Here is a 230686-nt window from a genome sequence, read left to right on the forward strand (position 1 = left end):
GAGTTGGTCTTGCGCAGCGTCTCCATCGGGACGCAGCGGCCCTCGTGCAGGTAGTGGTCGGAGTCGACGGTGGGCGTGCCGCCGTCCGGCTCGCAGAGGGTGAGCGCGTAGGTGTCGGTGATGTCCTGCAGGCTGGAGGTCGCGCTCCACGCGTAGTCGGTGCCGCGGCCGAGCAGCACGTACATGCTGAGCCCGGCGAACGCGGCGCCGCGCGCCCGGATGCCCGGGCCGGACAGCTCCTGCAGCATGAGCAGCTGCGGGGCGAAGTAGCCGGTCTGCGGGCCGAACACCGCGATCGGGTGGCCGTCCTTCGACCTGGCGGCGGAGATCACCACCGCGTTCGACATGCCGGGCTTGGCGTTGTCCACCACCAGCCCGGCGAGCGCCGGGAGCGCGGGCGACCCCGTCTCCGTCGTCGCGGCCCCCGCGGCCTGGGCGGAGACCGCCGAGCCGGTCTCGTTCTCGGTGACGTCGACCGGCCGGGCGCCCGGGTCGGGCAGCACCACGCCCGTGGCGCCGGCGGGCGCGGCGCCGAACGGGAAGCTCTGGCCGTCGTGCAGGGTGAGCACGGTCTCCGGGTCGTTCTGCGAGCGGAACGCCTCCCACACCCGGTCGCCCTCGGCCGTGCCGTACCTGGCCCGCGCGGCGACCCGCACCAGCGCGGACTGCATCTCCGCGCCGCCACCGCCGCCGAACAGGCCGCCGATCACCCCGGCGATCGCGATGAGGTCGGTGGCCTTGAAGTGCTTGGGGCCGCCCTTGTTGGTCACCGCGTCGAGGTGGCCGGTGAGCACGTACTCGCCGGGACAGTTCCGATTGGCCATGCACCGGTCGATGTAGGCGTTGATCCCGGCCACGTACTCGCGCACGTCGTCGTAGAGCCGCCGCCCGCGGTCCCCCATCCGCCGCAGCCGCTCCACCTGCGCCTCGAGGTCGGCCTCGGTGTACGGCGAGTTCCGCCACACGCTCTGCTCGAGCGCCCGGTTGCCCGGGGCGCCGCCCGCGAACGAGGTGAGCTCGCCGCGCCCCACGTGCCGCAGCAGGTCCATGACCCACAGCCGGTCCTGCGCGGCCGCGTACCCGGCGCCGAACATGGTCCCGGCCCGCGTGGTGCCCGTGATGTGCGGGATGCCGGTGGCCTTGTCCCGCACGATCGTCACGTCCGAGCGCGGCTTGACCGTGCTCTCCACCTGTCCGGGCGGTACGCCGAAGGAGGCGTCGTTGAAGAACCTCTCGAGCCGGTCCTCGGTGAGCCCGTTGTAGCCCGCGAGCAGGTTCGCGTACTTGGCGAGCTGGTCGCCGGTGTGCTTCGGCATGGTGCCGAGGGCCTGGTGGGCGAGGATGTCGACGAGCGTGGCGTTGCCGTTCTGCCCCGGCGGCAGGATGTCGAGGCACTGGCCGAGGCAGTGGTCGTCGGGGGAGAAGGAGGTGGCAATCGGTTGCTCGGCGGCGGCCGGGGCCGCGGCGGAGGCGGCCGGGGTCGTGGGGAGTCCGAGCGTGGTGAGCGCGACCACGGTGACGAGGGTGATCGCGCGGCGGAGGGATGGGAGGGGTGTGGGCATGGGAGGACCCCCATAAAACATGAGGCATGCTCAACCTTTGAGAGGAAGATACGATCACCCGCCGGGCCCGACAATGGCCTAATCGATCAATCCGCCCCGCCCGCCGTCGCGTGCCTCAGAGGTCGCCGATCTCGGTCAGGTCGATGTCGATGCCGAAGGGAACGGCGAGCCGCAGCCGGTCGCGGTGTATCCCGGCCGGCACGCAGGCCGGGACGGCCGGATCGAGCTCGTGCACGTACACGGTGGGGCGTCGTCGTTCTCCACCCGCCAGAAGGGGGATTGCGGCCATCGCGTAGAGCCGCGGCCTGCGCCCCCGGTCGCGCACCTCCGAACCGGGGGAGACCACCTCGACGGCGAGGACGACGTCCGCCGCCCGGCACGCGGTCGTCCCGGGCTCTCGTGCGCCTCGGCGCGGATCACGGTGAGGCCGGGCTCGGGCCGCTGCCGTGGCCCCAGCACCACGCTCATCTCCGCGGCGCACCCGGAACCCCGGCGGCGCGGTACGCCTCGTGCCGGCCTCCGGCAGATAGAGCGCGGCGGTGTGGAAGTCCGTCCGCAGCCCGGGGCGGACCAGGGTACCGTCGATCGGCTCGGTGTGGGCCGGCAGCCCGGGAACGCGATCGAGGTCGTCCGCGGTAAGGTCCTTCGGCGAAGGCGCCGGCCAGGCGGGAGTCAGCGGGTCGGTCATGCGATCACTCCGCACCGCAACCGTGGGTGTCCCGCGTAGCCGTCGCCCCGCCCGGTGTCCCGGAGTACGGCGCAGCCCGGAAGGCTCATCGGCCCGACGCGTTCCCGGCCACGCGTGGCGCAACGCGCCGGGAACGCCGGTGAGGTCCGAATCGGTTTACCGATCGGAATCGGATATGGATCGGAGTTCAGGATGGCGGTAAACCGTACGGTTCGGAACGTGCTCGTGGCCGGCGCGGTCGCCGCGGCGGCGGGGGTCGTGCTCCGGGATCTCCCGGCCTCGCTGGGCAGGCGGCCGTCGGGGCCGCGTGCCGATCGGGTGCGGCGGTCGCCGAACTTCCGCGACGGGGCGTTCCACAACCCCCCGTCGGCCGTCGCGGTGCCGATACGGCCCGGCTTCAAGGTCGTCGTGAAGCAGCTCGGTGACTTCGCGTCCCGTCGGCCGCGCGGGGACGTGCCGCTGGTGTCCGCCGTGCCGGAGCCCGTGCGCGACGGGCTGCGGGCCACCTGGTACGGCCACTCGAGCGTGCTGCTGGAGATCGAAGGGCGGCGCGTGCTGCTCGACCCGATATGGAGCAGGCGGCCGTCGCCGGTGCGGTTCGCCGGGCCGCGCCGGCTCCATCCCGCGCCGGTGCAGCTCGACGCGCTCCCGCCCGTCGACGCCGTGGTGATCTCGCACGACCACTACGACCACCTCGACATGCCCACGGTGCGCGCGCTGAGCCGTACCCAGGCCGCGCGGTTCGTCGTGCCGCTCGGCATCGGCGGCCACCTGGAGCGCTGGGGCGTGCCCGCCTCGCGCATCGTCGAGCTCGACTGGGAGGAGGAGGCGAAGGTGGCCGGCCTGCGGTTCGTCGCCACCGCCGCCCGCCACTTCTCCGGGCGCACGCTGCGCCGCAACGACACCCTGTGGGGTTCCTGGGCGATCATCGGCGACCGGCACCGCGCCTTCTACGCCGGGGACTCGGGCTACTTCGACGGCTTCCGAGGCATCGGCGCCGCGCACGGGCCCTTCGACCTCACCCTCATGCCCATCGGCGCCTACAGCACGCTCTGGCCGGACGTGCACATGACCCCGGAGGAGGCGGTCACCGCCCACCTCGACCTCGGCGGGCGGCTGCTCCTCCCGGTGCACTGGGCCACGTTCAACCTCGCCCCGCACCCGTGGGCCGAGCCCGCCGACCGCCTCTGGCGTGAGGCCAAGGCCCGCGGCGTCGACGTCACCGTGCCCCGCCCGGGCGAGCCCGTCGACATCGCCGCCCCGCCGCCGGTGGACGGCTGGTGGCAGACGCTCGCCTGACGGCCCGTCAGACGGCCTCGAAGACGAGCAGGTTGCTCAGCGTGGTACGGACCGGCGAGGTCGCCAGGCGGCCCATGATGACGGGCCGGTGGTGCTCGTGCGCGGGATCGAGGATGAGCTCGTAGCGGAACCGGGTCACCGACGGCGCACGGTCCACGTGGACGCGCACGCTCACCTCGGCGTCCGGGGCGCCGAGCTCGGCGAGCGCCTGCCGCGCGGTGATCGTCATGCAGCTGGCGAGCGCGGCCTCCAGCAGCTCGTGCGGGCGCAGCCCGGCCGCGCCGCCGACCCCGTCCTTGCACGTGTCGGCGACGCCCTCGTGCGTGCCGGAACGGAACCGGACCTGCCAGGGCGTCGCCAGAGCCGTTGCCTCGATCATGAACCCTTTCCTCACGACCGGAATGCGGCGCGTCCCAGACTAGGGCGTGTGTCCGCATAACGGGAACATCCGTCCCGCAGCGTGAGAACACCCGGGAGGCCGCCGGAAGGGCCGTGGCTCCCGTGCGGGTTCCGGTCACGAGGCGGCGTGCGACCCGCCGCCGCGGGTGGCCGCGGCGGCGGGCCTCAGGCGCCGAGCACCTCCTGGCGCAGGCGGGTCTTGATGAGCTTGCCGGCCGGGTTGCGCGGCAGCTCGCCGTCCCGGAACCAGAACCGGGTCGGCACCTTGAAGTACGCGAGCCGCTCGCGCAGGAAGGCGCGCAGCTCGTCCGGGTCGGCCGAGGCGCCGGGGGCGAGCCGTACCACCGCGCCGACCTCCTCGCCGAGCTCCTCGTGCGGGACGCCGATGACCGCCGCCTCCTCGACCGCCGGGTGCTCGTAGAGGGCGGCCTCGACCTCGGCGCAGTACACGTTCTCGCCGCCGCGGATCACCATGTCCTTGGCCCGGTCGACGACGTAGACGAAGCCCTCCTCGTCGACCCGGGCGAGGTCGCCGGTGTGCACCCAGCCGTCGATGAACGTCTCGGCGGTCTCGGCGGGCCGGTTCCAGTAGCCCATGATCACGTTCGGTCCGCGCAGGCACAGCTCGCCGACCTCGCCGGGCGGCAGCTCCTCGCCGCCGGGCCCGCAGATCTTCACGTCGCACACCGCGACCGGCAGGCCGATCGAGTCGGGCTTGGCGACGTAGTCCGGCCCGCTGTTGATGATGGCGAGCGCGGTCGTCTCGGTCATGCCGTACCCGTTCGAGGCGGTACGGCTCGGCAGCCGCGTGTTGAGGCGCTCGAGCAGCTTGGGCGGGGCGGGCGCGCCGCCGTAGCCCACCCCGCCGAGGCTGGAGATGTCGTACTTGTCCAGGCTGGGGTGGGAGAGCAGCTGCCAGGCGTTGGTGGGCACGCCGGTCATCGCGGTGACCTTCTCCCGCTCGATGAGCTGGAGCGCCCGCTCCGGGTCCCACTTGTGCATGAGCACCAGCGTGCCGCCGGAGAACATGGTCGGGATCAGCGCGGCGAAGCAGCCGGTGGCGTGGAACAGCGGCACGGTGAGCAGCGTCACCCGCGGGCCGCCCATGCCGCCGTACGGGTCGGCGCCGGCCCGGGCGCGGGTCCGCGCCAGCGCGTAGGCGACGCTCATCGGCGCCTGGCCGAGGTTGCGGTGGCTGCCGAGTGCGCCCTTGGGCCGCCCGGTGGTGCCGGACGTGTAGAAGATCGTGGCCGGGTCCTCCGGGCCGACCTCGACCGCGGGCGGCCTGGCGTCCGCGGCGACCTCGCCGAGCACCTCGTCGAACAGGCGCGCCCCCGGCGGCAGGTCCCACCCGTCGGCCCGGGCCACGATGAGCCGGGCGGCGATGTCGGAGCCGTGCAGCCGGGCGGCCCGCTCGCCGTCGGCGATGAGCACCTTCGCCCCCGAGTCGGCCAGGCCGTACTCCAGCTCGGGCGCGGTCCACCAGGCGTTGAGCGGTACGGTCACCGCCCCGGCGGCGAGCGCCGCGGAGAACGCGATCACCCACTCGGGCAGGTTGCGCATGGCGATCGCCACCCGGTCGCCCTTGGCCACGCCGTACTCCTCGGCGAGGCGGCGGGCGAGCGTGGCGGCGCGCCGGTAGTGGTCCTCGTAGCTGAGCCGTTCGTCCTCGTAGACGACGAAGTCCTTCGCCCCGTGCCCGCGGCTCGCCTCGAGCACCGCGGGGAAGTGGAGCGGGGCGTGCTTCCAGGTGCGGATCACGGTGCCGCGCACCTCGACCTCGGCCATCTCGAACAGCTGGCCGGGAGCGGTGAGCAGGGCCTCGGGGGAGGAGGTACTCATGTCCATCGACCTCCGGCGGGGACCAGGCTGATCACCCGCCAGGGTACCGACCGGTAGGTATGTAGACCAGAGGTGAATTGTCACTCCCCCGCCTGTTGCATGGCCATCCCTGCTGTTGCATACTCTTAACGGCAAGAACATAAGATGTGATGCATAGGTATGCAGGCACGGGTGCTGGAGGTGGGCGCGTGACGAGGCGTGTGGCCGTCGCCGGGGCGAGCGGATACGCGGGGGGTGAGCTGCTCAGGCTGCTGCTCGGCCACCCCGAGTTCGAGATCGGCGCGGTCACCGCGGGCGCGAACGCCGGCAGCACGCTCGGCGAGCACCAGCCGCACCTGCCCGCGCTCGCCGACCGCGTGCTCGCCGAGACCACGCCCGAGAGCCTCGCCGGGCACGACGTGGTCTTCCTCGCGCTGCCGCACGGCCAGTCCGCCGCGATCGCGCGCGAGCTGCCCGAGGACGTCCTCATCGTCGACTGCGGGGCCGACTTCCGCCTCGCCGACCCGCAGGCGTGGGCCGAGTTCTACGGCGGCGAGCACGCCGGCACCTGGCCGTACGGCCTGCCGGAGCTGCCCGGCCAGCGCGAGGTGCTGCGCGGCGCCCGGCGCATCGCGGTGCCCGGCTGCTACCCGACCGCCGCCACCCTCGCCCTGATGCCCGCGTTCGCCGCCGGCCTCGCCGAGCCCGAGGTGGTCGTGGTCGCGGCGAGCGGCACCTCCGGCGCCGGGAAGTCGCCCAAGCCGCACCTGCTCGGCAGCGAGGTGATGGGCTCGGCGAGCGCGTACGGGGTCGGCGGCGTGCACCGGCACACCCCGGAGATGGAGCAGAACCTCTCCGCCGTCGCGGGCACCAGGGTCTCGGTGAGCTTCACCCCGGTGCTCGCCCCGATGAGCCGCGGCATCCTCGCCACCTGCACCGCCCCGGCCCGGCCCGGCGTCACCGCGGCCGCGCTGCGCGAGGCGTACCAGGCGGCGGTCAAGGACGAGCCGTTCCTGCGGCTGCTCCCGGAGGGCAGCTGGCCCGCGACCGCGATGACCCTCGGCGCGAACACCGCGGTCATGCAGGTCGCGCTCGACGAGCGGGTGAACCGGATCGTCGCGGTCATCGCCATCGACAACCTCACCAAGGGCACGGCGGGCGGCGCGATCCAGAGCGCCAACCTCGCCCTCGGACTCCCCGAAGAACTCGGCCTGCCGACCACTGGAGTGGCCCCGTGACCGAACCGCGACCGGCCGCCGCGCACCGGCGGCCCGGCCCGACACCCCGCCCTGGCACCGGCGTGACACCCGGCATCGAGGAGAGGACGAGATGAGCGTCACCGCACCCCTGGGCTTCGTCGCCGCGGGCGTCGCCGCCGGCATCAAGGCGAACGGCGCCCGCGACCTGGCCCTCGTCGTGAACGAAGGCCCCTCCCGCGCCGCGGCCGGGGTCTTCACCCGCAACCGCGTCAAGGCGGCCCCGGTGCTGTGGTCGCAGCAGGTGCTGCGCGGCGGCCGGGTCAAGGCGGTCGTGCTCAACAGCGGCGGCGCCAACGCCTGCACCGGCCCGCTCGGCTTCCAGGACACCCACGCCACGGCGGAGAAGGTCGCCGAGGTGCTGGGCGACTCCGCCGGGGAGATCGCGGTCTGCTCCACCGGCCTGATCGGCGAGCGGCTGCCCATGGACAAGGTGCTCTCCGGCATCGAGCTCGCTGCCGGGCAGCTGTCCCGGGACGGCGGCCTGCCGGCCGCGGACGCGATCCGCACCACCGACACCGTCTCGAAGATCTCGTTCCGCCGGGGTGAGGGCGGCTACATGGTCGGCGGCATGGCGAAGGGCGCGGGCATGCTCGCCCCCGGCCTCGCCACCATGCTCAGCGTCATCACCACCGACGCCGACCTGCCCGCCGACGTGCTCGACCGCACGCTGCGCCAGGCGGTCGAGGTCACCTTCGACCGGGTGGACACCGACGGCTGCATGTCCACCAACGACACCGTGCTGCTGCTCGCCAGCGGCGCCACCGGCGTCGTGCCCGACCTCGACGAGTTCACGGCGAAGGTCACCGAGGTCTGCGCGGACCTCGCCCGCCAGCTCGTGATGGACGCCGAGGGCGCCACCAAGGCGATCGCGATCGAGGTGATCGGCGCGGCGAGCGTGCGCGACGCGGTCACCGTGGGCCGCTCGGTCGCCCGGTCGAACCTGCTCAAGTGCGCCATCCACGGCGAGGACCCCAACTGGGGCCGGGTGCTCGCGGCCGTCGGCGTCACCGACGCGGAGTTCGAGCCGGACCGGCTCAACGTCGCCATCAACGGCATCTGGGTGTGCCGGGGCGGCGCCGCCGGCGACGACCGCTCCAAGGTCGACCTGCGCCCCCGCGACGTCACCATCACCATCGACCTGTCGGCCGGACCGCACTCGGCGACGATCCACACCACGGATCTGACCGCCGAGTACGTCCACGAGAACTCGGCGTACTCCACATGAGCTCACCACTGAAACCGGTAGACAAGGCCGCGGTCCTCATCGAGAGCCTGCCCTGGCTGGAGCGCTTCCACGGCAAGATCGTCGTGGTCAAGTACGGCGGGCACGCCATGACCGACGAGGCGCTGCGCAAGAGCTTCGCCGACGACGTCGTCTTCCTCCGCTACGCCGGGCTGAAGCCGGTCGTCGTGCACGGCGGCGGACCGCAGATCAACGCCCACCTCGACCGGCTCGGCATCGAGTCGACGTTCACCGCCGGGCTGCGCGTCACCACCCCCGAGGCGATGGAGGTGGTGCGCATGGTGCTCGTCGGCCAGGTGAACCGCGAGGTCGTCGGGGAGATCAACCGGCACGGCCCGCTCGCCGTGGGCATGTCCGGCGAGGACGCGCACCTGTTCACCGCCGAGCGCAAGCACGCCGTGGTCGACGGCGAGAAGGTGGACATCGGCCAGGTCGGCGAGATCGTCAAGGTGGACCCGGGCGCGGTGCGCGCGCTGCTCGACGACGGCCGCATCCCCGTGGTCTCCTCGGTGGCCCGCGGCGAGGACGGCTCGGTCTACAACGTCAACGCCGACACCGCCGCCGCGGCGCTCGCCGTGGCCCTCCAGGCGCAGAAGCTGATCATGCTCACCGACGTGGAGGGCCTGTACGCGAAGTGGTCCCCGGACGGCGAGCGCGGCGAGGTGATCGACCGCATCACCGCCGACGAGCTCGCCGAGCTGCTGCCCACGCTCTCCTCCGGGATGATCCCGAAGATGGAGGCGTGCCTCACCGCGGTGCGGGGCGGCGTGCCGCAGGCGCACGTGCTCGACGGGCGCATGCCGCACTCGCTGCTGCTTGAGGTGTTCACCGACGAGGGCGTCGGCACGATGGTGCTGCCCACGCCGTAAGGAGCGAGCATGAGCCGGAACGAAGACCTGCTGGCCCGGCACCAGGCCGCCTTGATGCCGACGTACGCCCCGCAGCCGGTGGCGCTCGTGCGCGGCGAGGGCCCGTACGTGTGGGACGCCGACGGCAACCGCTACCTCGACCTGATCGGCGGCATCGCGGTGAACGCGCTCGGCCACAACCACCCCGCGCTGGTCGGCGCGGTGACCGCCCAGGTGTCGCGGATCGCGCACACCAGCAACCTGTTCGTCAACGAGCCGTCGGTGCTGCTCGCCGAGCGGCTGCAGGGCCTGCTCGGCGGCGACTGCCGGGTGTTCCTCACCAACTCCGGCACCGAGGCGAACGAGTGCGCCTACAAGCTCGTGATCAAGCACGGCAAGGCGAACGGCCGCCGCTACATCGTCGCCGCGGAGAACGGCTTCCACGGCCGCACCACCGGCGCCCTGTCGCTCACCGGCAAGGCGTCGATCCGCGAGCCGTTCGGCCCGTTCCCGGTCGAGGTGCGCTTCGTGCCGTACGGCGACGCCGACGCGCTCAAGCAGGCGGTCACCGACGAGTGCGCCGCGGTGTTCCTCGAGCCCACCCTCGGCGAGGCCGGCGTGGTCCCGCCGCCGGAGGGCTACCTGCGCACCGCCCGCGAGATCTGCGACGCCACCGGCGCGCTGTTCGTCATGGACGAGATCCAGTCGGGCGTCGGCCGTACCGGGCACTGGTTCGCCCACCAGGCCGAGAACGTCAGGCCCGACATCGTCACCCTCGCCAAGGGTCTCGGCGGCGGCCTCCCGATCGGTGCGTGCGCCGGTTTCGGCCCCGCAGGTACGATCTTCGGCAAGGGCGACCACGGCTCCACGTTCGGCGGCAACCCCGTCGCGTGCGCCGCCGCCCTCGCCGTACTCGACACGATCGAGAAGGAGAACCTGCTGGCCCACGCCACCAGGGCCGCCGAGCACCTGCACACCGGGCTCGCCGGCATCGACCACCCGCTGCTGCGCGGCGTGCGCGGCCGCGGTCTCTGGCTCGCCGCCGTGCTCACCGAGCCGGTGGCCGGGCGGGTGGAGGAGGCCGCCCGGTCGGCCGGGTTCCTCGTCAACGCGGTCCAGCCGGACGCGGTGCGCCTCGCGCCGCCGCTCGTGACCACGCTGGACCAGCTCACGAGCTTCGTGGACGCGTTCCCGGCCATCCTCACCCAGGCGGCCACGCCCCCGACCACCAAGGACCCGTCATGACCCACCCCGGCACCACCGCCGACCGGGCGGTTCGCCACTTCCTGCGCGACGACGACCTGACCCCGCAGGAGCAGGCCCAGGTCCTCGACCTCGCGGACGCGATGAAGAAGGACCGGTACGGCTACCGCCCGCTCGAGGGCCCCCGCACCGTCGCGGTGCTGTTCGACAAGAACTCCACCCGCACCCGCGTCTCGTTCGCGGTCGGCATCGGCGAGCTGGGCGGCCTGCCGCTCGTCATCGACGCCGGCCAGTCCCAGATGGGCCGCGGCGAGAGCATCGAGGACACCGCGCGGGTGCTGGAGCGCCAGGTCGCCGCGATCGTGTGGCGCACCTACGGGCAGGACCGCATCGAGGCGATGGCCGCCGCCTCCCGGGTGCCGGTGGTCAACGCGCTCACCGACTCGTTCCACCCCTGCCAGATCCTCGCCGACCTGCAGACGATCCGGGAGCACAAGGGCGACCTCGCCGGGCGCGTCCTCGCCTACCTCGGCGACGGCGCCAACAACATGGCGCACTCCTACCTGCTCGGCGGCGCGACCGCCGGCATGCACGTGCGCATCGGCGCCCCGGACGGCTACCGGCCGGACCCGGCGATCGTGGCCGACGCCGCGGCGATCGCCGCCCGGACCGGAGGCTCGGTCGAGGTGCTGGCCGACCCCAAGGCCGCGGCCGAGGGGGCGGACGTGATCGCCACCGACACCTGGGTGTCGATGGGGCAGGAGGGCAAGGACGAGCGGGTGGCCGCGCTGCGGCCGTACCAGGTCAACGCCGGATTGCTCGCCGTGGCGGCTTCGGACGCGATCGTGCTGCACTGCCTGCCCGCCTACCGTGAGATGGAGATCACCGCCGAGGTGCTCGACGGACCGCAGAGCGTGGTGTGGGATCAGGCGGAGAACCGGCTGCACGCGCAGAAGGCCCTGCTGGCGTTCCTGCTGGAACAGTCCGGAGGCTGACCGTGAAGATCCCGACGACGAAGGCGGCCCGGCACGCCCGGATCGCGGAGCTGCTCCGGCAGCAGCCGATCCGGTCCCAGCCCGAGCTCGCCAAGCTCCTCGCCGAGAGCGGCCTGGAGGTCACCCAGGCCACGCTCTCCCGCGACCTGGAGGAGCTCGGCGCGCTCAAGCTGCGTGCCGAGGACGGCTCGCTCGTCTACGCGCTCCCGGGCGAGGGCGGGCACCGCATCCCGCCCGCCCGGGTGGGCTCCTCGGAGACGCCCGCGGCCCGGCTGCGGCGCATCGCCGAGGAGCTCCTCGTCTCCGCCGAGGCGTCCGCGAACCTGGTGATCGTGCGGACCCCGCCGGGGGCGGCCCAGTTCCTCGCCTCGGCGATCGACCACGCCGGGTGGGAGTCGATCCTCGGCACCGTGGCGGGCGACGACACGATCCTGGTGATCGCCCGCGACCCGCAGGGCGGGGACGCGGTCGCCGAGGCCCTGCTGCGGGCGGCGGACCGGCGCGCCTGACCGCCTCACCGTACCCGGAAGCCGGCGTACCGGAGGCACGCCGGCCTTTCGTCATGCGGTCGCGCCCGCCGCCGATCACTTTCTGTAATTTTCCATGTGAATTCTGTTGGCCGCCGTGCCTCATCCGCCGTCCCGGCCCACGCCCGTGCCGCCGGCCCGGATCCGGCCTCTGCCTGCCACCGGGTACGTGACGGCGCCGCGGGTGAGCTAGGGTCGCGGATTGGACAACGGGTGCGGCGCACCGGATCTGAGGAGGAGACAAGGGTGGCGGACAACTCCGGCGGCAAGCCGCTGCGGCTGTGGGGCGGTCGGTTCGAGGGCGGCCCCGCCGACGCGCTCCAGCGGCTGTCGGTCAGCGTGCAGTTCGACTGGAGGCTGGCGCCGTACGACCTGCTCGGCTCGCGGGCGCACGCGCGCGTGCTGCACCGGGCCGGCCTGCTCACCGACGACGAGCTGCGGCGCATGCTGGAGGCGCTCGACGACCTGGAGCAGGCGTGCAAGACCGGCGAGTTCCGGCCGACCGTCGCCGACGAGGACGTGCACACCGCGCTCGAGCGCGGCCTGCTCGAGCGGCTCGGCTCGCTCGGCGGCAAGCTGCGCGCCGGACGCAGCCGCAACGACCAGATCGCCACCGACCTGCGGCTCTACCTGCGCGACCACGTGCGGCGCATCGTGTCCCGGCTGGTCGAGCTGGAGACCGCGCTGATGAACCAGGCCGAGCAGCACGCCGACACCGCCGCGCCCGGCATGACCCACCTGCAGCACGCCCAGCCGGTGTCGTTCGGCCACCAGCTCCTCGCCCACGTGCACGCGTTCGCCCGGGACGTCGACCGGCTGCGCGACTGGGACCGGCGCGCCGCGATCAGCCCGCTCGGCTCCGGCGCCCTCGCCGGCTCGTCGCTGCCGCTCGACCCGCAGGCGGTCGCCGAGGAGCTCGGCTTCGACGCCGCCGCGCCGAACTCGATGGACGCCGTGGCCGACCGCGACTTCGCGGCCGAGTTCCTGTTCTGCGCCGCCATGATCGGCGTGCACCTGTCCCGGCTCGGCGAGGAGATCGTGCTGTGGGCCTCGCAGGAGTTCCGGTGGATCGAGATGGACGACGCCTACTCCACCGGCTCGTCGATCATGCCGCAGAAGAAGAACCCCGACGTCGCCGAGCTCGCCCGGGGCAAGAGCGGCCGGCTGATCGGCAACCTCATGTCCCTGCTCACCACGCTGAAGGGCCTGCCGCTCACCTACAACCGGGACCTGCAGGAGGACAAGGAGCCGGTCTTCGACGCGGTCGACACCCTGCTGCTCGTGCTTCCCGCCATGGCCGGGCTCGTCGCCACCATGCGGGTGAACACCGCCCGGCTGGAGCAGAGCGCCCCCGAGGGCTTCGCGCTCGCCACCGATCTGGCCGAGCTGCTGGTGCGCAAGGGCGTGCCGTTCCGTGAGGCGCACGAGGCGGTCGGCCACCTGGTCGTGTACTGCCAGGTGAACGACAAGGACTTCGCCGACCTCACCGACGAGGAGCTGGCGAAGGTGTCCCCGCACTTCACCGCCGCGCCGGCCGACGGCGTCGACGGCAAGGACCTGCCCGGGGTGCGCGAGGTGCTGAGCGTGCCGGGCGCCCTCGCGGCCCGCAAGGCGTACGGCGGCACCGCGCCCGACCGGGTCCGCGAGCAGCTCGCCGCGCTCCGCGAGGTGGTCGACGCCCAGGCCGCCTGGGCGAACGGGAACAACTGACCGCGCGGTGGCCCGCACGCCCGGCGTGACCGCGGAACCGGCCTCCGCCTCCTGGCGGCTGCTCGACCGGTCGTTCTTCGACCGGCACCCGGCGGAGGTCGCCCCCGACCTGCTCGGCCGCGTCCTCGTGCACGACTCGCCCGGCGGACGGGTCGCGGTACGGCTCACCGAGGTCGAGGCGTACGGCCTGCCGGGCGAGGACCCGGCCTCGCACAGCTACCGGGGGCGGACCCGCCGCAACGCGGTCATGTTCGGGCCACCGGGCCACCTGTACGTGTACTTCATCTACGGCATGCACTTCTGCGCGAACCTGGTGTGCATGCCGGAGGGCTCCGGCGCGGCCGTGCTGCTGCGGGCCGGGGAGGTGGTCGCCGGGGCCGAGCTCGCCCACGCCCGCCGTACCGGGCGGCGGGTCCCGCCCGGCGAGCCCGCCGCGGACACCGGCACCGGGACGCCGGCCGCGGCCCCGGTCCGGGAGCTCGCCCGGGGACCGGCGCGGCTCGCCGTGGCGCTCGGGTTCGCGCGCGAGCACGACGGCGTGGACTGCTGCGGGGAGGGGCCGGTGCGCGTGCTCGAGGGCCTGCCGCCCGACCCGGCGCGCGTCCGCAGCGGCCCGCGGACCGGGGTGCCGAACGGCAAGCACACCCCGTGGCGGTTCTGGATCGACGGCGACCCCACGGTGTCGCCCTACCGGGAGCACCGGCCGCGGGCCCGCTGACGGGCGGCGCGCCGCTCGCCGTACCCGTGGCCATTCCGTGATCGACTTCGGCGGCCCGGGCCGCCGCCGCGGCCGTGGGTTTGTCCCATCCCTTGGTAGCCTTCTGGTGTTCGCGATGACCAAGGCGGGCTCGCCGCAGGGCCTGCGGTGACCGGGCGTGGTGACCTCGCCGAAGGGCGCCCGCGCAGCGCGCCGCCCCTTCGGTCCGGCCCTTCCGCGGTCGATCGGGAGTAAACCGGTTGCCCGGCATCCCCTCCGAGGCCCTATACATGAAGGCACGCGAGGCGCGCACCGGAGGCCATCGCGCATCGTTCAGGCAACCCTACGGAGACGAGGCCAGAACCGTGACGGACATCCTCGATGAGCTGGAATGGCGCGATGTGATCGCGCAGACCACCGACGCAGACGCGCTTCGGAAGGTACTCGCCGAGGGCCCGATCACGGTCTATGCGGGCTTCGACCCGACCGCCCCGTCCCTGCACGTCGGCAACCTCGCCACCCTGCTCATCCTCACCCGGTTCCAGCGGGCCGGCCACCGGCCCATCGGCCTGGTCGGCGGCGCCACCGGGCTGATCGGCGACCCGAGCGGGCGCAGCGAGGAACGCCAGCTCAACCCGGTCGACGTCGTGGCGGAGTGGGTGCGCCGCATCCGCGTCCAGCTCGAGAAGTTCCTCGACTTCACGCCCGGCCCGACCGCGGCGCTGCTGGTGAGCAACCTCGACTGGACCGCGGAGCTGTCCGCGATCGACTTCCTGCGGGACGTCGGCAAGCACTTCCCGGTGAACCGCATGCTCGCGCGCGAGTCGGTCGCCGCCCGGCTCGCCGGTGACGGGCTGAGCTACACCGAGTTCAGCTACCAGATCCTGCAGGCGTACGACTACCTCGAGCTCTACCGGCGGTACGGCTGCAAGCTGCAGGTCGGCGGCAGCGACCAGTGGGGCAACATCACCGCGGGCTGCGAGCTGATCCGCCGGGTCACCGGCGGGCAGGCCCACGCCCTCACCGGCAAGCTCATCACCAAGGCCGACGGCACGAAGTTCGGCAAGACGGCCGGGGGCGCGATCTGGCTCGACCCCGAGCTGACCTCGCCGTACGCCTTCTACCAGTTCTGGCTCAACACCGACGACCGGGACGTCGTCCGGTTCCTCAAGGTGTTCACCTTCCGCAGCCGGGAGGAGATCGAGGAGCTGGAGAAGGCGGTGGCCACGCGGCCGGCCGCCCGGGAGGCGCAGCGGGCGCTCGCCGAGGACGTCACCCGGATGGTGCACGGCGAGGAGGAGCTGGCCCGGGTGGTGGCGGCCTCCCGCGCGCTGTTCGGCCAGGGCACGCTCGCCGAGCTCGACGAGCGCACGCTCGAGGCCGCGCTCGCCGAGGTGCCGCGCGCGACCGTGCCCGCGCTGGGCGCGACCATCGTCGACCTGCTCGCCGAGTGCGGCCTGGTCGAGAGCAAGTCGGCCGCGCGGCGGACGGTGAAGGAAGGCGGGGCGTACCTCAACAACACGCGGGTCACCGACGAGTCGTACGTCCCGACCGCCGACGACCTGCTGTGCGGGCGGTTCCTCGTGCTGCGCCGGGGCAAGCGCTCCATCGGCGGCATCGAGGTCGCCGCATCCCAGGCGTAACCGCGGCGCACCAGAGCGACAGGGACCGGAGCGGGCCGGCACTCGGCGTCGGCCCGCTCTCTGGTGCTTCCGCCCCGGCGGACGTCGGCGCACCCGGCGCGAGATGCGCCGAAGGACGCGTCGGTGTGCGCGTCCGTCCGGCCGGGGAGGCGACCGCCGATCCGGCGACGGTACGGCGCAGCGCGGTCGACGTGCCACGAGGCCCTGAGCGACGCGAGCGCGCGGCCCTGCGAGTGGCGTGTGTCACAGAGCGACCACGTCTCGGCCTCGGGGAATACTCCGGAGCCGCGCGACGTCCTAACCGTGGCGGGCCGGATGAATAACATTCCGGTAGCAAAGATGTGAGATCGCTTCGGATGCGCCCCTTGACCAGCGGTGACCTCCGGCGGGTCGATTTGACGCCGTTGGGGCGGCGACGTAATCTTCTCTTCGCCCCGAAGGCAGGCGGCCCCATGGCGTCGCCGACTCGGGTCCACCCGAGAGGGCGACCGGAGCGGACGGAGAGTCCGGTACCGCGCGAGGTGTCAGCCGGGAAGCGGTTCGACACGGCGTCGGTGAAACGGTCGTCTCGCTGAGGCCGGACCGCACGGTGCCGGCCGGATTCCCTGCAGCGTCGAACGTTTCGAGCGGCATTGTCGCCGAGCGGAGCGATTTGACAGCGGATGGGAATCGGGTGAAACTGCTGAAGCGATTCGGATGAAACGCCCCCGCTGACGGGATCGGCGGATTTCGTCGGCAGGTGTTCGCGTCCGTTCCTTGAGAACTCAACAGTGTGTCAAAAGCCAGTGCATGAGCTTTACCCCGTCATGCCAGGCGCTGCTCGGCAAGCCCTTCCGGGGCTTTGCTGAGAGGTGTGTCTGGGTGATGGTTTTGCTGGGATGTCCCTCTTCGTGGGGGGTGTCTCAAGGGTTTTGAGGCATCTCATGGAGAGTTTGATCCTGGCTCAGGACGAACGCTGGCGGCGTGCTTAACACATGCAAGTCGAGCGGAAAGGCCCCTTCGGGGGTACTCGAGCGGCGAACGGGTGAGTAACACGTGAGCAACCTGCCCTCGACTCTGGGATAAGCCTGGGAAACCGGGTCTAATACCGGATACGACCTGCTCCCGCATGGGGGCGGGTGGAAAGGTGCCCTGTTTGGGGTTTCCGGTCGGGGATGGGCTCGCGGCCTATCAGCTTGTTGGTGGGGTAACGGCCTACCAAGGCGACGACGGGTAGCCGGCCTGAGAGGGCGACCGGCCACACTGGGACTGAGACACGGCCCAGACTCCTACGGGAGGCAGCAGTGGGGAATATTGCGCAATGGGCGGAAGCCTGACGCAGCGACGCCGCGTGGGGGATGAAGGCCTTCGGGTTGTAAACCTCTTTCGGCAGGGACGAAGGTGACGTGTACCTGCGGAAGAAGCGCCGGCTAACTACGTGCCAGCAGCCGCGGTAATACGTAGGGCGCGAGCGTTGTCCGGAATTATTGGGCGTAAAGAGCTCGTAGGCGGCTGGTCGCGTCTGCCGTGAAAGCCCGCGGCTTAACCGTGGGTCTGCGGTGGATACGGGCCGGCTAGAGGCAGGCAGGGGCAAGTGGAATTCCTGGTGTAGCGGTGAAATGCGCAGATATCAGGAGGAACACCGGTGGCGAAGGCGGCTTGCTGGGCCTGTCCTGACGCTGAGGAGCGAAAGCGTGGGGAGCGAACAGGATTAGATACCCTGGTAGTCCACGCCGTAAACGTTGGGCGCTAGGTGTGGGGTTCTTCCACGGGCTCCGTGCCGTAGCTAACGCATTAAGCGCCCCGCCTGGGGAGTACGGCCGCAAGGCTAAAACTCAAAGGAATTGACGGGGGCCCGCACAAGCGGCGGAGCATGTTGCTTAATTCGACGCAACGCGAAGAACCTTACCAAGGCTTGACATCACCCGGAAACGTCCAGAGATGGGCGCTCCCTTCGGGGCTGGGTGACAGGTGGTGCATGGCTGTCGTCAGCTCGTGTCGTGAGATGTTGGGTTAAGTCCCGCAACGAGCGCAACCCTCGTCCCATGTTGCCAGCACGCCCTTTTGGGTGGTGGGGACTCATGGGAGACTGCCGGGGTCAACTCGGAGGAAGGTGGGGATGACGTCAAGTCATCATGCCCCTTATGCCTTGGGCTGCAAACATGCTACAATGGCCGGTACAGTGGGTTGCGAGCCTGTGAGGGGGAGCGAATCCCTAAAAGCCGGTCTCAGTTCGGATTGGGGTCTGCAACTCGACCCCATGAAGTCGGAGTCGCTAGTAATCGCAGATCAGCAATGCTGCGGTGAATACGTTCCCGGGCCTTGTACACACCGCCCGTCACGTCATGAAAGTCGGCAACACCCGAAGCCCGTGGCCTAACCGGTTTCCGGGGGGAGCGGTCGAAGGTGGGGCCGGCGATTGGGACGAAGTCGTAACAAGGTAGCCGTACCGGAAGGTGCGGCTGGATCACCTCCTTTCTAAGGAGCACTCGGCCTGGCTGTTCCGTGACGTTAGGGGTTGCGGGAGAGTTTGGGTCCATGGGCCGCGTTCGCAGGCGTGTGGTCTGCGCGTGGTGTGCTCGTGATCGTGGAGCGCTGGTTATTCAGGCTGCCGGGCCGGCTGCCGGCCGCTAGTACCGCCCATTGCTCTTTGGAGTGGTGGGAGTGGGAATGTGGTTGTGGCGGGGTCTGGTGGTTTGGGCACACTGTTGGGTCCTGAGGGAACGGGCCTGTTGGCTTGTCCCTTGTGGACGGTGCCGGTCTCCGTCATACCGGCTGTCACCTGATCCCCGGTCTACCTCTGTGTGGGCTTGAGGGGATGGGTGGGGGTGTCTGGTGGCGGGTTGGGCTGGTGGCTGTTTGTTGCTTGTGAACTGCATAGTGGACGCGAGCGTCTTGTGTGGCCGCGCCGTGTGTCTGCGGCCGGTGACCTGAGCGAGGGCTCGCTGGTCACATTGGTTGGATCTGACGCCTGTGCTCGAGTTTGGTCTCGAGAGGGTTATCGGGTCGCCGCTTGGATTCTCTGGTCTTGGCCGGGGGTCTCGGGTCGGGATCGGATGCCTGGTGTGGGTGTCGGGTCTGGTGCCGGATCGTGATGGATCTGGCGGGTGTGATCGGTGAGTTGAGCTGCTGGGTTGCTGGTTTGCGGGTGCGGTGGCGTGTGCTCCGTGTGTGGTCAAGTTGTTAAGGGCACACGGTGGATGCCTTGGCACCAGGAGCCGATGAAGGACGTGGGAGGCTGCGATAAGCCTCGGGGAGCCGCCTACCGGGCTGTGATCCGGGGATTTCCGAATGGGGGAACCTGGCCCGAGTCATGTCGGGTCGCCGCCGCCTGAATGTATAGGGCGGTTGGTGGTAACGCGGGGAAGTGAAACATCTCAGTACCCGTAGGAAGAGAAAACAATAGTGATTCCGTTAGTAGTGGTGAGCGAACGCGGAAGAGGCTAAACCGTGCGCGTGTGATAGCCGGCGGGCGTTGCGTGTGCGGGGTTGTGGGAGCTTCCTGGGCTGGTCCGCCGACTGGCCGGGCAGTGAGAAATCGTCATGGTAGCCGAACGTTCTGGAATGGGCGGCCGTAGACCGTGAGAGCCGGGTAGGTGAAACCGTGGCGACTGTCTGGGGGAGTTTCCCGAGTAGCACGGGGCCCGAGGAATCCCGTGTGAATCTGCCAGGACCATCTGGTAAGCCTAAATACTCCCTGGTGACCGATAGTGGACGAGTACCGTGAGGGAAAGGTGAAAAGTGCCCCGGTGAGGGGTTGTGAAAGAGTACCTGAAACCGTGTGCCTACAAGCCGTGGGAGCCGTGTCGCCCATGTTCGTAAGAGCGTGGGTGTGGTGACTGCGTGCCTTTTGAAGAATGAGCCTGCGAGTTGCGGTGTGTGGCGAGGTTAACCCGTGTGGGGGAGCCGTAGCGAAAGCGAGTCTGAATAGGGCGATGGAGTCGCATGCCGCAGGCCCGAAGCGGGGTGATCTACGCATGGGCAGGGTGAAGCTCAGGTAAGACTGGGTGGAGGCCCGAACCCACCAGGGTTGAAAACCTGGGGGATGACCTGTGTGTAGGGGTGAAAGGCCAATCAAACTCCGTGATAGCTGGTTCTCCCCGAAATGCATTTAGGTGCAGCGTCGCGTGGTGCTTGCCGGAGGTAGGGCGCTGGTTGGCTGATGGGCCTTACCGGGTTACTGAGGTCAGCCAAACTTCGAATGCCGGTAAGTTGAGCGCGGCAGTGAGACTGCGGGGGATAAGCTTCGTGGTCGAGAGGGAAACAGCCCAGATCGTCGATTAAGGCCCCTAAGCGTGTGCTGAGTGGGAAAGGATGTGGAGTCGCTGTGACAGCCAGGAGGTTGGCTTAGAAGCAGCCATCCTTGAAAGAGTGCGTAATAGCTCACTGGTCTAGTGATTCCGCGCCGACAATGTAGCGGGGCTTAAGCACACCGCCGAAATCGCGGCACCGTGCACTCCTTGTGGGTGTGTGGTGGGTAGGGGAGCGTCGTGTCGCCGGTGAAGCCTGGGAGTGATCCTTGGTGGAGGTGGCGCGAGTGAGAATGCAGGCATGAGTAGCGTTTCAGAAGTGGGAAACTTCTGCGCCGGATGACCAAGGGTTCCTGGGGCAGGCTGATCCGCCCAGGGTAAGTCGGGGCCTAAGGCGAGGCCGACAGGCGTAGTCGATGGATAACGGGTTGATATTCCCGTACCCGCTGTGGTGCGTCCATGTCGAGGCCGGTGATACTAAGGGTCCTAGCCCGGCCGGCGTTCTTTGAGCGTCGGTGTCTGGGTGAACGCCTGGCCTGATCCGGTAGTAGGCAAGCGATGGGGTGACGCAGGAGGGTAGCCCATCCCAGGCGGTGGTTGTCCTGGGGTAAGCATGTAGCCCGCACCGTAGGCAAATCCGCGGTGCATTGAGGGTGAGGTGTGATGCCGAGCCGATTGTGGCGAAGTGGGTGATCCCATGCTGCCGAGAAAAGCCTCTAGCGAGTGCCGCGGCGGCCCGTACCCTAAACCGACTCAGGTGGTCAGGTAGAGAATACCGAGGCGTTCGGGTGAACTGTGGTTAAGGAACTCGGCAAATTGCCCCCGTAACTTCGGGAGAAGGGGGGCCCCTGCTGGTGAACGGCTGTGCGCTGGGAGCTGGTGGGGGTCGCAGTGGCCAGGGGGAAGCGACTGTTTACTAAAAACACAGGTCCGTGCGAAGTCGTAAGACGATGTATACGGACTGACGCCTGCCCGGTGCCGGAACGTTAAGGGGACCGCTTAGCGAGCTCTTCGGGGCTTGCGAAGGCGAGAACTTAAGCGCCGGTAAACGGCGGTGGTAACTATAACCATCCTAAGGTAGCGAAATTCCTTGTCGGGTAAGTTCCGACCTGCACGAATGGCGTAACGACTTCCCCGCTGTCTCAACCACAGGCCCGGTGAAATTGCAGTACGAGTAAAGATGCTCGTTTCGCGCAGCAGGACGGAAAGACCCCGGGACCTTCACTGCAGCTTGATATTGGCGTCTGGAATGGCTTGTGTAGGATAGGTGGGAGACTGTGAAGCCTCGACGCTAGTTGGGGTGGAGTCGTTGGTGAAATACCACTCTGGCTGTTTTGGGCGTCTAACCCGCGCCCCTGGATCGGGGTGGGGGACAGTGTCTGGCGGGTAGTTTAACTGGGGCGGTTGCCTCCTAAAGGGTAACGGAGGCGCCCAAAGGTCCCCTCAGCCTGGTTGGCAATCAGGTGGTGAGTGTAAGTGCACAAGGGGGCTTGACTGTGAGACCGACGGGTCGAGCAGGAGCGAAAGCTGGGACTAGTGATCCGGCACTTCCGTGTGGTTGGGGTGTCGCTCAACGGCTAAAAGGTACCCCGGGGATAACAGGCTGATCTTCCCCAAGAGTCCATATCGACGGGATGGTTTGGCACCTCGATGTCGGCTCGTCGCATCCTGGGGCTGGAGTCGGTCCCAAGGGTTGGGCTGTTCGCCCATTAAAGCGGTACGCGAGCTGGGTTTAGAACGTCGCGAGACAGTTCGGTCCCTATCCGCTGCGCGCGTAGGAGACTTGTGGGGGGCTGTCCCTAGTACGAGAGGACCGGGATGGACGAACCTCTGGTGTGCCAGTTGTGCCGCCAGGTGCATGGCTGGTTGGCTACGTTCGGTGTGGATAACCGCTGAAGGCATCTAAGCGGGAAGCCGTCCCCGAGATGAGGTCTCCCTCCCCTTTGGGGGGTAAGGTCCCCACGAGATGAGTGGGTTGATAGGCCGGTGGTGGAAGCTCTGTGAGGGGTGGAGCTGACCGGTACTAATAGACCGAGGACTTGACCGCATACGGAGCATGCGGCGCCGCATGGGTGGTGGCGTGTTCCGTGGTTTGCAGGGCGTTTCGTGTTCGCTGTGTGGTTCTCGAGCAGCAACCGGCCGTGTGGCTGTTGTTGTTCTTTGGGTGTCGTTTCGGTGGTTATGGCGGAAGGGAAACACCCGGTTACATTCCGAACCCGGTAGTTAAGCCTTCCTGCGCCGATGGTACTGCACCTTGGGGGGTGTGGGAGAGTAGGTCGCTGCCGGACGACTTTATGTGGACGCCCTCAGTCTTTGTGACTGGGGGCGTTCGCATTTTGTGGGGTGTTTTTGGTTGTGGCTCTGGGGGTTCCCAGAGCCCTTTTTTCGTTTCGTGGTGGCAGGCCGGCCTGGGGCGTACGGCGGATTCGTTCACGTCCTGGCCGGTGGGGCCGGCCGGGGCGGGTGCGCCGGGAGATCGGCATCGACGGTTGTTGGGCCTTGCTAGGCTGGTATGGCCGGGCCACCCGAGGGGTGGCCTTCATCGCGTCAGACCAGTCAAGGCGGGACGGCGTCGAGCGAACGGGGCCAGTACCCCGCGGTCAAGTCCACCCGCATACCCATAGACGGCTGCCCGCGCGCGTATCACTGAACGGACGTGCTGGGCGGGCAACGAAGGACAGAAGTGAACAGAGAGAACGGGCGCGAGGACGTAGGACGGCCCGACAAGGGCGGCTCCCGATCGGGAGGCGCGAACTCCGGTCGCAACCGCGGGTTCCGCAACGATCGCGCGGGCGAGGGTCGAGGGAGGCGCGAAGGAGACGTGAGCCGTTCCGGTGAGCGCCCGGGCCGGCGTCCGGGGAAGGCCCCGCGGCAGGGCGAGCGATGGGAAGGCCGCTCGGCCTACGACCGTGGCCGGGGCCGTGACGAGCGAAACGGCCGCTACGGCGATCGCCGGGACGACCGTGGCGGCGACCGTGGCCATGGCGGCGGCCGACGAGGCCGTGACGACAACGAGTTCAGGCGAGGATACGGCGGCGATCGCAGGGGAGGCCGCGACGACCGCCGCGAGTACGGCTACCGCGACCGAGACGACCGGAACCGTCCCGGCCGGTATCGCGAGAGCGCCGGCGGCGACCGCCAGACCGGGCGGCGCGACCGCTGGGACCGGGACGACCGTCCCCGGCGCTACTTCGACGACCGTGAGCCGGGCCGCCGGGAGTCCGGGCGCGGCCGGGAGGACCGCGTCTCCCGCGACCGCAAGGCTCGGCCGTTCACCCGGGAGGGCTACCGCGAGCGGGAGGAGGCCCGTGGCCTCCGGGCGCGGTACGGCCGCGCCGAGACGAAGCCCGAGCCCGCAGCGGACGCCAAGGACGAGGTGCCACCGGTTCCGGAGGGCATCACGCCGAAGGACCTCGACAAGGAGGTCCGGGAGCGCCTCATGACGCTGCCCAAGGGCCTGGCGAACCTGATCGCCGTGCACCTGGTCGCGGCCGAGCGCGCGCTGACCGAGGAAGACCCCGACCGTGCGTACGAGCACGTCAAGGTCGCCCGCCGCTTCGGCAGCCGGGTGGGCGTGGTCCGCGAGGCCGCCGGCATCGCCGCGTACCGGGCCGGGCGGTACGCGGAGGCCCTCAACGACCTGCGCGCCGCGCGTCGGCTCATGGGCTCGGACGACCTGCTGCCGCTCCTGGCGGACTGCGAGCGCGGTCTCGGCCGCCCGGAACGGGCGCTCGAGCTGATCCGTTCCGTGGAGCCGGAGCGGATCGGACGGGCGGTACGGATCGAGCTGGCGATCGTCGAGTCCGGCGCGCGTCGTGACCTCGGCCAGAAGGAGGCCGCCGTCGTCACCCTGCAGCGGGTGCCGGAGCTGCGGGACACCGAACAGCGGCCGTGGTCGGCACGGCTCGCCTTCGCCTACGCCGACGCGCTCGCCGACGCCGGGAAGACCGAGGCGGCGATCGAGTGGTTCGCCAAGGCGATGATGTTCGACGAGTACGGCGAGACCGACGCGGCCGTGCGGTACGCCGAGCTCACCGGCACCGACGTGCCCAGCTACGAGATCGAGGACATCGAAGAGGACTTCGACGACCTCGAGGCGGGCGACGACGTCCGGCCACCGGCCCCGCCTGCCCGGACCGACCGGGCGGCCACGGAGGCGCAGGGCGACGCGGCCGACGAGAAGGCCGCCGCCCCGGCCGGGCGGGACGATGCGCAGCACGAGCCGGAGCACGGCCCTGCCCGACGGGACGCCGAGGCCGCGCTCGCCGAACGGGCACCCCAGCCGGACGACGACGCCGAGGACAAGGAGCCGACGGGCCACGAACCGGAGGATGCCGCGGACGAATCGCCCGCCCCCGAGCCCGGCGATGCCGCCGTGCGGCCCGAGCCGTCCGTGGAGCCGGCGGACACCGCGGCCCGCACGGACACCGTGGAATCGGGCGAGGCCGGGGACGCGCGGAGCCCTGAGGACGCCGCCGACGCCCCGACCGAGCCGACCGCGGGCCGGACGGAATCCGTGGCTCCGGCGCAGCTCGACGATGAGCCGGGTCTCTTTGAGGAGACCGACGAGCCGCTCGATCTCGATGCGGAAGGGCCGAGCGAGCCGGGCTCCGGCGGCGACGCGGCCGGGCAGAGCCCCGACGCCTCGGTGAACGGGACCGCGAAGGGCACGGATGACGACGTCGTACCGGCCGACGCGGCCGCACCCGCTCCCGCCGCCGAGGAGGCGCCTGCCGCGTCCGTCCCGGTGCGGAACGAGGCCTGAGTCCACGTCGCGACGCGGAAGCGGCGGGCACGCGGAATGCGGCGGTCCATCACCGCCGCCGGACCGCCTGCCCGCCGCCTACCCGTGCCTGCGGCGGAGCGCCGCGTCAGGACGGCGTCTCCGGGCTGATCTTGTTCAGCCAGTGGAGGATGCCGGCGACGTTCGAGGGCGCGCCGCTGAGCAGCTCGAAACGCTCGGCGGTCTCCGGGTCGTCGGTGGAGAGCGCGGCGTAGCGTTCCCGGGTGCGGTCGCGCACCATCGCCACGGCGTGGTCGAGGTCGAGGCCCTCGGCGTGGGCCTGCTTGGTGACGTCCACCCACACGCGCAGCTCCTCGGCCGACCGCTCCAGGGTCGCGGTCACGTCGTCGACCGGCCCGTAGTGGCTGAACAGCAGACGCTGCGGCCCGAGATCGCCGAACAGCTTGATCGAGTTGAGCGCGGTCTGCAGGTCGAAGTCCGGCGGCGGGGTGGCGGGACGCAGGTCGCCGGTCTCCGGCAGGTACACGCCCGCGGCGTCACCGACGTACAGGTCGCCGGTCTGCGAGTCGAGCAGTCCCACGTGGTGCTTGGCGTGGCCGGGGGAGTAGTGGCTGTCGAGCCGCCTGCCGCCGCCGAGGTCGATCGACCCGGTGTCGCCGAGCGCGCGGATGCGCGCGGCGTCGGTGGGGGTGAGCGTGCCGAACAGCACGTCGAGCTTGTCCCCCCACACCATGCGGGCGCTGGCCATCAGGCGGCTGGGGTCCGCGAGATGCCGGGCGCCCTTCTCGTGCACGACGATCTCGGCGTTGGGGTAGTGCCGGGCGAGGTCGCCGACGCCCCCGGCGTGGTCGAGGTGGATGTGGGTCACCACGATCGTGGCGAGGTCCTCGGGGCCGACCCCGAGCGAGGCGAGCGCGTCGATCACCGTCGGCGCGGAGGTGGAGGTCCCGGTCTCGACGAGGCAGGGCCGATCGCCGAGGATCAGGTATCCGGCCGTGATGCCGGAGAACCCGGCCATCCGCGTGTCGATCTCGTAGACGTCGCCGCCGAGTGCTTTCACGTTGTCCACAGCGCACCCCTGGGTGTAAGCCGTCCCACGATGGCGATCAGATCATGCCCGTTTCAGCGTCTCTGACCGATCCAAGTGATCCTACTCACCACCGCCTGCCGGGGGCGGTGACGGGCCGCCGCGCACCGGCCACGCTCACGGCGGTACGGCGGGCGGTCATCCCGGACGTCGGCCGACCCGAGGGACGCATGTGGCACGGGCGAGGCGGACCACGCCCACCTGGGCGTCCGCTCGCGACGACGCGACCCAGGTGGCGGCCCTGCGGCGGGTACGGTGGGCACATCGCGTGCGGCGGAGCCGATGACGCGCGGACTCACCGGGGATCGCCACGCCCGACCTGTCCATACGACGTGACCACGTGAGAGGCGCGGTCGAGCCGTCTGTCGCCGGAACGTGAGAACGAGGGCTGCCGCCCCCGCCGACCTAGGCACCCGGCCGGGCTCCCACCGGGCGTATGCCGCCGGCCGCATCCGTCGCCGGGGAGAGCGGCCCGGACGGCGAGGTAGGGCCGGCGCACCCCGTGCGGCGACGCATGACGCGGGGCGTCGCCCCGCCGCGACGCGGCCACGCGCGGTCGGCCATCCACGCGCCGCCCCGGCGGGCCGCGGTCAGTCGGTGAAGAACGTGCGCAGGACGAGGCCGGTGCGCGGCTTGGGGCCGAACGAGGTGGACTTGCGGGGCACGAGCTCGCCCTGCGCGGCCACGGCCAGCACGTCGTCCACGGACAACGGCCGGAGCAGGACCGCCGTGCCGCCGGTCGCGTCGGCCCGCCGTACCGCCTCGGCGTGGTCGTCGTGCACGACGAGCACCGAGGGGTCGTCGTCGGGCACCCCGAACACCCGCGGCAGCAGGAACTCGCCGAGCACCGCCGGGTCCAGCGACCGCCAGCGGGCCGAGCGGTCCTTCGGCATCGCGTGCTCGAGCTGCAGCGGGTCGGGCTCGGTGAGCAGGTGCGCGTGCCCGCCCCCGGCGAGCACGAACGCGGGCCCGGACGCGTCGGCGAGCGCCGCCAGGGCGTCGGCCAGGTCGGTGAAGTCCTGCACCCGGCAGGCGCCCTTGGCGCGGGCGGCGGCCTCCTCCGGCGTCAGCCCGGGCACCACGCGGTGGATCGCCCGCACCTGAGGCGGGTAGGCGGAGGAGTCGACGAGCATGGCGAGCCCGTAGTCCCACGGGCCGTCGCCCGCCCCGGCCTCCCGCCGCTCCCGCTGCAGCAGCCGGTAGGTCGCGTACCGGTGGTGGCCGTCGGCGATGAGCGCCCGCCGGCCGCGCAGGTCGGCCGCGACCGCGTCGATCTCGTCGGGGTCGGTGACCGCCCACAGCCGGTGCCGGATCCCGTCGCGGGTACGCACGTCGGCCAGCGGCAGGCGCGACTCGGCGACCTCGCCGACGAGCCGGGTGGCCGCCCCGCCGCCGTGGTACAGCAGCAGGATCGGCTCGAGATTCGCCTCGGTGGCCCGCATCAGCCCGAGCCGGTCGGCGACCACGGCGGGCACCGTCTCCTCGTGCGGCAGGATGATCCCCTGGCCCGGGTCGGCCAGGCCCACGTTGCCGATGACGCCCCGCTGCAGGTGGCCGTTCCCGTTCTGTTCGTAGACGTACAGCGCGGGCAGGCCGTCGATGGTGAGCACCCCGGTGGCCAGCCAGTTCCGGAGGGTCTCGCGGGCCTCGCCGTACCGGTGGCGGTCCGCCCCAGGAAGGATCAGGCGCACCACGTTGTTGGGATGAAGGCTGAGAAGGTTACGCAGATCGTCCGGCGAGATCAGGTCGTACGGCGGGGAGGTGACGTCCGCGAGCTCGGGAACCGCGTAGCGCACGCCACGCAGCGGTCGCAGCAGCAGGCCGTCCGGCAACGGCACCTCGGTGCTCGGCATGTCGGGCACTCTCCCCTGTTTGCCTGATTGATCCTGATTCTGCCCCGATGATGAAGTGGTACCTGATTGGCCCGAAACTCGGGAGCTTTCACCGTTCGAAGGAGGTCCCACGTAATGGTGCAAGGACCAAACCCCGCGTCTGATTCCCCGGGGCACGGACCCGGCGTGCCGAGCGGGGACGTCTACGACTGGTTCCAGCGCGGGGTCCGGCTCCTCGAGGAGGGCAGCCCGGCCGCGGCCGCGGCGCTGCTCGAGCACGCCGCCACGGCCGAGCCGGAGTCGCGGAGCATCCGCGAGGCACTGGCGCGTGCCCAGTTCAACTCGCGCCGGTACACGGAGGCCGCCGAGAACTTCCGCTGGATCGTGTCCGCCAACCCGACCGAGGACTACGCCTACTTCGGCCTCGGCCTGTCGCTGTGGCGGAGCGGCGACATGGAGGCCGCGCAGGAGCCGCTCGCGATCGCCGTGGCGATGCGCCCGGATCTGCGGCACTATGCCAACGCGCTGCGGCAGGTCCGCGCCACCCTGAGGGCGAGGCGCGGGTGAGTCGGGAGGTGGACGTGACCGAGACCGAGACCAAGGATTCCGACGTACCGGATGCAGAGGCGCCGCTGATCGCCGGGTACGACGCGCTCCTGCTCGACCTCGACGGCGTCGTGTACCTCGGCCGCGGGGCCGTGCCGGGCGCGCCGCAGTCGCTGACCGCGGCGGCCGAGCGCGGCGTGCGCCTCGCCTACGTCACCAACAACGCATCGCGCACCCCGGCCGCGATCGCCGACCACCTCGCCGCCCTCGGCGTACCCGCCACGCCGGACGACGTGGTCACCTCGGCGCAGGCCGCCGCGCGGCTCGTCGCCGAGCGGGTGCCCGCCGGCTCCCCGGTGCTCGTGGTGGGCGGCATGGGCCTGCGGCAGGCCCTGCGCGCGCACGGCCTGCGCCCGGTCTCCACGGCCGCGGAGAACCCGGTCGCGGTCGTCCAGGGCATCGCCCCGGACCTGTCCTACCCGCTGCTCGCCGAGGGCGTGCTCGCGGTACGGCGCGGCGCCTGGTTCGTCGCCGCGAACGGGGACCGGACGATGCCGACCCACCGCGGCGAGCTGCCGGGAAACGGGTCGATGGTCCGGGTCATCGCCACCGCCACCGGGGTCGAGCCGGTCATCGCGGGCAAGCCCGAGCCGCCGCTGCACCGCGAGTCGATCCTGCGCACCGGGGCGCGGCGCCCGCTCATCGTGGGCGACCGCCTCGACACCGACATCGCCGGGGCCAACCGGGCCGGGACCGACAGCCTGCTCGTGCTCACCGGGGTCACCACGCCGCTCGACGTGCTCACCGCGGATCCGGCCCACCGGCCCACCCACATCGGCGCCGACCTGCGCGCCCTGCACCGGCCGGTGGCGCCGCTCGTGCGCGACGCGGCGGGCTGGCGGTGCGCGGGCTGGACCGCGCGCTGGGAGGACGGGCGGCTCCACCTCGACCGGGACGAGACCGCCGCCGACCCGGTCGACGGGCTGCGCGTCTCCTGCGCGGCGGTCTGGGAGGGCGTCGGCGACGGGCGGGCGGACGACGACGCGGTCAAGGCCGCGCTCGCCGCGCTCGACCGCTGAGCGCCGGCGGCCCGGCGGGGGTCACAGCAGCCGGCGCAGGCGGAGCAGGTCGCCGAGGCTCGCGTCGATCTTCACCCGGCCGCCGAGCAGGGCGCGGGCGAGGTCGAGCTCGCCGTTCACCAGCTGGAGCAGGTCGTCGCTGGTGAGGGTGAGCCTGATCTCGGGGCGGCGGCCGTCCGGGAACGGCGTCTCGGTGAAGGGGTCGAGGCCGTCGGGGTGGATCCGGCCGTAGAAGACCACGTCGATGTCGGAGAGACGGCAGCTGAGCGTGCGCTCCACGACGTGCTTGGTCCGGATCTCCTCGTCGAGCTCGTGGAACCGCTCGACGAGCTTGTCCAGCGCGGCGCGGCACTCCTCGACGCTCGCCATTCGGTGGCCCTCACTTTCTGCGGCCGCTCGAAATGTTCCTACCTACGGACCGTAGCGGTTCCCGGCGGTGCCGCGCGCGGCCCGCCGGGCGAACATTGCCCACCGGCATCCTGACGCGAAACCCCCTTTCACCCGCCGCTCACCTGTCCGCCGCGCATCCTTGAGCGGCGGCCCCGCCCCCGGCCCGGCCACGCCCGCCGTGCCGTACCGGAGGACCCTGAACCGGTTGATCACCGTGCGCGTAGCCCATCACACGTAGCCGGAAGACGGATCGCGTCCACAGGACGGCATCGGCCGCGCCTGCCGGCCCTCGGGACGGCTAGGGTCGGGGCAGGCACGATGCGCGGGCCGCGAGGCCCGCCGTCCGACGCGCCTACCGACGACGGCACCGGTGATCGAAGGAGAAGCATGATCGCAAGCGGCGGCGACGGCGCGGGACCCGCACAGGTCCCACGGCTTTCGCAGGCCACCCCGGACCGGCACCAGGCCGGCCCGCCCGGCGGCGGCCGTCCCGGCGGCGGGACGGGCGGCTCCGCGGCGGCGCCGGTCGAGGCCGCGCTCGCGCCGCTGCGGCGGCTGGAGTCGCTGCCGGTGCGCGAGCACGTCGCCGTGTACGAGCAGGTGCTCGCCGACCTGGAGGCCACGCTCGCCACCGTCGCGGCCGACCCCGCCGCGCCCGGCGGCGGGCGCGACGACCGGGCCGGTGAGCCGGACGGGGTCGCCCGGCCATGAAGCGCACCCGTCTCGACACCGAGCTGGTCCGGCGCGGCCTGGCCCGCTCCCGCGAGCACGCCGCCGAGCTGATCCGGGCCGGGCGGGTCACCGTGCAGGGCCGCGCGGCGAGCAAGCCGGCCACCCAGGTGGACAACGCGGCGGCGATCGTGGTCAAGGAGGCCGAGGAGGGGCCGGACTACGTCTCCCGCGGCGCCTACAAGCTCGCCGGGGCGCTCGAGGTCTTCGGCCCGCTCGGGCTCACCGTGCGCGGGCGGCGCTGCCTGGACGCGGGCGCCTCCACCGGAGGCTTCACCGACGTCCTGCTGCGCAACGGGGCCGCGCACGTGATCGCGGTCGACGTCGGGTACGGCCAGCTCGCCTGGTCGCTGCGCACCGACGAGCGGGTTACCGTGATGGAACGGGTGAACGTGCGCGACCTGACGCCCGAGCTGGTGGGCGAGCCGCCCGACCTGATCGTCGGCGACCTGTCGTTCATCTCGCTGCGGCTCGTGCTGCCGCCGCTGCACGCGTGCGCGGCGCCCCAGGCCGACTTCGTGCTGCTGGTCAAGCCGCAGTTCGAGGTGGGCAAGGGGAAGGTGGGCGCCGGCGGCGTGGTCCGGGACCCGGAGCTGCGCGCGCAGGCCGTGCTCGACGTGGCCGAGGCCGCCCAGGGGCTCGGCATGACCGTGCGGGGCGTCACGGCGAGCCCGCTGCCCGGGCCCGCGGGAAACGTTGAATACCTCCTGTGGCTGGGCAAGGGCCCCGGTGCCCCGCCCGTCCCCGACGTACCGGCGGCGGTGGAGCGCGCGGTCGCGGAGGGACCGCGGTAGGCGATGACGGTGAACGGACCCCAGCAGAGTTTCGTCGGTTCGGGAGCCGGACCCCGGGGCGCGTCCCCGTCCCGGGGCCGGACGCCCGCTGAGCGGTTGGAGTCGGCTTGACGTTTACCCACGACCGTTCCCAACGGCCGGGCTCCGGGCGGCCGCGGTCCGCGCGGCCGGAGCCGGGCGCACCCGGCCTCCGCGGCCCGGCGCCGGCACACCCCCCGACGCCCGCGGCCAGGGCTTGCCAGGCTTGGGAGGTTCGATGAACGCCGAACGGTCGGTCCTGCTCAACGTGCACACCGGACGGGGGGCGGCCGTGGAGAGCGCGCGCCTCGTCATCGAACGGTTCCTCCAGGCGGGCGTCTCCGTCCGCGTCCTTCGCGAGGAGGCCGAGCACATCGCCTGCGCGGGCGCCGAGATCGTGCCGTCCGGCCCCGAGGCCGTGGACCACGCCGAGATGCTCATCGTGCTCGGCGGGGACGGCACCCTGCTGCGGGCCGCCGAGCTCGCCCGGCCGTCGAAGACGCCGGTGCTCGGCGTGAACCTCGGCCACGTGGGCTTCCTCGCCGAGGCCGAGGTGGAGAACCTCACCTCGGTGGTGGACGCCGTGGTCGGACGCGACTACCAGGTCGAGGAGCGGATGACCGTCGACGTCACGGTGCGCAGCAACGGCACCGTGCTCGCCTCCACCTGGGCGCTCAACGAGGCCACCGTGGAGAAGACCGGGCGCATGCTCGAGGTGGTCGCCGAGATCGACGGCCGCCCGCTGTCCCGCTGGGGCTGCGACGGGGTGATCTGCGCCACCCCGACCGGATCGACCGCGTACGCGTTCTCCGCGGGCGGCCCCGTGGTGTGGCCCGAGGTCGAGGCGCTGCTCGTGGTGCCGATCAGCGCGCACGCGCTGTTCTCCCGCCCCCTGGTGGTCTCCCCGCGTTCCACGGTCGCGATCGAGGTGCTGCCCGACGGCCCGCCCGGCGTGCTGTGGGCCGACGGCCGCCGCCGCATCGACCTGCGCCCCGGCGTCCGGGTCGAGGTCTGCCGGTCCGCCACCCCGGTACGGCTGGCGCGGCTGCACGGCATCGAGCACAGCGGGGCCCTGTTCACCGACCGGCTGGTGCGCAAGTTCGGCCTCCCGGTGGAGGGCTGGCGCGGCCGGGCGCGCCCCTGACCGGCGCCCGCCGGGCCGTACCCCCGGGGCCGTCCCCAGGGCCGCACCGGTCATCGAAAGTCTTCGCGACAAGCGCGTAGGATCGAGCCGGCACGAGCTGAGATCGTGGCGGAACGGGAGGGACCAGTGCGGCCCAGGGTCGAGGAGGTCCGGATCCGGGGGCTCGGCGTCATCGACGAGGCGGTCCTGGAGCTGTCCCCGGGACTCACCGTCGTGACGGGCGAGACCGGGGCGGGCAAGACCATGGTGGTCACCGGGCTCGGCCTGCTCTTCGGCGGCCGGGCCGATCCCTCGCGGGTACGGCCGGGCGCCGACCGGGCCCTGGTCGAGGGCACGATCGTCGTCGACCCGGACGGCAAGGTGGCCCGCCAGGTCGAGGAGGCCGGGGGCGAGATCGAGGACGGCCGCCTGATCATCGCGCGCAGCGTGTCCGCCGAGGGGCGGTCCCGGGCCTGGCTCGGCGGCCGCACCGTGCCGGTCGGCACGCTCACCTACCTCGCCGACGACCTGGTGGCCGTGCACGGCCAGATGGACCAGCAGCGGCTGCTGCAGCCCGGCAGGCAGCGCGCCGCGCTCGACCGCTACGCGGGCGCGGAGCTCGCCGAGACGCTAGCCGCCTACCAGGAGGTGTACCGGCGGCACCGGGAGGTCGCCGAGCTGCTGGCCGAGCTCACCACCAAGGCGCGGGAGCGGGAGCAGGAGGCCGAGATGCTCCGCTTCGGCCTGGAGGAGATCGAGAAGGTCGACCCCCGGCCGGGCGAGGACGTGGCGCTGCGCGAGGAGGAGGAGCGGCTCTCCCACGCCGACGCGCTCCGCACCGCCGCCGAGACCGCCCACCTGGCGCTGCTCGGCGACCCCACGACCACCCAGGTCGCGCAGGACGCCGCCACCCTGATCGCCCAGGCCCGCTCGGCCGTCGAGGCGGTGCGCGGGTTCGACCCGGCGCTCGGCGCCATCGCCGACCGGCTCGCCGAGGCCGGCTACCTCGTCTCCGACGTCGCCACCGACCTCGCCGCGTACGCCGAGTCGGTCGACGCCGACCCGGTACGGCTCGCCGCCGTGCAGGAGCGGCGGGCCCAGCTCACCGGGCTCACCCGCCGGTACGGCGAGGACGTCGACGCGGTGCTCGAGTGGGCGCGGAACGCCGCGGCCCGGCTCGCCGAGCTCGAGGGCGACGACGAGCGCATCGCGGAGCTGGCCCGCGAGCAGGAGGAGCTGGTGGCCCGGCTCACCGAGCTGGCCGGGCGGCTCACCGAGATCCGCCGGGCCGCGGCCGAGCGGTTCGGCGAGGCGGTCACCGCCGAGCTGTCCGCCCTCGCCATGCCGCACGCCCGGGTCACCGTGGCGGTCACCCCGGGCGAGGAGTTCGGGCCGCACGGCGTGGACGAGGTCGAGCTGCGGCTCGCCGCGCACCCCGGCGCCCCGGCGCTGCCGCTGCACAAGGGCGCCTCCGGCGGCGAGCTCAGCCGGGTGATGCTCGCCATCGAGGTGGTGTTCGCCGGGGCCGACCCGGTGCCCACGTTCGTGTTCGACGAGGTGGACGCCGGGGTCGGGGGTAAGGCCGCGGTGGAGATCGGCCGCCGCCTCGCCCGGCTCGCCCGCACCGCCCAGGTGATCGTGGTCACCCACCTGCCCCAGGTGGCCGCGTTCGCCGACCAGCACCTGGTGGTGGAGAAGGCGAGCGACGGCAGCGTGGTGCGCAGCGGCGTGGTCGCGCTCGACCGGGAGGGCCGGGCCCGGGAGCTGTCCCGCATGCTCGCCGGCCTGGAGGACTCCGAGCTGGGCCGCGCCCACGCCGAGGAGCTGCTCGCGATCGCGGAGGCCGACAAGGCGGCCGCGGCCCGCTGAGCCTCACCGTCGTCTTATGCCGCCCGAACACCGGGGCGGCTAGGCTCTATCGCGGTGTCTCACGGTCCCGCCACCGGCGCCGCCACAGGCCCGTGACACGCGTTGTTAGGGTTGGTGCGCGGGGGGCGGGATCAATGGGTGTTCTGGGGGGCCGTCGCCCCGGCCGGCCCGGGTGCCGCGACGCGGTATCGGGCGGGCGGGGGCGGCGGCGGACGTGTGTACGGGGAGCGATGGCTGTGACACGCCGTGTTCGGCAAGGCGTCCCGACATGCTCGCTCTGGCAGGATGGTCGTGATGAAGGTGCCGACCTTTAGGGTTCCGGGCCTCCGCAGGCGGAAGGGCGACGACCTTCCCGGGCTGACGGCGACGGCGAGGATCGATCGGCGGACCAAGAGGCTCACCAAGCGTCTCAGGACCGGCGAGATCGCGATCATCGATCACGTCGACATCGACCGGGTGAGCGCGGAGGCGCTGGTCGCATGCGGTGCGGCGGCCGTGATCAACGTCGCCTCCAGCATCAGCGGCCGGTACCCGAACCTCGGCCCGAAGATCCTGCTCGAGGCGGGCATCCCGCTGATCGACAACGCCAGCCCGGAGCTGTTTGAGCGGGTGCGCGACGGCGACGTGGTACGCGTGCACGAGGGCCAGGTGTACGTCGGGGACGAGCTGGTCGGCAAGGGCGAGCCGCGCACCATGGAGAGCGTCGAGGCGGCGATGGCCGAGGCGCGGGCCGGGCTGTCGCTGCAGATCGAGGCGTTCACCGCGAACACGATGGAGTTCATCCGCCGTGAGCGCGACCTGCTCATCGACGGCGTCGGCGTGCCCGAGATCCGCACCCGCATGGAGGGCCGGCACGCCCTGGTGGTGGTCCGCGGCTACCACTACAAGGAGGACCTCGCGGCGCTGCGGCCGTACATCCGCGAGTACCGGCCGGTTCTCGTCGGCGTGGACGGCGGCGCCGACGCGCTGCTCGAGGCCGGGTACCGGCCCGACATCATCATCGGCGACTTCGACTCGGTCTCCGCCAAGGCGATCACCTGCGGCGCCGAGCTCGTCGTGCACGCCTACCGGGACGGCCGGGCCCCCGGCCTGGAGACGGTCCGCAGGCTCGGGCAGGACGCGGTGGTGTTCCCCGCGGCCGGCACGAGCGAGGACGTGGCGCTGCTGATGTGCGACGACAAGGGCGCGAGCCTCATCGTCACCGTCGGCACCCACTGGACCCTCGAGGAGTTCCTCGACAAGGGCCGGGCCGGCATGTCGAGCACCTTCCTCACCCGGCTGCGGGTCGGCAGCAAGGTGATCGAGGCGAAGGGCGTGAGCAGGCTGTACCGCAGCCGCATCTCCGCGGGATCGCTGCTCATGCTGGTCGCGACCGCCCTGATCACGATCGGGGTCGTGCTGTACAGCGCGCCCGTGGGCAAGGTCTGGCTGAACGGCCTGCGCGACACCTGGAACGGATTCATCTTCTGGCTGGTCGGACTGTTCTCGTGATCGATTTCCGGTATCACCTCGTCTCCATCGTCGCGATCTTCCTCGCGCTCACGGTCGGCATCGTGATGGGCAGCACCGTGCTGCAGGAGCCGCTGATCAAGTCGGCCGAGGAGACCACCGCGCAGCTGCGTCAGAGCAATGAGGAGTACCGGCGGGAGAACACCGGGCTGCGGCAGCGGGAGGCCGGGTACGACGCGTTCGTGACCGCCACCGGCCCGACGCTGCTGCGCGGCATGCTCGCCGGCGAGCAGGTCGTGGTCGTCGAGGCGCCGGGCGCCGACTCCGACATGCGCGGCCCGGTCACCGAGGTGCTCACCGCCGCCGGGGCCACGGTCACCGGCTGGATCACGCTCACCGACAAGTACCTCGCCGCCGACCAGGCCGGGCTGGTCGACCAGCTCGCCACCACGCTCAAGCCGGCCGAGGTCACCTTCCCCGAGCAGGCCGGGCCGTACGACAAGGCGGCGCTGGTGCTGGCGAACGCCCTGGTCAGCGGCGAGGCCGGCGGGTCGGCGAAGAAGGACGCCGGGGCGCTCGGCGTGCTCGGCGGGTTCGCGGACGCCGGGCTGCTCAGCGTCGAGGAGGAGCCGGAGGCGCGCGCCGGGTCGGCGATCGTGATCGCCCCCGCCGAGGTGTACGACGGCAAGGACGCCGAGGCGCGGACCGGGGCCGTGGTGGCGCTGGCCACCGCGCTCGACGACGCGGGCCGGGGCGCCGTGGTCACCGGGACGCTGGACGCTGCGGGCAACGGGGGCGTGCTCACCGCGATCCGCGACACCGGCGAGGTGGCCGCCAAGGTCTCCACCGTGGACACGCTCGACATGAGCGCCGGCCGCGCCGCCCTCGTCTTCGCGCTGCGCGAGCAGCTCGACGGCGGCACCGGCCAGTACGGCATCGGCCCCGCCGCGGGCTCCTTCCTGCCTGCCGTCTCGCCCAGCCCCACCCCGGCGGCCGAGTCCGGCGGCTGACGGCCCGCCGCCCGCGCGGCCGGATAACGGTTCGCGCGCCCGCCGGCGTCGGGTGTGCGTCGCGTGTCGCGCCGCACGGCGGGCGGTGGCAGGGTGGGCATCGCGGTGCGCCGCCCGCACCGGCCCCGGCGGGCCGGTCGCCGGACACCCGCCCGCGCGGGGCCGCGTTGCGATCGCGGGCCCGCCCCCGGTGACGGAATCTTTCACGAAGGGACCTTCCGTGGCGCGTTCACTCTCCCGCGCGTTGCTCGGCGCCGTGGCCGGCGCCGCACTCGGCGCGGCCGCCGCCCGTGCGGCCTACGCGGCGTTCCGCCGCAGGCCCCCGGCCGGCGACGAGAAGACCTGGACCCGTACCAACCACCGCGGCGAGCCCATCACCCTGCTCGAGGGGCCGGCGTTCGTCGCCGGCGCCTCCGCCGCCGCGGCCGCCGTGCCCGGCCTGCCGGCCCGCCACCGGGCCGCGGCGGTGCTCGCCGGGCTGGGCAGCGGCGTGCTCGGCGCCTACGACGACCTGTACGGCGCGACCTCGTCGAAGGGCTTCAAGGGCCACCTCGGCGCGCTCGCCCGGGGCGAGGTGACCAGCGGGGCGGTGAAGCTGCTCGGCATCGGCGCCACCGGCCTCGCCGCCGCGGCGCTCGTCTCCCGCGGCCCCGCCGACACCCTCGTCAACGGCGCGCTCGTCGCGGGCTCCGCCAACCTCGCCAACCTCTTCGACCTGCGCCCCGGCCGGGCGATCAAGGTCGGGCTGCTCACCGGCGTGCCGCTGCTCGCCGCCTCGCTGGCGAAGGCCGCCCGGGGCGACGCGGCCGGGGCGTCCGCCGCCGCGCTCGCCGCGGCCCCGCTCGGCGCGGCCGTGGCGCTGCTGCCGGAGGACCTCGGCGAGCGCGCCATGCTCGGCGACGCGGGCGCCAACGCACTCGGGGCGCTGGTCGGGCTCGCCGCCGCGACCCGGCTGGGCCGTGCCGGGCGGCTCGCCGCGCTCGGCACCGTGGTCGCGCTCACCGCCGCCTCGGAGAAGATCAGCTTCACCAAGGTGATCGCGGGCAACCCGGTGCTCAACCGGATCGACATGTGGGGGCGGCGCCCCGCGCCCGCACCCGCGCCCGAGCCCACCGGCGGCGACTCCCCGGCGAGCGAGGCCGCGCAGGCCCCGGCCGCGGCGGAGGCCGCCACCCCGTGAGCACCACCGCGCGGCGGCTCGGGCAGGGGGTCGCCGGGGCCGCGGTCCTCATCGCGGTGATCACGATCGCCGCCCGGGTGACCGGGTTCGGCAAGCAGCTCGCGTTCGCGCGCACGGTCGGCACCAACTGCCTGGCGACCGCCTACTACACCGCCAACCAGGTGCCGAACCTCGTGTTCGAGCTCGTCGTCGGCGGGGCGCTGGCGGGCATGGTGGTGCCCGTGCTCGCCGGGGCCGCCGCCCGCTCGCTCGGCGACGGGCCGGACGCCGCGGCGGCCCGGGCCGAGGCCGGGCACATCGCCTCCGCGCTGCTCACCTGGGTGCTCGTGCTGCTCGTGCCGCTCGCCGTGCTCGTCGCGCTCGCGGCCGGACCGGTGATCGGCCTGTTCACCGGCGGCGACGTGGCGGGCTGCGACACCGCCGCGGTGGTCGACGTCGCCACCCGGATGCTGGTGGTGTTCGCCCCCCAGATCCCGCTGTACGGCCTCGCCGTCGTGCTCTACGGCGTGCTGCAGGCCCACCGCCGGTTCGGCCCGCCCGCGCTCGCGCCGCTCGTGTCGAGCCTCGTGGTGATCGTCGCGTACCTGGCGTTCCCGGCGCTGAGCGGCGGCGTCCGGGACGTGGGCGCGGTGCCGGCCGCGGCCGAGCTCGTGCTGTCCGTCGGCACCACCCTCGGCGTGCTCTCCCTCGTGCTCACCGTCGTCGGACCGGCCGCGCGGCTGCGCCTGCCGCTCAGGCCCACGCTGCGCTTCCCCGGCGGCGTCGCCGCGCGGGTGCGCCGCCTCGCGCTCGCCGGGCTCGCCGGGCTCGTCGCCCAGCAGCTCGCCATGGCCGCGGTGATCCTGCTCGCCAACCGGGAGATCGGCGGCGGGGCGCTCGCCGCGTACAGCTTCGCCTGGGCGATCTACCAGGTGCCCTACGCCGTGCTCGCCGTACCGATCGCCACCAGCGCCTTCCCCGCGCTGTCGGCGCAGGCCGACGGCCGGGACGGCGACCCGGAGGCCTTCGCCCGGCTCGCCGCGCAGACCACCCGGGCGGTGGTGCTCGTCTCCGGGCTGGCCGCGGGGGTGCTCGCCGCCGCGGCGGCGCCGATCGCGCAGGTGTTCATCGCGGGCATGGGCGGCAACGTGCCCGCCCCCTGGTTCGCCCGCGCCATCGCCCTGTTCGCCCCGGGCCTGGTCGGCTACGGGCTGATCGCCCACCTCAGCCGCGTGCTGTACGCCACCGGGCGGGGCCGGGCCGCGGCCACCGGGACGGTCGCGGGCTGGGGCGTGGTGATCGTGGCCCAGGCGGCCTTCGCGGTCGCCCTGCCGCAGGACTGGAAGCTCGGCGGCCTCGCGGCCGGCAGCGCCGTCGGCATGACCGCCGGGGCCGCCGTCCTGCTCGTCTCCGTGGTCCGGGACCGGGGCGCCCGCGCGGTCGCCGGGCTGCCCAGGGCGGTGCTCGCCGCGCTCGCCGGCGGCCTGGCCGGGTGGCTCGCCGGGGCCGGGGTGGTCGCGCTCGCCGGGGACGCCGGGGTGTGGGGGAGCGTGGCGGTGACCGTGCTCGCCGCGCTCGCCGCCGGCCTCGCCGGGGTGGCCGTCGCCGCGGCCACCGACCCCGCCGACGTCCGCGCCGCGCTCGCCCGCGTGCGCCCCCGGGGCGGGGGAGGATGGACCGCACGATCGTCAGGGGAGGACGCCGATGGGTGAGGAACCGGGGCAGGAGCGCGACCGCGCCTCCGTGGCGGAGACGCCGCAGGATCACGGTGCTCGCGGCCGGGAGGCGACGGGGGAGGCCGCCGCTTCCCGTGAGGGGGAGGGGCGCGCGCTGCGGATCGTGCTCGCGCTCGGCACGAGCGCGGGCGGCGTGGGGCGGCACGTGCGCATGCTCTGCGCCGGGCTGGCCGGCGCCGGGCACCGGGTGGTGGTCGCGGGGCCGCGCGGCACCGAGGAGACGTTCGGGTTCGGCCGGGCGGGCGCCCGGTTCGCCGAGGTCCCGATCGGGGACCGGCCGCGTCCGCTCGACGACGCCCGGGCGATCGCGCGGCTGCGCGCCGTCGCCGCGGGCGCGGACGTGGTGCACGCGCACGGCCTGCGCGCCGGGGCCCTCGCCGCGCTCGCCCTCACCGCCTCCCGCACCCCGCTCGTCGTCACCCTGCACAACGCCCCGCCCGCGGGCGGGCTCGCCGGGCGGATCTTCGCCGCGCTGGAGCGCGTCGTGGCCCGCCGGGCCGACCTCGTGCTCGTGGTCTCCTCGGACCTGGCCGCGCGGATGCGCGCCCGCGGCGCCCGCGCGGTGGCGACCGCCGTGGTGCCCGCCCCCCAGCCCGCCCCCGCCGCGCGGCCGCCGGAGGCCGTCCGTGCCGAGCTCGGGGCCGGGAGGCGGCCCGTCCTGCTCACCGTCGCCCGCCTCGCCGCGCAGAAGGGCCTGGAGACGCTGCTCGACGCCGCGGCCGGGCCGTACCCGGAGGACCCGCTGTTCGTGATCGCGGGCGGCGGCCCGCTCGAATCCGGGCTGCGGGCGCGCATCGACCGCGAAGGGCTCCCGGTCCGCCTGCTCGGCCCCCGCGACGACGTGCCGGACCTGCTGCGGGCCGCCGACGCCCTGGTGGTGCCGAGCCGCTGGGAGGGCCAGCCGCTCGCCGTGCAGGAAGGGCTGCGGGCCGGGCTCCCGATCGTCGCCACCGCGGTCGGCGGCATCCCGGACATGGTCGGCGACGCCGCGCTGCTCGTGCCCGCCGGGGACGCCGCCGCGCTGCGCGACGCGGTCCGCCGCCTGCTCGGCGAGCCCGGCCTCGCCGCCCGCCTCGCCGAGGCCGCGGCGAAGCGCGGCGCGGACCTGCCCGGCGAGCGTGAGGCGGTCGCGGCGGTGCTGGGCGCCTACCGCGCGGCGGGCGCCGGGACGGACTCCGGCCAGAGGTGACCCGTTCGCCTCGTCCGCCCCGCAATGCCCGTACTGCCCACCCGATTAGGCGGCCGGAGATCCGATCCCTATACTGGCCGGGTTAGGAGGGGAGTATCCCTTCGCGGCAGTTCCGTCATCACGGTCGTCTCTGGACGGGACACCCGGGGCTGTCGGTCCGCGACGGTGCGGGCGGGAGAGACCTTCGGTCGTTTTGTCATGCGTGCCGGAGGTGCTCCATGGTTGTTCCCGCGTGGCTGTGGGCCGCCGTGATCGGCGGCCTTCTCCTTGTGCTGGTCTTCGACCTGTGGATCGTGGACCGGGGTGAGCCGCGGGAGTTCTCCATGCGGCAGGCCGGCCTGTGGGTCGGCTTTTACGTGACGCTCGCGGTGCTGTTCGGCATCGGGCTCTTCGTGCTGTACGGGGCCGATCCGGCCGGTGAATTTTTCGCCGGTTACATCACCGAGTACAGCCTCAGCGTGGACAACCTGTTCGTGTTCTACCTGATCATGAGCCGCTTCGCGGTGCCCCGGGTGTACCAGCACAAGGTGCTGCTCGTCGGGATCGTGATCGCACTGGTGATGCGCGGCTTCTTCATCGCCATCGGTGCGGCGGCGCTGCAGCGGTTCGACTGGCTGTTCTACATCTTCGGCGCGTTCCTGCTCTACACCGCGATCGGCATCCTGCGGGAGAAGGACGAGGACGAGGAGTTCAAGGAGAACCTCCTGCTGCGGTGGGCGCGGCGGGTGTTCCCCACCACCCCGGACTACGTCGGCTCCCGGATGACCGCCCGCGTCGACGGCCGGCTCATGGTCACCCCGATGCTCATCGTCATGATCGCCATCGGGACCACCGACCTGCTGTTCGCGGTCGACTCGATCCCCGCGATCTTCGGGCTGACCCAGGACGCGTTCATCGTCTTCACCGCGAACGCCTTCGCGCTCATGGGCCTGCGGCAGCTCTACTTCCTGCTGGGCGGCCTCATGCAGCGCCTGGTCTACATCGGCTACGGCCTCGCGGTCATCCTCGGCTTCATCGGCGTGAAGCTCATCCTCGAGGCGCTGCACGGCGACGGCGTGCACTGGGCCCCGGAGGTCCCGATCTGGCTCTCGCTCGCCGTGATCGGTGTGACCATGGTGATCACCACGGCGGCGAGCCTCGTCAAGTCGGGCCTCGACCGGCGGCGGCGCCTCGCCGAGCCGGCCGCCGAGCCCGCGCCGGGCGGCACCGGGGACGGCACGCCGGACGCCCCGGCCACCGGGACCCAGGACGGCACGGCGAACGGCGTGGCGGACTCGTCGGCCGACGGCACCATGGAGGCCGTCACCGACGCCGCGCAGGACGGCGGGAAGGGCGGCACGCCGAACGGACGGCAGGCGCGCGTGACCGGCCCGCAGTCCGGCCCCGCGGGCACCCCGGTGACGAACCCGGCGCCGGAGCCGGTGCCGGACGCCGGGCCGAACGCCGTCCGGAACACCCCGCAGGGGTCCGTTCCGGGATCCGGAACCGCGGCGGAGCCCGGGCAGGCCTGACGGGCGGGTAGCCTGGAAACCCACTCCCGGCACCCCGGGCCGCGGGGCGGCGCGCCGCCCGCGATCGCGATGGCGCCGCTGCCGGGTCGCCGGTGGGCGCGGTGCGCGACGAGGCGCCTCGCGTCACCGGCGCGGAGCCGAACGCTCCTTACGGGGTGACGAATTCGTCGACGAGCTTGTTTGCTTGTCGCGTTGTGCCGTAAAAGGGGTGGAGGATCGGTAACATCCAGCGTTGAACCGCATTCCGACCCTTACGTTAAGAATCACGACAAAGGTTTCCAGTGTCCAACGATGCAGATAGTCGGGGGACCTCGCCTTCGCGCGGTCTCCGCCTGGCGCGGGGTGTCTCCCCCTGGCTCGCCCCGACTGCGGCCGCGGCGGCCGTCACCACCGCCCTCGCGACCCGCCGTCCCCGATGGGCTCTCGCGGCGGTCCCGCTGACCGCCCTCACCGGCGCGATGCTGTGGTTCTTCCGGGACCCGGAGCGCCGTCCCGGGACCGGGCGTCTCCTCTCGCCGGCCGACGGCGTGGTGCAGAGCATCGATCCCTGGCCGGACGGCCGCACCCGCGTGGCGATCTTCATGAGCCCGCTGGACGTGCACGTCAACCGGGCCCCCGCCGCGGGCACGGTGACCTCCGTCGAGTACGTGCCGGGCGGATTCCTGCCCGCGTTCAACAAGGACAGTGACAAGAACGAGCGCGTGGTGTGGCATTTCGACACCGCGCTCGGCGACCTCGAGCTGGTGCAGATCGCGGGAGCGGTCGCGCGCCGGATCGTGCCATACGTCGCCGCCGGAGCCAAGGTGGCGCAGGCCGAACGGATCGGGCTGATCCGGTTCGGCTCGCGGGTGGACGTCTACCTTCCCGAGGGCGTCGAACCCGCCGTGACCGTCGGGCAGAGGACCAAGGCAGGGGTGACACGCATTGACCGCGGCTGAAGCGAGCTTGCCCGCCGAGGGCTTGGACGAGGAACCTCAAGGACCGGTCGGTAAGGCGTTGCGGCTGTCGGCGGCGGACTCGCTGTCCCTCGGCAACGCCGTCTGCGGCTTCCTGGCCGTGTGCGTGCTCGCCTGGTCGGCGGTGACCCAGCTGCAGAGCGGGGCGCCGTTCCACCCCGACCAGCGCTACTTCGCCACCGCCGTGGTGCTGCTGCTGATCGGCGCCACCTGCGACCTGTTCGACGGGCTGGTCGCCCGCCGGTTCCGCGCCTCGGCGATGGGACCCGAGCTCGACAACCTCGCCGACGTGATCAGCTTCGGCTTCGCCCCCGCCTTCATGGTGGTGGCCTGGGCCGGCTTCTCGCACAAGCTGCCGCTGCCGATCGTGCTGCTCGCGGCCGGCTCGGTGCTGCTCGGCGGCGTGGTACGGCTCGCCCGGTTCGCCTGCATCAAGACCAAGAGCGGCGACTTCATGGGCCTGCCGATCCCGATGGGCGCGATGACCGTGGTGTCGATCGTGCTGCTCTTCGAGCCGTCCTACCTGACGATCACCGGGATCTTCCTCGTCGCCTGGCTCATGGTGAGCCGCATCGAGTACCCCAAGCCGAGGGGCCAGCTCGCCGCGGTGGTGTTCGCCTGGATCATGATCAACGTGGCCTGCCTCAGCATCTGGGCCGCGGATCTGCCGGGCGGCGACGAGCTGATCAAGGTGGGGGCGAGCATGCAGATCGCCCTGGTGGCCGCGATCCCGCTGCGCGTGCTGGTGTTCAAGCACGAGCAGCGCAAGGAGCGCCGCGCGGCGGAACGGGTCGGCTGAGCCGTACCCGTCCCGGTCCGGGGCGCCCCAAGAAAGGATCTATCCACAGGTTCCGCGGATCCGGCTTCCACCCGGCCGCCCGGGCGCGTTGAATGGGGGCATGGCCGCACCGACACGCGAGCACACGCGGACCTACTTCCTGGCCAAGCTCGCCAGGGAGCTGGAGGCGAGGGGTCTGGATGCGACCTTGCGCACGGACCCGCCGACGCTGCGGATCACCGGCCCCGACGCGTCGATGGTCCGCGAGACCATCGACTGCGTCGCCCTCGCCGAGGGCTGGTTCTACCGGTGGTCCTGGGGAGAGGTGGTGGAGAGCACCGACAACCCGGGTGCGGCGGCCGACCGCATCCGCCACGTGCTCACCGCCACCGCACCCGCCCACGGGGAGCCGGGGCCGCGGTGAGGCGGCGCGGCGGTGGCCGGCCGGCGGTCCGGCCGCCACCCGCCGCCGCGCGCCGTGATCGGACGCGCCACAGAAGGTGCCGCCCGGCCTACCAGCCGCGGGCCTTCCACTCCGGAAGGGACGGGCGCTCGGCGCCGAGCGTGGTGTCCCGGCCGTGACCGGGGTAGACCCAGGTGTCGTCGGGCAGCCGGTCGAACACGCGCTCCACCACGTCGGTGAAGAGCTGCTCGAACCGCTTCGGGTCGCGGTCGGTGTTGCCGACCCCGCCGGGGAACAGCGAGTCGCCGGTGAACAGGTGCTGGTTCACGCCGCCGCCGTCGTACAGCAGGGCGATCGAGCCCGGCGTGTGCCCCCGCAGGTGGATCACCTCCAGGTGGGTCTCGCCGAGCGGGATGCGGTCGCCGTGCTCGACCGTCCGGGAGACCGGCACCGGCAGGTGCGGCGCGTCGAGCGGGTGGGCGACGACCTGGGCGCCGGTGGCCTTGGCCACCTCCTCCAGCGCCATCCAGTGGTCCTGGTGCCGGTGGGTGGTGACGATCGTGCTGATCGGCCGGTCGCCGATGAGCCGGATCAGCCGGTCCGCCTCGGCGGCGGCGTCGATGAGCAGCCCGTCGCCGGTCCGGTTGCAGCGCAGCAGGTAGGCGTTGTTCTCGAAGTCGCCCACCTCGATCTTGGTGATCGTCACGTCGGCGAGCTCCCGCACGTCCGGCGGCCCGCCCTGCGTGACGTTCCCGGTGTAGCTCACTGGCCTGCTCCCTTCTGCTCTCTCAGGCGCTCCGCGGCCGCACCCCGCGGCATCCCCGTCCATCATGCCCCGGAGCCGTCGGGTAAGTTCGCACGCATGTTCGGTCGGTTTCCCGGGATCCGGCCATGATCCCGGAGCGGAGCACATACCCTAGGTGAACGGGACCCGGCGAGGGGCACCGGGTCGGGGCATCGGGCGCCGCAGCGCCGTCCGGAAGCGCCAACCGGAAATGTCGGTCGCCCTGGCTACCATGCGCCGGGTGACGCCCTTGCCGCTACAGACAATCGGACTCGAGCTCGACGGGACGACCGTGGCTGACCGCCTTATCGTGCGTGGCGCACGTGAACACAACCTCAAGGACGTCTCGCTGGACCTGCCGCGGGACGCTCTGATCGTTTTCACCGGCCTCTCCGGCTCGGGCAAGTCGAGCCTGGCCTTCGACACCATCTTCGCCGAGGGCCAGCGGCGGTACGTCGAGTCGCTGTCGGCGTACGCCCGGCAGTTCCTCGGCCAGATGGACAAGCCCGACGTCGACTTCATCGAGGGCCTGTCCCCGGCCGTCTCCATCGACCAGAAGTCCACCAGCCGCAACCCGCGCTCCACGGTCGGCACGATCACCGAGGTCTACGACTACCTGCGCCTGCTGTGGGCCCGCATCGGCAAGCCGCACTGCCCCAAGTGCCGCCGCCCGATCGCCCGGCAGACCCCGCAGCAGATCGTCGACCGCGTGCTCGAGCTCCCGGAGGGCACCCGGTTCCAGGTGCTCGCCCCGGTGGTGCGCGGCCGCAAGGGCGAGTACGCCGAGCTGTTCCGCGAGCTGCAGGCGAAGGGCTACGCGCGGGCCCGCGTCGACGGCGTCATGATCCGCCTCGAGGAGCCGCCGACGCTGAAGAAGTACGAGAAGCACGACATCGAGGTGATCGTCGACCGGCTCTCGGTGAAGGAGTCGGCGCGCCGCCGGCTCACCGACTCGGTGGAGACCGCGCTGCAGCTCTCCGGCGGCACGATCACCCTCGACTTCGTCGACCTGCCCGAGGACGACCCGAACCGCGAGCGCTTCTACTCCGAGCACCTCTACTGCCCGTACGACGACCTGTCGTTCGAGGAGCTGGAGCCGCGATCGTTCTCGTTCAACTCCCCGTACGGCGCCTGCCCGGACTGCACCGGCCTCGGCACCCGGATGGAGGTCGACCCCGAGCTGGTCGTGCCCGACCCCGAGCGCCGCCTCGGCGACGGGGCGATCGCGCCCTGGGCGAGCGGCCACACCAGCGACTACTTCAACCGGCTGATCGAGGCCCTGGGGAACGCGCTCGGCTTCGACCTCGACACGCCGTGGGAGCGGCTCACCAAGGAGCAGCAGAAGGCCCTGCTCTACGGCCACGACGAGCAGGTGCACGTCCGCTACCACACCAAGTACGGCCGGACGCGCGCCTACTACACCGACTTCGAGGGCGTGGTGCCCTGGGTGCAGCGGCGGCACGCCGACGCCGAGAGCGACGCCAGCCGCGAGCGGTTCGAGGGGTTCATGCGGGAGATCCCCTGCCCCTCCTGCAAGGGCGCCCGGCTCAAGCCGGTCTCGCTCGCGGTCACCGTCGGCGGCAGGTCGATCGCCGAGGTCGCGGCGATGTCGATCGGCGACTGCGCCAAGTTCCTCGCCGGGCTGCAGCTCACCGAGCGGGAACGGCACATCGCCGAGCGCGTGATCAAGGAGATCAACGCCCGGCTCGGCTTCCTGCTCGACGTCGGCCTCGACTACCTCACCCTCGACCGGGCGGCCGGCACGCTCGCCGGCGGCGAGGCGCAGCGCATCCGCCTGGCGACGCAGATCGGCTCCGGCCTCGTCGGCGTGCTGTACGTGCTCGACGAGCCGTCGATCGGCCTGCACCAGCGCGACAACCAGCGGCTGCTCGACACCCTGCTGCGGCTGCGCGACATGGGCAACACGCTCATCGTCGTCGAGCACGACGAGGACACGATCGCCGCCGCCGACTGGGTGGTGGACATCGGCCCCGGCGCGGGTGAGCACGGCGGCCAGATCGTCGTGTCCGGCACGGTGCAGGAGCTGATGGCGTGCGAGGAGTCGCTCACCGGCGCGTACCTGTCCGGCCGGCGCAGCATCCCGGTGCCGGAGATCCGCCGCCCCCGCGACCGCAGGCGGCAGCTCGTGGTGAAGGGCGCGCGCGAGCACAACCTCAAGGGCATCGACGTCGCGTTCCCGCTCGGCGTGTTCACCGCGGTCACCGGCGTGTCCGGGTCGGGGAAGTCCACCCTGGTCAACGACATCCTCTACAACGCCCTCGCCAAGGAGCTGCACGGCGCCAAGACCGTGCCGGGGCGGCACTCCCGGGTGCTCGGCATCGAGCACGTGGACAAGGTGGTGCACGTCGACCAGAGCCCGATCGGGCGCACCCCGCGCTCCAACCCGGCCACCTACACCGGCGTGTTCGACCACATCCGGCGGCTGTTCGCGCAGACCACCGAGGCGAAGATGCGCGGCTACCAGCCGGGCCGGTTCAGCTTCAACGTCAAGGGCGGCCGGTGCGAGGCGTGCGCGGGCGACGGCACCATCAAGATCGAGATGAACTTCCTGCCGGACGTCTACGTCCCGTGCGAGGTGTGCCACGGCGCCCGGTACAACCGGGAGACGCTCGAGGTCCACTACAAGGGCAAGACGATCGCCGAGGTCCTCGACATGCCGATCGAGGAGGCGCTGGAGTTCTTCGAGGCGATCCCGGCGATCCGCCGCCACCTGCAGACCCTCGTCGACGTCGGCCTCGGCTACGTCCGGCTCGGCCAGCCCGCCACCACGCTGTCCGGCGGCGAGGCCCAGCGGGTGAAGCTCGCCTCCGAGCTGCAGCGCCGCTCCACCGGCCGCACCGTGTACGTGCTCGACGAGCCCACCACCGGCCTGCACTTCGAGGACATCCGGCGGCTGCTCGGCGTGCTCGGCCGGCTCGTCGACGGCGGCAACACGGTCATCGTGATCGAGCACAACCTCGACGTGATCAAGACGGCCGACTGGATCATCGACATGGGCCCCGAGGGCGGCGACCGGGGCGGCACCGTGGTCGCCACCGGCACCCCCGAGGAGGTCGCCCAGGTGGAGGCGAGCCACACCGGCCGCTTCCTCCGCAAGATCCTCGGCATCTGAGCACGCCCGCCGCGGCGCGGGCCGGTGTCTCCCGGACGCTTCACGGCCCCGGCGCACGGCGGTGGCGGCGCGTCCGCGCGCCCGCCTGCCCGCGCTCCGGGGCCGTCGCCGTCAACCCCGGAACACGAACGTGATCACGGATTCTTAACCTTTTCTAAGGAAAAGCCGGGCAGGGCACTCCGCCTGGTGCGGTTCACTGAACTCCATGACTGAGAGCACGAGCGAGACACGGCGCAGGGTGATCGTCGCCGGGGCCGGGCTCACCGGCCTTGCGGCACTTGTGGCGGCCTGTGGCGGCGGCGGGACGGACTCCGCCGGTTCGTCGCAGGCGGCCGGTACGGGGGGCGCCGAGGCGGGCTCCGGCGGCTCCTCCGGCGGCGGGTCGGGTGGCTCCGGTGGCGCGTCGGGTGCGCTCGCCAGGACCTCCGACATCCCGGTCGGCGGCGGCAAGGTGTTCCAGGACCGGCAGGTCGTGATCGTCCAGCCGACCGAGGGCCAGTTCAAGGCGTACGACGCGCTCTGCACCCACCAGGGCTGCCCGGTGGACCGCGTCGCCGACGGCGCGATCATCTGCCCCTGCCACAACAGCCGGTTCAGCGTCGCGGACGGCTCCCCGCAGCAGGGCCCGGCGACCCAGCCGCTCGCCGAGAAGCAGATCACCGTGAACGGCGACGAGATCACGCTGTCCTGATATTTGCCCTATCCCGTGCGGTGTTTGGTCTTGGGCAGAGCCCCGAACGGCAAGTCCCTCTGCAGGGCCGTGATGCCGACAGGCGCAGGGGGACGTCGTGGCGACTTCGCCGTACGGGTCGATCTTCGATGAGGAACCCTTCCGCGATTTCGACCTGCTGACCGGCGGGTCGCCCGGCGGCCAGGACACCTGGCCGCCGGGCCGCCCCGGCGTTCACCGGGTGGACATCGCCCGGCTGTTCAGCGAGGCCGCCCGAGGCCTGCTGCACCGCGCGGCCCGCTTCGCCACCGAACGCGGCGCGCCCGACCTGGACGTGCTCGACCTGCTCGTCGCCGCGATCGAGGAGGAGCCCACCCGCACCCTGCTGCGCGAGGCGGGGGCCGACCGCGAGGAGCTCGCCGAGCGCATCGCCGCCGCCCTCCCGCCCGGCGACGGGGACGGCACGCCGCCCGCGACGCTCAGCCCCACCGCCAAGCGCGCCTTCCTCGACGCCCAGCGCATCGCCCGCGCGCTCCGCTCCTCCTACATCGGCCCCGAGCACCTGCTGCTCGCCCTCGCCGCGAACCCGGCCTCGTCCGCCGCCCGGGTGCTGGAGGCCGCCGGCGCGGGCGCCGACCGGATCCGCGAGACGGTGCTCGGCTCCGGGCTCATCCCCGAGCCCGGCTCCGCGCCGCCGCCGCGCACCACCACCCCCACCCTCGACGCCTACGGCCACGACCTCACCGAACGGGCCCGGCAGGGCGACCTCGACCCGGTCATCGGCCGCGAGGACGAGATCGAGCAGGTGATCGAGGTGCTCTCCCGGCGGCACCGCGACCGGCCGCTGCTCGTGGGCGAGCCCGGCGTCGGCAGGCGGGCGATCGTCGCGGCGATCGCCCAGCGCGTGGTCAACGGCGCCGTCCCCGAGCCGCTGCGCGGCGCCCGGATCGTCGCGCTCGACGTGCCCGCCCTGCTCGGCGGCCCGGAACGGCGCGGCGAGGCCGCCGAACGGGTCGCCCGGCTGCTGGAGGAGATCCGCACCTGCGGCGAGCGCCTGCTGCTGTTCGTCGCCGACCTGCACGCCGTGCTCGGCCCGCAGGCGGACACCCCGCTGTGGCCCGTCCTCGCCCGCTCCGACCTGCCGCTGATCGCCGCGACCACGCCCGACGGCCACCGCGCCGTGCTCGCCGCCGACCCGGCCGCCGCGGACCGCTTCCAGCCGGTCCCGGTGCGCGAGCCGGGCGTGGTGGAGACCGTCGGCATCCTGTCCTGCCTGCGCGACCGGTACGAGGCGCACCACCAGGTGCGGATCACCGAGGACGCGCTCGACGCCGCCGCCGAGCTCGCCGACCGCTTCCTGTCCGGCCGGTCCCTGCCCGGCAAGGCGGTCGAGCTGCTCGACCAGGCGTGCGCCCGGGTACGGCTGCGCGCGCTCACCCCCGGCCCCGAGGCGCTGCGCCTGGAGGAGCGGCTCGACGAGCTGCGCCGCGAGCGCGACCAGGCGGTCGCCGGCGAGGACTACGAGCGCGCCCAGGAGCTGCGCCACCACATCGACCTGCTGTGGCCGCGGCTGCAGGAGGCCCGCCGCGGCACGGTCCCGGAGCCGCGGGTCACCGTGCGCGACGTCGCCGAGATCGTCGCCCGGCACACCGGCATCCCCGCCGCCCGCCTCGCCGAGGGGGAGCGGAGCCGCCTGCTCGGCCTGGAACGGTGCCTGCACGAGCGCGTGGTCGGCCAGCAGGAGGCGGTGCGGGCGGTCGCCGACGCGGTACGGCGGGCCCGGGCCGGCCTCGGCGACCCGCACCGGCCGATCGGCGCGTTCCTGTTCGCCGGCCCGCCCGGGGTGGGCCGGGGCGAGCTGGCCCGCGCCCTCGCGACGGCGCTGTTCGGCGGCGAGGAGCACCTCGTGCGCATCGACCTGAGCGCCTACCGGGAGGCGGCCGACGCGGCCCGGCTGCTCGGCACCGCGCCCGGCGGCCCGGACGGCGGCAGAGCCGGGGACGTGGCGGACGCGGCCACGGGAACCCTCGGCGAGGCGATGCGCCACCGGCCGCACGCGGTGCTCCTCCTCGACCGCGCCGACGAGGCCCACCCCGAGGTGCGCGCCGCGCTCGCCGACGCCCTGCGGCGCGCCCGGCCCCGGGCGGACCTGGCCCGCGCGATCGTCATCCTCACCGCGACCACGGCCGCCCACCCCGCCGGCGGCGACCCCGCCGAGGCGCGCCGGGCGGTCGTCGCGGAGCTGCGCCGCAGGCTCGGGCCGGACCTGGTGGACCGCGCGGACGCGCTCGACGAGATCGTGCTCTTCCGCCCGCTGGACCGCGCCGAGGTCCTGCGCATCACCGAGATGGCGCTGGAGCCGCTGTGCCGCCGCCTGCGCGCGCACAACATCACCCTGGAGATCGCCGACCCGGTCGTGGCCTGGCTCGCCGACCGCGGCCACACCCCGGAGCACGGGGCCCGGCCGCTGCGCCGTACCGTGCGGCGGGAGCTGGAGGACCGGATCGCCGGGCTGCTGCTCGCCGGGCAGATCGGCCCGGGCGACACCGTGGTGGTCGGCACCGAGGACGGCGAGCTCGACATCCAGGTCCGCCTCCCGCAGCCGTCCGCCGACCGGCCCGCGCCCCCGGGACGCGCCGGCGAGCAGGAGCCGCTCACCGCCGGTACCTGACCGGCCTCCGGCATGATCGAGCGGCCCGGGTGACCGGCCGGTAGGCTTGCATGCGTGGCGAACGCGGGAGTTTCCAGGGCATCCGGCACCCCCAGGGGCCCGGCCTCCTACCGGCCTGCCCCCGGCTCGATCCCCGAGTCGCCCGGCGTCTACCGCTTCCGCGACGAGCACGGCCGGGTGATCTACGTGGGCAAGGCGAAGAACCTGCGCCAACGGCTCAACTCGTACTTCGCCGACTTCGCCGGGCTGCACCCGCGCACCCAGACCATGCTCACCACCGCCACCGGCGTCGACTGGACGGTGGTGAACACCGAGGTCGAGGCGCTGCAGCTCGAGTACTCCTGGATCAAGGAGTACGACCCGCGGTTCAACGTCAAGTACCGGGACGACAAGTCCTACCCGTACCTCGCGGTCACCATGGGCGAGGAGTTCCCCCGGGTCATGGTGATGCGCGGGGCCAAGCAGAAGGGCACCCGCTACTTCGGCCCGTACTCGCACGCCTGGGCGATCCGCGAGACCGTCGACCTGCTGCTGCGGGTGTTCCCGGTGCGCACCTGCTCGCCCGGCGTGTTCCGGCGCTCGGCGCGGATCGGCCGGCCGTGCCTGCTCGGCGACATCGGCAAGTGCTCGGCCCCCTGCGTCGGCCGGGTCACCCCCGAGGAGCACCGCGCGATCGCCGAGGACTTCTGCGACTTCATGTCCGGCAGCACCGCCCGGTTCATCAAGCGGCTGGAGCGCGAGATGTTCGAGGCCGCGGCGGTCGAGGAGTTCGAGCGCGCCGCCCGGCTGCGCGACGACGTCCAGGCGCTGCGCAGGGCGCTGGAGAAGCAGGCGGTGGTGCTCGGCGACGGCACCGACTGCGACGTGATCGCGTTCGCCGAGGACGCGCTGGAGGCCGCGGTGCAGGTGTTCTACGTGCGTGACGGGCGCATCCGCGGCCGGCGCGGCTGGGTGGTCGACAAGATCGAGGAGGTCGGCACCGCCGAGCTCGTCGAACGCTTCCTGCTCCAGATGTACGGCGACGCCGCCCCCGAGGCGCTGCCCCGCGAGGTGCTCGTGCCCGCCGAGCCGCCCGACCGGGCCGCGCTCGCCGACCTGCTCAGCGAGCGGCGCGGCGCCCGGGTGGAGATCCGGGTGCCCCGGCGCGGCGACAAGAAGACCCTGCTGGAGACCGTGGCGCGCAACGCCGAGGAGGCGCTCGCCCAGCACAAGCTGCGCCGCGCCGGCGACCTGACCGCGCGCAGCCGCGCCCTGGAGGAGATCGCCGAGGCCCTCGACCTCGACCAGGCGCCGCTGCGCATCGAGTGCTACGACGTCTCCCACACCCAGGGCAGCGACGTGGTCGCCTCGATGGTGGTGTTCGAGGACGGCCTGCCCCGCAAGAGCGAGTACCGCCGCTTCTCCATCCGCGGCCTCGCCGGGCAGGGCGACGTCGCCTCCATCCACGAGGTGATCACCCGCCGGTTCCGCCGCTACCTGGAGGAGCGCTCCTCCGTCGGGGAGCTGTCCGCGGACGGCGCCGCCGCCCCGGTCGGCGAGCCGATCGACCCGGAGACCGGCAAGCCGCGCAAGTTCGCCTACCCGCCGAACCTCGTCGTGGTCGACGGCGGCCCGGCCCAGGCGGCCGCGGCCCGCCGCGCCCTCGACGAGCTCGGCGTCACCGACGTCGCGGTGTGCGGGCTGGCCAAGCGCCTGGAGGAGGTGTGGCTGCCCGGGGACGACCAGCCGGTGATCCTGCCCCGCGCCAGCGAGGGCCTGTACCTGCTGCAACGGGTCCGTGACGAGGCGCACCGGTTCGCCATCACCTACCATCGGGCCAAGCGCTCCAAGAACCTGACCGAGAGCGCGCTGGACGGTATCGTCGGCCTGGGGCCGGCGCGCAAGCAGGCGCTGCTGCGGCACTTCGGCTCGGTGAAGCGGCTCCGGGCCGCCACCGCCGACCAGATCCGCGAGGTGCCCGGGATCGGCCCGGCCACGGCGGAGGCGATCGTGGCGGCGCTCGCCAAGAGCTCGAAGGGGGACGAGACGTGAGTTCGCCACACCCGGGTCGAGATCGGAACGCCACGGACGTGGGCCCGCCCGCCCCGGAGGAGAAGGACCGTTCCACCGGGCGTTCCGGTAAGCAGGGCGCGGGCCACTCGCTCGTCGTCGTCACCGGCATGTCCGGCGCCGGGCGCAGCACGGCCGCCAAGGCGCTGGAGGACCTCGGCTGGTTCGTGATCGACAACCTGCCGCCGGGGCTGCTGTTCGCGATGGCCGAGGAGGCGGGCAAGGTCAACCTCGCCGCCGACCGCGTCGCGGCCGTCGTGGACGTGCGCAGCCTCGCCTTCACCACCGACCTGCACGCCGCCATCGCCGAGCTGCAGGACCGCGGCGTGGAGGTGCGGGTGGTGTTCCTGGAGGCGAGCGACGAGGAGCTGGTGCGCCGGTTCGAGGCGGTGCGCCGCCCGCACCCGCTGCAGGGCGACGGCCGCGTCGTCGACGGCATCGCCAAGGAGCGCGGCATCCTGCGCGAGGTGCGCGCCCACGCCGACCTGGTGATCGACACCTCCGGGCTCAACGTGCACGAGCTGCGCCGCAAGATCGTCTCGTTCTTCGGCGGCGGCGCCCGGCCCGGCCTCCTGCTCACCATCGTCTCCTTCGGCTACAAGTACGGCCTGCCGGTCGACGCCGACCTCGTGGTGGACTGCCGCTTCCTGCCCAACCCGCACTGGGTGCCCGAGCTGCGGCCCATGACCGGCCGGGACGCGCCCGTGCGCGACTACGTGCTCGGCAGGCCGGGGGCGAAGGAGTTCCTCGACGCCTACGAGGAGGTCCTCGGCGTCGTGGCCGACGGTTACGTGCGCGAGGGCAAGAACTACGCCGTGCTCGCGGTCGGCTGCACCGGGGGTAAGCACCGCAGCGTGGCCATCGCCGAGCAGCTCGCCGTACGGCTGCGCGAACGCGGCATGGAGGTGCAGGTGACCCACCGGGACGTGGGCCGCGAGTGACCGCAGGACGCCAGGGCGACCTGTGGGCTGCGACCGGCCGGGTCCGGCCGGGCCGCGGGTGACACCGGCCGCGGCGAGGGCGGCCGGAGCCGGTCCGGACCACTCCGGACGCCCGGCGGGGCCGCGGGGGCCCGGCGCGAGATCGTCAACGGTGACGTGGTGAGGGTGAGGTGCCGGTGAACAACCCGGGCGAGGAAGGTGCCGAGGTCGTGGGCGAGCCCGAAGAGGAGGGAGGGCCGTGGGATCGCAGGCACGGCCCGAAGGTGGTCGCGCTCGGCGGGGGCCACGGGCTGTTCGCCGCGCTGTCGGCGCTGCGGCGGGTGACCGATGACCTGACCGCCGTGGTCACCGTGGCGGACGACGGCGGCTCCAGCGGGCGGCTGCGCCGGGAGCTCGGCGTGCTGCCGCCGGGCGACCTGCGCATGGCGCTCGCCGCGCTCTGCGGCGACGACGAGTGGGGACAGACCTGGAGCCGGGTGGTGCAGCACCGGTTCCGCAGCGAGGGCGAGCTGCACGGGCACGCGGTGGGGAACCTGCTCATCGTCGCGCTGTGGGAGCTGCTCGGCGACCCGGTCGCCGGGCTCGACTGGGTGGGCCGCCTGCTCGGCGCGCACGGCCGGGTGCTGCCGATGGCGTCGGTGCCGCTCGACATCGAGGCCGAGGTGGAGCTCGGCGGCGAGATCACCACGGTGCGCGGCCAGGTGGCCTGCGCGCTCACCCCGGGCCGGGTGCTCGCGATCTCGCTCGTCCCGGAGAACCCCCCGGCCTGCCCGGAGGCGGTGCGCGCGGTGCGCGAGGCCGACTGGGTGGTGTTCGGCCCCGGCTCGTGGTTCACCAGCGTGCTGCCGCACCTGATGGTGCCCGAGCTCGCCGAGGCCCTGCACACCACCGGCGCGCGGCGCCTGGTCAACCTCAACCTCGCCCCGCAGCCGGGCGAGACCGACGGCTTCTCCCCCCAGAAGCACCTGGAGGTGCTCCAGCAGCACGCCCCGGACCTGCGCGTGGACGTGGTGCTCGCGGACCGGTCGGTGGTGGAGGACGCGGCGCTGCTCGAGAAGGCGGTGAGCGCCCTCGGCGGGCGGCTCGTCCTCGCCGACGTGGCGGACCCCGGCGGCGCCCCGCGCCACGACCCACGACGTCTTGCCCCGATCCTGGCCGAGATTTTCCACGGGAAGCGGTGAAGCGCGTTGGCTGGGACGCCTCGTGCGAGACACTGAACAGGAGCCGATTCGGGGAGGTCGAAGAGCGTATGGCCATGACGGGCGTGGTGAAGGATGAGCTGAGCCGCCTGCCGGTGCTCAAGCCGTGCTGCCGCAAGGCCGAGGTGTCGACGCTGCTGCGGTTCGCCAGCGGGCTGCATCTGGTCGGCGGGCGCATCGTGATCGAGGCGGAGCTCGACACCAACGCCGCCGCCCGCAGGCTGATCAAGGACATCGGCGAGGTGTTCGGCCACCGCGCCGAGGTGCTCGTGCTCCAGCCCGCCGGGCTGCGCAAGGGCGCCCGGTACGTGGTGCGGGTGCACCGGGACGGCGAGGCGCTCGCCCGGCAGACCGGCCTCATCGACAACCACGGGCGGCCGGTGCGCGGCCTGCCGCGGCAGGTCGTCTCCGGCGGCACCTGCGACGCGGAGGCCGCCTGGCGCGGGGCGTTCCTCGCCCACGGGTCGCTCACCGAGCCCGGCAGGTCGATGTCCCTGGAGGTCACCTGCCCCGGCCCGGAGGCCGCGCTCGCCCTGGTCGGCGCGGCGCGCCGGCTGAAGATCCACGCCAAGGCGCGCGAGGTGCGCGGGGTGGACCGGGTGGTGGTGCGCGACGGCGACGCGATCAGCGCGATGCTCACCCGGCTCGGCGCGCACGACAGCGTGCTCGCCTGGGAGGAGCGCCGGATGCGCCGTGAGGTGCGGGCCACCGCGAACCGGCTGGCGAACTTCGACGACGCGAACCTGCGCCGCTCGGCGCGGGCCGCGGTCGCCGCGGGCGCCCGGGTACAGCGCGCCCTGGAGATCCTCGGCGACGACGCGCCCCCGCACCTGGTGCAGGCCGGCAAGCTGCGGCTCGAGCACAAGCAGGCCTCGCTGGAGGAGCTCGGCCAGATCGCCGACCCGCCGCTCACCAAGGACGCGATCGCCGGCCGGATCCGGCGGCTGCTGGCGATGGCGGACAAGCGCGCGATGGAGCTCGGGCTGCCCACCACGGAGGCGAGTCTCACGGCCGACATGCTCGCTCCCTGAGGCATCGGGGGGTCGGTGGTCTAAACCAATCCAGACAGGTATAGGGTCTGTGCTGAGAGGCAATCAAGGAATCTCCGGGCCCTCCTCGAGGGCCCACTACGCATGAGGAGATGTGCCGTGAGCATCCGCGTAGGCGTCAACGGCTTTGGCCGGATCGGCCGCAACTTCTGGCGTGCGGCGGCGGCGTCCGGTAAGGACATCGAGATCGTGGCGGTCAACGACCTGACCGACACCACGACCCTCGCCCACCTGCTCAAGTACGACAGCATCCTGGGCCGCCTGCCGTACGAGGTGAAGGCCACGGCCGAGGAGATCACGGTCGACGGCAAGGCGATCAAGGTCTTCGCCGAGCGCGACCCGGCCAAGCTGCCGTGGGGCGACCTGGGCGTGGACATCGTGGTCGAGTCCACCGGCCTCTTCACGGACGCCAACAAGGCGAAGGTGCACGCCGAGAACGGCGCCAAGAAGGTGATCATCTCCGCGCCGGCGAAGAACGAGGACGTCACGCTCGTGGTGGGCGTGAACGACCACCTCTACGACCCGGCGAAGCACACGATCATCTCGAACGCGTCCTGCACCACCAACTGCCTCGCCCCGATGGCGAAGGTGCTCAACGAGGCCTTCGGCATCGAGCGTGGTCTGATGACCACGATCCACGCCTACACGCAGGACCAGAACCTGCAGGACGGCCCGCACAAGGACCTGCGCCGCGCCCGCGCCGCCGCGCTCAGCATCGTGCCCACCTCCACCGGCGCCGCCAAGGCGATCGGCCTGGTGCTGCCCGAGCTGAAGGGCAAGCTCGACGGCTACGCGCTGCGCGTCCCGGTGCCGACCGGCTCGGCCACCGACCTCACCGTCACCGTCGGCCGCGAGGTCACCGTCGAGGAGGTCAACGCCGCGTTCAAGGCCGCCGCCGAGGGCCCGCTCGCCGGCATCCTCAGTTACACCGAGGACCCGATCGTCTCCGCCGACATCGTCACCGACCCGGCCTCCTGCATCTTCGACGCCGCCCTCACCAAGGTGATCGGCACCCAGGTCAAGGTCGTCGGCTGGTACGACAACGAGTGGGGCTACTCCAACCGTCTGGTCGACCTCGTCTCGCTGGTGGGTTCCCGGCTCTGATGAAGACCATCGAGGATCTCGACGTCAAGGGGCGGCGCGTCCTGCTCCGCGCCGACCTCAACGTTCCGCTCGACGGTGACGTGATCACCGACGACCGGCGCATCACGGCGTCGCTGCCGACGATCCGGGCGCTGACCGAGCGCGGCGCCCGGGTCGTGGTCTGCGCGCACCTGGGGCGGCCCAAGGGCAAGGTGGTGCCGGAGTTCTCGCTCGCCCCGGTCGCCCGGCGGCTGGGCGAGCTGCTCGGCACCGAGGTGCGGTTCGCCTCCGACGTCGTCGGCGACTCGGCCCGCCAGGTCGCCGAGTCGCTCGGCGACGGCGAGGTCGCCCTCCTGGAGAACCTGCGCTTCGAGCCGGGGGAGACGAGCAAGGACGACGCCGAGCGCGGCGCGTTCGCCGAGCGGCTCGCCTCCCTCGCCGAGCTGTACGTGGGCGACGGCTTCGGCGCGGTGCACCGCAAGCACGCCAGCGTGTACGACGTGCCCAAGCGGCTGCCGCACGCGGCCGGCCGCCTCGTCTTCGCCGAGGTCGAGGTGCTGCGCAAGCTCACCGAGAACCCGGCCCGGCCGTACGTGGTGGTGCTCGGCGGCGCCAAGGTGTCCGACAAGCTCGGCGTGATCGAGAACCTGATCCCGAAGGTGGACCGGCTGCTCATCGGCGGCGGCATGGCCTACACCTTCCTCGCCGCGCAGGGCCACGAGGTGGGCGGCTCGCTGCTCCAGGCCGACCAGATCGACCAGGTGCGCGGGTTCATCGAGGAGGCCGAGCGGCGCGGGGTCGAGCTGGTGCTGCCGGTCGACGTGCTCGCCGCGACCCACTTCGCCGCGGACGCGCCGTACGAGGTGGTCGAGGCGACCGCGATCCCGGCGGACCGGCAGGGCCTCGACATCGGCCCGAAGACCCGCGAGCTGTTCGCCCAGAAGCTCGCCGACGCGGCCACCGTGTTCTGGAACGGCCCGATGGGCGTGTTCGAGTTCGACGCGTTCTCCGGCGGCACCCGTGCGGTCGCCGAGGCGCTCGTCGGCTCGAAGGGCTTCACCGTGGTCGGCGGCGGTGACTCGGCCGCGGCGGTGCGCAGGCTCGGCCTCCCCGAGGACGGGTTCTCGCACATCTCGACCGGTGGCGGCGCGAGCCTGGAGTACCTCGAGGGCAAGACCCTTCCCGGCCTCGCGGCCCTGGACGCCTACGCGCAGGAGGGCTGAACGGTGAGCACGCCTGCCCGCAAGCCGCTCATGGCGGGCAACTGGAAGATGAACCTCAACCACCTCGAGGCGATCGCGCACGTCCAGAAGCTGGCGTTCGCGCTCACCGAGGCCGACTTCGAGCGGGTCGAGGTGGTGGTGCTGCCGCCGTTCACCGACCTGCGCGGGGTGCAGACCCTGGTCGACGCGGACAAGCTGCGCATCGGGTACGGCGCGCAGGACCTGTCCGTGCACGACTCGGGGGCCTACACCGGCGAGATCTCCGGCGCCATGCTCGCCAAGCTCGGCTGCAAGTACGTGCTCGCCGGGCACTCCGAGCGGCGGCAGTACCACGGTGAGGACGACGAGACCGTCAACGGGAAGGTCAAGGCCGCGCTGCGGCACTCGATCACCCCGATCGTGTGCGTCGGCGAGGGCCTGCCGGTGCGCCGCGAGGGCCGCCACATCGCCTTCACCCTCGACCAGGTGGACGGGGCCCTGAAGGGCCTGTCCGCCGACGAGGCGAAGAAGATCGTGATCGCCTACGAGCCGGTGTGGGCGATCGGCACCGGTGAGGTGGCGACCCCCAAGGACGCCCAGGAGGTCTGCGGCGCGATCCGGGAACGGCTCGCCGAGCTCTACGATGACGAGGTGGCCCGGACGGTCCGTATCCTTTACGGAGGATCGGTCAAGGCGAACAACATCGCCGGGATCATCGCGCAGCCCGACGTGGACGGCGGTCTCGTCGGCGGTGCGTCGCTGGACCCGGTGGAGTTCGTCAAGATCTGTCGCCTCGGGGAGGAGACCTCCGGCTAGAATACGCGGTTCTAGCTGGGCTGTTCCGGGGGTGTAACTTGACAGTAAGTCGTACCCTCGTAGAACAGGTTTGAATCGTCACGACGACGATGTGCAGACGTGAGGATCGCGCTCCGGCGCATGGACTGGGAACAGGTCAACGGTGACAATCGGTATCTCCATCGCCCTCATCCTGTCGAGCCTTCTGCTGATCTTGCTCGTCCTGCTCCACAAGGGCAAGGGTGGGGGTCTGTCGGATCTGTTCGGCGGCGGGTTCTCCTCGTCGTTCAGCGGATCCTCGGTGGTGGAACGCAACCTTGACCGGCTCACCATCATCACCGGTGTGATCTGGTTCGTCTGCATCATCGCTCTCGGCCTGCTTCTCAAGCCGTAGCGGTACCGCCCGGGCCCAGGCGCGTCCCGCGCCCGCCCGGGCGGTCTCCTGGCCTGAGGCCGGCCGAGTACGCGTGACAGAGATTCCCCTCCCCGTGCCCGCGGGGCGACCAAGCGAGGAGTACATCCGTGGCTAGTGGCAACGCGATCCGTGGTAGCCGTGTCGGTGCCGGTCCGATGGGGGAGGCCGAGCGCGGAGAGGCGGCGCCGCGCGTCCAGGTCTCCTTCTGGTGTGCCAACAAGCACGAGGTGCGTCCCAGCTTCGCGAGCGATGCACCGATCCCCGAGATCTGGGACTGCCCTCGCTGCGGTCTGCCTGCCGGCCAGGACCGTGACAACCCGCCCGCTCCGCCGCGCAACGAGCCGTACAAGACCCACCTTGCCTACGTGAAGGAGCGGCGCAGCGACGAGGACGGCAAGGCCATCCTCGCCGAGGCCCTGGAACGGCTCCGCGCCTCCCGCAAGGCCGCCCCCTGGCAGCACCAGTCCCCCTGGCAGTGACCGTCCAGGACGGCCGTCAAACCCCCGCATCCTCCCCTTCGCGGGGGTTTTTCTTGTTCTGGCCGACGGCGCGCAGGTAGGCCTCCTGCAGCAGCCGGGACGGCCGCGGGCGCTCCGGATGCGGCCGGGGTATGCCCAGGTGGATCTCGCGCAGCTCGTCCATGAGGTCCGCCCACAGGGGCGGGCCGCCCTCCTCGAGCAGCCGGGCCCGGACGGACAGCTCGGGCGTGGTGGGGCGGTGCCGTAGCCCCCAGGAGCCGAGCGCGACGAGGATCGGCACGGTCTGGATGCCCGCCTCGGTGAGGCTGTAGGTCCCCTTGCGTCCCCGGCCCGCCGGCTCGTGGGTGAGCAGGCCCGCGGCGACGAGGGCCTTGAGCCGGTTGGCGAGGATGTTCGACGCGATGCCCTCCTCGTTGTTGGCGAGCAGGTCGCGGAAGTGGCGGCGGCCGCCGAAGATCACGTCGCGCAGCACGATGAGGCTCCACTGATCGCCGAGCGCCTCCACCGCCGCGTTGATCGCGCATCCTGATCGCGGCTCGTCCCGCATGCCCGACCTCCAGCCGATTGCGAGATGCAACCACCTACCCTACACTCGGCGAAGCGATTGCAAGTTGCAACCACTTCTCGGCCGTGGAGGTTCCATGTCACGGGTGCGGGTCCACAATCTCTCCGTCTCCCTGGACGGCTTCGCCACGGGGGAGGGGCAGAGCATGGAGGCGCCGTTCGGCCACGCCGGCGGGCGGCTCCACGAGTGGCTCTTTCCGACCCGCACCTTCCGGGCGATGCAGGGGGAACCCGGCGGCGAGACGGGGGCCGACGACGCGTTCGCCGCCCGGCACGAGGCGGGGATCGGCGCGGAGATCATGGGGCGGAACAAGTTCGGCCCGCAGCGCGGCCCGTGGACCGACCACGAGTGGAAGGGCTGGTGGGGCCCGAACCCGCCGTTCCACACCCCGGTCTTCGTGCTCACCCACTACCCGCGCCCGTCGCTGGAGATGGAGGGCGGCACGACGTTCCACTTCGTCAACGCCTCACCGCATGAGGCGCTGCGCCTGGCCCGGGAGGCCGCGGGCGGGCTGGACATACGGATCGGCGGTGGCCCGACCACGGTCCGCCGGTTCCTGGAGGCGGACCTGATCGACCACCTGCACGTGGTCCTCGTCCCGATCGTCCTCGGCCGCGGCGTACGGCTGTGGGACGGCCTGGAGGGCCTTGAGAAGCGCTTTCACGTCGAGTCGGTGACCACTCCCTCCGGCGTCACCCACCTGACCTTCACGCGCCCTTAGCGGCCCGTCTGCGGGGCCCCGCAGCCGGGCCTGCCGGACCTGGTTACGATCCTCGCCGGAGAGCGCGGAGGGAGGTTGGGGAGATTGCTGCCCAAGGCGGAGCTCCACGTGCACATCGAGGGCACGCTCGAACCGGAGCTCGTGGTCGGGCTCGCGCGGCGCAACGGCGTCACGCTCCCGGCGGACGGCGTCGACGGGCTGCGCGCCCGCTACCGGTTCGAAGGGCTGCAGAGCTTCCTCGACGTCCTCAACGCGAACATGGCGGTGCTCCGCACCGAGCGCGACTTCTACGACATGACCCTCGGCTACCTGCGCCGTGCCCGGGACAACGGGGTGCGCCGGGCCGAGATCTTCTTCGACCTGCAGGCGCACCTGGCGCGGGGCGTGCCCATGGACGCGGTCTTCGACGGGCTCGCCGCGGCCGTGGCCGACGGCGAGCGGGAGCTCGGGGTGTCGGCCGCGCTCCTGCTGTGCATCGTCCGCGACCGCGGCCCGGAGGAGGCCGAGCGGGTGCTCCGCGAGGCGATCCGGCGGCACCGGGACCGGTTCATCGGCATCGGCCTCGCCTCGGCCGAGCTCGGCCATCCGCCGTCGCTGTTCCGCGAGGTGTACGCGATCGCGGCGGCCGAAGGGCTGCGCCGTACCGTGCACGCGGGGGAGGAGGGCCCGCCCGGCTACGTCCGGGAGGCCCTCGACCTGCTCGGCGCCGAACGCATCGACCACGGCATCCGCGCCATGGAGGACCCGGACCTCGTCGCCCGCCTGCGCGCCGAGCGCGTCCCGCTCACCGTCTGCCCGCTGTCGAACGTACGGCTCGGCATCGTGCCCAGCCTGCGCGAGCACCCGCTGCCCGCGATGCTCCGGGCGAACCTCATGGTCACGGTGAACTCGGACAACCCCGCCTACGTCGGCGGCTACGCCGAGGACAACTACCGCGCCCTGCGCGACGAACTCGGCCTCGACCCCACCACCCTGGCCACGATCGCCGCCAACTCCTTCGACGCCGCCTTCCTCGACCCCGAGACCCGCGCCCGCTTCCAGGCCGAGCTGCGCACGGGGGCCGCGAACGGCTGACGCCGCATGTGGCTGCGGCGACCTCGGACCGTGGCGGCGCTCCGATGAGCGGAGGGGCGAAGGCGGTCGCCGCGCTGCGGGGCGTCCTGCAGGAATGGAGAGCAGTCCGGGCGATCACGGTTCCACGCCGAGGCTCCGGGCGGGCGTGTTCCTCGACCGGGGATCGAGGCGAGCGTGGGTGACGCGGATCTCGTGGGGATCCCGGCGGGGCGCACCCCGACGGTGAGGTGGCCCGCTTGGCGGATCTGCCGCCCGCCCGGTGATCTCGCCGCGGACGTATCAGTCGTCGAAGATGTCGTGGGCGCGGGTGGCGGTGGCGGCCCGGCGAGCCCAGGTGAGGAGTACCTCCGGGTCGGTGCACTGATCGATGCGCTTCCGCACGTCATCGGAGACGGAGATGCCGCGCGCTTCAAGGAAGGCCAGCACCGCCTTGGCCTCCCCCTTTACCTCGCCCTCGGCTCTGCCCTGCTCCAGGCCTCTGCCGAAGTGCTCCTTGGCGAACGGGCTGGAGACGATCCAGGTTCCGGATGTTGCCATCTTCTCCTCCAGCAGGCGCTTGACGGGGGCCGAGACGATAGCGTGAGCGTATTCATAGTACTGCGTAGCGTGATCGCCGGGCGTGTGCGTGATCGCCGAGACGAACGCCTCGACGACCCGGCGATGCTCCCCGTGGGCCGGCACCGACAGCGTGGCCAGGGGAAGATCGGTGGCGGCCTGCCGGGCGTCGGTGATGACCGGGATCTGGTCGGGCCCCAGGACGACCGGTGTGTGGGTGTACCCGGGAAGGGTGGTCCGGATGGGGGCGCGGTACCCGTCGGCGACGGTGCGGTCGGGGCAGACGACCAGGACGGTGACCGGGCAGTCCAGGCGGAGCCACAGCGCGGCCGCGTAGCGGGGCAGGGCGTTGCGTTTGCCTGCGGTGAGGTCCTGCTGGACCTCGAGGACGATGGCGTGGCAGGGCTCCTGCCTGGGGCCGATGGTGAGGACCGTGTCGGGGTGCATGTCCCGCGACGGGCGGTCGTTGAGATCGGCGGGGGCGACCTGGACCGGCTGATCCGCGGGGATGTCGGCACCGAGGTGGTCGTGCAGGAGTTCGACGGCGAGGCCGGGGTTCTCGCGGAATATGAGGTTGATGGTGTCGTGGAGCAGTGACGGCATGTCACCGAATGTCATTGGTCAAACACGACTCGTGTTTGCCGAATGAATACCGAAGGATGTGATCTGGATTACAGTCGGCCGGAGAGCCGTGGCCGGCCGGTCGCCCCCGACCGCTGCGCCGCCACCCGACGCATCGGACAAGCAGCGAGTCCGTGCGGGCACGCGGCGGCGTCGCCGTCACTGGTGGACGCACTCGCCGTCGACGAAGGTCATCACGACCTTCGTGGCGTAGATCTCCGAGGGCGGCAGGCGGAACGGGTCCCGGTCGAGGACGGCGAGGTCGGCCGGGGCGCCCTCGGCGATCACCCCGGCGGCGGAGCGGTTGAGCCAGGCGGAGCCCGCCGTGTACGCGGTCATGATCGTGGCCAGGTCGAGGGCCTGGTGCGGGAGGAACGGGGTCGCGGCGGCCGGGTGGGTGGCGTAGTCGGGGTCGTCCGGCGGCAGGGTGCGGTTCACGGCGACGTGCATCGCCTGGAAGGGGTCGGCGGAGGTGACCGGCCAGTCGCTGCCCGCGGCCAGGCGGGTGCCGTGCCGTACCAGGTCGGCGAAGGGGTACTGCCAGGCGGCGCGCTCCTCGCCGAGGTGGGGGATGCACAGCTCGACCATCTCCGGGTCGTGGCAGGCCCACAGCGCCTGCAGGTTCGCGGTCACGCCGAGGGCGGCGAGGCGCGGCACGTCGGATGGCTCGACGATCTGCAGGTGGGCGATGTGGTGGCGGTTGGCGGGGGAGGTGTTCTCCAGGGCGTCGAGGACCTCGCGTACGGCGCGCTCGCCGATGGCGTGGAAGTGGATCTGGAAGCCCTCCCGGTCGAGCGCGGCCACGTACTCCTTGAGCAGCACCGGGTCGACGTAGGACAGGCCGCGTTCGCCGCCCCGGCCGCAGTACGGCTCGAGCACGGCGGCGGTGAAGTTCTCCGGAATGCCGTCCTGCATGATCTTCACGCTGGTCGCGCGGAACGCCGGCAGGCCCTCGGCACTGGCGCGGCGCTCCTTCAGCTCCTCGATCTGCTCGGCCCCGCGGCTCCGGTCCCACCACAACGCGCCGACGACCTTGGCCCGGAGCGCGCCCGAGCCCGCCGCGGACAGGTAGGCGGGCAGCTGGTCGTCCACGCCCGCGTACGGGCCGACGATCGCGTCCTGCCAGCCGGTGACGCCGAGGGAGAACAGGTACCGCTGCGCCTCGAGGAGGGCGTCGATCAGGTCCCGCTCGGTGGGGCGCGGGGTGAGGCGGCCGACCAGGTCCATCGCCCCCTCGTGCAGCACGCCGCTCGGGGTGCCGTCCGGGTCGCGTTCGATGCGGCCGTCGGGCGGGTCGGGGGTGTTCCGGTCGATGCCCGCGAGCTCGAGCGCGCGGCCGTTCACCCAGGCCGCGTGGAGATCGGACTGCACCAGGTAGACGGGGCGGCCGACGAAGTCGAGGTGGCTGCGGTGCGGCAGGCCGCCGGGGAACGCCGACATGTCCCAGCCGCCGCCGGTGATCCACTCCCGGTCCGGGTGCGCCGCCGCGTACGCCCGCACCCGCTCCTGGTAGCCCGCCAGGTCGCCGGCCTCGGACAGATCGCAGGCGGCCCGGTCCAGGCCCGCGTGCACCGGGTGGACGTGGGCGTCCACGAAGCCCGGCACGAGCAGCCCGCCCGCGAGGTCCACCGTCTCGGTACGGCTCGCGCCCGCCTCGCGGGCCCGCCGTACCACGTCCTCCTCGGGGCCCACGGCGGCGATGCGGCCGCCGCGCACCAGGACCGCCCCCTCGAACGGCCCGGCCGCCGGGGCATCCGGGCCGGACGGGGCGAACACGCGACCACCGCGAAACAGCACGTCCGTCAAGGTGTGGTCCTCCCTCTCGTCCGGCGGGCCGCCCCGGCGTCCGCGCACCGACGTACACGGTCCGCGGCCGGGACGGGGTTGCGGATGGTCCCGAGGCCTCGCGTGGCGATCATCCCGAGTGCCCGAGTATCGCACCCAAGTCACAATCGGCCCAATAGCATCGGTGCCATGCTCGGTCGGCCTGACTCGCGGATCGCTGGACGGTATCGCCTGGTACGGCTGCTCGGCAAGGGCGGTATGGGCGCCGTGTGGGTGGCCCACGACGAGGTGCTGGGGCGGGACGTCGCGGTCAAGGAGGTGATCCTGCCCCCGGCGATCGACGAGGGCGACCGGGAGGAGATCTTCGCGCGCATGGTCCGGGAGGCGCAGGCGGCCGGGCGGCTGCGGCATCCCTCGATCGTGAGCGTGCACGACGTGGTGACCGAGCAGGGCCGTCCGTGGATCGTGATGGAGCTGCTGCGCGGCCGCAGCCTCCAGGATCTGCTCCGGGACGGTGAGGCGCTGCCGCCGGAGCGGGTGGCGCGGCTCGGCGTGGAGCTGCTCGGGGCGCTCGCGGCCGCGCACGCGCAGGGCATCCAGCACCGGGACGTCAAGCCCGCCAACGTGTTCCTGTGCGAGGACGGGCGCACCGTGCTCACCGACTTCGGCATCGCCCGGGTGGAGGGGCAGGTGACGATCACCCGGTCGGGGGCGCTCGTCGGCTCCCCCGGGTACATCCCGCCCGAGCGGGTGCTCGGGGACAAGGGCGGGCCGCTGTCGGACGTGTGGTCGCTGGGAGCCACGCTGTACGCCGCCGTGGAGGGGCGGCCGCCGTTCCACGCGGCGACGCCGATCGCCGTGCTGCACCGGGTGCTCACCCAGGAGGCGTCGCCGCCGGAGCGGGCGGGCGCGGCGCTCGGGTCGGTGCTGCTGCGCATGCTCGCCCGGGACCCCGCCGAGCGTCCGGACACGGAGACCGCGGCCCGGCTGCTGCGTACCGTCGCCGACGGCGGGCAGGTACGGCTCCCGCCGCCGTCGCCCCGGCCGGCCGTACCGGCGCGGCCGCCCGCCACGTTGCCGAGCCGGCCGCGCGGCGGGCGGGGGAGAGGCGTCGCGGTGGTGAGCGGGGTCGCCGGGGTCGCCCTGGTCGCCGCCCTCGCCTGGTACGGCACGGTCCGCGACCGCCCCGAGCCGTCCACGGTGGCCGCGGCGCCGACGACCGCGCAGGCGTCGCCGACGAGCGCCTCCCCGGTACCGCGCGTCACGCCGACGGTCGGGCAGGCCAAGTTCACCGTCCCCGTCGACTTCTGCACGCTGCTCACCGACGCGCAGGTCGGCCGGGCCATCCCCGGCGGCCCGCGCAAGGCCCAGGACGGTGACGGCTGTCATTGGACCACCGGCCGCGCCACGTTCACACTCGAGCCTTTGAAGATCAGCGACAAGGAGTACTGGGAGGCGTTCCCGGAGGAGGCGCACGAGAAGCTGGTGAACCGGAGGAACCAGCTGGGGCCGTCGGACAACATCCTCTGGGCACGGTCCGAGCTGGGCATGCGGAAGCTCATGCGGCTCACCCGCACCGCGGTACGGACGGTCGACGGGATCGGGGAGGAGGCGTTCGGCTACGACATGCACAGCCACGCCACCGGCGTCCAGGTGAGCAGCGTCGTGATGTTCCGGGTGAGCAACCTGATCGTGGAGGCGGAGTACGCCGACCTGACCCCCGCCCGGGCCGGCCGGATCCGCCAGACCACCCTCGAACTCGCCCGGGCCGCCGCCGAGCGGCTCGCCGGGAAGTGACATGACCGAGCTCATCGGCGGACGGTACCGGCTGATCGAGCCGATCGGCGAGGGCGGCATGGGCGTGGTGTGGCGCTGCCGCGACGAGAGCCTCGGCCGCCAGGTGGCGCTCAAGCGGGTACGGCTCGCGCCCGAGATCGGCCCGGAGGAGCGCGACGAGCTGCGCGAGCGGGCGATGGCCGAGGCCCGCACCGCCGCCATGCTGCGGCATCCGTCGATCGTGGCCGTGCACGACGTGGTCGTCGAGGACGGTGGCGACCCGTCGATCGTCATGGAGCTCGTGCCCGGCCACTCGCTCGACCGGATCATCCGGGAGAACGGGCCGCTGCCCCCGGACAGTGCCGCGCGGATCGGCCTGGCCGTGCTCTCGGCGCTCGAGGCGGCGCACGCGGCCGGGGTGCTCCACCGGGATGTGAAGCCCGCGAACGTGCTGATCACCGGCGACGGGCGGGTGGTGCTGTCCGACTTCGGCATCGCCGTGCTCGCCGGCGCGCAGCCGGGCACGCCGGTCGGCACCCCCGGGTACACCGCGCCCGAATGCCTGCTGGGGACCCCGGGCGAGGCCGCCGGGCCCGCATCGGACCTCTGGTCGCTCGCCGCCACGATCTACACCGCCGTGGAGGGGCGGGGGCCGTACGAGCGGGAGACCGCCCTGGCCACGATCGGCGCCGTGCTCACCGAGCCGCCCGCCCCCTCGTCGAGCCCGCTGTGGCCGGTCCTTGCCACGGTCCTGGACCGCGATCCGAACCGGCGCCCGTCGGCCGCCGAGTTCCGGGACCGGCTGGAGGCGGTGGCCCAGGGGCTGCACCCGCCGGACACCCACCCCGACGGCGTGGGCGTGCCCGCGCCCAAGGGGGCGGTGTCGGTGCCGGTGGCGGTGGGCTCGCTGGCCGCCGCCGCGCTGCTGGGGGCGACCGCCGTACTGGTGCCACGGATCGCCACGGGCACGCCCGCCGCCGCGGACCCGGTGGCGTCGCCCGCGTCCCCCGGCGCGCCGGCGAGCCCGTCGCCCACCTGGGAGCCCGGCCGGTTCGCCGCGCTGCCGCGGGCGTGCGGCCTGCTCACCGAAGCACAGGTCGCCAAGGTGGTGCCGAGGGCGCAGACCTACGCCGACGGAACGGCCAGATGCTGGTGGAGCCCTACCGGCAGCGGCCTCTACCCCAAGCTCGACATCAAGCTCGACCTGCAGGAGCCGACGCGGACCGGGGTCGAGGTGCCGCTCGCCGCCGACACGCTCGACGCCCGCCGTCAGGAGGCCGACCGCCTCTACGGCCGCGGGGGCGGGAAGGTGGTGGCCGACCTGCCCGGGGTGGGCGACGAGGCGATCATCTGGTCCGTCACCGAGGCGGAGTTCTCCCGTCATAAGGTGACGATCGTGTTAAGGGTGAGCAATCTGGTGGCGGAGCTGTCGCTGGAGCGCGAGGTCGCCGACGATTCGATGCGCGACCAGGCCGTGGCGGCGGCCAAGTCGATCGTGGAGGCGTTGCGCCGATGAACGGAATGGTCCTGGCCGGGCGGTACACGCTGGTGGAGGCGCTCGGCTCGGCGGGCCGTACCTGGCTCGCCCGCGACACCGTGCTCCATCGCGACGTCGCGGTCACCCGCATTCCGCTGCCCGCGGGCCCGCCCGAGGCGGTCGAGCACGTGCTGGCCGAGCCGCGGGCGGCCGCCGTGATCAGCCATCCGGCCCTGGTCACGATGCACGACGTGCTCGTCGAGAACGGCGAGGCGTGGGTGATCGCCGACTACGTCCGGGGCCGCTCGCTCGACCGGATCGTCGGGGCGGCGGGCCCGGTGTCGCCCACCCACGCGGCCGAGATCGGCATGCGGGTGCTCAACGCCCTCGGCGTGATCCATGCCAAGGGCCGGGCGCATCGCGGGGTCGTCCCGGCGAACGTGCTCGTCGCCGACACCGGCGACATCCTGCTCGCCGGGTTCGGCCTCGCCCCCGTGGACGGGCGGCCCGCCGACCCCGCCGACGACCTGCGGGCGCTGGGCGCGACCCTGCTCTTCGCCACCGAGGCGCGCACCCCGGAGACCGGCCCGCCGAGCCCGGGGCCGCTCGCCCAGCCGATCCACGCGCTCCTGTACGGCCCGCACGACGTGGCCGCGATCCGCGCCGCCTTCGCCGCGGCGGCCTCGTCCGCCGCCGTGCCGTTCGCCCGCGCCCTGGTCACGGACACCGGCCCGGAGACCGTGCCGAGCGGGCGGCCGACACCGCGGGACCGGAAGCCGTTCATCGTGATCGCCGGGGCGGCGCTCGCCGTCGCGGCGGCGGGGGCGATCGCCCTGCCGAATGTCCTCGACCGGGCCCCGGAGCCGGAGCCGTCGCCCACCGCCGCGGCGGCCGCCGCCAGGTCGGCCCGGCCCAGCCCCACACGACCGGCCGATCCCTGCACGCGCCTCGGGCCGAACCGCAGGCGGTCGGCCGAATCCCCCAACACGTGTTCGGTTCAGGTGGGCGAGGCATCCGTCACCATCAAGACCCACCCCGACGTGGCGACCGCGCGCCAGATCTTCGCCGCGCTCCGCAAGCGCCAGGAGGCGAAGGCGGGCGTCAACGCGATCGAAGGGGGCGGCACGAGCCGCGTCCGCGACGTGCGTCTCGGGGACGAGGGGTTCGCCCAGGACGGCTCGCTGACGGTCATCCCGACCGCGACGAGCACCGTGTGGCTGCGCATCAATACCTTGACGATCCAGGTGGAGGTGCGGACCGACCAGACCCAGGTCACGCGGGAGATGCGGAACGCCGCGATGAGCGCGGCGCGCACCGTGGCGGCGGAGCTCGCGGGGGAGGCGTGACGGCGCCCGTGCGCTTCGGTGAGCGTGCGCACCCCGCCCGGGCAGGGGCGGCGGCCCGTCCGCGCGGGTACGGCCTGCCCGCGGGAGGCGCGGGATGAGCGGCGCACGGATCCGGCCGCTCGGGCCGTTCGGGCCGGGGGCGCCGGGCCGCACGCTGCTCGTCCTCGACCACGCCACCGGCATGCAGGTCGCGGGCAAGCGGCTGACGCCCCCCGCCGACACGCCCCTGGAGCGGATCCGACAGGAGGCGTTGGCGCTCGGCGGCGGGCACCCGTCGATCAACCCCGTGTTCGAGGTGGTCGCGGACGGCGGCGCGGTGTGGGTGCTGTCCCAGGCGGTCCCGGGCCGGTCGCTGCGCGCGGAGGTGCACCGGCGCGGCGCCCTCGGCCCGGCCGCGGCGGCGTCGATCGGCCTGCCGGTGCTGGCCGCGCTGACGTACGCACACGAGCGCGGCATCGTGCACGGCAACCTGCACCCCGGCAACGTGCTGCTCGCGGCCGACGGCCGGGCGTGGGTGACCGACTTCGGCATCCCGTCGCTGGCCGCCGAGACCTTCGGCAGGCTGCCGGGCTTCACCGCGCCCGACGCCCCGTCCCCGGCCGCGGACCTGTGGTCGCTCGGCGCCGTGCTGTACACGGCGGCGATGGGCACGCCGCCGTTCGTGCACGCCACCCCGGCCGCGACGGCGGAGGCCGTACGGGAGGGGATCGCGCTCGAGCCTGCCGACCCGTTCACCGCGCTGCTGCGCGACCTGCTCGCCCCCGACCCGGCGCGCCGCCCGCATCCGGCCACGATCCTCACCGTCCTGCAGAACACGGCCGGGGCGCCCACCCACGACGTCCCGACCCGGGCGATCAGCGACCTGCCGACCGATCCGGTGATCACGAGCCCGGGGCGGCCCGGCGCCCGCCGGGTGCGGCTGCAGAGCCTCGTCCCCGGGCTCGCGGGCGCCGCCGTGCTCGGCGCCGCCGCCGCGCTCCTCGTCCCGGCCGACGTCCTGCCCAGGCGGGAGCCGCAGGAGGCCGTTACCACCGAGCTCGCCGTGGGCCCGTTCGCGACGCTCCCCGGCAACGCGTGCGACCTCGTCCCCGCCGACCTGGTGAGCGAACTCGTCCCCGAGGCCCGGACGAACCCGCCGAGCGGCGTGCAGAACACCCGCATGTGCGGCTGGTACAGCGACTACCAGGTACGGGACAACGCCCGCGGCAGGCTGTCGATCAACCTGGAACGGGATGAGAGCGAGCGCGAGGCCAAGCGCGGCTTCGCGTACGACCGGCGCCTCGACGCGCGGCTGGTCGACGAGATCCGCGACGTGACCGGCCTCGGCCACGAGGCCTTCACGTTCACCAGGGTGACCCGTTCCGCGACGCGCGAGTACCGGGTGGGCTACCGGGTCCGCCTCAGCAACGTGGTGATCACGGTCGAGTACGGCCGGTCGGTGGGCATCGACCCCGACGGCTCGATCGCCCAGGGCGCGGAGCGCGTCACCCGCGCCGTCATCGACGGCCTTCGCCGCCACGCCGAGTGACCGGCCCCGCGGCGGGACGCTTTCTCCTGCGCAGGCCCACTCGGGACGAGCCCACCCGCCCGCCGCCTGCCGTACGGCGGGCCGACGACCAAGCCTCGCCGGGACGGGCCTCCGGGCTCGCCGTACCGGTGCCGCGGCCCATGTCCTCCCGGCCGGCGACGGCCGACCCCTGTGACAGGACGCCGCCAGCGGCGAGACCGCAGGCATGCGGAATCCCGGCTCCTTCGGTACGGCGAGCCACCGAATCCGTCACGCCCTCCGTCGATGACAAGGGAAATCGCGGCAAAGAGTGCAATCCGTCACTTTTCACCATGAAACGGTGTGATCACTCATGTGTAGCAGTCGCGTAACACCGGTCCGGCAGGCTTGTCCGCGAACGGAGGGAGTGTTCACCAGCCATGGGGTTCTTGAGGATTCGCACGACCGTTGACGAACGACCGGGCCGGCTCGCCAGCCTCGCCGCCGCCATCGCCGCCAAGGACGGGAACATCCTCGGCCTGAGCGTGCAGCCCGACAGCGACGGCACGGTGGACGAGTTCATCGCCGACATCCCCGCGTCGCCGGAGGCCGTGCGGACCGCGCTGGAGGAGGCCGGCGGGCGTCGCGTACAGGTGGTGCCGGCCACCGCGCACGAGCTCACCGACGAACCGACCCGGGCGCTGCTGATCGCCGCCCGGCTGCGGGCGACGCCGTGGCGGCTCCCCGAACTCCTCGGCGAACTGCTCCGCGCCGACGACGCCCGCTGGGTCTACGGCGCCGAGATCAGCGACCTGCCCGACCCGACGCTGCTCACGGTGCCGGTCGCGCCCCGCCGCGCGGTACGGCTGCGCCGCAGCGGCCTGCCGTTCACGCTCACCGAGGCCGCCCGCGCCGCCGCGCTGGTCCGGCTCGCCCAGCCGCCCGCCGAGGAGACCCGGGGCAGCGAGCGGTCGATCAAGCTCGCCGACGGCACCGAGGTGACCGTGCGGCCGCTCACCATGATGTACCGCGAGGCGGTGCGCGACCTGCACGAGCGCTGCTCGCCGGAGACCCGCCGCAACCGGTACTTCGTCGCCTCGCCCACCCTGCCGCCGGGCTACTTCGAGCGGATGTGCGACCGCAGCCGGGGCCGGTCGTTCGTGGTGGGCCACGACGGCCGCGTGGTGGCGCTCGCCGAGCTCGCGTTCACCTCCGAGCCGGGCATCGGGGAGATCACCCTGCTCGTCGAGGACCGCTGGCAGGGCCGCGGCCTCGGCCGGCTCCTCATGGACATGCTCCTGCAGACCGCCCGTGACCTCGGCCTTGCCGAGGTGAAGGCGAACATGCTCTCCGACAACGCCCGCATGCGCCGCCTGCTCGTCTCGTTCGGCGCCACCCTGGCGTACACCGACGACCCGGGGCTCATCGACGCCCGCATCCCCGTCGGGGTGCGGTCCGCCGCGGTGCGCTGACCGTGCACGGCTCCCGGCGCCGGCGACGTCGCCGGGAGCCGCGGCTTTTCCGTTCCGGGCCGCCGGACGCGGCGGCGGCCCGAGGGGACGGCCACGGCGAACCCTGAAGCGGATGGCGAAGGAGCCGTGGCGCGGGCGGGTTCGTGATCGAAAGCTTTTGATCCGCGCTCGAGCGTGATCGGCGTCGGGCGGCCGCGGCGAAGCCGTCCGAGATTCGGCCGGTTGCGGGTCGACGTGCGGAACGAGCGTCGGCCCACGTCGGCACGCCCTGGTGAAGGATGACGCGCGGGACGTGAGCGGGTACGCGCAATGGGCGATGCCGTTGCCGTGAACGGCGCCGATGACGGCGACGATGCTGTTACGGCCATGTCGTCCGTAGGCCGTGGATCAAGTGATCGGCGCGAGGCATTACTCCGCCCCGTGGTGCCCTGGTCTCTCGTGACGCAACGCCAGGCCGCTTGGTGATCACGCGCGCTCGGGCGGCTCCACGATCACCGCACGCCAGGTGGGCGAGACGCCGTACAGGCCGGACGACCTGCCGAAAAGCGGGAGGCGGAACCCGTCGCCGCCGTGGAGTCCCGCCATACCGCGGCGTTGGAACCGGCGCCGAGCGATGCCTCGGCGCCGTCCGGTGAGGAGAGGGACGGGCCTCTTCGGGTACCGGCCGGGGCGGGCCGCGAGGCCGATCGAGGCCCGCCGGCGCACGTACCACGCGTCCGGCCCGTCACCGGATCATGCTGGCCGCTGGGCGGCCGGAAACCGGGTCAGCGCGACTTGACCGGCTGGGTCGGCACGCTACGCGGCTTGTCCAGGATGACGTCGCTGTAGACGTCGAAGACCAGGGCCATGATGCCGCCCACGACGCACAGGCCGATACCGCCGATCCAGAACAGGCCCCAGTTCGGCCCGGCGGTCAACGCGTAGCCACCGATCAGGAACCCAACGAAGATCACGCTGACCGCGATCCACGACTTCAACCGACCTGCGTGGCTCTGGTTCTGCTCGCTCATTGTGCCTTCCTCGTTAAGGGCTTACAGGCCTTCCAGCGGCGATCGGGAGTCATGGTATGCCAGCCGCTCACCGCCCCGTTCCCCGCCCTGCTCCCAGCGGGCCGCGACAAAGGGGCGGACAGATCGGCCGCCGTGCCGTACTCTGAGTTCGAAAATCGAATCCAGCTCGAACTGGGGAGGTCTCGGATGGGCGATGGGTGGCGGCCGACGGCGTGCGTGCTGTGCGCGAGCAACTGCGGCCTCGAGGTGCAGGTGGAGGGCAGGCGGCTCGCCCGGATCCGGGGCGACAAGCGGCATCCGGGCTCGAAGGGCTACACGTGCGAGAAGCCGCTGCGGCTCGACCACTACCAGAACGGCGCGGACCGGCTCATCCACCCGCTGCGGCGACGCGCCGACGGCACCTTCGAGCGCGTCGACTGGGACACCGCGATCGCCGAGGTCGCCGAGCGGCTGCTCGCGATCCGCGAGGCCGCGGGCGGGGAGACGATCTTCTACTTCGGCGGCGGCGGGCAGGGGAACCACCTCGGCGGCTCGTACGGCGGGGCGCTGATGCGGGCGCTCGGCGCGCGGTACCGGTCCAACCCGCTCGCCCAGGAGAAGACCGGCCTGTTCTGGGTGAACGACCGCATGTTCGGCGACTACGCCACCGGCGACTTCGAGCACTGTGAGGTGGCGCTGTTCATCGGCAAGAACCCCTGGCAGTCGCACGGCATCCCGCGCGCCCGGCCCACCCTGCGGCAGATCTCCCGCGACCCGTCCCGCTGCCTCATCGTGATCGACCCGCGCCGTACCGAGACGGCCGAGATCGCCGACATCCACCTGGCGCCCCGCCCCGGCACGGACGCCTGGCTGCTCGCCGCTCTCGCCGGGACCCTCGTCCAGGAGGACCTCATCGCCCGCGACTGGCTCGCCGAGCACGCCGTCGGGCTCGACGAGGTGACCGCCGTGCTCGGCAAGGTGCCGATCGCCCGGTACGCCGAGATCGCCGGCGTGCCCGAGGAGCTGGTGCGCCGTACCGCGCGGCGCATCGCCGCGGCCGAGAGCGTCGCGGTGCACGAGGACCTGGGCGTGCAGATGACCCTGCACTCCACGGTGAACAGCTACCTCGACACCCTCATCTACGTGCTGACCGGCAACTTCGGCCGGGTCGGCACCAACACCCCGCCGATCATGCTCGCGCCGCTGCACAACCCGTCCCACTGGCGGGGCAAGGGGGACCGGTTCAGCCCGGTCGTCGGCGCGCGCATCATCTCCGGCCTCGTGCCGTGCAACGTCATCGCCGACGAGATCCTCACCGACCATCCGGCGCGCTACCGGGTGATGATCGTCGAGTCGTCGAACCCGGCCCACTCGCTCGCCGACTCCCCGCGCATGCGCGAGGCCCTGCGCGCCCTCGACCTGCTCGTGGTCATCGACGTCGCGATGACCGAGACCGCCCGGCTCGCCGACTACGTGCTGCCCGCCCCCAGCCAGTTCGAGAAGTGGGAGGCCACGTTCTTCAACCTGGAGGCCCCGGCGAACCACTTCCACCTGCGCCGCCCGGTGCTCGACCCGCCGCCCGGCTCCGACCTGCTGCCCGAGCCCGAGATCTACGCCCGCCTCTGCGAGGCGATCGGCGCCGTGCCCGACCTGACGCCGCTGCGTGAGGCGGCGGCCCAGGGCCGGGCCGCCTTCGCCCAGGCGTTCTTCCAGGCCATCACCGCCGACCAGGCCCTCGCCCGGATCGCCCCGGTCGTCCTCTACCGCACCCTCGGCCCCACCCTGCCGCACGGCGCCGCCGCCGCGGCCTCGCTCTGGGCCCTCGCCCACAGGGTCGCCGCCAAGCATCCTGATGCGGTACGGCGCGCCGGCATCCCCGGCGAGGGCCTCGAACTGGGCGAGAACCTCTTCGACGCGATCCTGGACAGCCCCAACGGCGTGGTGTACGCGGTCGACGCGCCCGGCGACGGCCTGCGGCGCGTCGGCACCCCCGACGGCCGCATCCACCTCGCCATCCCCGAGCTGCTCGCCGAGATCGCCGCCCTCGGGGACGGCCCGCCCGCCGACCCGGCGTACCCCTTCGTGCTGTCGGCCGGGGAACGTCGCGCCTTCACCGCCAACACGATCATCCGTGACCCCGCCTGGCGCCGCCGCGACGCCTCCGGCGTCCTGCGCATCAACCCCAAGGACGCGGCCGACCTCGGCATCGCCACCGGCGACACCGTCCGCGTCACCACCCGCCGCGGCTCCGTCCACGCCGTCGCCGAGCTCACCGACACCGTCCGGCCGGGCCACATCACCCTCCCGAACGGCCTCGGCCTGCACTACCCGGACGCCTCCGGCGACCTCGTCCTCACCGGCGCCCCGCCGAACGAGCTCACCCGCGCCGAGGACCGCGACCCGTACGCGGGCACCCCGTGGCACAAGCACGTCCCGGCCCGCGTCGAAGCGGTGCGCTGACACCCCGGAGGGGCGAGCCGGTCGCCGTCCGGCCGGGTGGAGCGCGGTACCGGCCGGAAATCCAGGTGCGGGTCGGCTCGCCCCTCCTCCAGCGTCGAGGAGGTGAGGGACTTACCGGAGGAGACCTCGCCTACTACCGCCTGCTCGGCGAGACGGACCGCATCACCACCGGCCCCGGCAGGCTGGAGCCGACCCGCACCCAGGAGATCCTGCGCCGCCACCTGCCCCGGCCGCCCGCGAACCTGCTCGACATCGGCGGCGGCACCGGCGCGCACGCCGCCTGGCTCGCCGCCGACGGAAACCGGGGCGAGCTGCTCGACGTCGTACCCGAGCACGTGGCGGCCGCCCGGCTCGCCGAGGACGGGCTCGCCGTCACCGCGCGGCTCGGCGACGCCCGCGAACTCCCGGTCGCCGACGACGCCTTCGACGCGGCACTGCTCCTCGGCCCGCTCTACCACCTCACCGAACGCGAGGACCGCCTCACCGCCCTGCGCGAGGCACGCCGCGCCGTACGGCCCGGCGGCCTCGCCTTCGTCGCGGCGATCAACCGCTTCGCGTCCCTCTTCGACGGCCTCGCCCAGGGCTTCCTCCTCGAGCCCGGCTTCCGCGAGATCGTCGAAACCGACCTGCGCACCGGCTGGCACCACAACCCCGGCAACCACCCGAGCTGGTTCACCACCGCCTACTTCCACCACCCGGACGAACTGCGCGCCGAATGCCACGACGCCGGCCTCGACGTCGTCGAGCTCGTCGGCGTGGAGGGCATGGCCGGCCGGCTGTACCCGCTCACCGAGCGCTGGGACGACCCCGCCGCCCGCGCCATCGAGTCCGAACCGTCCCTGCTCGGCCTCAGCCCTCACCCGCTGCTGACCGCCCGGGTCCCCGCCTGATCTCGCCACTTCCACGATCACGATGCCCTGGTCCCGTTCCGTACGCCTCCACGGTCGTGACCGCCGCTCAGTGCTCACGAAGGCTTTAGCGCCTCGTACCGGCGGCCGGGACGACGTTCTCGCACAGCGATCGCCCGGTGCGGGCGAGGTCGCCGGCGCTCCCGGCTTGAAGCGGCAGGGGAGTGGCCCGTCTCGACTCGTATGGTGGCGGTCGGCTTCCTCTTTCGCCGGATCCCACCCTCGCCAGACGACCACGCGCCTTCGCGGCCGCAGGGGCATGCGCGCGTGCTCGCCCACGGCTGGTGACCTCGATGACCGGTCGGCCGCCGCTGACCGGTACCTGGATCCCATGCGCCTACGCCCTGCGGCGTGTGGTCCGGAAGCCGAAGGCCGGCGCCACACACCTGTGCCGGCCGTGGCGCTAGTTCTGGCCGGACCGAGTCTGCTGAAGCAGCACCAGCCCGCTCTGGAACTCGTTGATCCACTCCGAGGTCTCCTCGATCAGGATCGTGGAGATGTCCTCGCTGAACCCCCGCAACAGATCGAGATACTCCTGCAGATGGGCGACCTGCGCGTCCTCGTCGCCCCCCGAACCCGCCTCGACCGCCTCCAACGCCGCCCAATCGAGCTGGAACCGCTGCAGCCGCTGGTGGATCCGCTGAGCCGTGATCATGTCCCGCATCCACCGCGAGGACAGCCCAAGGAAATGATCGATCGCCAGGCACACCCCGGCCGAGGCGAGCAACACGTACCCCCACCCCAGCCCTGGCCCCGACCCGGCCAGATTGACCAACGGCTGCAACCCGCCCGCCGCCCCGAGCACGATCGCCGCCACCCGCAACGCCCGGCTGGCCGCCCGCTTCCGCACCCGGTCCCGCATGTACCAGTCGTAGGCCTCGATCGCCCGCCGCTCCGCGTCCAGGTACATCCGCCGCAACGCCTCACGCGGCCGCCGCCACTCCTCAGGCGTCAGCAACGGAAACGGCCGCGCCTTGAGATCGCCCCCGACCTTCCCGCCCCACAGACGCCAACGAGCAGGCGTCCGCGGCTGTGATCCGTCGTCCGTTGGCCGCGGGGCGGCCCCGGCGGCGGAACCATCCGGCCCGGTGGCCGGCGCAGCTGGAGCGTGATCCGGCGGCGAGACGGGCGATGCATCCGGCCACCGCCCGGCCGCCTCCGCCGTACCGCTCCGGCCGGACCGCTCGTCATGCTCCTTCGTCGTCATGCCGATCAATCCTCCTGGCGGGCACGGGACATCTCGCTGAGCGGTGTATCGAAGGGAACCCGCCGCAGCTCCGGGATGTAGGGGTCGAGCTCACCCGGCGCGAAGACACAGAGATTGATCGCCCACCAGAAACGCCCGGCCGGGTCACCCTCGAACTTGTAGGTCAGGCCGTCCGCACTGAACACCGCTGCACCCTGCGGAAGCGGAAGGATCCGCCCTAGGCAGGTGTAGTCACGCGTATCCCAGATTCCTATCGCGCCGTCGGCGCTTGCAGTGGCTAGGTGGGTGCCGTTGGGGTGCCAGGCGACCGAGTGGACCCAGGAGGTGTGGCCGGTGAGGGTGTGCAGGGGTGTGCCGGTGGTCGCGTCCAAGATGCGGGCGGTGCGGTCGTCGCCTGCGGTGGCCAGGCGGGTGCCGTCGGGGTGCCAGGCGACCGAACGGACGATGTCGCTGTGGCCGGTGAGGGTGTGCAGGGGTGTGCCGGTGGCCGCGTCCCAGATGCGGACGGCGCCGTCTGTACCCGCGGTGGCCAGGCGGGTCCCGTCGGGGTGCCAGGCGACCGACCAAACGTTGCGGGTGTGGCCGGTGAGGGTGTGCAGGGGTGTGCCGGTGGCCGCGTCCCAGATGCGGACGGCGCCGTCTGTACCTGCGGTGGCCAGGCGGGTGCCGTCGGGGTGCCAGGCGACCGAACGGACCCGGGAGGTGTGGCCGGTGAGGGTGTGCAGGGGTGTGCCGGTGGCCGCGTCCCAGATGCGGACGGCGCCGTCTGCACCTGCGGTGGCCAGGCGGGTGCTGTCGGGGTGCCAGGCGACCGACCAAACGTTGCGGGTGTGGCCGGTGAGGGTGTGCAGGGGTGTGCCGGTGGCCGCGTCCCAGATGCGGGCGGTGCAGTCGTCGCCTGCGGTGGCCAGGCGGGTGCCGTCGGGGTGCCAGGCGACCGAACGGACGATGTCGCTGTGGCCGGTGAGGGTGTGCAGGGGTGTGCCGGTGGCCGCGTCCCAGATGCGGACGGCGCCGTCTGTACCCGCGGTGGCCAGGCGGGTGCCCTCGGGGTGCCAGGCGACCGACCAAACGTTGCGGGTGTGGCCGGTGAGGGTGTGCAGGGGTGTGCCGGTGGCCGCGTCCCAGATGCGGACGGCGCCGTCTGTACCTGCGGTGGCCAGGCGGGTGCCGTCGGGGTGCCAGGCGACCGAACGGACCCAGGAGGTGTGGCCGGTGAGGGTGTGCAGGGGTGTGCCGGTGGCCGCGTCCCAGATGCGGACGGCGCCGTCTGCACCTGCGGTGGCCAGGCGGGTGCCCTCGGGGTGCCAGGCGACCGAACGGACGATGTCGCTGTGGCCGGTGAGGGTGTGCAGGGGTGTGCCGGTGGCCGCGTCCCAGATGCGGACGGTGCGGTCGTCGCCTGCGGTGGCCAGGCGGGTGCCGTCGGGGTGCCAGGCGACCGAACGGACCCAGGAGGTGTGGCCGGTGAGGGTGTGCAGGGGTGTGCCGGTGGCCGCGTCCCAGATGCGGACGGTGCGGTCGTCGCCTGCGGTGGCCAGGCGGGTGCCCTCGGGGTGCCAGGCGACCGACCAAACGTTGCGGGTGTGGCCGGTGAGGGTGTGCAGGGGTGTGCCGGTGGTCGCGTCCCAGATGCGGACGGTGCGGTCGTCGCCTGCGGTGGCCAGGCGGGTGCCGTCGGGGTGCCAGGCGACCGACCAAACGTTGCGGGTGTGGCCGGTGAGGGTGTGCAGGGGTGTGCCGGTGGTCGCGTCCCAGATGTGCACGGTGCCGTCGGCACTTCCGGTGGCCAGGTGGGTGCCCTTAGGGTGCCAGGCACTAGTCATATAGCTGACCTTCGCAGGCGGGGAGGTTTGAAGCACGGGGGTGATGTGGCCGGGGAGAGCGGCGCCGAAGGTGTCTACCTGTCGAAATTCCGCGTTCGTCTCGGCACCGACCAGCGAAGCACATCGCCAGCGTGATCCCCTGGTTACCGCTCCTCGGAGATCGGCACCGATGAGGCGAGCACCGGACAGGTCAGCCTCTCGTAGGTCCGCTCCGGAAAGATCCGCGCCATCCAGTCGTGCGTCGCGAAGGTCGGCCTTTCTCAGGATGGCCCTTCGGAGATCAGCTGCGGCGAGGTCGGCGTGGCGCAAATTCACCCCGGTCAGTTGCAGCGGGCGCGGCACGTCCCCCTTCGAGTCGCCCGGTTGAAGGGGGAGCCCCAGACGTCGCAGCATGAACAGGGCGTTCCTCTTGGCGGTCTCCGTGGTGGAACCCGGGTCCGACCAGAGCGTGCGCCTCGCCCAGTGCTCGACCGTCTGCGGTCCTGCAAGCGTGGCGAGGAAGTCCGTCATCAGGTCGGACACTGCCGCCGACTTGAGCTGGGCCGGATCGTTGTCTCCCGCGCGGAACCGCTCCGCCACATGGTTCGCCACCAGCCATTCGAGTATCGACTGATGAACGAACTTGAAACGCTCGTATTCCACCCGGACCAGGAGCGTGCCCGAGCCGATCATGTGCGCCGCCTGGTCCGGGGTGATCTGCCGGTCGGCGAGGTTACGCAGCGCCTTGGCTGAGACATCGCCCAGCTCGGCGAGTCCGAGCGTCTCCTCACCGGTCTCCCACAGGAGAAGCGCGAGCTTGGTGACGGCCTCCCATCGTTCCTTCTCGGTGAGAGCGGGGGGCGCTCCGTCCGGCTGTGCCCGCTCGTACTCGTAACCGAGCCACCATTCGAGGAGTTCGCGATAGAGAACGGCGGCGCTGATCTCCCCCTCACGGTCGCGGATGCGCCTGAGCCGGTTCTCGTCGAGCCGGGCGATGAAGCTGAGCATCCGTGGGTTGCGGGAGAGCCCCAGCAGGTCGCGCACGTCGCCGAGCAGTTCGAATGTGGCCCGCGCCCGCGTGTCGTCGCCCTTGTAGAGCCTGGTGAGAAATTCGAGGATCTGGTCGTCGCCGAACTCCTGGATCTTCACGAGGCGACGCCCCGGCATGTCGCTCAACTGCGACGCCAGGGCGGTCTCCACCTCGTGGTCCGGCAAGAAGTACTGGGTCCTGCTGGTCAGCACCACCTTCGCACGGCCCTTCGCGGCGCCGACCAGGCTGCTCAGGTGCTGGGCGGCTTTCGCGTAGGTTATGCGTAGGGCCAGCTCGTCGAAGCCGTCGAACAGGAGAAGCACCCGGCCTTCGGAGATGAGGTTCCGGAGCAGAGGGAACCTGATCTCCTCCTCTCCTGACTTGGCGAAGTGGGCGGCGAGGATCTCCTCGAAGGAGTGTGCCTTTTCCAGATGACGCAACTGGATGAACACCGGGATGACCGGAGGCCGCTCCTCTTCATGTATGCGCCTGGCCAGCTCGCGCAGGAGGAACGTCTTTCCGTGGCCGAAGTCGCCGAGCACGACGATGAACCGGCCGTCGTAGTCGGCGACCCACTCCTGGATCTGGGTCAGCAGATCCTTGCCGGGCGTCTCCGCGGCTCCGGGACGACGCGGCGAGATCAGGCGGAACCGCTGGGGGACGTACAGCTCGGACGGATAGATGTCGCTCTTGGCCAGCTCCTCGGCCTGCCGTCGGGCGTACGGTCGTAGATCGTAGAGCCCTTGGAACTCGATCAGCGGCTGCAGGACGATGCCGCGGAGATTGGCCTGCACCTTCAACTCGTCCGGGGCCGGCTCGCCCTCGTAGACCAGAAAGGAACGTAGCCCTGGGTCACCGGCGCGGTAACGATCGTGCACGTGGCGGGTGAAGCCGTCGATGACGTCCTGCGAAATCTCCCCCTCGTGCACCCCCACCGGATACTGGGAGACCGGCGGGCCCGGCTGCGTGATCCGAAGGTAGCGAATAGGCCGGTCGACACGGATCTCCACCTCGTCGACGCATTCCTGTCCGTATCGGATCTCGCATACGCGCCGTACCTTGGCGAGCAGGTCATCGGGACGTCGGTGCACTACCTCCCGGTCGTAGGCGATCTTCCGGAGAGGGTCCTCGTTGTGCTCCTCCCCGCCGCCGAACACGGCGTGCACGTTCTCGAGCGGCTTATTGATGTCGCGGATCCACTCGTCCGGGCGGCGTCCGACGCTTGTGTCGCCCTCCCAGCGGCGACGCTCCGGGTTGTACCGGCGCGCGTACACGCGGACACCGCCGGCCGTCACCTGCACGAGCTGGTACTGGTTGGGCACGTCGTCCGGCCGGGCGTCCTGGCGGACTCCGGCGCTGCCCGCACACAGCACGGGTACGCCGTCGGGGCTGAAGGAGCAGAGCTTTCCGGCGTGCGTATGGCCGTGGAGGATGAGATTGAGATGCGGTGCGACCAGTTCGGCCAGCCGGTCGTGATCGCGTAAGAAGGCGCTGTCGTTCCGGTCGAGGATTACCGGATTGTGGTGGAGCGCTCCGATGCGCAGCCAGCCGTCGGCGGCCCGGGCGCTTAGCCGGTCCGCGAACCAGTAGAGCTGTTCGTCGCCGCAGTAGCCGTAGTGGTCCTCCGGCCGATGGCTTTCGGCGATGGTCGAGTTGAGGCCGGCGACCACCGTCTTGATCTCCGGCATCTCGAACAGCGTCCACGGCTGGTCCTTCGGGAAGCTCACGCCGCGCACGCCGGCATAGAACTCGGCGAACATGGCGGCGTAGTGCTCCAGCTTGGGCCAGTAGGGCGGGACCGGCTCAGTCTCGTCGGCCTCACAGTTGAGGAAGTAGGCCTCGCACTTTCGCCAGTTGATGTCGTGGTTGCCGGGCACCATGACCACGCGGTTCCGGCCGAGGCCCAGCCCTGCCGCCAGCTCCGCCAGGAAGTCGCGCACCTGCTGGAACTCGGATCGCGAGCCGGTCTCGGCGAGGTCTCCGGACGTGACGATCAGGTCGGGTTCCAGGCCGTGCGTGCGGCGTAGGAGGGCGATGTCCTCGAGAAGGCGGCTGACCAGACGGGAAAGACGGCGGTCGCCCGCAGTCAGGCCTTCGTTCCCGAAACGGTGTTTCGCGCCGAACTGAGTGTCCGAAATGTGCAGGATAGTAATGGATGTCCTGCCGGACACCGACCCTCCCTGTTCCCGATCCGAGTGACGTCGCAGGTATTCACATAATCAACAGAAGGTGAAAGCAAGGGAATCCTATGCCTTGGAACGGCTCAAGGGTGGTTCCTCGGTGAATGGCTGGTCGTTTTTGTTATGTCGCAAATGTGATTGCGGCCCCTGCCTGCGGGCCGGCCCGATGATTTAAGTGGGAGATGGGTGTCCGCGGCGTCTGGCGGCTTTCGGCCACGGTCCGTGGGGAGAACGGAATGCTGTCCGGCAGCCATGTGCGGGCCGATCCAGCGCCACAACGCTTCTGCGGACTCTCCCGCCACGGTTCCGGCCAACCCGCACGCCCGCCGCCGGGCTCATCCGCGCCAGGGCCGGTCCGAGGCCCGATCCACCGTCACCGATTCGAACGCCGAGCCTCACAACGCCACCCACCCCGAACAAGATGGCCCCACCGGACCTTCCGGCAGGGCCATCACGCGTACAACCTGCGCGGCGACGCCGCGCGCATCGATCCCGGCAGGATCTCGCTCTCCGCCGCTCAGGGCGAGGCCGGGCGGACCAGGCCCGGCGGGATCTTGCTCGCCGCGGCGCGGTCGAGCAGGAACAACGTCTCCTGGCGCCCGCGCGCCCCGGCCGCGGGGACCTGGATGGGCCCGGCGTCGGAGAGGGCTAGCCGTACGGCGGTGGCCTTCTCGGCGCCCGCCGCGACGATCCACACCTGGCGGGCCGCCCGGATGGTGGGCAGGGTGAGCGAGATGCGGGTCGGGGGCGGCTTGGGGGAGCCGTGGACGGCCACCACGGGGCGCTCGTCGTAGAGGGCCGGCATGCCGGGGAACAGCGAGGCCACGTGGGTGTCCGGGCCCAGGCCGAGCAGGAGGAGGTCGAACGACGGGACCGGGCCGTGGTCCTCGGGGCGGGCGGCCTTGCGCAGCGCCTCGGCGTACGCCTCGGCGGCCTCCTCGGGGGAGAGGCCGGAGTCGGCGGCCGGCATCGGATGCACCCGCTCGGGGTCGACGTCGACGTGGTCGAGCAGGGCGCGGCGGGCGCCGGTCTCGTTGCGCTCCCGGTCGCCGGTGGGCAGGTAGCGCTCGTCGCCCCACCAGATGTCCAGGTTCCGCCAGTCGACGGCGACGTGCGCGGGGTTGGCGGCCACGGCCGCGAGGGTGGCGATGCCGATGGTGCCGCCGGTGAGCACGATCGAGGCCGAGCCCTTCGCCGCCTGGGCGTCGACCAGGCGGGTGATGAGCCGGGCCGCGACCGCCTGGGCGAGCACCTCGGCGTCGCGGTGCACGACGACGGTGGGGGTGCTCACACCGCCTCCCGGGCGAGCCACCGGATCGCCGACGCGTACACGTCGTCGGGGTCGAGCCGGCGCAGCTCCTCGGCGAGCAGCTCGGACGCGGGACGGCGGGCGAGCGCGACCTGCCGCGGCGCCTGGCCGGGGCGGACCAGCGTGGCCTGCCGGGCGTCCTGCCGGGTCACCACGATCTCGCCCGCGGCCGCGGTCAGCCGCACCTCGGTCAGGCCCGGGCCGGAGCCGTACCCGACCCGGATCGGCGCGCCGAGCCGCTCCGACAGCCACGCGGCGAGCAGGCAGACGCTCGGGTTGCGCTCGGCGCCCACCACCAGGCCCTCGGTGACCTCGCCGACCGGCTGGTCGAACGCGGCGGCGAGCAGGCTGCGCCACGGCGTCAGCCGGGTCCACGCCATGTCGGTGTCGCCCGGCACGTACCCGTCGGCCCGGGACCGGATCGCCCGCACCGGGTCTGGGCTCGCCTTGGCGTCGGTGATGCGCCGCTGCGCCAGCAGGCCGATCGGGTCCTTCGCCGGGACCTGCGGGCACTCGCCCGGCCACCACGCCACCACCGGGGTGTCCGGCAGCAGCAGCGGGCTCACCACCGAGTCGGCGTGCTCGGTGAGCTCGCCGTACAGGCGCAGCAGCACGACCTCGCCCGGCGTCGACTCGCCCATGCGGATCTCCGCGTCGAGGCGGGTGCCCTCGTCGTCGTCCCGGGGGATCACCACGAGGATGCGCGACGGGTGCTCCCGCGCCGCCTCGGTCGCGGCCCGCACCGCGTCGTACTGCCGGGCCTCGTCCGCCACCACGATCAGCGTCAGCACCATGCCGATCGCCGGGGCGCCCATCTGGTGACGCAGCTTCGTCAGATGCGCGTCGATCTTGGACGCCGTGGTCGAGGTGAGCATGAAGCTCGTCACACCGCCTCCCCTTCCGCCGTCGCCGTGCGCGCGGTCACAGCCGCCTCCAGGACCTGCCGTCGCGCGCCATCAGCTCGTCGGCCGACTTCGGGCCCCAGGTGCCGGCCGGGTAGTCCTCCGGCGGGCCCTGCTTGGCCCAGAACTCCTCGATCGGGTCGAGGATCTGCCAGGACAGCTCGACCTCGGTCTGGTGCGGGAACAGCGGCGGGTCGCCGATGAGCACGTCGAGCAGCAGCCGCTCGTACGCCTCGGGCGAGGACTCGATGAACGACTCGCCGTAGGCGAAGTCCATCGTGACGTCGCGGACCTCCATCGCCGTGCCCGGCACCTTCGACCCGAAGCGCACCGTCACGCCCTCGTCCGGCTGCACCCGGATCACCAGCGCGTTCTGGCCGAGGATCTCGGTGTCGGTGCTGCTGAACGGCAGGTGCGGGGCGCGCTGGAAGATCAGCGCCACCTCGGTGACCCGGCGGCCGAGGCGCTTGCCGGTGCGCAGGTAGAACGGCACCCCGGCCCAGCGGCGGTTGGCGATCTCCAGCTTGATCGCCGCGTACGTCTCGGTGGTGGAGTCCGGCGGGATGCCGTCCTCCTCCAGGTAGCCCTTGACCGGCACGCCGCCCTGCCAGCCGGCGGTGTACCGGCCGCGGGCCGTGCCGAGCGCCAGGTCGTGCGGCAGCCGTACCGCGCGCAGCACCTTCTCCTTCTCCCGGCGGATCGCGTCGGCGTCGAAGAACACCGGGTCCTCCATCGCGGTGAGCGCGAGGAGCTGGAGCAGGTGGTTCTGGATCACGTCGCGCGCGGCGCCGATGCCGTCGTAGTAGCCCGCCCGGCCGCCGATGCCGATGTCCTCGGCCATCGTGATCTGCACGTGGTCGATGTACTCGCGGTTCCACACCGGCTCGAACAGGTTGTTGGCGAACCGCAGCGCCATGATGTTCTGGACGGTCTCCTTGCCCAGGTAGTGGTCGATGCGGAACACCGAGGACGGCGGGAACACCGCGTCGATGATCGCGTTCAGCTCGCGCGCCGACTGCAGGTCGTGGCCGAACGGCTTCTCGATGACCACGCGCCGCCACGACCCGCCGGAGGAACGTGCCAGGCCGGTGCGCTGCAGCTGGCGGATCACGACGGGGAAGGACTTCGGCGGGATCGACAGGTAGAAGGCGTAGTTGCCGCCGGTGCCCCGGGTCGCGTCGATCTCGCGCAGCGCGGCGGCGAGGTTGTCGAACGCCGCGTCGTCGCCGAACTCGCCCTTCACGAAGTGGATGCCCTGGCGGAGCTGGTGCCAGACCTCCTCGCGGAACGGCGTGCGGGCGTGCTCCTTCACCGCGTCGTGCGCGATCTTGGCGAAGTCCTCGTGCGTCCAGTCGCGGCGGGCGAACCCGACCAGGGAGAACCCGGGCGGCAGCAGCCCGCGGTTGCCCAGGTCGTAGATCGCCGGCAGCAGCTTGCGCCGCGCCAGGTCGCCGGTGACGCCGAACAGCACGAGCACGCACGGTCCGGCCACCCGGGGCAGGCGCTTGTCCCGCGGGTCGCGCAGCGGGTTGGCGGCGGCCACCGCCGGGCTCGTCGACACCTCGGCGACCGCCGCGGCGGCGGTCCACGCCTCGTCGGCGGGCGCCCGGCCCTCCAGTACGGCGGGCCCGGAGGCGGCCGGCGCGGCGGCCTGCGCCGCGTCCGGCCGCTCCTGCCGCTCGGTGTCCCCGCCGGCGCGCCCGGCGGCGTCCTCGTGCGGCGAACGATCGATCATCACAGCTCCTGTGCGACGGCGAGCAGGTGGGAGACCCCCGCCGCCCGGTCGGTCAGGTGGAGACGTACGGCGGGCCGCCCGCGGCCGACCAGCGCCCGAAGGTCGCCGAGCGCCTGGGCGAGCTGCAGCCGCCCCAGCGTGTACGGCTTGCCGGGCACCGCGACGTCCTCCGTGACCGCCCCGGTGACCTGCAGGAACACCCCGTTCTGCGGCCCGCCCTTGTGGTACTGCCCGGTGGAGTGGAGGAACCGCGGCCCCCAGCCGAAGGTGACCGGCCGCCGGGTGCGCGCCGCGAGCAGCCCGCGCAGCGTGGCCGGGTCGTGCGCCCGCCACGCCTCGGCCGTCTGCCCGAGGGACGCGTCCTTGCCGGTGGGCGTGTCGAGCGCCGCCCACCGGTCGAGGTAGGCCATCACCGCCAGGTAGCCGTCGTCCGGGACGGCCCGGAGCAGGCCGGTGAGCACGTCGGCGAGGTTCTTCGCCCCGTCCGGCACCTCGCCGTACACCTCGACCGGGCCGTCGACGAGCGCCGGCGAGCCGGTCGGCAGCGGGTCCTCGCCCGCCTCGGCGAGCAGGCGCGAGGTGTTCTCCTTCGACTCGGCCACGTTCGGCTGGTCGAAGGGGTTGATGCCGAGCAGCCGCCCGGCGATCGCGGTGGCGTACTCCCACACCAGGAACTGGGCGCCGAGCGGTCCCTCCACGCGGAACGCGCCCTCCGGGCCGATGTTCACCACGAGCTCGTCGTCTGCCCCGGTCGGGTCGGCGCCGACCACCGGCAGGATGCCGGTGCCCTGCTTGCCGGTGGACTCGGCGATGAGCTGCTCGATCCAGTCGGGCAGCCCGGTGATGTCGGAGAGCGTGTCCTGCAGCAGCAGCTTGTTCCGCCCCGCGAGCGCCTGCGCGCCGAGCGCGGCACCGAGCAGCAGGCCCGGGTTCCCCTCGTTCGCCGCGAGCGACGGCAGCACCTCGGCGGCCTCGTCGAGCAGGCGGGCCACGTCCGCGCCGGCGAGCGCGCTCGGCACCAGGCCGAAGGCGCTGAGCGCGCTGTACCGGCCGCCGACGTTCGGGTCGGCGAGCACGGTACGGTAGCCCGCCTCCTTGGCGACCGCCTCCAGCGGCGAGCCCGGGTCGGTGACCACGATGATGCGCTCGGCCGGGTCGATGCCCGCGTCCCGGAACGCCTGCTCGTAGACGCGGCGGTGGCTGTCGGTCTCGATCGTCCCGCCGCTCTTGCTCGCCACCACCACGACCGTGCGGTCGAGCCGGTCGGAGACCGCCCGGCGCACCTGGTCGGGGTCGGTGGTGTCGAGCACGGTGAGCGGGACGTCGGCGGTCGCGCAGATCACCTCGGGGGCGAGCGAGGAGCCGCCCATCCCGGCGAGCACGACGTGGTCGAGGCCGCGCTCGCGGATCTCGGCGGCGAGCTCGCCGAGCCGCGGCAGCAGCTCCCGGCTGCTCTTCGGCAGGTTCAGCCACCCCAGGCGGATCGCCGCCTCGGGCTCGGCGTCCGGGCCCCACAGCGTGGGGTCACCGGCCGCCAGAGCCGCCGGGACCCCCTCGGCGGCCAGCTTCGCCGCCGTCTCCCCGGCGAGCGCGGCGGCCGCGTCGTCGCCGAACGTTACCGACGTGTTCATGAATCCCCTCTATGCGCGGTTTGTCGCAGTGTCTGCGATGGGTGACGCGGGCGCCCCCGGCCCGCGGTGGGCCGCCGCCGGTCAGGCCTTCTTCAGCTCCCCGGCCACGGTCTCCAGCAGCTCGTTCCAGGACGCCTCGAACTTCGCCACGCCCTCGTCCTCGAGCACCCGCACCACGTCGTCGTAGTCGATGCCGACCTTCTTGAGGCGGTCCATCACGGACTTGGCGTCCTCGTAGAAGTCGCGCACCGTGTCGCCGGTGATGCGGCCCTGCGCGGCGACGGCGTCGATGGTCTTCTCCGGCATGGTGTTCACCGTGCCGCGGGTGACCAGCTCGTCGACGTACAGCGTCGGCGAGTACGCCGGGTTCTTCACCCCGGTGGAGGCCCACAGCGGCCGCTGCGGCCGGGCGCCGTCGGCGGCGAGCGACTCCCAGCGCGGGGTGTTGATGTACTCCTCGAACGCGGCGTGCGCCAGCCGGGCGTTGGCGACCGCGGCCTTGCCGCGCAGCTCCAGCGCCTCCGGCGTGCCGATCGCCTCCAGCCGCTTGTCGATCTCGGTGTCCACCCGGCTGACGAAGAACGACGCCACCGACTCGATCGTGCTCAGGTCACGGCCGGCCGCCCGGGCCTGCTCCAGGCCGTCCAGCCAGGCCTCGATCACCGCCCGGTACCGCTCGATGGAGAAGATCAGCGTGACGTTGACGCTGATGCCCTCCGCCAGGCAGCGGGTGATCGCGGGCAGCCCCTCGACCGTGGCCGGGATCTTGATGAGCAGGTTGGGACGGTCCACCAGCCACCACAGGGCGCGGGCCTCGGCGACGGTGCGCTCGGTGTCCCGGGCGAGCCGCGGGTCCACCTCGATCGACACCCGGCCGTCCTTGCCGCCGCTCTCCCGGTAGACCGGCATGAGCACGTCGCAGGCCCACCGGATGTCGTAGGTGGTGAGTGCCCGTACGGCCTCGCCCACGTCGACGCCGCGCAGCGCCAGGTCGTGGAGCTGCTCGGCGTAGGCGTCGCCCTTGCGCAGCGCCGCGGCGAAGATCGTCGGGTTGGAGGTGACGCCGGACACCTCCTTGGTGCGGATGAGCTCCTCGAGGTTGCCGGAGCGCAGGCGGTCGCGGCTGATGTCGTCCAGCCAGATCGACACGCCCTGGGCGGTGAGGGCCTTCAGGTTCTCGCTCATGCTGGTTCCTCAGTTGCCGGTCGTCTCGCCCTTGTCTGCCCCCGTCTTCGCGAGGCTCGCCTTCGCCGCGGCGGCGACGCGCTCGGGAGTGAAACCGAACTGGGTGAACAGGGTGCGGTACGGCGCGGAGGCGCCGAAGTGCTCGAGGCTCACGATCTGCCCCGCTTCCCCGACGAACTCCCGCCAACCCAGGCCGACACCCGCCTCGACGGCGACGCGGGCGCGGACCGAGGGCGGCAGCACGGTCTGGCGGTAGGCGGCGTCCTGGGCGCGGAACCACTCCACGCACGGCATCGACACCACCCGGGTCGGGATGCCCTCCGCCTCGAGGATCTTGCGGGCCTCGACGGCGAGCTCCACCTCGCTGCCGGTGGCGATGATGATCACGCGCGGCTGCCCGTCGGAGGCGTCCTCGAGGATGTAGCCGCCCCTGCCGACCTTGTCCGCGTCCCGCGTGCCCTCGTACACCGGCACGTTCTGCCGGGTGAGGCACAGGGCCGTCGGCCGGTCGGTGTGCTCCAGGGCGAACCGCCAGGCGGCCGCGGTCTCGTTGGCGTCCGCGGGGCGCACCACGTCGAGGCCGGGGATGGCGCGCAGCGACCACAGGTGCTCCACCGGCTGGTGGGTCGGGCCGTCCTCGCCGAGGCCGATCGAGTCGTGCGTCCACACGTAGATGACCGGCAGCTTCATCAGCGCGGCGAGCCGTACCGCCGGGCGCATGTAGTCGCTGAACACCAGGAAGGTGCCGCCGTACGGCCGGGTGCCGCCGTGCAGCGCGATGCCGTTGAGGATCGCGCCCATGCCGTGCTCCCGGATGCCGAAGTGCAGGGTGCGCCCGTACGGCCCGCCGGGGAACGCCTTGGTCTGGTACTCCTCCGGGACGAAGGACGGCTCGCCCTTCATCGTGGTGTTGTTGCTCTCCGCCAGGTCGGCCGAGCCGCCCCACAGCTCCGGCAGCACCGGCGCGAGCGCGGTGAGCACCTCGCCGGAGGCCTTCCGGGTGGCCATGCTCGTGCCCGGCTCGAACGTGGGCAGCGCGTCGGTCCACCCGGCCGGCAGGTGACGCGCGGAGATGCGGTCGTACAGCGCGGCCCGCTCGGGGTTGGCGGCCCGCCAGCTCTCGAACCTCTTGTTCCACTCGGCGTGCGCCTGGCGGCCCCGCTCGACGACCTTGCGTGCGTGCTCGAGCACATCCGCAGGTACGTCGAAGCTGACGTCGGGGTTCATGCCGAGGATGCGCTTGGTGGCGGCGACCTCCTCCGGGCCGAGCGCCGAGCCGTGGATCTTGCCGGTGTTCTTCTTGTTCGGCGCGGGCCAGCCGATGATCGTGCGCAGCTTGATCAGGGTGGGCCGCTCGGTCTCGGCGCGCGCGGCCTCGAGGGCCTCGTGCAGCTTCTGCACGTCCTCGTGGTAGCCGCCGCCCTCGGTCCAGTCGACGGTGAGGACCTGCCAGCCGTACGCCTCGTAGCGCTTGCCGACGTCCTCGGAGGTGGCGATCTGGGTGTCGTCCTCGATGGAGATCTTGTTGTCGTCGTAGACGACGACGAGGTTGCCGAGCTTCTGGTGCCCGGCGAGCGCGCTCACCTCGTGGCTGATGCCCTCCTGGATGTCGCCGTCCGAGGCGAAGCACCAGATCATGTGGTCGAACGGGCTGGTGCCCGGAGGCGCGTCCGGGTCGAACAGGCCGCGCTCGCGGCGGGCCGCCATCGCCATGCCGACGGCGTTCCCGATGCCCTGGCCGAGCGGGCCCGTGGTGGTCTCCACGCCCGCCGTGTGGCCGTACTCGGGGTGGCCCGGGGTGCGGCTGTCCCACTGCCGCAGCGCCTTGATGTCGTCGAGGGTGAGTCCGTACCCGGACAGGTAAAGCTGGATGTACAGCGTCAGGCTGGAGTGACCGCACGACAGCACGAAACGGTCACGGCCCGGCCACGTCGGGTCACTGGGGTCGTGCCGCATCGTACGCTGGAACAACAGATAGGCGGCAGGAGCAAGGCTCATCGCGGTGCCGGGGTGGCCCGAGCCCGCCTTCTCCACCGCGTCCATCGCCAGGGCGCGTACCACGTCGACGGCCCTGCGGTCGAGGTCGCCCCACTCCAGGGACGGCACGAGTTCGCTGCTCAACTGCTCGATCTCCAGATCTGGTCGTGTCACATGGCGCCGGGGTTGTGTTCCCGCCCCATAGGCGACCCTAGTGGGTTCCCGGGCGATCCGAGGCGTTGACACCGGTTCCCTGTGCTTCCGGTCGACCTGTTACCAGGGAACATGCGGCACCTTTTCGCAGCAGAAAGGATGAAACATGCACAAACGTGATCGCATGCGGTGCCCTGCCGAGGGGGCGTCACCCGTTCTCTGATAATGGTTGTGACCAGGCACGATGCGGCCCGGGGCGGGGCTAGGGCCGGGTCAGATGCAGACCCGGCGACCGCTGCGACTACAGTGAGTTCCCGGGCTGATCCGAAGGCCCTCAGACCCTGGATCCGCTGCGAAAAACACGAGGTTACGCGTTGACCCCGCACCCATTGGACGCGCCGTGACGGTCCTGACGAACAAGCACTCGGTGGCCACCCTGCAGCCGCTCGACCCGATGGTCGCCGGCTCGCGGCGCACCCTGTCCGAGGTGGTGGGGGCGTACGTCGCGCTGACCAAGCCGCGGATCATCGAGCTGCTGCTCATCACCACCCTGCCGGCGATGTTCCTCGCCGCCGACGGGTTCCCCCCGCTGTGGACGGCGCTGGCGACGATGGTGTTCGGCACCCTGTCGGCCGGCAGCGCCAACGTGCTCAACTGCTACATCGACCGCGACATCGACGCGCGGATGCGCCGTACCCGCCGTCGCCCGCTCGCCCGGCACCAGGTCTCGCCGCGCGCCGCCCTGGTGTTCGGCGTCACGCTCGGGGTGATCTCCACCCTCGGGCTCGGCCTGACGGTGAACTGGCTGGCGGCCGGGCTGTCGCTGCTCGCGATCCTCTACTACGTCTTCATCTACTCGATCCTGCTCAAGCGGCGTACCGCGCAGAACGTCGTGTGGGGAGGCGTCGCCGGCTGCATGCCGACGATGATCGGCTGGGCGGGCATCACCGGCCGGGTCGACTGGGCCCCCCTGGTGCTGTTCGGCGTCGTCTTCTTCTGGACCCCGCCGCACACCTGGACGCTCGCCATGCGGTACCGCGAGGACTACGCCGCCGCCGAGGTGCCGATGCTGCCGGTGGTGGCGAGCGAGCGCCGGGTGGCGATCGAGAACGTGCTCTACACCTGGGCCACCGTGCTGTGCTCGCTGCTGCTGTGGCCGCTCGCGAACGTCACGCCGTTCTACGTGGGCGCGGCCGTGGTCCTCGGCGCCGTGATCCTGTGGGAGGCGCACCGCCTGCTCGCCCGCGTCAACGCCGGGCTCACCGGGGTGGCGCTGCGGCCGATGCGCTTCTTCCACCTGTCGAACGCCTACCTGGCGCTGCTGTTCCTCGCGGTCGCCATCGACTCCCTGCTCTAGGGAGTGCCCCGAAGGCGGCGGCCGGGCCACCGGCCGCCGCGTGATGTGCCGGCGTGCGTGCCCGTCCCACGCGCGCCGGCACGTTGCGTCCGCGACCCTTTCCCGCGTACCGGGCGCTCCGGCCCGTCCCCGCGGCCCCGAGCCGTTTCCGCCGCGGGTTTTTCGCCCCTCCGTCTCGGCCTGCGGTGCCGTCGCCCTCCCGAGCTCTGCGTGTGTGGCCGCCTCATGCCCAGGATTCTTTGTAATTCCGAAATTTTGGAACATCGGATAGAGTGGGCGGCATGAACGTCTTCCTCAGTGCACTGCTGACCGCTGCCCTCGCCGCCCCCGCCGGTGCCGTGGCCTCGGCCGCGGACGAGTTCAAGGACGCCGAGTCGGTCCTGGCGTACCTCAAGGCGCACCGGGACGACGTCGCCCTCGTCGCCGAGGGGATCCGGCACAACGCCGACCGGCTCGCCCCGGTCGCCTCGGCGATCAAGATCGTTCACCTCGCCGCGTACGCCGACGCGGTGCGGTCCGGGAAGGTGAGCCCGCGCGAGCGGGTGAAGGTGAGCCGGTGGAACGCCTACCACGTGCCCGGCACCGACGGCGGCGCGCACGAGGCGGCGCTCAAGCGGCTCAAGCCCGGCGCGACCGTCACGCTCGACCAGCTGGTGTCGGCGATGATCGAGGAGAGCGACAACGCCGCCGCCGACCTGCTGCGCGACCGGCTGGGGCCCGCCGCGCTCAAGCGGATCGCCGGGACCCCGGTGGGCACCTTCAACGGGGAGATCCTGCGCGCCTTCGCCGGGTGCCGGCTGTCCGCCGACGCCTGCCTCAAGCGCCACGTCGCGGGCCACCGCATGACCCCGGTCCTGCCGTCCTTCGAACGGCAGGCCGCCTGGGCCGAGACCGTGAACCGGGTACGGCCCGCCGTACTGCGGGACGTGCTCGCCCGGCTCGCCAAGGACCCGACGGCGCGCAAGCACCTGGAGTGGCCGATGCGGCAGCCGGGCGCCGACCCCGGGACGCTCGTCATCGGCACCAAGGGCGGGTCGCTGCCCGGGGTGCTGAGCGAGGCCACCTACACCGTCCGGCCGGGGGAGCGGCCGCGGCACACCGTGCTCGCCCTGCGCCGGATGCCGGAGCGGACCTGGTTCTCCGCGATGCAGAGCTATGCTCATCAGCGGTTCATGCTGCAGGTGGCCACCGACCCCGCCTTCCGGGCACGGGTGCGGGCCGCCCTGAAATAGATCGCGAAATGGGGCACCACTGGCCAGCGTTGAGGATCGGCTGAAGGATCTCGAGGAACGGGTCGCCGCCCTCGAGGCGAGGCTCGCGGACGTGGAACGGGACGGGGCCGCGGCGCCGCTCGACGCCGGGGCGGACGCCGACGGCTCCGGCGTGCTGCACTACGGCGGCCAGGCCGCGCTCGGCGGCTACCACTGGTCCTGGGAGATCCGCCGCCCGCCCGCCTGGCTGCTGCGGCGGCCGGCCGGGCCGATCGCCGCGGTGCTCGCCGCCGCCGGGCACCCGGCCCGGTTCGAGATCCTCCAGCTCCTCGCGACCGGCCCGATGGCGATCGCCGACCTGCAGGCCCGGCTCCACCTCGGCTCGCCGGGCCAGCTCTACCACCACCTCAAGACGCTCACCGCCGCCGGGCTGGTGGAGCAGCCGGAACGCGGCGTCTACCGGGTGCCCCCGCACGCGATCTTCCCGGTGCTCGCCCTCGCCGCCGCGGCCGTCGACGTGGCCGAACGCGGCGGCGCCGCGCCGTCCTGAGCCCCGGCGTACCGGTCTTTCGGCTCAATCGGGACAAAGGCCTGTGCCGAGCGATCACTGATCGTTAGGATCATGATCGAAGGTTCCCGGGCTGAGAGGCGGTGGCGATGGGAGACGAGGGCAACCCGCTGCGGTGGTCGGACCGGCCTGAGCTCGGCCCCGACGTGCTGGCGAGGATCGACACGTCGGTGCCGCACCCGGCGCGGGTGTACGACTACTGGCTCGGCGGCAAGGACAACTTCGAGGCCGACCGGAAGGTCGCCGAGGCGGCCATCGCCGCGACGCCCGGCGTGGTGGAGGGCGCCCGGGACAACCGCGCGTTCCTCGGCCGGGCGGTCCGGTACATCGCCGAGCAGGGAATCGACCAGTTCCTCGACATCGGCACCGGCATCCCCACCGCGGGCAACACGCACGAGGTGGCGCAGGCGGTCAACCCGGCCGCGCGGGTGGTGTACGTCGACAACGACCCGATCGTGATGGTGCACGCGCGGGCCCTGCTGCGCGGCACCCCCGAGGGGAGGACCGCCTACATCGAGGCCGACCTGCGCGACCCGGAGAGCATCCTCACCCACCCCGACACGCTGGAGGTCCTCGACTTCTCCCGGCCGATCGGCGTGATCATCGTCGGCACCCTCATGCACATCCGGGACGAGGACGACCCGTGGCGCGCGGTCAAGGGGTTCACCGACGCGGTCTGCCCGGGCTCCTATCTGGCGATCACCCACCTCACCGCCGACTTCGAGCCGGAGAGGATGAACGCGCTGGCCAACAGCTACAACACCGGCCCGCTGTGGGTGACCCTCCGCACCCGCGAGCAGGTGGAGCGGTTCTTCGAGGGCTTCGACCTGGTCGAGCCCGGGCTCGTGCCCACCTTCGCCTGGCGCCCCGACGGCCCGAAACCCGAGGCCCTGATCCCCGGGTCGTACGGCGCGGTCGGCCGCAAGCGCTGAGCACACGCGGCCGCCGGTCGCGGCGGGCGGGCGGCCGGCCGGCGGCGATGGTTCGCGGGTGGCCTGCGGGACCACCATGGCGGGCAGACCGGGGCATTCAGTGTCATGCCCCTCTCCAAGGGAACAACGACCTCACCCCCGTTGTGCCGGTGTGACGGGTGACCTTCCGGACACCCGTGGATGTTTGGAGAAAAGGTTGATATCGCCTGCCCTGGGGACGGACATGTCCTGCCTGGTCGATTACGCTCGCGGGCATGAGGAGCCGTGATCCGGGCCTGGAGCTGAGGGGACGACCGTCCCTGAGGCTGATCCTCGGGCTCGTCGTGACGGGTGCGTGCGCGCTTGCCGCGCTGTCGTTCGACCTGCTCGACGGCGACCCGGTGCACTCGTTCATCGCGGTCGTGTTCGCCCTCGCGCCCGTGCCGCTGCTGCTCGCCGGGGTGCTCGCACTCGACCGCATGGAACCCGAGCCGCGCAGCACCCTGGTCTTCGCGTTCGTCTGGGGCGCGGGCGTGGCGGTGCTGCTCTCGGGCGTGCTCAACCGGCTCAACCTGCTGTACGTCACCCGGCGCCTGGAGGACGCGGAGGCCGCCTACGACCTCGTCGCCACCTTCGGCGCGCCGCCCGTGGAGGAGACCCTCAAGGGCCTCGTGCTGCTCGGCCTGCTGTGGTTCCGCCGCCACGAGCTCGACGGCCCCACCGACGGCATCATCTACGCCAGCATGGTCGGCCTCGGCTTCGGCATGACCGAGAACGTCAGCTACTACCTCGCCGCGCTGGCGAGCGAGCGGGGCGTGGAGACCTTCGCCGTCACCGTGGTGCTGCGCGGCGTGCTCACGCCGTTCGCCCACCCGCTGTTCACCTCGATGATCGGCATCGCGGTGGCGTACACGGCGCAACGCCCGCGCGGCCAGAGCTGGGCGGTGATCGCCGCGGGCTGGCTCGGCGCGATGCTGCTCCACGGGCTGTGGAACGGCTTCGCCTCCTACCAGGGCTTCGGCGGCCTCGTCGTGGCCTACCTCATCCTCATGGCGCTGTTCTTCACCGAGCTGTACATCCTGGTGCGGGACCGCCGGCGCATCGTCGGGCTCATCCAGCGTTACCTGCCGCAGTACGAGCCGACCGGGCTCGTCAACGCCACCGACATCCACATGCTCTCCTCGCTCCAGGGCCGCCGGCAGGCGCGGCAGTGGGCGAAGGCGCACGGCAAGCGGCAGGGGGCCGCCGCGATGAGCGACTACCAGCTCGCCGCCACCGAGCTCGGCCTGCTGCACGAGCGCGCCAGGCGCGGGCTGATCGACGAGGAGACCTTCGCCCGGCAGCAGCGGACGCTGCTCTACTACATGGGCGTGGCACGGTCCCGGTTCCCGGTCCCCGAGCGGCACTACGTGGCGCTGAACAAAGGGCTGGCGCCGCCCGGCTACGCCCCGGGGGCGCCGCCGAGCCCCCCGTACCCTCCCCGGCCACCCGACCGCCGGCCGCCTCCGCCGCCGGGGCCGGCCCAGCAGCCCCCACCGGGCGGGCCCGGGCCGTGGCACGGCCCGTACGGTCCTCCGCAGTGAGCGCCGGGGAGGGACCGTGGCCTATCTCACCATGCCGGACAGCCGAACCGCCGGGAAATGGAGCAGAAACTCCAGCGGGCCCCGGCGGAAGACCCGCTTCCAGGCCACCGCGAACAGGGTGGCGGCCACCACGAACACGGCGAGCACGGTGGTCGGCGAGCCGAGGTGCGCCTCCACGTCCACGTACCGGATGAGCAGGATGTGGACGACGTAGACGGTGAGCGACATCGTGCCGACCGCGAGCACCGGCCCGGCGGGACCGCGCAGCCCGGGGCGCGCCTCCAGCAGGGTGATCGCGGCGACCAGCACGAGGATCGCCACGCCGATGTTCCCCGTGATCTCGAAGGGGGAGCTGCTGTGCGGCAGGGCGACGAGCAGCCGCTCCAGCGGCGTGCCGTGGTCGAGCACGTCGAAGTGGCCTCCGGCGGCCTCGACCGCCGCGGCGGTGGCCTCCACCCGCGCCTGCACGTCGGTGAACACGTTGCAGGCGAGCCAGGAACCGCCGTACCCGAGGGCGGCGAGCGCGGCGCCGGCCTTGACCAGCCGGTGGCGGACCGCCTCGGCGACAAGGTCGAGCCGGGCGATCGCCATGCCCGCGAACACGTACGCCATCCAGCTCGCCGCCGGGAAGCCGCCCACGAGGAACAGCTCGATCAGCCCGTGGCCGCTGACCAGGTTGAGGGGATCGTAGGCGGCGACCGTGTCGAGCAGCTCCGGCGGCACCACCAGCGGCGCCATGGTGACCACCGGACCGCCGAGCGCGGACAGCGCCGCGAGCGTGACGAGCGCCGGCGCGGCGAGGCCCAGGGCGGGCAGCGCCAGCAGGAAGAACAGCCCGTAGTAGGGGACGACCACCCAGATCGTGGAGTGGATCAGCGTCAGCGCGGTGCCGAACACGAGCAGGATGAGGGCGCGGACGGCGACCCGCACCCGCACCCGTCGCCCGGTGGCGTCCCTCCCGATCGGTTCGCGTCCGCTCATCAACACCAGCGATACGCCCGCCAGCAGGGCGAACAGCGCCGCGGAGCGGCCGTGGGCGAACGTGAGCAGCGTGCGCGCCAGGCCTTCGACGGAGTCCGGGGACGGCCCGACGTGCACCGCGAACATGCCGTAGATCGCGAGCGCGCGCGCGAGGTCCACGCCGAGCAAGCGGCCGGTGCCGGCGCCGTGGCCGGCCTCGGGGCTCGGCACGGCGTCGGTGGGCCTGTCCGGCCGTACCGGGGCGCGGTTCCGCGTCGTGAGGTTGCCGCTGTGCTCGGTGGGGGCGGCGGGAACCGTGTGCTTCATGGTGGCAATATGCGGCAGCGCTCTGTCAACGTACACGTGACGTAGCATAAAAATCACACCGCGTGACGGAATCGTGGGTACCGGTCACCCGGGCATGATCGAGTCGCCGGAGATCAAACGGTGACGTGACGTGCACGACGCGCGCCGCACGGTTCCTTCCACGCGGTCCGCCCGCACGCCACGGCCCGCGCCGGTGGCGGGCCGCCGGAGGGATCGCGCGTGCGGGCGGTGGTCCGAGGGACGGGGGAGCCGCGTACGCGGCGGGAAGGGGCCGCGGGAGCGTGGGGGAAGCCGCCGGAGGGGGGAAGGGTGGGGGGAACGCGAGGCGGAGGAGGAGGGACCGCCTCGCGCTCCCAGGGAACAGGAGAACAGGGAGTGTTGCCTTAGGAGGAGGGATGAGTTGCCGTGTGAACGGAGCGGTTACCTCACCTCCCGAGGTCGGGCGGGGGAGCCGGACACGCTCCCGATGACGAACCGGAATGTACAACGGGGCGGCCGCCCGTCCCAGGGGCGGCCGTCCCGGGCATCCGCCCGCCACGGGTGAATCGCCAGGCCACGGGCGCGGCACGCGCGCCGCCGGGCCTGCGGCGAGGTGAAAGTTTCGGCGAGCTCCTGCCGCGGGCATGCGAACGCGCCGCCGTCCCCCGCCCCGGGGCGATCCACGGTGCCGGAGGGCAGGGGTACGGCGACGCGGGGACGCGCGCTCAGACGGAGGCCGGGCGCAGCCGGTCGGCGTCCGGCACGGTGCCGATCGGGTCGCGGTCGCGCATCACGAACACCACGCGCAGCGTCGCGATCCAGGTGAGGGCCGAGCCGAGCACGTGCAGCCCGACGAGCACCGCGGGCACGGCGAGCCAGTACTGGACGGCGCCGATCAGGGCCTGGGCGAGCTCGATGGCGAGCAGCGTGAGCACGGCACGCCGTACCAGAGTGGGGCCGCCGGTGATGTGCACCGCGAACAGCAGCGCGAACGTCAGCCCCAGCACCACCCACACCGCGTCGGCGTGCAGCCGGGTCACCGTCTCGATGTCGAACTGGAACCGGGTGGCGAGCTTGTCGCCGGAGTGCGGGCCGGTCCCGGTGACCACGACGCCGAGCACGATCAGCACGAACACCGCCGCGGTGAGCACGAAACTCAGCGTGCGGATGTGCCGGTGCACGAGCAGGTGGACCGGCGCGTCGCCCTCGCCCGACCGCGCGTACAGGGCGTAGGAGGCGGCGATCATGCCGATGGAGAGCAGGAAGTGCACGCCCACGGTGACCGGGTGGAGCACCATGAGCACGACGACGCCGCCCCACACCGCCTGGGCGACCACGCCGAGCGGCTGCAGGGCGGCGATCTTGACCAGGGAGTCGCGGCGCGGGGTGAGCCGCAGCGCCGCGACGAAGCAGGCCACCGCCACGGCGAGGACGAGGAACGTCAGCAGCCGGTTGCCGAACTCGATCGCCATGTTGATCGGCGCGTGCTCGTCGTGCGGCGCCGGGATGAAGCTGTCGGGCGTGCATTTCGGCCACGTCGGACAGCCGAGGCCGGAGCCGGTGAGCCGGACCGCCGCGCCGGTGACGGTGATCAGCGTGTTGACGACGATCGCGGCGAACGCCCAGCGGTGAACGTCGGCGGGGGTCGGTGACCACACCGACCGGTGCAGGCGGGCCACGATGTTCGGGGACGGATCATGGGTGCGGGACACGACACTCATGCTAGGCGGGGGACCCACCGGTCCCGTCACCGGCCGGGCCGCCCGGCCGTCCTCCGCGCGGGGCGGCGCCGGAAGGGCGCCTCACCCCTCGCCGGCGGTGCGGGTGGAGCCGAGCGAGGCGGCGACCACGCACCCGATCGCGGCCCATTCCCGCAGGTCGAGCACCTCGCCGAGGACGACGAGGCCGACCAGCGCCGCCGCGGCGGGCTCCAGGCTCATCAGGATGCCGAACACCCGCTTCGGCATGCGGCGCAGCGCCTCCAGCTCGATCGAGTACGGGATCACCGACGACAGCAGGCCCACGCCGAGGCCGAGCAGCAGGATCTCCGGGGAGAGCAGGGCCGCGCCGCCGGAGGCCACGCCGAACGGGGCGGAGAGCACGAGCGCGACGAGCATCGCCAGGCCGAGCCCGGTCTGCCCCGGGATGCGGCGCCCGACCGCGGCGCCGAGCAGGATGTACCCGGCCCAGAACAGGCCGGCGAGCGCGGCGAAGCCGATCCCGGCCCAGGTGACCCGCCCCTCGCCGCCGGGCGCGAGCAGCACCACGCCCGCGCCCGCGAGCAGCACCCAGAGCAGGTCGAGCCGCCGCCGCGAGGTCGCCACCGCCACGCCGAGCGGCCCGATGAACTCGATCGCGACCGCGATCCCGATCGGCATGCGGGCGAGCGCCTCGTAGAACGACATGTTCATCAGGCCGAGCGACGCCCCGAACGCGATCCCCACCGCGAGGTCGGTACGGCTCAGCCCGCGCAGCCGGGGCCGGACCATGAGGCAGACCACGACCGCCCCGGTCGCGATCCGCAGGAACACCACCGCGCTCGGCGGCAGCACCGCGAACAGGTGCTTGGCCAGGCCCGCGCCGAGCTGCACCGAGAGCACCGAGAGCAGCACGAGGCCCGGCGGCGGGATCGCGTCCGACGCCGCGCGCAGCACCGCGCCGGGACGGAACCGCCGGGCGCGCAGCGGCTCGCCCGCCCACGCCTGCTGCGCCGTCATCCGCACCCCCTGTCCGGCGATTACCGCCCAGGCAAGGGTAGCGGCACCCGGTTCACGGTGATTCAGCGGCCTCTGTCATGGAAATCCGCCTGTCATAGAGATCCGCCGCGGCGGGGCCGGGGTCACTCCCAGCGGAAGGTGAGCGCGGCGAGCGCGAGCCCGGCCACCGCCCAGCCGAGCAGGACGAACAGCTCGGAGTAGGGAAAGCCGGACCCGCCGGTGAGCAGGAGGCGCAGGCCGGTGGTGAGCGCGGTGATCGGCAGCAGCTCGAGCACGCCCTGCATCGCCCCGGGGAACCGGTCGATGGGGAACACGACGCCGCCGAGGCCGAGCAGGACGAGGTAGACGAGGTTGGCCGCGGCGAGCGTGGCCTCGGCCCGCAGCGTCCCGGCCATGAGCAGCCCGAGGCCGCTGAACGCCGCGGTGCCGACGACCACGAACAGGATCGGGCCCACCGGCCCGGCGGACACCGGCCGCCACCCCAGCGCCAGCGCGACCGCGACGATCAGCACCACCTGCACGATCTCCACGCCGACGATCGCGAGCGTCTTGGCGAGCATCAGGCCGGGCCGGGACAGCGGGGTGGCGCCGAGCCGCTTGAGCACGCCGTACCGGCGCTCGAAGCCGGTGGCGATCGCCTGGCCGGTGAACGCGGTGGACATGATCGCCAGCGCGAGCACCCCGGGCGTCACGTAGTCGATCCGGCGTTCCCCGGGGAGATCCAGCAGCGGCGCGGTGGAGAACCCGACGAGCACGAGGATCGGGATGACCATGGTGAGCAGGAGCTGCTCGCCGTTGCGGAGCATGGCCCGCATCTCCGCGCCCGCCTGGGCGAGGACCATGCGCGGCAGCGGCGCGGCCCCGGGCGCGGGGGTGAAGTCCAGCGTGGTCACGGTGCCTCCAACTCTCCGCGGGTCAGCGCAGCTCGCGGCCGGTGAGCTCGAGGAAGACGTCCTCGAGGGTGCGGCGCTCGATGCTGAGGTCCTCGGTGGTCACGCCCTCGGCGGCGCACCAGGCGGTGACCGTGGCGAGCAGCTCGGGGCCGACGTCGCCCTCGATGATGTAGTGGCCCGCGGGGGACTCCTTGGCCGCGCTGCCCGCGGGCAGCGCCTTGAGCAGCTCGTCGAGGTTGAGGCCGGGGCGGGCGCGGAAGCGCAGCTGCCGCTCGGCGCCGGTGAGCTCGGCGGGCGTGCCCTCGGCGACCACCCGGCCCCGGTCTATGATCACGACGTGGTCGGCGAGCTTCTCGGCCTCGTCCATGAAGTGTGTGGTGAGCACCACCGACACCCCCGCCGCGCGCAGCTCGCCGATCAGATCCCAGCAGGACCGGCGGGCCTGGGGGTCCATGCCCGCGGTGGGCTCGTCGAGGAACACCAGCTCGGGGCGGCCGATCAGGGCGGCGGCGAGGGAGAGCCGCTGCTGCTGCCCGCCGGAGAGCCTGCGGTACGGCGTGCGGGCGTGGGCGGCGAGCCCGAGCCGCTCCAGCAGCGCGCCCGGGTCGAGCGGGTGGGCGTGGAAGCGGGCGACCAGCCGCAGCCACTCGCCGCAGCGCATCGCCGGCGGCACCCCGCCGGTCTGCGGCATGATCCCGACGCGGGCGCGCAGCTCCCGCCGCGACGGCGGCAGGCCGAGCACCCGCACCGTGCCGCCGTCCGCCTGCCGGAACCCCTCGCAGATCTCGATCGTGGTGGTCTTCCCGGCGCCGTTCGGCCCGAGGATCGCGGTGACGGCGCCGGACTCCGCGGCGAAGCTCAGGCCGTCGACCGCGGTCAGCCGGCCGTACCGCTTCACCAGGTCGACGACCTCGACGGCAGGGGAGCTCATGCCACGAGTCTAGGGAGTCCCCGACGGGCTCACCGCCACGCCCCGGGCGCGGTGCGGGCCGTGCCGGTCAGCCGGTGATGGCCGCGATCAGCTCCGCGGCCTGGGGGCGGTTGCGGGGGTTCTTGTCGAGGCAGGCGGCGATCGGCCGCACCAGCGGCTCCGGCAGGCCGGACAGGTCCGGCTCCTTGGAGACGATCTGATGGAGCACCTGGTAGGGATTGGTGCCGGCGAACGGCACCCGGCCGGTGCCGCCGTAGATCATCGTCGACGCCCAGCTGAACATGTCCGAGGCGGGCGTGACCGGCTCGCCGTTGATCTGCTCGGGGGACATGTAGAGCGGGGTGCCCTTGACGCCCGCGGTGGTGGTGGTCTGGTCGAGCGCCTTCGCCACCCCGAAGTCGATCACGCGCGGCCCGTCCGAGGCGAGCAGCACGTTCGCCGGCTTGAAGTCGCGGTGCACGATCCCGGCCTTGTGGATCGCGGCGAGCGCGCCCGAGGTGGCGATGGCGAGCCGGATGAGGCTGTCGCCGCCCAGCGGGCCGGACTCCTCCACCTTGCGCTGCAGCGACGGGCCGTCGACGTACTCGCTGACGATGTAGGCGATGCCGTCGAGCACGCCCGCGTCGAGGATCCGGGCGGTGGAGAACGAGGGCACGCGCCGGGCCGCGGTGAGCTCGCGCATGAAGCTCTCCCGCTCGGTGTCGCTGAGCCGGTGGTGCAGCAGCTTCAGCGCCACCGGCGAGCCGTCGGGGTGCCGGGCGAGGAAGACCGCGCCCTGCCCGCCCTCGCCGAGCCGGTCGAGCAGCAGGTACGGGCCGAACCACCGCTGCCGGCCCGGCCCCGTGCCGCCCGCCGGGCCCCAGGCGGGCCCCGGCGGCGTGGCGGCCGGGCCGCCCTGCCCGGGCACGGTCGCCCATCCGCGCGCGCCGGGCCCCGGCGGGACCGGTGGCCAGGAACCGGGGGCGGGGCCGTACCCGGGCGGCGTGACCACCCCCGGCGGGTACGGCGTGGCGTGGCCGGCGGGCGCCGGGGGCGCGGAGACGCCCGGCGGTGCCGAGGGCGGCGGGCTCGCGCCCGACGGTGCGAAGACCGCCTCCCGGATGAGGAGGGCGTGCACCACGCCGCCGACCAGCAGGAGCCCCCACAGCGCCAGGAGCACCAGGCCGGTCAGGGTGTCATCGGAGTCGGCCAGGGCGACCATGCCGAGGAGCGCGGCGAAATACCCCACGGCGGCCAGCGCATGGAACGTGCTACGCAGCCGTATCGCCGCGAAGCCGATCGCCGCGAAGGTCGCCACCCCGCAGGTGAACACCGGGGACAGCGCCCACACGAGGCTCAGCGCCCGGCGTCCCCCCGCCAGGTGCCCGGACGGGCCGTTGCCGCGCGGATCGGGCGGGGGATACGGCGTGGGGCCGTTGGGATACGACACAGCGCGAATGATACGAGCCGGATCTTCTTTACCGGGGATCAACACACATTTGGGACTAAAAGGAGGTGTTTGTCCCTTTCGGTCCCGGGGCGCACGGAATGAATCGCCCACTCCGCGGCGTTCCCGTCGAAACGCCTCCGCCCGGCCGTGTCCCGGCGCGGATCCGGCGCCGGCGGGCGCACGAGCCCGTACGGCGGCCACGGCAGGGCGGTGCACGGAAGGTTAGGTAAGGCTTCCCTGCGTGACACACGTCATCATCACGATGTCGCGACAGGGTTTGTGCTGCGGGAAGGAATTACGCCACACTGATGTTGTGAAAAACATGGCGGGGATGAAGCGGGGCAGGCAGGAGGCCGCGGCGCGGTCGTCCCGCGTGTCCGGCGGCGTTCCCGTCGGCGTGCTGTCGGGTGCGGGCGAGCGGGGCACGCGGGCGCGCGTGGCCCGGCTCATCCTCGAACACGGACCGATCACCGCCGCCGCGCTCGGCGAGCGGCTCGGCCTCACCCCGGCGGCGGTGCGGCGGCACCTCGACGCGCTGCTCGCCGAAGGGCTGATCGAGCCGCGCGACGTCCGGCCCATCGGCCGGCGCGGGCGGGGGCGCCCGGCGAAGCTGTTCGTGATCACGGACGCGGGCCGCAGCGCCTTCGAGCACGCCTACGACGACCTGGCCGGAAGCGCGCTCCGGTTCATCGCCGAGCGGGTCGGCGAGGAGGCGGTGGCCGAGTTCGCCAGGTCCCAGGTGGCCGGGCTCGTCGAGCGGCTTGCCCCGACGATGCGCCAGGTGCCCGTCGAGCAGCGGGTGCGTGTGCTCGCCCAGGCCCTGTCCGCGGACGGCTACGCCGCCTCCGCGAGCCAGGCCAAGTCCGGGGGCGAGCAGCTCTGCCAGCACCACTGCCCGGTCGCGCACGTCGCGGCCGAGTTCCCGCAGCTGTGCGAGGCCGAGACCGAGGCGTTCGCCCGGCTGCTCGGCACGCCGGTGCAGCGGCTCGCCACGATCGCGCACGGCGACGGGGTGTGCACCACCCACGTCAGCCCGCACGCGCTCGCCGTACGGCGCAAACACGCGCCGCCCGGGGAGTCCCCGGACGACGCCTGAGCCGGCGGACCCGCAGCGACAACTCAACCCGACGACCCGAACGCCGTGGGGCAGGCACTCCGGTGGACGCGTCATCCGCACGGCGGCACGCACCACCCACGGCCCGGAGAAAACCAGACATATCAACAACGCGAAGCGCAAAGTACGCATCACGGAGATGAGCAAGGAGACCGGAGGGTGACTGTCACCGACCGCCCGGAGCTGGCAGGCCTCGGGAATTACAAGTTCGGCTGGGCCGACCCCGACGCCGCCGGAGCCGCGGCGCGCCGCGGCCTGTCCGAGGAGGTCGTCCGCAACATCTCCGCGCTCAAGAACGAGCCGGAGTGGATGCTCGACCTGCGGCTGAAGGGCCTGCGCCTGTTCCAGAAGAAGCCCATGCCGACCTGGGGCGCCGACCTCTCCGGCATTGACTTCGACCAGATCAAGTACTTCGTCCGTTCGACCGAGAAGCAGGCCACCTCCTGGGACGAGTTGCCTCCGGACATCAAGAACACCTACGACAAGCTCGGCATCCCCGAGGCGGAGAAGAAGCGGCTCATCGCTGGCGTCGCCGCCCAGTACGAGTCCGAGGTGGTCTACCACAAGATCCGCGAGGACCTCGAGCAGAAGGGCGTCATCTTCCTCGACACCGACACCGGCCTCAAGGAGCACCCGGAGATCTTCAAGGAGTACTTCGGGTCGGTGGTCCCGGCCGGCGACAACAAGTTCGCCGCGCTCAACACCGCGGTGTGGTCGGGCGGCTCGTTCATCTACGTGCCGCCGGGCGTGCACGTGGAGATCCCGCTCCAGGCCTACTTCCGGATCAACACCGAGAACATGGGCCAGTTCGAGCGGACGCTGATCATCGTCGACGAGGGCGCCTACGTGCACTACGTCGAGGGCTGCACCGCGCCGATCTACCGCTCGGACTCGCTGCACAGCGCGGTCGTCGAGATCATCGTCAAGAAGAACGCCCGGTGCCGGTACACGACCATCCAGAACTGGTCGACCAACGTCTATAACCTCGTCACCAAGCGCGCCGTCGCCTACGAGGGCGCGACCATGGAGTGGATCGACGGCAACATCGGCTCCAAGGTGACGATGAAGTACCCGGCCGTCTACCTCATGGGCGAGCACGCCAAGGGCGAGACGCTGTCGGTCGCGTTCGCCGGTGAGGGCCAGCACCAGGACGCCGGGGCCAAGATGGTCCACCTGGCGCCGCGGACCTCCTCGACGATCGTGTCGAAGTCGGTGGCGCGCGGCGGCGGCCGCACCTCCTACCGCGGCCTGGTCCAGATCGAGGAGGGCGCCGCGGGCTCGTCCTCGTCGGTGAAGTGCGACGCGCTGCTCGTCGACACCATCAGCCGGTCCGACACCTACCCGTACGTCGACGTCCGCGAGGACGACGTCGCCATGGGCCACGAGGCCACGGTCTCCAAGGTCTCCGAGGACCAGCTGTTCTACCTGATGAGCCGCGGCCTGTCCGAGGACGAGGCGATGGCGATGATCGTGCGCGGCTTCGTCGAGCCGATCGCCCGCGAGCTGCCCATGGAGTACGCGCTCGAGCTCAACCGGCTGATCGAGCTGCAGATGGAAGGAGCGGTGGGCTGACCATGGGCCTGGAGACCGTCAAGCCGCTGTCGACCCGCCGCGACGCCCTGGCCGTGGACGCCGCGACGCTCAGCGCGGGCGACCTCGACCGGCTCTTCCCGGTCCCGACCGGCCGCGAGGAGGACTGGCGGTTCACCCCGCTGTCCCGGCTCAAGGGGCTGCACAACGGCACGGCCGAGCCCTCCGGCTCGGTCGCGGTCGAGGTGGACGCGCCCGACCAGGTCATGGTCGACTCGGCGGGCCGCGAGGACCCGCGCGTCGGCCGCGCGTTCCAGCCCGCCGACCGGGTCGCCGCCCAGGCGTACGTCTCGTTCGAGAAGGCCGTGATCATCACGGTCCCGGCGAACGAGACGCTCGACCGGCCGATCACCGTCCGGGTGCGCGGCGAGGGCGGGGGCGCCGCCTACGGCCACCTCGTCGTCAACGTGGGCGAGCTCGCCGAGGCGACCGTCGTCATCGAGCACACCGGCAGCGCGGCCTACGCCGACAACGTCGAGTTCGTGATCGGCGACGGCGCCACGCTGCGGGTGGTGAGCCTGCAGGAGTGGGAGGACGACGCGGTGCACGTCTCCCACCACCACACCCGGCTCGGCCGCGACTCGGTGTTCCGCTCGTTCGTGGCGACCCTCGGCGGCGACCTGGTACGGCTGTCGCCCTCGATCGCCTACACCGCCCCGGGCGCCGACGCCGAGCTGTACGGCCTGTACTTCGCCGACGCCGGCCAGCACCTGGAGCACCGCATCCTGGTCGACCACACCGTGCCGAACTGCCGCAGCAACGTGCTCTACAAGGGCGCGCTGCAGGGCGAGGGCGCGCACACGGTCTGGATCGGCGACGTGATCATCCGCGCCGAGGCGACCGGGACCGACACCTACGAGTACAACCGCAACCTCGTGCTCACCGACGGCGCCCGCGCCGACTCGGTGCCGAACCTGGAGATCCTCACCGGCGAGGTCGTCGGCGCCGGGCATGCCTCGGCCTCCGGCCGCCTCGAGGACGAGCACCTGTTCTACCTGCAGTCCCGCGGCGTGCCGTACGAGGAGGCCCGCCGTCTGGTGATCATGGGCTTCTTCGGCGAGCTGATCGAGCGCATCTCGGTTCCGGAGCTGCGCGAGCGGGTGCTCGCCGCGGTGGAGGCGGAGCTGGAGAAGTGACGTACGTCAAGGTCTGTTCCCTGGAGGACATCCCCGACGGGGGCGTGCTCGGGGTCGAGGTCGGCGACACGCCGGTCGCGCTGGTGCGGCACGGCCGGGAGGTCAACGCGCTGCACGACGTGTGCTCGCACGCCGAGGTACGGCTCAGCGAGGGCGACGTCTACGACGGCGCCCTGGAGTGCTGGCTGCACGGCTCGTGCTTCGACATCCGCACCGGCAAGCCCACCGGCCCGCCGGCCACCCGGCCGGTCCCGGTGTACCGAGTGAAGATCGACGGCGATGACGTACTCGTCTCGCTCGACATTGATGGAGATTCCTAAGTGTCCGTTCTGGAGATTCGAGACCTGCGAGTCGCCGTTGACGACAAGCAGATCCTCAACGGCGTTGACCTGACCGTCCGGGCGGGGGAGACGCACGCCATCATGGGCCCGAACGGCTCGGGCAAGTCGACGCTCGCCTACGCCATCGCCGGCCACCCCAAGTACACCGTCACCGGCGGCGAGGTGCTGCTCGACGGTGAGAACGTGCTGGAGATGAGCGTCGACGAGCGGGCCCGCGCCGGCCTGTTCCTGGCGATGCAGTACCCGGTCGAGGTGCCCGGCGTCAGCGTGTCGAACTTCCTGCGCTCCGCGGTGACCGCGGTGCGCGGCGAGGCGCCGAAGCTGCGCGACTTCTCCAAGGAGCTGCGCGCCGGCATGGACGCGCTCGCCATCGACCCGTCGTTCGCCCAGCGCAACCTCAACGAGGGCTTCTCCGGCGGGGAGAAGAAGCGCCACGAGATCCTGCAGCTCGAGCTGCTCAAGCCGAAGATCGCGGTCCTCGACGAGACCGACTCCGGCCTCGACGTCGACGCGCTGCGCGTGGTCTCCGAGGGCATCAACCGGTTCCGCGCCCGCGAGGGCACCGGCGTGCTGCTCATCACCCACTACACGCGCATCCTCCGGTACGTGCGGCCCGACTACGTGCACGTGTTCGCGGGCGGGCGGGTCGTCGAGGAGGGCGGCCCCGAGCTGGCCGAGCGCCTCGAGGCCGAGGGCTACGAGCGCTACGTCCAGGCCGCGAAGGCGTCGGCGTGACCCACCGGCTCGGCACAACGGGCGCGACGGAGATGACGAGGCGGCGATGAGCACAACCTTCGACGTGGAGAGGATCCGCAAGGACTTCCCCATCCTCTCGCGCGAGCTGCCCGGCGGACGGCCGCTGATCTACCTGGACTCCGGCAACTCCTCGCAGAAGCCGGTCCAGGTGATCGAGGCGATGCGCGAGCACATGGCGGCCCACTACGGCAACGTGGGCCGCGCCCTCCACGTGCTCGGCAGCGAGTCCACCGAGGCGTACGAGGGTGCCCGGGACAAGGTGGCCGCGTTCATCGGCGCGCCGAGCCGCGACGAGGTCGTGTTCACCAAGAACGCCTCCGAGGCGCTCAACCTCGTCGCGTACTGTTTCGGCAACCCGGTCTGCACCGACGAGCGGTTCGCCATGGGCCCCGGCGACGAGATCGTCATCACCGAGATGGAGCACCACAGCAACATCGTGCCGTGGCAGCTCCTCGCCCAGCGCACCGGCGCCACGCTGCGCTGGTTCCCGGTGACCGACGACGGCCGGCTCGACCTGTCCGGCCTCGACGAGATCGTCACCGAGCGCACCAAGATCGTGTCGATCGTGCACCAGTCGAACGTGCTGGGCACGGTCAACCCGGTCGCCCCGGTGCTCGCCCGGGCCCGCGAGGTCGGCGCGCTCATGATGCTCGACGCCTCGCAGTCGGTGCCGCACCAGAAGGTGGACGTGGCCGCGCTCGGCGTGGACTTCGTCGCGTTCACCGGCCACAAGATGGTCGGCCCGTCCGGCATCGGCGTGCTGTGGGGGCGGCGTGAGCTGCTGGAGGCGATGCCGCCGTTCCTCGGCGGCGGCGAGATGATCGAGGCGGTCTGGATGGACCGCTCGACCTACGCGCCGGTGCCGCACAAGTTCGAGGCCGGCACCCCGCCGATCGTGGAGGCGGTCGGGCTCGGCGCCGCCGTCGACTACCTCACCGCCGTCGGCATGGACGCGATCCGCGAGCACGAGCTCGAGCTCACCGCCTACGCGCTCGGCGCGCTCAAGGAGATCGACGGCCTGCGCCTCATCGGTCCGTCCGACCTGGCCGACCGCGGGGGTACCATCTCCTTCACGCTGCCCGACATCCACCCGCACGACGTGGGGCAGATCCTCGACGACGTGTTCGGCATCGCGGTGCGGGTCGGGCACCACTGCGCCCGGCCGCTGCACCTGCGGTTCGGAATACCCGCCACCACGCGGGTGTCGTTGTACCTGTACAACACCACGGCCGAGATCGACGCCCTGGTCCGCGGCCTTCACCACGTCAAGAAAGTCTTCGGATAGATGATCGCCGAGTCGCTCTACCAGGAGCTGATCCTGGAGCACTACAAGCACCCGCAGGGGAGAGGCCTGCGCGAGCCGTACGACGCCGAGGTCCACCACGTGAACCCGACCTGTGGTGACGAGATCACCATGCGGGTCAAGCTGAAGGAGGGCGCGGACGGCGGCCGGCACGTGGCGGACGTCTCCTACGAGGGCCAGGGCTGTTCGATCAGCCAGGCCGCGGCCTCGGTGCTGTACGAGCTCACCGTCGGCTCGCGGGTGGAGGACACGCTGTCGGTCGTGGACGAGTTCACCCGGCTCATGCACGGCCGGGGACAGGTGGAGCCGGACGAGGCCGTGCTCGGGGACGCGGTGGCGTTCGCGGGGGTGGCCAAGTACCCGGCGCGGGTCAAGTGCGCCCTGCTCGCCTGGATGGCCTACAAGGACGCGGTGGTGAGAAGCTCGTGAGCAAGCCAGTGGAAACCCCGGTCGGCGGCAACGCCGCGCAGGACGGCTCCGGCGGGGGCGGCGTCACCGTCGAGCAGGTGCGGGAGGCGCTCAAGGACGTCGTCGACCCGGAGCTCGGCATCAACGTGGTCGACCTCGGCCTGGTCTACGGCATCAACCTCGACCCGGCCGAGCAGGAGGGCGCGCCGCCCGTGGCGACCATCGACATGACGCTCACCAGCGCCGCCTGCCCGCTCACCGACGTGATCGAGGACCAGGCCGCCTCCGCGCTCGCCGACCTCGTCTCCGACGTGCGGATCAACTGGGTGTGGCTGCCCCCGTGGGGTCCCGACAAGATCACCGACGAGGGGCGCGAGCAGCTCCGCATGCTCGGCTTCAACGTCTGACCGGATCCGTCACGGTCCATGCGGCCCCGGTACGGCGCACCCGGCGCGCCGTACCGGGGCCGTCGCCGTTCCGGCCGATGACAGGGTGTGGCGGATACGGCACGTCGCGGTCTGTCAACTGAAATTTTCATCCGGCCGTCCGGCATCGGTCCCGGTCACGCCCGCCCGCCGTGCGGGCGAACCGGCAAAACCGAAGCTAGGAGGCTTGCGCGCGGCGCCGGCGGGACCGCCGTAATTACCCCAGGATAACGTTTCGGCACCTGCCTTCGACCCGGTGTCGCACCGTCTTGACACTGCCGACACGCCAATTTAACGTCGCGGTACTTTATCCGGTTCAGTTCGATGGCCGTCCACGCAGACGGGCGGCGGTGCCGTACGGCGCCATTTCCGTGGAACATCCACGGCCTTGGGGGTCGGGGACGCCTGAAGGGCGCGGAGGCCAGAGCTGAACCGGTTAAGTAACCTGGTTTGCTTGAGCCGCGTTGCCGTTGACAAGGAGGTTGGCAGGAAGGCTCCGGGCCGGAGCCGCGCCGAAATCGGGGGAACGGGGCCTGCCGCCGCGGGGCCGGAACCGCCGGCACGACCCCGCTTAACGCCATCGGAGATCCTCCGCCACGGAGGAAGGAGATCCATGATGCGACGCCATCGGTGGAAGGTTCTCGCAGTTTCCCTCGCCGCCTGCCTGGCCGCCGCGGCGTGTTCGGGAGGGTCGCAGACGCCGTCGGCGCCGACCGGCTCCGCGCCCGCCTCCCAGCCCGCGGCCGGCGGTGGCGCGAGCGGCGCGTTCCCGCGTCACGAGACGCTGTACACGAGCGGCACCCAGTGGGGTCCCCCGTCGAACTGGAACCCCATCCGCGAGTGGGACTTCGCCACCGGCACCAAGGGCCTGGTCTACGAGACGCTGTTCCTCTACGACCCGAACAACGACCAGTTCGTGCCCTGGCTCGCCGAGAGCGGCACCTGGGTGGAGGACAAGGTCTACGAGCTGAAGCTGCGCCAGGGCGTCACCTGGGCGGACGGCAGGCCGTTCACCGCCGACGACGTGGTGTTCACGTTCGAGCTCGGCAAGATGGAGACGGTGCCGTACGCCAACCTGTGGACCTTCCTGGAGAAGGCCGAGGCGGTCGACCAGCACACCGTCCGCTTCACCTTCAAGGAGGCCAACTACCAGCAGTGGTCGATCCACCTCTACAGCCGGGCGATGGTGCCCAAGCACATCTGGGAGGGCCGGTCCGAGCAGGAGGTGCTCGAGGGCGCCAACGAGAACCCGATCGGCACCGGGCCGTACCGGTACCACAGCCACGACCAGGACCGCATGGTCTGGGTGAAGCGTGACGGCTGGTGGGCGACGCAGCTGCTCGGCAAGGACGTCAAGCCCAAGTACATCGTCGACATCGTCAACTCCAGCAACGAGGTCGCGATGGGCCTGCTGCTGCAGGGCCAGCTCGACCTGAGCAACAACTTCCTGCCGGGCATCGCCAACCTGGTGCAGAACAAGAACTTCGGGATCACCACCTACTACCCCGAGCCGCCGTACATGCTCTCGGCCAACACCGCCTGGCTGGTGCTCAACACCACCAAGAAGCCGATGGACGACCCGGCGTTCCGCAAGGCGGTCGCGCACTCCATCGACGTCAAGAAGATCGTCGAGGGCGTCTACGGCAACCTGGTGCGGGCGGCGAGCCCGACCGGCCTGCTCCCGCAGTGGGAGAAGTACATCGACCAGAACGTGGTCAACGAGCACGGCTTCTCCTACGACCCGGACAAGGCGAAGAAGCTGCTCGCGGACGCCGGCTACCGGGACCGGGACGGCGACGGCTTCGTCGAGCGGCCCGACGGCGGCAAGATCGACCTGAAGATCATCGTCCCGGCCGGGTGGACCGACTGGATGGAGTCGATCCGGGTGATCTCCGAGGGCGCCAAGGCCGTCGGGATCAACCTCAACCCCGAGTTCCCGGACTTCAACGCGCTCGTCGACGCCCGCTCGGCCGGCAGGTTCGACATGCTCATCAACAACGAGCGGCAGCTGGCCAGCACCCCGTGGCACTACTACGACTACATGTACCAGCTGCCCATCCGTAAGCAGCAGAACACGGTGAACTTCGGCCGCTACGAGGACAAGGAGGCCTGGGAGCTGGTCCGGCGGCTCGACAACAAGAAGACCGACGACCTGGAGGGCATGAAGGAGATCATCTCCAAGCTCCAGGAGCGGCACCTGAAGGAGCTGCCGATCATCCCGCTCTGGTACAACGGCCTGTGGTCCCAGGTGACCAGCGGCGCCTGGAAGAACTGGCCGTCCTCCGCGGCGAACGCGCCCAAGCACGCGCCCACCATGTGGCGTAACTGGCACGAGCTCGGCGCCATCCTCATGCTCACCGAGCTGCAGCCGGCGGGCCGGTGACGGCGGCGGCCGTCCGGCCTCGTGACGACGCCTCCCCGCCGTGCCGCGCGGCGGGGAGGCCCCCGTCCACCGTCCCGCACAGCCATCGGGGAGGAACGTCTTGCGGCGCTACCTGCTGAGAAAACTGCTCGTCTACGGGCTGACCTTCTTCGTCGCCGTCACGGTCAACTGGATGATCCCGCGGTTCATGCCCGGCGACCCGGTGTCGAGCATGATCGCCCGGGCGAGCCTGGCGCAGCCGGAGGCCGTGGAGGCCATGCGGTCGTACTACAACAGCCTCTTCGGCTTCGACCGGCCGATCTTCGAACAGTACGTCAACTTCTGGATCGCGCTGTTCCGCGGCGACCTCGGGATCAGCATCATGCTCTTCCCGACCCCGGTGTGGGACGTGATCGTGCGGGCCGTGCCGTACACGATCGCCCTGCTGCTCCCGGCGATCCTGCTGAGCTGGATCGCGGGCAACTGGTTCGGCGCGTTCGCCGCCCGGCGCAGGTGGCTCGACAACACCATGCTGCCGGTCGGCTACATCCTCACCGCCACGCCCTACATGTGGCTGGCGATCCTGCTGGCCTGGGGGCTCGGCGTGGTCGCCGGGATCCTCCCGGTCGCCGGCGGGTACAGCTTCGAGCTGCAGCCGAGCTGGTCGTTGGAGTTCGTCGCCGACCTGGCGCTGCACTGGTTCCTGCCGTTCGCCTCGCTGTTCATCGTGGCGTTCGGCGGCTGGGCGATCGGCATGCGCAACATGATCATCTACGAGCTGGAGGCGGACTACGCGAACTACCTGGCCGCGCTCGGCGCGCCGGCCAGGCTGATCCGCCGCTACGCCTTCCGCAACGCCATGCTGCCGCAGATCACCGGGCTGGCCCTGCAGCTCGGCACCCTGGTGGCGGGCGCGCTCGTCACCGAGGTCGTCTTCTCCTATCCGGGGCTCGGCCACCTCATCCTCAAGGCGATCCAGAACCAGGACTTCTTCCTGCTCCAGGGCACGTTCCTGTTCATCGTCGTCGGCGTGCTGATCGCCAACTTCCTCATCGACATCGTCTACACCGTGGTGGATCCGCGGACCCGGACGGGACTGGGAGGTGCGGCATGACGACCCCGGACACCGAGCCGTCCGGCACGGCCGGAGCCGCCGGTACGGCTGCCGCGCCGGGTGCGGTGGCCCCGGCCCCGGCGGGCGCGGCGGCGCCGCGCGGCGCGCTCGCGGAGACCCTCTACTTCGCGGTGCGCAACGGCAAGCTGCTGGCCGGGCTCGCGGTGTTCACGCTGCTGCTGCTGACCGCACTGATCGGCCCGCTGCTGCTGGCCGGCGACCCCAACGCCTACGTGGGGCTCGCCGCGCAACCGCCCTCGGGCGAGCACTGGTTCGGCACCACCCACTTCGGCCAGGACGTGTTCGCCCAGTTCGTGCACGGCCTGCGGGCGACGTTCCACGTCGGCGCGCTCGGCGGCGGCATCGCCGCGGTGATCGGCATGGTGGTCGGCTTCACCGCGGGCTACCGGGGCGGGATCGTCGACGAGATCCTCAACGCCCTCACCAACGTGGTGCTCGTGCTGCCGGCGCTCGCCGTACTGCTGGTGATCAACGCCTACCTCGGGGTGCGCAGCCTCACCGTGCAGGCGGTGTTCATCGGGCTCACCTCCTGGCCGTGGGCGGCCCGGGCGATCCGCGCGCAGACGCTCTCGCTGCGCGCCCGCGACTTCACCGACCTCGCCCGGCTCAGCGGGGTGAGCACCTGGAAGATCATCACGCGGGAGATCGCCCCGAACATGAGCTCCTACCTGTTCATGACGTTCATCCTGCTGTTCGGCGGGGCGATCCTCATCGGCGCGTCGCTCGACTTCATCGGCCTCGGCCCCACCCAGGGCATCTCACTCGGCCTCATGCTCAACAACGCCGCCCAGTGGAACGCCCTCCACCTGGGCATGTGGTGGTGGTTCGTGCCGCCCGGCGCCGGCATCACCGCCATCGTCGGCTCGCTGTACGTGATGAACGTGGGCCTCGACGAGGTGTTCAACCCCAAGCTGCGGGAGACCTGATGACGCTCCGCGTGACCGACCTGAAGGTGTACTACAAGACCCTGCGGGGCGAGGTGAAGGCCCTCGACGGCGTCACCTTCGAGATCGGCGACGCCGAGATCCTCGGGCTGGCGGGGGAGTCCGGCTGCGGCAAGTCCACCCTCGGCAAGGCCCTGATCCGGATGGACGGGCGGATGCGGCTGCGCGGCGGCACCGTCGAGCTCGACGGGGAGGAGCTGCCGATCGGCGACGACGCCGCGATGAACCGCTACCGGTACCACCGGATCTCGCTCATCCCGCAGTACTCGATGAGCGCGCTCAACCCCACCCGCCGCATCGGCCGGATGATCCGCGAGCTGGTGGAGTCCCGCGGCGTGCGGTACGCGGACGTGGAGGAGGAGCTGCTGCGCCGGCTGAGGCTCGTCGGGCTCGACCCGGACGTGCTGGGCCGGTACCCGATCGAGCTGTCCGGCGGCATGAAGCAGCGCACCGTCATGGTGATCTCCACGCTGCTCAACCCGTCGCTGCTCATCGCCGACGAGGTCACCTCGGCGCTGGACGTGTCCACCCAGAAGGCGGTGGCCAAGGCGCTGGCCGGGTTCCGGGACCGCGGCTTCGTGAAGAGCATGATCTTCGTCACCCACGACATCTCGCTCACGTACCAGATCGCCGACACGATCATGGTCATGTACGCGGGCAGGCTCGTGGAGAAGGCGAGCGCGTCCGCGATCGTGAGCAAGCCCCGGCACCCGTACACCCAGCTGCTCATCTCCTCGCTGCCCGAGGTCGGCGTGCGGTACGCCGAGCGGCGGCTGTCCGGCATCCCCGGCGGCCCGCCCTCGCTGCTCAACCCGCCCGCCGGCTGCCGCTTCCGGGACCGCTGCCCGAAGGCGTTCGCCAGGTGCGCCGAGGAGCCGCCGGTCACCGAGGTCGCGTCCGGCCACTTCGTGGCCTGCTGGAAGGGGTGAGGGATGCTCCGGCTGGAGAACGTCACCAAGCGGTACGGCGTGGGCGCGTTCGGCGGCACCACGTTCACCGCGGTGCGCGACGTCAGCTTCGAGGTGCCGCCGGGCGAGGTGGTCTCCCTGATCGGGGAGAGCGGCAGCGGCAAGAGCACGATCGGCAAGATGATCCTGCGGCTCATCCCGATCAGCGAGGGCACGATCACGCTCGACGGGACCGACATCCGCACCTTCGCCCGGGGCCGGCGCAAGGAGTACTACCGCCGGGTGCAGGGGGTCTTCCAGGACCCGTTCAGCTGCTACAACCCGGTGTTCAAGGCCGACCGGGTGCTGTCGATGATCAAGGAGGAGTACTTCCCCCGGGTGCCGCGGTCCGAGTGGGACGAGCGGGTGGAGTCCGCGCTCCGCGCGGTGCGGCTCGACCCCGGGGCGGTGCTGGGCCGCTACCCGCACCAGCTCAGCGGCGGCCAGCTGCAGCGGCTGCTGGTGGCGCGGGCGCTGCTGCTCGACATCCGGTACCTCGTCGCCGACGAGATCACCAGCATGCTCGACGCCTCCACCCGGATCGACGTGCTCAACCTGCTCGCCGACCTCAAGGCGCGCGGCCTCGGCGTGCTGTTCATCACCCACGACCTCGCGCTCGGCAACTACATCGCCGCCAGGACCGTGGTGCTGCGGCGCGGCGAGGTGGTGGAGATGGGGGAGACCGAGAAGGTGTTCGCCAACCCGCGCCACCCGTACGCGCGGCACCTGCTCGCCTCGGTGCCGCAGCTGCACGCCCGGTGGAACGGCGAGCAGGACGACGCCTTCACCGGCTGCCCGGTGCACGAGGGCGACGCCGCACAGGACGCGGCGGAGGAGACCGGGCGCCTGGCGGAGGTGGAGCCCGGGCACTTCGTGGCGTGCGCCGGGGCCGAGGGCGGCTGCCCCGTCGCGCTCCGGCGGGCCGGGACGGCGGCCGCCGTGGGGAGGTGACTGCTCTTCCCCGGACAGGGCGGCCCGGCCGCGGGCGGACGCGGCGCGGATCCGCCCGGCCGGGCGGGCGTTAAGCTGGCCGGTGCACGTTCGGGCAGGCCGGGAGGGCCGACTAGACGGTGAGGCTGCGATGAGGCGTCCCACGATCGGTGACATCGCCCGCCGGGCGGGGGTGTCGAAGGGCGCGGTCTCCTACGCGCTCAACGGGCGCCCCGGCGTCTCGGAGGAGACCCGCCGCCGCATCCTGCGGATCGCGGCCGAGATCGGCTGGCAGCCGAGCAGCGCGGCGCGGGCGCTGTCGGACGGCCGCGCCGACGTGCTCGGCCTCGTCGTCGACCGCCCGGCCCGCACCCTCGGCCTCGAGCCGTTCTTCATGCAGCTCATCTCCGGGATCGAGGGCGCGCTGTCGGCCCGGTCCGTCGGCCTGCTGCTGCACATGACCGAGGACCAGCGGGCCGAGATCGACATCTACCGCCGCTGGTGGGCGCAGCGCCGCGTGGACGGGGTGATCCTCGTCGACCTGCGGCTGGAGGACCCGCGGGTGGAGGCGCTGGAGGAGCTGCGCATGCCCGCCGTGGTCATCGGCGGCCCGGACGGGGCGGGCACGCTGCCCGCGGTATGGAGCGACGAGGCCGAGGCGATCCGCTCGGTGGTGCGGTACCTCGCCGCGCTCGGGCACCGCTCGATCGGGCGGGTGGCCGGGCCCGCCACGCTGCGGCACACCGACGTGCGCACCCGGGCGATGGAGAAGCTCGCGGCCGCGATGGGCGTCGAGACGGCTACGGTCAACACCGACTACAGCGGCGAGGAGGGCGCGAACGCCACGCGGTCCCTGCTGTCCAGCTGCTCGCGGCCCACGGCGATCATCTACGACAACGACGTGATGGCGGTCGCCGGGCTCGCGGTCGCCCAGGAGATGGGCATCCCGGTGCCGGACGGCCTGTCCATCGTCGCCTGGGACGACTCGCCGCTGTGCCGCCTGGTCCGCCCCAGCCTGTCGGCGGTGAGCCGGGACATCGCCGCGTACGGCGCGCACGCCGCCGAGTGCCTGCTCGACGTCGTCGCGGGCCGGCGCACCACCGGCATGCAGGACGCCACCCCGGTGCTCGTGCCCCGGGGCAGCACCGCGCCGCCGTCCTGAACCGTCACGTTCCCGGCTCCCCGGCACTTGTCGGCCGTTCGCGAATACGATTACACACCCGGACTTAACCGGTTCAGCAGCCACTTCGGCGCGGCGTTGCAAGGGGATTGAAACTTTACCGGTTAAGTGCTCTCATGGATCGCACGCCCCGAAAACCGGGCCCGGTTCGAGGGCGTCCGCCGAACGTGCGCCGGCGACGGGCGCGCGGTCCGGCGTCCCGCGGAGGGACCGGCCGGCCGGTCACGGCGCGGCGTGGCCACGCCCGCCCGCGGCGCCCCGGACGTGCCCACGATCACGCCGCCCGAATCCACGGCGCCCCGACCCATGGAGAGCCGATGCGCCACCAGCGCCTGCCCCGCACCTGGACCCTTCGCCCGCTCACCGAGGCCCCGGTCGACGGTCCGATACCGGCGACCGTCCCCGGCTGCGTGCACACCGACCTGCTCGCCGCCGGACTCATCCCCGACCCCTACCGCGACGACAACGAGACGCGGCTCGGCTGGATCGGGCGCACCGACTGGGCGTACGAGGCCGTCTTCCACTGGGAGGACACCGGGGAGCGGCGGGTCGACCTCGTCTGCGACGGCCTCGACACGATCGCCGACATCGAGCTGAACGGCGTGCCGGTCGGCTCGGCGCGCAACATGCACCGCCGCTACCGGTTCGACCTCGCCGGTGCGCTGCGGCCCGGGGAGAACCGCATCACGGTGCGGTTCTCCGCCCCGTACGGCTACGCCGAGCACTGGCGTGCCGAGCTGGGCGACCGTCCCGGCGCGTACGACGAGCCGTACCCGTTCATCCGCAAGATGGCCTGCAACTTCGGCTGGGACTGGGGGCCGACCCTGGTGACCAGCGGGATCTGGCGCCCGATCGGCCTGGCGGCCTGGTCGGTCGCCCGCCTCGCCCGGGTGCGCCCGTTCGCCGGCGCCGCCGGGCGCGTCCGGGTGCACGTCGACGTCGAGCGGGAGCCGGGGCGGGACGGGCCGCTCGAGGTGACGGCCGAGGTCGCCGGGGTCGCCGGAACCGCCGTGCTCGGCCCCGGCGAGAGCGCGGCCGTGGTCGAGCTGCGCGTGCCCCGCGCCCGCCCGTGGTGGCCGCGCGGGCACGGCGAGCAGCCCCGTTACGCGCTCACCGTCGCCCTGCGCGCCCCCGGCCCGGGCGCCGGGAGCGATGCCCGGCTCGACGTCTGGCGGGGGCGGATCGGCTTCCGTGACGTGCACCTCGACACCGGCGGCGGCGCGTTCACCCTCGTCGTCAACGACCGGCCGATCTTCGCCCGGGGCGTCAACTGGATCCCCGACGACTGCTTCCCGCACCGGGTGGACCGCGCCCGGTACGCCGAGCGGCTCGGCCAGGCCGCCGGCGCCGGGGCCAACCTCGTGCGGGTGTGGGGCGGCGGCGTCTACGAGAGCGGTGACCTCTACGACGTCTGCGACGAGCTCGGGCTGCTCGTCTGGCAGGACTTCGCGTTCGCCTGCGCCGCCTACCCCGAGGAGGGGCCGTTCACCGCCGAGGTCGAGGCGGAGGCCCGCGACAACGTCGCCCGGCTGGTGCACCACCCGAGCCTGGTGCTGTGGTGCGGCAACAACGAGAACCTCGAGGGGTACCGCGACTGGGGCTGGCGGGAGCGCCTGCAGGGCCGCAGCTGGGGCGCCGGGTTCTACCACGACGTGCTGCCCAAGGTGGTCGCCGAGGTCGACCCGAGCCGGCCGTACTGGCCGGGCACGCCGTACTCGGGCGCGCCCGACCTGCCGCCGAACGACCCGGCGCGCGGCACGATCCACATCTGGGACGTGTGGAACCGGCGCGAGTACGGCCACTACCGCTCCTACCGGCCCCGGTTCGTCGCCGAGTTCGGCTTCCAGGCGCCGCCCGCGTACGCCACGCTGCGCCGGGCGCTCTCCGACGACCCGCTCACCCCGGACTCGCCCGGCATGCGCCACCACCAGAAGGCGATCGACGGCAACGCCAAGCTCGCCGCCGGGCTGCGGCCGTACCTGACGGTTCCGGAGGACTTCGACGACTGGCACTACCTGTGCCAGGTCAACCAGGCGCGCGCGATCCGCCTCGGCGTGGAGCACTTCCGCGCCCAGTGGCCGCGCTGCGCGGGCGCGATCGTCTGGCAGCTCAACGACTGCTGGCCGGTCACCTCCTGGTCGATGGTGGACGGCGACGCGCGGCGCAAGCCCGCCTGGTACGCGCTGCGCCGGGCGTTCGACCCGCGGCTGCTCACCGTCCAGCCGCGCGACACGGGACTCGTGCTCGTCGCGGTGAACGACACCGGCGAGCCGTGGCGCACCCCGGTGCGGGCGGCGCGGTGCGACTTCGGCGGGACGGTGCTCGCCGGGCACGGGCTCGAGCTGGGGGTGCCGCCGCGCGGGACCGCCGAGGTGGCCCTGCCCGCCGCGGTCGCCGATCCGGGCGACGCGCGCCGCGAGCTGCTCGCGGTGACCGCGGGCGACCGCCGCTGCCTGTGGTTCTTCGCCCCCGACAAGGACCTCGAGCTGCCCGCCCCGGACTTCGCGGCCGTCGCCGAGCCGGTGCCGGACGGCGCCAGGGTCACCGTGACCGCCCGCGGCCTCCTCGTCGACCTCGCGCTCTTCCCCGACCGGCTCGACCCGGCCGCCGAGGTCGACGAGCAGCTCGTCACGCTGCTGCCGGGCGAGAGCGTCACGTTCCTGGTGCGCTCGCCCGCGCCCCTCGACCCCGAGGCCCTCGTGGCGCGGCCCGTGCTGCGCTGCGTCAACGACGTGCTCGCACCCGGCGGGCCGCCGCGGTGACCGTGGCGGCCGGACGGGCGGCCCGGGCCCGCGGTCCCGTCCGGGGCGCCGGGTGAGCGCGGCGGCGCCCGGCGGGAAGCCCGCCGGGGTGCCACCGGCGGGCGCGACACACCGCCCCGGGGACGGGACCGCGGACTCATCGCGGGCCCGGGCGCACTATCCTGGTTGGGCACATCTGCCGAACCGAGAGAGACGATGAAGACCTTCGAGGAGCTGTTCGCCGAGCTGTCGGAGAAGGCGCGTACCCGGCCCGAGGGGTCGGGCACCGTGGCCCTGCTGGACGCCGGCGTCCATGCCATCGGCAAGAAGGTCGTCGAGGAGGCCGCCGAGGCCTGGATGGCGGCCGAGTACGAGTCGGCCGACCGCGCCGCCGAGGAGATCTCGCAGCTCCTCTACCACGCGCAGGTGCTGATGCTGGCGCGCGGCATCGGTCTCGACGAGGTCTACAAGCATCTCTAGGCCGGGCGCGCGAGCCGGGCCCGGCCCGGCCCCCGTCCGGCCTGCCGACGCCGTCCGACCTCGTCCGTACCGACCTGCTGGAGACCTGCCGCCATGCTGCGTATCGCCGTACCGAACAAGGGGGCCCTGACCGAGGGGGCGCAGACGATCCTCGCCGAGGCCGGCTACCGCCGCCGCAAGGACAGCAAGGAGCTCGTGGTCGTCGACCCGGAGAACTCCTGTGAGCTGTTCTTCCTGCGCCCGCGGGACATCGCCGTGTACGTCGGGGAGGGCACCCTGGACGCCGGGATCACCGGCCGGGACATGCTCTACGACTCCGGCGCGCCCGCCGAGGAGGTGATCCCGCTCGGGTTCGGGCGGTCCACCTTCCGGTTCGCCGCGCCCCCCGGGGCGTTCAAGAGCGTGCACGACCTGCAGGGACAGCGGATCGCCACCTCGTACGCCGGGCTGCTCGGCAAGTACCTCGCGGACCAGGGCGTGGAGGCCCGGGTGATCAAGCTGGACGGCGCGGTGGAGACCGCGATCCGGCTCGGCGTGGCGGACGCGGTCGCCGACGTGGTGGAGACCGGCGCGACGCTGCGCAACGTCGGCCTGGAGGTGTTCGGCGAGCCGATCGCCGAGTCCGAGGCGGTCCTCATCAAGCGGGCCGGGGCGGCCGAGGACAACGGCTTCCGCCAGCTCATCCGGCGCCTGCAGGGCGTGATCGTCGCCCGCGACTACGTGATGATCGACTACGACATCCGGGTGGAGCGCATCGACGAGGCGATCGCGATCACGCCCGGCATGGAGGGGCCCACGGTCTCGCCGCTGCACCGCGAGGGCTGGGTCGCGGTCCGCGCCATGATCCCGCGCAAGGGCCACCAGCAGGTCATGGACGAGCTGTGGGAGATCGGCGCCCGGGCGATCCTCATCACCGACATCTACGCCTGCCGGCTCTGACCGGGCGCCTGCCGGCCCTGGTCAGGGGCCGGACAACGGAATCTACTTTTGTAAAGGGCGTGGCCGGGCGCGCCGCGGCCCCGGCGTCCGCGACGTACCGGATGAGGTCGCTGACGTGCACCACGCCCATGCAGCGGCCGACCTCGTCGACGACCACGAGGTCGTCGTAGACCCGGCCGTCGTCCCGCCCGGCCACGTGCATCGCGGTGAGCACCGGCGTGGTCCGGGGCACGACCCGGGGCGGATCGGCGAGCCGTACCGCGGGCTTCCTGGCGTACAGGGCGTGCCCGAACCGGGTCGCGATGGTGAGCAGGAAGCGGCCGCGGTCGACGGTGGCGCGGGGACGCTGGTACTCGTCGACGAGCACGACCCCGGTGATCGACGGCTCGGTGCCGAGCGCGTCGACGACCTCCTCCGCCGTCACGTCCTCGGGCAGGGTCACCGCGGGCATGAGGAACTCCTGCACCCGCGGCCCGAGATCGACGGCGGCGGGCGGCTCCTCGGGCAGCGGGAGCGGCACCCGCGGCCTGCCGTGCGCGGGACGCCAGCCGGGCGGGGCGAGCAGCGGCCCCTGGGCGAGCCGTACGCCCCACCTGCGCAGGGCGGCGAGCTGCGCCTCCTCGCGCACGGCCGGCGCGACCAGGTGCGCGCCCACGCTGCGCGCGGTGGCGCCGAGCGCCTCCACCAGGCCGCTGCGCCGGTGGTCGTGCGGGATGCGGGTGATCAGGTCGGGGGAGAGCACGAGCACGTACGGCGAGGCGTCGGCGATCAGGTCGAGCGGCACGCCGGAGGCGCCGAAGTCGCCGAACGCGATCAGGTAGCCGATGGCGCGCAGCCCGTCGACGCCGGTGAGCAGCGCGCGCCGGTCGGTCTCGTCGAACCCGCCGCGGATGACGAGCGTCACCTCGCCGGGCCGCCGCCCGGTGACCCGCAGCGCCTCGTGCAGCGGGGCGAGCGTGGCCGAGCCGCCGATGACCGCGGCGACCGGGATCGAGATCAGCAGCGGGAGCGGGGCCTCGGCGCGGGCCGCGCCGTGCACCGCGTCGACGGTGGCGCTGAGGCCGATGACGGTGACGTCCCCGGCGTCGGCCTCGACGGCGAGCACGCCGCCGGTGTCGAGGTCGACGACGGGCAGGAACGCGACGGAGCGGCGCGGGGAGGTGCCGGAGGCCGGCCTGCGTGACGGCGGCGGGGCGAACTCCGTGGTGCCGGACGCCGGGCGGGTGGCGGGCGCCGGGGTGCCGCCGTGGCCCGCGGCCCGCCACGCGGGCAGCGGAGGCGGCGGTACGGCGGGCGGCGGCACGGTGGGCGGACCCGAGGGCGCCGTGGCCGGGCCGGGGGAGGGAGGCCGCGGAGGCGCGCCGGGTGGCGCGGGCGCGGCCGGGGACGGCGGTACCGGGGCAGGCGTGGCCGCAGCGCCGGACGCGGTCGGGGCGTCCGCGGGCGGGGCGGAGAGCGGAGGAACGGGCGCCTGCGGGTGCGCGGGCGCGGCGTGGCGCGCCGGATCGGAGGCGGCGGAGGAAGTCATCGGCCTGTGACCTGGTCGGTGGGCTGGGGGAGAGCGGGCAATGTACCGACTGGCCCTGATTTTGCCGATCTGTGAACCGGTTTCCCGGTGCCGCATGAAGAATTCACGGACTGTTCGGAGACCCGCTCTCTTTCGTTTCCGCCGCGCCGTCCGGGCCGGTGTCCTCGCAGGTCGGCGACGTTCGGGCGGGACCTGCGGATACGTGCCGCGCGCCGCCGGGAGCGGGCCGGCGGGCCGCGCATCGGCCGTTCACCCGGGCACCGGGGGAGCGGACACGCGGCGTCGGCGGTCCGGCTAGCGTGATGGTCATGACCATGCGTCCGGCGGCCGGGGGAGGCCGGTGGGTGGAGGTGGCCCCGGCCCGGCTGCGTCGCTGGCTGGACGGCTTCGCGCGGCGCCACGGCAGGCCCGAGGTCACCGCCGTCGGCGGGGGCACGATCGAGATGCTACGGCTCACCGCGCCCGACGGCGCCGTCGCCGAATGCCACGTCCCGTTCCCACCCCTCGAACCCGCGCCGGAGGATGCCGGCGCGGCCGCCCCCGGAGCCGGCCACGCGCCTGCCGCACCCGGCGACGCCCCGGCGAGCCCGCCCCCGGCGGACGCGGGGCCCGGTGGCCCGGATCTCGTCGAGCGGCTGATCGCGCACGCCAACCGGCCCCGCCGGGTGGGCGTGCTCCTGGTACGGCTCGGCGGCTTCGCCGCGGGCGTCTTCGACGGCGAGCGGCTCGTGGCCTCGAAGGTGGGCGCCCGGCACGTGCAGGGCCGTACCGCCGCCGGTGGCTGGTCGCAGCAGCGGTTCGCCCGGCGCCGGGAGAAGCAGGCGAACGAGGCGCTGCGCGCGGCGGCCGACGTGGCCGCGCGGGTGCTCGCGCCCCGCCTGGCGGAGCTGCACGCCGTCGTGCTCGGCGGCGACCGGCGCGCGGTCGACGCGCTGCGCGGCGACCCGCGCCTCGCGGGCGTGTTCGCGCTCGCGGCCCCGCCGTTCCTCACCGTCCCCGACCCCAAGCTCGCCGTGCTGGAGTCCACCCCGGCGCTGTTCCGGGCGGTGCGCATCCGGGTGCTGGACCCGGACTGACCTGCGGTCACGGCCCCACGGCCGTCGGTGACGCGGGCCGTCGTCCCCGCCGCCGGAGTGAAACAGATCACCTGATTATCCTAAAAACCAGTCTGGACAGTAGGAAAAGTAGGAATTATCGTCGAGGCATGACCTGCCACCCGCGCGTGGCCTGTTGTCCCACGCTCCCGGCACAGGCCCTCGACCGTCGCTGACCGGCGTCCCCGGCACCGCACCGGGACCCGCCGCCATTTCTCCCCGCGGACGCACAGGGTGGTGCGCCGCGTCCTCAGACCCCTGTCCTCAAGCCGCTTCGTGTGCCGTGCACCCGGCCCGGTGCCCACCGGGCGGGCCGACCGGCCGTCCCTTCCGTCAAGGAGCCGTCCTCGATGTCATCACCCGCCGTCACCTCCGGCGTGCCCGCCGACCTGATCCGCGGGGCGCCGCCGACGTCACCGGCCCGGCTGCTCGCGGCCGCCGCCGCCCGCGGCCGCCGCCTCGTCGGCCTCGCCGTCCTGCTCGTCGCCTGGCAGGTCTGCGCCTCCCAGGGGCTGCTCGGCGCGGCCACCCCGCCGCCGAGCCAGGTGCTCGCCGCCGGCGCCGAGCTGATCCGGTCCGGGGAGCTCCCGGTGCACCTGCTCGCCTCGCTGGAACGGGTGGCGAAGGGGCTGTCGCTCGGGCTCACCGCCGGGCTCGTGCTCGGCCTCGCCGCCGGGCTGTTCCGGCTCGCCGAGGACGTGATCGACGCCCCGCTACAGGCGCTGCGCATGCTGCCGCACCTCGCGCTCGTCCCGGTGTTCATCATCTGGTTCGGCATCGGCGAGACCGCCAAGGTCGCGCTCATCACGATCGGCCCGATCTTCCCGCTCTACATCAACGTCTTCCACGGCATCCGCGGCGTGGACGAGCGGCTGGTGGAGTCGGCCCGCTCCTGCGGGGTGACCGGGCTCGCGCTGGTCCGCAAGGTGATCCTGCCCGGCGCGCTGCCGCAGATCCTCGTCGGCCTGCGCCAGTCGCTCGGCATCGGCTGGCTGAGCCTCGTGGTCGCCGAGATGACCGCCACCACCTCGGGGATCGGCTTCCTCGTCACCGACGCCAAGGAGTTCCTCCGCACCGACGTGGTCTTCGTGGTGCTCGTCGTGTACGCCCTGCTCGGGCTCGCGACCGACCTGCTGGTACGGGCGATCGAGCGCAAGGCGCTCGCCTGGCGGCGGGGGCTGGTGGCCCGATGACCGACACGACCGTCACGGTGCCGACGGCGGCCCCGCCCGCCACCGCGCGGGGCGTGCGGGTACGCGGCCTGCGGCGCGCGTTCGGCGACCGGGAGGTGCTGCGCGGCGTGGACCTCGACCTCGCGCCCGGCGAGTTCGTCGCGCTGCTCGGCGCGAGCGGCTCGGGCAAGAGCACCCTGCTGCGCGCCGTCGCGGGCCTGGACACCGAGGCCACCGGCGAGCTCGACGTGCCCGAGCGGCGGGCCGTGGTCTTCCAGGAGCACCGCCTGCTGCCGTGGACCCGGGTGTGGCGGAACGTCACGCTCGGCCTGACCGGCCGCGACCTGCGGGCCCGCGCCCTGCAAGCCCTGGAGGAGGTCGGGCTCGCCGCCCGCGCGGACGCCTGGCCGAGCACCCTGTCCGGCGGCGAGTCCCAGCGCGTCGCCCTCGCCCGGGCCCTCGTCCGCACCCCCGAGCTGCTCCTCCTCGACGAGCCGTTCGGCGCGCTCGACGCGCTCACCCGGCTCAAGGCGCAGGGCCTCGTCGCCCGCCTGTGGCAGCGCCACCGGCCCGCCGTACTGCTCGTCACCCACGACGTGGAGGAGGCGCTGCTGCTGGCCGACCGGGCGCTCGTGCTCGCCGACGGGCGCATCGCCGAGGAGTTCGCCGTCGACATCGAACGGCCCCGGCCGGTCGACCACCCCCGCTTCACCGCCCTGCGCCGCCGGCTGCTCGCCGCCCTCGGCGTCGGCCCCGACCTCGGCGACCCACAGGACCACGCATCCCACGCCCACACGATCCCGCACCACACCCCACAGGACGACCCACAGGACGACGCCGCACGGCAGGAGACACGATGACCCGACCCCTGGAACTCACCACCGACGTCCTCGTCATCGGCGGCGGCCCCGCCGCCACCTGGGCCGCGCTGAAGGCCGCCCAGGCGGGGGCGGACGTCGTCCTCGCCGACAAGGGCTACTGCGGCACCAGCGGCGCGGCCGCCTCCGCCGGGACCGGCATCTGGTACGTCGAGCCGGACCCCGAGGCCCGGGAGAAGGCGATGGCCTCCCGCGAGGCGCTCGGCGGCTACCTCGCCGACCGGCGCTGGATGGTCCGGGTGCTCGACCAGACCTACGCGGGGGTCAACGAGCTCGCCACCGCCGGTCGCTACCCGTTCCCGATCGTGGACGGCCGCCCGCTGCGCCGCGGCGTGCAGGGGCCCGAGTACATGCGCCGGATGCGCATCCTGGTACGGCGGGCCGGGGTGCGCATACTCGACCACAGCCCGGTCACCGAGCTGCTGGTGGCCGCGGACGGCTCGGTGGCGGGCGCGGCCGGGCACCGGCTGCAGACGGACGAGCCGTACCGGGTGCGCGCGGCCGCGGTGGTGCTCGCCACCGGCGGGTGCGCGTTCCTGTCCGGCACGCTCGGCTGCCACGTCAACACCGGGGACGGCCACCTGATGGCCGCCGAGCTCGGCGCCGAGCTGTCCGGCATGGAGTTCTCCAACGCCTACGCGATCGCCCCCGAGTTCACCACGCTCACCAAGACCGCCTACTACTCGTTCGCCACCTTCTACCGCGAGGACGGCTCGGTGCTCGAGGGCGCGGGCAGCACCCGCGGCCGCTCGGTGATCGCCCGCGCGCTGCTGCGCGAGAAGGTGTACTGCGTGCTCGACCGGGCCGACGCCGAGACCCAGGCGAAGATGCGGCTCGGCCAGCCGAACTTCTTCCTCACCTTCGACCGGCTCGGCATCGACCCGTTCACCCAGCGCTTCCCGATCACGCTGCTGCTCGAGGGCACGGTGCGCGGCACCGGCGGCATCCGCGTGGTCTCCGAGGACTGCGCCACCTCGGTCCCCGGCCTGTACGTCGCGGGCGACGCGGCCACCCGCGAGCTGATCTGCGGCGGGTTCACCGGCGGCGGCAGCCACAACGCGGCGTGGGCGATCGCCTCCGGCGCCTGGGCCGGCCAGGGCGCGGCCCGGTACGCCGCCTCGCTCGGCCCCGCCGCCAACCGGCGGCCCGCGACCGGCGCGGGCGGGGCGGGGCTGCGGCCCACCGGCGCCCCGGACCGGAACCTCGGGCACCGCGACGTGGTCGCCGCGGTGCAGGCCGAGGTGCTGCCGTACGACAAGAACTACCTGCGGCACGGGGACCGGCTCACCCCGGCGCTGGAGGCGCTGCACGGCGTGTGGCGCGAGGTGCGCGCCGGCCTGCACGGCACGGGCGCCGACGCGGTGCGCACCCGCCAGGCCGCGGCGATGACCGCGCACGCCCGGTGGATGTACACCGCGGCGCTGGCCCGCACCGAGTCGCGCGGCATGCACAAGCGCGAGGACTACCCGGACCAGGACCCGGCCTGGCGGCACCGGCTGCTCGTCGGCGGGCTCGACGAGCCGTGGACCCGGCCGGACGAGGTCGCCCCGGTGGGGCCGGAGGAGTTCGCCGCGCTCGGCTCGCCCGGCCTCGCCGGCACCTCCGGCGCGTACCTGCGGGCGGCGTCATGATCGAGATCGTCTCCCGGGAGCGGTGCATCGCCTGCGACCGCTGCGTCGAGGTCTGCCCGCGGAACGTGTTCGATCGGGGCGCGGACGGCGTGCCGGTGATCGCCCGCCAGGCCGACTGCCAGACCTGCTTCATGTGCGAGGCCTACTGCCCGGCCGACGCGCTGTTCGTCGCACCGCTCGCGCACCCGGCGCGGCCGGACTCCCCGCTGCGCGACGAGGACCGCCTCGCCGCCGCAGGGCTGCTCGGCAGCTACCGCCGCGAGATCGGCTGGGGGCGGGGCCGTACCCCGGGCGCGAGGTTCGCGGTCGGGCCCGAGCTCCCGGCCACACCGCCGCCGATCGTCACCACGGTCACCACCCGGACCGAGATCGGCGAAGGAATCGGAGACACGATCAGCGAAGAGGTGACGAGATGAGGCTCCGCCGATCCCCCGCCGCGGTCGCGGCGGCGGTCGCCGCCCTGGTGGTCGCGCTCGCCGGGACGCTCACCGGATGCGGCACGGGCGAGCGGGCCGCCGCCGACGGCGGGAATGAAAGATTCACGCTGCGGATCGGGGTGATCGGCAGCGGGAACCGGCTCACCGGCCCGGTCGGATACCTGCACGACCGGAACGCGCTGGTACCGCTGCTCGCCGAGGCCGGGGTGGCGGACATCACGGTGCACACCTTCCCCAACGGGCCCGACCTCAACCAGGCGCTCGTCGCCGGTGAGCTCGACCTCGCCACGTACGGCGACACGCCCGCGCTCGTCGCCCGCGGCGCGGGACAGCCCACCCGGCTCATCGCCCAGGCCCAGGTCGGCATGGACGCGGGCATCGTGGCCAAGAAGCAGGGCGGGCCGCGCTCGCTGCAGGAGCTCGCCGGGCGCCGGATCGCCACGCAGACCGGCTCGTACATGCACCGCTACCTGCTCGGCGCGCTGTCCGACGCGAAGGTGACGCCGAAGGAGATCGTGCACATCTACAGCTCCGACGTGGAGGCGGCGCTGGAGCGCGGCGACGTGGACGCGGCCGCGGTCCCGGCGGCGAACGTCGAGGCGCTGCGCGCCAAGGGCTACCCGGTGATCGACTCGCTCGCCGAGGACCACCCCGCCTACCGGGGCACCTCGGCCACCGTGGTCACCGACGCGTTCCTCGAGGCGCGGCCCGGCTTCGTCAAGGTCTGGCAGGCGGCCCAGGTCGAGGCCACCCGGCGGGCCAAGGCGAACTGGGACGACTACCTGTCGTTCGCGGTCAAGGTCGGCGGCTTCCCGCCGGAGATCGTGCGCAGGACCACGCTGGCCGAGCAGCTGCCGGACACGCCGTTCACCGAGGAGGGCCTGACCCTGCTCGAGGGCACCAAGCGGTTCCTCGTGGAGCAGGGGTTCGTGCGCAGGGACTTCGCCATCGACGACTGGATCGCCCCCGGCGCGCGCGGCTGACCGCGGGCGACCGGCCACGACCCCGCGGGGACGGGCGTCCCCGCGGGGTCGTGCGCGTTCCTCCCCGGTGCCACCCCGCCCACCCGGCCGCGGAGGCCGCCGCGCGGCGCGCGCCGCTCGCGGTGCGTCCCGGGCCGTACACTGATCGGTATGCGCACTCCCGACTGACCGCCGGCGTCCCCTCGTCCCCCTATGCCGTCCCCGCCTTTTCCCCTCGCCCGGGAGTGTCCACCGTCATGATCATCGCCTCCGACATCGAACTGCGCGCGGGCGCGCGCCTGCTCATCGAGAACGCCTCGTTCCGGGTGAACCCCGGCGACCGGATCGGCCTGGTCGGCCGCAACGGGGCGGGCAAGACCACGCTGTGCAAGGTACTGGCGGGCGAGGCGCTGCCCGCGGCCGGGCGGGTGACGGTGACCGGCACCGTCGGCTACCTGCCCCAGGACCCGCGCACCGGCGACCTCGACCAGCTCGCCCGCGACCGCATCCTGTCCGCCCGCGGCCTGGACGAGCTGCTGCGCGAGATGCGCGAGGCCGAGCGGGCGATGGCCACGGGGGACGCCCGCACCCGGGAGCGCGCGGTGCGCGCGTACGGCCGGCTCGAGGACCGGCTGCACGTGCTCGGCGGGTACGCGGCCGAGGCGGAGGCCGCGTCGATCGCCTCCAGCCTCGGGCTGCCCGACCGGGTGCTGTCGCAGCCGCTGCGCACCCTGTCCGGCGGGCAGCGCCGCCGCGTGGAGCTCGCCCGGATCCTGTTCAGCGGCGCCGACACGCTCCTCCTCGACGAGCCGACAAACCACCTCGATGCAGACTCGATCGGGTGGCTTCGTGATTTTTTGCGCTCTCATCAGGGCGGGTTGGTGATCATCAGCCACGACGTCGGCTTGCTTGAAGCGACGGTCAACCGGGTGCTCCACCTCGACGCGAACCGGCAGGCGATCGACGTCTACAACATGGGCTGGACCGCCTACCTCGCCCAGCGCGAGGCCGACGAGCGGCGGCGCAAACGGGAGCGGGCCAACGCCGAGCGGCAGGCCTCGGCGCTGCTCGCCCAGGCCGACCGGATGCGCGCCAAGGCGACCAAGGCGAAGGCGGCGCAGGACATGGAGCGGCGGGCGCGGCGGCTGCTCGCCGGGGTCGGCGAGGAACGCCGGGCCGACAAGGTGGCGCGGCTGCGCTTCCCGACGCCCGCGCCGTGCGGCCGCACGCCGCTGCTCGCCACCGGGCTGTCGAAGTCGTACGGCTCGCTGGAGGTGTTCACCGGCGTCGACGTGGCCGTCGACCGGGGCAGCCGGGTGGTGGTCCTCGGGCTCAACGGCGCCGGCAAGACCACGCTGCTGCGCCTGCTCGCCGGTCTGGAGAAACCCGACGCGGGCGAGGTGGTGCACGGCCACGGCCTCAAGCTCGGCTACTACGCCCAGGAGCACGAGACGCTCGACCCGGACCGCAGCGTGCTCGACAACATGCGCGCGGCCGCGCCCGACGTCGCGGACGTCGAGCTGCGCCGCGTGCTCGGCTCCTTCCTGTTCAGTGGCGACGACGTCGACAAGCCCGCCGGTGTGCTGTCGGGCGGGGAGAAGACCAGGCTCGCGCTGGCGACGCTGGTGCTGTCGAGCGCGAACGTGTTGCTGCTCGACGAGCCGACGAACAACCTCGATCCGGTGAGCCGGGATCAGGTACTTTCTGCACTTAGGTCCTATTCTGGGGCAATCGTACTAGTTACGCACGACGAAGGAGCCGTTGCCGCACTACAGCCGGATAGGGTGATCCTGCTGCCGGACGGAGTCGAGGACGCGTGGAGCGACGAGTTTGCCGATCTTGTGGCACTTGCCTGATCTCGTTTTTATCGGGTACGGATCTTTTCCCGTCGAGTGGGTAGCCGATCCGGCTGAAATGACTGATCATGGGCGTGAGTAACGCTGCGGAAGTCCGGCACTACAGGAGGTACTCGTGGCCGAGACCCTGAAGAAAGGCACCCGGGTGACCGGTGCCGACCGCGAAAAGCTGGCCGCCGATCTGAAGAAGCGCTACGCCGCCGGCGAGTCGATCCGTGCCCTCGCCGCCTCTACCGGGCGGTCGTACGGGTTCATCCACCGCATCCTCAGCGAGTCGGGTGTCACCTTGCGGGGGCGCGGCGGGGCCACCCGGGGCAAGTCGAAGCAGCAGCGCTGACGCCGCAAGGCGCTACCGCAGCAGCCCCTCCGTCCCGTCCACGCCGCACCGGCCAGGCCACTAGAACCTGATTCTGGTGAGCCGGTAGGCTCGGGCGCGACGAGGGTCCGATCGGGGGAGAAGCGGGACCCGGACACGGATGGAGCGGGCGATGACGGAAGCGGATCTTGGGGGGAGCGCGGCGATCTCCGCGGACCGGCTCGCGGAGATCGGACTGCGATACGAGATGGACGGCGAGATCGCGACGATCACGCTGAACCGCCCGGAGAAGCGGAACGCGCAGACGTTCGCGACCTGGGCGGGGCTGGCCGCGATCGGAGAGAACCTGCCGGAGGGGATACGGGTCGTCGTGATCCGAGGTGAGGGGCCGTCCTTCTCAGCAGGCCTCGACCTGGCCATGTTGGGGGCACCACCGGGGGGTGATGACGGGGCGCGCACCGACGGACTGACGCTCGCCTCGGCCGCCACCCTCGACGACGCGACGCTCGAACGGCGCATCGCCGAGGCTCAACGCGGGTTCCTGTGGCTGCGGCGGCCCGAGATCGTCTCGATCGCCGCGGTTCAGGGGCATGCGATCGGCGCGGGCTTCCAGCTCGCCCTCGCGTGCGACATGCGAGTGCTCGCCGACGACGCCAAGCTGTGCATGAAGGAGCCCGCCCTGGGCCTGGTCCCCGACCTGACCGGCACCAAGCCGCTGGTGGACATCGTCGGGGTGTCGAGGGCGATCGAGCTGTGTCTCACCGCGCGCACCGTGGACGCGGCCGAGGCGGCCCGGCTCGGCCTCGCCGAGCGCGTCGTGCCGCGCGCCGAACTCGACAAGGCGGTCGCCGACCTTGCCGCGGCCGTGCTCGCCACCGACCGCGGCGCGGCGATCGCGACGAAGCGGCTGCTCCAGGGGGCGCCGGGGAGAACCCTCGAGGAACAGGCCGCGGCCGAACGCCGCGAGCAGGTCACCCGGCTGAGGACGCTGTTCGCGGCGCTGGGCTCCGGCTGAGAGCGGGCCGTACCGTGACGCCCGGCGCGCCGCAGGCCGCCGGGCGGGGCCGGCATGTGCCCGTCACGGCCCGCTCCCGACCTTTCCGCGAGCGGGTGTGCGCTGCCGATCCAGGGCGATCCGGGGACGTTGCCGTGCCCGTCGACCGCCGCTCGACCGCCGCTCCACGGGCACTCGACCGCCGGTCGACCACCGATACGGCGGCGCTCCGGTTCGCGACACGCACCGCGCCCCGAGGGCGCGGTGCCGCGGCCCGGCCCGTGATCCGGCCGGGCGCGCCGCCGTGCGCCGGTGACCGCCGCCCGGCCTCCCGTGACCTGGGGGTCGCCCCCTCCGGATACCGTGGGCAGCGTCGGCGTGTTCGCCGTACCGTGGTCCGCCGCCCGAGGGCGGACGACCCGGACCGGCCGACGTCCTGCGATCCGGTGGGGAGGAACGACCGCGAATGGCGATGTTGGGGGAGGGCTTCAGCCCGAGGGTGATGCGCACGCTCCGGCGGGACAGTTCCGTGACCAAGGAGCGGCTCTCACCCGGCATCGTCCGCCGCATCGCCCGCTACGCCCGGCCGTACCGGTGGCAGATCGCGGCCTTCCTCGCGGTCGTCGTGCTCGACGCGATCGTGGTGATCGCCAACCCGCTGCTGCTGAAGGCGATCATCGACCAGGGCATCATCGCGGGCAGCGCCGGCGTGGTCATCGGGCTCTCCCTCGCCGTGGCCGCGCTCGCCGTGGTCGATGCCGCGCTGGGGATCGCCGACCGGTGGTTCTCCGCGCGCATCGGCGAGGGGCTCATCTACGACCTGCGCACCGAGGTGTTCGACCACGTCCAGCGCATGCCGGTCGCGTTCTTCATGCGCACCCAGACCGGGGCGCTGGTCTCCCGGCTCAACACCGACGTGATCGGCGCCCAGCGCGCGCTCACCACCACGCTCTCCTCGGTGGTCTCCAACGTGATCACCCTCGCCCTCGTGCTCGGCACGATGCTCGTGCTGTCCTGGCAGGTCACGCTGGTGGCGCTGGTGCTGCTGCCGATCTTCGTGCTGCCCGCCAAGTGGGTCGGGCGGCGCATGTCGCGGCTGAGCCGCGAGCAGATGGAGCTCGACGCCGAGATGAGCTCGGTGATGACCGAGCGGTTCAACGTCTCCGGCGCGATGCTCGCCAAGCTGTACGGCCGGCCGGAGGACGAGGCCGCGCACTTCGCCGAGCGGGCCGCGCGGGTCCGCGACGTCGGCGTCGTCTACGGCATGTACGGCGCGTTCTTCCGCATCGCGCTCGGCCTGCTCGCCGCGCTCGCCACCGCCCTCGTCTACGGCGTGGGCGGGGTGCTCGTGGTGGACGGCGCGTTCCAGCTCGGCACCCTGGTCGCGCTCGCCGCCATGCTCATGCGGCTGTACGGCCCGCTCACCAGCCTGTCGAACGTGCACGTCGACGTGATGACCGCGCTGGTCAGCTTCGACCGGGTGTTCGAGGTGCTCGACCTGCAGCCGATGGTCGCCGAGCGGCCCGGGGCCCGGCCGGTGCCGGACGGGCCGGTCACGATCGAGTTCGACGGGGTGAGCTTCCGCTACCCGTCGGCCGAGGAGGTGTCGCTCGCCTCGCTGGAGGCGGTCGCCCGCCCCGGCACCGCCCCGAACCGCCAGGTGCTGCACGAGGTGTCGTTCACCGCCCGGCCGGGCGAGCTGGTCGCGCTCGTCGGGCACTCGGGCGCGGGCAAGACCACGATCACCGCGCTGGTGTCCCGGCTGTACGACGTGACCGGCGGCGCGGTGCGGCTCAACGGCCTCGACGTGCGGGACGCCACCCTCGACTCGCTGCGCGAGACGATCGGGGTGGTCACCCAGGACGCCCACCTGTTCCACGACACGATCCGGGCGAACCTGCGCTACGCCCGCCCCGGCGCCACCGAGGGGGAGATGTGGGAGGCGCTGCGCGCCGCGCAGATCGCCGACCTCGTCGCCGGGCTGCCGGACGGGCTCGACACCGTGGTCGGCGACCGCGGCCACCGCCTGTCCGGCGGCGAGAAGCAGCGCATCGCCCTCGCCCGGCTGCTGCTGAAGGCCCCCCGCGTGGTGGTGCTCGACGAGGCGACCGCGCACCTGGACTCCGAGTCCGAGGCCGCGGTGCAGAAGGCGCTCAAGACCGCGCTCGCCGGCCGTACCTCGATCGTGATCGCGCACCGGCTCTCCACGATCCGCGAGGCCGACCTCATCCTCGTGGTCGAGGAGGGCCGCGTCGTCGAGCGCGGCACGCACGAGGAGCTGCTCGCCAAGGGCGGCGCGTACGCCGAGCTGTACCGCACCCAGTTCGAGCAGCAGGGCCGCCCCGGCGGTCAGGCGGTCAGATAGCCGAGCCGGGTGAGCTCCTCGCGGGCCACCTTCTCCACGAGCCTGCGGTCGTCGGGCCGCAGCCGCCTGCGCCACGCCCCGACGCGCGGCTGCGTGCCGCCGAGCAGCGCCACCGCCGAGACCCGGGTCTCCAGGAACGCCGACAGCCGCTCGGCCGCCGCGTACGGCGAGGCCACCATCTCCTCGTAGCGCAGGGTGAGCAGCTGGTCGGTGGACAGCTCGCGGCGCAGCCGGGCGCTGAGCCGTACCGCGCTGCGCCAGCGCAGCGCGCACTTGCCCGCCGCGGGCATCGCCTGCCAGCGGTCGCGGTTCCTGGCCGAGTTGATGCCGAAGAACGGGTTGGGGAACTCCGCCTCCTCACCGAGCATGCCGGGCTTGAACCAGGCCATGCACGCGGGGTCGGCGAGCATGTCGGCGACCACGTCGCGGCCGTCCCGGATCACCTGCACGAACCGGGCGTCCGGGAACGCCTGCAGCAGCACCGGGGCGCTGTAGATGAGGTCGGGGTTGGCGTCGCCGAACCGGGTCACCTCCTCCGGGGTGGCGCACAGCGTGGCCCCCACCAGCCCGCCCGCCTCCCGGCAGGCGGGGGAGCAGTCGGCGCACGCGCCCGGCACCATGCGCCACGCCTCGGCGAACACGTCGCGCAGCACCCGGGCCGGCCCGCCCGCCTGGCCGCGCATGATCGACGGCCGCCGCGCGAACGCGTACACCACCCGCGACACGTCGGGCCGCCCCATGGTGATGTGCATCCCCGGGGACCGCTTGAGGGCGCGCCCGATCAGGTCCGCGCCGGAGTGCGGGGCGGCGAGCACGAACACCGGGCGCTGGACCTTGATGCCGTTGACCACGAGGATGACGTGGGTCGGAGGTCGCATAAGTGAGGCCAAGTCTGACACCCTTTGCGACGTGAGCGAACCGTCCACGCCACTCCCACCGTGGGTATCAAGCGTCACATCGGTAACGGTACTGACTGGAGCGGGCATTTCGACAGATTCGGGAATTCCGGACTTCAGGGGGCCGCAGGGGCTCTGGACGAAGGACCCGAGCGCCCAGGCGCTGTTCACCCTCGACACCTATCTCGCCGACCCCGAGGTACGGCGCCGCGCCTGGCTCGCCCGCCGCGACCACCCGGCCTGGCACGCCGAGCCGAACGCGGCCCACCGGGCGCTGGTGGACCTGGAGCGCGCCGGGCGGCTGCGGGCGATCGTCACCCAGAACGTCGACGGGCTGCACCAGCGCGCCGGCTCGTCGCCCGGCAAGGTCATCGAGGTGCACGGCACCATGTTCACGGTCGAGTGCCTCTCCTGCCAGGCGCACACGCCGATGCGCGAGGTGCTCGACCGGGTCGACGCGGGCGACCCGGACCCGCGGTGCACCGCGTGCGGCGGCATCCAGAAGGCCGCCACGATCGCGTTCGGCCAGGCGCTCAAGCCGGAGGTGCTGCGCGCCGCGGTCGACGCCGCCCGCGACTGCGAGCTGTTCGTCGCCGCCGGCACCTCGCTCAGCGTGCAGCCCGCCGCGGGGCTGTGCCTGGAGGCGGTGGAGGCGGGCGCCCGCCTGGCGATCCTCAACGCCGAGCCCACCCCCTACGACGCCTACGCCGACCTCGTGCTCAACGAGCCGGTCGGCACCTCGTTGCCGTGGCTGGTCGCGGAGCTGTGCCGGTGACGCCCCGCCCCACGGCGCCGCCCGCCCCCGCCCGCGTGCCGCGCCGGCTGCGCCCCGGCGACACCGTCGCCGTGGTCGCCCCCTGCGGCCCGGTCGACCCGGATCGGCTCGCCCGCGGCGTGCGCGTGCTGGAAGGGCTCGGCCTCGAGGTGCGCACCGGCCCCGGGGTGCTGCGCCGCCGCGGCTACCTCGCCGGAACCGACGCCGAGCGCGCCGCCGACCTGACCTGGGCGTGGTGCGACCCGGACGTGCGCGCGGTGCTGTGCGCCCGCGGCGGGTACGGCGCGACCCGGCTGCTCGACCTGCTCGACTGGGCGGAGCTGCGGGCCGCCGAGCCGAGGATCCTGCTCGGCTCGAGCGACGTCACCGCCCTGCACCGGGCGTTCGCCGAGCGGCTCGGCGTGGCGACCTGCTTCGGCCCGATGCCCGCCTGCGCCACGATCTCCGATCCGGAGGGGCCCGAGCCGCGCTCGCTCGCCGCGCTGCGGGCCGCGCTGTTCGCGGGCGGGGCGCCCGAGCCGATCACCGGCACCGAGGTGCTCGTGCCGGGCCGGGCGCGCGGGCCGCTCACCGGCGGCAACCTCGCCCTGCTCGCCGCGCTGTGCGGCACGCCGTACGCGATGCGGGCGGAGGGGCACATCGTGCTGCTCGAGGACATCCGCGAGCACCCGTACCGCATCGACCGCATGCTCACCCAGCTCCTGCAGGCGGGCTGCCTCGACGGCGCGGCGGGGATCGCGCTCGGCTCGTGGGTGGAGTGCGGAGACGCGCTGCCGGTGCTCGCCGAGCGGCTCGCCCCGCTCGGCGTGCCGGTGATCGCGGGGCTGCCGATCGGCCACGGCACGCCGCAGCTCACTGTGTGGTTTGGGACTGAAGCGACGATTGATGCTGAATCGTGCTCACTGATTCCTCTGTTCCGCGACCCGGTCACGGCACGCTAGGTGAGTGACCGGTCGCGGGCCCGCCGGGGCCCGACACGACGAACGGGGGGAGAGGAACGTGCGGTTGTTCCGGCGGCTCGACGAGCGACGCCGCGCGCGTCGGCGCGCGGAGGACGCCGACCTCGACGCGCTGCTCGCGCTCGTCGCCGAGAGCCTCGGCTACGCCCCCGTCTTCTCCCGCGACGGCTCGGCGATGCTGCTCACCGGTCCCCGCACCGTGACGGTACGGCTCGCCGGGCTGCGCCGCGAGGCCGCGCGGCGGCCGCGCGAGGACTGGCCGGCGCTCGCCTCCGAGCACCTGTCCCGCACCCTCGCGGGCGTCGCCGAGGCCCTGGACGTGTGCGACTTCGCCCAGGCCCGCCCGCTGCTGCGCACCCGGGTGCTGCTCGCCGCCGACCTCGCCGCGGCCGGGATCCCCGACCCGAGCCGGGTGGTCGGGCGGTACCTCAACGACGAGCTCGTCGAGCTGCTCACCGTGGGCTACGGCGCCCGGGTCCGCCCGGTGCGGCCCGAGGAGGTGTTCTGCTGGCCGGTCACGCCCGGCGAGGCCCTCGACATCGCGGTCGGCAACGCGCTCGCCGACGAGCGGCTCACCCCCGCGCCGCTCGACCTCGGCGGCGTCACGGTCACCAAGCTGACCGGCTACACCGCGAGCGCCGCCGCCCACCTGCGCGGCCTCGACTCCTACCTGGCGGTGCCGCGCGACGGCGTGCTGGTCGCCCTGCCGTACCCGGGCCAGCTCGTGGCGTACCCGGTCGACGGGCTCAACGTGGTGCGCGCCATCGAGCGCATGCGGCTGTACGCCCACCGGGTCTACACCGACCACCCCGAGGGGCTCAGCCCGCAGGTCTACTGGTGGCGGTCCGGCCGCCTGGTCCGCATCCCCGCCGAGTTCGCCCGCACCGGCGAGCGGCGGGTGAAGCTCGTGGTCTCCCCGCCGCCGGAGTTCGCCCGGCTGCTCTCCGCCATGGCGAACCGCCGGTCCGCCTGAGCGCCGCGCCACAGGCCGGACGGGCATGAGAAACGCCCGGCCGAACCTCCGGCCGGGCGTCCGCGATGACGGTGCCGCGGGAGACGCGAGGCGGTGCCGCCGGCGTCAGGAGCGCACGCGTGGGCGGCTCTTGGGCGCCTGCGCCTTCCGCGCGTCCTTCTGCGCGTTCTTGACCCCCTTGCGGAGCTTGGCCGCGTCGGCGGGCGGCGTGCAGCGCACCCGCGGGTTCCACGGCTCGAACAGGCCCTTGGGGTTGTGCTCGAACAGCCACACGTGCAGCGAGTAGTGCACCGGCTGGCCGCTCGAGGTCGGCGCGAACGGGCCGTCGAAGTCCTTGCCGAACAGCCGGGGCCGGTCGTCGGTCGTGGAGATCAGCCCGTCGGAGTCGTACCGGAGGTACTCGACCCCGGCGAGCACCCGCCTGCCGTCCTTGCCCGGCACGTAGAGGAGGATCTCCGGCTTGAAGGGATCGATCGTCGGGTCGGCGGCGAGCTTCTTGTTGACGTAGTGGTAGCCCATCGCGCCGAGGTATTCGCCGCCCGGCCCGGTGTGCGCGGCCTGCGAGCACACGTCGGTCCGCTCGTAGCCGTGCCGCTCGGCGACCTTCGGGTCGCGGAACCGCTGCAGCGCGATGCGCAGCTGGTCGAGGTCGTCGTCCTGCACGACGGCGGGCACGGGCGGATTCGCGTGCGCGGAGGCGGTCGGAATCGACCCGGTCAGCGCCATTCCACAGGCCGCGGCGAGAAGTCCGGCAGTGATAACTCTCATGGCCGTAGATTTTTCGAGGGTCGTCCGGGCCGAGCGGCCGGCAAACCGCCGCGCCTAACCGTGTCATGTGCGGAAAATGACCCTTCATTTAGTGCATGCGCCGGTTTCCGGCGGCGGCGCGAAAAAATGGGCCCCGGACGTGCCGGGGCCCGTGTTCCGCCGGGGCCTCAGCGGCGGATGCGCACCTCGGGGATCTCCGGGGTGGTCGGCTGCGCCGACCGGGCGGCGACGTTCACCGACAGCGGCTCGGGCTCGGGCAGCGGGGCGCACAGCGCGTCCGGGCCGGGCCGGCTCGGCGGCACGGTCCCGTCCCTCAGGTACGCCGCCAGGTGGTTGTCGACGCACTCGTTGCCGAAGAGCGTGATGCCGTGGTTGCCGCCGCCGTTCTCGACGATGAGGCGGGACGAGGGCAGCAGCCGGTGCATCTCGACCGCGCCCGAGTACGGCGTGGCCGCGTCCTTGGTCGACTGGAACAGCAGCACCGGGGGCAGGCCGTGGCCGGTGATGCGCGGCGGCGTCTTGCCCTTCACCTGCCAGAACAGGCACGGCGCGTTGAACCAGGTGTTCGGCCAGGTGGCGAACGGCGCGGTGCGGTGCAGGGCGATCGCGTCACGGCGCCAGACGTTCCAGCTGGCCGGCCACCGGTTGTCGGTGCACTCGGTGGCGAGGTAGAGCGCGTGGTCGCTGTCGTCCTCGGCGTGGGCGAGCGCCTCGTACAGCGTGACGAGGAAGGAGCCGTTGCCGTTCGCGGCGAGGGAGAGGCCGAGGGCGAGGTACGGCCACAGCGAGTCGGTGTACCCGGCGGGGAGGAAGGTGTCGTCGTACTCGCTCGGCCCCACGAGCCCGCCGGCGGGGTTCGCCTTCAGCGCGGCGCGCACCTCGTAGTAGCGGCGCTCCACGTCGGCGGCGGTGGCGCCGAGGCCGTAGTCCGCGTTGTGCCGCGCGATCCAGGCGAAGAAGTCCTTCGCCCGGACCTCGAAGGCGCGGTTCTGGTCGAGGTTGTTCTCGTACCAGACCCCGCTCGGCCGTACCACGCTGTCGAGCACCATGCGCCGCACCCGGTGCGGGTAGAGCGTGGCGTAGGTGGCGCCGAGGTAGGTGCCCCAGGAGTAGCCGAGGAAGTTGATCTTGTCGACGCCCAGCGCCTTCCGGATGGCCTCCAGGTCGTGGGCGTGGTCGACGGTGGTCATGTGCGGCAGCAGCCGGGGGAGGGCCTTGGCGCACTTGCGGGCGAAGTCCTTGGCCCGGTCCAGCCAGGTCTTCTCCTCGGCGGGATTCGCCGGCACGTGGTCGGGACGGACGGGGGCGTTGTAGCCGGAGCCGCACACGAGGCGGGGCTCACTCGCCCCGACGCCCCGCGGGTCGAATCCGATCAGGTCGTAGGCGGCGGCCTCGTCCTCCACGCTGGTCCCCGCGAACCACAGCGGCCCGCCGCGGCCGCTGCCGCCGGGCCCGCCGGGGTTGAGCAGCAGCACGCCCTGGTACCGGTGGTCGGGCACGGTGTGCTTCTTACGGGTCAGCGCGATCTTGATCTGCTCGCCCCAGGGCCGCTTGTGGTCGAGCGGTACGGAGACCGTGGCGCATTCGAGCCCTTCCAGGTCGGGGTCGGTGCAGGGCGCCCACCGCACCGTGCCGGTGGGGGGAGGGGTGGGTTTCCGGTCCTGCGCCGCCGCGCTCGCGGGCAGGCCCTGCAGCAGCAGCGTGAGACCGGCACCGGCGGCCGCCAGTGCGACGACGGTCTTCCTCATGTGAGTCCCTTCGGTGCTGGGGGATTCGCGTCGGGGCGACGTGTCGCCCCGACGCGATCATCAAAGGAGGAGAGGGATAAATCCTGTGACACCTGGCGACGTTGTAAATACGTTGTCAAACCGCAATGCGAGTTGTCCCAAATAGGGGATTAAGCGCTCAAAACAGCGTTAAGTGGATGACCGTTAAGGGTGTCCGGTATGCGGCACGTGAAACGGGGTGTGCGATCCGCAGCCGGGACGGCGGGGCGAGGGCGACCGGAACGTTCCGGCGCGCCGGAACGCCGCCCGCGGCCCGGTGGCCGCACCGGCGTCCGGGACGTACCGGAAACCGCCCACACGCCCGGGCGGGCGGGGCGCGGGCCACACCACCGGCGCGGGCGCGAAATGATAGAGATCCGTGGCGGCCGGGCATGCGTGCCCGGTCGCCCCGCATGACGAGTCCGGAGTGAGGAAACCAAGCATGATCCCCAACGCGGCCGACGACGCCCTCGGCTTCGCCGATCTGGGACTGCGGCCCGAGCTGGTGCGCGCCATCGCGGGCCTCGGCTACGAGGAGCCCACCCCGATCCAGCGCGAGGCGATCCCGCCGCTGCTCGAGGGCCGCGACCTGCTCGGCCAGGCGGCGACCGGCACCGGCAAGACGGCCGCGTTCGCGCTCCCGCTGCTCGAGCGGCTCGCCGGGGGCGACGCCGGCGGGGACGCCGCGGCCGACGGCGGCGTCCCGCGCGCGCTGGTGCTCGTGCCGACCCGCGAGCTCGCCATCCAGGTCTCCGAGGCGGTGCACAGGTACGGCCGCGACCTGCCGGTCCGGGTGCTGCCGATCTACGGCGGCCAGCCGATCGGCCGCCAGCTGCGCGCCCTGGAGCGCGGCGTGGACGTGGTGGTCGCCACCCCCGGCCGGGCCCTCGACCACCTCAGCCGCGGCACCCTCGATCTGTCCCGGCTCGAGGCCGTGGTGCTCGACGAGGCCGACGAGATGCTCGACATGGGGTTCGCCGAGGACATCGAGGCGATCCTCGACGAGACCCCGGCGGAGCGGCAGACCGTGCTGTTCTCCGCCACCATGCCGCCGCGCATCGAGGGGATCGCCCGCCGCCACCTGCGCGACCCGGTCCGCATCCGCATCGGCGGCGGGCCGGAGGCCGCCCCCGGCGAGACCCCGCGCATCCGGGAGAGCGCCTACCTGGTCGCCCGGTCGTACAAGCCGGCCGCGCTCGGCCGCATCCTCGACGTGGAGGCGCCCACCGCCGCCCTGGTGTTCTGCCGCACCCGGGAGGAGGTCGACGCGCTCACCGAGACCCTCAACGGCCGCGGCTACCGCGCCGAGGCCCTGCACGGCGGCATGAGCCAGGAGCAGCGCGACCGGGTGATGGGCCGGCTGCGCTCCGGCGTGGCCGACCTGCTCGTCGCCACCGACGTGGCCGCGCGCGGCCTCGACGTCGAGCACCTCAGCCACGTGGTCAACTACAACGTGCCGTCCGCGCCCGAGGCGTACGTGCACCGGGTGGGCCGGGTGGGCCGGGCCGGCCGCGAGGGCGTGGCGATCACCCTCGCCGAGCCGCGCGAGCACCGCATGCTCAAGACGATCGAGCGGGTCACCGGGCGCCGCATCCCGGTGGAGAAGGTGCCGACCGTCGCCGACCTGCGCGCCCGGCGGCTGGAGCTCACCCGCGCCGCGCTCGAGGAGATCCTGCTCGAGGGCGACCTGGAGGGCTACCGCGTGGTGGTGGAGACCCTCGCCGACGAGTTCGACGTGATGGAGGTGGCGCTCGCCGCGGTCAAGCTCGCCCACGAGGCGGGCGGCGGGATCGAGGACGAGGAGGAGATCCCCCAGATCGAGCTGCGCCCCGAGCGGGACGGCGACCAGCGCCGGGGCCGGGAGCGGCGGGGCGAGCGGCCCGGGGAGCGCCGCCGGGCCCGCTCCCGCGGCGACGGCATGACCCGCCTGTTCATCGGGGCGGGCCGCAGCGCCCACATCCGGCCGCAGGACCTCGTCGGGGCGATCGCCGGGGAGACCGGGCTGAGCGGCCGGGACATCGGCGCGATCGAGATCGCCGACCGGTTCTCCCTCGTCGAGGTACCCGAGGAGGCCGCGAACGAGGTGATCACCGCGCTGCGCAACACCACCATCAAGGGCCGCAAGGTGAACGTCCGCCGCGAACGCTTCTGAGCCCTCACGCCGCCCGCCGCCCCGCCAGGCGTGAAACCCGCACGCCGGGGAAGTGGGCGCGACACGCCGGATCACGGCCGCCATCCGGGGCGGCCTTCGGCACGGGCACGGCCGCGGCTCCGCCGTACCGGGGACCGCGCGGGCCCCAGATGCGGCGAGGAGGACGGCATGGGTGGTGGCAGACACCCGGACGGCGCGGGCCCCGGCCACGCGGCGGCCGCGCACCGGCACGGAGCCGGGCCGCCGAACCCGCTGCGGGCACTCCTGCACCGCCCCGGCCCGCAGCTGCTCGGCGAGCTCGCCGCCGAGTTCGCGGGCACGATGATCCTCATCCTGTTCGGCGTGGGCGTGGTGGCCCAGGTGGTCGCCGGCGGCCTCGGCGACCACGACAGCATCGCCTGGGGCTGGGGACTCGGCGTCACCCTCGGCGTCTACGTCGCCGCCCGGATGAGCGGGGCGCACATCAACCCGGCGGTCACCGTCGCGCTCGCCGCCACCCGCGGCTTCCCCTGGCGCAAGGTGCTGCCGTACTCGCTCGCCCAGACCCTGGGCGCGTTCGTCGCCGCCCTGCTCGTGCGGTGGAACTACAACGAGGTGATCACCGCCGTCGACCCCGGGCTCACCCTCAAGACCCAGGTCGTCTTCTCCACCCTGCCCGGCAACGGCGAGCTGCCCGTCGGCACCTGGGGCGCGTTCCGCGACCAGGTGATCGGCACCGCGATCCTGCTCCTGCTCATCCTCGCGCTCACCGACCTGCGCAACACGCCGCCGGCCGCGAACCTCGCCCCGTTCGTCATCGGCCTGGTCGTGGTGGCGATCGGCATGGCCTGGGGCACCAACGCGGGCTACGCGATCAACCCGGCCCGCGACCTCGGGCCGCGGCTCGCCTCGTTCCTCACCGGCTACGCCACGGCCTGGCGGGACCAGTACGGCCGGCTCTACTTCTGGGTGCCGATCCTCGGCCCGCTCATCGGCGGCGTGCTCGGGGCCGCGCTCTACCAGGCGCTGGTGGGCCGGTTCCTGCCGCGGGAAGGGGAACCCGAAGCGGGGCGGGTACCCTCCGCCAAGGACGATCACGTCCGCAGCCGCTGACCGGTGAGGAGGGGAGCATGGCCGACTTCGTCGGAGCCGTCGACCAGGGCACCACGAGCACCCGCTTCATGATCTTCGACCACGGGGGCAACGAGGTCGCCCGCTACCAGCTCGAGCACGAGCAGATCCTGCCGCGGGCCGGGTGGGTCGAGCACAACCCGGTGGAGATCTGGGAGCGCACCCGCGCGGTGATCGAGACCACGCTCAACCACGCCGGGCTCACCCACGCCGACCTCGCCGCGCTCGGCATCACCAACCAGCGCGAGACCACCGTGGTCTGGGACAAGGTCACCGGCCGGCCGTACTACAACGCGATCGTCTGGCAGGACACCCGCACCGACCGCATCGCGGCGGCGCTCGAGCGCGACGGCCGCGGCGACGTGATCCGCCGCAAGGCCGGGCTGCCCCCGGCGACGTACTTCTCCGCGGGCAAGATCCAGTGGATCCTGGAGAACGTCGACGGGGTGCGCCGGGCCGCCGAGGAGGGCCGCGCGCTGTTCGGCACCACCGACACCTGGCTGCTGTGGAACCTCACCGGCGGGGTGGACGGCGGCGTGCACGTCACCGACCCGACGAACGCCAGCCGCACCATGCTCATGGACCTGGAGACCCTCGACTGGGACGACGAGCTGCTGTCGTTCTTCGGCATCCCCCGGCGGATGCTGCCGGAGATCCAGCCCTCGGCGAACCCCGCGCTGTACGGCGTGACGCGGCGCGGCGGGCCGCTCGGCGGGGAGGTGCCGCTCGCCGGGGTGCTCGGCGACCAGCAGGCGGCGACCGTGGGCCAGGTGTGCTTCGCGCCCGGGGAGGCGAAGAACACCTACGGCACCGGCAACTTCCTCCTGCTCAACACCGGCCACGAGGCGGTCCGGTCGCGCAGCGGGCTGCTCACCACGGTGTGCTACCGGTTCGGCGACGACAAGCCGGTGTACGCCCTGGAGGGGTCGATCGCGGTGACCGGCTCGGCCGTGCAGTGGCTGCGCGACCAGCTCGGCATCATCTCCAGCGCGCCGCAGGTGGAGATCCTCGCCCGCCAGGTCGAGGACAACGGCGGCGTCTACTTCGTGCCCGCGTTCTCCGGGCTGTTCGCCCCGTACTGGCGCAGCGACGCCCGCGGCGTGATCGTGGGCCTGTCCCGGTACAACACCGCGGCGCACATCGCCCGGGCCACCCTCGAGTCGATCTGCTACCAGACCCGGGACGTGGTGGAGGCGATGCGCCAGGACTCCGGGGTCGACATCGACGTGCTGCGGGTGGACGGCGGGGTGACCGCGAACGAGCTGTGCATGCAGCTGCAGTCGGACATCCTCGGCGTGCCGGTGTCCCGGCCGGTGGTCGCCGAGACCACCGCCCTCGGCGCCGCCTACGCCGCCGGCCTCGCCGTGGGCTTCTGGCGGTCCACCGACGAGCTGCGGCAGAACTGGAACGAGGACCGCCGGTGGACGCCGACCTGGTCCGCCGAGCGGCGGGAGGAGGAGTACGCCCGCTGGAAGAAGGCGGTGACCCGCACCTTCGACTGGGTCGACATCGGCTAGCGCGGCCTGCCGCCGGGCGGCGAACTGACCCCGCCGCGTCACGACCGGCCGAACCGGCGTGCCAGCGCGAGCAGCAGGTACGGCACGGCCGCCGCGGCGAACAGCGGCCCGGGGTCGGCCCACGCCGAGCCCAGGGCGTAGGAGCCGAACACGGCCAGGGCGGCGATCTCGGAGGCGAAGCCCGTCATCGACGCCACCGTCGCCCTCGCCTCGTCGCCCACCCGTGCCTGCAGCCGGGCCTCGGCCGCCGTGATCGCCCACCGGAACACCCCGAACGCGGCCGCGACGAGCACCATCGCCGCCGGGGTGCCGAGCAGCGAGCCCGCCGCCAGGCAGGCCGCCGCGACGGCGAGGGCGAGCGCCTCCCACCGCTCGCCGCGCCCGGCGAGCCAGCCGCCGACCGCGTCGCCCGTGGTGAACAGCAGCACCAGCAGCGGCACCGCGGGCTCGGCGACGCCGGTCGCCAGCGCGAGCAGGGGAAGGTACTCGTCGAGCGCGTTGAGGCCCATCAGCACGGCCGCGTAGGCGAGGGCCCGCCGTACCGGCGCGGTCGTGCGCACCTCGGCCAGGCCGGTGCGCAGCACCCGCAGGTACGCCGCGACGGCCGTCTCGCCGTCGGCCACGGCGCGGCGATCCCGGCCGCGCGCTCCGGACTCGGGGAAGGACCGGCCGATCGCGGCGGCGACGAGGAGCGTGGCGACGCTCGCCACGCCGAGCGCCGGGTAGCCGCCCGCCGTCAGCACCGGGCCCGCCAGCGCGCTCGCCACCATGACGGCGGTGGTGCGCACGGCGGTGGCGCGCCCCAGCACCCGCGCGTACGACGCGGCCGCGCCGGCGCGCTCCAGCTCCTCGTAGACCAGCGCCTCCAGCGCGCCGGAGATCAGCGCCTGGCCGAGCCCCCACAGCACGAAGCCCGCCGCGAACGCGGGATAGGAGGGGGTGACGATCCACAGCGTGAACCCCGCGGCGGTCACGAGCGGCCCCGCGACGATCAGCCGACGCCGGGAGAACGTGTCCGCCCACACCCCGCTCGGCAGCTCGGCGGCGAACGCGGTGAGCGACCACACCGCGAACAGTGAGGAGATCTCCGCCGGTGACAGCCCGGTCCTGGTGAACAGCACCGTGTACACCGGGTAGAGGAGAACGAACTCCGCGAAGAACGCGTAGGCGTAGAGCCTGCGCGTTATCCCGGACTCAGGAGCGGGTCAATGTCGCCACGTCATCGGATACCTCCGCGACCCCCGCTCCGGCGCGGGGGAGATCGTATCGCCCATGCTAACCCCGCCTTCCCCGCTCCGCAGCACTTGATGTGACGAGAGTATGGCGGAAGGTGATGGCGGCCGGTCGCGGCGCCCACCGGCGCTCCGGGCTCCGGCCGGACCCGGCGGAGGGTTTCGGCCCGGTGGAATCATGGTGGTCTCCACCTTGTTGCGTCTGTTAAGCCCTTTTGGGAGGGTCGTCGGCGGATGTGGTGGGATTGCTGCGACAGGCCGGGCGGGCTCGGCCCTGTCGACCCGGGATCGAGGCCGGACTACGCTGGCTTCGGGAATTGAACTCTGGAGGGTGCGCCGGTGCTGAAGGACTCGTTCGGCCGGGTGGCGACTGATCTGCGCGTCTCGCTGACGGACCGGTGCAACCTGCGCTGCACGTACTGCATGCCGCCGGAGGGCCTGGAGTGGCTGCCCAAGCCCGAGCTGCTCACCGCCGACGAGATCGTGCGGCTGGTGCGGATCGGGGTGGAGCGGCTCGGCATCACCGAGGTGCGGTACACCGGCGGGGAGCCGCTGCTGCGCCGCGAGCTCGTGGACATCGTGGCGCGCACCGCGGCGCTCACCCCGCGGCCGCAGATCTCACTCACCACCAACGGCATCGGGCTCGACCGGCTCGCCGCCCCGCTCGCCGCCGCCGGGCTGGACCGGGTCAACGTCTCGCTCGACACCCTCGACCGCGACGTGTTCGCCCGCCTCGCCCACCGCGACCGGCTCGACGACGTGCTCGCCGGGCTGAAGGCCGCCCGCGACGCCGGGCTCACCCCGGTGAAGGTGAACGCGGTGCTGATGCGCGGCATCAACGACCACGAGGCCGCCGACCTGCTCGCGTTCTGCATGGACAACGGCTACCAGGCGCGGTTCATCGAGCAGATGCCGCTTGACGCCCAGCACGGCTGGCGGCGCGAGAACATGGTCACCGCCGACGAGATCCTCCGCATGCTCGGCGAGCGCTTCAGCCTCGAGCCCGCCGACCCCAATGAGCGGGGCAGCGCCCCGGCCGAGCTCTTCCTCGTCAACGGCGGCCCGCACACCGTCGGGGTGATCGGCTCGGTGACCCGGCCGTTCTGCGGCGCCTGCGACCGGGTACGGCTCACCGCCGACGGCCAGGTCCGCAACTGCCTGTTCGCCCGCGAGGAGACCGACCTGCGCACGGCGCTGCGCTCGGGCGCCTCGGACGACGAGATCGTCGAGCTGTGGCAGGCAGCGGTGCGCGGCAAGCGCGCCGGCCACGGCATCGACGACCCGTCGTTCCTGCAGCCCGCCCGCCCCATGTCGGCGATCGGCGGCTGACGGCGTCGTCCTTTCGCCGACCGGGTACGGCACGGCCGCGGGGCCTCCCGAGCGCGCGCGGCCGGGCCCCCTATGATCGCTTCGAGATCGCGACGAGCATTGGAGCCGCAGGTGAACGTGCTGGAGGAGTGGACCGCGCTGGTCTGCAAGGAACTGGGCATCGACCCCGCGCGGGTGGATCGCAACCTGATCCTCGACCTCACCAAGGACGTCGCCCACGGCGTCGCCCGCCCGGCCGCGCCCCTCACCGCCTACCTGCTCGGCCTCGCGCAGGGCGCCGGGACCGCCCCGGAGGACGCCGTCGCCCGGCTGCGCCGGATGGCGGGCAACTGGGGCACGGCGACCAAGGAGACGATGGACGACCGCTGACCGGCGACCGCCGGCGAGGGCCACAGGCACGTGCGGCCGTCCCGCCCGGGCACCCGGGGCGGGGCGGCCGCGCCGCATTTCCCGGAGCGTTCCGGCGCCGCCGCTCGTCACCCGGCGGCGGACCGGGCGGCGCGGCGGGCGCGGGCGCGGCGCCGGGCGAGGGCGGCGATCCCGATGCCGATCCAGGCCACGTTGAGCATCGCCGAGGGCCACGCGTGGTGGTAGGCGGTGTTCACGGTGAGGAAGACCGCGCCGAGCAGGTTGAGCACCTGGAAGACGACGCCGTCGCCGGGGATGCGCCCGGTCGAGGTGAGCCCGTAGGCGGCCAGCAGCAGGGCCGCGCCCACCCAGCCGACCACGTCGACGAGCAGCCCGATCATGGCCCGTCCACGACCGCGTACGCGCGCACCGGGAAGGTGCCCATGCCGCACACCGCCGGCGGGACCGCGTGGAACCGGAAGCCCTCCACCGGCAGCGCGTCGAGCCCGCGCAGGTGCTCGACGATCGGGATGCCCGCGGCGAGCAGCGTGCTGTGCGCCGGGCGGGATCCGTCGGCGGTGTCGTCGATGTTGAGCGAGTCGATGCCGACGAGGGCCGCGCCCTGCTCGGCGAGCCAGGCCGCCGCGTCCGCGGTGAGGTACGGGTGGCCGGCGCCGTACGCGGCGGTGCCGAAGTGCCGGTCCCAGCCGGTGTGCACGAGCACGGCCCGCCCGGCCACGCGGTGGGACAGGAACGCCGACCTGCCGATCGCCCGGGACTCCGCCCCGGTCACCCGGATCACGATCCCGTCGAGGTCGGCCATCCGGGACAGCGGGAGGGCGGCGAGGTCGGCGCCGTCGCCGTACCGGTGGAACGGGCTGTCGAGGTAGGTGCTCGTGTTCCCCACCATCGTGATCCGGTCGATGGCGAACTCGGTGCCCGGCGCGTAGTGGGCGCGTGACTCCTCCCGGGAGAGGTGCACGCCGATCTCGGGGCCCGGCAGGCCCGGATAGGTGATCATCCCGTGCCGGATGGGATGGCTGAGGTCGATCACCCGTCGCGCGGCCCGGTCACGCCGCTGGTCGCTCTCACACATAGGGCAATGATCGGGACACCGGTGCCGGGACACAATCGCGTCCCGCTCCGGGCGAACACGCCCAGGCCGGACGCGACCGGGCGAAAACGAAAGGCGGCGCCGGGTGGTTACGGGGGCAAACCACCCGGCGCCGCATCATCGGTGTTCCGACGGGGGCCCGGAACACCGGCACCAGCGCTCCGACGGGGGACCAGAGCGCTTGGCTAAACTGTACACCTCTTACCCATGGGTTGCGTCAAGACTTAGTCACGACCCGATCTCGCGTCGGTGGCGTGGTATCTCGTTTTGGTTAGTCTCCGCCTTATCAAAAGCCGTAAGACGGGACTCTCTCCCCTCCTCGCGTCCAGCGTTCGCCCCGACCACGGCAAAGTACGGCAAAAAAACCGCGCCGGCGACGAAGAGCGCCCTGATGGGCCAGGGGGCGTCGACGAGGACGGCGAGGATGAGGCAGATGGTGCGGATGCCCATCTGGATGAGGTATCGCTTCTCTCTCCGCCCGATGTCCTCCGACAGGGAGGGTTTGGCGTCCGTGATCTCGTGGACGACCCGGCGGCCACGCCATGCCTTCACCCTTCCACCGTAAACCTCTGGCGCGGTGCTCGTTTCGCGTCCCTCCCCGGTCAGGGGCCCTGGCATACGATCCCGGCGGGGGAGCAAGGGAGGGCCCGATGACAGACCGCACCTACCGCGTCACCGAGATCGTCGGCACGTCGCCGGAGAGCGTGGACCAGGCCATCCGCAACGGCATCCGCCGCGCGGCGCAGACCCTGCGCCACCTCGACTGGTTCGAGGTCACCGAGATCCGCGGCCAGCTCGCCGACGGCCAGGTCGCGCACATCCAGGTCGGTCTGAAGGTCGGTTTCCGGCTCGAGGACGCCTGAGCGTCCGGCCCGGGCCGCGGGGGCAGCCGCCGCGGCCCGGGCCACCGAGCGGCACGAGGGGGAGCAGGCGGCCGGCGGCACGGTTCCGGGGCCGGCGGCCGCGGGGAGCGGGCGGCGGATGAGCGACCGAACCGACGGCATCGCCGAGCTCGGCGGCCGATCCACGGAAAACGCGGGCCTCGGGCTCGACCCGGGGCGCATCGAGGAGGCGCTGCGGGAGCTCGTGGCCCAGGCGGACGTGCACGGCGAGCTGCTGCCCGCGCCGCTGCGCGGGCACGTGGAGACGATCCTCGAGGAGGTGGAGGCGGGCCGGGGCAATGGCCCGGAGACGGCCCGCCGCCTCGCCGCGGTCCGGCGCGTCGCCGTGCCCGGCACCCCGTTCGCCCCGCTCGGCCGGGCCGCCGAGGCGCTCGCCGCCGCGCTCGGGCTCACCGCCGGCTGACGGGTACGGCCCGGCCGCACACCGACCGACCCCGCGGCATGCCGTACCGGGGAGGTCGCGTATCCAACGGCCGCACGCAGCCCACGGAACACGAGACGCCCGCCCACCGGCGGTCCGCCGATGGACGGGCGCGTCCGTGCGTCAGCTCGCCTGGCTGACCGTCGACATGTTGAAGTCCGGAACCCGGATCGGCGGCATGACCGTGCGGGTGAACCAGTCGTTCCACTCGCGCGGCAGCGTGGGCACGCTGCCGCCGACCTCGGTGAGGCGGGCGAGCAGGTCGACCGGGCTCTCGTTGAACCGGAAGTTGTTCACCTCGCCGACCACCTCGCCGTTCTCCACCAGGTAGACCCCGTCCCGGGTGAGCCCGGTGAGCAGCAGCGTCTGCGGGTCCACCTCGCGGATGTACCACAGGCAGGTGACGAGCAGGCCGCGCCGGGTCGAGGCGATCATGTCCTCCAGGGACACGCCGCCGTCCGGCCCCTCCATGAGCAGGTTGTCGATCGCCGGGGTGACCGGCAGGCCGGAGAGGTCGGCCGAGTGGCGGGTCTGCCGCAGCGCGGCGAGCCGGCCCTCCTCGATCCACGTGGTACGGCCCAGCGGCAGCCCGTTGTCGAACACCGACTGCTCCCGGCTGGAGGCGTGCGCCACCACGAACGGGGCGCACTCCACGCCCGCGGCGCCCGGGTCGCTGTAGATCCGCACCGGCGTGCGGGACAGCGTCTCCCCGACCCGGGTGCCGCCGCCGGGCTTGGAGAACACCGAGCGGCCGTCGAGCGCGTCCCGCGCACCGGCCGACCAGTACATGTAGATCATCAGGTCGGCCACGGCGGTCGGCGGCAGCAGCGTCTCGTAGCGGCCCGCGGGCAGCTCGATCCGCTTGCTCGCCCAGGCGAGGCGCTGGGCGAGGCTCGCGTCGAGCGCGGCCACGTCCACGTCGGTGAAGTCCCGCGTCGCCACCCCGGTCCACGCCGAGCGGGTCATGTCGGCCGACTTGGCGTTGAGCTCCAGGCGGCCGGTGGGCTGGTCGTGCCGCAGCCGCAGGCCGCGCGAGGAGCCGAGGAACGTGGTGGTGAGGATGTGCTCGGCGAAGCCGTACAGCCGCCGCCCGGCCGCCTCGGCCGCGGCGAACGTCTCGCCGAGCGCGGGGGCGAGGCCGCGGAACACGTCGATCGTCGTCGGCTCCACCGGGTCGTCCCAGCCGGGGCCGGGCGCGGTGCCCTCCACCAGCGGCCGGGCGTCCTCGGCGGGCGCCGCGTCGCGGGCCGCCGCGTCCGCGGCGGCGACCACGTCGGCGAGCTGGTCGTCGCGGACCGCGGCCCGGGAGACCACCCCGACCCCCGGCCCGGCGATGGAGATCACCGTGAGCCGGGCGGAGCGGGTGACGCCGTTCGTGGTGAGGGTGTTCCCGGCGAAGCGCAGGTTCGCCGTGGAGGTCTCGTCCGCGATCACGATGCAGTCGTCGGCGCGGGACAGCTCCAGCGCCCGCTCGACCATCTCCTGGGGCCTCACCTGCCACCCTCCTGAACGGTGTTGAGAACGCGGACGCCGCGGAACAGCGCGGCCGGGCAGCCGTGGCTCACCGGGGCCACCTGCCCGGGCTGGCCCTTGCCGCAGTTGAACGCGCCGCCGAGCACGTAGGTCTGGGGGCCGCCGACGGCCTCCATCGAGCGCCAGAAGTCGGTGGTGGTGGCCTGGTAGGCGACGTCGCGGACCTGGCCGGCGAGCCGGCCGTTCTTGATGAGATAGAAGCGCTGGCCGGTGAACTGGAAGTTGTAGCGCTGCATGTCGATCGACCAGCTCTTGTCGCCGACGATGTAGATGCCGCGCTCGACCCCGGCGATCAGGTCGTCGACCGACGGGCCGTCCGGCGCGGGCTGCAGCGACACGTTCGCCATGCGCTGCATCGGCACGTGCGCGGGGGAGTCGGCGAACGCGCAGCCGTTCGACCGGCCCAGGCCCTTCAGGTGCGCCATGCGCCGGTCGAGCTGGTAGCCGACGAGCACGCCGTCGCGCACGATGTCGAACGACTGGGCGGCCACGCCCTCGTCGTCCCAGCCGATCGTGGCCAGGCCGTGCTCGGCGGTGCGGTCCCCGGTCACGTTCATCACCGGCGAGCCGTACTGCAGCGTGCCGAGCTTGTCGAAGGTGGCGAACGAGGTGCCCGCGTAGGCCGCCTCGTAGCCGAGCGCGCGGTCCAGCTCGGTGGCGTGCCCGATCGACTCGTGGATGGTGAGCCACAGGTTCGACGGGTCGATCACCAGGTCGTACGTCCCGGCCTCCACCGAGGGCGCGGCGAGCTTCTCGGCCAGGTACTCGGGGATGCGCTCCAGCTCGGCGGGGAAGTCCCAGCCGGTGCCGGTGAGGTACTCGTACCCCCGCCCGGTCGGCGGCGCGAGCGTGCGCATGTCGTCGAACCGGCCGTCCGGCAGCGTCTTCATCGCGGTGAGCGACGGGTGGAGGCGGATCCGCTGCTGGGTGGTGACGGTGCCCGCGGTGTCGGCGTAGAACTTCTGCTCCTTGACCTGCATGAGCGAGGCCTGGACGTGGTCGACCCGGTCGTCGGCGAGCAGCTGGCCCGACCACTCGGCGAGCAGCTCGGTCTTCTCCTTGAGCGGGACGGTGAACGGGTCGACCTCGTAGGAGGAGACCCAGGTGACGTCGGAGTAGACCGGCTCGGGGGCCAGCTCGACCGGCTCCCGGTTCACCGCCGCGCTCACCTTGGCCACCCGCACCGCCTGCTCGGCGGTCGCCGCGGCCGCCTCCGGGGTGAGCTCGATGCCCGCGGCGAACCCCCAGGTGCCGTCCACGATCACCCGTACGGCGTAGCCGAGGTCGTCGGCGTCCATCGCGCCCTCCAGCCGCGCGTCGAACAGGCGCAGCGTCTCGGCGCGGATGCGCTCCATGCGGAAGTCGGCGTGTCGCGCACCGAGGTCGCGGGCGCGCTGCAGCGCGGCGTCCGCGAGCCGCCGTAGCGGCAGCGCGAGGAAGTCGGAGTCGATCTGGCGCATGTCCACGATCCTAACCCCGTGATCTTGTCCGCCCCGGACAAGACGTCTACCCGCTGGTAGACGATACGGTCGGTGCCATGGCTCGCTCAGTTCTCATCACCGGCGGCAACCGCGGGATCGGTCTCGCCATCGCCCGGGAGTTGTCGGCGGCCGGTGACGCCGTCGCCGTGACCTACCGATCGGGGGAGCCCCCGGAGGGGCTGTTCGGCGTCCGCTGCGACGTGACCAGCGCGGAGGAGGTGGACGCCGCCTTCGAGAAGGTCGAGGCCGAGCAGGGCCCGGTGGAGGTCCTGGTGGCCAACGCGGGCATCACCCGGGACACGTTGCTGCCGATGATGAAGGAGGAGACCTTCACCGAGGTCATCGACACCAACCTCACCGGGGCCTACCGCGTGGCCAAGCGCGCGGTCAAGGGCATGCTGCGCATGCGGCGCGGCCGGATCGTGCTGATCTCCTCGGTGGTGGCGCTCTCCGGGTCGGCGGGCCAGACCAACTACGCGGCCGCGAAGGCGGGCATGATCGGCTTCGCCCGCTCGCTCGCCCGCGAGCTCGGCTCGCGCGGCATCACGGTCAACGTCGTGGCCCCCGGGTTCGTGGAGACCGACATGACCGCCTCGCTCGACGCGGCGCACGTCGAGCGCATCCGCTCGAACATCCCGCTGGGCCGCATGGCGACCCCGGGCGAGATCGCGCGGGTGGTCAAGTTCCTGGTAAGCGACGACGCCGCCTACATCACCGGAGCGGTCATCCCTGTGGACGGCGGCCTGGGAATGGGGCACTGAGATGGGACTTCTCGACGGCAAGCGGCTGCTCATCACCGGCGTGCTCACCGAGTCGTCCTTCGCGTTCTCGGTGGCCCGGCTCGCCCAGGAGGAGGGCGCGCGCATCGTGCTCACCGGGTACGGCCGGCTCAGCCTCGTCGAGCGCATCGCCAAGCGGCTGCCCGAGCCGCCCCCGGTGATCGAGCTCGACGTGACCGACCAGGAGCACCTCGACACGCTCGCCGACCGGGTCGGCGAGCACCTCGACGGGCTCGACGGCGTGGTGCACTCGATCGCGTTCGCCCCGCAGTCCGCCCTCGGCGGCAACTTCCTCAACACCCCGTGGGAGGACGTGGCGACCGCGGTGCACGTGTCCACCTACTCCTACAAGGCGCTCGCGGTCGCCTGCCTGCCGCTGATGAAGGAGGGCGGCGGCTCGATCGTCGGCCTCGACTTCGACGCGAGCAAGGCCTGGCCGGTCTACGACTGGATGGGCGTGGCGAAGGCCGGCCTGGAGTCCACCAACCGCTACCTCGCCCGGCACCTCGGCCCGCACGGCATCCGGGTCAACCTCGTCGCGGCCGGCCCGGTGCGGACCATGGCCGCGCGCAGCATCCCGGGCTTCGAGGAGTTCGAGGAGATGTGGACCACCCGGGCGCCGCTCGGCTGGGACCTGACCGACCCGGTGCCCGCGGCCAAGGCGTGCGTCGCCCTGCTGTCGGACTGGTTCCCCGCCACCACGGGCGAGATCATCCACGTCGACGGCGGCGTGCACGCCATGGGGGCATGAGCCTCACCTGAGCGTTACGGGCGCCCGGCCGCGTTCGCGGCCGGGCGCCGTCGTGTCCCGGGCGGGCGGCTCAGGCGAGCCGGTGGCGGCTGCCGCGCGCGGCGGCCGGCTCCAGCGGGATCGTCGCGGGGCGCTCCTGGCGGGCGTTGCGGATCGACACCACGCGCGCGGCGACCACCGCCGACAGCAGCAGCGCCGCGGTGAGCGCGGTGCCCATCACGTCGTCCTGCGGCTTGCGCGGCGTCACCACCCGCCCGTCGCCGCCCGGCGCGATCGGCGGCAGCGTCGGCACCGGCCACAGCAGCGACAGGTCGGCCTTGTCCACGTCGGCACGCCGCGGCCGCTCGGTCGGCGTCGGCTTGGGGCGCGGGCGCCGCCGGGCGTGGCCGGCGTCCTCGCCGGCGGGCCGTACCGGCCGGGTGACGCCGACCTGGGTGCGCTCGCGGCGCCGTACGGCCTCGTCCTCGCCGCCGGGCGTGCGGCGGGACTCGGCGCGGCGCCCGTCCCGATCGCCGCCCCGCGCGTCGTCGGCGCCGGCGCGCTTCTCGCGCCGGTCGGCGCACCCGCTCCCCGTGCAGCGGTCGTCCGCGCCGCCCTGCGCCGCCTGGTCGCCGGTGACGCCCTCGCCCGTGCCGATGTGCCGGTCCGGGCGCGCGGGGGCCTCGGCGGACGCGCTGGGGGATGGGACGGCCTCGGTGTTCCCCGGGTTCCCCGCGTCGCCGCCCGCCGCGTCGTCGCCGGATTCGTCGCCGGCGGGGTCGTCGAAGTCGGCGAGGTCCTCGTCCGCCGTGTCGTCGACGCGCTGGCGCCCGGTGAGCGCCGCGCCCACGCTGCCGACCGTGTCGAGCAGGCCGCCCACCACCCGGCAGAGCCCATTGGTCACCCCCGCCAGCGGGCCGTTTGCGGCGCAGTCCTGAGCGCGCGCCGCGGCGGTCGCGGTCGTGGGCGGCAGCAGCCACATCCCCCCGCCGATCGCCAGCGTCACCGCGCAGGCGTAGAACGCGGACGTGCCACGTCCGAATCGCATGAATCCTCCACGGCGTCGAGTCCCCCACATTCCCGGCCCACCCCACCAACCCGGTCTTGGGTCAGTTTTTCGCCGCAGGAACGGTGGAACTCCAGGTAAGGGGATGATCGGTATGGAGGTGTAATACGCGAAACGCGCTCTTATTCCATCGCGGAAACGTCGTCGAGCGCCTGCCGGATCTCCGGCGGCAGGGTGAGCGCGTCGGCCCGCAGCACCCCGGTGAGCTGCGCGTGGGTGCGCGCCCCGGCGATCACCGCGGCGACGCCCGGCTGGTCGCGCACCCAGGAGAGCGCGACCGCGAGCGGGGAGACGCCGAGCCCCTCGGCCGCGGTGGTGACCGACTCGACGATCCGGCGGCTGCGGTCGTTCAGGTAGGGGCGGACGAACTCGGCGAAGTGCGGGGTCGCGGCCCGCGAGTCGGCGGGGATGCCGGTGCGGTACTTGCCGGTGAGCACGCCGCGGCCGAGCGGCGACCCGGCGAGGATCCCGACCCCGACGTGCTCGGCCGCGGGCAGCAGCTCGCGCTCGGCGTCCCGGGCGAGCAGCGAGTACTCCACCTGCGCCGAGACGATCGGCGCCCGGCCCGGCACCGCCTGCTGCCAGACCGCGGCCGCGGCGAGCTGCCAGCCGGTGTAGTTGCACACCCCGGCGTACGCGGTGCGGCCGGAGGTGACCGCGGTGTCGACCGCGGCGAGGGTCTCGTCGAGCGGCACCTCGGGGTCGAAGGCGTGCAGCTGCCACAGGTCGACCTCGTCGAGCCCCAGCCGCGCCAGGGAGGCGTCGAGCGCGGCGATGAGGTGCCGCCGGGAGGCGTCGCGGGACCGCGGCCCGCGCGGGGTGAGCGCGGACTTGGTGGCGATGACGAGGTCGGAGCGCGGCACCACGTCGCGCACCAGCCGCCCGAGCAGCACCTCCGCGTCGCCGCCGCCGTACACGTCGGCGGTGTCGATCAGCGTGCCGCCCGCGTCGACGAACGCCTTGATCTGTGCGGCGGCCTCCTCGGCGTCGGTGTCCCGCCCCCAGGTCATCGTGCCGAGCCCGATGCGGGAGACGGACAAGCCGCTACGCCCGACGAAACGCTGGTCCATGGTCGGCTCAGAGTACTAAACGGCCCGCGCCCGGGTCCCGGCGCCTGCGGGAACGCGCGGCCGATCCGGATGTTCGCCCACAGCGGGGAGCGCGGGGGGTGATCGAAGCGCGGCGGGGGCCATAAGCTGAGGGCGTGACGACGCTCCTGCTGGTCCGGCACGGCCTCACGGATCTGACCGGCTCGGTCCTCGCCGGGTGGACCCCCGGGGTCTCGCTCAGCGAGCGCGGCCGTACCCAGGTCGAGGAGCTGGCCGGGCGGCTGCGCGACCTCCCCCTCGACGCGATCGTGAGCAGCCCGCTCGAGCGGTGCCGCGAGACCGCCGAGGCGGTCGCGCGGGGGCGCGACCTGCGCGTGGCGGTGGACGAGCGCTTCGGCGAGGTCGGGTACGGCGAGTGGACCGGCCAGAGGCTGGAGGACCTCGCCAAGGAGCCGCTGTGGCGGGTGGTGCAGACCCACCCCAGCGCGGCCGCGTTCCCCGGCGGGGAGTCGCTCGCCGCGATGCAGCACCGCGCGGTCGCGGCGGTGCGGGACTGGAACGCCCGCCTCGGGGAGAAGGCGGTCTACCTGGTCTGCAGCCACGGGGACGTGATCAAGGCGATCGTCGCGGACGCGCTCGGGCTCCACCTCGACCAGTTCCAACGCATCACCGCCGATCCTGCTTCGCTCACCGTTATCCGATATACCCCCTTGCGTCCCTTCGTCATCAGGATGAACGACGTAGGTGGAGAAATGCGAAATATCCTCCCGTCGGAGTCCACAAACGGCGGTTCGGTGGACCAAGATGGGGGAGGAAACATCACCGAGAGCGATGCCGCGGTCGGCGGCGGAGCCGGGACCACGTAAGGTCTGGGTTATGCCGGTCTTCGACTACGATCCGCCAGAGAGGTTCGTGGCCGGTGCCGTCGGGCAGCCGGGCTCACGCGCCTTCTACCTGCAGGCCCGGGGTGCGGGTCGGATCACCACCGTCGGCCTGGAGAAGTTCCAGGTGGCCGTGCTCGCCGACCGGCTCGAGGAGCTTCTCGACGAGGTGCTGCGCAAGAGCGGCGGGCGCGCCCCGGTACCGGCGGTCGCGCCGGCCGAGCTGACCGACACCGATCCGCTCGACATGCCGATCGAGGAGGAGTTCCGCGTCGGCACGCTCGCCCTCGCCTGGGATCCGGAGACCTCGAAGGTGGTCATCGAGGCCCAGGAGATGACCGACGACGAGGACGAGGAGTTCCCCGGCGAGGACCGGGAACCCGCCGTGCTCCGGGTACGGATCAGCCCCGGCATGGCCCGCGCGTTCAGCAAGCGGGCCCTGGAGGTCGTGGCCGCCGGGCGCCCGCCGTGCCCGCTGTGCGGCCAGCCCATCGACCCCGACGGTCACATCTGCGTACGGCTCAACGGTCACCGTCCGCTGCAGATCCGGTGAGGGCCAGGTGAGCGCCGAAAGCGACCCCATGCCGAGCCACCCCCAAGGCACCCCGCCCCGTGAGCTCGACGACACCACCGCGATGCGCCTGCTCCGCGAGGGCAGGCTCGAGGTGGCGGGCCGCCTCGTCGAGGCCACCAACCTGACCCTCTACTGCACCGTGCAGCTCGGCGACCTCGTCGCCGCCTGCGTGTACAAGCCGGTCCGCGGCGAGCGCCCGCTGTGGGACTTCCCCGACGGCACCCTCGCCGCCCGCGAGGTCGCCGCGTACGAGGTGTCGGCCGCCACCGGCTGGCGCATCGTGCCCCCGACCGTCTACCGCGACGGACCGTTCGGCGACGGCATGGTGCAGCTGTGGATCGACGGCGACGCCGAGATCGACCTCATGACGCTCATGCGCAGCCGCAACCCCGCGCTGCGCCGCCTCGCCGTCTTCGACGCGATCGTCAACAACGCCGACCGCAAGGGCGGCCACCTCATCCCGCTGTCCGACGGGCACTTCTACGGCGTCGACCACGGGGTGTGCTTCTCCACCGAGGACAAGCTGCGCACCGTGCTGTGGCAGTGGCAGGGCAAGCCGCTGACCCGGGAGGCGGTGCAGGTGCTCGCCCGCATCGAGCGGGAGATGGAGCGCGGCCGGCTCGGGCGGCGGCTGCGCGAGCTGCTGTCCCGCGAGGAGGTCGAGGCGACCTGGGAGCGGGTGCGCCGCCTGCTCGACACCGGCATCCACCCCTACCCCTCGCGGAACTGGCCCGCGATCCCCTGGCCGCCGGTCTGATCCCCGGCCGCCCGCCACGCCGCAGGCGGGCGTAGGCTTACCGCACGGCCCGTCTCTACCGAAGCCGGAGGGAACAGGCGTGTGCACGGTGATCGTCGGATTTGCGCAGGACGCGGACGTCCCGGTGATGCTCGCGGGCGTCCGCGACGAGTTCCTCGCGCGGCCCTGGCTGCCGCCGGACCGCCACTGGCCCGACCGGCCCGGCCTGGTCGGCGGGCTCGACCTGCAGGCGGGCGGCACCTGGCTCGCCGTCGACCCGGAGACGTCCCGGGCGGCCGCGCTGCTCAACGGCCGCGGCGTGCTCGCCCGTGACGAGGTACGCCGGTCCCGCGGCGAGCTGCCGCTGCTCGCCCTCACCACCGGGGAGCCGCCGGCCGAGCCGGACCTGGCCTGCTACGACCCCTTCCACCTCGTGCTCGCCGAGGTGGGCGGGGTGCGGCTGTGGAGCTGGGACGGGCGGCGCCTCACCGAGGACAAGCCGCCCGAGGGCGTGCACGTGATCGTGAACGGCGGCCGGGCGCGCGGCGACGGCAACCCGCGCGCCGCCCACTTCCGCCCGCTGTTCGCCGCGGCCGAGGCCGGGGGCACAGGGCCCGCGGCGGAGGCGGGGGAGCGGCGCTGGCGCGCCTGGCGGGAGCTCGCCTCCGGCGCCGGGCTCGCCGCCGACGACCCGCGGGCGCTGATCGTCCGCCGCGACCTCGGCGAGCGGGGCGCGTGGGGCAGCTCCTCGGTCACGCTGCTCGGCCTGTCGCCGCACGGCGTGCGCTACGAGTTCTGCCCGCGCCCCGGCGACCCGGGCGCCTGGTACCGCGTGCTCGGCTGACGGCCGCGCCTCCGATATTGGCTCCGGGTGAAACGGTGAAAACGGACACCCCAGGCTGATCGGGATCGAGCCGGGCGCATATAGGCTCTGGCATATGCGTTCGTGGTCCGCTCCAGAGCTTCCCCGCCTGCCCGGGTCGGGGCACCGTCTGCGCCTGTACGACACCGCCGCCCGCGAGGTCCGGGAGGTGGGCCCGGCAGGGGAGAGCCCGGGGGAGGCGCGCATGTACGTCTGCGGCGTCACCCCGTACGACGCCACCCACCTCGGGCATGCCAACACCTACGTGGCCTTCGACATGGTGAACCGCGTGTGGCGGGACGCCGGGCACCGCGTGCACTACGTGCAGAACGCCACCGACGTGGACGATCCGCTGCTGGAGCGGGCCGAGGCGATCGGGGCGGACTGGCGGGAGCTGGCCGCCTCCGAGATCGACAAGTACCGGGGGGACATGGCCGCGCTGCGGGTGCTCCCGCCGCGCGATTACGTCGCGGTCACCGAGGTGATCGACGAGATCGCCGAGACCGTGGTACGGCTGCGCGAGAAGGGCGTCGCCTACGAGCTCGACGGCGACGTGTACTTCTCGGTCGCCGCCGCGCCCAAGTTCGGCGCGGTCTCCGGCTGCACCGAGGCCGAGATGCTCGAGCTGTTCGGCGAGCGGGGCGGCGACCCCGGCCGCCCCGGCAAGCGGAACCGCCTCGACTGGCTGCTGTGGCGCGCCGAGCGCCCCGGCGAGCCGTCCTGGCCCTCGCCGCTCGGCCGCGGCCGCCCCGGCTGGCACATCGAGTGCACCACGATCGCGCTCGCCAACCTCGGCCCCGGCTTCGACCTCATGGGCGGCGGCAGCGACCTGGTCTTCCCGCACCACGAGATGGGCGCGAGCGAGGGCCACATCGCGACCGGGGAGTGGCCGTTCGCCAGGAGCGTGGTGCACAGCGGCATGGTCGCCCTCGACGGCGAGAAGATGTCCAAGTCGCGCGGGAACCTGGTGTTCGTCTCCGAGCTGCGGCGCGAGCTCGACCCGATGGCGATCCGGCTCGCGCTGCTCGCCAACCACTACCGCGCCGACTGGGAGTGGACGCCCGCGCTCGGCCGGGCCGCCGCCGAGCGGCTGGCGCGCTGGCGGGCCGCCGTCGCCCGGGACCGCGGCCCCGACGCCCGTCCGGTGCTCGCACAGGTGCGCGAGCGCCTCGCCGACGACCTCGACACGCCCGGCGCGCTCGCCGCGGTCGACGCCTGGGCCGCCGCCGAGGGCGACGACCCGGACGCCCCGGGTCTCGTGCGCGACCTCGCCGACGCCCTGCTCGGCGTCGCGCTGTGACCTCACGGCCGTGACCCGGCCGTAACGCCGCGTGGTCAGCGCTCCGGCGTGGCCGCTCCGGGTTCGGCCGCGCCGGACCCGGACAGCTCGGCGAACGCGGCGAAGAAGCGCTCCCGGTCCTGCGGCGCGAGGTGGTCGGTGAACAGCACGCCGTCGAGGTGGTCCACCTCGTGCTGCAGGACCCGCGCGAGCATGCCGATCGCGCGGACCGTCTGCGGCCTGCCGTACATGTCCCGGCCCCGCGCCACCACCGCGAACGACCGCTCCACCGGGAACCACAGCCCCGGCGCGGACAGGCACGCCTCGTCGGCGGCCACCCGCCGCCCGGACGGCTCCAGCCGCGGGTTCACCAGATGCCCGCTGCGCCCGTCCACGTCGAACGCGATCACGCGTAGCGGCACGCCGAGCTGCGGCGCGGCGAGACCGGCGCGCCCCGGCCCCGCGCGCATCACCTGGTGCAGGGACTTGACCAGCTCGCGTACCGAACGATCGAACGTGACGACCGGCTCGCTCGGGACCCGTAACGCCGGATCGTCGAAAAGCCGGATCCGGTGCCTGGCGGCACCTCCGGCCTGCCCTCGCCTGGCCACGTGCACTCCCCCCGGGGGTGACGACACCGGAGGAAGGGGTTCCCCCTTCCGCCGCCGCCCAACCGTAGCGCCCGATCACCGCGGTCCCGCGCCCGGCCCGCCGTACGCTCTCGGCGGGACCTCCCGCCGCCCGCCGCAACACCCCGTGACGGGGCGTGCGCAGGCCCGGGTTTCCGCGATGTTGCCCGGGTGAAACGTGTGGATTGCACGTTACGCCGGTGCGTTACATGTAACCGGCGCACCGTCACCGAACGTCGTCGTGCGTAATCCGGCCCACCTAGCTTCGGTTCCCGGAAAATCCCCTGGCCGAAGCGGAACGCACGCGGGAGGAACGATGACGGTGGCCGGCACGGCCCGCGCCGGGCAGGCGGCAGGGCGGCCCAAGGGGCGCTGGATCGGCGACTGGCGCCCGGACGACCCGGTGTTCTGGGAGACCACCGGCAAGAAGGTCGCCCGCCGGAACCTGATCTGGTCCATCCTCGCCGAGCACCTCGGCTTCACGCTGTGGACGATCTGGAGCATCGTCACGGTACGGCTCGGCGCCTACGAGTTCACCACCGACCAGCTCTTCTGGCTCGTGGCGCTGCCCAACCTGGTCGGCTCCACGCTGCGCCTGCCGTACACCTTCGCCCCGGCGAGGTTCGGCGGCCGCAACTGGACCGCGGTCAGCGCCGCGCTGCTGCTCATCCCCGCCGTGCTGCTCGCGGTGGCGGTGAGCGACCCGGACACGCCGTACTGGGTGTTCCTGCTGATCGCCGCGACGGCCGGGTTCGGCGGCGGCAACTTCGCCTCCAGCATGGCGAACATCACCTACTTCTACCCGGAGAACCGGCAGGGCTGGGCGCTCGGCCTCAACGCCGCCGGCGGCAACATCGGCGTCAGCTCGGTCCAGCTCGTCATGCCGCCGGTGATCACCGCGTTCGGCCTCGCCGCGGCCGGCCTGGTGTGGGTGCCGCTCATCGTCGTCGCCACCGTCGGCGCCTGGCTGTTCATGGACAACCTCACCACCGCCAAGGCCGACCCGCGCGACCAGCTCCGGGTCGCCGGCCGGGCCCAGACGTGGATCATGTCCTTCCTCTACATCGGCACCTTCGGCTCGTTCATCGGCTACACCACGGCGTTCCCGCTGCTCATCACCAGCCAGTTCCCCGAGCACGGCGGCCTGGTCGGCCTCGCCTTCCTCGGCGCGCTGGTCGGCTCGCTGATCCGGCCCGTCGGCGGCCGGCTCGCCGACCGGCTCGGCGGCGCCCGGGTGACGCTGTGGAACTTCGCCGCCATGATCGGCGCCGTCGGCCTCGTCGGGCTCGGCCTGTCCGCCCGCAACGTGTGGCTGTTCTTCGGCGCCTACATGCTGCTCGTCACCACCACCGGCATCGGCAACGGCTCCACCTACCGCATGATCCCGGCGATCTTCCGGGCGAAGGCCGTCGAGGGCGTCGACCCCGCCGACGAGAAGCGGTACGCCGAGGCGCTGCTCGCCGGCAAGCGCAACAGCTCGGCCGCGATCGGCCTGATCTCCGCGATCGGCGCGTACGGCGGGTTCTTCATCAACCGCGGCTTCGGCACCTCGATCGCCGCCACCGGCGGCGCCACCTCGGCCCTGGTCGCCTTCGCCGCCTTCTACGCGGTCTGCCTCGCCGTCACCTGGTGGTGCTACCTGCGCACCGTCGGCGTCCGGTTCGTGCCCAGCCTCGCCTCGGCGCGGGTCTGACCCGGGCCGGCCCCCACCGGCGCGCGACCGGCTCCCCATCCTCCGTTCCTCGCGGGCGCGGCCCCGGACCGGCGGCGCCCGCGTCCCCATGCGGGCGGCCTCACCGCCCGGGATCCGCACCGTGGGCCCCGCTCACAGCGAGGAAACGGCGGCGTGAAAGCGGTTGGCGCCTTGTAGCACAGCGGTAACAGGAGGGACCCAACGGTGAAACCGCCGATCAGCACCATCGGACCCATGCCGATGGCCTCACCGAGCCCGACGGGGCCTGTGATGTCACAGACCACGCCCGGGACGCCCACCCACTGCCCGTACTGCGCGCTGCAGTGCGGCATGCGGCTCACCGCCGCGGGCGCCGGGGCCGGCGGCCGGCCCGTGCTCACCGTCACGCCCCGCGCGGACGTGCCGGCGAACGGCGGCGGGCTGTGCCAGAAGGGCTGGACGGCCGCCGAGCTGCTCACCGCGCCCGACCGGCTCACCACGCCGCTGCTGCGCGAGCACCGCGACGCGCCGCTGCGGCCCGCGGGGTGGGACGAGGCGCTCGACTTCGCCGCCGCCCGGATCCGCGAGATCCAGGCCGCGCACGGAACCGACGCCGTGGCGGTGTTCGGCGGCGGCGGGCTCACCAACGAGAAGGCCTACCTGCTCGGCAAGTTCGCGCGGGTGGCGCTGCGCACCGGCCAGATCGACTACAACGGCCGGTTCTGCATGTCCTCGGCCGCCGCCGCGTCGAACCGGGCCTTCGGGCTCGACCGGGGGCTGCCCTTTCCGGTCACCGACGTGGCGCGCGCCGACGCGATCCTGCTCGTCGGCGGCAACCTCGCCGAGACCATGCCGCCGTTCGTGCGCCACCTCGCCGCGATGCGCCAGGCCGGCGGGCGGCTGATCGTCGTCGACCCGCGGCGCACCCCCACCGCCGCGCTCGCCGACCTCCACCTGCAGATCACCCCCGGCACCGACCTCGCCCTCGCGCTCGGCCTGCTGCACATCGCCATCGCCGAGGGCCTGGTCGACACCGGCTACATCGAGCGGCGCACCACCGGCTTCGCCGCGGTGCGCACCTCGGTGTCGGCGTGGTGGCCGGAGCGGGCCGAGCGGGTCACCGGCGTGCCCGCCTCCCGGATGCGCGAGGCGGTGCGCACGCTCGCCGCCGCCCGCAACGCCATGATCCTCACCGCCCGCGGGGCCGAGCAGCACGCCAAGGGCACCGACACCGCCACCGCGTTCATCAACCTCGCCCTCGCCCTCGGCCTGCCGGGCCGCCCCGGCTCCGGGTACGGCTGCGTCACCGGCCAGGGCAACGGCCAGGGCGGGCGCGAGCACGGGCAGAAGGCCGACCAGCTGCCCGGCTACCGGCGGCTCGACGACCCCGCGGCCCGCGCCCACGTCGCCCGCGTGTGGGGCGTCGACCCGGACGACCTGCCCGGGCCCGGCCGCTCGGCGTACGAGCTGCTCGAGGCGCTCGGCACCCCGCACGGCCCCAAGGCCATGCTGCTGTTCGGCTCCAACCCGGTGGTCTCCGCGCCCCGCGCGGGCCTGGTCGCCGACCGGATCGCCGCCCTCGACCTGCTCGTCGTCACCGACCTCGTGCTGTCGGAGACCGCCGCGCTCGCCGACGTGGTGCTGCCCGCCACCCAGTGGGCCGAGGAGACCGGCACGCTCACCAACCTCGAGGGCCGGGTGCTGCTGCGCCGCCGGGCCGCGCCCCCGCCGCCGGGCGTGCGCGGCGACCTCGCGGTCATCTCCGGCCTCGCCCGCCGCCTCGGCCAGGACCCCGCAGCGTTCCCCGAGGACCCGCGCGCCGTCTTCGACGAGCTGCGCCGCGCCTCGGCCGGCGGGATCGCCGACTACTCCGGCATCACCTACGAGCGCATCGAGGCCGAGGGCGGCGTGTTCTGGCCGTGCCCGTCCGAGGACCACCCGGGCACCCCGCGGCCGTTCCTCGACCGCTTCGCCACCCCGGACGGCCGGGCCCGGTTCGTCCCGGTCGAGCACCGCGCCCCCGCCGAGGACCTCGACGAGCGCTACCCGGTCTACCTCACCACCGGCCGGGTGCTCGCCCAGTACCAGAGCGGCGCCCAGACCCGCCGCGTCGCCGCGCTCAACGAGGCCGCGCCCGAGGCGTACGTGGAGATCCACCCCGACCTCGCCGAGCGGCTCGGCATCGCCGCGGGCGAGCGGGTCCGGGTGACCAGCCGCCGTGGCACCGCCGAGGGGGTGGCGCGGATCAGCACGGCGATCCGGTCCGACACCGTGTTCATGCCGTTCCACTGGGCCGGGGAGGGCCGCGCGAACCTGCTCACCAACCCCGCGCTCGATCCCACCTCGCGCATGCCCGAGTTCAAGGTGTGCGCGGTCCGCGTCGAGCGCATCCCGGGAGCCGCCGCATGAGCGTGCTGTCGCTGAACGGCCACCGCCGCCGGGGCCGTGCCCGTGCCTCGCGCCTGGTCGTCGTGGGCAACGGCATGTCCGGCTCCCGCCTCGTCACCGAGGTGCGCGCCCGCGACCCCGAGATCCGCATCACCGTGTTCGGCGCCGAGCCCCGCCCGCCGTACAACCGGGTGCTGCTGTCGAACGTCGTCGCCGGCACCTCCCGGCCCGAGCAGGTATGGCTGCTCGACCCCGCCTGGTACGGCGAGCACGACGTGACCGCCCGCCTCGGGGTCCCGGTCACCGCGATCGACCGGGAGACCAGGACCGTCATCGCCGCCGACGGCACCCGCGAGCCGTACGACGTGCTCGTGCTCGCCCTCGGCTCCGAGCCGGTGGTGCCGCCGGTCGAGGGCGCGGACCGGGCCGTGGCCTTCCGCACCCTCGACGACTGCGAGCGCATCCTCGCGCGGGCCCGCACCGCCCGCCACGCGGTCGTGATCGGCGGAGGGCTGCTCGGCGTCGAGGCCGCCCGCGGGCTCGCCGGCCGCGGCCTGCCGGTCACCCTCGTGCACCTCGCCGAGCACCTCATGGAGCGCCAGCTCGACGCCGAGGCCGGGCTGGTGCTGGGCCGTACCCTCGCCCGGCTCGGCGTGGCGGTCCGCACCGGGGCCACGGTCACCGCGATCCGGCCCGACGGCGAGGGCCACCGGGTGGAGCTCGCCGGCGGCGAGGCGATCGCGACCGACCTGGTGGTGCTCGCCTGCGGGGTGCGCCCGGTCACCGGGCTCGCCCGCGCCGCCGGGCTCGAGGTCGACCAGGGCATCGTCGTCGACGACGAGATGCGCACCGACGACCCGGCGATCCACGCGATCGGCGAGTGCTGCCAGCACGCCGGGACCGTGTACGGCCTGGTCGCCCCGGCCTGGGAGCAGGCGGCCGTGGTCGCCGACCTGATCACCGGGGCCGACCCCGGCGCCCGGTACACCGGCTCGCGCACCGTCACCCGGCTCAAGGCCGCCGGGGTCGAGCTCGCCGCGATGGGGGAGACCCGGCTCACCGAGGACGACGCCGAGGTGGTCCGGTTCAGCCACCACCGCGACGGGACCTACCGCAAGCTCGTCATCCGCGACGACCGCCTCGTCGGGGCGATCCTGCTCGGCGACAGCCCGGCGGTCGGCACCCTCACCCAGCTCTACGACCGGGGCGCGCCGCTGCCCCGCGACCGGGCCGGGCTGCTGTTCCCCGGCCTCGCCGGCGCGGACGGCACGGCCGGCGACCCCGGCCGCGTCCCCGACGCGGCGACCGTGTGCCGCTGCAACAACGTGACCGCGGGCCGCATCCGGGCCTGCTGGGCCGCCGGGGCCCGCGACGTCGCCGCCGTGGCCGCCGCCACCCGGGCCACCACCGGGTGCGGAAGCTGCCGCGCGGACGTCGAGGCCATCGTCGCCGGGCTGCGCGCCCGGGACGCGCATCAGCGAGACCAGGAACGAGAGGAGGTGCCGGCGTGAGCACCGCGACCGCCGGCCGGGAGCGCGGCACGGCGACGCGCGTCGTCGTCGCCGGGTACGGCCCGGCCGCCCACCGGTTCATCGAGCGGCTCGGCGAGCTCGGCTTCGGCGGCTCGATCACCGTGCTCGGCGAGGAGCCGAGGCCCGCCTACGACCGGGTCGCGCTCACCTCCTACCTCGGCGGCAAGACCGCCGAGGACCTCACCTACCCGGTGCCCGAGGGCGTGACCGTCCGCCTCGGCGACCCGGTGGTCGCCATCGACCGCGAGGCCCGGCGGGTGCGCACCGCCTCCGGGCACGCCGAGCCGTACGACGTGCTCGTGCTCGCCACCGGGTCCCGGCCGTTCGTGCCGCCGGTGCCCGGGCGCGACCTGCCCGGCTGCCACGTCTACCGCACCATCGACGACCTGGACGCGATCCGGGAGCGCGCCGGGCACGTCACCTCGGGGGTCGTGGTCGGCGGCGGCCTGCTCGGCCTCGAGGCCGCCGACGCGCTGCGCGGCCTCGGCCTCGCCACCCACGTGGTGGAGGTGGCCGACCGGCTCATGCCCCGCCAGGTCGACGAGGGCGGCGGCGCGGTGCTGCGCCGCCACATCGAGGCGCTCGGCCTTTCCGTGCACACCGGCGTCGCCGTGGAGCGCATCGAGGCCGGACCCGACGGCGCCGTCGCCCGGGTCGTGCTCTCCGGCGGACAGGTGATCGAGACCGGGCTCGTGGTGTTCTCCGCCGGGGTACGGCCCCGCGACGAGCTGGCCCGCGAGGCGGGCCTGCCGGTCGGCGAGCGCGGCGGCATCGTGGTCGACGAGGGCATGCGCACCGCCGACCCGGCGATCTACGCGATCGGCGAGTGCGCGCTCGCCGGCGGCACGGTGCACGGCCTGGTCGGCCCCTGCCTCACCATGGCCGAGGTGGCCGCCGACCGCATCTGCGGCGGCATCGCCGCGTTCACCGGCGCGGACACCTCGACCAAGCTCAAGCTGCTCGGCGTCGACGTGGCGAGCTTCGGCGACATCACCGGCGAGGGCACGCTCGACGTCACCTACCTCGACCCGGTCGGGGGCGTCTACCACCGGCTGTTCGTCAGCGACGACGCCCGCACCCTGCTCGGCGGCATCTGCGTCGGCGACGCCACGGCGTACCAGACGCTGCGCCCGCTGGTCGGCCGCGAGCTGCCCGGCAGCCCCACCGAGCTGCTGTTCGGCGGCACCGCCGGGGTCGCCGTCGACCTGCCCGACGACGCGCAGGTCTGCTCGTGCAACAACGTGACCGCCGGGCGCATCCGCGCCGCGATCGCCGGCGAGGGCTGCACCGACATCGCCGCGATCAAGGGCTGCACCCGGGCCGGCACCGCCTGCGGCAGCTGCGTGCCGATGCTCAAGCGACTCCTCGAGCAGTCCGGGGTGCGGCAGAGCAAGGCGATGTGCGAGCACTTCGCCTACAGCCGGGCCGAGCTGTTCGACATCGTGCGGGTGCGCGGCATCAACTCCTTCTCCCGGCTCATCGCCGAGTACGGCACCGGCCGCGGCTGCGACATCTGCAAGCCCGCCGTCGCCTCCATCCTCGCCTCGCTCGGCAACGGCCACATTCTCGACGGCGAGCAGGCCGCGCTGCAGGACACCAACGACCACTTCCTCGCCAACATCCAGAGGAACGGCACCTACTCGGTGGTGCCGCGCATCCCCGGCGGCGAGATCACCCCGGAGAAGCTCATCGTCATCGGCGAGGTCGCCCGCGACTTCGGCCTCTACACCAAGATCACCGGGGCGCAGCGCATCGACCTGCTCGGCGCCCGCGTCGAGCAGCTCCCCAGGATCTGGAAGCGGCTCGTCGACGCCGGCTTCGAGTCCGGCCACGCGTACGGCAAGGCCGTACGGACCGTCAAGTCCTGCGTCGGCTCCACCTGGTGCCGGTACGGCGTGCAGGACTCGGTCGGCATGGCGATCGCGCTCGAGCTGCGCTACCGGGGCCTGCGCGCGCCTCACAAGATCAAGGCGGCGGTGTCCGGCTGCGCCCGCGAGTGCGCCGAGGCGCGCGGCAAGGACTTCGGCGTCATCGCCACCGAGCGCGGCTGGAACCTCTACGTCGGCGGCAACGGCGGCTTCCGCCCCCGGCACGCCGACCTGCTCGCCTCCGACCTGTCCGACGAGGAGCTGGTGCGCACCATCGACCGGTTCCTCATGTACTACATCCGCACCGCGGACCGGCTGCAGCGCACCTCCGACTGGCTGGAGAACCTCGAGGGCGGCCTCGACCGCCTCCGCGAGGTGATCATCGAGGACTCCCTCGGCATCTGCGCCGAGCTCGACGCGCAGATGGAGCGGCACGTCGCCGGCTACGTCGACGAGTGGCGCGCCACCCTGGAGGACCCGGAGAAGCTGCGCAGGTTCGTCAGCTTCATCAACGCGCCCGACACGCCCGACCCCTCGATCTCCTTCGAGATCGAACGCGACCAGATCAAGCCCGTGATGATCCCGCTGGAGGCGGTTCGATGACGCTGTCCCATCTCGAGGCGTCCGGCCTCGTCACCCTGCCCACGCCCCAGGCCACCACCCGGATCGCCGCCGCCGTCCGCGGCCGGGCGCGGACCTGGACCCCGGTCTGCGCCTACACCGACCTGCTGCCCGAGCGCGGCGCCTGCGCGCTCGTCGACGGCCACCAGATCGCGATCTTCCGCACCTTCGACGGCGCGCTGTACGCGATCGGCAACCGCGACCCGTTCAGCGGGGCCCACGTGCTCTCCCGCGGCATCGTCGGCACCCGCAACGGCGAGCCCACCGTGGCCTCGCCCATGTACAAGCAGGTGTTCTCGCTGGTCACCGGGGTGTGCCTGGACGACCCGGACGTCTCGGTGCCGGTGTACGCGATCCGCCTCAACGACAACGTGGTGGAGGTCGGCCGGTGAGGCCGCCGGCCGGGCGCGTCGCGGGCCCGCCGTACCCAGCACGTCCAGGACATCGACGGGACAGGTGAAGGCCGATCCCCGGGCCGCGCCCGGGGATCCCACCCACGAGGGAGTTGCCATGACGCACTGCAGGCACGGGCTCGTCCGGCCCGCCGCCCGGCCGGACGACGGCCCGCGCGCCGGACGGACCCGCGAGCCGGGGGAGGAGGGCCGATGACGGCGCTGCTGGAGGGAGCCGTGGTTCCGCCGCAGACCCCGTCCGTGGCGGAGACCTCGCCGGAGACCGCGCCCGACGCCCTCGCCGGGTTCACCATCGGGGTGACCGCCACCCGGCGCCGGGAGGAGTTCGCCGCCCTGCTGGAACGGCGCGGCGCCCGCGTGGTCCGCGCCCCCGCCATCCGGCTGGTGCCGCTGTCGGAGGACGCCGACCTGCTCGCCGCCACCCGCGAGTGCCTCGCCGCGCCGATCGACGACGTGGTGGTCACCACCGGCGTCGGCTTCCGCGGCTGGATGGCCGCCGCCGAGGGCTGGGGCCTCGGCGCGGAGCTCGCCGAGCACCTCGGCAAGGCGCGGGTGCTCACCCGCGGCCCCAAGGCGCGCGGCGCGGTGCGCGCGGCCGGGCTCAACGACCACTGGACCCCCGAGTCGGAGTCCTGCGAGGAGATGAAGGACCACCTCCTCGCCCAGGGCGTCGCCGGGCGGCGCATCGCGGTGCAGCTGCACGGCGAGCCGCTCACCGAGTTCATCGCCGCGCTGCGCGAGGCGGGCGCCGAGGTGATCGAGGTGCCGGTGTACCGCTGGCTGCCCTACCGCGACCCCTCGCCGCTGCGCCGCCTGGTCTCCCAGACGATCTCCGGCGCGGTCGACGCGGTCGCGTTCACCAGCGCCCCGGCCGTGCTCGCCATGCTCAACGCGGCCCGCGCCGAGGGCCTGGAGGAGGCGCTGCTCGAGGCGTTCTCCACCCGGGTGGTGTGCGCCTGCGTCGGGCCGATCACCGCGGGGCCGCTCGTCTCCCGCGGCGTGCCGGTGATCCAGCCCGACCGCTCCCGGCTCGGCGCGCTCGCCCGCCTGCTCGCCCGGCACCTGCCCGAGCACGGCGTCACCCGCCTGGTGGCCGGCGGGCACCGGCTGGAGATCCGCGGCCACGCGGTCGTGGTCGACGGCGAGCTCAAGCCGCTGCCGCCCGCCCCGATGGCGGTGCTCAAGCGGCTCGCCGAGAAGCCCGGCCACGTGGTCTCCCGGGCCGACCTGCGCCTGGTGCTGCCCGGCGGCCCCACCCGGGACTCGGCCGAGCACGCCGTGGAGATGGCGATCACGCGGCTGCGCCGGGCGCTCGGCCCCTCCGGCATCGTGGAGACCGTGGTCAAGCGCGGCTACCGGCTCGCCTGCGACCGGGACGGACTGCGGTGACGGGCCCGCGGACGGCACCGCCGTACCCGCGCCTGGCCCTCGCCGCCCCCCGGGCCGCGGCGGCCCGGTACGGCACCGGGCGGGTCCGGGGGCCCGGCGACGTGGGGCCGGGCCGGGCCTCCGGCACCCTGGTGCTCGTGGCGCACGGCACCCGTGACCCGGCGGGCGAGGCGGTGCTCGCCGCGCTCGCCGCCCGGGTGCGCGCCGAGCGCCCCGGGCACCGGGTGGAGCTCGCCTTCCTGGAGATCAGCTCGCCGCTGCTCGCGGACCTGCCCGCCCGGCTCCCCGAGCCGGTGGTCGTGGTGCCGCTGCTGCTCGCCGCCGGGTACCACGTGCGCGTCGACCTGCCGGGCGTGCTCGCCCGCACCCGCCCCGGCGCGGTGGTCGCCCGCGCGCTCGGCCCGCACCCGCTGCTCGCCTCGGCCCTGGCCCGGCGGCTCGCCGCGGCCGGGCTGCGCACCGCCGACGCGGTGATCCTCGGCGCGGCCGGCTCCTCCGACCCGCGCGCCCGCGAGGACGTGCGGGCCGCCGCCCGGCTGCTGTCGCTGCGGCTCGCCCGGCCGGTCACGGCCGCGTTCCTCTCGGCGGGGGAGCCCACCGTGGCCGACGCGGTCGAGGCGCTGCGCCGCGGCCCCGCGCCCCGCGTCGCGGTCGCCTCCTACCTGCTCGCGCCCGGCCACTTCCAGCGGCGCCTGGAGGCGTGCGGCGCCGACCTGGTGAGCGGGCCGCTCGGCGCGGACCGCGACGTCGCCGCGCTGGTGTGGGCGCGGCACGACGAGGCCCTCGTCGCGGCCGGCGTGCTGAAGCCCGGCGAGGCGGCCGCGGGCGCGGTGCCGCGCTCCGCCTGACCCCGCCGCGGGCCTTCCCCGCCGCCCCTCGCGCACCTTCGGCCGCCGCGCCGCCCGGCCCTCCCGCCCGGCGACGCCCGGCGCCGGCCTAGTGCTCGGCGCCGCCGTCGCGGCGGCGCAGGTAGCGCTCGAACTCGGCGGCGATCGCCTCGCCGGTCGCCTCGGGCAGCTCGGTGGCGTCCTTGCGCTGCTCCAGCTCCCGCACGTACTCGGCGACCTCCGCGTCCTGGGCGGCGAGCTCGTCCACGCCGCGCTCCCAGGCCCGCGCCTCCTCGGGCAGGTCGCCGAGCGGCACCGGGAACTCCAGCAGGTCCTCCACCCGGCGGAGCAGCGCGAGCGTCGCCTTGGGGTTCGGCGGCTGGGCCACGTAGTGCGGCACCGACGCCCACAGCGACACCGTCTCCAGCCCGGCCGCGGTGAGCGCCTGCTGCAGCACGCCCACGATGCCGGTCGGGCCCTCGTACCGGCTCAGCTCGATGTGGAGCTGCCGCGCCAGGCCCGGGTCGCTCACCGTGCCCACCACCGGCACCGGCCGGGTGTGCGGCGAGTCGTTGAGCAGGGCGCCGAGCAGGATCGCCCGCTCCACGCCGAGCTCCTGGCAGATCGCGATGATCTCGCGGCAGAAGGTGCGCCACCGGAAGTTCGGCTCGATCCCGCGCAGCAGCACGATGTCCCGCTCGCCGCCGGGCGGACGGGCGTGCAACAGCCGCGTCGTGGGCCAGATGATCGATCGTGTCAGGCCCTCGCCGAGCTCCACGATCGGGCGGGTGACCTGGAAGTCGTAGTAGTCCTCGGGGTCCAGCTCCAGCAAGGGGCCGGCCTTCCACTCCGTCTCCAGGTGCGCGATCGCGCCGCTGGCCGCCTCACCCGCGTCGTTCCAGCCTTCGAACGCGGCGATGAGCACCGGATCGACGAGCTCGGGGAGCCCTTCGAACTCGATCACTTGCGCCGCCTCCTCCTTCGCCCGGCCGCCGGGACGCGGCCTTCCGGCTAAGACTATTCGCTGGGCGCCCGGAAAAGCGACGGCAACCCCCTCCCGTATCGGGTGAAACCACCTCGTCGCGGTCGATCGAGGCGCGAACCACGTGCGGAACGACGGTTCGGACGGCCTCCGCGATGGCCCGGACCCGGCATCACGGGCACCGCTAGACTTACCGCATGAGCAGATCGACCTTCCGTGACGCCCTGTCCCAGCGCATCCTCATCGCGGACGGGGCGATGGGGACGATGCTGCAGCGCCACCAGATCACGCTCGACGACTTCGAGGGTCACGAGGGCTGCAACGAGGTGCTCAACGTGACCCGGCCCGACGTGGTCCGGGCGGTGCACGACGCCTATCTCGAGGCGGGGGTCGACTGCATCGAGACCAACACCTTCGGCGCGAACCTCGGCAACCTCGGCGAGTACGACATCGCCCACCGGATCTACGAGCTCTCCGCGGCCGGGGCGCGGCTGGCCAGGGAGGCCGCCGACCACTGGTCCACCCCGGACCACCCGCGGTTCGTGCTCGGCTCCATCGGCCCGGGCACCAAGCTGCCCACCCTCGGCCACGTCACGTTCGCCGAGCTGCGCGAGGCGTACCGGCAGAACGCGGCCGGCCTGGTGGCCGGCGGGGCCGACGCGCTCATCATCGAGACCTGCCAGGACCTGCTCCAGCTCAAGGCCGCGGTGATCGGGGCGAGGCGGGCGATCGCCGAGTCCGGCCGGGACGTGCCGATCATCGCCCAGGTGACCGTGGAGACCAACGGCGCCATGCTGCTCGGCACCGAGATCGGCGCGGCGCTCACCGCGGTCGAGCCGCTCGGCGTGGACGTGATCGGCCTCAACTGCGCCACCGGCCCCGCCGAGATGAGCGAGCACCTGCGGTACCTCGCCAAGCACTGCCGGCTGCCGCTGTCCTGCATGCCGAACGCCGGCCTGCCCGAGCTCACCGCCGACGGCGCCCACTACCCGCTCACCCCGGCCGAGCTCGCCGACGCCCACGACGTGTTCACCCGCGAGTACGGCCTCGCCCTCGTCGGCGGCTGCTGCGGCACCACGCCCGAGCACATGCGCCTGGTGGTCGAGCGGCTGCGCGGCCGCGAGCGCGCCCCGCGGCGCCCGCGCCCCGAGCCCGGCGCGTCCTCGCTCTACCAGCACGTGCCGTTCCGCCAGGACACCTCGTTCCTCGCCATCGGCGAGCGCACCAACGCCAACGGCTCCAAGGCGTTCCGCGAGGCGATGCTCGCCGGAAAGTGGGACGAGTGCGTGGAGATCGCCCGCGCCCAGGCCCGCGACGGCGCGCACATGCTCGACCTGTGCGTCGACTACGTCGGCCGGGACGGCGTGGCCGACATGAAGGAGCTGGCGTTCCGGTTCGCCACCGCGTCCACGCTCCCCATCATGATCGACTCCACCGAGCCCGCGGTGATCCAGGCCGCGCTGGAGATGCTCGGCGGCCGCTCGGTGATCAACTCGGTGAACTACGAGGACGGCGACGGCCCGAACTCCCGGTTCGCCCGGATCATGCCGCTGGTGAAGGAGCACGGCGCGGCCGTGGTCGGGCTCACCATCGACGAGGAGGGCCAGGCCCGCACCGCCGAGCACAAGCTCCGCGTCGCCACCCGGCTGATCGAGGACCTCACCGGCACGTGGGGCATGCGGATCGAGGACATCATCATCGACTGCCTCACCTTCCCGATCGCCACCGGCCAGGAGGAGACCCGCCGCGACGCCCTGGAGACCATCGAGGCGATCCGCGAGCTCAAGCGGCGCTACCCGAAGGTGCAGACCACGCTCGGCGTGTCGAACGTCTCGTTCGGCCTCAGCCCGGCCGCGCGCGTGGTGCTCAACTCGGTGTTCCTCAACGAGTGCGTCAACGCCGGGCTCGACTCGGCGATCGTGCACGCCTCCAAGATCCTGCCGATGGCGCGCATCCCGGCCGAGCAGCGCGAGGTCGCCCTCGACCTCGTCTACGACCGGCGGCGCGAGGGCTACGACCCGCTGCAGCGGTTCATGGAGCTGTTCGAGGGCGTGGACGCCGCCTCGCTGCGCCAGGACCGGGCCGCCGAGCTCGCCGCGCTGCCGCTGTGGGAGCGGCTCAAGCGGCGCATCATCGACGGCGAGCGCAAGGGCCTGGAGGAGGACCTCGACCTCGCGCTGCGGACCCGCCCCGCCCTGGAGATCATCAACGACGTGCTGCTCGACGGCATGAAGGTCGTCGGCGACCTGTTCGGCCGGGGCGAGATGCAGCTGCCGTTCGTGCTCCAGTCCGCCGAGGTGATGAAGGCCGCGGTCGCCTACCTCGAGCCGCACATGGAGAAGGTGGAGACCGGCGGCAAGGGGCGGATCGTGCTCGCCACGGTCAAGGGCGACGTGCACGACATCGGCAAGAACCTGGTCGACATCATCCTGTCGAACAACGGCTACGAGGTGATCAACCTCGGCATCAAGCAGCCGGTGTCCGCGATCCTCGAGGCCGCCGAGCGCCACCGGGCCGACGTGATCGGCATGTCCGGCCTGCTGGTGAAGTCCACGGTGGTGATGAAGGAGAACCTCGAGGAGATCAACGCCCGGGGTCTCGCCCGGCGCTACCCGGTGCTGCTCGGCGGCGCCGCGCTCACCCGCGCCTACGTCGAGCAGGACCTCGCCGACATCTACGAGGGCGAGGTGCGGTACGCCCGGGACGCCTTCGAGGGCCTGCGCCTGATGGACGCGTTCATGGCGGTCAAGCGCGGCGAGGAGGGCGCCGAGCTGCCCCCGCTGCGCACCCGCAAGGTCAAGTCGGGCGCCCGGCTCATCCGCACCCCCGAGGCGGAGATGCCGAAGCGCTCCGACGTCGCCGTGGACAACCCGGTGCCGGCGCCGCCGTTCTACGGCGCCCGCGTGGTCAAGGGCGTGCCGCTCGCCGACTACGCCGCGTACCTCGACGAGCGGGCCACGTTCATGGGCCAGTGGGGCCTCAAGCCGACCCGCGGCGGCCGCTCCGGCCCGTCGTACGAGGAGCTCGTGGAGACCGAGGGGCGGCCGCGGCTGCGCATGTGGCTGGAGCGGCTGCAGACCGAGAACCTGCTGCAGGCCGCCGTGGTCTACGGCTACTTCCCGTGCGTCAGCGAGGGCGACGACCTGGTCATCCTCGACGAGGCCGGGAACGAGCGCACCCGGTTCACCTTCCCCCGGCAGCGCCGCGACCGGCACCTGTGCCTGTCCGACTTCTTCCGCCCGCGCGAGTCCGGCGAGGTCGACGTCGTCGCCTTCCAGGTGGTGACGATGGGCGCCCGGATCGGCCAGGCCGCCCAGGAGCTGTTCGCCAAGGACGCCTACCGCGAGTACCTGGAGCTGCACGGCCTGTCGGTGCAGCTCACCGAGGCGCTGGCGGAGTTCTGGCACGCCCGGGTCCGCGAGGAGCTCGGCCTCGCCGGCGAGGACCCCGACGACATCGAGGGCATCCTTGACGTGAGGTACCGCGGCTGCCGCTACTCGTTCGGCTACCCGGCCTGCCCGAACCTGGAGGACCAGCGGCAGCTGTTCGAGCTGCTCGACCCGTCCCGGATCGGCGTGACCCTGTCGGAGGAGTTCCAGCTCCACCCCGAGCAGTCCACCTCGGCGCTGATCGCCCACCACCCCGAGGCGAAGTACTTCAAGGTCTGACCGGCGTACGGCACGGCCGGGCGGCTCCGGTCGCCCGGCCGCCGGCGTGCCCGGGCCACCCGGACCGGACAAGGCCGCCAAGCCCGGACGAAGGCGGCATGGCAGAATCACGGGGGGCGCCGTCGCGGGTGCGCCCGCACGAGAGCGAACCTGTACGGGGGTGGTGGGGTGGAGGCGGTCCTGTTCGACATGGACGGCCTGCTCATCGATTCCGAGCAGCTCTGGTACGAGGTGGAGACCGAGGTCGCAGAGCGGCTCGGCGGCACCTGGGGGAGGGCGCACCAGAAGCGGCTCGTGGGCGGCTCGATGCGCTCCACGGTGAGCTACATCCTCGAGGTGACCGGGGCGGACGTCGCCCCCGAGGTGGTCGCGGGCTGGATGCTCGAGGGCATGCGGTCCCGGCTCGCCGAGGGGATCGAGCTCATGCCCGGCGCCGACGAGCTGCTCACCGAGGTGCGTGCGGCGGGCCTGCGCACCGGGCTGGTCACCTCCTCCGGCCGGGTGCTCGCCGACGCGGTGCTCGGCGTGGTGGGCGCCGACCGGTTCGACGTGGTGGTCACCGGGGACGACGTCACCCGGCACAAGCCCGACCCCGAGCCGTACCTGCGGGCGGCGCGGCTGCTGGGCCTGCCGCCCGGGCGCTGCGTGGCGCTGGAGGACTCGCCGAACGGGGTCGCCGCGGCGACCGCCGCGGGCTGCCGCGTGGTGGCCGTGCCGAGCGTGCTGCCGGTCGAGGAGGCGCCGGGCCGCCTCGTCGTCGGCTCCCTCAAGGAGCTCTCCGTGTACCGGCTGCGCGGCCTGTTCCCCGAACCCTGATCACCCCTGTCGCGTCCCCCTAGGGGAGGGACCCTCCTTGCGGAGGAGCCCGCCCGGTCGCGTCGCGTGTCAGGATGGAGGGGCAGGCGATGTCGACGGGGTGAGGCGGATATGTCCTTTGATCAGATCGCGTGGTTGCCGCTGTGCGCCGGGCTCACCGCGGCCGGCCTGGTGCTCGCCTTCCTGGCGTTCCGGCGGCGCGGGGCCGCCTCGGGGCTGCGGGTGACCGCCTGGGCGCTGCTGCCGATGGCCGCCTACCTGACCGGCGCGCTGCAGACGCTGTGGCAGATCGGCACGGCGGCGGTGCGGTTCGTCACCGGGCTGGTGCTCTCGCCGATGGTGTGGGCCGGGGTGATCCTCACCGGCCTGTCGGTGCTGCTGTTCCTCGTCTCCGGCATCCTGCGCAGGCGCGGCGGCGGTGGCCGGCGCCAGGCCGAGCGGGCGGCCGGCGGCGACGCGGCGGGCACGGCGGCGCCGGGCGGCGGCGCGCGGCGCCGGGACGTGACGGGGAGCGAGCCCACCCGGCCGCTGCCGCGTCCGGGCCGGCAGGCGCCCGCGGACGACGATTTCTCCGAGATCGAGGAGATTCTCAAACGGCGCGGGATTGCTTAACGGAATCGTCCCGGCGGGTTTTTCGAGCCCGATTGCGGGTAAAAAAATGTCCCTGTTTTATCTTGGTATGTCACGGTTTTGAGACATAACCATGACACCTCCAGGACATACCTCCGAAGATCAACACAGATGAGTTTCGCCTGAATCACAGTTGAGCCACATCGTTCGTTCACGTACTGGTCAGCGCAGCTCAGGGCATAGATTCTGCCTCCTGGGACGACGGTTAGGGTGGTCGTCCTAGCCGCGCTGTCGACCGACAGTCGGCGCGTTGGTTTTGTCGTCTGTGATCCAGGGGGCCGACAGTATGAGCGCGCCGCTCGACGTGCCGGGCAGTACCGCCGAGGCGCAGCCCGAGGCCGTACTCGAGGGTGCGAGCGGAAAGGCGATCCAGGGCCGATCACTCGGCCAGATCGCCTGGAATCGCCTCAAGCGCGACAAGGTCGCGATGTCCGGTGCGTTCGTCGTGATCTTCCTGATCCTGGTCGCGATCTTCGCCCCGGTCGTGGTGCGGCTGTTCGGGCATCCGCCCCTCGAGTTCCACCAGGAGATGATCGACCCGGTCACCCAGATCCCCAAGGGCGGGTCGGGCATCAGCAGCGAGTTCCTGTTCGGCGTCGAGCCGCAGACCGGCCGCGACCTGTTCAGCCGCGTGGTGTACGGCTCGCGCATCTCGCTGCTGATCGCGTTCTGCGCCACCCTGCTCTCGGTGCTGATCGGCACGATCATGGGCATCGTGGCCGGCTACTTCGGCGGCTGGGTGGACTACATCATCAGCCGCCTGATGGACGTCTTCCTCGCCTTCCCCCTGCTCGTCTTCGCCCTCGCCCTCGTCGGCGTGCTGGCGCAGTTCGAGCAGCAGCTCGGGATCAAGGGGGACTCCCTCCGCATCGCGCTGCTCATCTTCGTGATCGGGTTCTTCAACTGGCCGTACATCGGCCGCATCATCCGCGGCCAGACGCTCTCGCTGCGCGAGCGCGAGTTCGTCGACGCCGCCCGGAGCCTTGGGGCGCGCGGGCCGTACATCCTGTTCCGGGAGATCCTGCCGAACCTGATCGCCCCGATCCTCATCTACGCCACGCTGCTCATCCCCTCGAACGTGCTGTTCGAGGCCGCGCTCTCGTTCCTCGGCGTCGGCGTCCAGGCGCCCACGCCCACCTGGGGCGGGCTGCTGTCGGAGGCGGTGAAGTACTACACCGTGCCGCACTTCATGTTCTTCCCGGGCATGGCGATCTTCATCACGGTCCTCGCCTTCAACCTGTTCGGTGACGGCCTGCGCGACGCGCTCGACCCCAAGTCCTCCCGCTGACCAGCGATCTTCCATCCCCGTTTCCGACCACCAAGGGGTGCAACGCATGAAGAAGAAGTCCGCACTGGCGTTCACCGCCGTGGGGGCGGCCCTCGCCCTGGGCCTGTCCGCCTGCGGCGGGGGCGGCGCACAGTCGTCGGGTGGGGGCGGCGAGTCCGCAGCCGCCAAGCACACCATGAACGCCGCTCTTGAGAACGTGTTCAACCCTTCCGACAAGAAGGGCGGCACGCTCAAGATGGCGATCTCCGAGGACTGGGACTCGATCGACCCCGCCGACACCTACTACGCCCTGTCCTGGAACCTCATCCGGATCTACGGCCGGCCGCTGGTCACCTACAACCCGGCGCCGGGCGCCAAGGGCCGTGAGCTCGTGCCGGACCTCGCCGAGAGCCTCGGCACCCCGAGTGACGGCGGCAAGACCTGGACCTACAAGCTCCGCGAGGGCGTCAAGTTCGAGGACGGCACGCCGATCACGTCCAAGGACGTCAAGTACGCGGTGCTGCGGTCGCTCGACAAGGAGACCTTCCCGAACGGCCCGACGTACTTCAACGACTGGCTCGACCTGCCCAAGGAGTTCAAGAGCGTCTACAAGACGCCGGACGTGAACACCGACCAGGCGATCGAGACCCCGGACGACCGGACGATCGTCTTCCACCTGAAGAAGCCCTACGGTGGCTTCGACAACTTCGCCGCGCTGCCGGCCACCATCCCGGTGCCGAAGGACAAGGACACCGGCACCAAGTACCGCGAGCACCCGATCGCGTCCGGTCCGTACATGTTCGAGACCGTGCAGACGGGCAAGCAGTACACGCTGGTGCGCAACCCGAACTGGGACCCGGCGACCGACCCGATCCGTAAGGCGCTGCCGGACCGGTACGAGATCTACCTCGGCGTGAACTCCGACGACCTGGACAACCGGGTCATCTCCGGTGACCTCCACGTCGACCTCGCCGGCACCGGCGTGCAGCCGGCCGCGCTCGGCCGCGTGCTCAGCGACCCGCAGCTGAAGGAGCGGGTGGACAACCCGACCGGCGCCCGGACCTGGTACATCCCGATCGTCCCGGACGTCAAGCCGCTCGACAACGTCGAGTGCCGCAAGGCCATCATCTACGCGGCCGACCGGGTCAGCCTCCAGCAGGCCTACGGCGGCGAGTTCGCCGGCGGCGAGATCGCGACCGGCCTCATGCCGCCGTCCATCGACGGCTGGAAGAAGATCGACCTGTACCCGACCGGCACCGGCGACCTGGACAAGGCCAAGGAGGCCCTGGCCAAGTGCGGCCAGCCGAACGGCTTCGAGACCACCATGGCCTACCGGTCCGACCGGCCGAAGGAGAAGGCGACCGCCGAGTCGCTGCAGCAGTCGCTGGCCCGGGTCGGCATCAAGCTCAACCTCAAGGGCTACCCGACCAGTGACTACTTCACCCTCTACTTCGGCAAGCCGTCCTTCGTGAAGGAGAACGGCATCGGCCTGGGCACCCACGGCTGGGGCGCGGACTGGAACGACGGCTTCGGCTTCATGTCCCAGATCACCGACAGCCGGACGATCCGCGAGTCGGGTAACTACAACATCAGCATCAAGAGCGACGAGATCGACAAGCTGATCGACCAGGCCAACGAGGAGACCGACAAGGCCAAGCGCGACGAGCTGTGGGCCCAGGTGGACTACAAGGTCATGGAGGAGGCGTTCGTCCTCCCGATCGTGTGGTCCAAGAGCGTGCTGGTGCGCCCGATCGGCGCGACGAACGTGTTCGTCACCGGCGCGTTCGACATGTACGACTACCTGAACATGGGCGTCGCCTGACGGACGCCCGGTCGGTTCGGTAACCGAGGCGCGTGGGGGCCGGCCTGAGCGGCCGGCCCCCCGGAGCCGGGGGAAGGTGTGGGCACTTACATCATTCGGCGCCTGATCGGCGCGGTGTTCATGCTCATCGTGGTGAGCATGGTCACGTTCTCGATCTTCTTCGTGGTGCCGCGGCTGGCCGGCGCGACGCCGATGGACATGGCCAACCGCTACGTGGGCAGGGCGGCGACCGGCGAGATCGTCGCGGCCCAGGCGGAGCGGCTCGGATTCAACGACCCGCTGGTCGTGCAGTACGGGCGGTGGATCGCCGGGGTGTTCTTCGGCACCGAGTACGACACCGGCGCGGGCGTGGAGCAGTGCCCCGCCCCCTGCTTCGGCTACTCGTTCATCACCCGGCAGCCGGTCTGGCCGGACCTGATGGACCGGCTCCCGGTCACGGTCTCGCTGGCGGTCGGCGCCGCGGTGCTGTGGCTGATCGGCGGCATCGCCACCGGCGTGGTGTCCGCGCTGAAGCGGGGGAGCCTGTTCGACCGCGCCGCGATGGGCGTGGCGCTCGCCGGCGTCTCCCTGCCGATCTTCTTCACCGGCATCGCCTCGCTCGTGGTCTTCAGCTACGGCCTGGGCATCACCGCGCCCGGCGGCAGCTACACGCCGTTCCTGGAGAACCCGGTCGAGTGGGCCTACAACATGATCCTCCCATGGACGACGCTCGCCTTCCTCTACGCGGCGTCGTACGCGCGGCTCACCCGGGCGGGCATGCTGGAGACGATGAGCGAGGACTACATCCGCACCGCGCGGGCGAAGGGCCTGCCCGAGTCGAAGGTGATCGTCAAGCACGGCCTGCGGGGCGCGCTCACCCCGATCGTCACCATCTTCGGCCTCGACTTCGGCCTGCTGCTCGGCGGCGCCGTGCTCACCGAGAGCACGTTCTCGCTCAACGGCGTGGGCAAGTACGCGGTGAGCGCCATCATGAAGAACGACCTGCCGCAGATCATGGGCGTCACCATGCTCACGGCGTTCTTCGTGGTGATCGCGAACCTGATCGTGGACCTGTTGTACGCGGTGGTCGACCCGAGGGTGAGGCTCTCGTGACCGAGAAGACCAGCAGTCAGGCCGCCCCCACCGGCGGCGGCCAGGGCGGGCCGCCCACCTCGTTCCTCGAGGTGCGGGACCTGCGCATCCACTTCCCGACCGACGACGGCCTGGTGAAGTCGGTCGACGGGCTGTCGTTCAAGCTGGAGCGGGGCAGGACCCTCGGCATCGTCGGCGAGTCCGGTTCCGGCAAGAGCGTCACCAGCCTCGGCATCCTCGGCCTGCACAAGGGCGGCCGCGCGCGGATCTCCGGCGAGATCTGGCTCGACGGCGAGGAGCTGGTGTCCGCGAGCGCCGAGCAGGTACGGCGGCTGCGCGGCAAGAAGATGGCGATGATCTTCCAGGACCCGCTGTCGGCGATGCACCCGTACTACACGGTGGGCGACCAGATCATCGAGGCCTACCGGGTGCACAACGACGTCAGCAAGCAGGTCGCGCGCAAGCACGCCATCGAGATGCTGGCCCGGGTCGGCATCCCGCAGCCGGACCGCCGCGTGGACAGCTACCCGCACGAGTTTTCCGGCGGCATGCGCCAGCGGGCGATGATCGCCATGGCGCTGTGCTGCGACCCCGAGCTGCTCATCGCGGACGAGCCCACCACCGCGCTCGACGTGACCGTGCAGGCCCAGATCCTCGACCTCATGCGGGACCTGCAGCGCGACTTCAACGCCGCGCTGATCATCATCACCCACGACCTCGGCGTCGTCGCCGAGCTCGCCGACGACATCCTGGTGATGTACGCCGGCAGGGCGGTCGAGTACGGCCCGGCCGAGGACATCTTCGAGCGCCCCGAACACCCCTACACCTGGGGCCTGCTCGGCTCGATGCCGCGCCTGGACCGGGAGCCGACCGAGCGGCTCATGCCGATCAAGGGAACCCCGCCCTCGCTGATCAACGTGCCGCGCGGCTGCGCGTTCCACCCGCGGTGCGGGTTCACCGGCCGCACCGGGGGCAGGTGCGACACCGAGGTGCCCGAGCTCGTCGAGACCGCGCCCGGCCACCTGGTGCGGTGCCACATGAGCGCGCAGGACCGGCGCGCCATCTGGGAGAACGAGATCCGTCCGAACCTGGAGTCGGCGTGAGCGGCGAGGCGAGACGAGCGCCACGGGGGCGCGATCGGCACGACGGCCGGTACGGCGGCGCGGGCGCGCGGCGGATGAAGGAGACCTCATGACCGAAGAACGGCCACTGCTGTCCGTCCAGGGCCTGCGCAAGCACTTCCCCATCACCAAGGGCCTGCTCAAGCGGCAGGTCGGGGCGGTCAAGGCGGTCGACGGCGTCACCTTCGAGGTGCGCAAGGGCGAGACGCTCGGCCTGGTGGGGGAGTCGGGCTGCGGCAAGACCACCACGGGCCGGCTCATCACCCGGCTGCTCGAGCCGAGCGACGGGAAGATCATCTTCGACGGCACGGACATCACCCACCTGTCGCAGGGGAAGATGCGCCCGCTGCGCCGCGACATCCAGATGATCTTCCAGGACCCCTACTCGTCGCTCAACCCGCGGCACACCGTGGGCACGATCGTCGGCGCGCCGTTCCGCATCCAGGGCATCAAGACCGAGCAGGGCGTCAAGAAGGCGGTCCAGGAGCTGCTCGAGCTGGTCGGGCTCAACCCCGAGCACTACAACCGCTACCCGCACGAGTTCTCCGGCGGCCAGCGCCAGCGCATCGGCATCGCCCGCACGCTCGCCCTCCGGCCCAAGCTGATCATCGCCGACGAGCCGGTCTCCGCGCTCGACGTGTCGATCCAGGCCCAGGTGATCAACCTGCTGGAGGACCTGCAGCAGGAGCTCGGCCTCACCTACGTGGTGATCGCCCACGACCTGTCGGTGGTGCGGCACATCAGCGACCGGGTCGCGGTCATGTACCTGGGCAAGATCGTGGAGCTCGCCGACCGCAAGGGGCTCTACGAGTCGCCGATGCACCCGTACACCAAGGCGCTGCTGTCGGCGGTGCCCATCCCCGACCCCAAGCGGCGGCTGCACCGCGAGCGCATCCGCCTGCAGGGCGACGTGCCGAGCCCGATCAACCCGCCGCCGGCCTGCCGCTTCCACACCCGCTGCTGGAAGGCGCAGGAGATCTGCCGGACCGTCGAGCCGCCGCTGGAGACGCTCGCGCCCGGCCACCAGGTCGCCTGCCACTTCCCGGAGAACGCCCCGGCGGCCAAGGAGGCGCAGGCCGAGACCGACCGGGACGACGCCAAGGAGAGCGAGACGGCCGTCGGCGCCGGCTGACCCGCCGCGACGCGGCCGCCCGGCCCCGGTGAGGGGGACGCGGGGGCCGTGCGTCCCGGCGCGCGACCGCCTCCGTGGGCCGGGACGCACGCCGGTCAGGACAGCGCGCCCGGGGTGACCAGCCCGGTCTCGTACGCGAGCACCACGGCCTGCACCCGGTCGCGCAGGCCGAGCTTGGTGAGCACGTTGCCGACGTGCGTCTTCACCGTGGTCTCGCTCACCACCAGCTCGGCGGCGATCTCCGCGTTCGACATGCCCCGGGCGATCAGGCGCAGCACCTCCAGCTCGCGCTCGGTGAGCCGCTCCAGGCGCGGCGGGGTGGGCCGCGGCCCGGCCGCGGGCAGCCGGGAGGCGAACCTGTCGAGCAGCCGCCGGGTCACGCTCGGCGCCACGATCGCGTCCCCGGCCGCCACCACCCGGATCGCCTGCACCAGGTCGTCCGGCGGCACGTCCTTGAGCAGGAAGCCGCTCGCCCCGGCGCGCAGCGCCTCGATGATGTACTCGTCGAGGTCGAACGTGGTGAGCACGAGCACCCGCGGGGTGTGCGCGCCCCCGGCCGCGTCGCGCACGATGCGCCGGGTCGCCTCGATGCCGTCCACCCCGGGCATGCGGATGTCCATGAGCACCACGTCGGGCAGCAGCGCCCGCGCCTGCTCGACGGCGGCGGTGCCGTCCCCGGCCTCGCCCACCACGGTCACGTCGGGCTCGGCCTCGAGGATGAGCCGGAACCCGGTGCGCAGCAGCGGCTGGTCGTCGACGAGCAACACCCTGATCGTCATCTCTCTCCCCGCGAGGCCGTCGTGAGGGGGAAGCGGGCACACACCTCGAACCCGCCGCCCCGACGCGGGCCGACCCGCAGTTCCCCACCATAGAGGGAGACGCGCTCGCGGATGCCCACCAGGCCGTGGCCGGTGCGCTCGCCGTCCCCGCCGCCCGCGTGCCGGGCGCCGTCGGCCCGATGCGGCCGGCCGTTCCGCTCCCGCGGCGCCTCCTCCGGATCCGGGCCCCGGCCGTCGTCCTCGACCCGCACGGTGAGCGCGCCCGGCTCGTACCGCAGCGTCACCCACGCCCGCGCCGACGGCCCGGCGTGCCGCAGGGTGTTGGTGAGCGCCTCCTGCACCAGCCGGTAGACCGCGAGATCCATGCCCGGGGGGAGCTTCGGCCCGTCGCCCTCGACCCACAGCTGGGTGCGCAGGCCCGCCTCCCGCATCTGCTCCACCAGGGCGGGCAGATCGCCCACGCCCGGCTGCGGGGCCCGCTCGCCGTCCTCGCCGTCGGTGCGCAGCACCCCGACGATGTTGCGCATCTCCGCCATCGCGGTGCGCCCCATCTCCTCGATCGCCGACAGCGCGTCGGCGGCGAGGCCGGGGTTGGACGCGAGCACCTTGCGCGCCGCCGCGGCCTGCACCGTCATCACGCTGACGTGGTGGGCGACCACGTCGTGCAGCTCGCGGGCGATGCGCTGCCGCTCCTCGGCCCGGGCCGCCCGCCGGTCCGCCTCCCGCGCCCGCTCGAGCCGCTCGGCCCGGTCCTCCAGCTCGGCGAGGTAGGCCCGGCGCAGCCGGCTGCTGCGGCCCGCCATCCACGTCGCGAACAGCAGCACGCCGGCGAGCAGGTGCATCGTCCACGGAATCTCGCCGAACGCCGCGGCCACCACGTACCCGAGCCCGGCCGTGGCGAGCGCGATCAGGCTCTGCGCGAGCCCCCGGTGGGCGGCCACCGCGTGCAGCAGGATGAGCGTGGCGAGCTCGGCCGTCCCCGGGTCCGCGTCGATCGCGGCGAGCGCGACGATCGGCACCTGGCTCAGCACGAGCATCGGGTACGGCCGGTGCCGCCGCAGCGCGATCGGCGCGCAGGCGAGCGCGATCAGCGTCAGGCTCAGCGGGCTGTCCCCGGCCGCGGCGCGGACCGCGCCGTCCCCCTCGGGAAGGGCGGCGGGATCGAAGGCCACCGCCAGGCCGATCGACAGCAACGCCACCACCGCCGCCAGGGCGGCGTCCCACAGCGCGGGGGTGTCCCACAGCCGGCCCGGCCGGCCGTCCGACATGGCACGCACCATCTCAATCTAGGTCGCCCTGCGCCGCGGACGCCCTGCCGGGGGCGGATTCCCGCCTCCTCCTCGAGGAGGAGGCGGGACGCGCCGGCCGGGAGGTCGGGCACGCGCTCCGGGGCCCGTGGCCGCCGGCCCGGTCAGATCTCGTCGGTGGCGGCACGCCGGCTGCGCAGCATCTCGGCGGGCGCGCGGTCGGGCACCGGCGGCGGGGTGCCGCCGAACATCGGGCACAGCGCCTGGTGGTCGCACCAGTCGCACAGCCGGCTGCGCCGCGCGTGCCACTGCTTGGTGCGCACCGCCCGCTCGATCGCCTGCCACAGCGCGTGGATCTTGCGTTCGGTGGCGCGCAGGTCGTCCTCGTCCGGGGAGTACCGCAGCACCTCGCCGTTGCCCAGGTACATCAGCTGCAGCAGCCGGGGCACCGTGCCGCGCAGCCGCCACAGCACCAGGGCGTAGAACTTCATCTGGAACAGCGCCTTCGCCTCGAACTCCGGCCCGGGGGCGCTGCCGGTCTTGTAGTCGACGACCCGGATGTCGCCGTTCGGCGCCACGTCGAGCCGGTCGATGTAGCCGCGCAGCAGCAGCCCGCTGTCGAGCACCGCCTCCACGTACAGCTCCCGCTGGGCCGGCTCCAGGCGCCGCGGGTCCTCCATGTGGAAGTACCGGTCGAGCATGCCCGCGGCCTGCTCCAGCCAGGCCTCGCGCTCGGCGTCGTCGGCGAACAGGTCGGCGTACGCGGGCTCCTCGTCCAGCAGCCGCCGCCACTCCGGCAGCAGCAGCTCGCGGGCCGCGGCGGGGGTGCGCCCGGCGGCGGGCAGGTCGTACAGCCGCTCGAGCACCGCGTGCACCAGGGTGCCGCGCACCGCCGCCGGGGCGGGCCGCTCGGGGAGCTGGTCGATCACCCGGAACCGGTAGAGCAGCGGACAGGTCATGAAGTCGCCCGCTCGGGAGGGGGAGAGCGCACCGATGATCGGCCGGGTCGTGCCGTCCGCGGTGACCACCGTGGGCAGTCCCGCGCCGTCGCCGGTGGCACGCTCCCCGTTCGGGGCGCTCTCGATGTTCGTCGCCTCAGCCGCCATGGGGGCACTCTAGGTCACCGGGCCGACGGTCCGGGGCCGGACGTGGCCACAACCGCGGGTCTGCGCGGGCCCGCCCGGCCGCGTAGCATCGAGGCACGATGACCACGCCAGCACCAGCCGCCGCGAGGGAACGCCGATGAGCAACCAGTCGCCAAAGGAGCGCTCACCCGGGCTACGGATGGGCCGGCCCTTCGGCATCCCGGTGTACGTCTCGCCGACCTGGCTCATCGTCGCCGCGTTCATCACCTACACGTTCCAGCCGATCGTGCTCGCCTACCTGCCCTGGCTGAGCCAGGCCACCGGGTACGCGGTGGCGTTCGTGTTCGCCGTGTTCCTCTACGTGTCGGTGTTCCTGCACGAGCTGGCCCACTGCGTGGTGGCGCTGCGGTTCGGCCTGCCGGTGCGGCGCATCACGCTCTACCTGCTCGGCGGGGTGTCGGAGATCGAGCGGGAGCCGGACAGCCCGGGCAAGGAGTTCCTCGTCGCGTTCGCGGGCCCGCTGCTGTCGCTCGGCCTCGCCGTGGGCGGCTACATCGTCTACCGGTTCGTCTCGCCGTTCACGGTCGTCGGCGTGCTCGTGCAGCAGCTGTGGCTGTCCAACCTGATCGTCGGCATCTTCAACCTGCTGCCGGGCCTGCCGCTCGACGGCGGGCGCATGCTGCGCGCCGGGGTGTGGAAGCTCACCAGGAGCCCCGGCTCCGGCACGGTGGCCGCGGCCTGGGTCGGCCGGGTGCTCGCGGTGGCGCTCGTCGGGGTGCCGCTGGGGATCACCCTCATCACCGGCCAGGACCAGGAGATCACCTTCCTGCTGTGGTCGGTGCTGCTCGCCTCGTTCATCTGGATGGGCGCCTCCCAGTCGCTGCGGGTCGCCCGGGTGCGGGCGCGCATCCCGCTGGTGCGGGCCCGTGAGCTCGCCCGCCCGGCGATCGCGGTCCCGGCCGAGCTGCCGCTCGCCGAGGCGCTGCGCCGCGCCCAGGAGGCCGGGGCGCGGGCGATCGTGGTCGCCGACCACGAGGGGCGGCCGGTCGCGATCGTGAACGAGGCCGCGGTCTCCGCCACCCCCGAGCGGCGCCGCCCGTGGATCAGCACCGCGACGGTGGCGCGCTCGCTCGGGCCCGAGCTCGTGCTCGCCGCCGACCTCGAGGGCGAGCCGCTGATCGACGCGATGCGCCGCAGCCCGGCCGCCGAGTACCTGCTCGTGGAGCGGGGCGGCGAGGTGTACGGCGTGCTGGTCACGGCCGACGTCAACCGGATGTTCACCGGCGTCTGACCGCCGCCCGGCGCGGCGGCGTCCCGGCCCCGCGGCCGGCCCGCCGGGCAGGCGGGGTTCCGGCGCGGCCGGGCGGCCCGCCGAAGGGCGAAGCACCGGTCCGGGCGGCCCGCGCCCGGCGCTTGCCGCGGCGGAGCGGCGCCCGCCGCGCGCGGGCGCACGACCGTGGCGCAGGAAGGACTTGGCCAACCCGTTCCGCCTGATCACACTTGTGCCGGAAGGTCTACTACTGTTTGTCTTGCTGCGGACCATTGCGTTGGAGTTCGTCATCGACCCGGCGTTCCGGCCGTGGCCTTCCGGACGCCGTCCGCTCTCATCCGGAGCGCCGTCCGGGGCGCCGCCCGGCCGGTGGCGGACCGACCGATGCGAGTGCCGTACATCCGGTGGCGCTTCCGGGGAGGGGAGAGTTCTTTGACGAGCCAGGGATACGGGGTGGTACGTCCCCTGCCGGGCGACGGCGTGATCGCCCACACGGGCGGCCTGATGCTCGTCTGCCAGGCCGGGGAGGCCGTCGAGAGCCTGCTCGCGGCGTTGCACGAGACCGCCTCATCCGGCGGTGACGGACTCGCCCTCGCGCGACGGGTCGCCCAGGCGCTCGCCACGACGATGGCGGCCGAGATGCCCTCGTGCGCGGTCGCGGGCCCGTGCTCGGGCGGCGTGGCCGTGCTGGTGAGCGGCGGTGCCGAGGCGAGCGTCGACGGCGGCCCCGACGGCGTGGTGCGGCTGTCCGGCCGTGACGCGCTCACCTGGACCGACCGCCTCGTCCCGGGCCCGGCCACGCGGATCGAGCTGCGGCTGCCCGGGGCCGGGGAACCGATGCCGCACGCCCGCCTCGACGGCGGGGTGGTCGGCGGCGCGGGGCTCGTCTGCGACCTCACCGCCACCGGGCCGCTGCCGCCGCCACCGCGCGCCCTGGGCGTGGGCCCGGCCGCCCTGCCGGCCGCGGCGCCCGAGCCCCTGCCCGCGGCACCGGCACCGTCCTCCTCGCCGCTCGACGCCGCCTCGCAGCCCGCGCCCGCGCCTGCGCCGCCGGCGGTGACGCCCGCCCCGGCGCCGGTGTCCGGCCCGCCGTCCGGGCCGTCGAACGCGCCCGGCCTGCTCTCCGGGCCGATGCCGCAGACCGGCCAGCAGCTCAGTGCGCTGGCGGGCGAGGACAAGCCGTCCGGCGGTGACGACGCCCTCGCGCCGCAGCCGTCGGGCGACGGCGGCTCGGGTTCGACGTTCGAGCCGGCGCCCGCCGCGACCGGGTCCGGCCAGGACTCCTCGGAGCGCGAGGCGACCGAGTACCTGCCCGAGCCCGAGCCCACGCCGATGGTCTACGGCGTCGACTGCAAGAACGACCACTTCAACGACCCGCGCGTGCCGTACTGCGCGGTGTGCGGCGCCGCCCTCGACCAGCGCCAGCTCGTGCCGTACAAGGGCCCGCGGCCGCCGCTCGGCGTGCTGGTGCTCGACGACGGCATGACGCTGCGCCTCGACTCCGACTACCTGCTCGGCCGCGACCCGGAGCGGGCGGCCGAGGTGCTCAACGGGGAGGCGCGCCCCGCCAAGATCACCAGCCCGGACGGGTCGGTCTCCCGCCGTCACCTGCGGGTGAAGCTCGACGGCTGGGACGTGAACCTCATCGACCTCGGCTCGGTGAACGGCACCCAGGTGCAGCCGCCCGGCGACCCGAACTTCTACGACATCCCGCCGAACGAGCCGGTCGCGATCCTGCCCGGCACCACGGTGCGCATCGGCGTCTCCCGCACGATGCGCTACGAGTCGCACCGCACCGCCTGAGCCGCCCCGCGGGACGCCGCCCGGCCGTGGCCCGGCCGGGCGGGGATGGGCGGGCTTACGGGGCCCGGCCGACGCCGGACGGCGGCCGCACGCCCACGTGGACCAGCTCGGTCCGGCCGGCGATGCCGAGCTTGAGGTAGACGGCGCGCAGATGGTTGTCGACCGTGCGCACCGACATGGCGAGCCGGGCCGCGATCTGCTTGCTCGACAGGCCGCCCGCGGCGAGCGCGGCCACCTCGCCCTCCCGGGCGGTGAGCCGGGGCTCGCGCACCCGGGCGAGCGCCGGGGTGCGGGCGCCCTCGCACCGGGCGCCGAGGTACCAGGCCCGGGCGTGGGCGGCCCGCGCCGGGACCTCCCGGCCCGCGGCGACGAGCAGGTCGGCGGCCTGCGCCGCGGCCTCGGCCGAGGGCAGCGGCAGGCCGATGCGCTCCAGCTCGCGGGAGGCCGCCGTCAGGGCGGCCGGGTCGCCCGCGGCCAGGGCGCGGGCGTGCGCGGCCGCGGCCTTCGCCAGGTCGCCCTCGAACGCCACGGCGAGGTCGGCGAGCCGGGTCGCGGCCCGGCGGCAGGGGATCGAGCGCGGCGGCGCCAGCCGTACCACGTCGTGGAGGGCGAGCAGCTCGAAGCCGTGCGCGCCCGCGGCGCGGGCCCGCCCGGCGAGGGCGAGCGCGGCGGCCGCCCCGGCCGCCTGGCCGTCGCGCAGCGCGATCACCCACGGCTCGGCGAGCTCGGCCCAGAACCCGGCGAGGCGCGCCGCCGGGGACGCGCCCCGGCGCGCCGCGGCGAGCGCCTCCTCGGCCTCGGCGCGGTCGCCGCGGAGCGCGGCGAGGTGGGCGAGCTCCCCCGCGGCGACCGCGTGCAGCCAGGTGCCCGCGAGATCGTGCTCGGCCGACCGCGCGAGGCGGGTCGCCGCGGCGACCGCGCCCAGGGTGCGCTCCGCCTGGGCGAGGCACAGCTCGAGCGGCGCCCGGTCCCCGCGGGACGGCGGCGGCTCGCCGTGCACGGCCGCGGCGATCCCCGCCCGGGCCCCTGCGGCGTCGCCCGCGAGCAGCAGCGCGGCGTGCCGGGCGGCCAGCAGCGCCGGCAGCGGCTCGGGGATCACCGGCGGGAGCCCGGGCGGCACCCCCGCGTCCAGGGCCGCGTCGCACAGCGCGGCGGCCTGGCGGCAGCGGCCGAGCTGGGCGATCGCGGTCGCCCTCGCCGCGACCGCGATCGGATGGGCGGGCGCCGCGGGCCGCCCCGGGGCCGCGGCGTCGAGGAGGGCGAGGGCGCGGCGGCACTCGCCGCGCGCCGCGAGGTGGTAGGCCTGCTGGGCGACGAGCGCGGCGAGCAGCCCCGGGTCCCGCACCCGGCGCCGGGCGGCCGCGAACTCCCGGTCGGCCTCGTCGACGCGGCCGAGGCCGAAGTTGAGCGTCGCGATCCGGGTGAGGAGGGCCGGGGCGAGCGCGGGCTCGTCCGGCGGTGCGCCGTCCGCCGGGCCGCCGCGCGTGCCGGGGGCGCGATCGGGCGCCCCGTGCACCGCCCGGTCCAACGCTCTGTCCAACACCGTGAGTGCCTCATCCGGCCGACCGGCCCGCACCAGGTCGCGGGCGAGCGAGGCGGCGGCCCGTGCGCCGAGAGCGGAGGGTGATTGCAGCCGCGATGTCATCACAGGGTGATGATAAGAACGCGGAGAGCTACTGTGAATGCCTTTACGTGGCCGAACTATGACGCCAAATGTCCGTCAAATCGCTAAGACGCCGTCACACACGGTCAGCGGTCCGGTGAGGGGCGCAGCCGTACCCACTGGATGTCGTCGTACCGGGTGCCGTCCGGTCCGGGCAGCCGGGCGCGCAGCACCGCCTCCCGGGTGAATCCGGTCTTCTCCAGCACCCGATGCGAGGCGGCGTTGCCCGTCGCGGTGCCCGCGATGATCCTGGACAGCGGCGTCGCGGTGAAGGCCCAGCCCACGAGCAGCTCCACCGCGCGCGGCGCGAACCCGCGGCCCCGGTACGCGGGGGAGACGCTGTAGCCGAGCATCGCCTCGCCGAGCGGCGGGACGATGTGGGTGAGCTGGATCTGCCCGGCGAAGGCGCCGGTCGCGGCGTCCCGGATGGCGAGGTCGGCGCGCTCCCCGGCGAGCCAGCGGGCACCCGCGTGGCGGCAGCGGTACAGGCTGTCGGAGAACGGCGGCGGCAGCGGCGGCACCGCGTACGCCACCACGTCGGGCAGGCAGGCGAGCGCGTGGTAGTCGCGGGCGTCGGCCGCGGTGAGCGGCGTGAGCCGTACCACGCCGTCGGTGAGCCCGTCCGGCGGAGGCGGCAGGTACGGCCGGACCGGGTCGCCGGAGTCCTGCGGCAGGCGGGCGAACAGCACCGCGTCGGCCCGCTCGCCGCCGGGCCGGGGCGACGCCGCCCGCAGCACCCCCTCGCGGGAGTACCCCGCGGCGAGCGCCAGCCGCTGGGCCGCCAGGTTCTCCACGTCGCACCGCATCTCGGCCCGGGCCAGGCCGTGCCGGAACGCCCAGGCGGTGAGCGCGCGGACCGCGGCCGTCGCCAGGCCGCGCCCCCGCGCCTCGGGCGCGATCAGGCAGCCGATCTCCGCGGCGCCGCACGCGTCGGGCGGCGCGACCGCGACCGCGCCGAGGCACCGGCCGGAGGCGGCGTCGGCCACGGCGAGGGCCGCCCCGCCGCGCTCCCAGATCTCCTTCGCCCGGACCAGGACCTCCCCGGGCGCGCACGGCGGCGGCCCGGCGAGCCGGCGGGCGGTCTCGGCGCCCGCAAGGCAACCGGCGAGGGCGGCGGCGTCGGGCCCGGCGGGCGGGCGGAGCAGGATCGGGCCGGCGGGGACGGATTCGCGGGGAAACACCCCATCACACCTACCAGGTGCCGGGCGGTGGCGCGACCCGGCCACGCGGCCCGTCCGGGCAGGTCACAACCGGCCGCGGCCGGAGCCCGGCGGCGTCGGCGCGGCCGGGCCGTACCGGCCATGATCGGAGGACCGGCTCGGGCACTCGCGGGCGGCAATAAGCTACCCGCATGGGTTTTCGCAGGCACGGGCCGTTCCGGCCGGGAGATCAGGTCCAGCTCACCGACCCCAAGGACAAGCGGCACACGGTGACGCTGCGCGAGGGCGGCGTCTTCCACACGCACAAGGGGTCGATCTCCCACGACGAGCTGATCGGCCGGCCGGAGGGATCTGTGGTGCACTCCTCGAACGGCACCCCCTACATCGCCTTCCGGCCTCTGCTGCCCGACTACACGCTGTCCATGCCGCGCGGCGCGGCGGTGATCTACCCCAAGGACGCGGCCCAGATCATCGCGATGGCCGACATCTTCCCGGGGGCGCGGGTGGTCGAGGCGGGGGCGGGCTCCGGCGCGCTCACCTGCTTCCTGCTGCGGGCGATCGGCGAGAGCGGGCACCTCACCTCCTATGAGCGGCGGGCCGACTTCGCCGAGGTGGCACGCCGGAACGTGGAGCGGTTCCACGGCTCCGACCCGGACGGCCCGGCCGGCCGCTGGCGGCTGGTCGTGGGCGACTTCGTGGAATGCCTCGACGAGACCGAGGTGGACCGGATCATCCTCGACATGCTCGCCCCGTGGGAGTGCGTGGACGCGGCCGCGAAAGCGCTCGTGCCTGGCGGCGTTATCTGCTGCTATGTGGCGACCACAACGCAACTGTCCAGAACCGTGGAGACGTTGCGGGAACACGGGAGTTTTACCGAGCCACACGCGTGGGAGACCCTGGTGCGCGATTGGCATGTCGAAGGGCTCGCCGTACGACCGGACCACCGGATGGTCGGACACACCGGGTTTCTCGTCACCGCCCGTCGCATGGCGGACGGCGTGGTGCCCCCGCCGAGGCGCAGACGCCCTGCCAAGGGCGCGTACGGAGAGGACTACTCCAACGACTCCTAGAACCGGCTGTTATGACGATTCGGCCACAAACAAGCCTCGATACGCAAACATGGGAACAGATGGATGGGCTCCCATGCTGGCCGCGATAAGCGGACCGTCGAGGATGAATTGCCGGAAACGGGATGTGACAGCACGAACACTGCATGGCCAGGTTACGGATAGCCCTGAGATAGGTAGGGTCTTGAGTAGTCGCCCTCGACTGGGAAGGAGGTGACGGGGCGTGGCAGCTCGCGACGACGCCGAGGCTCGGGCCGCGCAGCGCGAACGGGAGATCGCGGATCTCACAACACAGGTCTCCTTCCTGCAGGAGGAGGTCGCCGCGCTGCGTCGCAAGCTCGCGGAAACCCCCCGTCAGACCAGGGTTTTGGAGGAGCGTCTCCACGAGGCACAGGCGAACCTGGCCGCGGTCACGGCCCAGAACGAACGTCTTGTGGCAACCCTCAAGGAGGCCAGGGACCAGATCGTCGCCCTCAAGGAGGAGGTCGACCGGCTCGCCCAGCCCCCGTCCGGATTCGGGGTGTTCCTGGACGCGCGGGACGACGGCACCGTCGAGGTGTTCACCGGCGGCCGCAAGCTGCGGGTGAACGTCAGCCCGTCGGTCGACGTCAAGTCGCTCAAGCGTGGCCAGGAGGTCATGCTCAACGAGGCCCTCAACGTGGTCGAGGCCCTCGGCTTCGAGCGCGTGGGCGAGATCGTGATGCTCAAGGAGCTGCTGGAGGACGGCGAGCGGGCGCTGGTGATCTCGCACGCCGACGAGGAGCGCGTGGTCCGCCTCGCCGACTCGCTGATCGACCAGCCGCTCCGGGCCGGGGACTCGCTGCTGCTGGAGCCCCGCTCCGGCTACGTGTACGAGCGCATCCCCAAGGCCGAGGTCGAGGAGCTCGTGCTGGAGGAGGTCCCCGACATCACCTACGACGAGATCGGTGGCCTCTCCCGGCAGATCGAGCAGATCCGGGACGCGATCGAACTCCCGTACCTGCACGCGGACCTGTTCAAGGAGCACAAGCTCCGCCCGCCCAAGGGCGTGCTGCTGTACGGCCCGCCCGGTTGCGGTAAGACGCTCATCGCCAAGGCCGTGGCCAACTCGCTCGCCAAGCAGGTGGCGGCGAAGACCGGCCAGTCCGGCAAGAGCTTCTTCCTCAACATCAAGGGCCCGGAGCTGCTCAACAAGTACGTCGGCGAGACCGAGCGGCACATCCGCCTGGTGTTCCAGCGGGCGCGCGAGAAGGCCTCCGAGGGCACCCCGGTGATCGTGTTCTTCGACGAGATGGACTCGATCTTCCGGACCCGTGGCTCGGGCGTCTCCTCGGACGTGGAGAACACGATCGTCCCGCAGCTGCTGTCGGAGATCGACGGCGTCGAGGGCCTGGAGAACGTGATCGTCATCGGCGCCTCCAACCGGGAGGACATGATCGACCCGGCGATCCTGCGGCCGGGCCGGCTCGACGTCAAGATCAAGATCGAGCGGCCGGACGCCGAGGCGGCCAAGGACATCTTCTCCAAGTACATCACCCCGGACCTGCCGCTCCACCCGGACGACCTCGCCGAGCACGGCGGGTCGCGGGAGGCGACGGTCCAGGCGATGATCCAGCGGGTCGTCGAGCGGATGTACGCGGAGACCGAGGAGAACCGCTTCCTCGAGGTGACCTACGCCAACGGCGACAAGGAGGTCCTCTACTTCAAGGACTTCAACTCCGGCGCCATGATCCAGAACATCGTCGACCGGGGCAAGAAGATGGCGATCAAGGAGTACCTGGAGACCGGTCAGAAGGGTCTGCGGGTGTCCCACCTGCTCGCCGCCTGCGTCGACGAGTTCAGCGAGAACGAGGACCTGCCGAACACCACCAACCCGGACGATTGGGCCCGCATCTCCGGCAAGAAGGGCGAGCGGATCGTGTACATCCGCACCCTCGTGTCCGGCAAGCAGGGCTCCGAGGCCGGGCGGTCCATCGACACCGTGGCGAACACCGGCCAGTACCTGTAACCGTCAACCGAAGACCTTCCCATCACATGGGCGACCGCACGGGCGGGCGCTGCCCCACACCACGGGGCGCGCCCGCCCTGCGCGTTGTCGCGGCCCGTCGCCGCGCCGCGGCCCCGGCACGACCCCGGGTGATCGCGGGACGGCCCGGGGTGATCGCAGACCGCCTGGGGTAACGCCGCCACGGCGGGCGCGCAACGTTCGTGCAACCTGAGTGACGCCTGGGAACCGTGGTACGGCGCGCGGCGTCAAATCGCCGTGTCTCGCTTTGATCGTCTTTTCGCCGGTCGGGCGGAGTCCCCGGCCGCGGACCGGGCCGGAGCACCCGGGCCGGCCGCGGCAGGGAGCGGACACGCCCGCCTGGAGGAACTCGATCTGCTGAGGTTCCTCGCCGCCCTGGCGGTCGTGGTCTTCCACTACATGGCCGCGAGCAAGTCCCTGTGGGGCGTGCAGCCGACCCGGATCTTCCCCAGCGTGGCCCCGCTGAGCGTGCTCGGCATCCTCGGGGTCGAGCTGTTCTTCGTGATCAGCGGCTTCGTGATCCTCATGAGCGTCATGGGACGCACCGCCGGGGAGTTCGCGATCTCCCGGTTCACCCGGCTCTTCCCGGCCTACTGGTTCAGCGTCCTGGCGATCTTCCTGCTCTACACCCTCACCGACGTGCAGGGGTTCCGGCCGAACCTGTCGCCGACCGACTACGTGGTCAACCTCACCATGCTGCAGCAGGGCCTCGGCGTCGGGCACGCGAGCGGCGTCTACTGGTCGCTCTGGGTGGAGCTGCGGTTCTACGTGATCATGGCGGTGTTCGCCCTGATCGGCATCACCGTCCGGCGCGTGCTGATCTTCATGGCCCTCTGGCTGGTGGCCGCGGCGTACGTCGGCAACCACGAGGCCCCGGTGCTGGAGACCCTGCTCATCCCGCACCACGCGCCGTACTTCGTCGCGGGCATGGGGTTCTACCTCATCCACCGGTACGGCTCCTCGTTCATCACCTGGGCGATCGTCGCCGGCGCCTACGCGTTCGCGCTGCGTGAGGCCACCGAGCGGGTCGCCGGGCGGGTGAAGATGGTCGGCGCCAAGGACTTCCCGGCGCCCGAGTGGGCGGTGATGATCGCGATCACGCTGATCTTCGCGGTGGTGGCGCTCGTCGCGCTCGGCGGGCTGCGGTGGCTGCGCTGGCGCGGCCTGGTCACCCTGGGCGCCCTGACGTACCCGCTCTACCTGCTCCACCAGACCGTCTCGGCGGTGCTCATCCCCGCGCTCGAGGAGCGCATGAACGCCTGGCTGGTGGTCGGCATCACCGTGGGCACCTCGCTCGTCCTGTCCTACGGTGTCTGGCGTTTCATCGAAAAGCCCGCGCAACGTCTCCTTAAACCGCGGTTGGCGGCCTCATTGCATGGACTTCGGGAGCTATCCGCAAAAGTTTCCGAATCACCACCTAAGAAGGATCAGACGCCGCAAAGGGGGTACATACACACAGTTTCCGTCCCGGAACTGTTAGGCCGCGATGGCCGCGGGACGGTCTAGGCTCGAGGGAGAGGCCTCGAGGAGAGGGCGGGAGGTGACCGGTGCGGCAAGCGGCGGTGACGACGCCACGGGTGGCGCCGGAGACGGCGCGCGGCCGCGGCGGCCGGATCCCGGCCGTCGGTCGCGCCGGTTACCATCGGCCGAAACCGCGGATCGGGCTCGGGACCCCGGCATCCGGCGGTCCCGGGCGCGAGAACCGGGGCGGTACGTGCACGGCGCGACGGGGCGCAAAGGGATAGAGGACTGAGGACGCGCATGACCGTAAGGCGAGTGATGGGCATCGAGACCGAGTACGGCATTTCCGTGCCCGGTCAGCCTGGCGCGAACGCGATGGTGACTTCGTCCCAGGTCGTCAACGCCTACCTGGCGGCCTCGGCCGCGCGGGCCCGCCGGGCCCGGTGGGACTTCGAGGAGGAGAACCCGCTGCGGGACGCCCGGGGCTTCGACCTCGCCCGTGAGGTGGCCGATCCCAGCCAGCTCACCGACGAGGACCTGGGCCTGGCGAACGTCATCCTCACCAACGGGGCGAGGCTGTACGTCGACCACGCGCACCCGGAGTACTCCACCCCCGAGTGCACCAACCCGCGGGCGGCGGTGATCTGGGACAAGGCGGGCGAGCGCGTCATGTACGACGCCGCCATGCGGGCCTCGGCCCTGCCGGGCAACGCGCCGATCCAGCTCTACAAGAACAACACCGACAACAAGGGCGCCTCGTACGGCTGTCACGAGAACTACCTGATGCGGCGCGCCACCCCCTTCGCCGACATCGTCCGGCACCTGACCCCGTTCTTCGTCTCCCGCCAGGTGGTGTGCGGGGCCGGCCGGGTCGGGATCGGCCAGGACTCCCGCGGCGAGGGCTTCCAGATCTCCCAGCGCGCCGACTTCTTCGAGGTCGAGGTCGGCCTGGAGACCACGCTGAAGCGGCCGATCATCAACACCCGGGACGAGCCGCACGCCGACCCGGAGAAGTACCGCCGCCTCCACGTGATCATCGGCGACGCCAACATGTCGGAGATCTCCACCTACCTGAAGCTGGGCTCGACCGCCCTCGTGCTGGCGATGATCGAGGACGGCTTCCTCACCACCGACCTGTCGGTGGAGGCCCCGGTGGCGGCGCTGCGCGCGGTCTCCCACGACCCCACCTGCAAGTACCTGATCACGCTGCGCGACGGCCGGAAGATGACCGCGGTGCAGCTGCAGATGGAGTACCTCGAGCAGGCCCGCAAGTACGTCGAGGACCGGTACGGCACGAACGCCGACGAGATGACCAAGGACGTGCTGGCCCGCTGGGAGTCGGTGCTCACCCGGCTCGCCGAGGACCCGATGCAGCTGTCCGGGGAGCTCGACTGGGTGGCGAAGCTGGAGCTGCTCGAGGGCTACCGCTCCCGGGACAACCTGCCCTGGTCCCACCCCCGGCTGCAGCTGGTCGACCTGCAGTACTCCGACATCCGGCCGGACCGCGGGCTGTACAACCGGCTCGTGGCGCGGGGGCGGATGCAGCGGCTGGTGAGCGAGGAGGAGGTGCAGCGGGCGATCGAGACCCCGCCCTCCGACACCCGCGCCTACTTCCGCGGGCGCTGCCTGGCCAAGTACAGCGACTCGGTCGCGGCCGCCTCCTGGGACTCGGTGATCTTCGACATCCCGGGCCGCGAGTCGCTGCAGCGGGTGCCCACCCTGGAGCCGCTGCGCGGCACCAAGGCGCACGTCGGCGAGCTGCTCGACCGCTGCGACACGGCCGCCGAGCTCGTCGCCGCGCTGACCGGCGAGGACTGACCGGCCCCGGCCGGCACGGGCCCCGATCGGCCCCGCGGCCTTCCGGCCGGCGCCGCACCGGGCCCGCCCCCGCCGGGCGGCCCGCGGGCCCGGCCGCCGGGGCCGCGGCCCCGTGCCGGTACCCGGAGGACGAGGAGTCACGTCGGTGCGGATCCGGGCGCGGCGCGGCGACCGGCGGCGTGACGGCGGCCGCCGGGGGCGCGCGGCCGCGCCCGCGGGAGGGACCCAACCATGATCACGGTTATCGGGCTCGACGGGTCGGAGCCGTCCCGGCCGGCCCGTGACCGCCTGGCCGAGGCCGACCTGGTCGTCGGCACCGAGCGCCGGCTCGCCGCCGTACCGGTGCCGGAAAAGGCCCGGCGGGTGGCGGTCAAGGACGTCGCGGAGGCCGTCACGGCGGTGGAGGCCGCCCTGGCGGCCGCTCGCGTGCCCGCGCCCGCGCACGCCCTCGAGGCCGGGCCGGGGCTCGCCGCGGCCGAGCAGGCGGTGTGGACCGCGCCGGGGAGCGTCCGGGTGGCCCTGGGCCGCACCCAGCGGGTCCGGCGCCCGGCGGCCCAGACCGGACAGGGGGCCCAGCGGGCGCTGCCGCGGCGGGCGGACGGCACCGGGCCCGCCGTCGTGGTGCTCGCCGAGGGCGATCCCGGGTTCCTCGGGGTCGTGCGCGCGCTGCGCGACCGCGGGCACACCCCCGAGGTGCTGCCGGCGGTGTCGGTCGTCGCCCGCGCGTTCGCGCGGGTGGGCATCGGCTGGGACGACGCGATCGTGGTCTCCGCGTACGGGGAGGAGGGGTTCCGGCGGGCGGTGAACGTCTGCCGCGCCCACCGCAAGGTCGCGGTGCTCACCGCGCCCGGGGCGGGACCGGCCGAGCTCGCCCGGGCGCTCGCCCCGTCCACGCCCCGGACCTTCGTGGTGTGCGAGAACCTCGGCGGGCCGGACGAGCGGGTGTCCTGGCCGCGGATGGGTGAGGCGACCACGCGCACCTGGGGCGACGTGGACGTGGTGCTCGTGCTCGACCACGGGTGGCGCAGGCAGGTCACCGGGCCCCGCTGGGTCGCCGGCCCGGGCCCGGGGCCGGAGCAGTGGGCGCTGCCCGCCGGCGCGTTCGAGACCGGCGGCGGCCCGCGGCTCGGCCCGGAGGCGCGCGCGCTCGTGCTCGCCCGGCTCGGCCCGCGCCTGGGCGACCTGGTGTGGGACGTGGGCGCGGGCGGCGGCGAGATCGCGGTGGAGTGCGCCCGGCTCGGGGCCGCCGTGGTGGCGGTGGAGCGGGACCGCGCGGCCTGTGAGCGCCTCCGCCGCAACGTGGTGGCGCACGGGGTGAAGGTGATGCTCTCCTGCGGGGACGCCCCGGCCGCGCTGGAGCCGCTGCCCGACCCGGACGCGGTCGTGGTCGGCGGTGGCGGTCCCGCGGTCGTGGCGGCCTGCGCGGCGCGGCGCCCGCGCGTCGTCGTCGCCGTGCTCTCCGCGGCCGACCGGGTTCCGCCGGTGGCGGCGGTGCTGCGCGAGCACGGCTACGCGGCCGAGGGGGTCGCCCTGGAGGCCCGGCCGCTCGCGCTCGCCGGCGGCGCCCCCGGGGACGGGACGGCGGACGCGGGGGAGCGGGCCGGCGAGACGTTCCTGGTGTGGGGGCGGCTGCCGGAACGGGCCGGGTGAGCCGCGCGCCCCGGGGCACGCCGGGTACGGCGGGCCCATGGCGGGCGACCGGGCGGCGGCCGCGGTGCCCGGCCCACGGCGAGGCGGGCGGTGCCGGCGGGCCTGGCACTCCGCGAGCCTCTGATCTACGTTGTAAAGGCGTGGGCGCGCGGCCGCTCCGTGTCCTCCCGCGGATCCCGCATGCCACTTGCGCTCACGCCTCGCCGTCGGGTTGTCTGGCGGGACGCAGCGGAGCCTGTGGGACCGGCGGGAAGATCGCGGAGCGATCCGCGGGGAATATCGTCCGGTTCGGGGAAGATATACGGGACAGGGTCCCCCAAGCTGGAGGTGTCGGAGATGGCAACCAGGGATACCGGCGGTCAGAAGCAGACCAGCCGGCGGGAACAGGAAGTCGAGGAGACCCAGACGCAGGAGGCGTCGGACGTCAAGGAGCGCCACGAGAAGCTCAGCGAGGACGTCGACGCGATCCTCGACGAGATCGACGAGGTCCTGGAGGAGAACGCCGAGGAGTTCGTCCGGTCCTACGTGCAGAAGGGCGGACAGTAGGGCGAGGGACACCCGGCCGCGAGGCCCGCGGAAAGGGGGGTGCGCGGGTGTCCCGGCCGCGCGGTGACCGGCCCGTACGGCCGGCCGTCCGCCGGGCTCGGGCGGGCCGTCCGCACCGCCCTGGACGGTGCCCGCCGCGGTGCCGTACCGCCGCACGGCCGACCGGCACGCCCGCATCGGCGGCCCGAGCCCGCCGACGACCGACCGGTACCGAACACGCCTCGCGACGGCCACGGCGGGGCAGCCTGCGCCCGCTGCGACGTCGCGACCGAGCACGACCACGGCGGTAGCCGTACCGCCGCCGCCGACGACGACGGCGGGGCGGGGCCTCGCCGAGCGCGTTCGCCAGGCGCGTGACGGCGGACCCGCCCCGGAGGACGGCCTCGGGCCCCGGGAGACCACCCGGCCGCGAGGACGTCCGCCGTCCAGCCGCGTCCTCCGGGACGCGGCCGCGCACGTTCGTGCGCACCTGTGCGCGTGCTCCGCGCGCGGGGCAGGGCCTTGCCCGCGCCCACCGGCGCCGAGGTCCTGCGCCGTCGGCGTACGCCGCGCACGCCCACCATGACGCGTCCCGTGGCCTGCGCCATGTCCGTGCCACGCGCGACGCCGGTCCCGTGGCGGACGCGTCCACCCGCCGGAAACGCCCGGAATTTAGCCGACACGCGGCATTTCGCCACGCCGTCTCTCTTACTCGCCGGCAAAAAATCGGTCCGGCGACCCGGAAAATCCACGCGAGCCGACCCCGGCCGTTGCCCATGGGGCCAAACTTCGCCCTGAGCTGATCGGGGCGAGTGCGAGCGGCGCCGCAACATGAGTAGGGTCGGGCGTAGCACTTGGATCGTTTGGAGGGAGTCGCGTGGCACCACAACAGGGCTGGATGAGTCCGATGATGCTCGACACGGGCAGCCCGTCGTTCACGGAGTTCCTCAGCTCCTACGCCCCCCACCTCCTGCCCTGGCGCCGAGGGGTGCCGGCCGAACCGGTCGGGGACCAGATCCCGCACGCGACGACGATCGTCGCCGCGACCTTCGCCGGCGGCGTGGTGATGGCCGGCGACCGGCGGGCGACCTCCGGCAACATGATCTCCCAGCGTGACATCGAGAAGGTGTTCCGCACCGACGAATACTCCTGTGTGGGCATCGCGGGCACCGCGAGCATCGGAATCGAGCTGGCCCGGTTGTACTGCGTGGAGCTGGAGCACTACGAGAAGCGCGAGGGGCGCGTGCTCTCCGCCGAGGGCAAGGCGAACCGGCTCGCCACGATGATCCGCGGCAACCTTCCCATGGCGATGCAGGGGCTGGCGGTCGTGCCGATGTTCGTCGCCTACGACCCCGACCGGGGCGAGGGCCGCATCTTCAGCTACGACGTGGGCGGCGGGCCGTACGAGCAGAAGAACTACGCGGCGATCGGCTCCGGCTCGATCTTCGCCCGGGGCGCGCTGAAGAAGCTCTACCGGGAGAACGCCTCGGCCGAGGACACCGTGCTCGTCTGCCTGCAGGCGCTCTACGACGCGGCCGACGACGACGCCGCCACCGGCGGGCCGGACGTGTACCGGCAGATCTACCCGGTCGTCGCCGTGATCGACGAGGAGGGCTTCCGGCGCCTGTCCGACGAGGAGGTCGAGGCGCACGTGCGGTCCCTGCTGGAAGGCCGCAGCCAGTCCCCGGACGGACCCCACGCCCCGCTGCGATAGGACCCCACCCACGAGGTCGGCCACAACATGTCGAGAGGAACACCGGTGTCCATCCCGTTTGGATATGTCCCCGCCGAGCAGCAGATGCGGGACAAGGCGGACTACGCGCGCAAGGGCATCGCGCGGGGCCGCAGCTCTGTCGTGCTCCAGTACGACAACGGGATCCTGCTCGTCGCGCACAACGCGTCGCGTGCGCTGCACAAGATCAGCGAGATCTACGACCGCATCGGGTTCGCGGCCGTGGGCCGGTACAACGAGTTCGAGGCGCTGCGGCTCGCCGGCATCCGCTACGCCGACATCAACGGCTACAGCTACGACCGGGCCGACGTGACCGGCCGGGGGCTGGCGAACTTCTACGCCCAGCAGCTCGGCATGATCTTCACCGACTCGATCAAGCCGTTCGAGGTGGAGATCGTGGTCGCCGAGGTGGGGAACACCCCCGAGGAGGACCAGATCTACCGGCTCACCTTCGACGGGTCGGTCCAGGACGAGCACGGCGCCATCGCGATGGGCGGCCAGGCCGACGCGGTCGCCGCACGGCTCAAGGACCACTACCGCGAGGGCATGACGCTGGAGGAGGCCCTGCAGGCCGCGCTCGCCGCGCTCACCGAGCCGGGCAACGAGCCGCCGCCGACCAGCCAGCTCGAGGTGGCGATCCTCGACCGCACCCGCCCGCTGCAGCGCAAGTTCCTGCGGCTCACCGGCCGCCGCCTGGAGCGGCTGATCGAGGCGGGCAGGAAGGCCGCCGAGCCCTCCGGCGAGGGCGGCGAGGCCGCCACGGGCGGCCCGGAGGCCCAGGCCACACCGCCCGCGACGCCGCCGGCCACGCCCCCCACGGCACCCCCGACCGCGCCCGAGGGTGAGATCGATACCGGTTCGGGGGAGTAGACCCCTCACTTCGCGGGCACGCCGTACCCAGGTTCCGAACTACAGGATCTTCCGCGCCTTGGGCGTGGGGAGAATAGTGTGAGGTAATGGATCGTCGCATCTTCGGCCTGGAGAACGAGTACGGCGTCACGTGCGTGTTCCGGGGGCAGCGGCGGCTGTCCCCGGACGAGGTGGCCCGCTACCTGTTCCGCAGGGTCGTCTCCTGGGGCCGGTCGAGCAACGTGTTCCTGCGCAACGGCGCCCGTCTCTACCTCGACGTGGGCAGCCACCCCGAGTACGCCACACCCGAGTGTGACAACGTCGTGGAGCTGGTCACGCACGACAAGGCGGGCGAACGCATCCTGGAGGGCCTGCTCGTCGACGCCGAGAAGCGGCTGCGCGAGGAGGGCATCGCCGGGGACATCTACCTGTTCAAGAACAACACCGACTCGGCCGGCAACTCCTACGGCTGCCACGAGAACTACCTGGTCGGGCGGCACGGCGAGTTCGGCCGGCTCGCCGACGTGCTGATCCCGTTCCTGGTGACGCGGCAGATCATCTGCGGGGCGGGCAAGGTGCTCCAGACGCCGCGCGGCGCGGTCTACTGCGTCTCGCAGCGTGCCGAGCACATCTGGGAGGGCGTGTCGTCGGCCACGACACGGTCCCGCCCGATCATCAACACCCGGGACGAGCCGCACGCCGACGCCGAGCGGTTCCGGCGGCTCCACGTCATCGTCGGCGACTCGAACATGAGCGAGACCACCACGCTGCTCAAGGTCGGCTCCACCGACCTGGTGCTGCGCATGGTGGAGGCCGGCGTGGTGATGCGCGATCTCAGCCTGGAGAACCCGATCCGGGCGATCCGCGAGGTCTCCCACGACATGACCGGCCGCCGCCGGGTACGGCTCGCCAACGGGCGTGAGGCGTCCTCCCTGGAGATCCAGCAGGAGTACCTGAGCAAGGCGAAGGACTTCGTGGACCGGCGCGGCGCGGACCCGATCACCACGCGCGTGCTCGACCTGTGGGAGCGCACGCTGCGCGCGGTGGAGACCGGGGACCTCGACCTCGTCGCCCGCGAGATCGACTGGGTCACCAAGTACCAGATGATCGAGCGGTACCGCCGCAAGTACGACCTGCCGCTCTCCTCGCCGCGGGTGGCCCAGCTCGACCTCGCGTACCACGACGTGCACCGCAGGCGCGGGCTGTTCTACCTGCTGCAGAAGCGCGGCGCGGTGGAGCGGGTGTGCTCCGACATCAAGATCTTCGAGGCGAAGTCGGTGCCCCCGCAGACCACCCGGGCGCGGCTGCGCGGCGAGTTCATCCGCCGGGCCCAGGAGAAGCGGCGGGACTTCACCGTCGACTGGGTCCACCTGAAGCTGAACGACCAGGCGCAGCGCACCGTGCTGTGCAAGGACCCGTTCCGCAGCGTGGACGAGCGGGTGGAGAAGCTCATCGCCGGTATGTGACGACTCCGGGGTGAAAGCCCGCTTCCGGGGCCCCGCCCGCCGGTCGCCGTACGGCCCGGCGGGCGGGGCCTCTCGCGTCCGCCGCGGCCCGTCCTCCGTGTCGCGCGGGCGTCGTGCGGCCACCGCGCCCGCCGTCGTCGGGTAGGGTGGCGCCGGACCGCAACCGACAACGACGTTCTTCCGAGGAAAGCATTGATGCGCCGACTGGCCGTTCTCGCCGCCGCCGTTCCGCTGTTGTTCGCCGCCGCCTGCAGTGGCGGCTCGGGAGGCGGTGGTGACGCGTCCCCGAACGCGGGCGTGGCCACGGTCTCGGCCTCCCCGTCCGGCCCGCCGGCCTCCGCCGAGGACCTGAAGGTCAGCGGCAAGAGCGGCGAGAAGCCGGAGGTGACCTTCCCGAAGGGCACGCCGCCGACCACGTCCACCGCCAAGACGGTGATCAACGGCGACGGCGAGGCCGTCAAGGCCGGCGACAACGTCATCGTGAACCTCACCGCCTACACCTGGGACGGCCAGTCGAACTCGCTGGTCGGCTCCACCTACGACGAGGGCTCGCCGCAGGTGCTCAAGGTCGGCGACGAGCTGCCCAAGGTGATCAGCACCGCGTTCCAGCAGGCGAAGGTCGGCGACCGGTTCTTCGCCGTGGTGGCCGCCGACAGCCTCTCCAAGGAGCAGCTCGAGCAGGCCAAGGCGCAGGGCACCGACAAGATGGCGAGCCTGTACGTCATCGACGTGGTGGCCCGGGCCACGGCGAAGGCCGCCTCCGGCAAGGAGGTCAAGGCCGACGTCAAGGGCATCACCCTGGAGAACCCCGGCGGCGACGCCGCGCCGAAGCTGTCCACCAAGACCGGCGAGAAGGCCCCGGCCGAGCTCGTCGCCAAGACCGTGATCAAGGGCGACGGGCCGAAGGTGAAGTCCGGCCAGGGCGTGCTCGTGCACTACGTCGGCAAGATCTGGGGCACCGACAAGGAGTTCGACAGCAGCTGGAACCGGGGCAACCCGGTGATGTTCCAGATCGGCACCGGCCAGGTCATCAAGGGCTGGGACCAGGGCCTGGTCGGCGTCCCGGTGGGCAGCCGCGTGCTGCTGGTGATCCCGCCCAAGCTCGGGTACGGCGAGCAGGGCCAGGGTGACGTGATCAAGGGCACCGACACCCTCGTCTTCGTCGTGGACGTGCTGGGAGCGTACTGAGCGCGGGCGTGACGCCATGACCGCGGACGATCTGGGCGTGCTCGGCGCGCTGCGGGACCCGGTGCGCCGGCGGCTCTACGAGTACGTGGTCGCGCAGGGGCGCGAGGTGAGCCGCGGCGAGGCCGCCGAGGCGGTCGGCATCCAGCGCACCCTCGCCGCGTTCCACCTCGACCGGCTGGTCGAGGCGGGCCTGCTCGAGGCCGGCTCGCGGCGGCTGACCGGGCGCACCGGGCCGGGCAGCGGCCGCCCGGCGAAGGTCTACCGCCGGGCCGCCACCGAGCACCAGGTGAGCGTGCCGCCCCGCGACTACCGCACGCTCGCCCTGCTCCTCGCCGACGTGGTCGCGGCGCTGGAGGCGGACCGGCGGGCCGAGGACGCGGCCCGCCGGGCGGGCGAGTCGATCGGCGCCGCCGAGCCGCGTGACGCCGATCTGGAGGCGGTGCTGGCGGCCCGCGGCTACGAGCCGTACCCCGACGAGCAGGGCGCGCTGCGGCTGCGCAACTGCCCCTTCCACCTCGCCGCCGAGCGGCAGCCGACCCTGGTCTGCGCGATGAACCTCGCGCTGTGCGAGGGCCTGCTCAAGGGGCTGGGCCGGGACGGCGAGGTGGCCGCGGTGCTCGATCCGCGGCCGGGGGAGTGCTGCGTCGCGTTCCGCCCGCCGCCGGAGGACGCTTCTAAAAACAAGAATTATTGACATAGAAGCCCCGGCCGTGGTCGGCTGTGTCCATGCATCTGGCACAGCTGAACGTGGCACGCATGGTCGCGCCCCTCGACTCCCCGGTGATGGCGGACTTCGTGGCCGGCCTCGAGCACATCAACCGGCTCGCCGACTCCTGGCCGGGCTTCGTGTGGCGGCTCAAGGGCAGCGGGCCGACCGGTACCACGCCGGACACCGAGGACGAGCGCGTGCTCGTCAACCTGTCGGTCTGGGAGTCGCGCGAGGCGCTGTGGAGCTACACCTACCGCAGCGAGCACCTGCGGTTCATGCAGCGGCGGCGGGAGTGGTTCGAGCCGCTGCGGCAGCCGCACCTGGTGATGTGGTGGATCCCGCAGGGCGTGATCCCCACCGTGCCGGAGGCGATGGAACGGCTGCGCAGGCTCCGCGAGGAGGGGCCGAGCCCCGAGGCGTTCACCTTCCGGGACTTCTACGAGCCGACGGGGGAGCGGCGCCTCGAGCGCATCTGAGCCGTGCCGCCGTCCCGGTTGACGGGGGCCGGGGACGGGGCGGGCCCCGGAACGGCGCTACGGAGCGCCCTGGGAGAGCAGGGTGGCGACGTGACGGCCGGCCGCGGCCGAGGCGAGGAAGCAGGCCTCGTCCTGGTCGAGCCCCCGGCCCATCGACGACAGCCGGACCGGGCAGCGCTCCAGCAGCTCCCGCAGGCCGTCCACGCCGACCTCGACCAGCTCGTGCCGCTCGCCCAGCGGCTCGGCCTGCTTCGCCACCCGCTCGCCGAACTCGCCCGGCAGCCGCGGCACCACCACCTGGGCCCGGGCGAGCGCGACCCGGCCGTAGGCGGTGAGCGAGTGGTGGGACACGCCCAGGTGCCGCTCCCGGGCGTCGCCCTCGCTCACCCGCAGCGCGGCCACCGGCCGCCCGCCGAGCACCGCGGCCGCGTTGACCGCCTCCCCGGCGGCCACCCCGGAGAACCCCCACCGGGTGCCGGTGCCGAGGTTGCCCGGCCCCTGCGCCACGATCGCGACCTCGGCGCCGAGCACGTGCCGCGCGGCGAGCAGCCCGGTGTGCACGGTCACCGTCTCCACGTCGCCGCCGAACGCCTGCCCGACCGTGATCACCCCGCACAGCCAGCCTGCCTCGCGCAGCCGCGCGCACGACATCGAGAACCAGGCCGGCAGCGCCCCGCCGTCGAGCATCACGTACGCCACCTTCGTGCCGGGGCGCGAGCCGTACAGCCCGGCGAGGATCGCCGGGACCGCGGAGTGCAGGTCGGCCACGACCACCGGCATGCCGCCCAGGTCGTCGGCCTCCCGCAGCACCTCGTGGTACGGCGAGCCCTGCTCGTCCGCGCCGAGCACGGTGGCCTGCAGCGGCGTGTAGCGGGCCTTGACCAGATGGCCGGGTCCGGACGGATCTTGTGGCAAACGGTCCGGAACGGCGACCACCATGGCGTACCCTCCCGTACCGAGCCCCAGGGCGAGCGCGGTGGTGTTCAGCAGCACCGTGTCGCCCGGCTCGGGACGTCCCACCAGCGCCGGATAGGCGAGCGCGCGGCACTGCTCGCGCCCCTCCCCGTCGCCGATGGCGACGTCCAGCTCGACCGCCCCCGTCCACTCACGCCGGACCGCCGTCACCGTGCCCTTGCGCCACCTGATCACGTGGACAAGGGTAGCGTCGGCGCGCGCCCCCGGCAGGCGCGTTAGCGTCGCAGGCGACCCGCTACAGCCACGAAGGGAGGCCCGATGTCGCGGCGGAAGACCGAGCGGCTGCTCAACCTGGTGATCTGCCTGCTCGCCACCAGGCGGCCGCTCACCGCCGAGCAGATCCGGCAGGCCGTGCCCGGGTACGACCGGGACAGCGACGAGGCCTTCCAGCGCATGTTCGAGCGGGACAAGAACGAGCTGCGGGAGATCGGCATCCCGATCCGGGTGGAGCGCGACTGGGAGGGCGAGCTCGGCTACCGCATCGAGCGGCGCGCCTACGAGCTGCCCGAGATCTCGCTCGAGCCCGACGAGGCCGCGGTGCTCGGCCTCGCCGCCCAGGTGTGGCAGCGGGCCGCGCTCGCGGGCGCGGCGAGCGGGGCGCTGCTCAAGCTGCGCGCCGCCGGGGTGGAGACCGACGAGGCCTCGGCCGGGCCGTTCGAGCTGCGGGTGGACACCCCCGACCCGGCCTTCCCGGCGCTGTGGCAGGCGGTGCGGGACCGGCGCGTGGTGCGGTTCGACTACCGCGCCGCGGGACGCGGGGAGGTGCTCACCCGGACCGTGGAGCCGTGGGGCGTGGTGAGCCGCCGCGGCCGCTGGTACCTGGTGGGCCACGACCGCGACCGCGACGCCCCCCGGGTGTTCCGGCTCAGCCGCATCACCGGCGAGGTGCGCCCGGTCGGCAAGCCCGGCCAGGTGACCGTGCCCGAGGACGTCGACATCCGGGCCATGGTCGACTACCAGGACAAGCGGCTCGCCACCACGCGCACCGCCGTCGTGCACGTGCGCCCCGGCACCTGCCAGGGCCTGCGGCACCGCGCCGCCGCGACCCGGCCCGGCCCGGACGGCTGGGACGAGCTCCAGGTCACCTTCTCCGACCCCGACCGGCTCGGCGCCTGGATCGCCAGCCTCGGCGCCGACGTACGCGTGATCGACCCGCCCGACCTGCGGGACGCGGTGATCCGGCGACTGAAGGGAGCGTTGGCATGAGTTCCGCCGACCGGCTGCCGCGGCTGCTCGCGCTGGTGCCGTACCTGCTGTCCCACCAGGGCGCCGAGGTGGGCGAGGTGGCCAAACTGTTCGGCGTCACCGAGAAACAGCTCATCGACGACCTGCAGCTGGTATGGATGTGCGGCCTGCCCGGCCACACCCCCGGCGACCTCATCGACGTCTCCTGGGACGGCGGCGAGATCCTCATCGACAACGCCGACACCATCGCCCGGCCGCTGCGCCTCGCCGTGGACGAGGCGAGCGCGCTCATCGTCGCGCTGCGCATGCTCGCCGACCTGCCCGGGTTCGAGAACAACCGGGACGCGCTCGCCCGGGTGATCGCCAAGCTGGAGCGGGCCGCGGCCGAGGGCGCCGCGACGGTGAGCAACCAGGTCGCCGTCGAGGTGGACGCGCAGCCCGACGCGCTCGCCACCGTGCAGGACGCGCTGCGCCGCAGGCGGCGGCTGTCGCTGCGCTACTACGTGCCGGGCCGCGACGAGATCACCCCGCGCGAGGTCGACCCGATGCGGGTGGTGATGGCCGACGGCCGCGCCTACCTGGAGGGCTGGTGCTACCGGGCCGAGGGCATGCGGCTGTTCCGGCTCGACCGCATCCTCGGCGTCGAGGTGCTGGAGGTGCCCGCGAGCCCGCCGGAGGAGGCCGAGCCGATGGACCTCGCCGAGGGCGTGTTCCGCCCCTCGCCCACCGACGAGCTGGTCGAGCTCGAGGTCACCGCCGCCGGCCGGTGGGTCGCCGAGTACTACCCGTGCGAGCAGGTCACCGAGCTCGGCGAGGGACGGCTGCGCATCGCCCTGCGCGCCCGCGACCAGGGCTGGCTGGTACGGCTCGCGCTGCGGCTCGGCGACAGCGGCAAGGTGGTCGCCCCGGCCGCGCTCGCGCGGCGTGTCGCCGACGAGGCGCGCGCCGCCCTCGCCCTCTACAGTGACGCTTCATGACGGTAATTTTCGCCGCGGTCGGGCTGGTCGCCGCCGGGCTCGCCGTACTCGCGGTGCTGTCGGTCCGGGTGTGGCTGGCCGCCCGGGAGCTGGGGCGCGAGGTGGAGCGCACGCGGCGGCTGCTCGCCGAGCGGAGGGCGCGAGCAGCGGATTCCGGTCCCGGCGCGGGCGGCGGGAACCGCGGCCCGCAGGGGAACGGCGTGCCCCGTACCCGGGCCGCGGCCGCCGGCGGGACGGATGAACGGAGCCGGAACGGAAGGGAGCGGAATGGAAGGGAGGGGTGAGACCAGGCGGCGGTAGCGCGTACGATCGAGGTGGACTCTGCACGTCGCTCGGCCTTAAGGATGTCGCGATGCCCACACTGGGACCCATGGAGTGGATCCTCATCCTCCTGGTGCTGATCCTGCTGTTCGGCGCCAAGAAGCTGCCGGACACGGCGAGGGCGCTGGGCCAGTCCCTTCGCCTGTTCAAGAAGGAGACCGCCAAGCTGGATGACGACGACGCCGCGTCGCGTCCCCAGCCCGCCAAGGCCGTCCAGACGCCCCCGCTGCCCCCGGCCCAGCCGATGAGCGACGAGGAGCGGGCCCGCGCGCTGGAGGAGGAGGCCGCGCGGCTGCGCGCCCGGGCCGCGGCGCAGAAGAACAAGGAGGAGTGAGCCTCCGGCTCGCCCGCCGCCCGACCGACCTGTCGCCTCCGCACACCGGGGATCTCGGATGACGCTGCTCAAACGCTCGTCCGCGTCGAAACGGCGCGATGACGAGGGGCGCATGCCGCTCATGGATCATCTCCGCGAGCTGCGCAGCCGCCTGATCAAGGCGATCCTCAGCATCGTCGCGGGGACCGTGCTCGGCTTCGTGTTCTTCGAGCCGATCTGGAACTTCCTCAAGACGCCCTACTGCCGGCTGCCGCAGTCGCAGCAGCTCAACCGGGAGTCGTGCACGCTCGTGGTGAACGGCGTGTTCGACGCGTTCCTCGTCAACCTCAAGGTCGCGCTGATCTTCGGGATCATCGTCTCCGCCCCGCTGTGGCTGTACCAGATCTGGGCGTTCGTCACCCCGGGGCTGTACCAGCACGAGCGGCGCTACACCCTGTCCTTCCTCGGCATCGCCGTGCCGCTGTTCCTCGCCGGCGCGGCGCTCGCCTACTTCGTGATGGACAAGGGCCTGTCGCTGCTGCTCGGGTTCGCGCCGTCGGGCGTGATCCCGCTGCTCAGCATGAGCGAGTACCTCAACTTCGCGCTCGCCATGCTGATCATCTTCGGGGTGTCGTTCGAGCTGCCGTTGCTGCTGGTGTTCCTCAACATCATCGGGGTGCTGCGGTTCCGCACCGTGGCCAAGCACCAGCGCATGGTGATCTTCTGCATGTTCGTGTTCTCGGCGGTGGCCACGCCGAGCCAGGACCCGATCAGCATGCTCTCGCTCGCCCTGCCGATGGTTGGCCTGTTCCTGCTCGCCGAGGTGTTCATGTACTTCCACGACCGCAAGCGCGACGCGGAGGAGGCCGAGCGGCAGCGGGCGCTGGAGGAGGAGCTCGACGGTCCCGCGGCGAGCCGGGCCGACGACCTGGAGGGCAGCTCCCGGGAGTGACGCGGCGCACCCGCGCGGGAACGCCGCGGCGCCGCCGGCCGGCCGTACGGCGGGCCGCAGGGTGACGGTGTGATCGCGTTCCGTTCGGCGGGACGGACCAAAAGTGCCGGGTCGGTAGGCTTGGGCGCATGACCACGCCTGCCGAACGCTACGCCGCCTTCCGGAGGCAGCAGGCCGAGAACGGACCCGCGCTCACCGCGTTCCGCGCCCTGTACGACTTCGAGTTCGACGAGTTCCAGGTCGACGCGTGCCGGGCGCTGGAGGCCGGTGACGGCGTGCTCGTCGCCGCGCCCACCGGATCCGGCAAGACGGTGGTGGGGGAGTTCGCCGTGCACCTCGCCCTGGAGCGGGGGCAGAAGTGCTTCTACACCACCCCGATCAAGGCGCTGTCCAACCAGAAGTACAACGACCTGCTCCGGCGGTACGGCACGGCGAAGGTCGGTCTGCTCACCGGCGACAACAGCGTCAACGGCGAGGCCCCGGTGGTGGTGATGACCACCGAGGTGCTGCGCAACATGCTGTACGCCGGGTCCCCCACGCTCAACGGCCTCGGCTACGTGGTGATGGACGAGGTCCACTACCTCGCCGACCGGTTCCGCGGCGCGGTGTGGGAGGAGGTCATCATCCACCTCCCCGAGTCGGTGCGGCTGGTGGCGCTGTCGGCGACGGTGAGCAACGCCGAGGAGTTCGGCGAGTGGCTGGGCGACGTGCGCGGCGACACCACGGTGATCGTCGACGAGCACCGGCCGGTGCCGCTGTGGCAGCACATGATGGTCGGCAACCGCCTCTACGACCTGTTCGTCGCCGAGGACACCGACCGGCCGCAGGTCAACCCCGAGCTCATCCGGTTCGCCCGCGAGGAGGTCCGGTTCGGCCCCGGCGGGCGGGGCCGGCGCGGCTACTCGCGCGGCCCGCGCGGCCGCATGCTCACCCCGAGCCGCCCCGAGGTGATCCGGCGGCTCGACGCCGAGGGCCTGCTGCCCGCGATCACGTTCATCTTCTCCCGCAACGGCTGCGAGGACGCGGTGCGGCAGTGCGTGTTCGCCGGCATCCGCCTCACCGACGAGTGGGAGCGCCGCGAGATCCGCCGCATCGTCGACGAGCGCACCGCCCACCTGCCCGACGAGGACCTGTCCGTGCTCGGCTTCCTGGAGTGGCGCGACAGCCTCGAGCGCGGCCTCGCCGCCCACCACGCGGGCATGCTCCCCACCTTCAAGGAGGTGGTCGAGGAGCTGTTCGCCAAGGGCCTGGTGAAGGCGGTGTTCGCCACCGAGACGCTCGCCCTCGGCATCAACATGCCGGCCCGCTCGGTGGTGATCGAGAAGCTCGACAAGTGGAACGGCGAGACCCACGTCGACCTCACCCCCGGCGAGTACACCCAGCTCACCGGCCGGGCCGGGCGGCGCGGCATCGACGTGGAGGGCCACGCGGTGGTGATCTGGCAGCCGGGCACCGACCCGTTCGCGGTGGCCGGCCTGGCGAGCACCCGCACCTACCCGCTGCGCTCCAGCTTCCGCCCCTCGTACAACATGGCGGTCAACCTCGTCGGCCAGGTCGGCCGGGAGCGCGCCCGCAACCTGCTGGAGGCGTCGTTCGCCCAGTTCCAGGCGGACCGCGCGGTGGTCGGCCTCACCCGGCAGCTGCGCCGCTCGGAGGAGGCGCTCGCCGGGTACGCCGAGGCGATGACCTGCCATCTGGGGGACTTCGCCGAGTACGCGGCGCTGCGCCGCCGCCTGTCGGACCGGGAGGCCGAGCTCGCCCGGCAGCGCGGGGCGGCCCGCCGCGCGCAGGCGGTGCGCTCGCTGGAGGCGCTGCGGCCCGGCGACGTGATCCGGGTGCCGGGCGGGCGGCGCAGCGGCCTCGCGGTCGTGCTCGACCCGGGCCTGAACAGCCGGGGGAACGGCCCCTCGCCGCTCGTGCTCACCGCGGGCAAGCAGGTGAAGCGGCTGTCCACGGCCGACTTCCCGGTCCCGGTGGAGCCGGTGGAGCACCTGCGCATCCCGCGGAACTTCAACTCCCGCAACCCCAAGGACCGCGCCGACCTGGTCGCCACCATGCACAACAAGATCGGCGACCGGGACCTGGGCCCGCCGCCCCGGGTGCGCGACCACGCGGTCGAGGACGAGGAGATCAACCGGCTGCGGCGGGAGATCCGGCGGCACCCCTGCCACGGGTGTGACGAGCGGGAGGACCACGCCCGCTGGGCCGAGCGCTACCACCGCCTGCTGCGGGAGACCGAGGCGCTGCGGCGGCGGGTGGAGAGCCGCTCGCACGTGATCGCCCGCACCTTCGACCGGGTGTGCGCGGTGCTGACCGTGCTCGGCTACCTCGAGGGCGAGCCGAACGCGGAACGCGTCACCGTGCACGGCCGCCGCCTCGCCAAGCTCTACACCGAGCTCGACCTGCTCACCGCCGAGTGCCTGCGCCAGGGCCTGTGGGAGGATCTCGACCACGCCGAGCTCGCCGCGTGCGTGTCCTGCCTGGTGTACGAGTCGCGGCAGGACGACCCGGGCAGCCCCCGGCTGCCGACCGGCGCGGCCACCCGGACGATGACCGAGATGGTGCGCCTGTGGGGCGAGCTGGAGGCGGTGGAGAAGGAGCACGGCCTGTCGTTCCTGCGCGAGCCCGACTTCGGGTTCGCCTGGGTCGCCTGGCGCTGGGCCAAGGGCCACAGCCTCGACGCGGTGCTGCTCGACGGCGACCTCGCCGCGGGCGACTTCGTGCGCCAGGTCAAGCAGCTCGTCGACCTGCTCGACCAGATCCGCGAGGCCGCGCCGCAGCACTCGAACGTGCGGGTCACCGCCGCCCAGGCGATCGAGGCGATGCGCCGCGGCGTCGTCGCCTACTCCTCGCTGGCCTGACCCCGCCCCGGCGTGGGCCGGCCGGCGAGGGCGGCGAGCAGCCGGTTGAGCGGCCCGTCGATCCCGTACCGGTCGGCGAGCGCGACGAGGCGCTCGGGGTCGCGGGGCTTGCCCGGCAGCGTGACGTCCACCTCCGGCAGCGGGACGTCGCGGGCCACGTTCACCACGGCAGGGGCGACCTCGAGGTACTCGCGGGCGGCGGCGAGCCGGTTGCGGCTGCCCGCGGGGAAACCGTCGGTGCGGCCCGCGTCGAGCGCCTCGAGCACGCCCCGCAGCGAGCCGAACCGGGTGATGAGCGCGGCCGCGGTCTTCTCGCCCACGCCGGGCACGCCGGGCAGCCCGTCGCTGGGGTCGCCGCGCAGCACCGCGAAGTCGGCGTAGCCGCGGCCGGGGATGCCGAACTTGGCCGTGACAAACGCCTCATCGACCACCTGAAGGTTACGAATCCCCCTTACTGTGTAAAGGACGCGGCACTGCCGCGCGTCGTCGACGAGCTGGAACAGGTCACGGTCCCCGGTGACCACGTCGACGGGGCCGGTGACCCGCGCCGCGTAGCCGCCGATGACGTCGTCGGCCTCGTAGCCGGGCACGCCGACGCGGGCGATGCCGACCGCGTCGAGCACCTCCTCGATGATCGGGATCTGCACCTCGAGCGCCTCCGGCGTCTGCTCCCGGCCGTCGGCGGCGAGCCGGTGCGCCTTGTAGGAGGGGATCGCGGCCACCCGGAACGCGGGCCGCCAGTCGGCGTCCATGCACGCCACCAGCGCGTCCGGCGCGTGCGCCCGCACCAGGGTCGCGGTCATGTCGATGAGCCCGCGCACCGCGTTCACCGGCGTGCCGTCCGGCGCGGTGAGCGACTCGGGCACCCCGAAAAAGGCGCGGAAGTACAGCGACGGCGTGTCGAGAAGCATCAGCCCGGCCATGCCGCCCATCCTCGCATCCGCGCCGGTCCGGCGGCACCCTGACGCGGCTAGCCGAGGCTGAGCGGCAGCCGTACGGCGAGCAGGCAGGCGTCGTCGGCGGGGTTCGTGCCGCCGACCGCGTCGATGATCCGGTCGAGCTCGACCGCGAGGTCGCCCCCGGTGAGCGAGGTGGCGGCGAGCCGGGTGAGCGCGATGCCGTCCTCGATGTCGCGGCCGGGGCGCTCCACGAGCCCGTCGGTGTAGAGCAGCAGCGTCTCACCGCGGCGCAGCCGTACCCGGGCGATCTCGTAGCCGGAGTCGGCGTCGGCGCCGAGCAGCACGCCCTCGGGCGCGTCGAGCAGCCGCGCCTCACCGCCGCCGGTGAGGATCGGCGGCAGGTGCCCGGCCTGCGCCCAGGTGAACTCCTGGGCCACCGGGTCGAGGTACCCGGCGAGCGCGGTGGCGGTGGTGCCGTCGTGGGAGTGCCAGACCAGCTCGTTGAGCCAGGCGAGCAGCTGGGCGGGGGAGGCGTCGGTGACGACGAGCGCGTCGACCGCGTGCCGCAGCCGCGCCATCGGGGCGATCACGTCGCGGCCGTGCCCGGAGACGTCGCCGATCGCGATCAGCACCCGGCCGCGGGAGGCCCGGCAGGCGAGGTACCAGTCGCCGCCGAGCCCGGTGGTGCGCTCGGCGGGCAGGTAGCGCACCGCGACCCGCACACCGGGCAGGTCGATCACCGGGCCCTGCCGGGGCAGGATCGCGTCGCTGAGGGTGTCGGCGAGCAGCCGCTCCTCGGCGCGCCGGGTGATGTCCTGGATCACCCCGTACACGGTCCGGACCGCCCCGTCCGGGCCCGCCACCGGGTCGAGCACGGTGCGCAGCACGCGCGGCCCGCTGGCGGTGCGGATGCGGAACTCGGCCTGGGCGCGGGCCCCGCCGAGCACCTCGCGCAGCGCCCGGTCGAAGGCGGGGCGGTCGGCGGGCACCACGTAGGCGGCGAGCGCGTCGAGCGCGACCGGCCCCTCCTCCGGCGACCGGTCGAAGATCACGTACACGTGGTCGGACCACGAGGCGTCCCCGGTGCCGAGGTTCCAGGTGCACCACCCCATCTCGCCCAGCTGTTGCACGTGGGCGAGCTGGGTCGCGTACGGCCCGCCGGGCGGCGGCGCCATCGGGAGCGGGGCGTGCGCGTACGGCCCGCCGAGGTGGGCGCGCACCTGCCGGACGAGCGCGGTGGGCGTGGCGGGCGCGCCCTGAGGGGCGGCCTGCGGTTCGCCGTCGCGGGCGCCGCCCCGGCCTTCCCCCGGGCCGTCCCCGGGCGGGGCGCCCGGCAGGCCGCCGCCGAGGCCCGCGGCGAGATCGGCGGGAAGGCCCTCGGGAAGACCGTCGGCGAGGTCCGCGGCAAGGGCGGGGTCGAGGGCCGGCGCGGACGCCGGCGTCCGCCCCGGCGCCGGATCAAGGTCGCGGGGGGCGGTGTTGGTGGAGGGGTGGAGACCCTCGGCGCCGACCATGGGGCTCGCTCTCAAGATATGACCCAAAGGGGGGATGATCGAACGTCAAGTGATCGGTCAATAGCGGAGTGTAGCCGGTTGCGGTCGGGCTGCGAAGCCGTTTCGGGATATCCGGTCGGCCGCCGGGCGGATGTCCGTAACCCGCGCCCGGTGGTCTAGATTGGCCCTGTGACGACGGAGTCGATGGAGCTGTATCCCGTTTCCCGGCTGGCCGCCGTGGCCGAGGCCACCGCGCGCTCCGGGCTGGACGCCCTGCTGCTCACCCCCGGGCCCGACCTGCGGTACGTGACCGGCTACGACGCCACCCAGCTGGAGCGCCTCACCTGCCTGGTGGTGCCCGCGTCCGGCGAGCCGTTCCTCGTGGTGCCCCGGCTGGAGCTGCCCGCCGCCGAGCACTCCCCGGCCTCCCGGCTCGGCATCGAGTTCGTGGCCTGGGACGAGACCGACGACCCCTACGCGCTGGTCGCCGCCCGGCTCGGCGAGGTCGAGCGGGTCGGCGTCGCGGACCGGATGTGGGCGATGCAGGCGCTGCGGCTGCGCGACGCCATGCCGCGGGCCCGCCAGGAGCTCGCCGGGAGGGTGCTGCGCGAGCTGCGCATGCGCAAGAGCCCGGCCGAGGTGGCGGCGCTGCGCGAGGCGGGCGCGGCGATCGACGCGGTGCACGCGCTCGTGCCGAACTTCCTCAAGCCGGGCCGTACCGAGCGGGAGGTGGCCCGGGACATCGCCGCGGCGATCGTCGAGGCCGGGCACGTGGCCGCCGACTTCGTGATCGTCGGCTCCGGCCCGAACGGCGCGAGCCCGCACCACGAGGTGTCCGACCGGGTGATCCAGCCCGGCGAGCCGGTCGTGGTGGACATCGGCGGCCCGATGCCGAGCGGCTACTGCTCCGACTCCACCCGCACCTACGTGGTCGGCGACCCGCCGGAGGACTTCGTCGCCTACTACGAGGTGCTGCAGGCCGCCCAGGAGGCCGCGTGCGACGCGGTACGGCCCGGCGTGCCGTGCGAGGAGATCGACGCGGCCGCCCGCCGGGTGATCGAGGACGCCGGGTACGGCGAGTACTTCATCCACCGCACCGGCCACGGCATCGGCCTGGAGGTGCACGAGGAGCCGTACATCGTCGCGGGCAACACCGAGCCGCTCGAGGTGGGCATGGCGTTCTCCGTGGAGCCCGGCATCTACCTGCCCGGCCGGCACGGCGCCCGCATCGAGGACATCGTCGTGTGCACCGAGACCGGCGGCGAGCGGGTCAACCACCGGCCGCGCGACCTCATCGTGGTGTGACGCCCACCGCGGCGGCCGGTGGAGGATGACCGCCGGCCCCGCCTCGGCGATGCCGGGCACGCAGGCCACGGGCCCTTCGTGCGGTCCGGCCGCGAGGCAGGGCGGCATGTCGGCCCCCGGCCTCGCGGGCGGAACGGGCCTGGTCGGGCGCCGCGCCGTACGGCCCGCCCGCACCGGCGAAGACCGGCGCGCTCCGGATCGCCCCTGGTGCTCGGGCCGAGCGGCTCGTGGACGGGCGGCGGATGCGCGCCGCCGCGGGCCGAGCGGGCGCTCGCCTCGGGCACCACGGCCGTGCTCGCCTGCAACGACCTGGTCGCGCTCGGGCTGATCGAGGGCCTGTACGCGCCCAAACTCACCACGACCGCCATGCCCACGGCCGCCTGTCGGGGCGGCCGGGTGACCTCCCGCCGCAGCTACAGCGCGACGCGCATGTACAGCGGCCGGTGGTCGGACAGCGGCGCGGCCTCGGTGACGTGGCAGGCCCGGATGCGCCCGCGCGCCGCGAACAGGTAGTCGAGCTTGGCGCGGATCCCGTCCCCCTGGTAGGTCCACCGCCCGGTGCGCGCCGCCCCGGCCTGGTCGCACTCGGCGTAGTCCCGGTAGGCGGGGGCCACGGCCCGGGCGCCGCCGGGCCGGCGCGCCACCGCGTCGGGCGGCACCACGTTGAGGTCGCCGCCGAACACCACGTGGTGGCCGGGCTTGGCGGCGATCGCGAGCAGCCGCGCGAGCTGCCGGGTCCGGTACGGCGCGCCCGGCTCGCGGTCGTCGTACCGGGTGCCCGCCGACAGGTGGGTCCCGCAGGCGTGCACCCGCCGGGCGTGGACGGTGACGCACTGCGCCGCCCGCCGCACGTACCACGGCGGGGCGGGGAGCGGGTGGGTGGTGAAGGTGACCGCGTGCTCGGGCTCGGCGACCGCGACCGCGATGCTCTGCGCGCCGCGCGACCGGCCGCGGCGGTCCGGGCGGCAGGGGTACGGCCGGCCGTCGGCCGAGGTGACCGCCCACCAGCGCATGCTCCACGCCCGGCCGGTCGCCCGCTCCAGGTGCAGCTCGAGGGCGCGCGCCGCCCCGGTGCAGAACTCCTGCAGGAACACCACGTCGGGCCGGATCGGCCCGGAGACGACCCGCTCGCCGATGCGCCGGGCGAGCTCGTGCTCGTCGGCGCGGTACAGGCCGCAGACCGGGTTGGTGGCGGTGCAGACGTTCCACGTCATCACCGACAGCTCGGTCCGGGCGGGGGCGGGCGGGGCCCACACCGCCAGGGCCGCCAGTGCCACGGCCGTACCGAGCAGCGCACCGGCCGTACGGGTGCGCCGGGCGGGATAGGTTTCCACCAAGAACGACGCTAGCAGAGTCGGGTACGCCGGTGAATATCGTGACAAGCGGTGCCTTCCAGGCATTTCGCCTCGATGGCCGGGCACCGCGGGAAGGGGTGCGGCACGCAGTGTCCTCACGCGCTGTGTTCTTCTCGGTGCCGTTCTTCTCGGCGCCTGACCCCGGGCCGGGGACACCGCCACGGCGGAGCGTGTTCACCGCCGCGTTCGTCGGCACCTCGCTGGAGTGGTACGCCGACCACGTCTTCGCGGTGGCCGCGGCGCTGGTGTTCGGCGACCTGTTCTTCCCGCGCTTCGACGCGATCGCCGCCGCCCTGGCGACCTTCGCCACGTTCGCCGCCGGGTTCCTCGCCCGCCCGCTCGGCGCGGCGCTGGTCGGCCGGTTCGGCGACCGGGCCGGCCGCAAGCCCATGATCATCCTCACCCTGATGCTCACCGGCGGCTCGACCTTCCTCATCGGCGTGCTCCCCACCTACGCCGCGATCGGGGTGGCCGCCCCGGTGCTGCTCGTGCTGCTGCGCGTGGTGCAGGGCCTCGGCGTGTCCGGCGAGTGGGGCGGCGCGGTGCTCATCGCCACCGAGCACGCCGCCCCCGGCCGCCGCGCGCTGTGGGGCTCGTTCGCCCAGTTCGGCTGGCCGATCGGCGTGCTCACCTCGAACCTGGCGTTCCTCGCCGCCGCCCTGCTCCCCGAGGACGACTTCCTCTCCTACGGCTGGCGCGTGCCGTTCCTGCTCAGCGCCGTGCTGATCGTGCTCGGCTTCCGGGCCCGGCTGCGCCTGCCGGAGTCCCCGGAGTTCACCCGGCTGCGCCGTACCGGGAACGTCGCCGACGCGCCGCTGCGCGAGCTGCTCGGCGGCCACCGGCGCAACCTCGTGCTCGGCGCGATCGCCGCCACCGCCCCGCCCGCGTTCGGCCACCTGGTCACCGTCTACCTGCTCAGCCACGGCACCCAGCAGGCCGGGTTCGAACGCGGCACGCTGCTCGCGCTCATCCTGCTGTCCACCCTGCTGTGGGCCGCGGCGATCCTCGGCGCCGCACGCCTCGCCGACCGCGTCGGGCCCCGCACGGTGTACCTGGCGGGCTCGGCGTGCGCGGTGCTGTGGCCGGTCCCGATGGTCGCGCTCATCGACACCGGCGAGCTCGGCCCGGCGATCGCCGCCTTCGGCGTGGCCGCGATCGTGCAGGGCGTGCCCGCGGGCGCGCTCGGCGCGCTGTTCGCCGGCATGTTCGAGGCGCGGGTGCGGTACAGCGGCATCTCGATCGCCTACGCGGTCGGCGGCGTCATCGGCGGCGCGGTCACGCCGCTCGCCGGCTCGGCGCTCACCCTCGCGTTCGGCTCCGCCACCCCGGTCGCGGTCTACGTCGCCGGGCTCGCCGCCGCCTCGCTGGCGGCCGTGCTCGCCGTACGCGCGGCGGGGAACGCCACGTGGGCCGGGCCGGGCGCCTCCCGGCCGCGCGCCGCCACGCCGCTGCGGGCGGTGTTCCGCCTCCGCGACCGCGGCCGAGCGTGACAAAACGGACGCTCTGCGCATTGTAGTACGCTGGCTGCATCCGGCCCGGCGGGCCGGCCGGGCCCTTTGATCAGGCAAGAGGTGGCAGCGAGGTGGTTTCCTTCGTCGGCGCCGCCCCGCCGCCGGGCGCCTTGGACGAGGCCGCGGTCAAGGTGCTGCTGGACGTCTCCGGCGGGGGGCTGGCGGTGCTGGACGAGGCGGGCCGCTTCACCATGCTCAACCCCGCGGCCGCGCGCATCCTGGACCGCCCGGCCGAGGAGCTGCTCGGACGGAAGAGCCCCTTCGAGCCGTCCACGCCCCTCGACGGCGGCCACGTCTCCTGGCCCGCCCGCGACGGACGCACGCGCGAACTCGAGTACCGCATCGCCCCGATCCCCAAGGCCGGGTACGCGGTGTGGTTCAGCGACGTCACCGACGCCCTGGAGCAGCGGGAGCGGCTCACCGCGATCGTCAGGGCGGCCTCCAGCGTCGCCGACCTCTACTCGCTGCGGGCGACCCTCGACGCCGTCGCCCGCGAGGTGGTGATGACGCGGAACATCTCGGCCGTGCAGATCCTCGCCCTCGACGACCCCGAGGGCGAGCTGCGCGTGCTCGGCATGGCCGGGTTCGGCGACGCCCGGGACTTCACCGAGCGCCTCGCCGCCTGCCGGCGCCGGGGCGCCAAGGTGCGGTTCCTCGACGCCTACCGCACCCGCCGCCCGATCGTGGTCCCCCACCGCAAGCCCGCGATCATGGCCGACCCGCGCTGGGAGCCGCTCCACAAGATCATGGACTACCCGGACTGGGACTGCTTCGTGTCCATGCCGCTGCTCGTCCGGGGCCGCGCGGTCGGCGTGATGAACGCCTACTACCTGCCCGGCGAGGACCCCGGGCCAGGATCCCTCGCCTTCCTGGAGGCGATGGCCGGGCACGCCGCGGTGGCGATCGACACCGCCGCGCTGCTGGCCGACATGCGCTCGCACGAGCGCCGCCGCCTCGCCCGGGACCTGCACGACGCGGTGGTGCAGCAGCTGTTCTCCATGCGCATGCAGGCCAAGGCGCTGCGCGCCCAGCTGGAGCGGCCCGACCCGGACCTGGCGAGCGTCGGCCGCGGCGCCGACGAGCTCGCCCGGCTCAGCCAGACCGCGCTCGCCGACCTGCGCAGCCTCGTCTACGAGCTGCGCCCGCTCGACCTCGCCGAACACGGCCTGATCGACGCGGTCCGGGCGCACGCCGAGAACATCCAGGCGCGCACCGGCCTGGAGATCGACATCCAGGTGCCCGAGGGGCTGGACATCGACGCCGGGATCGACGAGCAGGAGGACCTCTACCGGATCGTCCAGGAGGCCCTCAACAACGTGGTGAAGCACGCCAACGCCACCGAGGTGGTGATCCGCTTCGACCCGCTCGCCGAGGTCGCCCCGGGCGGGGCGGGCGCGGGGGGCGGACGCCACGGTGGTCCCGGCGCGCGGAACAATGGTCTGGTGGTCGAGATATCCGACAACGGCTGCGGCCACATCCGCCGCTCGGGCGGCGGCGACGCCGAACCCGGCAGGCGCTCGCTCGGCCTGGTGTCGATGCGGGAACGCGCGCAGCGCTGGGGCGGCCGCGTGGCGGCGGGGCCGCGTCCCACCGGCGGCTGGACGGTCGCCGTGACGCTCCCGCACCTGCGCACGTCGCTGCCGGAGCCGGAGCACGAGCTGGAGACCGACCCCGCGGCGGGCGCGGGGGAGGACGCGACGCGAGACGGAGCGGAGAGCGGGCGTTGACCGGAAAAGAGGCCTTGGCCGAGGTCATCCGGGTGATGATCGTCGACGATCACGCGATCGTACGGCGCGGCCTGCAGGCGTACGTCGACACCGTGCCCACCCTCGAGGTGGTGGGCGAGGCGAGCGACGGCCAGCAGGCGCTCGCCCGGCTGCGGCAGTGGCAGACGATGGGCGAACCCCTGCCCGACGTGGTCCTGATGGACCTGCAGATGCCGCGCATGGGCGGCGTGGAGGCGACCAGCGCGATCGTCCAGGCCCACCCCGAGGTGAAGGTCGTGGTGCTCACCAGCTTCGGCGAGGCCGAGCGGGTGCACGCGGCCCTCGCCGCGGGCGCCGCCGGATACCTGCTCAAGGACGCCGACCCCGACGAGGTGGTCACCGCGATCCGGGCCGCCGCCGCGGGCGAGGTGCACCTGGACTCGGCCGTCGCCCGCCAGCTCACCCGGCGCATGGTCTCGCCGAACGTCGGCCTGTCCGCGCTCACCGCGCGCGAGCGGGAGATCCTCACCCTGGTCGCGCAGGGCTTCTCCAACCGGGAGATCGCCGCGCGGCTGGCGATCAGCGAGCGCACCGCGCGCACCCACGTGAGCAACGTGCTGAGCAAGCTCCAGCTCTCCTCCCGCACCCAGGCCGCGCTGCTCGCGATCAAGGAGGGCCTGATCCCGCCCCCGGGCTGATCGCCGCACCGGGTGCGACGGATGACGTAGGGGCGACCGGTACGGATGGTCGCCCCTTTCGCTGACATCGGGACGATCCCCCCGGGCGGCCGGTCGCCTAGGGTGGATGACCGGCGCGGCCATGGTCCTACGGCATGGCCGCGCCTCCCGGGTCCCCCGGGTTTCTCGGGTACCCGGGGGAGCCCCGGGACCAGCGCGCGGGCCCGGCCCGCGCCGGCCCGGACGACGGGGCCGACGAGACCGACGAGTTGCCGACGACGAGCCGTCCTGGCGGAAGTGAGAGACGCGAGTTGAGTACGTTCGTCCTGGTGCACGGGGCCTGGCACGGCGGCTGGTGCTGGGACCGGGTGACGCCCCACCTGCGGGCCGCCGGCCACGAGGTGCACACCCCGACCCTGACCGGCCTGTCCGAGCGCGCCCACCTGATCTCGCCGATGGTGGGGCTCGACACCCACATCGAGGACGTCGTCCGGGTGCTGGACACGCTCGGGCTGTCCGAGGTGATCCTCGTGGGCCACAGCTACGCCGGCCAGGTGATCACGGGCGTCGCCGACCGCCGCCCCGACGCCGTCGCCAAGCGCGTCTACCTGGACGCCTTCGTCGGCGACGACGGCGACGCCGCGCGCGAGCTGCTGCCCGAGCAGGTGGCGCACCACTGGGCCGAGTCCGCCCAGGAGCGCGGCTTCGGCTGGCTCGTCCCGGTCCGCTCGCTGCAGGTGCTCGGCGTGACCGAGCAGGCCGACGTGGACTGGCTCAGCCCCAGGCTCACCCCCCACCCGTGGAAGACCTACACCGACCGGCTCCGCCTCACCGGCGCCGTCGACCGGGTGCCGGCCGCGTTCATCGAGTGCGTGAGCTGGATGCGGGTGTTCCAGCGGCACGCCGACCGGGCGCGGGAGCGCGGCTGGCCGGTGTACGAGCTGGAGAC

The 230686-nt window shown here is 73.1% G+C and carries 184 protein-coding genes, 3 rRNA genes and 1 pseudogene (2 of these 188 only partly in view); 139 read left to right on the top strand and 49 right to left on the bottom strand.

All coding sequences use genetic code 11. The features are described from left to right. Window positions 1-1562 carry the start of a penicillin acylase family protein gene (locus FHX40_RS09675; RefSeq protein ID WP_142259295.1) on the bottom strand. It extends 1696 nt beyond the left edge of the window, so only the first 1562 of its 3258 coding nucleotides appear in the window; its start codon is at window positions 1560-1562; its stop codon lies beyond the left edge, outside the window. Between the two features lie 115 nt (window positions 1563-1677). Beyond that, window positions 1678-2250, bottom strand: coding sequence for a PDDEXK family nuclease (locus tag FHX40_RS09680; RefSeq protein WP_229789109.1), 573 nt, complete (start codon window positions 2248-2250; stop codon window positions 1678-1680). Between the two features lie 219 nt (window positions 2251-2469). On the opposite strand from FHX40_RS09680, the gene FHX40_RS09685 reads away from it, so the two are divergent. Further along, complete coding sequence (locus tag FHX40_RS09685) at window positions 2470-3549, top strand: MBL fold metallo-hydrolase (RefSeq protein WP_244941588.1); 1080 nt, start codon at window positions 2470-2472, stop codon at window positions 3547-3549. Window positions 3550-3556: 7 nt separating this feature from the next. Here the strand turns inward: FHX40_RS09685 and FHX40_RS09690 are convergent, their stop codons facing one another. Beyond that, entirely contained in the window at window positions 3557-3928 is a 372-nt protein-coding gene (locus FHX40_RS09690) for an OsmC family protein (protein WP_142259297.1), read from the bottom strand. 185 nt (window positions 3929-4113) lie between these two features. After that, entirely contained in the window at window positions 4114-5790 is a 1677-nt protein-coding gene (locus tag FHX40_RS09695; protein ID WP_229789108.1) for a class I adenylate-forming enzyme family protein, read from the bottom strand. 188 nt (window positions 5791-5978) lie between these two features. Between FHX40_RS09695 and argC the strand changes: the two genes are divergently transcribed. From argC to FHX40_RS25475, 13 genes are all read left to right on the top strand, one after another. Further along, window positions 5979-7007 carry an N-acetyl-gamma-glutamyl-phosphate reductase gene (argC, locus tag FHX40_RS09700; RefSeq protein ID WP_142259299.1) on the top strand — a complete coding sequence of 343 codons (1029 nt, stop codon included), beginning with the start codon at window positions 5979-5981 and terminating at the stop codon, window positions 7005-7007. A 91-nt stretch (window positions 7008-7098) separates the two neighbouring features. Beyond that, window positions 7099-8253 (top strand): bifunctional glutamate N-acetyltransferase/amino-acid acetyltransferase ArgJ, encoded by a 1155-nt coding sequence (gene argJ, locus FHX40_RS09705; RefSeq protein ID WP_142259300.1) that lies wholly within the window; start codon window positions 7099-7101, stop codon window positions 8251-8253. Next, the gene (gene argB, locus FHX40_RS09710) at window positions 8250-9140 is read left to right on the top strand and encodes an acetylglutamate kinase (RefSeq protein ID WP_142259301.1); all 891 of its coding nucleotides are present in this window, start codon (window positions 8250-8252) and stop codon (window positions 9138-9140) included. The genes argJ and argB overlap by 4 nt, the downstream gene beginning before the upstream one ends. A 9-nt stretch (window positions 9141-9149) precedes the next feature. Then, window positions 9150-10364, top strand: a complete 1215-nt coding sequence (locus FHX40_RS09715; protein ID WP_142259302.1) for an acetylornithine transaminase — start codon at window positions 9150-9152, stop codon at window positions 10362-10364. Then, window positions 10361-11317 carry an ornithine carbamoyltransferase gene (gene argF, locus FHX40_RS09720; RefSeq protein WP_142259303.1) on the top strand — a complete coding sequence of 319 codons (957 nt, stop codon included), beginning with the start codon at window positions 10361-10363 and terminating at the stop codon, window positions 11315-11317. The genes FHX40_RS09715 and argF overlap by 4 nt, the downstream gene beginning before the upstream one ends. Window positions 11318-11319: 2 nt before the next feature. After that, complete coding sequence (locus tag FHX40_RS09725) at window positions 11320-11826, top strand: arginine repressor (RefSeq protein ID WP_142259304.1); 507 nt, start codon at window positions 11320-11322, stop codon at window positions 11824-11826. A 264-nt stretch (window positions 11827-12090) separates the two neighbouring features. Beyond that, entirely contained in the window at window positions 12091-13554 is a 1464-nt protein-coding gene (gene argH / locus FHX40_RS09730; protein WP_142259305.1) for an argininosuccinate lyase, read from the top strand. A gap of 25 nt (window positions 13555-13579) precedes the next feature. Next, window positions 13580-14272: a DNA-3-methyladenine glycosylase gene (locus tag FHX40_RS09735; RefSeq protein ID WP_189136276.1), complete on the top strand. Its 693-nt coding sequence runs from the start codon at window positions 13580-13582 to the stop codon at window positions 14270-14272. Between the two features lie 344 nt (window positions 14273-14616). Further along, entirely contained in the window at window positions 14617-15894 is a 1278-nt protein-coding gene (tyrS, locus tag FHX40_RS09740; RefSeq protein ID WP_142259306.1) for a tyrosine--tRNA ligase, read from the top strand. Window positions 15895-16814: 920 nt separating this feature from the next. Beyond that, window positions 16815-18351, top strand: a 16S ribosomal RNA gene (locus FHX40_RS09745). A 695-nt stretch (window positions 18352-19046) separates the two neighbouring features. Continuing rightward, window positions 19047-22170, top strand: a 23S ribosomal RNA gene (locus tag FHX40_RS09750). A gap of 124 nt (window positions 22171-22294) precedes the next feature. Next, window positions 22295-22411 (top strand): 5S ribosomal RNA (gene rrf, locus FHX40_RS09755). Together the 16S, 23S and 5S rRNA genes form the textbook arrangement of a ribosomal RNA operon. Window positions 22412-22944: 533 nt before the next feature. Next, the gene (locus FHX40_RS25475) at window positions 22945-24888 is read left to right on the top strand and encodes a tetratricopeptide repeat protein (RefSeq protein ID WP_189136305.1); all 1944 of its coding nucleotides are present in this window, start codon (window positions 22945-22947) and stop codon (window positions 24886-24888) included. A gap of 106 nt (window positions 24889-24994) precedes the next feature. On the opposite strand, the gene FHX40_RS09770 is transcribed toward FHX40_RS25475, so the two are convergent. Beyond that, on the bottom strand, window positions 24995-25936 hold the full coding sequence (locus FHX40_RS09770; protein WP_142259307.1) for an MBL fold metallo-hydrolase: 942 nt from the start codon (window positions 25934-25936) through the stop codon (window positions 24995-24997). A 608-nt stretch (window positions 25937-26544) separates the two neighbouring features. After that, window positions 26545-27807: a DUF1015 domain-containing protein gene (locus FHX40_RS09775; protein ID WP_142259308.1), complete on the bottom strand. Its 1263-nt coding sequence runs from the start codon at window positions 27805-27807 to the stop codon at window positions 26545-26547. A 165-nt stretch (window positions 27808-27972) separates the two neighbouring features. Between FHX40_RS09775 and FHX40_RS09780 the strand changes: the two genes are divergently transcribed. Further along, on the top strand, window positions 27973-28353 hold the full coding sequence (locus tag FHX40_RS09780) for a tetratricopeptide repeat protein (protein WP_306465726.1): 381 nt from the start codon (window positions 27973-27975) through the stop codon (window positions 28351-28353). Between the two features lie 14 nt (window positions 28354-28367). Further along, a complete protein-coding gene (locus FHX40_RS09785) occupies window positions 28368-29411 on the top strand; it encodes an HAD-IIA family hydrolase (protein WP_142259310.1) in 1044 nt (347 codons plus the stop codon). 21 nt (window positions 29412-29432) lie between these two features. Here FHX40_RS09785 and FHX40_RS09790 read toward each other — a convergent pair whose 3' ends face one another. After that, entirely contained in the window at window positions 29433-29780 is a 348-nt protein-coding gene (locus FHX40_RS09790) for an SCP2 sterol-binding domain-containing protein (RefSeq protein ID WP_142259311.1), read from the bottom strand. A gap of 408 nt (window positions 29781-30188) precedes the next feature. Between FHX40_RS09790 and FHX40_RS09795 the strand changes: the two genes are divergently transcribed. The 13 genes and pseudogenes from FHX40_RS09795 (at window position 30189) to FHX40_RS09855 (ending at window position 44546) form a co-directional block, all read left to right on the top strand. Next, entirely contained in the window at window positions 30189-30512 is a 324-nt protein-coding gene (locus tag FHX40_RS09795; RefSeq protein WP_142259312.1) for a hypothetical protein, read from the top strand. Next, window positions 30509-31324: a TlyA family RNA methyltransferase gene (locus tag FHX40_RS09800; protein WP_142259313.1), complete on the top strand. Its 816-nt coding sequence runs from the start codon at window positions 30509-30511 to the stop codon at window positions 31322-31324. The genes FHX40_RS09795 and FHX40_RS09800 overlap by 4 nt, the downstream gene beginning before the upstream one ends. A gap of 256 nt (window positions 31325-31580) precedes the next feature. Beyond that, window positions 31581-32486 (top strand): NAD kinase, encoded by a 906-nt coding sequence (locus FHX40_RS09805; RefSeq protein WP_142259314.1) that lies wholly within the window; start codon window positions 31581-31583, stop codon window positions 32484-32486. A 126-nt stretch (window positions 32487-32612) separates the two neighbouring features. Further along, window positions 32613-34334 carry a DNA repair protein RecN gene (gene recN / locus FHX40_RS09810; protein ID WP_142259315.1) on the top strand — a complete coding sequence of 574 codons (1722 nt, stop codon included), beginning with the start codon at window positions 32613-32615 and terminating at the stop codon, window positions 34332-34334. 294 nt (window positions 34335-34628) lie between these two features. Further along, window positions 34629-35825: a putative cytokinetic ring protein SteA gene (gene steA, locus FHX40_RS09815; RefSeq protein ID WP_142259316.1), complete on the top strand. Its 1197-nt coding sequence runs from the start codon at window positions 34629-34631 to the stop codon at window positions 35823-35825. Continuing rightward, complete coding sequence (locus tag FHX40_RS09820; RefSeq protein ID WP_170198786.1) at window positions 35822-36793, top strand: copper transporter; 972 nt, start codon at window positions 35822-35824, stop codon at window positions 36791-36793. Before steA ends, FHX40_RS09820 begins: the two co-directional genes overlap by 4 nt. 220 nt (window positions 36794-37013) lie before the next feature. Further along, complete coding sequence (locus FHX40_RS09825; RefSeq protein ID WP_189136304.1) at window positions 37014-37973, top strand: hypothetical protein; 960 nt, start codon at window positions 37014-37016, stop codon at window positions 37971-37973. Beyond that, entirely contained in the window at window positions 37970-39664 is a 1695-nt protein-coding gene (gene murJ / locus FHX40_RS09830; protein ID WP_142259319.1) for a murein biosynthesis integral membrane protein MurJ, read from the top strand. Before FHX40_RS09825 ends, murJ begins: the two co-directional genes overlap by 4 nt. Window positions 39665-39782: 118 nt before the next feature. Next, window positions 39783-40877, top strand: coding sequence for a glycosyltransferase family 4 protein (locus FHX40_RS09835; RefSeq protein WP_142261668.1), 1095 nt, complete (start codon window positions 39783-39785; stop codon window positions 40875-40877). A gap of 218 nt (window positions 40878-41095) precedes the next feature. Continuing rightward, a pseudogene (locus FHX40_RS09840) lies at window positions 41096-42040 on the top strand (TerC family protein); the annotation flags it as partial. 629 nt (window positions 42041-42669) lie between these two features. After that, on the top strand, window positions 42670-43326 hold the full coding sequence (locus FHX40_RS09845; RefSeq protein WP_142259321.1) for a phosphatidylserine decarboxylase: 657 nt from the start codon (window positions 42670-42672) through the stop codon (window positions 43324-43326). After that, window positions 43313-44143 carry a CDP-diacylglycerol--serine O-phosphatidyltransferase gene (gene pssA / locus FHX40_RS09850; protein WP_142259322.1) on the top strand — a complete coding sequence of 277 codons (831 nt, stop codon included), beginning with the start codon at window positions 43313-43315 and terminating at the stop codon, window positions 44141-44143. The genes FHX40_RS09845 and pssA overlap by 14 nt, the downstream gene beginning before the upstream one ends. Before the next feature lie 100 nt (window positions 44144-44243). Beyond that, window positions 44244-44546 (top strand): hypothetical protein, encoded by a 303-nt coding sequence (locus FHX40_RS09855; RefSeq protein WP_142259323.1) that lies wholly within the window; start codon window positions 44244-44246, stop codon window positions 44544-44546. Window positions 44547-44634: 88 nt separating this feature from the next. On the opposite strand, the gene FHX40_RS09860 is transcribed toward FHX40_RS09855, so the two are convergent. Further along, window positions 44635-45291, bottom strand: coding sequence for an MBL fold metallo-hydrolase (locus FHX40_RS09860; protein ID WP_142259324.1), 657 nt, complete (start codon window positions 45289-45291; stop codon window positions 44635-44637). Window positions 45292-45601: 310 nt separating this feature from the next. Here FHX40_RS09860 and uvrA point away from each other — a divergent pair, with 310 nt between their 5' ends. The 12 genes from uvrA to FHX40_RS09920 all read left to right on the top strand — a co-directional run bounded on the left by uvrA (window position 45602) and on the right by FHX40_RS09920 (window position 60995). Continuing rightward, window positions 45602-48442, top strand: coding sequence for an excinuclease ABC subunit UvrA (gene uvrA, locus FHX40_RS09865; protein WP_142259325.1), 2841 nt, complete (start codon window positions 45602-45604; stop codon window positions 48440-48442). Window positions 48443-48647: 205 nt separating this feature from the next. Beyond that, a complete protein-coding gene (locus tag FHX40_RS09870; protein WP_142259326.1) occupies window positions 48648-49133 on the top strand; it encodes a Rieske (2Fe-2S) protein in 486 nt (161 codons plus the stop codon). 97 nt (window positions 49134-49230) lie between these two features. Further along, a complete protein-coding gene (locus FHX40_RS09875) occupies window positions 49231-51783 on the top strand; it encodes a Clp protease N-terminal domain-containing protein (protein WP_142259327.1) in 2553 nt (850 codons plus the stop codon). Between the two features lie 54 nt (window positions 51784-51837). Beyond that, a complete protein-coding gene (gene uvrC, locus FHX40_RS09880; protein WP_142259328.1) occupies window positions 51838-53814 on the top strand; it encodes an excinuclease ABC subunit UvrC in 1977 nt (658 codons plus the stop codon). Further along, window positions 53811-54773 carry an RNase adapter RapZ gene (gene rapZ / locus FHX40_RS09885; RefSeq protein ID WP_142259329.1) on the top strand — a complete coding sequence of 321 codons (963 nt, stop codon included), beginning with the start codon at window positions 53811-53813 and terminating at the stop codon, window positions 54771-54773. Before uvrC ends, rapZ begins: the two co-directional genes overlap by 4 nt. Window positions 54774-55036: 263 nt before the next feature. Then, window positions 55037-55954 carry a gluconeogenesis factor YvcK family protein gene (locus FHX40_RS09890; RefSeq protein WP_142261669.1) on the top strand — a complete coding sequence of 306 codons (918 nt, stop codon included), beginning with the start codon at window positions 55037-55039 and terminating at the stop codon, window positions 55952-55954. A gap of 68 nt (window positions 55955-56022) precedes the next feature. Beyond that, window positions 56023-57003 carry a DNA-binding protein WhiA gene (whiA, locus tag FHX40_RS09895; protein WP_142259330.1) on the top strand — a complete coding sequence of 327 codons (981 nt, stop codon included), beginning with the start codon at window positions 56023-56025 and terminating at the stop codon, window positions 57001-57003. Between the two features lie 117 nt (window positions 57004-57120). Further along, on the top strand, window positions 57121-58125 hold the full coding sequence (gene gap / locus FHX40_RS09900; RefSeq protein ID WP_142259331.1) for a type I glyceraldehyde-3-phosphate dehydrogenase: 1005 nt from the start codon (window positions 57121-57123) through the stop codon (window positions 58123-58125). After that, complete coding sequence (locus FHX40_RS09905) at window positions 58125-59327, top strand: phosphoglycerate kinase (protein ID WP_142259332.1); 1203 nt, start codon at window positions 58125-58127, stop codon at window positions 59325-59327. Before gap ends, FHX40_RS09905 begins: the two co-directional genes overlap by 1 nt. 30 nt (window positions 59328-59357) lie before the next feature. Beyond that, on the top strand, window positions 59358-60122 hold the full coding sequence (gene tpiA / locus FHX40_RS09910; protein WP_142261670.1) for a triose-phosphate isomerase: 765 nt from the start codon (window positions 59358-59360) through the stop codon (window positions 60120-60122). Window positions 60123-60264: 142 nt separating this feature from the next. After that, complete coding sequence (secG, locus tag FHX40_RS09915) at window positions 60265-60495, top strand: preprotein translocase subunit SecG (protein ID WP_142259333.1); 231 nt, start codon at window positions 60265-60267, stop codon at window positions 60493-60495. Window positions 60496-60623: 128 nt separating this feature from the next. Further along, window positions 60624-60995, top strand: coding sequence for an RNA polymerase-binding protein RbpA (locus FHX40_RS09920; protein ID WP_142259334.1), 372 nt, complete (start codon window positions 60624-60626; stop codon window positions 60993-60995). 16 nt (window positions 60996-61011) lie between these two features. Here the strand turns inward: FHX40_RS09920 and FHX40_RS09925 are convergent, their stop codons facing one another. Then, a complete protein-coding gene (locus tag FHX40_RS09925; RefSeq protein ID WP_229789185.1) occupies window positions 61012-61572 on the bottom strand; it encodes a winged helix-turn-helix transcriptional regulator in 561 nt (186 codons plus the stop codon). A 64-nt stretch (window positions 61573-61636) separates the two neighbouring features. Here FHX40_RS09925 and FHX40_RS09930 point away from each other — a divergent pair, with 64 nt between their 5' ends. Both FHX40_RS09930 and FHX40_RS09935 read left to right on the top strand, forming a co-directional pair. Next, window positions 61637-62281, top strand: coding sequence for a dihydrofolate reductase family protein (locus FHX40_RS09930; RefSeq protein ID WP_142259336.1), 645 nt, complete (start codon window positions 61637-61639; stop codon window positions 62279-62281). Between the two features lie 75 nt (window positions 62282-62356). Continuing rightward, on the top strand, window positions 62357-63355 hold the full coding sequence (locus FHX40_RS09935) for an adenosine deaminase (protein WP_211350227.1): 999 nt from the start codon (window positions 62357-62359) through the stop codon (window positions 63353-63355). 279 nt (window positions 63356-63634) lie between these two features. On the opposite strand, the gene FHX40_RS09940 is transcribed toward FHX40_RS09935, so the two are convergent. After that, the gene (locus FHX40_RS09940) at window positions 63635-64513 is read right to left on the bottom strand and encodes a hypothetical protein (protein WP_229789184.1); all 879 of its coding nucleotides are present in this window, start codon (window positions 64511-64513) and stop codon (window positions 63635-63637) included. A 177-nt stretch (window positions 64514-64690) separates the two neighbouring features. Then, the gene (locus tag FHX40_RS09945; protein ID WP_229789186.1) at window positions 64691-66328 is read right to left on the bottom strand and encodes an amidohydrolase; all 1638 of its coding nucleotides are present in this window, start codon (window positions 66326-66328) and stop codon (window positions 64691-64693) included. Between the two features lie 177 nt (window positions 66329-66505). Here FHX40_RS09945 and FHX40_RS09950 point away from each other — a divergent pair, with 177 nt between their 5' ends. From FHX40_RS09950 to FHX40_RS09970, 5 genes are all read left to right on the top strand, one after another. Then, on the top strand, window positions 66506-68113 hold the full coding sequence (locus FHX40_RS09950) for a serine/threonine-protein kinase (RefSeq protein WP_189136302.1): 1608 nt from the start codon (window positions 66506-66508) through the stop codon (window positions 68111-68113). Window position 68114: 1 nt separating this feature from the next. Further along, entirely contained in the window at window positions 68115-69608 is a 1494-nt protein-coding gene (locus FHX40_RS09955) for a serine/threonine-protein kinase (RefSeq protein ID WP_142259339.1), read from the top strand. Beyond that, on the top strand, window positions 69605-70915 hold the full coding sequence (locus FHX40_RS09960) for a protein kinase domain-containing protein (protein ID WP_142259340.1): 1311 nt from the start codon (window positions 69605-69607) through the stop codon (window positions 70913-70915). The genes FHX40_RS09955 and FHX40_RS09960 overlap by 4 nt, the downstream gene beginning before the upstream one ends. A gap of 94 nt (window positions 70916-71009) precedes the next feature. Further along, on the top strand, window positions 71010-72443 hold the full coding sequence (locus tag FHX40_RS09965) for a serine/threonine-protein kinase (RefSeq protein ID WP_142259341.1): 1434 nt from the start codon (window positions 71010-71012) through the stop codon (window positions 72441-72443). A 398-nt stretch (window positions 72444-72841) separates the two neighbouring features. Then, window positions 72842-73873, top strand: coding sequence for a GNAT family N-acetyltransferase (locus tag FHX40_RS09970; RefSeq protein ID WP_142259342.1), 1032 nt, complete (start codon window positions 72842-72844; stop codon window positions 73871-73873). Between the two features lie 764 nt (window positions 73874-74637). Here FHX40_RS09970 and FHX40_RS09975 read toward each other — a convergent pair. Further along, the gene (locus FHX40_RS09975; protein WP_142259343.1) at window positions 74638-74883 is read right to left on the bottom strand and encodes an HGxxPAAW family protein; all 246 of its coding nucleotides are present in this window, start codon (window positions 74881-74883) and stop codon (window positions 74638-74640) included. Window positions 74884-75069: 186 nt separating this feature from the next. On the opposite strand from FHX40_RS09975, the gene FHX40_RS09980 reads away from it, so the two are divergent. Both FHX40_RS09980 and FHX40_RS09985 read left to right on the top strand, forming a co-directional pair. Further along, on the top strand, window positions 75070-77322 hold the full coding sequence (locus FHX40_RS09980; protein WP_142259344.1) for a molybdopterin-dependent oxidoreductase: 2253 nt from the start codon (window positions 75070-75072) through the stop codon (window positions 77320-77322). A 65-nt stretch (window positions 77323-77387) separates the two neighbouring features. Then, window positions 77388-78212 (top strand): class I SAM-dependent methyltransferase, encoded by an 825-nt coding sequence (locus FHX40_RS09985; RefSeq protein ID WP_142259345.1) that lies wholly within the window; start codon window positions 77388-77390, stop codon window positions 78210-78212. A gap of 421 nt (window positions 78213-78633) precedes the next feature. Here the strand turns inward: FHX40_RS09985 and FHX40_RS09990 are convergent, their stop codons facing one another. The 8 genes from FHX40_RS09990 to tkt form a co-directional block, all read right to left on the bottom strand. Next, the gene (locus tag FHX40_RS09990; RefSeq protein WP_142259346.1) at window positions 78634-79437 is read right to left on the bottom strand and encodes an SLATT domain-containing protein; all 804 of its coding nucleotides are present in this window, start codon (window positions 79435-79437) and stop codon (window positions 78634-78636) included. A gap of 5 nt (window positions 79438-79442) precedes the next feature. Then, the gene (locus FHX40_RS25760) at window positions 79443-84443 is read right to left on the bottom strand and encodes a WD40 domain-containing protein (protein ID WP_142259347.1); all 5001 of its coding nucleotides are present in this window, start codon (window positions 84441-84443) and stop codon (window positions 79443-79445) included. Between the two features lie 526 nt (window positions 84444-84969). Then, window positions 84970-85743, bottom strand: coding sequence for a 6-phosphogluconolactonase (gene pgl, locus FHX40_RS10000; protein ID WP_142259348.1), 774 nt, complete (start codon window positions 85741-85743; stop codon window positions 84970-84972). Further along, the gene (locus tag FHX40_RS10005; protein WP_211350421.1) at window positions 85740-86636 is read right to left on the bottom strand and encodes a glucose-6-phosphate dehydrogenase assembly protein OpcA; all 897 of its coding nucleotides are present in this window, start codon (window positions 86634-86636) and stop codon (window positions 85740-85742) included. Before FHX40_RS10005 ends, pgl begins: the two co-directional genes overlap by 4 nt. A 46-nt stretch (window positions 86637-86682) precedes the next feature. Continuing rightward, on the bottom strand, window positions 86683-88398 hold the full coding sequence (zwf, locus tag FHX40_RS10010) for a glucose-6-phosphate dehydrogenase (protein ID WP_229788139.1): 1716 nt from the start codon (window positions 88396-88398) through the stop codon (window positions 86683-86685). Then, on the bottom strand, window positions 88398-90029 hold the full coding sequence (locus tag FHX40_RS10015) for a glucose-6-phosphate isomerase (protein WP_142259350.1): 1632 nt from the start codon (window positions 90027-90029) through the stop codon (window positions 88398-88400). Before FHX40_RS10015 ends, zwf begins: the two co-directional genes overlap by 1 nt. Window positions 90030-90110: 81 nt before the next feature. Continuing rightward, entirely contained in the window at window positions 90111-91214 is a 1104-nt protein-coding gene (gene tal / locus FHX40_RS10020; protein ID WP_142259351.1) for a transaldolase, read from the bottom strand. A 9-nt stretch (window positions 91215-91223) separates the two neighbouring features. After that, entirely contained in the window at window positions 91224-93257 is a 2034-nt protein-coding gene (gene tkt, locus FHX40_RS10025) for a transketolase (RefSeq protein ID WP_229788382.1), read from the bottom strand. Between the two features lie 541 nt (window positions 93258-93798). Between tkt and FHX40_RS10030 the strand changes: the two genes are divergently transcribed. The 5 genes from FHX40_RS10030 (at window position 93799) to FHX40_RS10050 (ending at window position 98974) form a co-directional block, all read left to right on the top strand. Further along, window positions 93799-94701 carry a heme o synthase gene (locus FHX40_RS10030; protein ID WP_142261675.1) on the top strand — a complete coding sequence of 301 codons (903 nt, stop codon included), beginning with the start codon at window positions 93799-93801 and terminating at the stop codon, window positions 94699-94701. Window positions 94702-94982: 281 nt separating this feature from the next. Next, entirely contained in the window at window positions 94983-95933 is a 951-nt protein-coding gene (locus tag FHX40_RS10035; RefSeq protein WP_142259352.1) for a serine hydrolase, read from the top strand. 91 nt (window positions 95934-96024) lie between these two features. Continuing rightward, window positions 96025-96462, top strand: a complete 438-nt coding sequence (locus FHX40_RS10040) for a helix-turn-helix domain-containing protein (RefSeq protein ID WP_229788140.1) — start codon at window positions 96025-96027, stop codon at window positions 96460-96462. Window positions 96463-96569: 107 nt separating this feature from the next. After that, window positions 96570-97412 (top strand): SAM-dependent methyltransferase, encoded by an 843-nt coding sequence (locus FHX40_RS10045; RefSeq protein ID WP_142261676.1) that lies wholly within the window; start codon window positions 96570-96572, stop codon window positions 97410-97412. A gap of 254 nt (window positions 97413-97666) precedes the next feature. Then, the gene (locus tag FHX40_RS10050; RefSeq protein ID WP_142259354.1) at window positions 97667-98974 is read left to right on the top strand and encodes a PrsW family intramembrane metalloprotease; all 1308 of its coding nucleotides are present in this window, start codon (window positions 97667-97669) and stop codon (window positions 98972-98974) included. Between the two features lie 21 nt (window positions 98975-98995). Here the strand turns inward: FHX40_RS10050 and FHX40_RS10055 are convergent, their stop codons facing one another. From FHX40_RS10055 to FHX40_RS10080, 6 genes are all read right to left on the bottom strand, one after another. Further along, window positions 98996-100261: an acyltransferase family protein gene (locus tag FHX40_RS10055; RefSeq protein ID WP_170198788.1), complete on the bottom strand. Its 1266-nt coding sequence runs from the start codon at window positions 100259-100261 to the stop codon at window positions 98996-98998. A gap of 704 nt (window positions 100262-100965) precedes the next feature. Next, complete coding sequence (locus FHX40_RS10060; RefSeq protein ID WP_373286838.1) at window positions 100966-101952, bottom strand: COX15/CtaA family protein; 987 nt, start codon at window positions 101950-101952, stop codon at window positions 100966-100968. 90 nt (window positions 101953-102042) lie between these two features. Next, the gene (locus FHX40_RS10065; RefSeq protein ID WP_142259357.1) at window positions 102043-102957 is read right to left on the bottom strand and encodes an EamA family transporter; all 915 of its coding nucleotides are present in this window, start codon (window positions 102955-102957) and stop codon (window positions 102043-102045) included. Window positions 102958-103079: 122 nt separating this feature from the next. Then, window positions 103080-103799, bottom strand: a complete 720-nt coding sequence (locus tag FHX40_RS10070) for an ABC transporter permease (protein ID WP_142261677.1) — start codon at window positions 103797-103799, stop codon at window positions 103080-103082. A gap of 73 nt (window positions 103800-103872) precedes the next feature. Beyond that, complete coding sequence (locus FHX40_RS10075) at window positions 103873-104781, bottom strand: ABC transporter ATP-binding protein (RefSeq protein WP_142259358.1); 909 nt, start codon at window positions 104779-104781, stop codon at window positions 103873-103875. Window positions 104782-104848: 67 nt separating this feature from the next. After that, the gene (locus FHX40_RS10080; protein ID WP_142259359.1) at window positions 104849-106210 is read right to left on the bottom strand and encodes a serine/threonine-protein kinase; all 1362 of its coding nucleotides are present in this window, start codon (window positions 106208-106210) and stop codon (window positions 104849-104851) included. A gap of 331 nt (window positions 106211-106541) precedes the next feature. Between FHX40_RS10080 and FHX40_RS10085 the strand changes: the two genes are divergently transcribed. The 17 genes from FHX40_RS10085 to hisG all read left to right on the top strand — a co-directional run bounded on the left by FHX40_RS10085 (window position 106542) and on the right by hisG (window position 124941). Further along, window positions 106542-107306, top strand: a complete 765-nt coding sequence (locus FHX40_RS10085; protein ID WP_373286839.1) for a helix-turn-helix transcriptional regulator — start codon at window positions 106542-106544, stop codon at window positions 107304-107306. A 177-nt stretch (window positions 107307-107483) separates the two neighbouring features. Beyond that, the gene (sufB, locus tag FHX40_RS10090) at window positions 107484-108896 is read left to right on the top strand and encodes a Fe-S cluster assembly protein SufB (RefSeq protein WP_142259361.1); all 1413 of its coding nucleotides are present in this window, start codon (window positions 107484-107486) and stop codon (window positions 108894-108896) included. A 2-nt stretch (window positions 108897-108898) separates the two neighbouring features. Further along, window positions 108899-110050, top strand: coding sequence for a Fe-S cluster assembly protein SufD (gene sufD / locus FHX40_RS10095; RefSeq protein ID WP_142259362.1), 1152 nt, complete (start codon window positions 108899-108901; stop codon window positions 110048-110050). Continuing rightward, a complete protein-coding gene (locus FHX40_RS10100; protein ID WP_142259363.1) occupies window positions 110047-110370 on the top strand; it encodes a non-heme iron oxygenase ferredoxin subunit in 324 nt (107 codons plus the stop codon). Before sufD ends, FHX40_RS10100 begins: the two co-directional genes overlap by 4 nt. Beyond that, entirely contained in the window at window positions 110371-111126 is a 756-nt protein-coding gene (gene sufC, locus FHX40_RS10105) for a Fe-S cluster assembly ATPase SufC (RefSeq protein WP_142259364.1), read from the top strand. A 46-nt stretch (window positions 111127-111172) separates the two neighbouring features. Beyond that, window positions 111173-112432: a cysteine desulfurase gene (locus tag FHX40_RS10110; protein ID WP_142259365.1), complete on the top strand. Its 1260-nt coding sequence runs from the start codon at window positions 111173-111175 to the stop codon at window positions 112430-112432. Next, window positions 112433-112879 (top strand): Fe-S cluster assembly sulfur transfer protein SufU, encoded by a 447-nt coding sequence (gene sufU, locus FHX40_RS10115; protein ID WP_142259366.1) that lies wholly within the window; start codon window positions 112433-112435, stop codon window positions 112877-112879. Continuing rightward, the gene (locus tag FHX40_RS10120) at window positions 112876-113265 is read left to right on the top strand and encodes a metal-sulfur cluster assembly factor (RefSeq protein ID WP_142259367.1); all 390 of its coding nucleotides are present in this window, start codon (window positions 112876-112878) and stop codon (window positions 113263-113265) included. Before sufU ends, FHX40_RS10120 begins: the two co-directional genes overlap by 4 nt. A 634-nt stretch (window positions 113266-113899) precedes the next feature. Beyond that, window positions 113900-115666, top strand: a complete 1767-nt coding sequence (locus tag FHX40_RS10125; RefSeq protein WP_142259368.1) for an ABC transporter substrate-binding protein — start codon at window positions 113900-113902, stop codon at window positions 115664-115666. A 100-nt stretch (window positions 115667-115766) separates the two neighbouring features. After that, the gene (locus FHX40_RS10130) at window positions 115767-116759 is read left to right on the top strand and encodes an ABC transporter permease (RefSeq protein ID WP_142259369.1); all 993 of its coding nucleotides are present in this window, start codon (window positions 115767-115769) and stop codon (window positions 116757-116759) included. After that, a complete protein-coding gene (locus FHX40_RS10135; RefSeq protein ID WP_142259370.1) occupies window positions 116756-117706 on the top strand; it encodes an ABC transporter permease in 951 nt (316 codons plus the stop codon). The genes FHX40_RS10130 and FHX40_RS10135 overlap by 4 nt, the downstream gene beginning before the upstream one ends. Continuing rightward, window positions 117706-118653 carry an ABC transporter ATP-binding protein gene (locus FHX40_RS10140; RefSeq protein WP_142259371.1) on the top strand — a complete coding sequence of 316 codons (948 nt, stop codon included), beginning with the start codon at window positions 117706-117708 and terminating at the stop codon, window positions 118651-118653. The genes FHX40_RS10135 and FHX40_RS10140 overlap by 1 nt, the downstream gene beginning before the upstream one ends. A 3-nt stretch (window positions 118654-118656) precedes the next feature. Further along, window positions 118657-119622, top strand: coding sequence for an ABC transporter ATP-binding protein (locus FHX40_RS10145; protein WP_142259372.1), 966 nt, complete (start codon window positions 118657-118659; stop codon window positions 119620-119622). Between the two features lie 130 nt (window positions 119623-119752). After that, window positions 119753-120763 (top strand): LacI family DNA-binding transcriptional regulator, encoded by a 1011-nt coding sequence (locus FHX40_RS10150; RefSeq protein ID WP_142259373.1) that lies wholly within the window; start codon window positions 119753-119755, stop codon window positions 120761-120763. A gap of 335 nt (window positions 120764-121098) precedes the next feature. Beyond that, on the top strand, window positions 121099-123543 hold the full coding sequence (locus FHX40_RS10155; protein ID WP_142259374.1) for a glycoside hydrolase family 2 protein: 2445 nt from the start codon (window positions 121099-121101) through the stop codon (window positions 123541-123543). 195 nt (window positions 123544-123738) lie between these two features. Continuing rightward, window positions 123739-124002: a phosphoribosyl-ATP diphosphatase gene (locus FHX40_RS10160; protein WP_142259375.1), complete on the top strand. Its 264-nt coding sequence runs from the start codon at window positions 123739-123741 to the stop codon at window positions 124000-124002. A gap of 93 nt (window positions 124003-124095) precedes the next feature. Continuing rightward, on the top strand, window positions 124096-124941 hold the full coding sequence (hisG, locus tag FHX40_RS10165) for an ATP phosphoribosyltransferase (protein ID WP_142259376.1): 846 nt from the start codon (window positions 124096-124098) through the stop codon (window positions 124939-124941). On the opposite strand, the gene FHX40_RS10170 is transcribed toward hisG, so the two are convergent. Further along, window positions 124913-126244 (bottom strand): EAL domain-containing protein, encoded by a 1332-nt coding sequence (locus tag FHX40_RS10170; RefSeq protein ID WP_244941589.1) that lies wholly within the window; start codon window positions 126242-126244, stop codon window positions 124913-124915. The two genes, hisG and FHX40_RS10170, sit on opposite strands and share 29 nt — an antisense overlap. 533 nt (window positions 126245-126777) lie before the next feature. On the opposite strand from FHX40_RS10170, the gene FHX40_RS10175 reads away from it, so the two are divergent. The 10 genes from FHX40_RS10175 (at window position 126778) to FHX40_RS10220 (ending at window position 138174) form a co-directional block, all read left to right on the top strand. Beyond that, window positions 126778-127545: an acVLRF1 family peptidyl-tRNA hydrolase gene (locus tag FHX40_RS10175; protein ID WP_142259377.1), complete on the top strand. Its 768-nt coding sequence runs from the start codon at window positions 126778-126780 to the stop codon at window positions 127543-127545. A gap of 368 nt (window positions 127546-127913) precedes the next feature. Next, a complete protein-coding gene (locus FHX40_RS10180) occupies window positions 127914-128756 on the top strand; it encodes an ABC transporter permease (RefSeq protein WP_142259378.1) in 843 nt (280 codons plus the stop codon). Further along, complete coding sequence (locus FHX40_RS10185; RefSeq protein ID WP_142259379.1) at window positions 128753-129595, top strand: ABC transporter ATP-binding protein; 843 nt, start codon at window positions 128753-128755, stop codon at window positions 129593-129595. Before FHX40_RS10180 ends, FHX40_RS10185 begins: the two co-directional genes overlap by 4 nt. After that, window positions 129592-131244, top strand: a complete 1653-nt coding sequence (locus FHX40_RS10190) for an FAD-dependent oxidoreductase (RefSeq protein ID WP_142259380.1) — start codon at window positions 129592-129594, stop codon at window positions 131242-131244. Before FHX40_RS10185 ends, FHX40_RS10190 begins: the two co-directional genes overlap by 4 nt. After that, window positions 131241-131660: a 4Fe-4S dicluster domain-containing protein gene (locus FHX40_RS10195; protein WP_142259381.1), complete on the top strand. Its 420-nt coding sequence runs from the start codon at window positions 131241-131243 to the stop codon at window positions 131658-131660. The genes FHX40_RS10190 and FHX40_RS10195 overlap by 4 nt, the downstream gene beginning before the upstream one ends. Next, a complete protein-coding gene (locus FHX40_RS10200) occupies window positions 131657-132664 on the top strand; it encodes an ABC transporter substrate-binding protein (RefSeq protein WP_142259382.1) in 1008 nt (335 codons plus the stop codon). Before FHX40_RS10195 ends, FHX40_RS10200 begins: the two co-directional genes overlap by 4 nt. A 236-nt stretch (window positions 132665-132900) precedes the next feature. Beyond that, the gene (locus tag FHX40_RS10205; RefSeq protein WP_142259383.1) at window positions 132901-134499 is read left to right on the top strand and encodes an ABC-F family ATP-binding cassette domain-containing protein; all 1599 of its coding nucleotides are present in this window, start codon (window positions 132901-132903) and stop codon (window positions 134497-134499) included. Window positions 134500-134614: 115 nt separating this feature from the next. After that, window positions 134615-134836 (top strand): helix-turn-helix domain-containing protein, encoded by a 222-nt coding sequence (locus FHX40_RS10210; protein WP_142259384.1) that lies wholly within the window; start codon window positions 134615-134617, stop codon window positions 134834-134836. Window positions 134837-134987: 151 nt separating this feature from the next. Further along, window positions 134988-135830, top strand: a complete 843-nt coding sequence (locus FHX40_RS10215; RefSeq protein ID WP_142259385.1) for an enoyl-CoA hydratase/isomerase family protein — start codon at window positions 134988-134990, stop codon at window positions 135828-135830. A 445-nt stretch (window positions 135831-136275) separates the two neighbouring features. Then, entirely contained in the window at window positions 136276-138174 is a 1899-nt protein-coding gene (locus FHX40_RS10220; protein ID WP_142259386.1) for an ABC transporter ATP-binding protein, read from the top strand. Here FHX40_RS10220 and FHX40_RS10225 read toward each other — a convergent pair. Continuing rightward, entirely contained in the window at window positions 138159-139052 is an 894-nt protein-coding gene (locus FHX40_RS10225; RefSeq protein ID WP_142259387.1) for a sulfotransferase family protein, read from the bottom strand. The two genes, FHX40_RS10220 and FHX40_RS10225, sit on opposite strands and share 16 nt — an antisense overlap. A gap of 31 nt (window positions 139053-139083) precedes the next feature. Between FHX40_RS10225 and FHX40_RS10230 the strand changes: the two genes are divergently transcribed. Genes FHX40_RS10230 through FHX40_RS10240 form a run of 3 tightly spaced genes read left to right on the top strand, consistent with a single transcriptional unit; the run spans window position 139084 to window position 141777 of the window. Then, window positions 139084-139845, top strand: coding sequence for an SIR2 family NAD-dependent protein deacylase (locus FHX40_RS10230; RefSeq protein WP_229788142.1), 762 nt, complete (start codon window positions 139084-139086; stop codon window positions 139843-139845). Then, complete coding sequence (locus FHX40_RS10235; RefSeq protein WP_229788143.1) at window positions 139842-140786, top strand: S66 peptidase family protein; 945 nt, start codon at window positions 139842-139844, stop codon at window positions 140784-140786. The genes FHX40_RS10230 and FHX40_RS10235 overlap by 4 nt, the downstream gene beginning before the upstream one ends. A 58-nt stretch (window positions 140787-140844) precedes the next feature. After that, window positions 140845-141777, top strand: coding sequence for a hypothetical protein (locus FHX40_RS10240; protein ID WP_142259389.1), 933 nt, complete (start codon window positions 140845-140847; stop codon window positions 141775-141777). A gap of 105 nt (window positions 141778-141882) precedes the next feature. Here the strand turns inward: FHX40_RS10240 and FHX40_RS10245 are convergent, their stop codons facing one another. Continuing rightward, entirely contained in the window at window positions 141883-142545 is a 663-nt protein-coding gene (locus tag FHX40_RS10245) for a hypothetical protein (protein WP_142259390.1), read from the bottom strand. 167 nt (window positions 142546-142712) lie between these two features. Then, on the bottom strand, window positions 142713-144293 hold the full coding sequence (locus FHX40_RS10250; RefSeq protein ID WP_142259391.1) for an alpha/beta hydrolase: 1581 nt from the start codon (window positions 144291-144293) through the stop codon (window positions 142713-142715). A gap of 460 nt (window positions 144294-144753) precedes the next feature. On the opposite strand from FHX40_RS10250, the gene FHX40_RS10255 reads away from it, so the two are divergent. From FHX40_RS10255 to glpK, 3 genes are all read left to right on the top strand, one after another. Further along, window positions 144754-146463: a DEAD/DEAH box helicase gene (locus FHX40_RS10255; protein WP_142259392.1), complete on the top strand. Its 1710-nt coding sequence runs from the start codon at window positions 144754-144756 to the stop codon at window positions 146461-146463. A 168-nt stretch (window positions 146464-146631) separates the two neighbouring features. Continuing rightward, the gene (locus FHX40_RS10260) at window positions 146632-147555 is read left to right on the top strand and encodes an MIP/aquaporin family protein (protein ID WP_142259393.1); all 924 of its coding nucleotides are present in this window, start codon (window positions 146632-146634) and stop codon (window positions 147553-147555) included. A gap of 17 nt (window positions 147556-147572) precedes the next feature. Continuing rightward, the gene (gene glpK / locus FHX40_RS10265; RefSeq protein ID WP_142259394.1) at window positions 147573-149090 is read left to right on the top strand and encodes a glycerol kinase GlpK; all 1518 of its coding nucleotides are present in this window, start codon (window positions 147573-147575) and stop codon (window positions 149088-149090) included. A gap of 38 nt (window positions 149091-149128) precedes the next feature. Here the strand turns inward: glpK and FHX40_RS10270 are convergent, their stop codons facing one another. Continuing rightward, window positions 149129-150277: an MFS transporter gene (locus tag FHX40_RS10270; protein ID WP_142259395.1), complete on the bottom strand. Its 1149-nt coding sequence runs from the start codon at window positions 150275-150277 to the stop codon at window positions 149129-149131. A 384-nt stretch (window positions 150278-150661) separates the two neighbouring features. Here FHX40_RS10270 and moaA point away from each other — a divergent pair, with 384 nt between their 5' ends. After that, on the top strand, window positions 150662-151651 hold the full coding sequence (gene moaA, locus FHX40_RS10275) for a GTP 3',8-cyclase MoaA (RefSeq protein ID WP_142259396.1): 990 nt from the start codon (window positions 150662-150664) through the stop codon (window positions 151649-151651). A gap of 111 nt (window positions 151652-151762) precedes the next feature. Next, complete coding sequence (locus FHX40_RS10280; RefSeq protein ID WP_142259397.1) at window positions 151763-152020, top strand: DUF6457 domain-containing protein; 258 nt, start codon at window positions 151763-151765, stop codon at window positions 152018-152020. A 107-nt stretch (window positions 152021-152127) separates the two neighbouring features. Here the strand turns inward: FHX40_RS10280 and FHX40_RS10285 are convergent, their stop codons facing one another. The 3 genes from FHX40_RS10285 to FHX40_RS10295 form a co-directional block, all read right to left on the bottom strand. Continuing rightward, window positions 152128-152400 (bottom strand): CBU_0592 family membrane protein, encoded by a 273-nt coding sequence (locus tag FHX40_RS10285; RefSeq protein WP_229788145.1) that lies wholly within the window; start codon window positions 152398-152400, stop codon window positions 152128-152130. Continuing rightward, window positions 152397-153095 carry a cyclase family protein gene (locus tag FHX40_RS10290; RefSeq protein ID WP_142259398.1) on the bottom strand — a complete coding sequence of 233 codons (699 nt, stop codon included), beginning with the start codon at window positions 153093-153095 and terminating at the stop codon, window positions 152397-152399. The genes FHX40_RS10285 and FHX40_RS10290 overlap by 4 nt, the downstream gene beginning before the upstream one ends. A 246-nt stretch (window positions 153096-153341) precedes the next feature. After that, the gene (locus tag FHX40_RS10295) at window positions 153342-153665 is read right to left on the bottom strand and encodes a DUF3099 domain-containing protein (protein ID WP_229788146.1); all 324 of its coding nucleotides are present in this window, start codon (window positions 153663-153665) and stop codon (window positions 153342-153344) included. 98 nt (window positions 153666-153763) lie between these two features. Between FHX40_RS10295 and FHX40_RS10300 the strand changes: the two genes are divergently transcribed. Both FHX40_RS10300 and FHX40_RS10305 read left to right on the top strand, forming a co-directional pair. Beyond that, window positions 153764-153976, top strand: a complete 213-nt coding sequence (locus FHX40_RS10300; protein ID WP_142259400.1) for a dodecin — start codon at window positions 153764-153766, stop codon at window positions 153974-153976. Window positions 153977-154094: 118 nt separating this feature from the next. Continuing rightward, window positions 154095-154418 carry a hypothetical protein gene (locus tag FHX40_RS10305; RefSeq protein WP_142259401.1) on the top strand — a complete coding sequence of 108 codons (324 nt, stop codon included), beginning with the start codon at window positions 154095-154097 and terminating at the stop codon, window positions 154416-154418. A 141-nt stretch (window positions 154419-154559) separates the two neighbouring features. On the opposite strand, the gene FHX40_RS10310 is transcribed toward FHX40_RS10305, so the two are convergent. Beyond that, window positions 154560-155930 carry a metallopeptidase TldD-related protein gene (locus FHX40_RS10310; RefSeq protein ID WP_229788147.1) on the bottom strand — a complete coding sequence of 457 codons (1371 nt, stop codon included), beginning with the start codon at window positions 155928-155930 and terminating at the stop codon, window positions 154560-154562. Then, window positions 155927-157429, bottom strand: coding sequence for a TldD/PmbA family protein (locus FHX40_RS10315; protein WP_142259402.1), 1503 nt, complete (start codon window positions 157427-157429; stop codon window positions 155927-155929). The genes FHX40_RS10310 and FHX40_RS10315 overlap by 4 nt, the downstream gene beginning before the upstream one ends. Before the next feature lie 77 nt (window positions 157430-157506). On the opposite strand from FHX40_RS10315, the gene FHX40_RS10320 reads away from it, so the two are divergent. Continuing rightward, window positions 157507-158211: a beta-ketoacyl-ACP reductase gene (locus FHX40_RS10320; protein ID WP_142259403.1), complete on the top strand. Its 705-nt coding sequence runs from the start codon at window positions 157507-157509 to the stop codon at window positions 158209-158211. 1 nt (window position 158212) lies between these two features. Further along, a complete protein-coding gene (gene fabI / locus FHX40_RS10325) occupies window positions 158213-158980 on the top strand; it encodes an enoyl-ACP reductase FabI (protein WP_142259404.1) in 768 nt (255 codons plus the stop codon). A gap of 70 nt (window positions 158981-159050) precedes the next feature. On the opposite strand, the gene FHX40_RS10330 is transcribed toward fabI, so the two are convergent. Both FHX40_RS10330 and FHX40_RS10335 read right to left on the bottom strand, forming a co-directional pair. After that, complete coding sequence (locus FHX40_RS10330; RefSeq protein WP_142259405.1) at window positions 159051-160007, bottom strand: hypothetical protein; 957 nt, start codon at window positions 160005-160007, stop codon at window positions 159051-159053. A gap of 140 nt (window positions 160008-160147) precedes the next feature. Then, window positions 160148-161095, bottom strand: coding sequence for an aldo/keto reductase (locus FHX40_RS10335; protein ID WP_142259406.1), 948 nt, complete (start codon window positions 161093-161095; stop codon window positions 160148-160150). A gap of 134 nt (window positions 161096-161229) precedes the next feature. Here FHX40_RS10335 and FHX40_RS10340 point away from each other — a divergent pair, with 134 nt between their 5' ends. From FHX40_RS10340 to mshC, 5 genes are all read left to right on the top strand, one after another. Further along, on the top strand, window positions 161230-161940 hold the full coding sequence (locus tag FHX40_RS10340; protein ID WP_142259407.1) for a histidine phosphatase family protein: 711 nt from the start codon (window positions 161230-161232) through the stop codon (window positions 161938-161940). 10 nt (window positions 161941-161950) lie between these two features. After that, window positions 161951-162508: a DUF3090 domain-containing protein gene (locus FHX40_RS10345; protein ID WP_142259408.1), complete on the top strand. Its 558-nt coding sequence runs from the start codon at window positions 161951-161953 to the stop codon at window positions 162506-162508. Window positions 162509-162536: 28 nt separating this feature from the next. Then, the gene (locus FHX40_RS10350) at window positions 162537-163286 is read left to right on the top strand and encodes an SCO1664 family protein (RefSeq protein ID WP_142261682.1); all 750 of its coding nucleotides are present in this window, start codon (window positions 162537-162539) and stop codon (window positions 163284-163286) included. 88 nt (window positions 163287-163374) lie between these two features. Then, complete coding sequence (locus FHX40_RS10355; protein WP_229788148.1) at window positions 163375-164109, top strand: NRDE family protein; 735 nt, start codon at window positions 163375-163377, stop codon at window positions 164107-164109. 94 nt (window positions 164110-164203) lie between these two features. Beyond that, window positions 164204-165427 (top strand): cysteine--1-D-myo-inosityl 2-amino-2-deoxy-alpha-D-glucopyranoside ligase, encoded by a 1224-nt coding sequence (gene mshC / locus FHX40_RS10360; protein ID WP_142259410.1) that lies wholly within the window; start codon window positions 164204-164206, stop codon window positions 165425-165427. 35 nt (window positions 165428-165462) lie between these two features. Here the strand turns inward: mshC and FHX40_RS10365 are convergent, their stop codons facing one another. Next, a complete protein-coding gene (locus FHX40_RS10365) occupies window positions 165463-166017 on the bottom strand; it encodes a peptide deformylase (protein WP_229788149.1) in 555 nt (184 codons plus the stop codon). 334 nt (window positions 166018-166351) lie between these two features. On the opposite strand from FHX40_RS10365, the gene FHX40_RS10370 reads away from it, so the two are divergent. The 7 genes from FHX40_RS10370 to FHX40_RS10400 all read left to right on the top strand — a co-directional run bounded on the left by FHX40_RS10370 (window position 166352) and on the right by FHX40_RS10400 (window position 176766). Then, entirely contained in the window at window positions 166352-167728 is a 1377-nt protein-coding gene (locus tag FHX40_RS10370) for an MFS transporter (RefSeq protein WP_142259411.1), read from the top strand. 270 nt (window positions 167729-167998) lie between these two features. After that, window positions 167999-170116 (top strand): molybdopterin oxidoreductase family protein, encoded by a 2118-nt coding sequence (locus tag FHX40_RS10375; RefSeq protein WP_229788150.1) that lies wholly within the window; start codon window positions 167999-168001, stop codon window positions 170114-170116. Further along, window positions 170113-171606, top strand: coding sequence for an NAD(P)/FAD-dependent oxidoreductase (locus FHX40_RS10380; RefSeq protein ID WP_142259413.1), 1494 nt, complete (start codon window positions 170113-170115; stop codon window positions 171604-171606). The genes FHX40_RS10375 and FHX40_RS10380 overlap by 4 nt, the downstream gene beginning before the upstream one ends. Continuing rightward, window positions 171603-174098 (top strand): nitrite reductase large subunit NirB, encoded by a 2496-nt coding sequence (gene nirB / locus FHX40_RS10385; RefSeq protein WP_142259414.1) that lies wholly within the window; start codon window positions 171603-171605, stop codon window positions 174096-174098. The genes FHX40_RS10380 and nirB overlap by 4 nt, the downstream gene beginning before the upstream one ends. Further along, window positions 174095-174508 (top strand): nitrite reductase small subunit NirD, encoded by a 414-nt coding sequence (gene nirD, locus FHX40_RS10390; RefSeq protein WP_142259415.1) that lies wholly within the window; start codon window positions 174095-174097, stop codon window positions 174506-174508. Before nirB ends, nirD begins: the two co-directional genes overlap by 4 nt. A 213-nt stretch (window positions 174509-174721) precedes the next feature. Then, a complete protein-coding gene (locus tag FHX40_RS10395) occupies window positions 174722-175918 on the top strand; it encodes a uroporphyrinogen-III synthase (protein WP_142259416.1) in 1197 nt (398 codons plus the stop codon). Then, the gene (locus FHX40_RS10400) at window positions 175915-176766 is read left to right on the top strand and encodes a sirohydrochlorin chelatase (protein ID WP_306465680.1); all 852 of its coding nucleotides are present in this window, start codon (window positions 175915-175917) and stop codon (window positions 176764-176766) included. Before FHX40_RS10395 ends, FHX40_RS10400 begins: the two co-directional genes overlap by 4 nt. An 88-nt stretch (window positions 176767-176854) precedes the next feature. Here FHX40_RS10400 and FHX40_RS10405 read toward each other — a convergent pair whose 3' ends face one another. After that, the gene (locus FHX40_RS10405) at window positions 176855-177709 is read right to left on the bottom strand and encodes a PAC2 family protein (RefSeq protein WP_142259417.1); all 855 of its coding nucleotides are present in this window, start codon (window positions 177707-177709) and stop codon (window positions 176855-176857) included. Window positions 177710-177924: 215 nt separating this feature from the next. On the opposite strand from FHX40_RS10405, the gene metH reads away from it, so the two are divergent. The 8 genes from metH to FHX40_RS10445 all read left to right on the top strand — a co-directional run bounded on the left by metH (window position 177925) and on the right by FHX40_RS10445 (window position 189254). Continuing rightward, a complete protein-coding gene (gene metH, locus FHX40_RS10410; RefSeq protein WP_142259418.1) occupies window positions 177925-181395 on the top strand; it encodes a methionine synthase in 3471 nt (1156 codons plus the stop codon). Between the two features lie 168 nt (window positions 181396-181563). Continuing rightward, window positions 181564-182211: an HAD family hydrolase gene (locus FHX40_RS10415; protein WP_189136114.1), complete on the top strand. Its 648-nt coding sequence runs from the start codon at window positions 181564-181566 to the stop codon at window positions 182209-182211. Window positions 182212-182322: 111 nt separating this feature from the next. Further along, a complete protein-coding gene (locus tag FHX40_RS10420) occupies window positions 182323-182823 on the top strand; it encodes a cellulose synthase (protein WP_142259419.1) in 501 nt (166 codons plus the stop codon). A 304-nt stretch (window positions 182824-183127) separates the two neighbouring features. After that, window positions 183128-184129: an ABC transporter permease gene (locus tag FHX40_RS10425; protein WP_142259420.1), complete on the top strand. Its 1002-nt coding sequence runs from the start codon at window positions 183128-183130 to the stop codon at window positions 184127-184129. 46 nt (window positions 184130-184175) lie between these two features. Next, a complete protein-coding gene (locus FHX40_RS10430) occupies window positions 184176-185930 on the top strand; it encodes an ABC transporter substrate-binding protein (protein ID WP_142259421.1) in 1755 nt (584 codons plus the stop codon). A gap of 78 nt (window positions 185931-186008) precedes the next feature. Beyond that, window positions 186009-187022, top strand: coding sequence for an ABC transporter permease (locus FHX40_RS10435; protein WP_142259422.1), 1014 nt, complete (start codon window positions 186009-186011; stop codon window positions 187020-187022). Further along, entirely contained in the window at window positions 187019-188104 is a 1086-nt protein-coding gene (locus FHX40_RS10440; RefSeq protein ID WP_142259423.1) for an ABC transporter ATP-binding protein, read from the top strand. Before FHX40_RS10435 ends, FHX40_RS10440 begins: the two co-directional genes overlap by 4 nt. An 88-nt stretch (window positions 188105-188192) precedes the next feature. Then, the gene (locus FHX40_RS10445) at window positions 188193-189254 is read left to right on the top strand and encodes an ABC transporter ATP-binding protein (protein WP_142259424.1); all 1062 of its coding nucleotides are present in this window, start codon (window positions 188193-188195) and stop codon (window positions 189252-189254) included. A gap of 95 nt (window positions 189255-189349) precedes the next feature. Here FHX40_RS10445 and FHX40_RS10450 read toward each other — a convergent pair whose 3' ends face one another. From FHX40_RS10450 to FHX40_RS10460, 3 genes are all read right to left on the bottom strand, one after another. Next, a complete protein-coding gene (locus tag FHX40_RS10450; protein WP_142259425.1) occupies window positions 189350-190033 on the bottom strand; it encodes a response regulator in 684 nt (227 codons plus the stop codon). Then, the gene (locus FHX40_RS10455) at window positions 190030-191301 is read right to left on the bottom strand and encodes a sensor histidine kinase (protein ID WP_142259426.1); all 1272 of its coding nucleotides are present in this window, start codon (window positions 191299-191301) and stop codon (window positions 190030-190032) included. The genes FHX40_RS10450 and FHX40_RS10455 overlap by 4 nt, the downstream gene beginning before the upstream one ends. A 143-nt stretch (window positions 191302-191444) precedes the next feature. Beyond that, window positions 191445-192386 (bottom strand): RecB family exonuclease, encoded by a 942-nt coding sequence (locus FHX40_RS10460; protein ID WP_142259427.1) that lies wholly within the window; start codon window positions 192384-192386, stop codon window positions 191445-191447. 178 nt (window positions 192387-192564) lie between these two features. Between FHX40_RS10460 and FHX40_RS10465 the strand changes: the two genes are divergently transcribed. Both FHX40_RS10465 and FHX40_RS26045 read left to right on the top strand, forming a co-directional pair. Further along, entirely contained in the window at window positions 192565-193656 is a 1092-nt protein-coding gene (locus FHX40_RS10465; protein ID WP_142259428.1) for a site-2 protease family protein, read from the top strand. A 411-nt stretch (window positions 193657-194067) separates the two neighbouring features. Next, window positions 194068-195438 carry an FHA domain-containing protein gene (locus tag FHX40_RS26045; protein WP_142259429.1) on the top strand — a complete coding sequence of 457 codons (1371 nt, stop codon included), beginning with the start codon at window positions 194068-194070 and terminating at the stop codon, window positions 195436-195438. Window positions 195439-195493: 55 nt separating this feature from the next. Here the strand turns inward: FHX40_RS26045 and FHX40_RS10475 are convergent, their stop codons facing one another. Together FHX40_RS10475 and FHX40_RS10480 are read right to left on the bottom strand one after the other, a co-directional pair. Further along, window positions 195494-196978 carry a helix-turn-helix transcriptional regulator gene (locus tag FHX40_RS10475; protein ID WP_142259430.1) on the bottom strand — a complete coding sequence of 495 codons (1485 nt, stop codon included), beginning with the start codon at window positions 196976-196978 and terminating at the stop codon, window positions 195494-195496. Window positions 196979-197187: 209 nt separating this feature from the next. Then, the gene (locus FHX40_RS10480) at window positions 197188-198282 is read right to left on the bottom strand and encodes a GNAT family N-acetyltransferase (protein WP_229788151.1); all 1095 of its coding nucleotides are present in this window, start codon (window positions 198280-198282) and stop codon (window positions 197188-197190) included. 170 nt (window positions 198283-198452) lie between these two features. Between FHX40_RS10480 and FHX40_RS10485 the strand changes: the two genes are divergently transcribed. The 12 genes from FHX40_RS10485 (at window position 198453) to FHX40_RS10540 (ending at window position 213207) form a co-directional block, all read left to right on the top strand. Continuing rightward, the gene (locus FHX40_RS10485; protein WP_142259431.1) at window positions 198453-199331 is read left to right on the top strand and encodes a tRNA (adenine-N1)-methyltransferase; all 879 of its coding nucleotides are present in this window, start codon (window positions 198453-198455) and stop codon (window positions 199329-199331) included. 220 nt (window positions 199332-199551) lie between these two features. Then, entirely contained in the window at window positions 199552-201315 is a 1764-nt protein-coding gene (gene arc / locus FHX40_RS10490; RefSeq protein ID WP_142259432.1) for a proteasome ATPase, read from the top strand. Window positions 201316-201570: 255 nt separating this feature from the next. Then, window positions 201571-202839: an acyltransferase family protein gene (locus tag FHX40_RS10495; RefSeq protein WP_142259433.1), complete on the top strand. Its 1269-nt coding sequence runs from the start codon at window positions 201571-201573 to the stop codon at window positions 202837-202839. A 255-nt stretch (window positions 202840-203094) separates the two neighbouring features. Continuing rightward, the gene (dop, locus tag FHX40_RS10500; RefSeq protein WP_142259434.1) at window positions 203095-204612 is read left to right on the top strand and encodes a depupylase/deamidase Dop; all 1518 of its coding nucleotides are present in this window, start codon (window positions 203095-203097) and stop codon (window positions 204610-204612) included. A gap of 231 nt (window positions 204613-204843) precedes the next feature. Next, complete coding sequence (cbiE, locus tag FHX40_RS10505) at window positions 204844-206262, top strand: precorrin-6y C5,15-methyltransferase (decarboxylating) subunit CbiE (protein WP_170198790.1); 1419 nt, start codon at window positions 204844-204846, stop codon at window positions 206260-206262. 336 nt (window positions 206263-206598) lie between these two features. Continuing rightward, a complete protein-coding gene (locus FHX40_RS10510; protein WP_142259435.1) occupies window positions 206599-206808 on the top strand; it encodes a ubiquitin-like protein Pup in 210 nt (69 codons plus the stop codon). 877 nt (window positions 206809-207685) lie between these two features. Next, window positions 207686-208501 carry a proteasome subunit beta gene (gene prcB, locus FHX40_RS10515; RefSeq protein WP_142259436.1) on the top strand — a complete coding sequence of 272 codons (816 nt, stop codon included), beginning with the start codon at window positions 207686-207688 and terminating at the stop codon, window positions 208499-208501. A 45-nt stretch (window positions 208502-208546) separates the two neighbouring features. Next, the gene (gene prcA / locus FHX40_RS10520; RefSeq protein WP_142259437.1) at window positions 208547-209389 is read left to right on the top strand and encodes a proteasome subunit alpha; all 843 of its coding nucleotides are present in this window, start codon (window positions 208547-208549) and stop codon (window positions 209387-209389) included. 86 nt (window positions 209390-209475) lie between these two features. Further along, complete coding sequence (pafA, locus tag FHX40_RS10525) at window positions 209476-210834, top strand: Pup--protein ligase (RefSeq protein WP_142259438.1); 1359 nt, start codon at window positions 209476-209478, stop codon at window positions 210832-210834. Between the two features lie 195 nt (window positions 210835-211029). After that, window positions 211030-212022 carry an FKBP-type peptidyl-prolyl cis-trans isomerase gene (locus FHX40_RS10530; RefSeq protein ID WP_142259439.1) on the top strand — a complete coding sequence of 331 codons (993 nt, stop codon included), beginning with the start codon at window positions 211030-211032 and terminating at the stop codon, window positions 212020-212022. 16 nt (window positions 212023-212038) lie between these two features. Beyond that, complete coding sequence (locus tag FHX40_RS10535) at window positions 212039-212716, top strand: helix-turn-helix transcriptional regulator (RefSeq protein WP_142259440.1); 678 nt, start codon at window positions 212039-212041, stop codon at window positions 212714-212716. Window positions 212717-212748: 32 nt separating this feature from the next. Further along, the gene (locus tag FHX40_RS10540) at window positions 212749-213207 is read left to right on the top strand and encodes a DUF3291 domain-containing protein (protein WP_142259441.1); all 459 of its coding nucleotides are present in this window, start codon (window positions 212749-212751) and stop codon (window positions 213205-213207) included. Window positions 213208-213264: 57 nt separating this feature from the next. Here FHX40_RS10540 and FHX40_RS10545 read toward each other — a convergent pair whose 3' ends face one another. Continuing rightward, window positions 213265-214356, bottom strand: a complete 1092-nt coding sequence (locus tag FHX40_RS10545; protein ID WP_142259442.1) for a DUF3866 family protein — start codon at window positions 214354-214356, stop codon at window positions 213265-213267. Window positions 214357-214440: 84 nt separating this feature from the next. On the opposite strand from FHX40_RS10545, the gene FHX40_RS10550 reads away from it, so the two are divergent. From FHX40_RS10550 to FHX40_RS10575, 6 genes are all read left to right on the top strand, one after another. Continuing rightward, window positions 214441-215388, top strand: a complete 948-nt coding sequence (locus FHX40_RS10550) for a helix-turn-helix transcriptional regulator (protein WP_142259443.1) — start codon at window positions 214441-214443, stop codon at window positions 215386-215388. Next, window positions 215385-216344: a helix-turn-helix transcriptional regulator gene (locus FHX40_RS10555; RefSeq protein ID WP_142259444.1), complete on the top strand. Its 960-nt coding sequence runs from the start codon at window positions 215385-215387 to the stop codon at window positions 216342-216344. Before FHX40_RS10550 ends, FHX40_RS10555 begins: the two co-directional genes overlap by 4 nt. Next, a complete protein-coding gene (locus tag FHX40_RS10560) occupies window positions 216341-216628 on the top strand; it encodes a hypothetical protein (RefSeq protein WP_142259445.1) in 288 nt (95 codons plus the stop codon). Before FHX40_RS10555 ends, FHX40_RS10560 begins: the two co-directional genes overlap by 4 nt. Before the next feature lie 68 nt (window positions 216629-216696). Next, complete coding sequence (gene tatA, locus FHX40_RS10565) at window positions 216697-216999, top strand: Sec-independent protein translocase subunit TatA (protein WP_189136115.1); 303 nt, start codon at window positions 216697-216699, stop codon at window positions 216997-216999. A gap of 58 nt (window positions 217000-217057) precedes the next feature. After that, window positions 217058-217930 (top strand): twin-arginine translocase subunit TatC, encoded by an 873-nt coding sequence (gene tatC / locus FHX40_RS10570; RefSeq protein ID WP_142259446.1) that lies wholly within the window; start codon window positions 217058-217060, stop codon window positions 217928-217930. Window positions 217931-218058: 128 nt separating this feature from the next. Then, the gene (locus FHX40_RS10575) at window positions 218059-220791 is read left to right on the top strand and encodes a DEAD/DEAH box helicase (RefSeq protein WP_142259447.1); all 2733 of its coding nucleotides are present in this window, start codon (window positions 218059-218061) and stop codon (window positions 220789-220791) included. Here the strand turns inward: FHX40_RS10575 and FHX40_RS10580 are convergent. Both FHX40_RS10580 and FHX40_RS10585 read right to left on the bottom strand, forming a co-directional pair. Beyond that, window positions 220773-221714 (bottom strand): 5'-3' exonuclease, encoded by a 942-nt coding sequence (locus tag FHX40_RS10580; protein ID WP_142259448.1) that lies wholly within the window; start codon window positions 221712-221714, stop codon window positions 220773-220775. The two genes, FHX40_RS10575 and FHX40_RS10580, sit on opposite strands and share 19 nt — an antisense overlap. Before the next feature lie 47 nt (window positions 221715-221761). Then, window positions 221762-223219, bottom strand: coding sequence for a PP2C family protein-serine/threonine phosphatase (locus FHX40_RS10585; protein ID WP_229788152.1), 1458 nt, complete (start codon window positions 223217-223219; stop codon window positions 221762-221764). 168 nt (window positions 223220-223387) lie between these two features. Here FHX40_RS10585 and FHX40_RS10590 point away from each other — a divergent pair, with 168 nt between their 5' ends. Continuing rightward, a complete protein-coding gene (locus FHX40_RS10590; protein ID WP_142261690.1) occupies window positions 223388-224488 on the top strand; it encodes a M24 family metallopeptidase in 1101 nt (366 codons plus the stop codon). A 413-nt stretch (window positions 224489-224901) separates the two neighbouring features. Here FHX40_RS10590 and FHX40_RS10600 read toward each other — a convergent pair whose 3' ends face one another. After that, window positions 224902-225822 carry an endonuclease/exonuclease/phosphatase family protein gene (locus FHX40_RS10600; protein WP_170198791.1) on the bottom strand — a complete coding sequence of 307 codons (921 nt, stop codon included), beginning with the start codon at window positions 225820-225822 and terminating at the stop codon, window positions 224902-224904. Between the two features lie 110 nt (window positions 225823-225932). Between FHX40_RS10600 and FHX40_RS10605 the strand changes: the two genes are divergently transcribed. From FHX40_RS10605 to FHX40_RS10620, 4 genes are all read left to right on the top strand, one after another. Then, the gene (locus tag FHX40_RS10605; protein ID WP_211350229.1) at window positions 225933-227333 is read left to right on the top strand and encodes an MFS transporter; all 1401 of its coding nucleotides are present in this window, start codon (window positions 225933-225935) and stop codon (window positions 227331-227333) included. 92 nt (window positions 227334-227425) lie between these two features. Continuing rightward, the gene (locus FHX40_RS10610) at window positions 227426-229081 is read left to right on the top strand and encodes a sensor histidine kinase (protein ID WP_211350230.1); all 1656 of its coding nucleotides are present in this window, start codon (window positions 227426-227428) and stop codon (window positions 229079-229081) included. Between the two features lie 14 nt (window positions 229082-229095). Further along, complete coding sequence (locus FHX40_RS10615) at window positions 229096-229758, top strand: response regulator (RefSeq protein ID WP_229788153.1); 663 nt, start codon at window positions 229096-229098, stop codon at window positions 229756-229758. Between the two features lie 290 nt (window positions 229759-230048). After that, a protein-coding gene (locus FHX40_RS10620) for an alpha/beta fold hydrolase (protein WP_142259451.1) crosses the window boundary here: on the top strand, window positions 230049-230686 show its 5' portion. It continues 70 nt past the right edge of the window; 638 of the gene's 708 nt are visible here — the first part of the coding sequence; it begins with the start codon at window positions 230049-230051; its stop codon lies off the right edge, out of view.

Origin of the sequence: Thermopolyspora flexuosa (assembly GCF_006716785.1) — a bacterium.
GTDB classification, from domain to species: Bacteria; Actinomycetota; Actinomycetes; order Streptosporangiales; family Streptosporangiaceae; genus Thermopolyspora; species Thermopolyspora flexuosa.

Bases quoted from the DNA above. Each gene is read 5' to 3' on its own strand.
- FHX40_RS10540 (WP_142259441.1), top strand. From the start codon at position 212,749: ATGCATCTGGCACAGCTGAACGTGGCACGCATGGTCGCGCCCCTCGAC.
- FHX40_RS10560 (WP_142259445.1), top strand. From the start codon at position 216,341: ATGACGGTAATTTTCGCCGCGGTCGGGCTGGTCGCCGCCGGGCTCGCC.
- FHX40_RS10485 (WP_142259431.1), top strand. From the start codon at position 198,453: ATGGGTTTTCGCAGGCACGGGCCGTTCCGGCCGGGAGATCAGGTCCAG.
- FHX40_RS10200 (WP_142259382.1), top strand. From the start codon at position 131,657: ATGAGGCTCCGCCGATCCCCCGCCGCGGTCGCGGCGGCGGTCGCCGCC.
- FHX40_RS09680 (WP_229789109.1), bottom strand. From the start codon at position 2,250: ATGACCGACCCGCTGACTCCCGCCTGGCCGGCGCCTTCGCCGAAGGAC.
- sufU (WP_142259366.1), top strand. From the start codon at position 112,433: ATGATCGCCGAGTCGCTCTACCAGGAGCTGATCCTGGAGCACTACAAG.
- FHX40_RS09855 (WP_142259323.1), top strand. From the start codon at position 44,244: ATGGCCGCACCGACACGCGAGCACACGCGGACCTACTTCCTGGCCAAG.
- FHX40_RS10580 (WP_142259448.1), bottom strand. From the start codon at position 221,714: ATGGCCGGGCTGATGCTTCTCGACACGCCGTCGCTGTACTTCCGCGCC.
- pafA (WP_142259438.1), top strand. From the start codon at position 209,476: ATGGATCGTCGCATCTTCGGCCTGGAGAACGAGTACGGCGTCACGTGC.
- FHX40_RS10180 (WP_142259378.1), top strand. From the start codon at position 127,914: ATGTCATCACCCGCCGTCACCTCCGGCGTGCCCGCCGACCTGATCCGC.
- FHX40_RS10075 (WP_142259358.1), bottom strand. From the start codon at position 104,781: ATGAGCTCCCCTGCCGTCGAGGTCGTCGACCTGGTGAAGCGGTACGGC.
- FHX40_RS10195 (WP_142259381.1), top strand. From the start codon at position 131,241: ATGATCGAGATCGTCTCCCGGGAGCGGTGCATCGCCTGCGACCGCTGC.
- FHX40_RS10285 (WP_229788145.1), bottom strand. From the start codon at position 152,400: ATGATCGGGCTGCTCGTCGACGTGGTCGGCTGGGTGGGCGCGGCCCTG.
- FHX40_RS09970 (WP_142259342.1), top strand. From the start codon at position 72,842: ATGGGGTTCTTGAGGATTCGCACGACCGTTGACGAACGACCGGGCCGG.
- FHX40_RS10070 (WP_142261677.1), bottom strand. From the start codon at position 103,799: ATGGTCCTCGCCCAGGCGGGCGCGGAGATGCGGGCCATGCTCCGCAAC.
- FHX40_RS10550 (WP_142259443.1), top strand. From the start codon at position 214,441: ATGTCGCGGCGGAAGACCGAGCGGCTGCTCAACCTGGTGATCTGCCTG.
- tkt (WP_229788382.1), bottom strand. From the start codon at position 93,257: ATGGACGCGGTGGAGAAGGCGGGCTCGGGCCACCCCGGCACCGCGATG.
- metH (WP_142259418.1), top strand. From the start codon at position 177,925: ATGAGCAGATCGACCTTCCGTGACGCCCTGTCCCAGCGCATCCTCATC.
- FHX40_RS10055 (WP_170198788.1), bottom strand. From the start codon at position 100,261: ATGAAGCACACGGTTCCCGCCGCCCCCACCGAGCACAGCGGCAACCTC.
- FHX40_RS10455 (WP_142259426.1), bottom strand. From the start codon at position 191,301: ATGTCGGACGGCCGGCCGGGCCGGCTGTGGGACACCCCCGCGCTGTGG.
- FHX40_RS09940 (WP_229789184.1), bottom strand. From the start codon at position 64,513: ATGCCGTCACTGCTCCACGACACCATCAACCTCATATTCCGCGAGAAC.
- FHX40_RS10320 (WP_142259403.1), top strand. From the start codon at position 157,507: ATGGCTCGCTCAGTTCTCATCACCGGCGGCAACCGCGGGATCGGTCTC.
- FHX40_RS10350 (WP_142261682.1), top strand. From the start codon at position 162,537: ATGCCGAGCCACCCCCAAGGCACCCCGCCCCGTGAGCTCGACGACACC.
- FHX40_RS10220 (WP_142259386.1), top strand. From the start codon at position 136,276: ATGGCGATGTTGGGGGAGGGCTTCAGCCCGAGGGTGATGCGCACGCTC.
- sufD (WP_142259362.1), top strand. From the start codon at position 108,899: ATGGGCCTGGAGACCGTCAAGCCGCTGTCGACCCGCCGCGACGCCCTG.
- FHX40_RS10015 (WP_142259350.1), bottom strand. From the start codon at position 90,029: ATGAACACGTCGGTAACGTTCGGCGACGACGCGGCCGCCGCGCTCGCC.
- FHX40_RS09955 (WP_142259339.1), top strand. From the start codon at position 68,115: ATGACCGAGCTCATCGGCGGACGGTACCGGCTGATCGAGCCGATCGGC.
- FHX40_RS10145 (WP_142259372.1), top strand. From the start codon at position 118,657: ATGCTCCGGCTGGAGAACGTCACCAAGCGGTACGGCGTGGGCGCGTTC.
- FHX40_RS09930 (WP_142259336.1), top strand. From the start codon at position 61,637: ATGTCACGGGTGCGGGTCCACAATCTCTCCGTCTCCCTGGACGGCTTC.
- FHX40_RS10315 (WP_142259402.1), bottom strand. From the start codon at position 157,429: ATGCGCCAGATCGACTCCGACTTCCTCGCGCTGCCGCTACGGCGGCTC.
- FHX40_RS10420 (WP_142259419.1), top strand. From the start codon at position 182,323: ATGTCCTTTGATCAGATCGCGTGGTTGCCGCTGTGCGCCGGGCTCACC.
- FHX40_RS10215 (WP_142259385.1), top strand. From the start codon at position 134,988: ATGACGGAAGCGGATCTTGGGGGGAGCGCGGCGATCTCCGCGGACCGG.
- FHX40_RS10345 (WP_142259408.1), top strand. From the start codon at position 161,951: ATGCCGGTCTTCGACTACGATCCGCCAGAGAGGTTCGTGGCCGGTGCC.
- FHX40_RS09790 (WP_142259311.1), bottom strand. From the start codon at position 29,780: ATGGCGAGCGTCGAGGAGTGCCGCGCCGCGCTGGACAAGCTCGTCGAG.
- FHX40_RS10030 (WP_142261675.1), top strand. From the start codon at position 93,799: ATGGTCGCCGGCTCGCGGCGCACCCTGTCCGAGGTGGTGGGGGCGTAC.
- FHX40_RS10290 (WP_142259398.1), bottom strand. From the start codon at position 153,095: ATGTGTGAGAGCGACCAGCGGCGTGACCGGGCCGCGCGACGGGTGATC.
- glpK (WP_142259394.1), top strand. From the start codon at position 147,573: ATGGCCGACTTCGTCGGAGCCGTCGACCAGGGCACCACGAGCACCCGC.
- dop (WP_142259434.1), top strand. From the start codon at position 203,095: ATGACCGTAAGGCGAGTGATGGGCATCGAGACCGAGTACGGCATTTCC.
- FHX40_RS10050 (WP_142259354.1), top strand. From the start codon at position 97,667: ATGAGGAGCCGTGATCCGGGCCTGGAGCTGAGGGGACGACCGTCCCTG.
- FHX40_RS10460 (WP_142259427.1), bottom strand. From the start codon at position 192,386: ATGGCGGCTGAGGCGACGAACATCGAGAGCGCCCCGAACGGGGAGCGT.
- mshC (WP_142259410.1), top strand. From the start codon at position 164,204: ATGCGTTCGTGGTCCGCTCCAGAGCTTCCCCGCCTGCCCGGGTCGGGG.
- FHX40_RS10245 (WP_142259390.1), bottom strand. From the start codon at position 142,545: ATGAGAGTTATCACTGCCGGACTTCTCGCCGCGGCCTGTGGAATGGCG.
- FHX40_RS09805 (WP_142259314.1), top strand. From the start codon at position 31,581: ATGAACGCCGAACGGTCGGTCCTGCTCAACGTGCACACCGGACGGGGG.
- cbiE (WP_170198790.1), top strand. From the start codon at position 204,844: ATGATCACGGTTATCGGGCTCGACGGGTCGGAGCCGTCCCGGCCGGCC.
- FHX40_RS10575 (WP_142259447.1), top strand. From the start codon at position 218,059: ATGACCACGCCTGCCGAACGCTACGCCGCCTTCCGGAGGCAGCAGGCC.
- FHX40_RS10250 (WP_142259391.1), bottom strand. From the start codon at position 144,293: ATGAGGAAGACCGTCGTCGCACTGGCGGCCGCCGGTGCCGGTCTCACG.
- FHX40_RS10445 (WP_142259424.1), top strand. From the start codon at position 188,193: ATGACCGAAGAACGGCCACTGCTGTCCGTCCAGGGCCTGCGCAAGCAC.
- FHX40_RS10465 (WP_142259428.1), top strand. From the start codon at position 192,565: ATGGGCCGGCCCTTCGGCATCCCGGTGTACGTCTCGCCGACCTGGCTC.
- FHX40_RS10380 (WP_142259413.1), top strand. From the start codon at position 170,113: ATGAGCGTGCTGTCGCTGAACGGCCACCGCCGCCGGGGCCGTGCCCGT.
- FHX40_RS10395 (WP_142259416.1), top strand. From the start codon at position 174,722: ATGACGGCGCTGCTGGAGGGAGCCGTGGTTCCGCCGCAGACCCCGTCC.
- FHX40_RS10065 (WP_142259357.1), bottom strand. From the start codon at position 102,957: ATGACGGCGCAGCAGGCGTGGGCGGGCGAGCCGCTGCGCGCCCGGCGG.
- FHX40_RS10110 (WP_142259365.1), top strand. From the start codon at position 111,173: ATGAGCACAACCTTCGACGTGGAGAGGATCCGCAAGGACTTCCCCATC.
- prcB (WP_142259436.1), top strand. From the start codon at position 207,686: ATGAGTCCGATGATGCTCGACACGGGCAGCCCGTCGTTCACGGAGTTC.
- FHX40_RS09960 (WP_142259340.1), top strand. From the start codon at position 69,605: ATGAACGGAATGGTCCTGGCCGGGCGGTACACGCTGGTGGAGGCGCTC.
- FHX40_RS10160 (WP_142259375.1), top strand. From the start codon at position 123,739: ATGAAGACCTTCGAGGAGCTGTTCGCCGAGCTGTCGGAGAAGGCGCGT.
- FHX40_RS09715 (WP_142259302.1), top strand. From the start codon at position 9,150: ATGAGCCGGAACGAAGACCTGCTGGCCCGGCACCAGGCCGCCTTGATG.
- FHX40_RS10535 (WP_142259440.1), top strand. From the start codon at position 212,039: ATGACCGCGGACGATCTGGGCGTGCTCGGCGCGCTGCGGGACCCGGTG.
- FHX40_RS10330 (WP_142259405.1), bottom strand. From the start codon at position 160,007: ATGCGATTCGGACGTGGCACGTCCGCGTTCTACGCCTGCGCGGTGACG.
- argJ (WP_142259300.1), top strand. From the start codon at position 7,099: ATGAGCGTCACCGCACCCCTGGGCTTCGTCGCCGCGGGCGTCGCCGCC.
- FHX40_RS09795 (WP_142259312.1), top strand. From the start codon at position 30,189: ATGATCGCAAGCGGCGGCGACGGCGCGGGACCCGCACAGGTCCCACGG.
- FHX40_RS09690 (WP_142259297.1), bottom strand. From the start codon at position 3,928: ATGATCGAGGCAACGGCTCTGGCGACGCCCTGGCAGGTCCGGTTCCGT.
- argF (WP_142259303.1), top strand. From the start codon at position 10,361: ATGACCCACCCCGGCACCACCGCCGACCGGGCGGTTCGCCACTTCCTG.
- FHX40_RS10260 (WP_142259393.1), top strand. From the start codon at position 146,632: ATGGGTGGTGGCAGACACCCGGACGGCGCGGGCCCCGGCCACGCGGCG.
- FHX40_RS09775 (WP_142259308.1), bottom strand. From the start codon at position 27,807: ATGCCGAGCACCGAGGTGCCGTTGCCGGACGGCCTGCTGCTGCGACCG.
- FHX40_RS10225 (WP_142259387.1), bottom strand. From the start codon at position 139,052: ATGCGACCTCCGACCCACGTCATCCTCGTGGTCAACGGCATCAAGGTC.
- FHX40_RS10190 (WP_142259380.1), top strand. From the start codon at position 129,592: ATGACCCGACCCCTGGAACTCACCACCGACGTCCTCGTCATCGGCGGC.
- tal (WP_142259351.1), bottom strand. From the start codon at position 91,214: ATGAGCGAGAACCTGAAGGCCCTCACCGCCCAGGGCGTGTCGATCTGG.
- FHX40_RS10430 (WP_142259421.1), top strand. From the start codon at position 184,176: ATGAAGAAGAAGTCCGCACTGGCGTTCACCGCCGTGGGGGCGGCCCTC.
- FHX40_RS10300 (WP_142259400.1), top strand. From the start codon at position 153,764: ATGACAGACCGCACCTACCGCGTCACCGAGATCGTCGGCACGTCGCCG.
- FHX40_RS10205 (WP_142259383.1), top strand. From the start codon at position 132,901: ATGATCATCGCCTCCGACATCGAACTGCGCGCGGGCGCGCGCCTGCTC.
- FHX40_RS10450 (WP_142259425.1), bottom strand. From the start codon at position 190,033: ATGACGATCAGGGTGTTGCTCGTCGACGACCAGCCGCTGCTGCGCACC.
- FHX40_RS10155 (WP_142259374.1), top strand. From the start codon at position 121,099: ATGCGCCACCAGCGCCTGCCCCGCACCTGGACCCTTCGCCCGCTCACC.
- FHX40_RS09950 (WP_189136302.1), top strand. From the start codon at position 66,506: ATGCTCGGTCGGCCTGACTCGCGGATCGCTGGACGGTATCGCCTGGTA.
- tatA (WP_189136115.1), top strand. From the start codon at position 216,697: ATGCCCACACTGGGACCCATGGAGTGGATCCTCATCCTCCTGGTGCTG.
- FHX40_RS10185 (WP_142259379.1), top strand. From the start codon at position 128,753: ATGACCGACACGACCGTCACGGTGCCGACGGCGGCCCCGCCCGCCACC.
- argB (WP_142259301.1), top strand. From the start codon at position 8,250: ATGAGCTCACCACTGAAACCGGTAGACAAGGCCGCGGTCCTCATCGAG.
- FHX40_RS10175 (WP_142259377.1), top strand. From the start codon at position 126,778: ATGACCATGCGTCCGGCGGCCGGGGGAGGCCGGTGGGTGGAGGTGGCC.
- FHX40_RS10005 (WP_211350421.1), bottom strand. From the start codon at position 86,636: ATGCTCACCTCGACCACGGCGTCCAAGATCGACGCGCATCTGACGAAG.
- FHX40_RS10035 (WP_142259352.1), top strand. From the start codon at position 94,983: ATGAACGTCTTCCTCAGTGCACTGCTGACCGCTGCCCTCGCCGCCCCC.
- FHX40_RS10590 (WP_142261690.1), top strand. From the start codon at position 223,388: ATGGAGCTGTATCCCGTTTCCCGGCTGGCCGCCGTGGCCGAGGCCACC.
- whiA (WP_142259330.1), top strand. From the start codon at position 56,023: ATGGCCATGACGGGCGTGGTGAAGGATGAGCTGAGCCGCCTGCCGGTG.
- tpiA (WP_142261670.1), top strand. From the start codon at position 59,358: ATGGCGGGCAACTGGAAGATGAACCTCAACCACCTCGAGGCGATCGCG.
- FHX40_RS10375 (WP_229788150.1), top strand. From the start codon at position 167,999: ATGTCACAGACCACGCCCGGGACGCCCACCCACTGCCCGTACTGCGCG.
- FHX40_RS10305 (WP_142259401.1), top strand. From the start codon at position 154,095: ATGAGCGACCGAACCGACGGCATCGCCGAGCTCGGCGGCCGATCCACG.
- FHX40_RS10530 (WP_142259439.1), top strand. From the start codon at position 211,030: ATGCGCCGACTGGCCGTTCTCGCCGCCGCCGTTCCGCTGTTGTTCGCC.
- tatC (WP_142259446.1), top strand. From the start codon at position 217,058: ATGACGCTGCTCAAACGCTCGTCCGCGTCGAAACGGCGCGATGACGAG.
- FHX40_RS09975 (WP_142259343.1), bottom strand. From the start codon at position 74,883: ATGAGCGAGCAGAACCAGAGCCACGCAGGTCGGTTGAAGTCGTGGATC.
- FHX40_RS09965 (WP_142259341.1), top strand. From the start codon at position 71,010: ATGAGCGGCGCACGGATCCGGCCGCTCGGGCCGTTCGGGCCGGGGGCG.
- nirD (WP_142259415.1), top strand. From the start codon at position 174,095: ATGACGCTGTCCCATCTCGAGGCGTCCGGCCTCGTCACCCTGCCCACG.
- FHX40_RS10555 (WP_142259444.1), top strand. From the start codon at position 215,385: ATGAGTTCCGCCGACCGGCTGCCGCGGCTGCTCGCGCTGGTGCCGTAC.
- FHX40_RS09800 (WP_142259313.1), top strand. From the start codon at position 30,509: ATGAAGCGCACCCGTCTCGACACCGAGCTGGTCCGGCGCGGCCTGGCC.
- hisG (WP_142259376.1), top strand. From the start codon at position 124,096: ATGCTGCGTATCGCCGTACCGAACAAGGGGGCCCTGACCGAGGGGGCG.
- FHX40_RS10425 (WP_142259420.1), top strand. From the start codon at position 183,128: ATGAGCGCGCCGCTCGACGTGCCGGGCAGTACCGCCGAGGCGCAGCCC.
- FHX40_RS10255 (WP_142259392.1), top strand. From the start codon at position 144,754: ATGATCCCCAACGCGGCCGACGACGCCCTCGGCTTCGCCGATCTGGGA.
- FHX40_RS10085 (WP_373286839.1), top strand. From the start codon at position 106,542: ATGAAGCGGGGCAGGCAGGAGGCCGCGGCGCGGTCGTCCCGCGTGTCC.
- zwf (WP_229788139.1), bottom strand. From the start codon at position 88,398: ATGATCGATCGTTCGCCGCACGAGGACGCCGCCGGGCGCGCCGGCGGG.
- FHX40_RS10370 (WP_142259411.1), top strand. From the start codon at position 166,352: ATGACGGTGGCCGGCACGGCCCGCGCCGGGCAGGCGGCAGGGCGGCCC.
- FHX40_RS10510 (WP_142259435.1), top strand. From the start codon at position 206,599: ATGGCAACCAGGGATACCGGCGGTCAGAAGCAGACCAGCCGGCGGGAA.
- FHX40_RS09905 (WP_142259332.1), top strand. From the start codon at position 58,125: ATGAAGACCATCGAGGATCTCGACGTCAAGGGGCGGCGCGTCCTGCTC.
- FHX40_RS10140 (WP_142259371.1), top strand. From the start codon at position 117,706: ATGACGCTCCGCGTGACCGACCTGAAGGTGTACTACAAGACCCTGCGG.
- fabI (WP_142259404.1), top strand. From the start codon at position 158,213: ATGGGACTTCTCGACGGCAAGCGGCTGCTCATCACCGGCGTGCTCACC.
- FHX40_RS10135 (WP_142259370.1), top strand. From the start codon at position 116,756: ATGACGACCCCGGACACCGAGCCGTCCGGCACGGCCGGAGCCGCCGGT.
- FHX40_RS09870 (WP_142259326.1), top strand. From the start codon at position 48,648: ATGACTGAGAGCACGAGCGAGACACGGCGCAGGGTGATCGTCGCCGGG.
- FHX40_RS10150 (WP_142259373.1), top strand. From the start codon at position 119,753: ATGAGGCGTCCCACGATCGGTGACATCGCCCGCCGGGCGGGGGTGTCG.
- FHX40_RS09980 (WP_142259344.1), top strand. From the start codon at position 75,070: ATGGGCGATGGGTGGCGGCCGACGGCGTGCGTGCTGTGCGCGAGCAAC.
- FHX40_RS10335 (WP_142259406.1), bottom strand. From the start codon at position 161,095: ATGGACCAGCGTTTCGTCGGGCGTAGCGGCTTGTCCGTCTCCCGCATC.
- FHX40_RS09695 (WP_229789108.1), bottom strand. From the start codon at position 5,790: ATGAGTACCTCCTCCCCCGAGGCCCTGCTCACCGCTCCCGGCCAGCTG.
- steA (WP_142259316.1), top strand. From the start codon at position 34,629: ATGAAGGTGCCGACCTTTAGGGTTCCGGGCCTCCGCAGGCGGAAGGGC.
- FHX40_RS09990 (WP_142259346.1), bottom strand. From the start codon at position 79,437: ATGACGACGAAGGAGCATGACGAGCGGTCCGGCCGGAGCGGTACGGCG.
- FHX40_RS10045 (WP_142261676.1), top strand. From the start codon at position 96,570: ATGGGAGACGAGGGCAACCCGCTGCGGTGGTCGGACCGGCCTGAGCTC.
- FHX40_RS10125 (WP_142259368.1), top strand. From the start codon at position 113,900: ATGCGACGCCATCGGTGGAAGGTTCTCGCAGTTTCCCTCGCCGCCTGC.